Origin of the sequence: Azoarcus sp. DN11 (assembly GCF_003628555.1) — a bacterium.
Taxonomy (GTDB): Bacteria; Pseudomonadota; Gammaproteobacteria; order Burkholderiales; family Rhodocyclaceae; genus Aromatoleum.
Window position 1 is genome coordinate 3,633,663 of the sequence record NZ_CP021731.1, and the last position, 228,153, is coordinate 3,861,815.

The window sequence follows — 228,153 nt, forward strand, 5'->3', positions numbered from 1 at the left end:
CGGGAACGAATGCCCAGGTAATCGACAATTCGCGATTATATGCGATCAGTCGCCGCGGCCGATGCCGCTGTTGCGAAGCGATACAGCAGCCCCCGCCCGGCGTTCCTCACAGATCGTTCAAGCGGTCCCGCAGCACGATGCCGTGTTCGGTTTCCTCGATGAGGCCCTGCGATCCGAGATCCTTCATCACGCGGCTGACCATTTCGCGCGAGGCGCCGATCATCTTCGCGATGTCCTGCTTGGTGATCTTGCGCACCACCACCGCTTCGCCGTTCACGTCCTCCGACATCTCCAGCAGCAGTCGCGCGACCCGCCCATACACATCCATCAGCGCCAGCGACTCGATCTTGCGGTCCGCATTGCGCAGGCGGTCGGCGAGGTTGCACATGATGCGCCAGGCCACCTCGAAGTTATCCTGCAAGATGCGACGGAAGTCGTGCTTTGCGATCAGCACGAGATCGGCCGGCGTCACGGCGACGACGGAGGCGGAGCGCGGCTGCTCGCCGAACATCCCCATTTCCCCGAAAAGCTCCCCTTGCCCGAGGATGCTGAGGATCACTTCGCGCCCGTCCTCGTCGCTGACGATCACCTTGAGGCTGCCCGTCAGCACGAAATACACGAAATCGCTGCGATCCCCCGCATGCAGCACCCCCTGACCGCGGGGAATGCGCCGCATCACCGCAGAGTGCGCCACCGCCTGCAGGGTATCGTCGGACAAGCCCTGGAACAGGGGGAAGGTCCTGAGCGCCGCGGTGGAAACTGCAGTAGCCTGTGTCATGAAACCTCCGGGAACAGCAGTGCAATGGGACCGGTTCGAACAGTACGCCGACGGCGTGGATGGTTTGTTCCAGTATAAACCGTTTCATGCGTTTCGAATCCATCACTCAAACGGGATTTCGATCGCGATCCGGCAAGCGATTAGTCGTACCTATGGCAACCATTGGAACGGCCATCCAGGCCCCTCGGCTATAATTTGCGGATTGCCAACCAGAAAGAAGACTTCGCCATGACGACCAAGCACGCACGTCTGCTCATCCTCGGTTCCGGCCCGGCCGGCTACACGGCTGCCGTCTATGCTGCACGCGCGAACCTGAACCCGGTGCTCATCACCGGACTCGCGCAGGGCGGTCAGCTGATGACCACCACCGAGGTTGACAACTGGCCCGCCGATGCCGACGGCGTCATGGGGCCGGAACTGATGTCGCGCTTCCAGAAGCACGCCGAGCGCTTCAACACCGAGATGATCTTCGACCACATCCACACGGTGAAGCTCGCCGAAAAGCCGTTCCGCCTGATCGGCGACGCCGGCGAATACACCTGCGACGCGCTGATCATCGCGACCGGCGCGACCGCGAAGTACCTCGGCCTGCCTTCCGAAGAGAAGTTCTCCGGCCGCGGCGTCTCCGCGTGCGCGACCTGCGACGGCTTCTTCTACAAGAACCAGGACGTCGCGGTCATCGGCGGCGGCAACACGGCGGTCGAGGAAGCGCTGTACCTCGCGAACATCGCGAAGAAGGTCACCGTCGTGCACCGCCGCGAGAAGTTCCGCGCCGAGAAGATCCTCATCGACAAGATGATGGAGAAGGTCGCCGCAGGCAAGATCGAACTGGCGCTCAACTCGGCGCTCGACGAAGTGCTCGGTGACAACACTGGCGTGACCGGCATGCGCGTGAAGGACATCAACACCGGCGCAACGAAGGATGTCGCGCTGCAGGGCGTGTTCATCGCGATCGGCCACAAGCCGAACACCGACATCTTCGAGGGCCAGCTGGAGATGGAAGGCGGCTACATCGTCACGAAGGGCGGCCGCGAAGGCGACGCTACGTCGACCAGCGTCCGCGGCGTGTTCGCCGCCGGCGACGTGCAGGACCACATCTACCGCCAGGCAGTGACTTCGGCCGGCACGGGCTGCATGGCTGCGCTCGACGCCGAACGTTACCTCGACGCCCTCGGCAGCTGATCCCATGCCGCGCCCGCCCCGCTCGGCCCGCTCCCAACCGGCTGACCGGAGCGGACCGTCGCACAGTCCCTTCGACGAGCTTGCCGCCCTGCGCGGCAAGCTGCGCGAGGAGCGGGTACTCGGCCGGCGCATCGAACCTGCGGCGCCTGCCCGAAAGAGCGGGAACGACACCCGTTCGGAAGAGGATGGCGGTGCCGGCCTTTTCCAGGCAGCCCTCCAGGGGGTGAAGCCGCTTGCGCACTCGGCCCGCAGGGCCGAAGTCGAAGCCCCGAAACCACCTCCCGTCCCTCGACCGCGCGCCCCCGAGCCCGAGGACGAAACGCCTGCGGCGTCGCCACGTCGCGGCCCGCCACGCACCGACGACGAATTCTTCCGCTTCGCGATGGAGGACGTGATCCCGATCGACCACGGCAATCGCGCCGAAGTCGGCGTCGATCACCGGCACACGCGACGTCACGATGCCCCCGGTCCGGCGTCGCCCCCCATCGACCCGTTCCTGCTGCTGCCCCCAGACGGGGAAGGCACCGATCCGGCGGACCTGTTCCGCTATGCAGCCCGCGGCGCGCAGCCCGTCGATACGCGCAATCGCGCGGAGGTCAACAGTCCGCAGCCACTGCCCCATCCGCTGAAGCATTTCGAGGACGAGCGCGAAGCCCTGCGCGAGTCGATGGAAGCGCCGATGACGCTGGAGGACAGGCTGGAGACAGGCGAGGAAGCCGCGTTCCTGCGCCCCGGACTGCCGCGCCGCGTACTCACGGACCTGCGCCGCGGCCGCTGGGTACTGCAGGCCCAGCTCGACCTGCACGGCTGCAACCGCGACGAGGCTCGCGCCGCGCTGGCGGACTTCCTCGCCGCAAGCCTGCAGCAGGGCCGGCGCTGCGTGCGCGTGATCCACGGCAAGGGTCACGGCTCGCCGGGCAAACAATCCATCCTGAAACACCTGTCGCGCGGCTGGCTGGCGCAGCGCGAGGAGATCCTGGCCTTCTGCCAGGCGGGCCCGCACGACGGCGGATCGGGGGCCCTGCTGGTGCTGCTCAGGGCGGGGAACCCCGCCCGCAGCTGAACGCGGCCGCGATCAGATGGCGGCTTCGTTGGTCTCGCCGGTGCGGATGCGCACGACCTGCTCGACCGGCAGCACGAAGATCTTGCCGTCGCCGATCTTGCCCGTGTGGGCGGCCTTGATGATCGCCTCGACCGCCTGATCGACGAGGTCGTCGCCGACCACGATCTCGACCTTGATCTTCGGCAGGAAGTCCACGACGTACTCCGCACCGCGGTACAGCTCGGTGTGCCCCTTCTGGCGACCGAAGCCCTTCACTTCCGACACGGTCAGACCGGCGATGCCGACCTCCGACAGCGCCTCGCGCACTTCGTCGAGCTTGAACGGCTTGATGATGGCTTCAATCTTTTTCATTGCAAATCTCCTCGTCGGAGGCGCCGCAGGGCCTTGCCCCGCGCACCGTCAATATTCGTCCTGGTAACGCGATGTTATCGGATAACGCCAGTCCCTGCCGAATCCCCGCTTGGTGACACGGATTCCGACCGGCGCCTGACGGCGCTTGTATTCGTTGCGCTTGAGCATGGCAACGGTGCGCCGCACGTCGGCCTCGGGGTAACCGGCAGCGATGATGTCGCGCGGCGCTTCGTCGCGCTCCATGTAGGCCTCGATGATCGCATCGAGGACCTCGTACGGCGGCAGCGAATCCTGATCCTTCTGGTCCGGCTTGAGCTCGGCCGACGGCGGGCGCGTGATGATGTTCTCGGGAATCACGGGGCTGACGGTATTGCGCCAGCGCGTGAGCCGGAACACGAAGGTCTTGTAGAGATCCTTGAGCACGGCGAAGCCCCCCGCCATGTCGCCATACAGGGTCGCGTAGCCGGTCGCCATCTCGCTCTTGTTGCCGGTCGTGAGCACGATCGCGCCGGTCTTGTTCGACAGCGCCATGAGAATCATGCCGCGGATGCGGCTCTGCAGGTTTTCCTCGGTGGTATCGGCCGGCAGGCCCTTGAACTGGTCCGCGAGCATGCCGGCGAACGTCGTCATCGCCGGCTCGATCGGAATCTCGTCGTAGCGCACGCCCAGGTTGGCGACGAGCGCGCGCGAGTCGTCGAGGCTCATCTGCGCCGTGTAGGGCGACTGCATCATCACCGCCCGCACCTTGTCGGCGCCGAGAGCATCCACTGCGATGCACAGGGTCAGCGCGGAATCGATGCCGCCGGAAAGCCCGATCAGGGCCCCCGGGAAACCGTTCTTGCCGAGGTAGTCGCGCACGCCCACCTTGAGCGCCTCGTAGACTTCGGCCTCGATCGGACGCGGCTCGATCCGCTCGCCGTCCGCCCAGCGTCCGTCGCGCAGCTGCACGAGGTCGACACGCTCGTCGAACGCGGACGCCTGCCACGCCAACGAGCCGTCGCCGTTCAGCGCAAACGACGCCCCGTCGAACACGAGCTCATCCTGCCCGCCGACCATGTTGCAATACACCACCGGCAAGCCGGTCGCGGCAACCCGCTCGCGCAGCACCTCGTAACGGCGCTGCAGCTTGTTCATGTGATACGGCGACGCGTTGAGCCCCAGCAGCACCTGCGCGCCCTCGGCCCGCGCCAGTTCGGCCGGGCCGGATTCCCAGAGGTCCGCGCAGATGTTCACCCCGAGCTTGACGCCCTTGAGCTCGAACACGCACGCGGCACGCCCGTGCTCGAAATAGCGCTCCTCGTCGAACACTTCGTAGTTCGGCAGGAGATGCTTGTGGTAGGTGGTCAGGACCAGGCCGTCGCGAATCACCGACGCCGCGTTGAAGCGCTTCGCATGGCGCAGCTCGGGATGGCCTAGGACGAGGGTGATGCCCTGCGTCTGCTCGGCGATCCGTGCGACCTCACGCGCGCAGGCACGGTAAAAATCCGGACGCAGGAGCAGGTCTTCGGGCGGATAGCCCGACAGGGCGAGCTCCGGCGTCAGGAGCAGGTCTGCCCCGAGCGCTCTGGTCCGCGCCAGGGCATGGATGATCCGGTCGGCGTTGGCCTTCAGGTCACCCACGGTGCAATTGATCTGGGCGACGGCAATGGAGAGCGATTGATCATGCGATTTCATGGGCACAACTATACCGCGTCGGCCCGCAGCGCGGCAGCCAGCCCGGCAGGCGCACGCGTCGCGGCAGGGGGAAACCTTCTGTTACCCTTGATTGCGCTAAGCCCCACGGAATAGCGCCCCGGCAGAATCTAAAATGAAATCGTCAAGTTCTGCTACAGGTCACGCAATGTCCGCCCGCCTCACGCTCCTCGCCTCGGTACTGGCGCTTTCTGCCTGCGCAACGCCTCCCTCCGCACCTCCGGCCGCGACTGCTCCGTCGGGCATTGTCGAGCAGCCCGAAGTCATCGGGAATCAGCAACTGGATTTCAAGCTCGCGAGCGGGACTTACCACTGCGAAATGGGTCAGCGCGTCGACGTGCAGCGCCCGTCCAACAACGCGAACCAGATCCTGATCAGCTGGACCGGCAGGCGCTACCAGCTCGCGCGCAACCCTTCCCGTTCGGGCCTGCCGCGTTTCGAGGACGAGCGCAACGGCCTGGTGTGGATCGATCTGCCGTGGAAGAGCATCCTCCTCGACCGGGATAGCAACAAGCCGCTTGCCAGCGACTGCAAGCTCGGCTGACGCTCCGTTTCACGACGTCCCGAAATGCAGATGGCCCGCGCTCAGGCGGGCCATCTGCGATTCTGCGGACGAATGTCCGGCTTACTTGCCAGCCGCCTTGTTCAGGCCATCAAGGATTTCCTTCTTGGCATCTTCAACCGAACCCCAGCCCAGCACCTTGACCCACTTGCCCGGCTCGAGATCCTTGTAGTGCTCGAAGAAATGCACGGTCTGCTTCATCAGCAGCTCGGGCAGGTCGTCGGTGGTCTGCACCTTGTCGTACAGCGGGGTCAGCTTGGAGACGGGAACCGCGACGACTTTCGCATCCTGGCCCGACTCGTCCTCCATCTTCAGCACGCCGACCGGGCGGCAACGGATCACCACGCCCGGCAGCAGCGGGAAGGGCGTCACGACCAGCACGTCCACCGGGTCGCCGTCACCGGCGATGGTGTGCGGCACATAGCCGTAGTTGATCGGATAACGCATCGAGGTGCCCATGAAGCGGTCGACGAACACGGCGCCGCTGTCCTTGTCCACCTCGAACTTGATCGGATCGGCCTGCGCCGGAATCTCGATGATGACGTTGATGTCGTTCGGCACGTCCTTGCCGGCCTTGACCTGATCGAAACCCATACAACCCTCCCGTGAAAATTGTGGAGCGGATTATATGTGGAAAATGCCTCCTGCCGTACGGGCGCGCGCTCCCGTCAGGCAGGGCAGCCGAACCCCGCATCCTCCACCGCCCCGCGCATCGCCTCGACGGTCACCTTCGCCGGATCGTACTGGACCACTGCCTGCGCCGCATCGAGGGACACCTGCGCATCGGTCACGCCGGGCAGGGCCTTCAACACCGTCGTCACGTTGCGCACGCACCCGCCGCAGCTCATGTCCTCGACCTTGATCGTCACTTCCGCCATTTCAGCTTCTCCTAAAAATTCGCTCACCTGCCGGAAGCCCAACGCCGCAACAGCAGCGAATTGGTCACCACCGACACCGAGCTCATCGCCATCGCCGCCGCCGCGATCACCGGGTTGAGCAAGCCGAACGCTGCGAGCGGGATGCCCAATACGTTGTAAATGAAGGCAAAGAACAGATTCTGCCGGATCTTCGACAACGTTGCCTGCGACAACTCGATCGCGTCGGCAACGCCGTGGAGGCTGTTCCTGACCAGGGTGATGTCCGCGGCCTCCACTGCGACGTCGGCGCCGACGCCGATTGCAAACGACACATCCGCAGCCGCGAGCGCGGGCGCGTCGTTGATGCCGTCCCCTGCCATTCCGACGCGCCCGCCCCCCGCCAGGGACCGGACGGCCGCGGCCTTGTCGCCCGGCATCACCCCCGCCCGCCAGTCCGTGATCCCGGTCTGCGCCGCGATCGCCGCGGCCGTCGCCGGATGGTCGCCCGTGAGCATGACGACCCGCAGGCCGCGCGCCTGGAGCCGCGCCACCGCTGCCGCCGAATCCTCGCGCACACGGTCGGCGACGCCGATGACTCCGGCGAACACCCCATCGACGGCGACCGCGACCAGCGTCTGGCCACCCGCCGCCAGCCGCGCGCACGATGCGGCATCCACTGCGATCTGCCGCTCCTGCAGGAAGCCAGGCGCCCCCAGCACCACGTCATGGCCATCCACCCGCCCCGCCAGTCCCTGGCCGGGCACGGCGACGACATTCTCCGCGGCAGGCATGAGCTGACCGGCGGCACGCGCGGCGCCGACGATCGCCGCGGCAATCGGGTGCGCGCTCGTCGCCTCCAGCGCGCCCGCGATGGACAGCAGCGCCTCGCGCTGCCAGCCCGGTGCCGGCAGCACCGCGCTCACGGCCGGCGCGCCTTCGGTCAGGGTGCCGGTCTTGTCGACCGCGAGCACGGCGATCTTCTCGGCCAGCTCCAGCGCTTCCGCGTTCTTCACGAGCATGCCGGCGCGCGCGCCCTGCCCCGTTCCGACCATGATCGCCGTCGGCGTCGCCAAGCCGAGCGCGCAGGGGCAGGCGATCACCAGCACCGCGACGGCATTGATCAATGCCTGCGCGAAATCGCCCGCCAGCCACCACCAGCCGACGAAGGTGAGCGCCGCGATCGCCACGACGACCGGCACGAAGACGGCCGCAATGCGATCCGCCAGCCTTTGCACCGGCGCCTTCGATCCCTGCGCCTGCTCGACCATGCGGATAATGCCGGCGAGAAGCGTATGCGCACCGACCCCGGTCGCGCGGCAACGCAGCGCGCCCTGGCCGTTGAGCGTCGCGGCAAACACCTTGCCCCCGGAACGCTTGTCGACCGGCATGCTCTCCCCGGTGAGCATCGCCTCGTTGATCGCGGATTCGCCCGACTCGACCTCGCCGTCCACGGGCACGGCGTCGCCGGGACGCACGACGAAGCGATCGCCCGGCTGCAGTTTTTCCACCGGAACCGCCACGAGTTCGCCGTCGCGTTCGACATAGGCGAGCCTGGGCTGCAGCCGCAGCAGGGCATCCAGCGCGGCCGTCGTGCGGGCCTTGGCACGCGCTTCCAGAAGCTTGCCGAGCAGGATCAGGGTGATGATCGTCGCCGACGCCTCGAAATACACGTGCAGGTCGTGGCGGCCGAGCAGCGTCACGACGGTGCTGTAGATCCACGCCATCGATGTGCCGAGCACGACGAGCACGTCCATGTTGGCGCCGCCGCCGCGCAGCGACGACCAGGCGCCGCGGTAGAACCGCGCCCCGATCCAGAACTGCACGGGCGTCGCGAGCACCAGTTGCAGCCAGCGCGGGACGAGGTCGTGCCCGGTAGCCGCGTCTGCGCCGAACATCAGCGGCATCTGCGCGAGCAGGGGCAACGTGAGCAGCGCCGCGATCCAGAAGCGACGCATCTCCGCCTGCCACGCCTGTGCCTGCCGCATGCGCTGTTGCTCGCGTGCCGCGATGCCCGTCTCGACACCCTCGAAACCGGCGCGGCGGACCGCCTCGCGCACCGTCTCCGGCGCCACCAGTCCGGGCTGGTAGCGCAGGCTTGCCCGCTCCGTCGCAAAATTCACCGTCGCATCGACACCGGGGAGCCGGTTCAGGACCTTTTCCAGCCGTGTCGCGCAGGCCGCGCAGGTCATCCCGGAAATCGCCAGTTCCAGCGAGGCCTGCGGGACCTCGAAGCCCGCCTTGCGGATCGCCGCGACCACCTGATCCGGATTGCTGCGGGCGTCCGCAAATGTCACACGCGCCTTTTCCGCGGCCAGATTGACCGAAGCGGCAACACCGGGCAAGCGGTTCAGCACCTTCTCGATCCGCGCGGCGCACGCGGCACAGGTCATCCCGGCAACCGGCAATTCGAGGGAGGAATGCTTGACCATCGATTCGGGGGCACTCATGCACGACTCCAATCTCTATCTTCACAATCCCGAGGGGCGCTGCATCCCGCCGCCATTGCAGAAACGGGACGACTGGGGCAGTCTAGACCCTGTACCAAAGTACGGAGTCAATCCCCATGAGCGAGCTCACGATCGGAACCCTGGCGAAGTCAGCCGGCGTCGGCGTCGAAACCGTGCGCTACTACCAGCGTCGCGGCCTGCTCCCGCAAGGCGGTGCGCACAAGGGCGCCTTCCGCGTCTACGGCACCGACGAACTCGCGCGCCTGCGTTTCATCCGTCGCGCGCAGACGCTCGGCTTCAGCCTCGAGGAGATCTCGGAACTGCTCGCCCTGGACGAAGAGACAGACCGCGAGCGTGCACGCGCGTTCGCGCAGGCGAAGATCGCCGACGTCGAATCCCGCATCCGGCAGCTCGAGGAGATGCGCAGTGCGCTGCAAGGCCTCGTGACCTGCTGCGAACACACCGAAGCGCCCGCCCCCTGCCCGATCCTGCACGCGCTCTCGACGGCATCCGAGGAGCCGCCCACTTCGCCGCCCGAGGCACACGCTCACGGCTCGCGAACGCGAACATCCTCGTGAGGCGACTCACACCTCGCAGACGACGCCCTTCCACAAGGCTCCGCCGAGCGTGGGCGCATGGAACAGCCCGAACACGCCGAAGCCCAGCACGAGCGTCCCCGCCACGAATCGCACGCGCCGGTTGCGGGTAATGTCGCGGAAGCGCTTGAACAGCATGCCCGCCAACATCAGATTCGGCAGCGTCCCCAGGCCAAAGGCGAGCATCAGCCCTGCGCCGCGCCCGGCGGACCCGGTGACCAGCGCGGTGGTCAGCACGCTATAGACGAGGCCGCAAGGCAGGAAGCCCCACAGCAGCCCGAGGGGCAAGGCGTGCCCCACCGAACGCGCCGGGATGAAACGCGCGGTGAAAGGCTGGACACGCTTCCACAGCACCAATCCGGCCCGCTCGACGGGCGCGAGCAGGCCCGTGAATCCCGTCAGGTACAGCCCCAGCGCGACGAGCATGAGGTTCGCCAGCACATACAAGGCCATCTGGACCGGAAGGACGTTGGAGAACAGCATGCCGACGGTCCCGAGGGCGCCGAGCAATCCCCCCAGGATCGTGTAAGTCGCGACCCGCCCGAGATTGTAGGCCAGGTGCACCGGCCACTGCCGCCCGGCGCGACCCGGCATGTTCACAGTCAGAGCGCCGACGATCCCGCCGCACATGCTGACGCAGTGTGTGCCGCCCAGAAGGCCGATCAGGAAGGCTGCGATGTAACCGGTTTCAGGCATGGCAAGGACAAAAGGGCGGGAAACTCACGCGGGCGGGACACGAAAGAAGAACGGGCGCCCGAGGACGCCCGCACTGTACCACCTTCTCCCGCCCCAGGCAGCCCGCGACAACGGGCCGCCGGCCGGACTCAGATGACCTTCGAATAACGCGCGCGCTCGCGGTCGGCGCGCAGGTAACGGTCGAAGACCATCGCGATGCCGCGCACCAGCAGGCGCCCCGGCGGCAGCACGCTGATCCACTTGTCGCTGACCTTCAGCAGGCCGGCCTCCTCCATCGCCTTGAGATCCTCGAGTTCGGCGGCGAAGTATTCGTCGAACTTGATCAGGTGCGCGATCTCGATCGAATCGATCGACAGCTCGAAATGGCACATCAGCGCCTGGATGATCGAACGACGCAGCAGGTCGTCGGCCGTCAGCTCGACGCCGCGCAGGACCGGCAGTTCGTCGCGATCGAGGGCGTCGTAGTACTCGTCGAGCGTCTTCACGTTCTGCGAGTACACCGGGCCGATCTTGCCGATCGCCGACACGCCGAAGGCCAGCAGGTCGCATTCGGCCTGCGTCGAATAGCCCTGGAAATTGCGGTGCAGGCGCCCCTGGCGCTGGGCGATCGTGAGCTCGTCGTCCGGCTTGGCAAAGTGGTCCATGCCGATATAGACGTAGCCCGCCTCCGTCAGCCGGCGGATCGCCATCTGCAGGATCTGCAGCTTGGTGTCCGAGGTCGGCATGTCGTTGATCGAGATACGGCGCTGCGGCTTGAACAGGCCCGGCAGGTGCGCGTAGCTGTACAGCGAGATGCGATCCGGCGACAGCTCCAGTACCTGCTCCAGCGTGCGGTTGAAGCTGATGATGTTCTGGCGCGGCAGGCCGTAGATCAGGTCCATGCTGATGGACTTGAAGCCGGTGGCGCGGGCCGACTCGATCACGAGCCTGGTTTCATCGAAGCTCTGGATGCGATTGACCGCTTCCTGCACGTCTTCGTTGAAGTCCTGCACGCCCACGCTCATGCGGTTGAAGCCGAGGTCGGCGAGCAGCTTCACGGTGTCGAAGTCGACCTTGCGCGGATCGACCTCGATCGAGTATTCGCCGTTCGGCACCAGCGTGAAGCGCTTGTGCACCGAATCCATGAGCTGGCGCAGCTCGTCATGCGACAGGAAGGTCGGCGTGCCGCCGCCGAGGTGAAGCTGCGTGACCTGGTGGCTACCGCCCAATGCGGCGGCCTGCATCCCGATTTCCTTATCGAGATACTTCAGGTACTTCGCCGAACGTGCATGATCTTTCGTGATGATCTTGTTGCACGCGCAGTAGTAGCAGATCGTGTTACAGAACGGGATGTGGAAGTATAATGAGAGCGGTTTGCTCACGCCCCCGACACCGCGTTGCGCCAGCCAGTCCCGCAATGCACGGGCATCGAACGCTTCGACGAAGCGGTCGGCCGTCGGGTAGGACGTGTAGCGCGGCCCATTGATGTCGAACCGGCGAATCAGCTGCTGGTCGAACACAAGATCTTTCTGACTGGTCATGGATGTTTCGCTTGAGTGCATTCCGTACGATCTCAAAAAGCCGCAGTTTTGTGGTTGACGTGGATCAACGGTCCATTCCGCCGGGCGCCTGCCACTTCTCGGTCGATGTAGAAGGAACAATATTATCGTGCAAATGAAGGCGACGGTGCCGATTACAGTCGCGAGCCTGAAGGTCGCATGCTCCCAGTGCAACCTGGTCGAACTGTGCCTGCCCTTCGGGATGTCGGAATCGGAAATCGACCGTCTCGACGAACTGGTCGGTGCGCGGCGCAAGATCAAGCGGCAGCAGCATCTGTATCGCGCGGGCGATCCGTTCGAGGCGATCTACGCGATCCGCGCAGGTTCGTTCAAGACCGACGTGCTACTCGAGGACGGGCGCGAACAGGTCACCGGCTTCCAGATGACCGGCGAAATGCTCGGTCTCGACGGCATCAGCACCGAAGCCCATTCCTGCAATGCGATCGCGCTCGAAGACAGCGAAGTCTGCGTGATCGCCTACAGCAAGCTCGAGGAACTGTCGCGCGTGGTCGAAGGCCTACAGCTCCAGTTCCACAAGGTCATGAGCCGCGAGATCGTGCGCGACCACGGCGTGATGACCCTCCTCGGCTCGATGCGCGCCGAAGAGCGCCTGGCGGCCTTCCTGCTCAACATGTCGCAGCGTTTCACGGCGCGCGGCTTCTCCCCCGCGGAATTCCACCTTCGCATGACCCGCGAGGAGATCGGCTCCTATCTGGGCCTCAAGCTCGAAACGGTGTCGCGGGCCTTCTCGAAGTTCCAGGACGAAGGCCTGATCGCGGTCCAGCAGAAGCACATCCGCATTCTCGACATCGTCGGCCTGAAGCGGCTGATCCAGCACCCGTCGCCGTCGCCCCGCCCCTGACCGGGGTGCGTGCCGTGCCGCCGATTGCGGCGCCCCGCCCTATTGGCGCCGCCGCGCAGTCATCGTTCCCGACAGCACCTCGATATCCTGCGCGCCGAGCACGCTGCGGGCGACGGGGAGCAATTCGCCTTCCTCCCGCGCGATGTGACGCCGGTAAGCGCCCGCGAATTCCTCCACCGCGGCCGGCGTCAGGTCGGCACTTTCTCCGCGCGCGATGCACTCGAGCCGCGCGCGCATCTGCGCCCAGCCCGCGAACAGCCGCTGGTGATCCGCCAGGATCCAGTCGATGAGCGTACCGAGCTCGCCCCGCCGGGCCTCATCGACGCGCTCGCGCAGGACGGGAAAGAGATCGTCCTCCTCGTCCTGGTGGTGCTTCACCGCGGCAACATCGAAGTAGCGCATCACGTTGGTCGCGGCCTGTTGCGCCTGGCGGTCGGGACCATGCTCGGGAAGCCAGGCCGCGAGCCGGGCCAGCGTGGCCAGTTGTGCCTGCAGGCGCTCATGGCAGGCTTCGAGCATCTCGAGCGGGGTTTCGAAACCCGGCGACGTGGGGATCAGCGAATCGGCCATCAAAACACTCCGGTAAGAGTCAGGAATCCGGCGGGGTTCTTGCTCAACGCCACCGAGACGATCCACGAGAAAGTGACGACGGCCGCGGCCAGCGCCAGCACGCGGGTCCGCATCGTGCGACCCCAGCGCAGCGCAGTCGCGCCGAGAAGGATGTAGACGACGAGACCGATGACCTTCGCGGTGACCCAGGGCACGACGAAGGGATACTGCCCGCTCATCACCGCAAGCGTGATCGCGCTCCCCAGGAATACCGTATCGATGATGTGCGGCAGGATGCGCGTCACACGATGATCGACGAGGGGACTCCGGAGCATCATCCATAGGCCCTGCAGCAGGAAGCCGCTGCCGCTCAGAACGGCACACGTGACGTGCAGGTGCTTGACCGTCAGGTACATGGATCACCCAGGGCGACCGTCGCTGCGCGGCCGCCAGTAGATTGGCAGGTAGCGTGTGGCCCAGGCGCCGAACACGCCCAGCCAGCCCAGGACGGCGAGCAGCATGACCGTGGCGGACCAGCCCGCGGGAACCACTTCAGCAAGGACCCGGATCACGACCACCAGTTCCAGCCCGAGGAACAGTCCCCAGGTCAGCCGGTCGGCGACGAGCTTGCGTCCGGAGTGGCCCAGGCTGACACGCGAGACCATCGCCAACAGGACGGATCCGAAGAAGCCGACGCCGATCGCATGCAGGGGCGCCAGCCCCAGGACCGCGTAACCCAGCAACGATGCGACGCCCTGGATGGAGAACAGCGTCAGCGCGATTCCGAGCCAGAGAAAGCCGATGTGCAGCATCCCCAGCAGCGGCACCTTCAGCGCCGGAACCGGCCTCCACTGCCGCGACAGCCACAGCGCGGCAAAGGCGGCGGGCGCATCGACCACCCAGCGCAGCGCCTGCAATCCCGCGACGTCCAGCACCGCATGCAGGGCGCTTCCGCCGACGACCAGGACCATGACCCACAGCGGGCGCACCATCACGTAGGCGGGGATCACGCCGCTCGAGAAGAACGGCACCATGCGATGACACACGCCGAAGAACACCGGCAGCAGTGAGCAGAACACAGCGACCTCGATCGCGACGCGCGCCCAGATCGGGTTGCCGCTCGCCGCAAAGCCGAGCCAGGCGAGGACGGCGGCCATTCCGGCGATCATCGCATAGCACACGAGACGGGCATGCAGGGCCTCCAGATCCCCGTGATGCGCGACCTGCCACAGGATGCGCTGCAGCCCGCCCCAGCCGACGAGTACCAGCATCAGCCCCAGGATGGCGATGCCGGGCACGAGCATGCCCGCGACAGTCAATGCCCATCCCGCCGCCAGCAGGCGCCACGCCCACAGCCAGCGCCCCGGCGCAATCTCGTCGTAGCCCTGCCAGCGCGGCATGGCGGTGAGAAGGAAGCCGAACATGAAGAACGGGAACACGCCGGACGTGACGAGCAGCGCGTGCATCCATGCCGGAGGGAGCACCCAGCCGATTGCGGGCATCAGCCCCGCGCGGGCGCTGAGTTCCAGTGCCCACATCGCAAAGCTCACGAGCAGCATCACCGCACCCGACAGGAACATTGCCCGGTGCGGCGCGACAAACAGCATGGGTGAGGCCTGAGCCGGTTGCGCGCGCTGTTGCGTGCGCGTCTGCGCGTTGTCTCCGGAGTTGCCGAGCGGGGACAGGCGGCGGGGTGCCGGATCACGGCCCGTGTTGGGTTGCGGGTTAGAATGCATGAGTTTCCCTACGGAGTCCGAGATGTCCAATCGTCCAGTCGATATTCCCGCCACACTGCGAAAAGTTTCCTTCTTCAGCGAACTGTCCGCAGAGGAGATCGACCGCGTTGCCCGCTTCACCCGCGAACGTCACCTCGAGAAGGGCGAAATCCTCTTCCAGCGCGGTGATCCCGTGCACGGTTTCTATTATGTGGTCTCGGGCCAGATGAAGCTCGCCGTCTCGTCCGCGCAGGGCAACGAGAAGGTGGTCGAGATCATCAGCCCGATGCACAGCTTCGGCGAAGCGGTGATGTTCCTCAACCGCCCCTACCCGGTTTTCGCCGAGGCCCTTACGTCGACGCAATTGCTGCACATCGGCCAGGCCGTCGTCTCCGACCTCATCGACCAGGATCCGGGATTCGCCCGCAAACTCCTTGCCGGCATGGCAATCCGCCTGCACGGCATGGTCCAGGACGTCGAGACCTACTCCCTGCGCTCGAGCATGCAACGCGTGATCGGCTACCTCCTGCAGCAGGTCGACAACGAAAGCGAGGGCGCAAGCGATATCGCGCTGCCGACCAGCAAGCAGGTCATCGCCTCGCGGCTCAACCTCACGCCCGAAACCCTTTCGCGCATTTTTCACGACCTGACCGAGGCCGGGCTCATCACGGTACACGGCAAGCACATCTCCCTGCTCGACCCCGCCCGACTGGCCCGCCATCAGGGCTGACCCCCGAGCGCGGGATTACGGAAGAGATTCTGGGTTGGGAAGCCGCGCGCAACCTTGACTCGCATCAATCGGGCCAAGGCCTCCATGCCCCGGCCCGGCAAGCCGGATCGCCGCTCAGCGTTCCAGCACGTATCGACCGGGAGCCTTCTCGAGTGCCGGGAATGCCTGCGATGCTGCAGGACGCGCGTCGACGAGCTCACCGCAACGCGGCTTGAGCCAGGCCATCCAGTCATCCCACCAGCTGCCGTCGTGCTCGGCAGCATGCTTGCGCCAATCGGCAGCCTTGTCGGTGCGACGGGCAGGCGCAACCCAGTACTTGCGCTTGGGCGGATTCACCGGTGGATTGACGATTCCGAGGATATGGCCCGAACTCGACAGGACGAAACGCCGAGCCCCGGTAACGAGATTGTTGATCCGGTAAGCCTGCTCCCACGGCGCGATGTGATCGTCCTCGGCGCCAACGGCATACAGCGGCTGCACGATCCGGGAAAGATCGATCGGCTGCCCTGAGATCTTCAGCGCATCGACCTCGATCAGGCGATTTTCGAGGTACAGCTCGCGCAAGTACCACGCGTGCATCGCGTACGGCATGCGCGTGGCGTCCATGTTCCAGTACAGCACGTCGAACGGCGCCGGCGCCTCGCCGTAGAGCCAGCCGTGCACGACGTAATGCCAGATCAGGCTGTTGGACCGCAACAGGCGGAAGGCGGATGCCATCTCCTTGCCCTCGAGGAAGCCCTTGCGTGCCATGTTCTCCGAGATGTAGCGCACGCTCGCATCGTCCACGAACACCTCGATGTCGCCGGGCTTGCGAAAATCGACCAGCGTCGTGAAGAGCGTCCAGTCCGCGACCGGCACCTCCTCCGGCCCGAATCGGCGGTTCGCCCAGGCCATGTACATCGCCAGCGCCGTGCCGCCGATGCAGTATCCGACCGCATGCACCTTGGCGGCGCCGGTAAACGCGCGCGCCGTCTCAACGATGGCGTGCACGCCGTCCTCCAGATAGCTGTCGAACGTGACATCGCGCATCGGCGCGTCGGGGTTCTTCCAGCTCGTGATGAACACGTCGAACCCCTGGTCGAGCAGGTAGCGCACCATGCTCTTCTTCGGCGTCAGATCGAGGATGTAGAACTTGTTGATCCAGGGCGTGACGATCACCACCGGCTCCGCATGCACCCGGGGCCGAGTGGGCGCATAGTGGATCACCTCGAGCAGCCGATTGCGGAACACCACGGCGCCCTCGGTCGTCCCGAGCGTCACGCCGACCTTGAAATCCCCCGGGCTGCTCATGCGGATCTCCCCGGCTTCGAGGTCCGTGAGCATGTTCCGGATTCCGCTCCTGATGCTCTCCCCCTTCGATTCGATGGCCCTGCGCATCGCGACGGGGTTCGTCCAGAAGAAATTCGTCGGAGCCACGGCATTGAGCCACTTCCGCCACCAGAACGCGGCACGGCGGCGTTCCTTGCTCGAGAGGCCGGGCGTGTCGAAGAGCATGTCCTGCACGTGGTGCGTACAGGCGAGGTACCACTCCTTCGTCAGGTCCCACGTCGGCGAGTCGGTCCAGGCGGCATCGGCAAACCGCACATCATCTGCATGGGGAACAACCGGATCCTCGCTGCGCAATCCCATCGCCCGGCAGGCCGAATGCCACTGCAGACGCAGCAGGTCGCTCGACAGCTCCGCGATGCGCTCGGCCAGTTCCTGAGGATGGGAGAGCCATGCGAGCTGCGCATGCACGATGGGCGCCGCCATGCCCAATGGATCGATGTTGCCCTCGACCCGGTCGTGGATCTCGCGCAACGCCCGCTGGACGGCCCGTGCAGGATCCCCCCCGCCGGTTTTCCTTGCCAACCTTCCTTGACTCATCCCCCGCCACTCCCTGACAACGCTCTCAGGTCAGAGTGTATCCGTGTCCCGCCACGGGAATCGTGACATTCGGCCAGGCGAACCGCTCGGTGACCGCATCCGCCAGCGCGGAGGAAGCCTCCCGTTCGCCGTGGACCACGAACGTATTCCGGGGCGGTCGCGCAAAATGTGACAGCCACGCCAGCAGCGCCGGCTGGTCCGCATGGGCGGACAAGCCGCCAATCGTGTGAATGGCCGCGCGCACCGGGAATTTCTCGCCGAACAAGGTGATCGTGCGGGCCCCATCCACCAGCCGCCGACCGAGCGTGCCGGCCGCCTGGAAACCGCAGATGACCACGCTGCATTCGCTGCGGCCGATGTTGTACTGCAGGTGATGCTTGATGCGGCCGGCTTCGCACATCCCGCTTGCCGAAATGATGACCAGCCCCGAGCGCTCGTTGTTCAGTGCCTTCGATTCCTCGACATCCTGCACGAACCTCACCCGCATGCGTTCCGGATGTCCGCGCATCCAGGCCAGCAGGTCGCGCGTCTCCTCATCCCAGAGGTCATCGTAACGCAGCGTGAGTTCCGTGACCGCCGCTGCCATGGGCGAATCGACGACAACGTGCAGCGACGCAAGCTTGCCCTGGCGCACGATGTCGGCCAGGACGAACAGCATTTCCTGCGTTCGCCCCACGGCAAACGCCGGGATGACGACGTTCCCCTTCCTGCGCTCGAGCGTGTCGCGCAATACGGAGACCAGCTCGGTCTCCGTTTCCGCCAGGGCACGGTGGGCACGGTTGCCGTAGGTCGACTCGACAACCAGACAATCCGCCTCGGACAAGGGGGTGGGATCGCGCAGCACCGGGCGGGCCGGCTGTCCCAGATCACCGCTGAAGACGAGCCTGCGCCTGGCGCCACCGGATTCCACATCGATCTCGATCACCGCGGAGCCGAGGATGTGCCCGGCGTCATGGAACCGGCAGCGGACTCCGGGATGCGGACTGAACTCCTCGCCATACGCCATCTTGCGCAAGCTGACGAGGCTCGTCCGGGCCTGGTTGACCGTGTACAGGGGGCCGGCCTCGTAGCCGCGACGCAGGTTCCGCTGCCGCTTGCCACGATTGACCCACTCGGCCTCCTTTTCCATGATGTGCGCCGAGTCGAGCAGCAGCACACCCACCAAGTCCACGGTGGCGGCGGTCGCATAGATCTTTCCCCGGTAGCCCAACGACACCAGGCGCGGCACGAGGCCCGAGTGGTCGAGATGGGCATGCGTCAGGAGCACGAAGTCGATACCGCGCAGGTCAAAGTCGAGTGCCTGCAGGTTCTTTCGGTCTGCATCCCTCCCGCCCTGGAAAAGGCCGCAGTCCACGAGGAAAATTCCACCGTCGTAACGCACCCGCGCGCATGAGCCGGTGACCTCTCCGGCTGCGCCGAAAAATGTCAGTTCCATGTCGCCTCCGTCATGGCCGCAGATTGCGCCGGGCCGTGGCCGAGCGGATTGACGAGGATCAATACCCCAACCGGATTACCATCGCTTTCGCACAAGTTCGGTCGCTATAATCGGGCTGTCCTCGTGAACCCATCGGAGATGCACGATGTTCAAGCACATACTCGTACCCACCGACGGCTCCCCGCTGTCCGAAAGCACCGTGGCCCGTGCAGTGTCCTTCGCAAAGGATGCCGGCGCCCGCATCACGTTCTTCTATGCCCAACCGGATTTCCCCATGCCGATCTACGGCGAAGGAGCCCTGATCGACCCGACGACGCCGGAACAGTTCGGCAAGGCCGCGGCTGACGAAGCCAAGCGGATCCTGGATGCAGCAAGGGTCGCAGCCGACGAAGCCGGTGTCGCCTCCGATACCGACACGGTCGTCAATGAGGTGCCCTACGAGGCCGTCATCGATGCCGCGCAGCGTCACGGATGCGACCTGATCTTCATGGCATCCCACGGCCGCCGCGGAATTGCCGGCCTGCTTTTGGGCAGCGAGACGCAAAAGGTCCTGACCCACAGCAAGATCCCGGTTCTCGTTTACCGCTGATTGGGGAAGCGTGCCGCACGCGCAGCGGGGAAGCAGATGACTGCTTGCCCGGCGCGGCCGCTCACGCTTTCCGGTTGACTTCGGCGGCGCTGCGCTTGACGAACAGCGTCAATAGACTGGACGCCGCCCCCACCAGCCAGAAGCCGAAGAAACCAATCGAATAGGTGGCGGTGAGCGAGTAATGCACCGACTCACCGAAGAGGTAAAGTTCCTGCGGGTCGATCACCGTGAAGAACACGGCTTCGGCAAGACCGGCCACCATGAACGACGGCCACAGCACCTGTATCCATTTCAGCATTGCATCCCCAATGACACGGTGATCAGGATCTGAAGGGCACGATGCGGATCACGGAATCGGCAGGAATGTTGGCCGTCCCGTTCATGCGCCAGGTATGCGATTCGTCCTCGAGTTGCAGCAGCCATCGCCCTGCCGTCAAGGGCGCGACCGGCGCCACGAAAACCCCGTCCCGGCGCTTCAGGAGCACCACCTGATCCATTCCGGAGCGCGTCGGATGGGAAATCGTGAGCACGACAGTCGGCGGAAGGGGCGCCCGGGACGCAGTGGAAAGATCCAGGGTCACCTCGTCTGCGCGAATACGGACGTCGGCGACAAGGCCCATTTCCGCCGCCTTCTGCGAACGCGCGATCGTCTTTTCGATCGTCTTGCCCTCCTGATAGTAATCATCCACCACGAGTCCGTCCCACGTACTCACGGCAAGCCACAGAGTCGTCATGCCCATGACCACGGCCACCGCCGGAATGGAGATCAGAAACCAGGGCCATCCCTGTCGATACCAGGGTTCGATGGTCTTCTGCATGGTTGCACTGCGCATGCCTCTGCTCCTGATTAACGCGGAAGTAGGAAAGTGGTGTGCTCGCGCACGGTGACGCCGGGATCACCCGACACACCGACGTCGAAATAGATCTCGTGGCTTCCCGGGGTTGCAGCCTCGGGTGGGACCTGAACCTGCACCGTCAGCGACTCCGTCGTCGCCGGGGCGATCTCGAACTGCTGCGGCCCATCGAGCCGGATTCCGTCCAGCCCCGACACGCGCACGACGATCGGACGAGAGACTTCCTGCATGTTCATGATGCGAAGCTGATAGACGTTCTCGATCAGCCCCCCCGCAACCTCCCGCGCCAGCGTGGCGCGGTCGCGGATCACATCCACGCGCAGATCGGACCGCGTCGCCAGGCTCCAGATCGTCCCCAGCGTGATCAGGACGAGGATGCCTCCGTAGATCAGCGTGCGGGGACGCAGCACGTGCATCACGATTTCCTTCGTCCCCCAGCGCTGCCGTACCGCGTTGTCGGTCGAGTAACGGATCAGGCCGCGCGGGTATCCCATCTTGTCCATCACCTGATCGCAGCCGTCTATGCAGGCGCCACAGCCGATGCACTCATACTGCAACCCCTGGCGGATGTCGATGCCCGTCGGGCAGACCTGCACGCAGATGTTGCAGTCGATGCAGCTTCCCAGTCCGAGGCTGCGCGGTTCGACTCCCTTGCGGCGCGATCCCCGCGGCTCGCCACGCTCCTCGTCATACGTGACGACGAGCGTGTCCGGATCGAACATCACGCTCTGGAAGCGTGCATAGGGACACATGTACTTGCACACCTGTTCGCGCAGCACCCCCGCGAACAGATACGTGAACGCTGCGTAGAACAGTATCCAGAAGATTTCCCACGGCCCGAAGGCGAAGGTGCGGGCGGACTGGAGAAGTTCATCAACCGGCGTGAAATACGCAACGAGTGTGAAGCCGGTCCATAACGAGAACAGCGCCCAAATCGAATACTTGGCCGCCCGCAGGCCGAATTTCCGGGCGTCCATCGGCGCCGCCTCGAGCTTGCGCCGCTTGATGTGGTCACCCTCGATCTTCTCCTCGATCCACATGAAAATTTCCGTGTAGACCGTTTGGGGACAGGCGTATCCGCACCACAGGCGACCGGCGATCGCGGTGAAGAAGAACAGCGCATACGCCGAAAGGATCAGCAGGATGGCGAGATAGAACACATCCTGCGGCCAGAACACCCAGCCGAAAATGTAGAACTTGCGTTCGGCGAGATGAAACAGGAAGGCTTGGCGATCGTTCCACCGCAGCCACGGCAAGCCGTAATAGAGGATCTGTGTCAGCCAGACAAGGGCCCAGCGCCAGTTCGCGAAAACGCCCTTGATTGACCGGACATGAAGCTTTTGCCTCGCAACATACAGGTCAGTCGACTGCTCATCCTGTAGCTGCGATTTCGGGACCACCCGTATCCGAGCCGGATCGCTCATTATCGCAATATCCGTATTTTCTGATTTACTTACTTCAAATTTCCCCGGGGAAGCCCCCGGGGACGACTGCCGCAAAAGAACTCAGCCGTTGGACTTACTTGGCGGCCGGTTTGTTCGAAAGTCCGTAGACATACGACGCCAGCAGATGGATCTTCGCCTCGCCGAGAAACTCGCCGAAGCCGGGCATGCGGTTGGTGCGCCCCTTTTCCACCGTCTCCATGATCGTGGCTTCCGAGGAGCCATACAGCCAGTCGCTGTCGGTCAGGTTCGGCGCTCCCATTGCCGGGGTGCCCTTGCCCTCCGGTCCGTGACAGGCCACGCAGTTCTGCTGGAAGATTTCCGCCCCGCGCTGCGCGCGCAGCGAATCATGGGCGAGTCCCGACAGGGAGCGCACGTAGTTCGCCACGTCCTTGACCCCTTCCGCACCGAGCGTGGGCCCGAACGGCGGCATCATGGCCTGACGGCCGCCGGTGATCGTCGCCTTGATCGTTTCCGGTTCGCCGCCCCAGTTCCAGACGGTGTCGGTGAGGTTCGGGAAGCCCTTGGCGCCGCGGGCATCCGCGCCATGGCACTGCGCGCAGTAGGTCACGAAGAGGCGCTTGCCGGCCCCCCTCGCCTCCTCGTCGGCGGCAACGGCGACCATGTCCATGCCCTGGTACTTCGCGAAGATCGGTGCGTAACGCTCATCCGCATTGCGCATCTCCGTTTCGTACTGTCCAACCGAACTCCAGCCGAGCGCCCCCTTGTTGTTCCCGAAGCCGGGGTACATCGTCAGGTACACCACCGCAAAGATCACCGTGCCCAGGAACAGGAACAGCCACCAACGCGGCAGCGGGTTGTTGTACTCGGCCAGGGTCTCGTCCCACACGTGGCCATGCAGTTCGACCGGGCCCTTCGCACGCTTGTTGTTCGACACCAGAACGAACAGGCAGAACAGCAGGCTCAGGCCTACCAGGACCATCACGTACGCGTTCCAGAAGCCGCTAATAAAGTCAGCCATTTTTATCCTTCCTTGCTGTGCCGGCCGCCCGCGCTGACCGGCGCATCGTCATCGGTGAAGGGGAGACGCGCCGCCTCGTCGAACCCTGCCCGCGCACCTCTGCTGTATGCCCACAGGCAGATGCCGACGAAACAGGCGAGACAAAGGACGGTGAGCAGGGAACGGAGATCATTGATATCCACGGCGCTTCTCCTTTTCTTTACTTGAAGTTCGACAGCGCCGTACCCATCCCCTGGAGGTAGGCGACGACAGCGTCCAGTTCGGTCTTGCCTTCCAGCGCCGCCCGCGCACCGGCGATCTCCTCGTCGGTGTAGGGGTGGCCCAGCGTGCGCAGCGCGCGCATCTTGGCCTCGATGTCGTCAGACTTCAGCGGGCGATGCAGCCACGGGAACGCCGGCATGTTCGACTCCGGCACGACATCGCGCGGATTGTTCAGGTGCACGCGGTGCCATTCGTCCGAGTAGCGGCCGCCGACGCGCGCCAGATCCGGCCCCGTACGCTTGGAGCCCCACTGGAACGGGCGGTCATAGATGAACTCGCCGGCGACCGAGTAATGGCCGTAGCGCTCGGTTTCGGCACGGAAGGGGCGGATCATCTGCGAGTGGCAGTTGTAGCAGCCTTCGCGCACGTAGATGTCGCGACCGGACAGCCGCAGTGCATCGTACGGCTTGACGTCGAGCGGCTTGCCCGTCCGGTCGATCGCGCTGGTCGTGGTCTTCTGGAAGAACAGCGGAACGATCTCGACCAGGCCGCCGATACTGACCGTCAGAAGGGACAGCACGATCAGCCAGCCGACCCTGCGCTCGATGAATTCATGTTTCGATTGAGCCATGTCTAGTCTCTCCGATTATGCGTGGGCGGCAGCGGGGGCGACCACGGGCGCCTCATACGCCTTCTCGCCAGCGATCGTTCGGACCATGTTGTAGAACATGATGAGCATGCCGGTCAGGAACATCACGCCTCCCACCAGGCGGATCGTCCAGAACGGGTAGCTCGCCTTCACGCTCTCGACAAAGGAATAGGTCAGCGTACCGTCCGGGTTGGTGGCACGCCACATCAGGCCCTGCATCACCCCGGCAATCCACATCGAGGCGATGTACAGCACGATGCCGATCGTCGCGATCCAGAAGTGGGCGTTGATCAGGCCCACCGAGTACATCTGGGTTTTGCCGTACATGCGCGGGATCAGGTAATACATCGAGCCGATCGTGATCATCGCGACCCAGCCGAGCGCGCCCGAATGCACGTGGCCGATGGTCCAGTCCGTGTAGTGCGACAGGGCATTGACCGTCTTGATCGACATCATCGGGCCTTCGAAGGTCGACATGCCGTAGAAGGAAAGCGCGGTGATCAGGAACTTCAGGATCGGGTCGGTGCGCAGCTTGTGCCAGGCGCCCGACAGCGTCATCACGCCGTTGATCATGCCGCCCCAGGACGGCGCCAGCAGGATGAGCGAGAACACCATGCCCACCGACTGGGTCCAGTCCGGCAGCGCCGTGTAGTGCAGGTGGTGCGGACCCGCCCACATATAGGTGAAGATCAGCGCCCAGAAGTGCACCACCGAGAGCCGGTACGAATACACCGGACGCTCTGCCTGCTTCGGGACGAAGTAGTACATCATCCCGAGGAAGCCCGCGGTGAGGAAGAAACCCACCGCGTTGTGCCCGTACCACCACTGGACCATTGCGTCCTGAACGCCCGCGTAGGCCGAGTAGGACTTCGTCAGGGTCACCGGGAGTTCGGCGCTATTGACGATGTGGAGCAGCGCGACCGTGAGAATGAAGCCGCCGAAGAACCAGTTCGCGACATAGATATGACTGGTCTTGCGCTTCGCGATCGTGCCGAAGAACACGATGGCGTAGGACACCCACACGACGGCGATCAGGATGTCGATCGGCCACTCCAGCTCGGCGTACTCCTTGCCGGTGGTGAGGCCCATCGGCAGGGTGATCACCGCCAGGACGATCACCAGCTGCCAGCCCCAGAACGTGAAGCTTGCGAGCCGGGGCGCGAACAGCGGCGTGTGGCAGGTGCGCTGCACGCAGAAATACGAGGTCGCGAACAGGGCACAGCCGCCAAAAGCGAAAATCACGGCGTTCGTGTGTAGCGGACGCAGCCTGCCGAAGTGCAGCCACTCGCCCAGATTCAGCTCGGGCCAGACAAGCTGCGCCGCGATGATCACCCCCACCAGCATGCCCACCACTCCCCACACGACCGTCATGATGGAGAACTGGCGGACGACTTTGTAGTTATAAGTCGCCTGCGATTGCATGGAACTTCCCCTTGAGATGAAGAAAACTTCCGCACCGGTCCGGGAGAGCAGATGTAACGGCTCGCCACGGGCTTGTGACATCGGCCGACATTCTATTGCACTGCAGAAATGGGTGAAAGTACCCAGTTACAAAAAAAACCTGTTGTCAGAGTGGTTTTAATTAATCCATCATAGCCCAAAGTGCTAGGCAAAAAAAAGGGTGCGCATCAAGCGCACCCCCAACCCCAACAGAGAGACAAATTACCCTTACCAGATTGGCGCGCACGAACAGCCCGCACCAACCTCGAAAACCGTGGGTAAAGTATGCCCATGCTCGCTGTTCGGGGCTTTGACGTAAGTCAACACTCCGCGCACCTCGCGCGGAGGCCTTCCTGCGAGGCCGGAATCACTCGTCCCTGGCGGGTGAAGCCGGACCATCGGCCTTTTCGGGACGGCGGGGTACGGGCGCGTCGCGATCGTCCATGAGCATCCGGTACGCCGGTCCCTCCATGTCGTCGTACTGGCCGGAGCGCACCGACCACCAGAAAATCACCCCGATCACGAACACCAGTACCACCGAAAGCGGCACGAGGATGTAGAGACTTTCCATAAGCGTTCAATCCATCCGACAACCGCGCTGCAGGCGCAGGGCATTCAGCACGACCAGCAACGAACTTCCCGCCATGCCTATTCCTGCCATCCAGGGGGTGACGAGGCCCGCCATGGCAAGCGGGATCGAGATGAAATTGTAGGCGAACGACCACCACAGGTTCTGCCGGATGATGCGCAATGTCCGGCGGGCCAGGTCGATTCCGCGACCGAGCCCGGCAAGATTCTCGCTGAGCAGCACGATATCGCCCTGATTGCGCGCGAGCTCGGTCCCGTCGCCCATCGCGACCGAAACGTGCGCCTGGGCCAGGACGGGCGCATCGTTCACGCCATCGCCGACCATCGCGACCACCGCAGTCGGGGCACGTTGCAGCGCCTCGATGAACGCCTGCTTCCCTTGCGGCGTCATCGCGCCGCGCGCCTCATCCATGCCCAGTTGTCGTGCGATCGAACTCGCAACGGCCTGTGCATCGCCGCTCAGCACGGTCGTCCGGATGCCTTCGCGCGCCAGCTTCGCCGTCAATTGAGCAGCCTCGGGCCGTGGCACGTCGGCAAGGCGGAAGAGTCCCAGCCAGCGCCCCTCGCCGCCGAGCGCGACAATCGAGCCGCCGCGCGCGGCCAGGTCCTGCAGTTGGGGCGGCAGATCGCGCTGCAGCTGCGCCGCGACGAAATCCGGGCGCCCCAGCCAATGGAGCGCGCCATCCAGGGTGCCGGTCACACCCTGCCCCGTTTCCGAGGCGAGATTTCCGACTCTCGGCAGATCCGCCTCGTCGATCGAGCGACGCAGGCCGCGGGCAATGGGGTGCTCGGAGGCCTGTTCCAGCGCACTTGCGATACGCCGAAGCTGTCGCTCGTCGAGATCGGCCAGAGGCAGGATTTCCTCCACCGTCAGCTGCCCGTGGGTGAGCGTGCCCGTCTTGTCGAAGACGAAATGGTTGGCGTTCGCGAGGGTCTCGATTCCGTGGCCGCGGGTCACCAGCACCCCCATGCGTGCGAGCGCGTCCGTGGCGACCGTGAGCGCGACCGGCGTCGCCAGTGAAAGCGCGCACGGGCACGCCACCACCAGCACCGACACGAACACCCACAGCGCCCGTGACGGGGCGATGAAGTACCACACGACGCCGGTGACGCACGCGAGGACCAGCAGGGCAACGATGAACACGACCGCAACCTGGTCGGATTGCCGGGCGATGGCGGGCTTCTCGCTCGCCGCACGCTCCATCAGGCGCCGGATCGCGGCGAGCCGCGTCGAGTCGCCCGTCTGCTGCACACGGATCGCGAGCGGACCCGACGTGTTGATGCTGCCGCCAGTCACCTCGCTGCCGACCGACTTGGGCACCGGCATGCTTTCCCCGGTCAGCAAGGATTCGTTCGCATCGCTTTGCCCGTCGACCACCACGCCATCTGCCGGGATCACCTCGCCGGGACGCACGCGCAGGACGTCCCCCGGCACGAGTTGCGACACCGGCACGCGCTCGCCGGCGGGAGACGGCCAGGCGAGCCGCTCGGCGAAAGCCGGCAGCACCTTACCCAGTTCCTCCACGCCGCGCACCGCCTTCTGGCGGGCGAGCATCTCGAGGTAACGCCCGCCGAGCAGGAAGAAGACGAACATCGTCACCGAGTCGAAATACACCTCGCCGCCCGCGGTCAGCGTCGCCCACACGCTCGCGACGAATGCACTGCCGACACCCAGCGCGACCGGCACATCCATGCCGAGGCGGCGCAGCTTCACGTCCCGCAGGGCCCGGCGGAAGAACGGAGCGGCGGAATACAGGACGACCGGCAAGGTCAGTGCCAGGCTGGCCCAGCGCATCAGCAGTGCGATGTCGGGCGTCAGGTCGCCCTCCCCGGCAATATAGGCGGGAAAGGCATACATCATCACCTGCATCGTGCCGAAGCCGGCGACGAAGAGCCGCCACAGCATCGAGCGGCGTTCGCGCTGCGCAATCTGCTCCGAACGCTCGGCGTCGTAGGGGTAGGCGCGGTAGCCGATGGCCTGGATGGCGGCGAGAATGTCCGACAGTCTGGTGTGGCGCTCGTCCCAGCGCACCCGAGCGCGTCGCGTCGCATAGTTGATCTGGACCAGCGACACGCCCGGCTGGCGCGAGACATGCTGCTCGTTCAGCCAGACGCAGGCCGCACAGGTGATGCCTTCAAGAATCAGCGACGCCTCGCGCTCGTGTTCGCCAACGGGCGCAACGAAGCTCTTCTGGAAGTCGGGATGGTCGAAGAGGCCCAGTTCCTGCAGCTCGGCGGGCAGGGCTTCCTTCTGCGGTTCCGGCATCGCATCGCGATGGCGGTAGTAATCGGTCAGGCCGTTATCGACGATGGAACGTGCGACAGCCTCGCAGCCGACGCAGCACATCCTGCGCTCAACGCCGTCGACGGGCACGTAATGACTGGACTGGGGCGGAACCGGCAACCCGCAGTGGTAACACTCCTCGGCGGGAACTGAAGCGGGTGCGACGTTTTCGGACGAAGTCATCGGGAGGGGCGGAAGGGAGCCGTGGGGGCCGTGAGGAAATCGTTTCGCACAGCCGCTGCAGCGCAACATGAATCACGCGGAACCCCCTTTTAGCACACTTGGCCGACCCCCTCCAATGCCCGCACCGCGTGCGCCGCGGAAAGCAGAAGGGGGCAGGCCGCGATCGGCACCGCCCCCTTCGGCGCGAGTCGGACCACCCGGTCGCGGCAGCTTATTTCGCAGTCATGCGGATGGCGCCATCCAGGCGGATCGTCTCGCCGTTCAGGTACGCATTTTCAACGATGTGGCGGACGAGCGCGGCGTACTCGGCCGGGCGTCCCATGCGCGACGGGAACGGCACCGTCTTTCCGAGCGAGTCCTGCACTTCCTGCGGCATGTCCATCAGCATCGGCGTCTCCATGATCCCGGGCGCGATGGTCATCACGCGAATGCCGAAACGCGCGAGCTCGCGGGCGACCGGCAAGGTGAGTCCGACCACGCCGGCCTTCGAGGCCGCGTAGGCAGCCTGGCCGATCTGCCCGTCGTAGGCGGCGACCGAGGCGGTACTGACGATCACGCCGCGCTCACCCTCTGCGCTCGGCGCAGCCTTGCTCATCACATCGGCGGCCAGACGCATCATGTTGAAGCTGCCGATGAGGTTCACATTGATCGTGCGCGCAAACGACTCGAGGCGATGCGGCGCTTCGCGACCCACCACCTTCTCCGCGGGCGCGATGCCGGCGCAGTTCACGAGCCCCTGCAGACCGCCGAAACCCGACACCGCGCGACCGATCGCGGCCCTGGCGCTGTCTTCGCTCGTCACATCGGTCCGGACGAACGCCGCGCTCGCACCGAGTTCCTGCGCCAGCGCTTCACCCGCCTCGCCGTTCACGTCCGCGAGCACCACCTTGCCCCCCGCCGCCACGAGCATGCGGGCCGTCGCCGCCCCAAGACCGGAGCCGCCGCCGGTCACCACGAATACGCTGTTCTCGATCTTCATGCCGAACTCCTTTCCGTCGCCGTCCACACGCGGCGACACGAAGGCGCAAAATAATTGCAGTTGACGTCAACGTCAACTGTCGAAGGCCACTGCACTACCGCGCGCCATCGAGAAACCTGTACAGCGAAACCAGGATTCCCGCCGTCGCCCCCCAGATGAAGTAGTCCCCATAGGGCATCGCATAGTACTCGCGCATCCTGCCCTGGTATTCCATGCGGTGCTTCTCGTGCCTGGCCGGATCGAGGAAATGCGACAGCGGCACCTCGAAGGCCTCGGCGACCTCGAAGCTGTCCAGCGTCAGGTCGAACGGCGGATGAACCAGCCCGACGACCGGCGTGATGCGGAAACCCGTGCCGGTCCGGTACTCGGGCAGTTCACCCAGCAACTCGACGTGGTCCGGATCGAGGCCGATCTCCTCTTCCGTTTCGCGCAGCGCCGTCATCACCGGCGACACATCGGTCGCCTCCACCCCCCCGCCCGGGAAACTGATCTGCCCGGGATGATGGTGGAGGTGGTCGGTGCGTCGCGTCAGCAGCACGGTCAGCGCCTGCTCGCGCGCGACCACCGGCACCAGCACCGCCGCCGGCCGCAGACCGCTCCCGGACGGACTGCCGTCGTCGTGCACGGCTTCGGTCGCATGCGCACCCGTAAAGCGCCGCCGCAACCACTCGGAATCCCGCATCCCTCCCGACCTGGAACCTCCCGTCTCCGTCACGCCCACCTCTCAGAATCGTTTGCGCAGCGTCAGGCGATCCCCTTCCCGCTGCATGTCCATGCGGCTGAGAAAGCTCATCCCGAGCAGCACGAAGGGGAGATCGTTTTCATGGACCAGCCCGTCGACGCCGTTCAAGGTGACATCCCCGACGCGCACCGTATCCAGCCGCACCTTCCAGACCCGCGCCGGGCCGCTGGCGGTCTGGCTGATGCCGCCGACGCCCTTGTGGAAATCGATTCCCGCGCGGCGAGCGTCCGATGCGCCCATCGACACCATGCTCGCACCGGTATCGACGAGAAAGCGGACCGACGCTCCGTTGATGCTGCCGCTGGAAAAATGATGCCCGCGCGCATCCGCGATGAGACTCACCGCCGCGGCACCGGTACCATCGCCGGCGGCGCTGCGGACCGGCCCCGCGCCGAGGATCACCTTCTGCCGCTTGCCATTGAGTTCGACGGTCGCGGCCCCGTCGGACACGTCGACGAGACGCAGGCCGTCGCGCGTCTGCTGCCCGACCGCAAGCGTGCGCGGCGCACCGCCATCGACCACCAGGACAGCCTTGCTGCCGAACACTCCAACCAGTTCGATTTCCGCCCCCTGGACGGCATTCGCCTCAGCCCCCACGAGCACGAGCAGCAGCATTCCGAAAAACCTTGCGCTCCCAACCATGATTCACCTTTTGAATCGAAGCACATCGCAAGACTCGTGGCGAACGCCACTCGAGTCGATCAGCGTACCTTGGCGCCTCCCCGCTGTGCAAATCGCGACATGGTCTTCATGAACGGTGCAACGGCGCGGACACCCGTAGCGGAACGGAAACCCTGACCACGAACATGTCGTCCTTCGTCGCAATACGCAAATTACCCTCGGCATCGAAATGCAAACCGAGACGCTCCTCGATGTTTGCCAGCGCGATCCGGTTGCCGGATGGGACCACGCACGTGCCGCCAAGCACCGAATTGACCACTTCGATTTCCAGCATGCGCGAACTCACCCGGATCGACACGAACACGTCTCCACCCTGCGCGAAAGGCTCGACGCCGTAGCGCACCGCGTTCTCGAGCAACGGTTGCAACACGAGGATCGGCACATCTGCGGACATCGGCGCCCCCTCGAGGTTCCAATGCATGCGCAGGCGCTCGCCAAGGCGCAACTGCTCGATCTGCAGATAGGCCTCGGCGAGACGAATCTCGTCGCCGAGCGGCACCAGTGATCGGCTATCGGCCAGCAGCGCGCGAAACAGGTCGGCCATGTCGAGCAGGACCTGCTCCGCAAGACGCGGATCCTGCCGCACGAGGGACACCGCGGTGTTGAGGCTGTTGAACAGGAAATGCGGACGTATGCGCGACTGCAGGGCCATCAGGCGCGCCGTCGCCAGCGCCGGCGAGAGCACGCGCTGCCGCCAGTTGAAGTAGCCCAATATCAGCGCGGCAAGCAGGGCGCCAATCGTGACGGACTTGAGCGGCCCGACACCGGGCGTGATACCCGTCCACGAATTGAATGCGAGTTCAAGACCGCCGGCAGCCAGCGCGACAACTGCCACGATGGCCCACACTCCCTGCCGATACGGCAGTCTCCCCACCCACGGCGAGACGACGAACAGGAGCAGCACCACCGCGAGCAGCGAGGCTTCATACGGCAGCGCACCTGCGCCGACTCGAGTCACCGCATCCAGAAGATCCGGGGCGTGGGCCGCCAGCGAGAGAACGTTGACGGCCTCGGCGATCACCAGCGTGCGCAGCAGTACCCCGAGATTGCGGAAATCGGGAAGCGTGACGATCCTGTGTGACGGAGTGACGTCCAAGGGCGCAAAACCTCAAAGTTGCGAATCGAATCAAGAACGCGACATCAGCGGCTGCGGACGCCACCATCGAACATCCGCGCGGGCTGCCGACCTGCCTGAATGGCCCTGTTCTGCCATTCGTGCGCGGAAATCAGACGCTCATCGGACATTCCTTCAAGTCCAGGCGGAACTTCACTACTCTCTAGCCAGAATACCGTTCCGACCATACCATCCACGTACCCATCTTTGATACGGATTCGATCGTGAACACAAGACATCCGGCACCGCAGCCCGCGAGCAAAGGTTTCACCCTGATCGAGGTCATGATCGTGGTCGCGATCATCGGGATCCTCGCCGCCGTGGCCTACCCTTCGTACCAATCCTACCTCGTGCGGGCGAATCGCAGTGTCGCCACTGCGCACCTGCTCGATATCGCGACCCGGCAGCAGCAATATCGGCTGGACGCGCGCACGTTCGGATCACTGACCGACATCGGCATGGGGACCCCGCCTTCCGACGTCAGCAAGTACTACGACGTGAGCATCGCCGGCGTCCCCAGTGCAACGGCATTCACGGTACAGGCCGCCCCGAAGGGATCCCAGCTGACGGGGGACACGAAGTGCGGCATTCTCAGCATCGACCAGGCCGGCACGAAGACCGTTTCCGGTTCGGGAAGCGCCGCCGACTGCTGGGGCGGACGTTGATCATGAAAGCGACACGCGCGCCCCGTTGCCCGAGCGGACGTCACGGCTCACACGGATTCACGCTGGTCGAGCTGATGGTTACGGTCGCAATCCTGGCGATCCTCGCCACCATCGGCTACCCGTCGTTCCAGGAGCTGCTCGCGTCGCAGCGGGTACGCGCAGCGGAAGCGGCGCTGTACGACTCCCTGCTGATTGCTCGCAGCGAGGCGCTGAAAAACCGTGCCAGCACGACTTTCGTCACGACCGGCCTGGCCAGCGGGTGGTCGGTACAGGTCGGAGGTCAGGTCGTCCACTCCCAGTCGGCCCTTGCGGGCGTGAGCTTCACCCCTTCGACGCCCAATATCGCGTATGACGCGACCGGTCGCCTGGGGGTCGGAACCGACCCGCTCCCGATCACGGTCACGGTGACCGGCAGCGGATCGACGTCCAAGCTCTGCATCGAAATTCGCGACCAGACCGGCAGCGTGAAACGCAAGAAGGACGGAGCATGCCCATGACGATCATCGGGACAAATCCCGTCGCACGGCGGGAACAGGACGGTTTCAGCCTCCTCGAGGTGCTCGTTTCGATCGTGATCCTCGCCATCGGCCTGCTTGGACTCGCCGGCCTGCAGACGAAGGCGAACGGGGTCGAAATGGAGGCCTATCAGCGCTCGGTGGCGCTGATGCTGGTCGAGGACATGGCCAACCGCGTCGCCGCGGGCCGCAATTACGTCGCCGACTTCCAGGCCGTGAGCCTCGCCGCCTACGGCGTGGGTGATACGCAGGCCGCGACTTGTCCGACCACCGGTGACGCCGCCGCGCAACTGTGCGAGTGGAGCAACGCAATGAAGGGTGCCGCCGAAAAGAAGGGCACCGCCAGCATCGGCGCCCCCATCGGCATGCGGGGCTGCCTGATTTCCGTCGCACCGACCGACGCCGCCCTCGGAGAATTCTTCGTCGTCGGCGTGTGGCAGGGCACCGTGCCTACGGCATCGCCCCCGAACAATACACCCGGCGCGCAGTGCGCCGCCGGTGTCGATTTCGGCGCGGGCCTGCGCCGGGCAGTCGTGACCCGCGTTCTCATCCCCAAACAAGCTGCCGGGTAAACCAACATGCGAAGCCCTCGAATGTTCCCGAAACCGCAAACGCCGGGCTTGCGCACGGCGGAGAGCGGGATATCGCTCGTCGAACTGATGATCGCGATGACGCTGGGGCTGTTCGTCATCGGTGCGATGACCGCCATCTTCATCAACAACAGCCAGTCCCGCCGCGAACTGGACAAGGCGGCACAGCAGCTGGAAAACGGCCGCTATGCGATCCAGATCCTTCGCGACGAAATCTCGATGGCCGGCTACTACGATGCCATGGCGAGCATTGCCAGCCCGCCGTCCACGACCGCCAGCCCGTGCTCCACGGACGTGACGGTATGGAAGAGTTCGATGGATGTCGCCATCGAGGGCGTCAATTCCGGAAGCTTCCCGTGCCTGGCGACGGCACGGGCCGGCACCGGAATGCTGTTCGTCCAGCGGGCATCGACCGCGATCGCCGCGCCGGCCTCGTTGCAGCCGAATCTTGCCTATCTCCAGGTTTCGCTGTGCGGCGACGAGTATGTCAGCGCCGTCGCCGACAAACCCTTCCGCGTCAAACTGGGCACCGATCCATTCGATCTCCAGAAGATCGATTGCACCACCACCAATCACGCACCCATCCGGCAATACATCCGCCGCGTCCTTTTCATCGATCGGAACAACGTCGCCGGCGACGGCATCCCGACCCTGAAACGGGCCGATTTTCGCCCCGAGGCCCTGAGCGCCACCAACCCGAACGTCCAGGCCCTCGTCGAAGGCATCGAGGACCTGCAGTTCGAATACGCGATCGACACCAACGGCGACGGGTCGCCGGACGCATTCAGCGAAACCCCCGCTGCCAACCAGCTCGTCAATATCGTCGGCGTCCGCGTCTGGCTGATCGCGCGCGCGACCGATCCGACTCCCGGTTACGACGCCAGCACGAAGACGTTCCAGCTCGGTTCGAAAGCAGCCCTCACCCCCAACGACGCCTTCAAACGCCACGTGTTCAACACGTACATCGAACTGATCCACCCCGTGGGGCGGAGAACCAAATGAACCACTCGCACACACGCCCCAGGCAAGAAGGCGCGGTCCTGTTCGTCGGCCTGATCATGCTGATCCTGATCACCCTGCTCGCGGTCTCCGCGATCAGGATGGCGAACACCAATCTCCTCGTCGTCGGCAACGAACAGTTCCAGAAGGAGGCCGAGGACGCCGCCAACTACCATCTCGATCTGGCGCTCAATTCGGACAATTTCACGGCACTCAACGTCGACCGCAGCGCACCGCTGCCGGCATTCTCCGGCGCCGCCGCCGCGAACGAAACCAGTTACGCCGTCAAGATTCCCCCTCCCGTCTGCAAGCGTTATCGCTACCTGAAGAAGGGCGAACTGGTGAAGGCCGACAACAGCGTTCCGCTCGAAAACCTTCCGTGCTTCGGCAGCAGTTCCAGCAGCGGTCTGACCGTTGTCCTGGCCGCCGCGCAACTCAATGACAACTCGTTGTGCGCGACCTCCCTCTGGGAGATGACCGCAGACGTCCAACTGCCGGGCACCGGCGCCAAGGCGCAAGCCGTGCAGGGTGTCGAAATGCGGATCGATTACGCGGAAGCGAAGGACGCCTGCAAATGAACCGCCCTGACGGCAACACGAACCGGAGCACACAGATGAGCAAACGACTGCACTTCGCGACGGCGCTCGCATGGCTGGGGATCAGTGTCACGACCCCGGCGCTGGCGGAAGACATCGACATCTACACGAATCCCCAAACCACCCAAGCGGCGCCAAATGTCCTTCTTTTTCTGGACAATACGTCAAATTGGGCGGCCAGCGGATGGAAGTCGGTTGACGTACGCGCAAAATGCAACAATGACGCGATCTGCTTAGGCTACGTAGACAGAGTTTTCGGGGGAGTCGCCTCGTTAACGCAAGGGCAAGTTGAAGTCAGAGCGCTCAAAGTGGTATTGGATGATTTAACTTGCAATACCAATGCACCATTTAGCGTCAACCTCGGCCTAATGTTGTTTTCTGGCACCGGGACCGCGGACCCGCTACTAAAGACATCCATTTCGGCCTACATTCGCTACTCGGTGCAACTACTTGCCCCCAACAACGCGGCATGCACAGCTATTCGGAATAATCTGACAGAGATCGACAGCAAAATTCAGGACCCCTCCTGGAAAATCAGCTCTTCCGCTGATTATGGAGTCGCACTGTTTGAAGCGTTCAAGTATTTTGGTGGGTACGCCAATACCAACGGCGTCGCCGCCACCGCAATGGGAAGTCCGCCGGGCGCACTCGGATTCGGACCGATTCGTTTTTCGAACCCAAACACTCTGGAAGACCCCACAGCTTTCACGGACCAAACAAAGACAACCTACAAGAGTCCAATTTCCGTTAATTCGTGTGGAAATAATTACCTCGTCGTCGTCGGCAACAAATTCCCCAATCAGGAATCCGGAACTGACCAGAACGCAGCCCCACCAACAAACCGGGTCATGGGCTACCTCGGACTCAAGCCGAACCAGTTATACCCGACCAGCAAGGCCGACATCCGGTTTGCCGATGAATGGGCGCAGTTCCTTGCTCGAACTGACGTCAGCGAAGTCGCGGGGCACCAGCCGGTCAAAACATTCACGATCAATGTTTTTAACAGCGACAAGGATCCTGATCAAGTAAATCAGGCTCCACTGCTCGACAGCATGGCCAAGAACGGGGGTACCGGCGTCGGCGGCGCGTTCAAGGTGAACGGCGACCTCAAGGCGCTGGTGGACGGCCTGAAGACAATTTTCCTGCAGATCAACGCTGTAAACAGCTCGTTTGCTTCCGCGTCACTGCCAATCAGCGTCAATACCCAGGGGACCTACCTCAACCAGGTCTTCATCGGCATGTTCCGCCCGGACACGCAATCCCGCCCCCGCTGGGCAGGCAACCTGAAGCAGTACCAGTTCGCGCTTCAGCAGACGGTCGTCGGCGATGTCACGACGCGTTCGCTGTTCCTCGCCGACGCCAACGGCAAGGCCGCCATCGACAACGCCAACACCGGCTTCCTGCAGGCCTGCGCACGCAGCTTCTGGACGACGAGCTCGGGCGACTACTGGAGGAGCGTCACCGAACCGCCCACACCGGACCACGGCATTCCGCGGGGCAGTTGTACCGGATTCGAATTCGACGACAGTCCCGACGGGCGGGTCGTCGAACGTGGCGGCGTTGCGGAAAAAATCCGCAGCATCACGCCGACGACGGCGCGAAGCATCCAGACCTGCGCCGCGGCTCCGTCCAACTGCACCGCGAGCACGAGCTTCGCGGTACCCACGCCCACGCCCTACCAGCAGTGGATCCGCGGGGACAACGTCGGCGACGGATATAACGCCGCCCTGCCCGCGGCCGATACCGAAACGTACGGAAAAGCCTCGACCGCGATCAGGCCGACCGTCCACGGCGGCGTCATCCATTCCCGCCCGCTGGCGATCAACTACGGCACCGGCGGCATCGATGACGTGGTTGTGTTCTACGGCTCGGACGACGGCCTGTTCCGCGCGATCAACGGCAACAAGACCGAGAATGTCAGCACCAGCGGCACCGAACTGTGGGCCTTCCTGGCGCCGGAATTCGAACCCCGGCTGACACGGAACCGCGACAACTTCCCCTACGTGACCTTCAAGGACGATCCGACCGCGCCGAAGGATTTCTTTTTCGACGGCTCGATCGGCGCCTATGTCGGCCCGGCGAATGCCGATGGCACCGGATCCCCGGTCACCTACATTCTTCCGTCGATGCGCCGCGGCGGGCGGATGATCTACGCCTTCGACGTGACGAAGCACCCCGCGACGGCCGCGCCGACCCCGCTATGGCGTTTTGGTTGTGACCAGAACAACAACTGCTTCGGCGGCACCGACACGGCGAAACTCGGCCAGACCTGGTCCGCACCGCGGGTCGTCCGCGTGAAGAACCAGTCTGCGCTCTATGCCGTTTTCGGCGCCGGCTATGACCCGTGCGAAGATACGGAACCGCGGAACTGCACGAACGCTGCGACGGGGAGCGGCGTCTTCGTGCTCGACGCCAAGACCGGTACGCAACTTCGCTACATCGATCTGGGCATTACTGCCGGCCGTATCGTAGCGGACCTCGTTCCCGTGGACACGGACAGTGACGGCTTCTCCGACGTGATCTATGCAGCTGACACGTCGGGCAACGTCTGGCGCATCAACCTCTCGAACCCTGCCAAGAGTGGGGCACAGAGCCAGGCCGACTGGTCGGTGACGCAAGTCGCCACCATCGGGGATTGGTCGACGACCAACGTCCGCAATCGCAAATTCCTCTATGCGCCGGATGTCGTCCGGGTCGGCAACTTCAACATCGTCCTGATCGGCTCCGGGAATCGCGAGAAACCACTCGCGACCTCCGCTGCCGCACTGACCAAGAACCGCTTCTATGGCTTCTGGGACGAATTTGCGGTCACCAGCGGCTTCGTCACCATCGACGACCACACCGACTGCGACGCCGCTGGCGACCTGATCTTGTCGAGCGGCACGTGCCAGCTGATGAACACGTCCGACCCCACCCTGGACTATCTCCCGGTATTTTCCTCGGTCGCCACGCGCCCCCGCGGCTGGGTTATCGATCTGACCGACACGAGCGCTACCGGACCGAACGAGCAGGTTGTGACGACCCCGGCAACTATCGGGGGATTCGTGAACTTCAGCACGTTCCAGGCGAAGAACAAGAACGCGTGCTCGTCGCTCGGCACGGCTCGCGGTTATGCAGCGTGCTTCCTCCACGGCGGCGCGAGCTGCGGAGGAGCGGTTCCGGCAGGCACCACCCGGTCGGCAGAGTTCGTCGGCGGCGGTCTGCCACCGTCCCCGGTGACCGGAACGGTCTTGGTCGACGGCAAGATCGTGCCGTTCATCATCGGCGGAAAGCCTGATGCGGGTGGCGGCTCAGCCCTGGAGGTCAAACTGCCACCGATCCCGATCAAGAAGAATCGCGTGAAGGTATATCGCTACAAGAAGATCGACTGACTCATCCCGGACCCAAAAAGGCGGACCCTGTACGGGTCCGTTTTTTTTGACGACTTCGGAGACCGTCGCGCCCCACACTCTGTTATGAACCCGCCAACCCAATACCGTTCGGGCTGAGCCTGTCGAAGCCCAACCTGACCAAGCCCTTCGACAAGCTCAGGGCGAACGGGTCAATAGTGATCAGCAGTTTCCCTTGGCGATCCGCGGCCGCCCGACCCGGTTGATGATTATTTTTCGCGCAATGCCTTCACTGCAGAGCGTCAGCGTGCCCGCCTGCCACGCTCCGGTCGCTAGTTGCTGCGTGCGCCCGGACGCCACGTAGGACACGTAACGCCCGACGCTCGCGTCGCCGGTAATCCCCACCCGCCCGGCGCGAACCTCCCCGGCGCGCACCAGCGGCTCGCCCTCCTCCCTCTGGCCGTTCTCGTTTCCGTCCTCGAAAACGATCCAGCCCTGCCCCCAGCCTCCCCCACTTGCGCACTCTGCCCCGTCTGCGCTCACGCACAACACGACCCGCCGATGGCGTTTCAACGCCTCCGAGCGCGTCTGGAGGACTGCCGCAAAAAGGTCGCTGGACGCGTCTCCGACCCGAGTTTCCGCCAACAGGCGGGCAAATGACGGCGCGGCGACCGCGGAGACGACTCCGACGATGGCAACCACGATCATCAATTCGACAAGCGAATATCCGCACTCGGTCATGCGAAAGCCCCGGCGCACCAAGCGCGGACTCGCCCAACCGCGACAATTCTCCACGACCATCGCCTCCCCTCGATCAATCAGGAAGGCAATTCTAATGTCATTTCCATAAAAATGTCTTTGGCATTCTCAGGCCGACATGACTTGCATCACGGCGGCGAGGCGGCATCGGAAGCGCGGGCGGACGCACGGGCCGGGTTCGGTATTGTCCTCGCTGCCGCATGGATGGGTAGAGCCCACAAGGGATGATGCAAAGAAGAATGTGAGGCAAGCCCAAAAGCGGCATTGCGACACACCACACGCTGTTGTAGCCGCACAGAGCCCCGGTCTTGCACCGGGAGGGCCCGCAGTCACGCAAGGAATGGGGACTGCTGCGTACGTAAACGAAACAAGCGGCCCGAGAGCCGCTTGTTTCTTGATGCTGTGGCGGAGAGTGAGGGATGCGCTGACTTCGCTCACAACTGATTGATTAATATCAATAAAATTATCAACCAGCGGAACATGTAACACCCACATGTAACACCGCAACGGTTCTAAATTCTCATATCTAGCCCCGAAATGCAACAACAAGTATTGGGGCTACAACTTTTTGAGTTCCACGTCCCGGCGAACTCTGCGTCCTCGAGCACGCAAGACGTGGGTTATCTTGAGGAACAGCCGGGGAATACCTACCAATGTCGTTTAAAGACTCAATCAGCCTGACCTAAATTGCGCCGAGATGCGTTCCATCACCGTGTGATGGTTGGCGTGTGAGGCAAGGTTGTAGGCAGTGAGATTTGCGGCGCGGATGAACGCACGCTCGACCTGCCCTCCTGCGACATCGACGTCGATGATGTTGATGCAGGCGGGTTCCTGCTCGAAGGCCTTCAGGCCGTGCAACGAGGCGCCGACGACATGGCTGAGGATGACGCGGTTGACGGCGTCGTGGGCAACGATCAGTAGATTGGCCCAGCCGTCCGCCTGGACGAGTTCGAGCCACACTTCAAGCACGCGACGCTGGAAGTCGATCCAGGATTCGCCGCCAATGAAGCTCGCATCGGGCTCCGGGGCCCGTTCATAGGCACGGGTGATGATCTCGTCGCGCCGCTCCGGCGGCACCTCCGCAAGGCGCCCGGCGCGGATTTCCTTCAGGCGCGGCTCCTCGCGCACCGGCACGGTCCGTCCGTCGAGCACGAGGCTCGCGGTGTGCGCGGTGCGCGCCATGCCGGAAATCAATGCGTCGTCGAAGGGAATGTCACGCAGCAGCGCGCCCGCCGCCCGCGCCTGCTCGCATCCGCGCTCGGTGAGGGTCACGTGGCGCGGGTCGATCGGGCGTCCGGCGGCATCGAAGTATTGCACCTCGCCGTGGCGCATCAGGTAGATGCGCCGGCGACGCTCCGTACCTGGCAGACGGCTCATCAGCCCTGTCCCCCGAGATACTTCGGGTTGCTTTCCATGACCTTGGCGCGGATGGTTTCCTGCAGATGCTGCCGCGCCGCGTCGTGCCAGGCGCCGGCGTCGGCCCGTCCGGCACGTATCGCATGCGCGAACTCGCGGTCGAGCTCATTGAGCTGCCGGCGCAGGTCGGCCGCTCCCGCGGGCGCGTCCCGCCCGGCGTAGCCCAGCAGGCTCTGCAGCGACCCCAGTTCCCTGCGCTCGCCATCCTCGCCGTGCTTCAACTGGCGCATCGCGATGGCCATGGCGTTGGCGATCATCAGCGCGGCATGCTTACGCTCGGGCGGCAGCGCGGGCAGGATCTCTTCTCGCAACACGTTGCGCGCGGTTTCGAGCAATTGTTCGCCGGTCGGTTCGTCGCGCATCAGCGGGCCTCCGTCATGGTCAGGATTTCGTATTCGAGTTCCGGCACGATGTGGCCGGTGAGCGCGAGCATCAGCGAGCTCTCTTCGCCGCACAGGTGGCGTTCGGCCTGCTGCACGGCGATCACGGCCCAGTTCAGATGCGCCATCACTTCCCAGTAGTGGATGTCCTCGTCTTCGAGGCGCCGGCCGGTGACGCTCGCGTAGCCGCGGTAGAAGTCTGCGCGCGCGCCGATGCCGCCCGCTTCGCCCTGTCCGCCGAAACGCCAGCACTTGGCGCAGAACCAGCCGACGTCCTCGAGCGCGTCGCCCCAGCCGGAGAACTCCCAGTCGAGGATGGCGGTGAGCCCGTTCTCGTCGACCATGTAGTTGCCGGTGCGGAAATCGCGATGGCACAGGACGATCTCGCCGCGCTCGGGCGCGTTGATTTCGAGCCAGCGCAGGCCCCACTCGAGCGCGGGGTGCGCGGTGCGATGGGCATCGAGGAAGCGGCGCATCCGTGCGACGTGCTGCAGCGCGGGCGACGAGCCCGGGGGCGGGAGAAACGCGAGATCCTCGCGTGGCGGCCGGATCGAGTGGATCCGTCCGAGTTCGACGCCCAGGCGTTCCAGCAGGACGCGACGGTCTCCGCCGAAGTTCGCGTCGCGCACGACGACGTGCGAGGCCGCGACGCCGCCGACGTAGCGCATCACGAAAAACTGCTTGCCGATCACGCTTGCGTCGCGGCACAGCCACAACGGTTCGGGCACCACCACGCCAGCGGCGTGGGCTGCCTTGAGCAGGGCGAACTCCTCGGCGCGGCAGTGGCTGCCCGCCACGCCGGAAGGCGCGTCGGTGCGCACGACGAGCTGCAACTCCTGCCCAGCCTTGCCGCCCTCTGCCGTGGCGTGGATGAACCAGTTTTCCTGGATCGAGCCGCCCGAGAGTAGCCTCGCTTCCTTGATCGAGACGCGGTCGGCACCCGCCTCCCGCTGAATAAACGCTTCCAGCGCGCTGCGCATCATTTCGTTCATGCTTTGGATACTCGTCGGAGGTCTGGATTGAAATCCCTGGCGGGGTCGCACCGCACCATCAGGCTTCGCGTTTGATGCCCTTGATGACGCGCTTGGCGATACTCCAGCGATGCACCTCGGAGGGACCGTCATAGATTCGGAACGCCCGCATGTCGGCGAAGATGCGCGCGACCGTGGTCTCGCGCGTCACGCCCTGCCCGCCGAGGATCTGCACGCAACGGTCGACCACGCGCCAGCACGCTTCCGACACGAGCACCTTGGACATGCTGGAGTCGTGGATCGCGAGGTGGCCCTGGTCGAGCACCCACGCGGTGTGCCAGATCGCGAGCCGCGCCGAGTGGATGTCCATCTCGTTGTCGGCGAGCATAAAACCGACGCCCTCGTGGCTGCCCAGCGCCTTGCCGAAGGCCTGGCGCCGGCGCGCGTAGTCGGTGGCGATGTCGTGGGCGCGCCGCGCCGCGCCCAGCCAGCGCATGCAGTGCGTCAACCGCGCCGGCGACAGGCGCACCTGCGCGTACTTGAAGCCCTCGCCCAGCTCGCCGAGGATGTTCGCGGCCGGCACGCGGACGTTGTCCAGGCGCACCACGCCGTGCCCGCCGGGGAAGCAGGTGTCGAGGGTGTCCATCGAGCGTTCGACGATGAAGCCCGGCACGTCGGTGTCGGACAGGAACATCGTGGCGCGTCCGTCCTCGAGCTTGGCCATGATGATCGCAAAGGCAGCGCCGTCCGCGCCGGTCGTGAACCACTTGCGCCCGTTGATGAGGTAGTCGTCGCCGTCGCGCTCTGCCGTGGTCTGCAGCATCGACGGGTCCGAGCCGGCGCCGGGCGTGGGCTCGGTCATGCAGAAGCAGGAGCGCAGCTTGCCGGCCGCGAGCGGACGCAGCCAGCGTTCCTTGTGCTCGGGGCGCGCGACGACCTCCACCAGGTGCATATTGCCCTCGTCGGGCGCCGCGATGTTCAGCGCGACCGGGCCGAGCAGCGAATAGCCGGCCTCCTCGAAGAACACCGCCTTGGCGCGGTGATCGAGGCCCAGGCCGCCGAATTCCTTCGACACGTGCGCGGACAGCAGCTCGGCGGCGCGCGCCTTCGCGATCAGCTCCGCGCGCAGCTCCTCGGTCGGTCCGTGTGCGGTCCGGCGCGGGTCGCGCTCGTAGGGGATGATTTCCTCCGCGATGAAACGGCGGACTTTCTGCTGCAGTGCTGACAACTCTTCCGACAGATCAAAGTTCATGCTTGGCTGACTCCCGCGAGATGGTTCGCCGATCTCAGGCGTAGTTGAAGAAGCCGCGGCCGCTCTTGCGCCCGAGGAAACCGGCATCGACCATTTCCTTGAGGAGCGGCGCGGGCCGGTACTTGGGATCGTTGAAGCCGGCGTGGAACATCTCCATCACCGACAGCATCGTGTCGAGCCCGATCAGATCGGCCAGGGCGAGCGGGCCGATCGGCTGGTTGCAGCCGAGCTTCATGCCGGCATCGATCTCCTCCGCGGACGCGAGGCCTTCCTGCAGCGCGAAGACGGCCTCGTTGATCATCGGGCAGAGGATGCGATTCACCGCGAAGCCCGGGCTGTTCTTCGCGACGATCGAGGTCTTGCCGATCGCGGCGACGAAGGCGCGGGCGGCCTCGACGGTGGCCTGCGCGGTGCGCAGCCCCGGAACGAGTTCAACCAGCGCCATGACCGGCACGGGGTTGAAGAAATGCATGCCGACGAAGCGCTCGGGGCGTTTCGTCGCGGCCGCAAGGCGCGTGACCGACATCGATGAGGTGTTGGTCGCGATCAGCGCGTCCGGGCCGACGACGGCGTCGACCTGGGCGAGGATCTTCAGCTTGAGCGCCTCGTTCTCGGTCGCGGCCTCGATCACGAGGTCGACGCGCGCGAGGTCGGCGTAATCGGTGGTGCCGCGAATACGGTCGAGGTACTCGGTTTTCTGCGTGGCCGTGAGCTGGCCCTTCTTGATCAGGCGGTCGAGGCTGCCGGAGATCGTCGCGATCCCCTTCCCGACCGCATCGGCCGAAATATCGACCATGACGACGGACAGCCCCGCCGCCGCGCACACCTGCGCAATGCCGTTGCCCATCGTTCCCGCCCCGAGGACGCCTACCGTGCCGATACCCATTCCTTGCTCCCGCTGTGAATGCTGAAAATGTCCCGGCCGCGTCTTACAGCCGCTCGAAGATCGCCGCGATGCCCTGTCCGCCGCCGATGCACATCGTCACCAGCGCGTAGCGCCCGCCGGTGCGGTGCAGCTCGTAGATCGCCTTGGTCGTGATGATTGCGCCGGTCGCGCCGACCGGATGGCCCAGCGAAATGCCCGAACCGTTGGGGTTCACCTTGCGCGGATCGAATCCCAGTTCGCGCGTCACCGCACAGGCCTGGGCGGCGAAGGCCTCGTTCGATTCGATGACGTCGAGATCCTCGACCTTGAGGCCGGTGCGCTCGAACACCAGCCGTGTCGCCGGCACCGGGCCGATTCCCATGTAGAGTGGGTCGACGCCCGCGTGCGCGTAGCCGACCAGGCGCGCCAGCGGCTTGAGACCGAGCGCGGCGGCGCGGCCGGCTTCCGCGAGCACCACGGCGGCCGCGCCGTCGTTGAGGCCCGAGGCGTTGCCGGCGGTTACGGTGCCGCCTTCCTTCTTGAAGGCCGGCTTCATTGCGGCAAGCGCTTCGAGCGTGGCGCCGGAACGCACGTGCTCGTCCGTGTCGAAGCGTGCGACGCCGCTCCTGGTCTTCACCTCGACGGGGACGATCTGGTCCTTGAAATAGCCCTCGACGATGGCGACCGATGCCCGGCGCTGGCTCTCCAGCGCGAGCGCGTCCTGCATCTCGCGCGTGATGCCGTAGCGTTCGGCGACGTTCTCCGCCGTAATGCCCATGTGCACCGTCTTCCACGGGTCGTGGAGGATGCCGTTCATGTAGTCGACGAGGCGCGCATCCAGCATCCGCGCGCCCCAGCGCAAGTTCGGCACGGTGTAGGGGCCGCGCGTCATCGATTCGGCGCCGGCGCCGATGGCGAGATCGCAGTCGCCCAAGCGGATCGCCTGAGCCGCGGAGACGATGGCCTGCAAGCCCGAACCGCACAGGCGATTGACGTTGAAGGCCGGGACGGTCTCGGGGATGCCTGCGTCCATCGCGGCAACGCGGCTCAGGTAGGCGTCGCGCGGCTCGGTCGGGATGACGTTGCCCATCACGACGTGCCCGATCGCATCCGGCGCGGCGCCGGAACGTTGCAGGGCCGCCTTCACCGCGACTGTGGCGAGTTCGGTAAGCGGAATGTCCTTTAGGGTTCCGCCATACGTTCCGATGGGAGTCCGTGCAGCTCCCAGCACGACAACTTCACGCTGCGACATCGCTTTCAACGCCTCTTAAAGGTTATCGGGAAAATCCATGTACCGCTTCCGCGTTCGATTGGGACATTTTAACCCGACCGGTCGGTCGGCTGAATACTAATGCATCGCCACGAGGACAACAAGACGTTTGTGCAAAACGGGATGTGCCGATGCTCGCGGACCCGGCAGAGCTCCGGATCGCCGATACGCCGAACATCGACGCGGGACGCAAAAAAAGAACGCCGTCCGGCAGACTCAGGTCGCCGGACGGCAAAGCTTCGACGCAGGTTGCGTGGAGAGAGAGGAGGCGCAATCGTCGAAGTGAGACACCGCCCAAAGAGCAGAGGAGCACTCGCGCACATGTGGCGGCCGTCGGCTGTCGTGCTTTATTGACACCCGACCGGTCGGTCGGTACGCTTGAGCCGAATCTTAAGTGACTCGATTGCGGATGACAAGCCCCCGCAGCGACGCAGCCGGAAGGCGAAGCGCAGGGGCGATACGGATACCAGGAGAAACCGATGCAGGATCTGGCCGGACGTGTTGCGGTCATCACAGGCGCTGCCAGCGGCATCGGCGCGGCGATGGCGTGGCGCTTTGCGCGCGCGGGGATGAAAATCGTCGCCGCCGACGTTGATGAAACGGCCCTTGCGGCTGTGTGTGCGGACCTCGTGGAAGCGGGCCATGCGGCGATCGGCGTACGCACCGACGTCGCCAGCGGGGATGACGTGGAATCCCTGGCCGAGCGGGCGTACGCCGCCTTCGGCGCAGTCCATCTGCTGTGCAACAACGCCGGTGTCGTCCCGTCCGGGCGATACCGGGCGGTGTGGGAGTTCCCGCTCGAGGATTGGCGCTGGTCGCTCGACGTAAATCTCTACGGCGTCATACACGGCTTGCGCAGCTTCATCCCGCGCATGCTGGACGGGGGCCACGAGGGCCACGTCCTGACCACAGCTTCGGTCGCGGGACTCATCAGCGGTTCGGGCTCCGCCGTGTACAGCGCGGCGAAGCATGCCGCGGTGCGGGTCACGGAAGCCTTGTATGCCACGCTGCGCGAACGCCACGCGCCGATCGGCGTGAGCCTGCTGTGCCCCGGCCTCGTGAACACGCGCATCTACGAATCCGAGCGAAGCCGCCCCGAGGCCCTACGGCCCGCTGACGGGCCGGCCCGGGAAACCCAAGAGTTGCAGGCGATTGCCGCCAGCCTCTACGCGGGCGCGATGTCCCCCGAGGAGGTCGCCGACATCGCGTGGCGGGCCGTGCTCGACAACCGCCTGTACGCGCTCACCACCGACAGCTTCGACGACGCGATCCGCGAGCGCATGGCAGCCATCCTCGACCGCCGCAATCCGGAGTTCGCAACCCTGCTGGCGCTGAGCCGGCGCGACGTCGGCGAACGCGGGCGACCGTCGCCGGCGGCGACTTCACCAACGACGGCAGCTTGAACTCAGCCTGCCCTCCCCTCCTTCACAACAAGGGAACCGCACATGCCCCATCCCGTTCTGGCCAGCCCGGACCTGATCCGGTTCGAAGGCGACACCCCTCACCTCGTCGGCAGCCGCTGCAACGAATGCGGCGAGGTGTATTTTCCCGCCACCGACAGCTGCACGCGCTGCACCGCGACGCGCATGAGTCCGCACGATCTCGGCCACCGCGGCACGCTGTGGTCGTGGACGATCCAGGGCTTCCTGCCCAAGGCGCCCTACAACAGCGGCGAGACGGCCGAAACCTTCCAGCCCTATGGCGTCGGCTACGTGGAGCTGGACAGCGGCATCAAGGTCGAGTCGCGCCTGACCGTCGCCGACGAGGCGAAACTGCAGATCGGCATGCCGCTCGAACTGACCCTGATCCCCTACCGCAGGACCGACGACGGCGAGGTGCATACCTTCGCCTTCCGCCCGGCCGCATCCGCCTGACGAGGAACATGCGCATGACTCAAGACGTCGCCATCATCGGCATCGGCCTGCACCCCTTCGGCCGCCACGACACGCTCACCGGCCGTGCCCAGGGCGCGATCGCGCTGCGCGCCGCGCTCAAGGACGCCGGCATCGGTTGGGACCGCATCGGCATCGCCTACGGCGGCAGCCACGACGCCGGCAACGCGGACGCGCTATGCAACGACCTCGGGCTCACCGGCCTGCCCTTCGTGAACGTCGCCAACGGCTGCGCCACCGGCGGCAGCGCGCTGGCGAGCGCGGTGTCGGCGATCCGCTCGGGGGCCGCCGAGTTCGCCGTCGCGGTCGGTTTCGACAAGCACCCGCGCGGCGCCTTCAACCCGCATCCGCGCGACTGGGGCCTGCCCGACTGGTACGGCGAGACCGGCCTGATGCTGACCACCCAGTTCTTCGCGTTGAAGACGCGGCGCTACATGCACGAGCACGGCATCACGGAGGACGCGCTGGTGCGCGTCGCGCAGCGCGCCTTCCGCAACGGCGCGCTGAACCCGCAAGCATGGCGGCGGCGCGAGATGAGTTATGCGGAGATCGCCGAATCGATGCCGGTGAACCTGCCGCTGCGCCAGTACATGTTCTGCAATCCGGCCGAAGGCGGCGCGGCGGTGGTGCTGTGCCCGGCGGAAGTCGCGAAGCGGTATCACGCGAAACCGATCATCGTGAAGGCCGCCGTCGTGCGCACGCGCCACCACGGCTCGTTCGAGGTCTTCAGTCCGGCGCTGGCCGCACAGCAGGCGCCCGCGCCGACGGTGACGGCATCGCGCGCCGCCTTCGAGCAGGCCGGCGTGGCCCCGCGCGACATCGACGTCCTGCAGCTGCAGGACACCGACTCGGGCAGCGAGGTCATCCACATGGCGGAAAACGGCTTCTGCGAACACGGCGAGCAGGAGCGTCTGTTGCGCGACGGCGAAACCGAGATCGGCGGACGGCTGCCGATCAACACCGACGGCGGCTGCCTCGCCAACGGCGAGCCGATCGGCGCCTCCGGCCTGCGCCAGGTGATCGAGATCTGCACGCAGTTGCGTCAGGAAGCGGGTGCGCGACAGGTGCCTGGCACTCCGCGGCTCGGCTACACCCACGTCTATGGCGCACCGGGCGTCAGCGGCGTGACGATCCTGCAGCGGTAGGCGCGCGCGGTGCTGTGGCGCAGTCAGATGGCGGAGGTCCCCTTCGAGGGGATCTACCGTCGCCAGGTCGACCTCGATGCCCCCGACGCGACGACCGTCGTCGGCTGGCTGGAGGACGAGTCCCACCATTTCGGGCTCACCCTCGTGCATGACGGTACGCACATCCGCGAACTGCGCATGGCCGCGCCGCGCTATCCGTGGACGACCTGCGCCGAGGCCGGGCGACCGCTGCAGGCGCTGGTCGGCAAGCCGCTCGTGGCGCGCGCGTCGCAGCTCGGCACGCTCGCCGACGTGCGCCTGCAATGCACGCACGTCTTCGACCTCGCGAGCCTGATGGTCGCCCACGCGCACGCCGGCCGCGGCCATCGGCGCTACCACGGCACGGTCGAACCGCTCGCGGCGGTCCGGCCCGATGCGCCCGAGGGCTGGCAGCGCGCGACGCTCCATCGCGACGGCGTTGTCGTGCTGCAGTGGGACCTCCACGACGACCGCATCATGGCGCCGGCAATCCACGCCGGGCGCACGATCTACCACGGCTTCCGCGAGTGGACCGAATCGCTCGCCCCCGAGGAGGCCGAGCACGCGCTGGTGCTGCGCCGCGTCGCCTTCGTATCGAACGGACGGCGGATCACCATCGAGCACCTCGATTCGGCCGCCGAGCTGGGCCAGGCCGCGGTGTGCCATTCCTTTCAGCCGGCGCAGCGCGAGCGCGCTACCCCGATGCCGGACTCGCGCCGGCGCTACGACACCACCCCCGAGGAAATGCTCGCGCAGATGCGCGTGCAGCCCTGACCGATCACGGAGACCGCTAGCGATGCAGAACTACACCGATTTCACCGACAAGGTCGTGCTGGTCACGGGTGCCAGCCGCGGTCTGGGGCGCGCGATGGCGCTGGGTTTCGCGGAATGCGGCGCCGACATCGTCGCGACGAGCCGTTCCGCCGAGAGCTGCGCCGAGGTCGTTGCGGACGTCGAGCGCCTCGGGCGCCGCGCCGTCGCCATCGGCTGCCACGTCGGCAAATGGGACGAACTGCCGCGACTCGTCGCCGGGGCCCTCGAAGCCTTCGGCCGCATCGACGTGCTGGTGAATAACGCCGGGATCGCACCGGTCGCCGACTCGTCCGCGGCGGTGAGCGAGGAGCTGTTCGACAAGATCGTGGACGTCAACCTGAAAGGCCCGTTCCGCCTTGCTGCGCTGGTGGCCGAGCACATGCGCGCGGCCGGCGGAGGCGCGATCATCAACATCACCAGCACCGCGGCGATCCGCCCCGAGCCGGCGTACCCGGTCTACGCCGCGGCGAAGGGCGCGCTCAACATCATCACGCGCTCGCAGGCGATGGAGTTCGGCCCCACGGTGCGCGTCAACGCCATCATGGCCGGCCCCTTCTGGACCGACATCTCGCGCAGCTGGCGCGAGGACTACGACCGCAACGCCCCATCGGCGGTCAAGCGCATCGGCCGGCCGGAAGAGATCGTATCGAGCGCGCTGTATCTCGCGAGCCCACGTTCGAGCTACACCACCGGCGCGATCATCCAGGTCGACGGCGGGATGCTGTAATCGTCATCTCGTCGCAGCGGCCGCGCGACACGATCCAGTGCGCGTGCCGCCTACTCCTCCATACGGTATCGGGACAGGATCACCAGCGAGAGCAGGCCGACGAGCACATAGGCGCCCGCGACCGGACGAATGGTGCCGTCGAAGAGGAAGCCGACGACGAAGCTGATCGGCGCCGCAATCATCGTCGACACGAAGCCGAATAGGGACGCGGCAGTCCCGGCAATGCTCCCCAGCGGATTCATCACCGTCGCGGTCAGATTCGGCAGCAGCAGTCCGAACCCAAACATGCCGCAGGCCTGCAGCAGCATGAACGCCGGCAGGGACGCCTGGCCGGCCACGGCGAGCGCAAATGCCGCAGCATTCGCGGCGACGAGCGCCCACAGCGCGTAACGGATCAGCCGCCGGCTGCCATACCGGCGCACCAGGCGTGCGTTGGCAAACGACGCGACTGCGGTGGTCAGCGACACCAGCCCCAGCAGCGGCGTGAAACTCATGCCGGCGCCGTAGGCGATCTGGAAGATTCCCTGCGCCGATGACAGGTAGCCCAGCTGCGCCCCGACTACGAGGCCGAAGACCGGTATGCCCGCCGCGGCCGCCGGCGTCCTTGCGACCGTCCGGCAGGCAGCGACGAGCGAGGCCGGGGAAACGGAGCGTCGCCCGCCGGGCGCCCGCGACTCGTCCAGACGCAAGCACGCCCACGCCAGCGTCGCCACGCCGACTCCCGCCGTGGCCGCGACCAACCAGCGCCAGGAGCCGACCATCAACACCAACTGGCCCAACATGGGCGCGACGACGGGCTCGAACAACAGGCCGGCCATCGCAAGCGACATCACATGGGCGAGCTGCACGCCGGCATGGCGGTCGCGGGCGATCGAAAAGGTCACGACGCGGACGCCGCCGGCGCCGAAGCCCTGTAGCAAGCGCCCGGCGAGCAGCGTCTGGAAGGTCGGGGCCAGCGCGGCCATAACGCTGCCGCCGATGAAAAGGAGCAGCCCCGCGAGAAACAGCGGCCGTCTGCCGTAACGGTCGCTGAGCGGACCGAACAACAGCTGCGCCGGCCCGACGCCGAGCAGCAGGACGGCGACCACCGCCTGACCAAGGTTGGCGTGCACCAACCTGAACTCGTCACCGATCGCGTGCAGTGCCGGCAGCATCAGGTCGACGGCCACCGCGCCGACCACCAGCCCGACGGCGATGAAGCTCACGAATTCCGCCGCCCCCATGACCGGCGCGGCAGGACCGACGGCACCCACGGTCAGCACGCCATCGGCGACGTCCTCAACCGAGCTATCGGCCATGGAATTGCGGCTTGCGCCGGGCAACAAACGCCGCCACCGCCTCCGCGAAATCCGGCGACGCCGCCCCCGCGAGAAAGGCCTGACGTTCTGCGTCAAGCTGCGTGGCGAGATCGTTTTCGAGCGACGCATTGAAGAGCCGCTTCGTGCGCCCGAACGCCCCGGTCGCCTGCGCGGCGAGGCGTTGCGCGAGCGTCATCGACTCCTCATCCAGCGCGGCGTCGGGCACGACCTTCGTCACCAGGCCGAGCGCCAGCGCGCTCGCGGCATCGATGCGCTCGTCGAGCAGCGCGATCTCCATCGCCTTGCGCGCCCCCACGAGACGCGGCAGCGTGTGGCTGCCGCCGCCGTCGGGCGAGGCCGCGAGCTGGCAATAGGCGAGCTTGCAGTTCGTCGTGTCGCTCGCGACGACGAGGTCGCACGCGCACATCAGCGAGAAGCCGAAGCCGGCCACCGCGCCGCGCACCGCGCCGATCACCGGCTTGGCCATCGTGCGCAGGCTGCTCACCGCATCGCTGACGTCCGAGATCAACGCACTGAGCCGGGCATCGCGTTCGGCCGCCGGCAGTTCCAGCCAATCGGCGAAGCAGCGGATGTCGCCGCCCGCCATGAAGTGCGGCCCGGCGCCGGTGACGATCACGCAGCGCACCGCCGGATCCTCGCCCACCTCCGCGGCGACGCGGGAAAACTCGCGCGCCATCTCTCGGTCGATCGCGTTCAGCGCCGCAGGCGCGTTGAGCACGATGCGCGCGACCGCGCCCTGCCGTTCGAGCAGTACCTTCGCCGTCATCGCCGCGCCCTCACAGCGTATTGACCGTATGGCCGCCATCGACCACCAGCACCGATCCGGTCATATAGGACGAGGCCTCCGACGCGAGCAGCAGCAGCGGGCCGGTGAGCTCGCCGCCACGCCCCAGGCGTCGCAGCGGGATGCGCTTGACCAGCGCCTTGCCGGCGTCGCTGCCGAAGAAGTCCGCGTTGAGCGGCGTCTCGACGTAGCCGGGCGCGAGCGCATTGACGCGGATGCCGTAGCGCGCGAGTTCCAGCGCCATCGCCTTCGTGAGCTGGATCAGCGCCGCCTTCGAAGCCGAATACGCGGGCAGCTGCTGCGCGACGCGCAGGCCGAGGATGGACGAGATGTTGATGATGCTGCCGGCCTTGCCTGCGTCCTTCATCGCGCGCGCAACCCGCTGGGCGACGCGCCACGAGCCGTTGAGGTTCACGTCGATGATGCCGTTCCAGTCCTGCTCGCCGACGTCGAGAAGCGGCTTGGTCTGCGTGACGCCGGCATTGTTCACGAGGATGTCCGGCACGCCGACCGTGACGACGATGCTGGCGAGCGCGTCGTCAACGCTTTCCGCGCGCGTCACATCCATCGCGACGGCATGGGCGCGGATGCCCTCCTCCACGAAGCGCGCCGCCACCTCGCGGCCCTGCTCGATGCGCCGCCCGGCCAGCACGACGGTCGCGCCGGCGCGGCCGAGATCGTGCGCGAAGTCGAGCCCGAGGCCGCCGAAGGCGCCGGTGACCAGCGCGATCCGGCCCGAGATGTCGAAGAGCGCCGCCGGGGTGGCGGTAGCTGTGGCGGTCATGCGTGCAACTCCTCGGTTCGCGCGTTGGAAGTGGCCGCAAGGAAGCGCGCGAAATGCTCGTCGCGGCTGCCGAACAGCGCGGCATTGACCATCAGCCGGCGAAAGTAGTGGCTGACGTCCAGCTCTTCGGTGATGCCCAGGCCGCCGTGCATCTGCACCGCCTCATTCGCGACCTTGCGCGCCGCAGTGCAGATGTAGGCCTTCGCACCGCTGACGATGCGCCCACGCCCGGCCGCGGGGAGCAGCAGCGCCTCCTGCGCCGCACGCGTGAGGGCGGCAATTTCCTCCTGCAGCAGGAACATGTCCACCGCGCGGTGCTGCAGCGCCTGATTGGTGCCGATCGCGCGCCCGAACTGCTTGCGGATCTTGAGGTAGTCGCAGGTCGTCGCGACCAGCGCGCGCACGATGCCCAGGGCCTCGGCGCAGGACGCGACGGTCGCGTGGTCCATCACGTCGGCGATCGCGGCCTCGGTGGGCGTGCCGTCGTCCGGGTCGAGACGCTCGGCCGCCACGCCGGCGAAATGCAGGTTCGCCGCACCGCGGCCATCGACGAGCCGGTAGCGGTGCGTCTCAATCTCGGGCGAGCGCGCATCGACGAGGAACAGGCGCTTCGTGCCGCCGTAATCGGCATCGATCGCCGACACGATCAGGCGGTCGGCGATGTCGCCGTGCAGCACCGCGATCTTGTGGCCGCTGATGCGTCCCGCCCGCACCTGGCAGGGCTGCCCCCTGCCCGGCTCGGCGTCGGCGAACGCGAACTTCACCGAGCCGTCGGCAAGTTGCGGCAACAACACCTCCTGTTGCGCAGCGCTGCCCTGGCTACGCAGCAGGCCCGCGCCGACGAGGGCGCTCGCGAGGACGGGTTCCATCAGCAGGCGGCCACCCACGACTTCCATCAGCGCACCCACCACCAGCGGATCGGCATCCAGGCCGCCATGCGCCTCTGGGAGGCGCAGTGCAAGCCAGCCCAGGTCGGCGTAGTCGCGCCACGCCTTCTCGCTATAACCGGCCGGGTCGGTGAGTAGCGCGTGGCGCTGCAGGAAGCCGTAGTTGTCGGCCGCGTAGCGCGAGGCACTGTCGCGCAGCATCCCGGCCATTTCGAGGTCCATGTTCATAGTCCCAACACTCCCTTGGCAACGATGTTGCGCTGGATCTCGGACGCCCCGCCGAAGATGGTCGCGGCACGGTTGTAGAAGTGGTCCTTGACGATGCCGCCCGCGTCCTCGGGCCCCAGCGGCGGCGCGCTCGCTGCGTGCAGCGCGGCCGGATCCCACGCGACGCCGGCCAGGCCCAGCAGGTCGATCGCGGCTTCCGCGATGTCCTGGTACAGCTCGGTGCTGCGCAGCTTGATCAGCGAGGCCTCGCCGCCGTGGTCGGTGCCGCGCATCATCGACTCGACGGCCTGGTAGGACGCCGTTTCGAGCGCCAGCAGCCGTAGTTCCAGCTCGCCGATGCGGGCCGCCGTGCGTTCGGGCGAAACCTGCGGCTGCTCGCGCGCCAACGCCTTGAGCCGTGCCAGCGCGTGGCAGGCCATGCCGAGCAAGGCACCGGCGGTGCGCTCGTTCTTGAGCAGGTACTTGGCGTAAGTCCAGCCCTCGCCCTCCGCTCCGACGAGGTTCTCGGCCGGCACGCGCACGTTTTCCAGCCACACTTCATTCACGTGCACGTAGCTGTCCATCGTCGGGATCGGCTTCACCGTCACGCCGGGGCTCTTCATGTCGATCAGCAGGAAGGAGATCGATCTCTGCGCCTGCTCGCCGGGCGCGGTCTTGACCAGGCAGAACAGCCAGTCGGCCCACTGCGCGTAGGTGGTCCACACCTTCTGGCCATTGACGACGTAGTGGTCGCCTTCACTTGTCTCAACCCGGATCGCCTCGGTGCGCAGCGCGGCGAGGTCGGAGCCGGCGCCGGGCTCGGAGTAGCCCTGCGCCCAGAAGTCCTCGGTGGTCGCGATACGCGGCAGGAAACGGCGCTTCTGCTCATCGCTGCCGAAGGCGTAGATCACCGGTCCGACGTATTTCACGCCGAAGGGGATCACCCACGGGCAACCCAGGCGTGCGAGTTCGTCCTCGAAGGTGAAGCGCTCGAGCAGCGACCAGCCCTGTCCGCCGTGCTCCTTCGGCCAGTGGCCGATCGCCCAGCCCTGGTCGTTCAACAGGCGCATCCAGCGCACGTAGTCGTCCTTGCCGAGCACCTGGTGCAGATGGGACTTCCTCTTCAGGTCGTCCGGCATCACGCGGTCGTGAAAGCTGCGGATGTCGGCCCTCAGGCGTCGGGCCTTGTCGCGGGCTTCGTCTAGCGAATCGGTCATGGCGTTTCCTGCGGGGTTTTCGGGAAGAATGCGGTAGGCAGCCGGCGACCGTGCGCCGCCCCGGTCAGCTTGCGCCGCCGTCGCGCGCGAAGCGCCAGGCGGCGCTCGCGAGCGGGCGGATGTTTGCGGCTATCTCGGCCGCGTTCATCGATGCCGCGTTGCCGCTCTGCAGGCGGTGGGCAATGCCCTGCAGGATCGCGGCGGTGCGAAACAGGTTGAACGCGCGGTAGAAGGGGTTCGTCGCATCGACCGCGAATCCGGTGCGCTCGCAGTAGCGCGCGACGTAGCGCTCCAGCGTCGGAATGCCGAGCTCTGCAAGATCCGCATCCGCCAGCGTGCCGCGCGCATCCACCCCAGGCGGCCGATACCACTCCATCGCGTGATACATCAGGTCGCCCAGCGGATGGCCCAGCGTCGACAATTCCCAATCCACGACGCCCACCACCTTCGGTTCGGTCGGATGGATCAGCAGGTTGTGAAAGGAATAGTCGCCGTGGATGATCGACGACAGCCCGTCGTCGGCCGGCAACGCCTCCGGCAGCCACGCGATCAATCTGTCCATCTCCGGGATGTCTTGCGTGCGTGACTGGTCATATTGCCCCGACCAGCGGGAGATCTGGCGCGAGAAATAATTACCGGGCCGGCCGAAGTCCGAAAGCCCCAAGGCGGCGTAATCCACCGTATGCAGGAGCGCCAGCGTCTCGTTGGCGGAGTCGAACACCGCTGCGCGATGGGCTGGATCGAGGTCCGGCATACGGCAGTTCCAGAAGATCCGCCCCGGTACATGGCGCATCACGTAGAACATGCTGCCCAGCACCTCGCGGTCCTCGCAAAGGACAAAAGGCGCAGGCACCGGGAAGCCGGGAACGTGCGACAGCGCCTGGATCACGCGGAACTCGCGGTCGACCGCATGTGCCGACTTCAGCAGGACGCCGGGCGGCTGCCTGCGCAACACGTATTTCTGCGCCGGAGTTTCGAGCAGGTAGGTCAGATTGGATTGCCCACCCTGGAATTGCCGGACGATCAGCGGTCCGCGGAAGCCCGGCAGGTGCTCGCGAAGATATTCGCCCAAGCGCGCCTCGTCGATCAACGCAACCGGCCGCACCTCGCCGAGCTCGCCGATGTAGGCCTTGGGTTCACTGGCGACTGCCACCTCATCGGCGACCGCCGCCTCCGTCATCACACTGCTCGTCATTCCACCCATGGCATTCATTTGTCCATTTGTTGTGCCGGACAGGCGCGCTCACGCCGTCAGGTCTGTCTTCGCCAGATATCGCGGGCCCCGTTCCTACGCCGGGCACGCGCCGCACCCAGACCGTCCATACGGTCGATTTCTTAGCGTTATTCAGACGTGTTAGCAAGGGAAGCGACTGTTGGACGCAAGATACTCGACCGACCGGTCGGCTGTCAACGTGAAAACCGGGCGATCCCTTGCTGGGACGCGGATGCGGAAGAGGTCATTGACACTCGACCGTCCGGTCGGTAGGCTTAAAGCGAAATGGCTGCGAAGAAGCAGGAGAAAGCGGCTCCGACCGTCAGCAAAACGGCAGGCGGGAGGCGCACACTTGGCAACACCACGACAAAACCGATGGAGACTCAAGGTGAGGGATAGGAACGCGTTGTTCAACTCCGAGCTGCTCAAGGAGCTCGCGCCATTCACGATCTCGGGCTACGACCTCTTCCGTGAGGTCGTCGAGACCGACGGCGCCCTGCCGGCGAAACTGAAGGGCTTGTTCGCCGCCGTCGCCGCCTGCAACCGCCGCTACCCCGCCCTCGCGCGCAAGGAACTCGACCGTGCGGCGCGCCGGGGGCTCACCCGCGACGAAGCGGCGGCCGGGCTGATCCTCTTGAGCAGCCTGCGCGGCGAAGGCGCGGCGCTCGCGTTCGATGCGACCATTCGCGAGATCTACCCCCCCGCCTGCCACGCCGAGGACCCGCCGCGCCAGCCGTCCGCGCTCGAACTCGTGCGCGCCGCGCCAGGCGAAGCCGAGGCGAACTTCAAGACCTACTTCGGCACGGTGCCGCCAGCGCTCGCAACGCTGCTGCGCCTCGCGCCGAAAGGCGCCGACGGCTATTTCCTGATGCGCAAGGGCACGATCGACTGCAATCAGCTCGACCGCAAGGCCGCCGAACTGATGCTGATCGCGGTGCTCGCGTCGGACTACAGCCCGCAGGCGGCGACGCACATCCGCGCCGCACGCGCCGTCGGCGCGACGGACGAAGAGATGGCCGAGGCCATCCTGTGCGCCGTTCCCTCGGCCGGCATCGCCGCATGGATGGCGACCGGCGTCCTGCTGGAGGCCCCGCAATGAACCCGAACATCAACCGACAATGGCTGCTGCGCCGCCGTCCGCAGGGCCAGGTCGGGCGCGACGATCTCGAACTCGCGACCTCGCCCGTCCCCGCGCCGGCAAAGGGCGAGGTCCTTGTGCGCATCAAGCTACTGTGCATGGACCCGACGATCCGCAACTTCATGGACCCCGACCCCGGCTACGGCGCGCCGGTGGCCGTCGGCGGCGTGATCCGCGGCGTCGTCATCGGTGAGATCGTCGCATCGCGCGACGAAACGCGCGCGATCGGGGAACTGGTATGGGGCTTCGGCGAGTGGAGCGACTACGTCGCGGGTCCCGCCGCGCAGTTCCTGCCGCTGCCGACGCGCTTCGGCCACCCGCTGCCGGCCTACACGCACGTGCTGGGCACGATCGGCCTCACCGCGCATTACGGCCTGCAGGACGTCGCCGGCATCCGTCCCGGCCACACGGTGCTCGTCAGCGGCGCCGCGGGCGCGGTCGGCTCGCTCGTCGGCCAGATGGCGCGCATCGCCGGAGCTTCGCACATCGTCGGCATCGCGGGCGGCAAGGACAAGTGCCAGCGCGCGGTCGAGCGCTACGGCTACGACCAATGCATCGACTACAAGGGCGATACCCGGTTGGACGCGGCGCTCCGCGAGGCCTTCCCGGACGGCATCGACATCGTGTTCGAGAACGTCGGCGGCTCGCTCCTCGAAGCCTCGCTGAACCACCTGCGCAAGGGCGCGCGCGTTGCGCTGTGCGGGATGATCGCGCGCTACGGCGCCACCGAGAGCGTGCCCGGCCCGCGCAACCTGTGGAACCTCGTCGTCAATACCGCGCGTATCGAAGGCTTCCTCGTCACCGACATCCTCGGCGACGCGGTGCGCAGCGACAAGGCCCTGCGCGAAATCGACTCGTGGATACGCGACGGGCGCTTGCAGTACGACGTCGACGTGCGCAGCGGCTTCGAGAACATCCCCGACATCTTCAACTGCCTCTTCACCGGCGCCCACACCGGGCGGCTGGTCGTGCAGATCGACGAGGACGCCCGATGAGCGCGGTCAGCTACACCCGCCACGGCGATATCGCCGTCGCCACCGTCAACAACCCGCCCGTCAATGCGCTGAGCCTCGGCATGCGCCAGGGGCTGATGCAGGCCATCGAGACGAGCCGCGCGGATGCCGGCGTGCAGGCGTTGGTGATCATCGGCGGCGGCACGACCTTCGTCGCCGGCGCCGACATCAAGGACTTTGGCAAGCCCTACGGGGAACCCAGCCTCTACGCGATCATCGACGCGCTGATGGCGAGCCCCAAGCCGGTGATCGCCGCGATCCATGGCAGCGCCTTCGGCGGCGGCCTGGAGCTCGCGCTCGCGTGCCAGTGGCGCATCGCGAGCCCGGACGCGCAGATCGGCCAACCCGAGATCATGCTGGGCCTGATGCCCGGCGGCGGCGGCACGCAGTGGTGGCCGCGGCTCGCCGGCCCCGCCGTCGCGCTCGAAGTCACGACCGGCGGCAAGCCCGTCGCCGCGCGCCAGGCGCACGAATGGGGCGTTATCGACCGCCTCGCCGACGGCAAGCTGCTGGAAGACGCGCTCGCGATGGCGCAGGACGTCGTCAGTGGCGCGCTCCCCGCGCGCAGGCTCGCCGAATCGACCGACAAGATCCGCAGCGTCGATCCGACGCTCTTCGACGACTTCCGCAAGAAGAACGCGCGCAGGTGGAAAGGCCAGCTCGCACCGTGGAAGATCGTCGATTGCGTCGAGGCGGCCTGTCGCCTGAGCTTCGACGAAGGTTTCCGGTTGGAGAAGGAGGCCTTCCGCGAATGCGAGCACAGCCCGCAGAGCCGCGCGCTCATCCACTTATTCTTCGCCGAGCGGGCCGCCGGCAAGCTGCCCGACGTCAGCGCGGCGCCCCGGTCGGTCGCCTCGGTCGGCGTCATAGGTGCCGGCACGATGGGCGCCGGCATCGCGATGAGCTTCGCCAACGCGGGCCTGTCGGTAACGCTGCTTGACAGCTCCGACGAGGCGCTCACGCGCGGCATGAAGACCATCGCCGGCAACTACGCGACGTCCGTAAGCCGCGGCAGCCTGCCGCAGGCGCGTGCCGACGCCGGCCTCGCGCGCATCAGCGCGACCACAGACGACGCAGCGCTCGCCGACGTCGACCTCATCGTCGAAGCCGTGTTCGAGAGCATGGAAATCAAGCAGTCCGTGTTCCGCCGCCTCGACGCCGTCGCCAAGCCCGGCGCGATCCTCGCGACCAACACCTCCACACTTGACGTCGACGCCATCGCCGGCGCCACCTCGCGCCCGCAAGACGTCGTCGGCCTGCACTTCTTCAGCCCCGCGAACGTCATGCGCCTGCTCGAAGTCGTGCGCGGCCCGCGCACCTCGCCCGAAACGCTCGCCACCGCGATGGCGGTCGCACGCTCGCTGCGCAAGATCGCCGTCGTGTCGGGCAACGCCCACGGCTTCATCGGCAACCGCATCCTCGCCGCCTACGGCCGCGAAGCCGACTTCCTGCTCGAGGAAGGAGCGACGCCGTCGCAGATCGACCGCGTGCTGACCGACTTCGGCTTCCCGATGGGCCTCTACGCAATGCGCGACATGGCCGGTCTCGACGTCATCTGGCGCATCCGCCAGCAGGAGAACCTCACGCGGCCGGCGCACCTGCGTTATTCACCCATTGCCGACCGCATCTGCGAGATGGGGCGCTTCGGCCATAAGACCGGGCGCGGCTACTACCTGTACGACGGCCGCATCCCCACCCCCGACCCCGAAATCGAAACCCTCATCGCAGGCGTCTCCGCCCAACTGGGCATCGTCCGCAAGGAAATCCCCGACGCCGAGGTCCTGCAGCGCCTGTTGTGTGCGATGGCGAACGAAGGCGCGCGCATCCTCGACGAGGGCGTCGCGCTGCGCGCCGGCGACATCGACGTCGTCTATGCAAACGGCTACGGGTTCCCCGCCACGCGCGGCGGCCCGATGTGGTGGGCGCGCGAAACGGGGCTGGCGTCGATCCGCGACGCGGTCGCCGCTTACCACCGCGAGCACGGCGAGTACTGGACGCCCTCGCCACTCCTCGCGCGCGCCGCCGCATGCGGCGACTGGGACGCGGCGCTAGATGCGGTCTGAGCGCATCGACTTCATCACAATTTTTCTCACCCACCATCAACAACAGGGAGCGCACAAGATGCGTGACGCGGTAATCGTTTCCGTCGCCCGCACCCCGATCGGCAAGGCCTATCGCGGTGCCTTCAACAACACCCAGGGCCAGGCGCTGGCTGGCCACGTCGTGCGCGCCGCACTGGACCGCGCCGCGGTCGAGTCCGACGCCGTCGAAGACGTCGTGATGGGCTGCGCGATTCAGCAGGGTACGACGAGCTTCAACGTCGGCCGCCAGGCCGCCCTGCGCGCCGGCCTGCCGACGAGCGTCCCCGGCATGACCATCGACCGCCAGTGCGGCTCGGGCCTGATGGCGATCGCCACCGCCGCGAAGCAGATCATCGTCGACGGCATGAACGTCGCGGTCGCGGGCGGAGTCGAATCCGTGTCGCTGGTGCAGAACGAGCACTACAACATGTTCCGCATCCAGGACCCCGCGCTCGACGAACGCGTCCCGGCGCTCTACATGTCGATGCTGGAGACCGCCGAGATCGTCTCCCAGCGCTACGGCATCAGCCGCGAGCGCCAGGACGCATACGCGCTGCGCTCGCAGCAGCTCACCGCGCAGGCGCAGGCCGAAGGGCGCTTTGCCGAAGAGATCGTGCCGATGGAATCGGTCATGGCGCGCTTCGATAAGGTCAGCGGCAGCACCGTGTTCGAGACGGTGAGGCTCGATCGCGACGAAGGCAACCGCCCGCAGACCACGCTCGAAGACCTCACGAAGCTGGAGCCCGTGTTCAAGGGCGGCCAGGTCCTCAAGGAAGGCCGCTACGTCACTGCCGGCAACGCCTCGCAGCTCTCCGACGGCGCCGCCGCGCTGGTGCTGATGGAAGCGGGCGAAGCGGCACGGCGCGGCCTCACCCCGCTCGGGCGCTATCGCGGCATGGCGGTAGCCGGCTGCAACCCCGACGAGATGGGCATCGGACCCGTGCTCGCGGTGCCGAAGCTCCTCGCTCAGGCGGGCCTCAAGGTTGAGGACATCGACCTGTGGGAGCTCAACGAGGCTTTCGCATCGCAGGTCCTCTATTGCCGCGACACGCTGGGCATTCCCGACGAGCGCCTGAACGTCTCCGGCGGCGCGATCGCCGTCGGCCACCCCTACGGCATGTCCGGCGCGCGCATGGCCGGCCACATCCTGCTCGAAGGCCGCCGCCGCAAGGCAAAATACGGCGTCGTGACGATGTGCGTGGGCGGAGGCATCGGCGCCGCGGGCCTGTTCGAGATTTTCTGAAAACATGGCATTGACAAATATCGTTGCCGTGGTATGGTTTCACTTAACCGACCGACCGGTCGGGTGCTAAATGAAGCCGGGGCCAGCCCGGGTTCGAATCGAAAATCACCAAGGAGCGGACACAGTCATGGAATTGGAAAAGGACGTCATCCAGTACGAAGTTGCCCCCAACGGCGTTGCCACGATCTGGCTCAATCGCCCGCACAAGCGCAACTGCGTCAGCCCCCAGCTGCTGAAGGAACTCGAGAAGGCGGTCGACCGCGCCGCCGATGACAAGGAAGCCCTCGCCGTCGTGTTCCGCGGCCGCGCCAACACCTTCTGCTCGGGCGCCGACCTCGACCTGCTGGTGAGCCCGGTGCTGCAGGAGACGACCACTTCGCTGCAGCTCGCGATCGATTCGGCGCGCACTTTCGACAAAATCTTCAACATGAAGAAGCCCACCATCGCCGCCGTCGAAGGCTTCGCGGTGGCCGGCGGCTTCGAGCTGATGATCTCGTGCGACTTCGCGCTCGCCGCCAATGAAGCCAAGATCGGCGACTTCCACATCCGCCGCGCGCTGTTCGGCGGCGCGGGCCCGATCTACCGCCTGCCGCGCATGATCGGTATGCGCCGCTCGAAGGAGCTGATGCTCACCGGCAAGCTCCTCACCGGCGTGCAGTGCGCCGACTGGGGCCTGGTGAACGCCGCCGCGCCGCAGGCCGAGTTCGACAAGCTGATCCAGGACTTCTGCGCGCCGCTGATCGACAAGAGCCCGTTCTGCATGTGGATGACCAAGATGGCGCTCAACCGCGGTCTCGACGCCGACACCGACTCGCTGATCACGCTCGAGACCATGACCTGCAACGTGGTCCACCACTCGGAAGACGCGAAGGAAGGCGTGCGCGCTTTCCTCGACAAACGCGCCCCGAAGTGGACCGGCCGCTAATCGACGGAGGCAGATAGGGACATGTCAGCAAGCCTGGTCATCCTGGCGACCCGCCCCCCGGAGTGGTCGCGCGAGCAATTCACCACCTGGTGGCGCAGCGAGCACGCGGACTACGCGAAGAAGCTCCCCGGCCTCGCCGCCTACCGCCACGGCGAGGTGACGTTCGACTACGATCATCCGGAAGGCCCCGCCTGGGATGGCCATGCCGTGCTGACCTTCCCTTCGCGCGAAGTGCTCGATGCGGCACTTCGCTCCCCCGAGTGGGCCGCCGCAGTGGCCCACGTCGGCAGGATGAAAGGAAAACGGATCGCCCTGATCAGCGAGGAGGTCGACCTCCTCGCGAAGCAGGCCGCCTGAAACCCCGCATCGCAAGGACAACAAGGTGAGCGCAAACTTCACCCCGGGCTTCGTCGCCCGCCAGTTTCGTCTCGACGGCAAGGTCGCGCTGATCACCGGCGGCCGCGGCGCGCTCGCCGAAGCCATCGCCGCGACGCTGGCCGACCTCGGCTGCAGCGTCGCGCTGGCCTCGCGCCACGAGCAGGAATGCGCCGACATGGCGGCGGGGCTCGCCGAACGCTTCGGCGTCAAGGCGATCGGCCTGCGCTGCGACATCGCCAAGGAAGAAGAAATCGAAGCCGCCGTCGCCGCGACCGTCGAGCGCCTGGGCGGCCTCGACATCCTGATCAACAACGCGGGCGCCTCGTGGTGGGGCCTGCCGGAAGAGATCCCGCTGTCGGGCTGGCGCAAGGTTGTCGATGTGAACCTCACCGGCACCTTCCTCGCTTGCCGACACGCCGCCCGCCACATGATCGGCAAGGGCGGCGGCTGCATGGTGAATATCTCGTCGGTCGGCGCGTTCCTCTCCTACCGGCCGGACGCCGGCCAGGTCGTGCCCTACACGACGACCAAGGCCGCGATGGTGCACCTCACCAGCGACCTCGCCGCCCAGTGGGCGCACCACGGCATCCGCGTCAACGCCGTCGCCCCTGGCTCGGTCGAGACCGGCATGACCGAGACGCTGACCGAATGCATCCAGCAGAAGCTCCTCGATGGCATCCTGCTGCGCCGCTTCGGCAAGCCCGCCGAAGTCGCGCCGACCGTCGCCCTGCTCGTTTCCGAGGCCGGCAGCTTCATCACCGGCCAGACCTTTCTCGTCGATGGAGGCCAGTCGATTGCCTGAACATACCCCCAACACCTTCTCCGCCGACGGCCTGACCTGGACCGACGCATCCCTGTGGCAACAGTTCGCCGCTCTGGCCGACGCGGACCCGCAGGCCTTGGCCGTTGTCGGTGCCGACGGACGGCGGTGGAGCCGCAGCGAGATGCGCGCCATGGCCGAAGCGGCCCAGCGCGCCCTGCTCGCCGCCGGCATCCGCCCGCACGATCGCGTCATGCTGCAGGGGAGGAAGAACACCTCGGTCCTCGCCGCGGCACTCGGCATCTCGTTCGTCGGCGCGGTGATCTGCCCCTACACCCCCGATCTCGGCGCCTCCGAGCGCCGTGTGCTCGACGAACGCCTCGGTCATGCCGCGGTCTTCGACGACAGCGTGGGCGAACCGGTGCCGGGACTCCCCGGCCTGCGCCTGAGCACGCGCGAGCGCAGCCTCGTCGGCGAGCCCGACGAACGCAACGCGCAGACCGCACTCATTGGCTTCACCTCCGGCACCACGGGCGTACCGAAAGGGGTCATGCACTCGCCGGCCGCGATGAACTACGCAGTGCGGGCGTGCGCCTGGGTTGCCAACCTTATACCCGGCGATCCCATCCTGGGTCTGATGCCCTGGGGCAGCGCGCCCGGCTTCACCTTCACCGCCCACTTCTCCCTCGCCCTCGGCCATCCATTGGTCATCGTCGATCGGTGGGATCCGCTCGAAACCCTGAAGATCATCGATGAATACGGGTGCCGCTGGGGCATCTGCGTGCCGACCAACCTTGTCTCGATGGTGGAGATCGCCCGTAGCGGAAAGTGGTCCCGGCCGAGTCCGCTCAAGGCGCTTGGCGTCGGCGGCGGCTCGATGACGCCCGAGCTCATCCGTGGCGCCAAGGAGCTGCTGGGCATCCCCGCACTGCGGATGTTCGGCATGTCCGAATGCATGGGACATGCCTCGACGCATCCTGGCGACCCGCTCGAACGCCTCTGCCATTCCGACGGCAAGTCCTTCCCCGGAACCCGCGACGAGGCTTTCGACGCCGAACGCCGCATGCTTCCCCGGGGGCAGCGCGGACAGGCCGGCGTAAAGGGGCCGTCGCTCTTCATCGGATACTGCCGCGGATTGGGCGACCGGGAGTACAACTTGACTCCGGACGGCTACTTCCTCACCGGCGACGAGATCATCTGCGACCCCGACGGTTCCCTGAAAGTGGTCGGACGGATCAAGGATCAGATCATCCGCGGTGGCTATAATATCGACCCAGCCGAAGTCGAAGCCGCGCTACTGAGCCACCCCGCCATCGCGATGGCTTCTGTGGTTGCCGTGCCGGAAGCTCGGCTCGGGGAGCAAGCCTGTGCGGTATGCAAGATCCGGGGCGGATATCACGCCCCGACCCTGGAAGACGTGAAGGGTCATCTTGCCACCATAGGCCTCTCCAAGAAAAAATGGCCGGAACATCTGATCGTCGTGGAAGATCTCGTGTACACGACGACTGGCAAGGTCGACAAGAAGCGTCTGTCCCGATTGGTCGTTTCGGAGCTGCAACTGGGCTAGGGGCATTCGCGTGCGAACGCAGGGACGCGGGTCGGCACGCTGCAGCGCGTCGCCCGCGTCGGCAATTCAATCGGGACTATGGGAGCCTTATGAAAACTTCAGTCAAGCGGACCGAGCCGGTAACGAAAAAGAGGGCCCGCGCGACAACCGCGGCGCACGACGAAAAACGCTTCGATATCATCGAACACTGCGCCGCCCTCTTCGACCGTGTCGGCTACCACGGCACCTCGATGCAGATGCTCGCCGACGAAGTAGGCCTCGGCAAGCCGACCCTCTACCACTACTTCTCCAGCAAGGACGACATCCTCCACGAGATGCACCAGTTGCATATCGACGCGCTGATCGGTGGCCTCGAAGCCGACGCCAGCATGCCGAACATCCAACCCGCAGAACTCCTGGAACGCGCCTGCGCCTCGACACTGCGCCAGATCGCTCTGCACCCCGGCTACGTCCGCGCCTTCATGGACCACTACGCGGAACTCCAGGACGAACAGCGCGCCGAAATGCGCCAGCGCAGACAAGACTATTTCACCCGCGTCACCAACATCATCCGTGCCGGGATCAAGTCCGGCCAGTTCCGCGAGGTCGATCCGGACCTCGCCACCCTAACCTTCCTCGGCATGTGCAACTGGGCCTACAAATGGTATCCCCGCATGGCCGACAAGACCCCCCCGGAAGAGATGGCGAAGTCGCTGTGCAGCATTCTGCTCGGCGGATTGAATGCCAAATGACCAAGCAGGCCCCGGTTAGCGGGGCCTGAGTCATTTTGGGGGTGGGGTCATTCACCTTGCGCGAAGCCGACGGGCAACTACCCGGTCTTATGTGTGGCTCCACATAAGACCGACGACCGGAAGTGGGAACAGCTAGCCCGCCCTACTTCGTTTGACATTCCATGCTCAGCGCTACCGCTTCGCCAGCGACACCGACGTCTCGGTACCCGTGCGTCCTGGCCCCAAATGCCGCCCGGTCAAGCCGGTATCAGGCGCAGTCCGGTTATCTCCGAAGGCGCCCGAATCGCTTTGGTGGACCGCAGTAGCTGGTCCGCCACGACGAAGCGACAAAGCAGGCCGAATGGCACGAGGCAGGAGGAAAGGGCCAAGCCGCCAGCGGCCGGCACCCGACCGGCAGTGCCAAGGTCGAGGGCCGGCAGCAGACGCCAGCCGATGTTAGGCGTGCAGGCCGCCGATGAGCGGCAGAATTCGCCAGAGCGCGCGGCGCACGCCGCTGGGCAGGACATTCTCGCCGGCGGATGGTCGATGCTTGGTTCGGGTCAGAGACATGGGGTTGGCGGCAGTTGGTTGGATTATCGATCAGGCTGCCATGGGTCCTGCCAGGTTCCGTTTCGCACACCACAATCCTCGCGTACTATGCATTGCGGAACCTGTATTCCCGATTGCCAAGGAGGAGACAATGCCGTTCATGCTCAAGATTCAGTGGGACATGAAGGCCGGTCAGGAGGCCGTCTTCCGCGCCAATCAAGCGGCGCCGTGCGAAGTGATGCTCGAGCATCCGGGGGCGATCTGCTACCACGCCGACTACCCATCGCCACGGGTGAGCGAGTGGACGGAGATCTACGCGACCGACGAGGCCTTCGAGGCGCATCTTGCCAACGAGAAGGGCAAGGGGCCACTGGCGAAGGTGATCGAGGCGTGCGACAAGATCAGCTACCAGTGCTGGGGCAACCTGAATGGGAGCTCGAAGGAGATTCGAGCGGGATTCGGGACCACATGCCACGAGACCGCGAAAAGCGCCTTTGTGCTCAATCCGCGGGCGGACAAGGACTCGCCGATCTAGTCGCCGGCGTCCCCCTCAACCGCCCCTATCGTTTTCCCTATCCAGCGACGACCGAGGGCGCAAGATGGAACGGGCATCCATGCTTCACCTCGAAGCGAGTCACGACGACCACCTAGTCGCGTTCGATTCACTTGGGGCGATGCTGGACTTCTGTGCGGATTCCGACCATCAGGCGCCGGTTTGCGCTGTCACGGCCAGAGAACCGGGTTGCGACAGGCTTCTACCGGAGGAAGCACGCTCGCGCGCGCTCTCCTCTTGGGCGTAACGCATTTCGGCGATCAACGAGCTCGACGCCCGCCAATACATGAAGGCGGCGACGAGCGAGAACAGGATCGCAGCACTGATGGCGAAGCGCAGCGAATACTGCCCCATGCCGAAACGGACGATCAGGGTCTCGCTGATAAAGCCGGTCACCGTCGGACCGAGGCCGAGCCCAACTAGGTTCGTCACCAGCAGCGTCACTGCAGACGTCAAGGCGCGCATGTTCGGCGCGACGAGCAATTGCGGAACCGCCACGACCGGGCCATAGTAAAATGGTAGCAAGGTAAAAGCCACTGCGCCGAAAGCCAGTGAGAGCGTTGTCGATTCGACCAGGTACTGCGCGAGCGCCATCGGCACGAAGATCAATCCGCCGAACGTGAGAACCCGCAGGCGCATGCGGGCGTCCCGCTGACCCAGACGGTCGGACAGCCAGCCACCGAGGTACATTCCAATGCCGCCGCCGATGCCATTGACCAGTGCGAGATAGACCGAGACCTCGCCGATCGACATTTCGTGCACCCGTGTATAGAACGGAGCGCTCCAGTTCATCACCGAATAGGAGACATAGGCGTGCAGCGCCGCTCCGACGATGAGAAACCGATAGCTGCGCAGATGCCAAAGCTTCCGCAGAGCCTGGGCAAAGCCGGGCTGTGAATCCGCGACGTCCGCAGGCTGATCGAAGCGGCCGCGGACCGGCTCCCGGATCGCAAATAGCACGATCGGTGCAAGCAGAAGTCCCGCGACGCCGATGATGGCGAAACTCTTCCGCCAGCCGAGCGTCTCGGCGAGCACTCCCGCTGCCAAGAAGCCGAACATCATGCCAACAGGCAGCGATAGTCCAAGGATTGCCATGGCCGTGGCGCGCGAGCGCGGCGGAAACAGGTCCGCGATCATCGAATGCGATGCGGGGATGCTGCCGGCTTCGCCGGCCGCGACACCGATTCGCAAGATCACCAAGTGCGTGAAATTCGCCGCGAGGCCGGTCAGTGCTGTCATTCCGCTCCAGACGGCGACCGCTGCGGCGACCAGACGCTTGCGAACGGTACGGTCCGCGAGGCGCGCAATCGGCAAGGATAGTGTCGTATAGAACAACGCAAACGACAGGCCGGTGAGCAGTCCGAGCTCGGTGTCGGACAGGCCGAGGTCGCGCTTGATCGGAACCTGCAGAATCGAAATGATTGTCCGGTCGATGTAATTGAAGGTCGACACTGCGAACAACAGGCCCAAGACGAACCAACGTCCTGATAATTCTTTCATCGCGCGTTCTCGCTGAATCGCATGTTCAAATGATGAATCCGGGGGAATACGGCGCCCACCTCGCCCGGCTCCGTCTTCACTCCCAACCTGCCGTCCTGGCCGCCGTGATGCCGAAGGTCATTGCCATCGCCAGACCGCCGGCGTACCCGACGCCATATGCTCCGCCCGCATCGCTCCCTGCCGCCAGCAGTCCCGGAACGGCCCGACTCTGGTTGTCGAGGACTTGGGCGCCGGTATCGATCGTCAGGCCGCCGAAGGTGAAGGTGATCGCCGGATAGACGACCAGTGCGTAGAACGGGGCCCGATCCATCGGCAGGCAGGTTTCCGTTCGCGGGGGATTCATGACTTCCCAGCCATTGTTCGCCTCGTCGTTGTAGTGGGACAGCTCGCGTACCATCGTCTCCCCGTCGAAGCCCTGGGCGGTGGCGAACGCAGCCAGCTCGGCATGAGTGTTCGCGATGATCCCCTCGCCCCCGTTCTCCATCGCCACGACGAACTTGTCCAACGGCGGCGCCGTGGCAACGATCGGTTTGGTCGCGTGCTCGGCGTGCACGCGGGCGTCCCACAGGCAGATCGCGCGCGCGTTCGGCTGCATCACCGTATGGTAGGTATTGGTGTGGTCGCCAAAGGATTCGTCGCAGAAGCGTTTGCCGCGTTCGTTGAACAACAAGGCATGGTCGCTGTGATACTGCGAGAGCATCGTGTAATAGCGCTCCTCGCCCCACGCGTTCGGCTTGCTGACGAGGTGCCCGTAGAAGCCTCGGTTGGTCCCGCGCACTTCGCCGCCGGCCTCCCGGCCCAGCATCAGTCCGGCGCCGTCGCTGTAAGGGTTCGACCGCAAAAGCATGTTGCGGGCGTTGTCGTGGATGTACTGCGAACGCAGCTCGGGATTGCCCTGGAAGCCGCCCGTCGCGAGCAGGGTCCATTGGGCATGGACGTCGATCTTGCCGTCCTGGTGCACCGTCCTCGCACCGGTGACGCGCCCCTCGCTGTCCTTCAGCAGCGTCGACACCGTCGTTTCGAAGACCACGTGCCCGCCCGCCTTTTCGACGAGATCGACGCAGCCCTTCAGGTGTTCGACGATGTCGATCTGGTAGCCATTGCCGTGCAGCACCTTCATGGCCTTGGAGATGTCGATGCCGCGGCGGCGCAGCCAGGCGATGGCTTCGGGGTAGCGCTCGCAGATGAGCCTGCCCAATGCGGGTTCGCCCGCGCCGTACAGCTCCATCTTCTTTGCCGACGCAGCCGTCCACAGCACCCCGCCCGACAGGAAAGCGGAGCCACCGATCTCCGGAGCCTTTTCGACGACGATGACCCGGGCGCCCCGCTCGGCGGCCCAGCCTGCCGCCGACAATCCCGCCATCCCGGCGCCAACGACCAGCAAATCACACTCAAGGACTTCGTAGCTCATTGGTTGCTCCTAGCGATATACCAGAACCGGGATCGTCGAGTGCGTCAGCACCTTCTGCGTCTGGGACCCGAGAAGCAGTCCCTTGACGCCTTTGCGACCGTGGGAGGCCATCAGGATGATGTCGCAGCCATGCTGCGCGGCCGCAGCAAGAATCCCCTCATAGGGCTCGTCGGCGACGCCACATGCGGACGCGCTCGGCACGCTCGCATCCTTGGCGACGCTTTCTGCCCCCTCAAGAATGTCGCGAGCCCGCTCATTGACCAATTGATCAACCAGATCCGGTTCGAGGGTACGCATCAACGATACCTCACCGTAGAGCGACGACTCCATGTTGGGCGTGGCGAAGAAGAACGTGATGCGGGCCTTCGTCTCCTGCGCAAAGGCTACAGCCTTCTTGACTGCCATGGCAGACAGCGTGGAGCCGTCAGTCGGAACAAGCAAATGACGAAACACGATCAAACCTCATAATGAGACTTCGGAAGGGAATCTAGGTCACCGACTGCAGCGCCTTCCGGGTGCCCGTCACTGCGGCCTCCTTGGGGCTATCGGTCGGCGTGATCGGCGCCTGGGCGTCACTAGGCGTTTCGGATGAGACCTTGGCAGGACGCGACTCCCCTTGCAGCAGGAAGTGCGACAGGGCCGGAATCAGAATCAGCGCACCAAGCATGTTCCACACGAACATGAAGGTCAGCAGGATTCCCATATCCGCCTGGAACTTGATCGGGGACCAAGCCCAGGTGATCACGCCGGCCGCGAGCGTCACGCCCACCAGAGCGACGACCTTGCCGGTAAAGGCGACTGCCCTCTGGTAGGACTGCGCGAGCGTGAAGCCGAGACGCTGCTGGGTGAGTTGTACCGACAGCAGGTACAGCGCGTAGTCGACGCCGATACCCACCCCGAGCGCGATGACCGGCAGCGTCGCGACCTTGACGCCGATACCGAGCTGGACCATCAGTGCCTCGGCGAGGACCGACGTCAGCACGAGGGGCAACACCGCGACGACGACCGCACGCCAGCTGCGGAAGGTGATGGCGCACAGCAAGACCACCGACGCATACACGTAGAGCAGCATGGTGCGGTTGGCGTCGCGCACGACGATGTTGGTCGAAGCATCGATGCCGGCGCTCCCGGCCGCAAGCAGGAATTGCCGTTGCGACGTGTTGTGCTCAGCCGCGAACTCCTCCGCGACCTTGACGACGCGGTTCAGCGTTTCGGCCTTGTGGTCGGACAGGAATGCCAGCAGCGGCGTCATCGAGCACCGCGAATTGAGCATGTCGGCGTTCCACGCGATCGCGTTGTTGATCTGCGCGTCAATCACCGACTGAGCGTCGGGCACCGTGAGCCACTTCGGATTGCCCTCGAACGCACCGGACGTATAGGAACGCACCGTGTCGGCAAGCGAGGCCGTGCGCTGCACGCCGGGCTGCTGCCGCAAGGTCCACGCGAGCTGATCGATCTCGGTCAGCGTCTCGTACGACCGGCAGCCATCGTCGGGCGTCTTGACCATCACGGCGAAGACGTCGCTGGATATGCCGTAGTTCGACGTGACGAACGCGTTGTCGCGGTTGTAGCGCGACTCCGGTCTCAGCTCGGGGGCCCCAGCATCGAGATCGCCGATCTTCAGGTTTTGCGCGCCGAACCAGCCAAGCACGCCGAGCACCACGGCGACCGCAATCGCGCCCGATGCCCACTTCCGCTCGGTAAAGCGGTCGAGGAGGCTCCAGACCTTGCCGAAACCGCGGCCACCGCTCTCTTCGCGCTCTTCCGCCAGACTGCGTTTCGCTGCGGCGCGGCTGACTCCCACGTAGGACAGGAAGACCGGCAACAGGATCAGGTTGGTCGTGATCAGCACTGCGACACCCAAGCTCGCTGCCAGCGCCAGCTCGCGGATGACTGGGATGTCGATGACCATCAGCACCGCGAAGCCCACCGCATCGGCCAGCAGAGCCGTCAACCCGGCGAGGAACAGGCGGCGGAAGGTGTAGCGGGCGGCGACCCACTTGTGCGCACCGCGGCCTACGTCCTGCATGATGCCGTTCATCTTCTGCGCGCCGTGGGACACGCCGATCGCAAAAACGAGGAAGGGCACGAGAATGGAGAACGGGTCGAGTCCGTAGCCGAGCGTGACGACGATCCCGAGTTGCCAGATGACCGCGATCAGCGAACATGCGAGCACCATTGCCGTGCTGCGGAAGCAGCGCGTGTACAGGAAGATGATCAGCGCGGCGATCCCTGCAGCAACCAGGAAGAAGGTCATCACCTTCTCGAGGCCGTCGATCAGATCCCCGGCCAGCTTCGCAAAGCCGATGATGTACATCCGCACCTTCGGCGGGTTTGCAGCGTTGCCGGTCGCATAGCGTAGGCGGATGTCTTCGAGCTGGTTCGACAGTTGATGATAGTCGAGTGAATTGCCTTTCCCGTCCTTCGCCAGCAGGGGCATCACGATCATGCTGGAGTGATAGTCGTTGGCGACGAGACTGCCGACGAGTTTCGCCCGCCCGATATTGATCTTCAGGTCCTCGATCGATTTCGCGCTACCGTTGTAATCGTTGGGCAGGACGGGCCCACCACGGAACCCTTCTTCAGTGACTTCGACCCAGCGGACGACCGGCGCGAAGAGCGATTTCATCCAGGCACGGTCGAGGCCCGGCAGCGTGAAGATTTCGTCGTTGATTTTCGCCAGCGTGGTTAGGTATTGCGGATCGAAGATGTCGCCGTTGGGGTTCTCGACGACGACCCGCACCGAATCCCCCATGCCGCGCAGGTCGGGACGGTTCTCAATGTAATTCTGAATGTACGGATGCCCCTGCGGCAGCATCTTGTCGAAGCTGGCATTGACGTGCAGGTCGCGCATTTGGAACGCGAAAAACACCGTAAGGAGGGCGCAGATCACGATCAGGATTGGCCGGTTGTTGAAGATCAGCCGCTCAAGAAGATTACCCGACGCGTCGTCGAAATCTCGCGGGTCGGAAATCGTCTTCATGGATTCGCGATGGGTCATTGGTTTGCTCATGCCGCTACTGCTCCAAGTGAGGATCTACCCGCACGCCTTCCGAACCCGCCAGCACGACGCCCCCCTGGGGCTGCCCGACGATTCCGTAGTAGGCCATCGGGAGTGCCGGTTTCACCTCCGTGAAGCTCTTGCCCTGATCGACACTGCGCAGGACTTCACCCCCCTGGGTCGCAAGCAGGACCTCGCCGCCGGGCAGCACAACGCCGCTGGTGATCCCCGCCGACGTGCCGAGCGCGACCTTCTCCCACGACCCGCCGTCATTCGCGCTGCGAAAGAGGCTGCCCCGCAGGCCAAACGCGAGCAGGGTGTCCGATTCGAGCTTCAGCAGGCCGAAGACGCTTCCCTGGTATGGCAGTGGGCGCGCGACGAAGCGGCTCTTCCCAGCGTCGAAACGCAGGACCAGGCCTCCCTCGCCCGCCACATAGACCGCCTGGCGGTCGCCGACGACGGCGTAGAAGTGCAGCTCGTCCGGGTTGTCTGTACGGTCCATCAAGGGCGTCCAGGTCTTGCCGCCGTCCAGGGTGCGGAAGATGCGGTTGAAGGTACCGACGACGTACCCGCTCGTCTCGTTCTCGAAGAACACTGCCATCAGCGGCTGCGTCCCGCCGTCCTGCTGGAGGCGCTTTTCGCGTGCGACGTAGGTCGCGAGCTCCGGATTCGTCTCGACCTGTGCTTCGAGGTAGCGGACCGCAATCTCCGCGCTCTGCTTCCCGTCGAGTTGCTTGATCCAGTGCGCGCCGCCGTCGCTCGAATGCAGTATGACGCCACCGTGGCCGACCGCCCAACCGAGCTTCTCGGTGGGAAACGTCACTGCGACGAGATCGGTGGCGACGGGGACTTCGGCCTGCTTCCAGGTGCTCCCGCGATCGTCGGAGTACACGATGTGCCCCCGCTGGCCCACCGCGACAAGACGGTTCCCGGCCGCCGCGACGGCCAGCATCGGGCTTTGTGGCGCGAGCGTGCTCGCCACGGCCGGCCGGTCGAGCGGTCCCACGAAGGTCCAGGCCGCTGCTGGCTGCGATGCCGCAAGCATTGCCCCGACAGCCATAGCTGCAAATAGGTTCAGGTAACGCAAGGCGGTCTCCTCCTCTTACGAATGCATCGTTCCGAATCCGGACCGACCTGCCCGCATTCAAGCGGGCCGGCCCGGGTCGTCAAGGATCATCAGCGCACACCCTCAGCCGCCAGTGCCTCTGGCATGAAGAACGAGTTCGGCTTCATCGGCGTCACCACCCAGCCGCCGCCGTCCGTCGGATCGGTTTGATGGGCGTACATCCCGGTCGCGAGATCGTGGGTCACGTACTCGTCGGTCAGATGGTGTCCTGGGGTCTCATACATCGAGATCGGCAGGTTCAGCACCACCCGGTAGATCTGGCCGGTCGAATCATAGTTGTCGGCGATACCGACGCCCGGCATGTCCTCGTCGAAGTGGAACACGCGCTTCGGATAGACGTGGCGCTTGCCGGGCTTGAGCGTGGCTTCCACGACCCACACGCGGTGCAACTCCCAACGCATGCAGTCCGGATTGAGGTGATTCTTCATGTGCCGGACGCTCTCCGGGCAAACCTTGGGATCCCGGATCTTGTATGAGTTGTAGGGGATGTACATCTCTTTCTTGCCGACCAGCTTGAAGTCGTACCGGTCCATGGCGCCGAAGAAGACCGCGGTGTCGTCCAGAACGCCGGTCCCGCCGCCGGTCGGGCTGGGCGTGTCATAAGAGAGATCGGGCGACAACTTGACCCGTCTTTGTCCCGGCAGATAGGACCACGCACGACGACCGGTATTGACCATATCGACGGAATCGCGCACCAGCACCTTTTCACCCGCCTTGCGGCTCGGTGCGGAGTAGTCGAGACGCAGCGCTTCATAGACTTCGTTGTCCGAGAGCGGCGTCGTCCGCTTCGGATCGAAGATCGGATACTGGATATACGCGGTCGAAGCACCGGTCAACGTGATGTTGCCTTGCGTATCGATGACCCTCGACGACATGGCCGCCGTCGCCATGGCGGGCGCATCGTACTTCAACAGGCGGTTCCACACCACCTCGTTACCCGTCTTCGGGAACGGGAAGGGCAGGCCGGGCCAGCAGCCCTCAAGCTTCAGGCCGTCACTGGCGGTCTTGCACTCCGACGCGTTCTTCAGCGTGTTGTCCAGGTAATACTTCGGATAATTCGCCGTGCGGTGTCCCGGATAAATATCCAAGCGGTACGTCGGGTACTTCTTCAACATGGCCTTGGTGCCCTCGGTCAGCTTATCCGAGTATTTGTCCATGTTCTTCGCGTCGATCGAAAGCACCGGCTTTTCGTTCGCGAACGGATCGGGGCGATGCGCCGGCGTCTTGGGATCGAAATTCGCCGGCGGATTGAGGACGCCGGTCCACGCTGGGATCGTGCCCTCCTTGTTGCCCGCGACTTCGGCTCCCCACGGGGTGCGCCCTCCCCCCAGGGATTTCACCTCTTCGGGCGTGGCGGCGGCCAGTGCGGTGCCGGCAATAGCTGCCGCCACCAGGGCGGCGAGCGTCTTGATTCCTTGTGCCATCGTTGTCTCCTCTCGTGCTCTTAGAATGTGGTCTTGAATGTCACCGAAAGCCAGCCGCGGTCGTGAATCGGGCCGTTGCCGTTGGACGATCCGAGGACCGTCGGCCCGATGCCCGGAACGGCAAACGCCGCGGGCGTGGGTTTCGATTTGGTGAGCCCGTAATAGTCGATATAGGTGATATCGAGCTTGTATTTCGCCTTGATGTCGGCGCTAAATCCCGCGCTCCAGCTGCCCGTGTCCTGGTTGCCGCCGAACGGCACCGGGGAATTTCCCTTCAGGCCGCGGCTGTACGACATCGGCATAGATAGATCGACCCCCGGCAGCACCTGGAACCAGGTCGGCGAGAACGAGAGCTGCAGCCCCCACGCGTCGTCGGTGGAACAGCCGTCGCGCCATGTACCCCCTGCTGCGCCGACGTTATTCGTGCAAGCGTGGTCGACGCTCTTGAAGTTCGCCGGATTGCCCCTCAACTTGTCGAGCTTGCTGTAGGTCAGCTCGCCCGACACGTTCGCCATATCGAACAGCGGGGTCTTGCCGATAATGCCAATTGCGTTGATCAGCGCGTGCCAGGTATCACCCCGTGCGAGGTCCGTCGCCCCGAATACGGTATTCAGCACCGAATTCTCGCGATGGACGATCTCGGAACCGATCGCGATACCGCCCGCAATTTCCTTCGACAGGCTCACGCCCCACAGTTTCACGTCCTTCGCATAGGCGCTATAGAACCTCGTCGGGCCAGTGGTGGTGCGGAGGAACTGGGGAACCTTGTCGTCGAATTCCCGATAGTAAATACCGAAGGTGCCGAAATCGGTGTTCGCTTTTCCGTTCACCCCCCAATCGCCGCTGCCCTTGGGCCTGGAATTGGGGCCGGAGTGGAGATCGCCGACAAAGCGTGTGGTGGCGAAAGGACTGATCCGGGTTCCACCGGAAAACAGGAAGTCGGTGCTGCCAAGATAGGTTCCACCTTCGGGCAGGCGGAACGGCTTCCATTCAAAAGCATACTGCCCGGCGAAGGAAAAAGTATCGTTGAGCCGCAGCAGAGCCGAAATTTGGTTCCGCGGCAGGAACAGCTCCTTGGCTTCCGAACCCGGCGTCGCCAGCGATTTACTGAAGTTCACCGAACCCTGCGAGTACGAGACGCCGTGAATCGGCGTGAACAGCGACTCGCCCCAATAGATATTGTGCCGACCGAAGCGCACATCCAGGGGAGATTCGCCGAGGTCGACCCGACCGAATACGAACGCATCGAGCAATTCACCCGAATGCGTGTAATAGCGCGTTACGTCGTTGGTGAACCGGTTGTTCGGATAAGCGGTCCCGAGACCGGCAGCCTGGTACGCCGGATTGCCATCGACGTGGCGATCGTAGGCAGCGTCATACCAGGCGCTACCGGACACCCGGAAACCGTAGTTCCGCTTAAAAACGAAATCGAATTCGGACAGCAGGTCGACGCGATTGGTGACGATATCGCCGTTGTTGAATTTGTATTCACCCGCTTGTGCCGTCCAAGTATCGCCCAAGGTCTTGTCGCGCTCGTTCATGCGCCAGCCGACGTTATATCGAACCTGGTTGTCCCAACGGACTTCCAAGTCCGGATTATTGGTTTCGAACTGAAACGCGGCGGCACCACCACTCCAAAAACCTGCCGCGGCCAGCCCGATCACCATCGGCCGCAAGCAGAGTAAGCGCGCCTCAAACTGAGCTTCCTTCATCTCCTTCCTCCTTTTTTGTGCATCTCTGGAATCCGGCTCTAATGGTTTTTTACGGGGAAGCCTGCTCATTCTGACTCGCTCCTCAGACTTCCCCGGACCGGTTCATGGGTTTTACGTTGCTGCCGCCAACTCCGTCGAATGTCGTCGATATGAAACTAAAGACGTCGATATCAGGAGCCGACGCATGTAACAGTGGTCGCCGTTTTCATGTTCTGCACGTGATGCAAAGGCTATCGACCGCCCGGTCGGTTGTCAATATTTTTCCGCAGAATTTGAAGCCGAAAACGGCACGACTCAAGCTGCGCTATCAGGTCGAAGCGAACCCTGCCGCGAGAGGGAGCGGAGGCCGCTTGCAGCGACGGAACCGACACCGGCGGCGAGGTCGTAGGGGGGGTATTGCCAGAACAGGAAGGAAAGCCGCGATCACGCCGCCGATGAGTCGCGGGGATCTACGGACAAGGCCTCACCGGCCCCTCCGAGCGCATCAGCGCGTCGAAAGGAAGCGGTGGGCTACAGCCGGCCGCCCAAGCGGCGGCCGGCACATCCGGGGGAGATCACACGGACAGGGTCATCCCGGGCGGACATCCATCGCGTTGGCGCCGGACACCCATGCCGACAAACCGCTCGTCAGCACGGTGCACACGATCGCTTCCGCGATCTCGGTCTCGGTCGCGCCGGCCGTCCGGGCGCCGTTGATATGCACCGACGCAAGCGGACTGTAATCGGCCGCCAGCACGGCAACCAGCATAAGTTCCGAGTATTTCGGGCCGAGCGCCGTACCGTTGATCGTGCCCTCCCGCATCAGGTAATACGCATCGCCGCCGAGTGGCAGCAGCTCGATCAGCTTGCTGAGCGACGGCGGCATCGTGCCGAAATACCGCAGGAAATTCTGCTCCGCTTCCTGCGGTCCCACCTCGATTTCCGGCATCGGAACCTCGCCTTCGGACCGGCCCGGATATTCCGCCTCCAGCGTCGAGATGAACGACAGCGCGGCGCCTTCGCCGCGTACGCTGCTCAGCACGACCGCCGCCGCCGAGGCTTCCTCGAACGTCAGCCCCAATTGGTGCGCACGCTTGAGCTCGCGTTGTGCCATCGAGACGTAACCCTTGGTCGTCGCCGCAACGGCCACATACAAGGCCTTGATCCTGGCCGGGATCGCGCCATCGCTATCGACAAGCTGACGCCATCTCGAATATCCGGCCAACGTATAGGGTGCAATCTTTCGCAAGAGCTTCGACTGCAACAACAAGCTCGTGCTGCTGATGGTTTGTTGCTCCACAACGACCTCCCGTCACTAAGATTTCATTGGGCGGTAATGCCGCCGTCGATCGTGATTTCCGATCCGGTGATGTAGCTCGATTCATCGCTCGCCAGAAACAGGACGGCATCCGCAATCTCCTTCGGCTGCCCGAAACGGCCGAGCGGTGTATGCCGAAGAAATTCTTCGGCAATGTCGGCGTTGGCATAGGCCGGAGCCGTCAATGGCGTTTCGACGTGGCCCGGGTGCACCGAATTGGCGCGCACGCCGTTGCGTACCTCGGCGCATTCGAGGGCGGTCACCTTCGTGAAGAGGCGAACTCCGGCCTTCGCCGCACAATATGCCGAAGCGTTCGGGCCGGCCACCAATCCGCGAATCGACGACATATTCACGATTGAGCCGCGCCCGCCCCTGGCCAGCAGCGGCAGCGCGTATTTCGTGCCCAGGAACACGCTGTCGAGATTGACGGCGAGCGTGGATCGCCACTCTTCCAGCGAGGTATCCGCAATCGACCGGAAGCGGCCGAAGCCGGCGTTATTGACGAGGACGTCCAACCGGCCGAAGGCCGAATCGATCTCCCGGATGGCGGCGATCCAGCGATCCTCGACGGTCACATCGAGGTGAATCGCGCGATGGCCCTCGCTGATTTGCCGCACCTCGGCCAGCGCCTTTTCGAGCAAGGCCTCGTTGCGGTCGGCGAGGATCACCGTGGCACCCTCCTCGGCAAAGCGCAGCGCCGTTGCAAGCCCTATCCCCGACGCCGCACCGGTGACGAGGGCAACTTTCTGCGCCAGGCGACTCATGCCGCCTTCTCGCCTTCGTCGCGCAAATCGCGCTTGGTCAGTTCGAGCAGACCGGCGAAGGTCGGGTTGGCCCGGTCCAGGATGGCCCGCATCCGGGTTTCGATGGCTTCGTCGAACTTGTCCGTTGTCAGCAGGTAGAGCTGATTGGCACGGACGGCGCCGATGACCTGCTCCGCCACGTCGGCGGGCGAGATGGCCCCCGCATACAGGTTGGCCGCGATCGCCTTGAGCTCCTCGGTCTCCTCGGCCGCCCCGCCGTCCGGCCGCAATTCTTGCGGACGATTGCGCTCCGACTGATAGATCTTCGTGTTCACCAGCCCCGGGCACAGCACGGTCACGCCGATCGGCGCGCCGAGTTCTTGGAGGGACGCATAGAGCGCCTCGGTGATTCGCACCGCTGCGAACTTGGCCGCGCTGTAGACGGCGGAGCCCGACCCGCTGACGAGACCGGCCACCGAGGCGGTGGTCACGATGTGGCCTTCGGTGCCCTGCGCCAGCATCCGCGGGACGAAGCTGCGCAGACCATGGGCAACACCCATCATGTTCACGTCGAACGACCACTTCCAGTCTTCCAAGGGATATTCCCAGACGGGTCGGAAACGGCCGGACGGGACGATCCCCGCATTGTTGCAAAGCAGGTCGACGCTGCCGAAGGTCTCGAACGAGGTCACGGCCAGGGCTTCCACCTCTTCCGGGCTGGCGACGTCGCAGCGCACGGGCAGCGCGCGGTGCCCTGCCGCCTGAAGCGCGTCGCTGACCCTTTTCGCCGCCGCGGCGTCGATATCGGCCACGACGATCTTCATGCCCTCGCGTGCAAAGCGCCATGCCATCGCCTCGCCCATACCGCTTCCGGCACCCGTTATCACTGCCGTCTTGCCGTCGAAATCGATCATGTCTTCCTCCAAAGGGTTTGCCGCGACCGTCCGGCCGCAGCGAGTTGTTTTCGTCGTCGGCGCCGAGGCTCGGCGGCGCCGTCAGAGTTGGCGGGCCAGGCGTTGGCCCTCGAACACCGCGTTGGACATCCGGCGAGGCGCGACGCAGTCGCCGATGGCGTGCGTCTCGAGCCCCGATTTCCTGAGCTCCGCGGCCAGACCGGATCGCGCCGTGCGTCCCGTCTGGATGACGACCAGATCGCAAGGCACGGTCTCCACGTTGCCACTGGTCACATTCATCAAGGACGCGCCCTCGGGATTGACGCCTTCCAATACCGTGAGCACGCGATACTCGGTCCCGCCTCGGCCGAGGCGCGCCAGCAGCGGCCCGACGCTTTCGGTCGGGATCGTCCCCGCAATCGCGGCCGACGGCGTCGCGATGGTTACTTGCCAGCCCGCGTCCATCAGGCTTTCGGCCACGCCGTAGGTCCACCAGAACGCGCTGCCGTCATCGACCATCACGGCCAGCCCGCTCCCGCTGGGCGCCGGCGCACCGTTCTCGAGGATCTCGAACCAGGTCTTGACGTGATCGCCAGCCAATTCGTCACTGACCGGATTGGCCGCCGCACCGACCGCAACCACCGCGACGTCGAATGCCCCGCCGAGATCGTCCGCGCTGGCGATTTTCGTATTGAGCTCGACTTTCACTTCGAGGCGCCGCAGTTCGCCCTGTTGATAGTCGATCAGGCGGCGCAGGTCGGCGCGATGCGGCAAGGACGCGGCGTAGAGAAACTGTCCGCCGAGACCGTCCGACGCCTCGAACACCGTCACGGAATGGCCGCGTTCGGCCGCGACGCGGGCCGTTTCCAGGCCGGCGGGTCCGCCCCCGATCACCGCGATCCGACGCGGCGCCACTACCCGGCCGCGATCCATGAATTCGGGCACCACTTCCCGCCCCGCCATCGGGTTGACGGCGCAATGCAGATGCGGCGAGAACGAGCGGCATTCCTGATTCACGCCGATGCAGGGCCGGATGCGTTCGACCTGCCCGCAAGCGGCCTTGGCCACCCAGTCGGGGTCGGCGATGAAGGCACGCGCCATGCCGACGAGGTCCGCCTGCCCTTCGGCCAGAATCCGTTCGGCAACAGCGGGACCGGTAATGCGCTGACCGACGATCACCGGCAGTTCGCACGCCTTGCGGATGATTCCGGCGGCGCGGGCCGCGGTCGCCTCGGGCGCCGTCACATCCTTCACATACAGCCCGCGCGTCCCGAGGGTAATGCTCAGGTAATCGGTCAGGCCATCCTGGGCGATGAGCTTGCTGATCTGGACGGTATCGGGGATTTCCAGGCCGTCGGCGACTTCCTCGTCGGCACTCAGACGCAGTCCCAGCAGAAAGTCTTCGCCGCAATGCTCGCGAATCGATTCGATGACTTCGCGCAGGAAGCGCAGGCGCTTTTCGGCCGTGCCGCCGTAGCGATCGTCGCGGTGGTTGGTAGCCGGGGACAGGAACTGCCCGACGAGGTAGCCGTGTGCACCGTGGATCTCGACGCCGTCGTGGCCGGTGCGCCTGAGGTTGGCGGCCGATACGCCGAAGGCGTCGATGATGGCAGCGATTTCGTCTTCGTCGAGTACGTGCGGCGGGTACGGATCGCGGGGCGAGCGGATGGCGGACGGCGCCACCGGGGCGTTGTCGAACTCCCCACCGATCGTTTCGCGCCCGAGGTGCACGATCTGGCCGACCACTTTCACGCCGTGCGAGTGGATCACGTCCACGCGCCGCTTCAGGCCCTCGAGGACGGCCTCGTTATAGGGTTCGACCAGTTTGCGCGAGCGGATCGCCGACGTCGGGTGAACAATGGCCGCTCCGGTGACCATCATCGCCGGTCCGGATTTCGCACGCGCTTCGTAGTACGCGAGGTCTTCGTCGGTGATCGCGCCATCCCGCACCATGCTGGTCCCGTGCGGGAGCATTACGATGCGGTTGGGCAGCGTGATCCGACCGAGCTTCAAGGGCTCGAAGAGTCTCGGAAAGGCGCGGGACGCTGGATTTGCTTCCATCTTTCTTCCTCCTTACTGCACCAAAGCCCCGCCATCGATGACGAGCTCCGCGCCCGTCGTGTAGGAAGCGTCGTCGGACGCCAGGTAGAGCACGCCCGCAACGACCTCGCGGATCTGCCCGAGACGCCCGAGCGGAATGCGCGACAGCCGCCGCGCCACGGCTTCGGGGTCGGCGCAGGCTCCGCGCAACATGTCCGTATCGATCGGGCCCGGATGAATCGAGTTACAGCGGATGCCATCCTTCGCGTGCTGGCCTGCCGTCACCTTGGTGAAGGTCCGGACCGCGGCCTTGCTCGCGGCGTAGGCCGCTTCCATGATCTGGGATTGCCCGAGCGCCGCGAGCGACGAGATATTGACGATCGAACCGCCGCCGGCCCGGCGCATCTGCGGAATGGCGTATTTGGTGCCCAGGAAGACGCTTCTCGCGTTGACTGCCATCACGCGGTCCCACTCTTCGACGGTCCGCTCCTCGATCGAAGTCACGCTGGGCACGATGCCGGCGTTATTCACCAGGATGTCGAGCTTGCCGAAGACAGCGATGCTTTCATCGACGACACGGCGCCAGTCCTCTTCCTGCGATACGTCGAGGTGAAAATACCGAGCCCGTCCACCTGCCGCATGAATCTCCTGCACGACGCCCCCACCGGCCTCGTCCAGGAGGTCGCAAAGCACCACCGCAGCGCCTTCCTGCGCGAACACGCGTGCCGCTTCGGCCCCGAATCCGCGGGCGGCGCCGGTAATCAGCGCAACCTTGCCTTCCAGCTTCCCCATCGTTTCCTCTCCTCGATCTCTTGTACGACCGTTAACCGACGCGCGCTTCGCGAACTTCACGCAGCCCCGCCGGCACAACCGGTTCCGGCGATGATTTTTCCGATTTGTGCAGCATTTCGTGCGGCAATGAATTCGACGCACGCCAGAACATCCAGCCGCCCATCAGCGAAAAGAGGACGGAGAAACTGATCGCGTAGCGCAACGAATGCTCGGCCATGCCCATGTGCGCCACCAGCGTGTCGCTGAGCAGCCCCGTGACGAAGGGCCCGAGGCCCAGGCCGAACAGATTGAGCACCAGCATCAACACCGCGGAGGTAAACGCCCGCATGTTGGCCGGAACGAGCATGTGGGCGATCGCGATGATCGGTCCGTAATAGACGAGCATCAGGGTCTGCGATACGGCGCCCAAGGCCATCGAGACTTCGGCGGAGGCGACGAAGTATTGGCACAGCGCGAACGGGACCATCACGAACAAGGCGATCGCGACGACGCGGGCCCGCGCCCGGGGATCGTTCTTGCCGAAATGATCGGAGAGGCGCCCGCCCAGGTACATGCCCGCGGCGCTGCCGAAACCGTTCACGAGCGCCAGGTAGAGCGAGGTCTGCGCGAGGGACATTTCGTGAACGCGCACGTAGAACGGTGCGCTCCAGCTATTGACCGAATACCACGCGAACGCATGGAAGGCGCCGGCGACGACCAGATAGCGGTAGGTCTTCAGTCCCCAGAGTCGGCTCAATGCCTCCCTGGCGCTCGGAGCCGGCAACGCCGTTGCCGGGGCCAGATCGAATTGCCCGCGCTTCGGCTCACGCATCGTAAACGTCAGGATCGGCACCAGCACCAGGCCCGCCACGCCGACGACCGCAAACGCCATGCGCCATCCGACCGCATCGGCGAGCGCACCGGCAATGGAGAAGCCGAACATCATCCCGACGGGCAGCGACAAGCCCCAGACCGACAACGCCGTGGCGCGCGCGCTGGCCGGGTAGAGATCCGCAATCATCGAATGCGTCGCCGGGATGCTGCCGGCTTCACCCGCAGCGACCCCGACCCGGTAGAACAGCAGGCTCGTGAAGCTGGTCGCGAGCCCGGTCAGCGAGGTCATGCCGCTCCAGATCGCGAGTGATCCCGCGATCAGGTACTTGCGCGTCCAGCGATCGGCGAGGCGCGCGATCGGCAGCGACAGCGTCGAATAGAACAGCGCGAACGACAGCCCCGTCAGCGCCCCGAGTTGCGAATCGGACAGCCCGAGATCCGCCTTGATCGGCACCTGCAGGATCGAAAGGATTGTCCGGTCGATGTAGTTGAACACCGACACCATGAACAGCAGAAAGAGAACGTAGCGACGCTGCCCGGCACTGATCATCAGCTTGCCCCACAAAACAACGATATCGCGGACCGGGGCTGCCTTGGGCGCTGCCCCGGGTCACCCCTTACTTGGAGTAGGCCTTGATGCTCGAATATTCGCGTCCTTCGTGTTTCTTGCATTCGAGCCGCGCCACGGTGCGGCAATGAACCTCGTCCGGCCCGTCGGTCAATCGCACGATCCGGGTATTCGCGTACAGCTCCGCCAGCCCGAAGTCCTGCGAAACCCCGCCGCCACCGTGCGCCTGGATCGCCAGGTCGATGATGCGTTGCGCGACCTGCGGCGCCACCACCTTGATCATCGCGATCTCGCCGCGCGCTTCCTTGTTGCCGACCGTGTCCATCATGTAGGCGGCCTTCATGCACAGCAGGCGCACCATCTCGATGTCGATACGCGCGTTGGCGATGCGCTCTTCCCACACCGAGTGCTCGTTGATCTTCTTGCCGAAGGCCTCACGCGACATCAGGCGGATGCACATGCGCTCCAGCGCCACCTCCGCCGATGCGATGTTGCGCATGCAGTGGTGGATGCGGCCCGGCCCGAGGCGACCCTGCGCGATCTCGAAGCCACGCCCTTCGCCGAGGATCAGGTTCTCCGCCGGCACCCGCACGTTGTCGAGGATCACCTCGAAGTGGCCGTGCGGCGCATGGTCGAAACCGAACACATTGAGGTGGCGCACCACCGTCACCCCCGGCGTGTCGCGCGGCACCAGGATCATCGACTGCTGGCGATAGGTCTCGGCGTTCGGGTCGGTCTTGCCCATCACGATGAAGAACGCACAGTGCGGGTGACCGGCGCCCGACGACCACCACTTGTGGCCGTTGATCACGTACTCGTCGCCGTCGCGGCGGATCTCGGTGCGGATGTTGCGCGCGTCCGACGAGGCGACCTTGGGCTCGGTCATCAGGAAGGCCGAGCGCGTCTCGCCGTTCATCAGCGGCACCATGAAGCGCTTCTTATGGTCCTTGGTGCCGTAGCGGTGCAGCACCTCGAAGTTGCCGGTGTCCGGCGCCATGCAGTTGAACACTTCGGAGCCGAAGGACACGCGCCCCATCAGCTCGGCGATCGGCGCGTACTCGACGTTGGTCAGGCCGATGCTGGAGAAGAACTCGTCGTCGTGGTCCGACGGCGGCATGAAGATGTTCCACAGCCCTTCCGCGCGTGCCTTGGACTTCAGCTCCTCGAACACCGGCGGCGTCTCCTTCCAGCGGTCGATGCTCGCAGCCTGCTGGTGATACAGGGGAACGGCGGGATAGATATGGTCGTCCATGAAGGTCCGGACCCGCTCCATCCACTCGAGTGACTTCTTCGATTGCTCAAAATGCATTTCTGGCGACCTCTGTGAATTGATGACGCAGCTCCGGCCCGGCGTGGGCGGCGAAACCGCCTTGCGAATACGCGCGCGCTGACATGACCCAGCGTAACCGACCGACCGGTCGGGTGTCAATATGGTCGTTTCCCATCCTGTCGCATGTGTCACCCATCACGTCCGCCGCCCTCGCGATCGTCTGCCGCCGGTGACGATGCGGGGCCGAGCGTCGGCTTGCACCCTTTGCACCGCCCCGAGCAGGTGTACTTCATGCGCGAGGGGATCAGCGGACAGGTCAGCGACTGCGGGTCATGCCCGATTTGTCCGCCGCCCTCGTTGGCCGTCCCCGCCGCATCATGCGGGCGCCGGGGATCAGAACGCTCCGCCGCCATGCCACTCGCCCCTAGCTACCCTGAACATCGCTTCCACTCGCCCGTCCTCACCGCTGCGCCGACCGGAGGCCTCCCCGGCCCCATGGAATTCCTCGCAAGCAAGATACACGACCGTCCAGTCGGTCGTCTATAATCGCGACAAAGTGCTGCGGCGCGCATCACGAACACGGTGGACGCCCCACCCTACACGAGGAACGGAACCCATGGACTTCGACTATTCCGAGAAGACCGAAATGGTGCTGGACGTGCTGCGCCATTTCATGGCCCGGCGCATCCTGCCCGCCAATCTCGCCTGGCACCGGTGCGCCACGCGCGGCGAATACCCGCTCGCGGTCGTCGAACCGCTCAAGGCGATCGCGCGTGAGGAGGGGCTGTGGAACCTGTTCCTGCCCGGCCTGCGCGAACACGAGCCGGGCACGCGGCTCGACAACGCCGAATACGCACCGCTCGCCGAAGCGATGGGGCGCATTCCCTGGTCGGCCGAGGTGTTCAACTGCAGCGCACCCGACACCGGCAACATGGAACTGCTGCACCTGCACGCGAACGCTGCCCAGTACGAACGCTGGCTGCAGCCGCTCCTCGAAGGCCGCATCCGCTCGTGCTTCGCGATGACGGAGCCGGACGTCGCCTCATCGGACGCCACCAACCTGCGCACGACGATCCGCCGCGACGGCGACGACTATGTCATCAACGGGCGCAAATGGTTCGTGACCGGCGCCGCCCACCCGCACTGCCGCTTCGCGATCGTGATGGGCCTCACCAAGGACGAAAGCGGCGAGCGGGCGCATTGCCGCCACTCGATGGTGATCGTGCCGATGGACACGCCCGGCGTCGAAATCGTGCGCAACATCCCGGTGATGCACCACCTGTCGCCGGAAGGGCACTGCGAGATCGTCTTCCGCGACGTGCGCGTGCCGGCGGAGAACTTGCTGGGCGACGAAGGCGAGGGTTTCGCGCTGGCGCAGGCGCGCCTGGGCCCCGGGCGCGTGCATCACTGCATGCGCACCATCGGCCAGTGCGAACTCGCGCTGGAGATGATGTGCGAGCGCGCCCTGGAACGCCGCACCTTCGGCAAGTACCTGAGCGACTTCGCGAACATCCAGGAATGGATCGCACATTCGCGCGTCGAGATCGACCAGGCGCGGCTCCTCGTGCTGCGCGCCGCGTGGCTGATGGACCAGCGCGGCAACCAGGCCGCACGCGTCGACGTCTCCGCGATAAAACTCGTCGCCGCGCAGCTGCAGACGCGCATCCTCGATCGCGCGATGCAGGTGTTCGGCGCGATGGGCCTCACGCCCGACACGCCGCTGTCGCTGTTCTGGACCTGGGGCCGTGCGATGCGCTTCTTCGACGGCCCGGACGAAGTCCACCTGCGCGTGCTCGCGCGCAGCGAACTCGACAAGGCCAAGGCCAACCGCGGCGCAACGGCAGCCTATTATCTGCTTGAATGAGACCGCGGCGCCCCTTCTTATTTAGGGAGACGCTGAACAAATGACGAACCCGTCGTCGGTCACCAGTCGCGGTGACATTCGGTCCGAGAATTTCGTCGGAGCGCTTGCGGATTTTGCTCGCGCGGTGGTTGTTCGGGGCGTCGTCAACGTGCGTTCTTCGATTTTCATTACTCATGACGCACTGCCGGCGCCGGACGCGAGCAATCGCCGGCGCGCCAGGACCAGATTGGCAAAGCCGAAGAGCGTGAACAACTGCGCCGTGTTCTTCGTCAACCCGCGGTAACGCGTCTTGCGATGACGAAACAGGTTCTTCACAACATGGAAAGGATGCTCGACCTTTGCCCGGATGCGTGCCTTCGCCTGTTCGTACTGTTCCAGCAGTCGGTCCAGCCGGCTGGTACCCAGCGCCTTGCGCTTGCCCGGCCGCATCGCCACGTGCCAGTTGACCGTGAGGTCTCTGTTTTCATCGCGCTTGTGCATGCCCTGATAGCCCGCGTCGCCGAGCACATCGGTCTCATCCCCATGCAGCAGCGCATGCGCCTGCGTGACGTCCCCGACATTGGCGGCAGTGCCAACCAGGGTATGAACCAGACCGGAATCGGCATCGACGCCGATGTGCGCCTTCATGCCGAAATGCCACTGCTTGCCTTTCTTGGCTTGATGCATCTCGGGATCGCGGGCTTGCTCCCGATTCTTGGTCGAGGGCGGCGCGGCGATCAGTGTGGCATCGACGATCATGCCTTCGCGCATCATCAAGCCTTTCTGTGCGAGGTGGGCGTTGATCGTGTCGAAGATCTTGCGCGTCAGCTCGTGAGTCTCGAGGAGCCGCCGGAACTTGAGCAGCGTCGTGGCATCCGGAGCGGACTCGCGTGCCAGATCGATGCCCACAAAGCGCCGGATCGACTGGCTGTCGTAGACGGCATCCTCGATCCCTTCGTCCGACAGCCCGAAGCACTGCTGCGCCACGTACATCCGCAGCATCCGTTCCAGCCCGATCGGCGGACGACCGCGGCCTTCTCCCTTCGGGTAGTGCGGTTCGAGTTCGGCCACCAACGCCGACCAGGGCGTTACCGTCTCGATCTCGGCCAGGAACCGGTCGCGCCGCGTCAGCTTCTTCTTCGCGGCGTACTCAAGGTCGGAAAAGCTCGATTGCATGCTCAGTCTCGGGGATCGTGGGCTGACAGAATTATCTCAAACGCATCGGCCGCATGGGGCGGCGGTGTCCGAATAAATCAGCGTTTCCTTAGCGATCACCCTCACCTTAAACATGGAAAAACTCGGCCCTGGAAGCGACGCCGATACTCTGCACGTGTTGGCCATGATCCCCTACGAAAGCTTCCCCCTCGTCGTCGACGCCGGCTGCGGAATCGGTCGCCAGAGCCTCGCGCTCGCGAGCCGGCTGCGCACCAAAGTGCACGCAATCGATACAGCCGCGCAGCATCTCGACAGCCTTAACCGCTATTCCATGCAACTCGGCATCGGGCAGTTGGTGCAGACGCACTGCATGGACATGGCCGACATTCCCGCAGTTTTTCGAGAAATCGATCTTCTGTGGTCGGAGTGCGCCGCGTATCACATCGGATTTCCCAATGCTCTACAAACCTGGCTGCCGGCCATCCGCCCAGGCGGATATGCCGTAATAAGCGAACTCTCATGGTTGCGCGACGATGTACCTGAACATGTGCGCACCTATTTCCGGCGCGGCTACCCGGACATGCGCAAAATAGACGAGAACCTTGCGATCGCCTGCACCGCCGGCTACGAGGCGATCGACACGCACGTCCTCTCGAGAGCCGCATGGGTCGACGGCTACTACGACAAGCTCGAACCGCTCGCCACCTCCCTTATTCAGCACCCCGAGAAGGCCGTGCGGACTTTCGCCGCGCAGACGCTGGATGGGATACGCATCTTCGATTCCGCGGAGAACAACTACGGCTACGTGTTCTACGTCCTCAGGAAACCCGACGACGACCCCGTAGCAACTTTCTAGGTGTTTAGTCCCACAGTGTGCTGGACGGGGTTTGTTTTGAAGCGATCCGGGTCCGTTGCCCAGATTTTGCAGATGTACTCATAAGGGGTCAGCCCCTTCAAGGTCTTGAGGCGGCGAGCGAAGTTGTAGGCCATCAAGAAGGTCTGCAGGTGTGATTTCAGCTGATCGTGTGACCGATAGTAGTAGCGCTTGACCGTCGCCTCCTTGATCGTTCGGTTCATGCGCTCGACCTGCCCATTGGTCCAAGGATGGCAGACCTTGGTAAGGCGATGTTCGATGCTATGGGCCTGGCAAATGCGATCGAACGGAATGGACCAGTATGCTTCTGCTCCTCGCCGCTTGGCGAACTGAATCCCGTTATCGGTCAGGATTGTATGAATGGCATAGGGGACGGCTGCGATCAGACTGTAAAGAAAGTCGCGGGCAAGCATTCGGGTCGCCTTGGGATGAAGCTCACGTCACGCCCGACCGAGTACGTCGACGCCCTGCGGGCGGCAGCCGCGCGAATCGTCGCGACCGACGGGCCGGTAACCGAGTCCCTTTGATCGAGGGAGGCCGATTTTCGGGGGTTCCTGCGACTGACGGGGGGCTGGTGATGCCAGCGCCTTACCTACCCCCTACCGGGACGCAGGAACCCCGAATTTCGGCCTGTTCGAGGGTGAAGCGATGACGCTACCGACGATCATTCAGCAGTTGGAAGCCTTGCATCGGGCGAACGAGCAGCAGACCGCCGAACTATGTCGGATCGATGCGCGACTCGCGAAACGCATGGGCTACACATTCGAGCAACTGAAAGCCGCGATCGAGTGTGGAGACATCCCGGCGGCGAAGGTCGGGCGTTCGGGCGGGTTCTGCCTGAGCCCTGCTACCGTAGAACGCTTCACGCGGGACCGGGCGCCCGCCTGATCCCGGCGCGGTTTAGTCGGCGAGTGCCGCGTCAACAACACAACAAACCCCGACAGCCGGCGGTGCCGCCCTCCTGGGCACGCGGCCGGCGCTTACATGCCGACTTCAAGCCGGTAATCATTGCGCTCCCGGCAATATGCATCCCCGAGATAGTCATCGATGAAGTCGACGACCTTGCCCGAGTTCCACAGGATGAAAACCCGCTTGTATCCCGTGTATGCACCGAAGCTGTTTTTCGCATTCACCTGGGGACACAGCTCCCAGCCCGCCCCGCCGTTCGTCATCATCGTACCGGCGAACACAACGGGACGCGGAGAGCGATCTAGTTCGAGCTTGGCTGAGTCGGGGTCCTTCAGGCGGTACTTCAATGACTCCCTGATGACCTGCATAGGGTCCTTCGGTGCCGGACCAGCATCCGCAAGCGTCGACCGTCTGCCGCAATCGGCGCAGTTCCGCACCCCTGAACGCCGACCATGCAGCAGATTGCGACGAAGAACAGATTGAACTTCACGTCTCGCCTCCCCCGATCATTGCGGAGGGACAGCGTAGCATGACAACCGAGTGCCACGTCATCACGCCGAAGGGGAGCGCTGCCAAGCGTTTTCGGGATGTGGGGCTGGATGTGGGACACAAAGCAAAAACGCGCCGAAAGGCGCGTCTTTACTTGATGGCTGGCGGAGAGTGAGGGATTCGAACCCTCGATACGAGTTTTAGCCCGTATGCTCCCTTAGCAGGGGAGTGCCTTCGACCTCTCGGCCAACTCTCCAACCTTCGAGCCGCGCATCATAGCGATTCCGGCCCCTGCGGTCAAACCGAATTATGCAGCGGCGTCGAGACCGAAGGCCTTGTGGAGGACCCGCACGGCGAGCTCGAGGTACTTTTCCTCGATCGCCACCGAGATCTTGATTTCGGACGTGGAGATCATCTGGATGTTGATGCCCTCTTCGGCCAGGGTGCGGAACATTTGCGATGCGACGCCGGCGTGCGAGCGCATGCCCACGCCGACGATGGAGACCTTGGCCATGGTCCTGTCGGTGGCGATCGCGCGGGCGCCGATATGCTCCTTGACGTTCTCGAGCACCTTGATCGCCTTGTCGAGTTCGCCACGCGCGACCGTGAACGAGAAGTCGGTCGTGCCGTCCTTGCTCACGTTCTGGATGATCATATCGACTTCGATGTTGGCATCGGCCACCGGCCCGAGGATCTGGTAGGCGATACCCGGCTTGTCGGGCACGCCGAGCACGGTGAGCTTGGCTTCGTCGCGGCTGAAGGCGATGCCGGAGATGACGGGTTGTTCCATGTTCTGATCTTCCTCAACAGTGATGAGCGTGCCCTCGCCTTCTTCCTCGAAGCTCGACAGGACGCGCAACTTGACCTTGTATTTGCCGGCGAATTCCACCGAGCGGATCTGCAGGACTTTGGAGCCGAGGCTGGCGAGCTCGAGCATCTCCTCGAACGTGATCGTGTCGAGCTTGCGCGCTTCGGGCACGACGCGCGGGTCGGTCGTGTAGACGCCGTCGACGTCCGTGTAGATCTGGCACTCGTCGGCCTTCAGCGCGGCGGCAAGCGCCACGCCCGTGGTGTCGGAGCCACCCCGGCCGAGCGTCGTGATGTTGCCGTGCTCATCCACGCCCTGGAAGCCGGCGACGACGACGATGTTGCCATCGTCGAGATCCTTCTTGATCGGCGCCTCGTCGATGTTGAGGATGCGTGCCTTGGTGTGTGCGCTGTCGGTAAGGATGCGCACCTGGGCGCCGGTGTAGCTCTTCGCCTTGACGCCGATGTCGTGGAGCGCCATGCACACCAGGCCGATCGTGACCTGCTCCCCGGTGGACACGACGACGTCCAGTTCGCGCGGGTCGGGAGTGCCAGCGACTTCCTTGGTGAGCGCGATCAGGCGGTTCGTTTCCCCGCTCATCGCCGACACCACGACCACCACCTGGCGACCCTGCGCCTGGAACTTCGCGACCTTTCTGGCGACGTTCTTGATGCGCTCCGGATTGCCAACGGAAGTGCCGCCGTACTTCTGAACTATCAGTGCCATCGTCGTATCCAAGTAACTGTGGATAAAACATGTGATTCTAGCGAAAGGCAGTCCACTTTGCAGGCCGATGTCGTCCACACCCCTGGGAACCCAATTTGGGCACATATGGATTGCGATTAGCCCTAGGACTTTTGATTCTGCCGTTGTATTTGCCCGGAATAGTAATCTATACTTTAGTCACCATATGACTTAAGTCGTATGATCGCGTTAGCGCGCAGCTAATCCTCATAGCACAACTGACTGCACAACAGAGGCCCAAGAGATGAAAAGCACTGAAACCATTGATGTTCGTGAGATCCGCCGCAAGCTCGGCCTGAACCAGTCGCAATTCTGGTCGAAGATCGGCGTCACCCAGAGCGGGGGTTCCCGCTACGAGAGCGGCCGCAACATTCCGCGTCCGGTGCAGGCCCTGCTCCGTCTCGTTCACATCGAGCAGATCGACATCAACAAGGTGAAGAAGGAAGACGTCGAAGTAGCCGAGTTCCTGAAGTCCTCGAACCCGGAATTATTCAAGACGCTGAAGAAGGAAGCCCGCGCGAAGCGCAAGGAACGCACGTCGCGCTAACCCGGGCGGAGTACCGCATGGCCATCAGGGGCTGACCCGAACCGTCAGCCCCATTGTTCTTATGCGCTCGCCGATCGCTTCGAGCTCGGCTTCGCCAAGTGGCGACAGCCGCGGTGCCTCGGGCTGCATCGAGGGGCGCGCGATTCCGTAGAGCAGCACCCCGGCGAGGCGTTCCACGCCGGCCTTTTCCAGCACCGCCAGATAGGCGGCGATATCTGCGTCGGATGGCGCCTGCCCGTCCCAGCGGAACATGCAGGTCTGTACCCAGGTCGTGCAGCGCTCGGCGCTTGCCTGCAGGCGACGCACGACCGCGTCGGGGTCCGGGCCGACGCCGTTGATTCGGCGCATGGCGGCGCGCGTGCCGGCATCGACCTTGAACCACACTTCCCCGCCCGCGTCGCCGAGCCGGCGCACGCCTTCGCGTACTGCCGCCTGTCCCATCAGGCTGCCGTTGGTGATGAGGCGCAGCGGCACCTCTTCGCCAAATCCGAACTGCGCGCGCAGGCGCACTGCGATCTCCACCGCGTCGGCGAATTCGGCGGCGCTGGTCGGTTCGCCGTTGCCGGAGAAGGCGATGTCGCGCACCTGGCGCAGCCCCTCGGGAACATGCCGTTCGAGGTAGTCGCCATGCACGAGCGCATCGAGGAAGCCCGCAAGCTCGGCCTCGAGTTGCGCGAGGTCGATGCGCGGCGCGCTGCCGCGCACCAGGTCCGGGACCTGGCAGTAGGCGCAATGCCAGTTGCACGCGTTGTTGGGATTGAGGTTGATGCCGACCGAAACGCCGCCGGCGCGGCGCGAGAGCACCGGGTAGATGTAGGTGAGCCCCGCGAGGTCGCGGTCGTGGTTGCGGGTGGTGAGTTGCCGGTCGCTGGAGGCCATGGGGGTGCAGGTGCCGCGGATCGCGGTCGAAGTCAGCAAGGAGTCGCCCGGAATGGGCGTTCGGGGTCGGGTGCTATAATCCGCGCCCTGCACTCCCGAGGTCAATCATGCGCATCACCCGCCGCCTGGAATTCGACGCAGGACACCGGATTCCGGACCATGCCAGCCAATGTCGCCACCTGCACGGCCATCGCTACGCGCTCGAGATCACGCTGTCCGGCGCGATCATCGAGGCGGCGGGACAGCCCGTGAACGGCATGGTGATGGACTTCGGCGAGGTGAAGACGATCGCGAAGGCGCATATTGTCGACGTCTGGGATCATGCCTTCCTGGTGTTCCGCGGCGATACGCAGGTCATGCAGTTCCTGGCGGCGATGCCGGGCCACAAGACGGTCGTGCTCGATTGCGTGCCGACGGCGGAGAACCTCGCACGCGAGGCCTTCCGTATCCTCGATCCGCGCTATCACGACAGCTACGGCAACCATCTGCGCCTCGAGCGCGTGCGCCTGTACGAGACGCCCAACTGCTGGGCCGACGCCGTGCGCGGCGACGCCGGCCTGTGAGTCGCCGCCTCGCCTAGTCCCCTGCCGCTGCCGCGGCAGCCGTCTGCGACAGCGCGGCCTCGTCGTGCACCACGCGCACTTCCCGCTGCGGAAAGGGGATCTCGATGCGCTCGGCGCGAAAGCGCCTCCACACTTCCAGGTTGATGTGCGAGATCACCCCCAGCGTGCCTTCCTGCGGATCGGCGATCCAGACCGCGAGGCGCAGGTCGATGCCGCTTTCACCGAAAGCGACGAGAAAGGCCTTGGGCGCCGGGTCGCCGATCACACGCGGGTGGGTGCGGGCGGCCTCGACGAGGATCGCCATCGCACGCTCGAGATCGGTGTCGTAACCCACCTGGATGTTGATCGGCACGACGATGCGCGTGTCGCTGTAGGTCTCGTTCTGCACGACCGAGCTGATGAGGGTTTCGTTCGGCACCAGCGACTCGACGCCGCTGCCCGCGCGCAGGACGGTGTAGCGGGTATTGATCTGCGTGACGATGCCGCGCTCGGAGCCGACCGAGATCAGGTTGCCGATGCGCAGCGAACGATCGAGCAGGATGATGAAGCCCGAAATGTAGTTCGCGGCGATCTTCTGCAGGCCGAAGCCCAGGCCGACGCCCAGCGCGCCGCCGAAAACCGAGAGCGTCGTGAGATCGATGCCGACCATGGGCAACGCGACAAGCACGGCGATGACGATCAGCAAGGCCTTGGCCACCCGCATCAGGACGAGCCGCATGCTGTCGTCCAGCCCCGGTGCGGCGCTCAGTCGCCGCTCCAGCGCCCCCGCCACCCACAGCGCGATGAGCAGCGTGACGACCACCATGCCGGCGCCCTGCAGCAGCGTCCACAGCGAGAGTTTCTGGCTGCCTACCCTGAAGGACACGCGCTCCAGCGCGTCGATCACTTCCGGGAGCCAGCCCAGGATGTGCAGCGCGACCACCACCCACACGAGCGAAGCGAAGATGCGCTCGAAACTGCCCAGCCAGCTCGAGCGGCCCATGCCTTGCCGCACCGTGAACACGACGATGCGGATCAGCGCGAACGACGTCAGCAGCGGCACCGCGAGGTTGAGCAGGTGAACGCTCTGATATCTGCCGAACACCGCGCGCGCGGCAAACACGAAGATCAGCGCCAGCAGCGGGAAGAGCACGCGGCGCAGGCCGCTGCGGCCGAAGCGCTGCGCGGCGGTTATGGTGTCGCCGCGGTACGCGACGCGCTCGAGCATCGCGCGCCCGATCAGCCAGGCGAGCGCGAGGCAGCCGGCGAGCGCGGCGAGTTGCCAGAGGACTGAGGGGCTCTGCAGGTCGCTCCATGTATCCGTGAGCATGGCAGCGAAACGAAGTTCTTCTTTCACGTTTCGGGTTTCCAGGGCAGACGGGTGATTGCGGTGGCGTCCGCGCGGTGGCGGCGCCAGTTGTCGAGGTAGATCTGCGTCAGCGTGCAGTTGTCGCGCAGCACGAGCAGGTTCTCGGCGTTGCGCTTGACGGCCGACGCGGTGAAGTTGAAAGAACCGGTGGCCAGCGCGCACGCGGGGCCTGCCGCGTCCGCGATCATGACCTTGTTGTGCGCGGCGGCGTAGCGCGTCTCGAGCGAGACCGGGATGCCGACCTGCAGGAGCTCGGGCAGGACGTTGCCCTTGCCGCGCCCGTTCATCTTCGCGTCGGCGAGCACTTCGACGCGCACGCCGCGGCGATACGCGTCGATCAGCGCGCGGGCGATCGGCTTGCTCGTGAAGGCATAGGCTTGCACGTGCAGCGTGCTGCGGGCGTGGTCGATGACGTCGATCAGGAGTTCCTCGGGGCGGTCGGCCGGCGAGAACGCCACTTCGACCGAACCGCGTGCGGGCAGGCGCTGGCCTGCGGCGGCAGGGGCCGCGGCGCTCGCCAGCACGACTGCCGCGGCGAGCGCGGGCAGCCGGTTCCCTGCGTCACGCAGCGCCATTCACCCGCTCCAGCACCGCCGCGAAGAAGCCGTCAGTGTCGTGCACGCGCGGCGACAGGCGCAGGCGCTCGCCGGTGTCGAGCGCAATGCCCTGCTTGCCGAGCACGTCGGCGGCGCTCACCTGGCGGAACTCGGGGTGAGCGGCGAGGAAGGCATCGACGATGGCGTCGTTCTCGTCGGCGAGCAGGCTGCAGGTCGCATACACAAGGCGGCCGCCCGGCTTGACGAGGCGTGCGGCGGAGTCGAGGATCGCGCCCTGCTTCGCGACCATCTCCGCGACCGACTCGGGCGTCTGGCGCCACTTGAGGTCGGGGTTGCGGCGCAAGGTGCCGAGACCGCTGCACGGCGCATCGACCAGCACGCGGTCGGCCTTGCCGGCGAGGCGCTTGACCTTGGCGTCGCGCTCGTGCGCGATCAGCACCGGGTGCACGTTCGACAGTCCCGCGCGGGCGAAGCGCGGTTTGAGCTTGGCGAGGCGCTTTTCGGATACGTCGAAGGCGTACAGGCGCCCGGTCGAGCGCATCAGCGCTCCCAGCTGCAGCGTCTTGCCGCCGGCGCCGGCGCAGAAATCGACGACCAGTTCGCCGCGCTTGGGCTGCACGAGGAAACCCAGCAGCTGGCTGCCTTCGTCCTGCACTTCGAAGGAGCCGTCGAGGAAGAGCGGATGCTTCTGCAGCGCGGGCTTGCCGGCGAGGCGGATGCCCTGCGGCGAGTACGGGCAGGGGGTGGCCTCGATGCCGTTCACCTTGAACGCGTCGAGCACCCTGTCGCGATCGCTCTTCAGCACGTTGACGCGCAGGTCGAGCGGTGCCGGACGGTTGAGGCTGTGTGCGAGTTCGAGCAGCGCGGCCTCGTCGTGCGTCGCGAGCAGGCGTTCGGCGAGCCAGTCGGGCATGTCGGCGCGTTCGCCGAGTGTGCCTTCGTCGAGTTCCCTGGCCTTGATCTCGGTGATCCAGTCACGCTCGGTGGCCGATGCAAGACCTTCGAAATGGCGCATCGGCCAGCCTTCGCCGCGCGCGAGCCATGCGAGCAGCAGCGCGCGCGGGCGGGCATCGTCCCCGACGAGGCGGCGCAGCCAGCGCAGGCGCCGGACGATGCCGTACACGGCCTCGGCGATGAAGCCGCGGTCGCGGTGGCCGATCTCGCGGTTCTCGCGAAAATGCCGCGACAGCACGACGTCGGCCGGATGCTCGAAGGTGAGCACCGCGCCGAGGACCTGGGCAGCGTGGATCAGCAGGCCGCGCGAGGCGGCCTCTTCGTGTCTTGCCATGTTTGTTCTTCAGTTTCCGATGGTTGGATGGGCGAAGGCGTTGTCCTCCGCCCGCAGTTCGATCATGTCGCCGTCGGCACCATGCCCCGCGCCGGTACCGGCCACGGCCGCATCGCCTGCGGCCGGCGCCGGCGGCGACAGGCGCAGTTCGATGGCCTGCTGGTCGAGGACCTCGCCCTTGTCATCGACGATGCGGATGCGCACCGGCAGCATGCCGTAGTTGCGCGCGAGCCAGATGTCGATGGTGAGGCTGCCGTTGCGCGCTTCGGCACGCACGCGCAGCGTGTCGAGCAAGCCGATCGGCAGCGCCTGCTTCTCGGGCCCCATGACCTCGATCGTCGACGGCGTCGCCTCGCGTCCGGTGATCACGTTGAGCTCGTTCGAGCCGCTGACCGCGCCGACGATGCCGATCTGGTGCCACAGGCTCAGCACGTCCTGGTCGCCCGGCCGCAGCTCCGCGACCCGTTCCTTGTCGCCGCGCGTCATCGTCACCTGCCGCGTCCCCCAGTCGAAGCGGGCGCTCGTCGGCGCCTTGCGCGTCTGCTCGACGCTGAAACGCTCCGGCCTCAGGCCGCCCGCCCCCACGCTGCCTTCGCTGCGCTGCACATACTGGAAGCTGCGGAAGATGCCGACGACGCCGGTCGTGCGCACCGCGACGGACATGCTGTAGCGCTTGTCGTCGTGCGACCACTCGTGCTGTGCCTCACCAACGGCAAAGCCGCCCTCGCCCATATGCACGCTGAAGCGGATGCTGCCGCGCTCGGGCCAGCCGGCGATGCTGAAGCCCTTCAGGTCGCCGGCGGCAACCTGCTCCGGCGCCGCCTGGGCGATGGGCGCCGCATCGGCGGCCACAGGCGGCTCGACCGCCGGCGGTGCAGTGCTCGCGGCCGGCGACGCGAGTGCGAGCTCGCTGCCCTCCCCCGGCGGCGCGGTCATCGGGAGCGCGGCCGGCACTTCGACCGGCGCCGACGCTTCGGGGACGGGCCTGGCCTTCACCCGTTTGGGCCGCGGCTTCGGCTGCTCCGGCGCGACGGGCGGCGGCATCACGACCGGCGCGAGGTCCGTCACCGGTTGCGGCTCGGGAATCACGAGCGTCGCGTGCAGGACCGGCGGCTCCGAGGCGACGTGCGTGGCCCAGCCCGGCATGCTCAGGACGAGCGCGTGCGCGAGCACCGAGGCGGCGGCGGCGAGGATCAGGACCGTCTGCTGTCGCAAGCTCCGTCCCCCAGGGCACGATCCAGCGCCGGGATCGTCCACCCGGCCTCATCGACCGCTTCGTCGTGCACGATCACCTGGCCCTGCGCGGTGATCGTCAGCCGGCCCTCGACGAACCAGCGCACGGCCTGCGGGTAGATGCGGTGCTCCTGCCCGAGCACGCGCGCCGACAGGCGGGCTTCGTCGTCCCCGGGCAGCACGGGCACGACGGCCTGAATCACGACCGGCCCGCAGTCGAGCTCCGGCGTCACGAAATGCACCGTCGCGCCGTGCGCGCGCACGCCCGCCTCGATCGCGCGCCGGTGCGTGTGCAGGCCGGGGAAGGACGGCAGCAGCGACGGATGGATGTTCAGGAGGCGCCCTTCGTAGCGGCGCACGAAACCGTCCGTCAGCACGCGCATGAAGCCCGCCAGCACGACGAGATCGGCGCCGTGCGCGTCGATCGTCTCGGCGAGCGCGGCGTCGAAGGCTTCGCGCGAGGCGAACGCCTTGTGATCGACGACGGCGGTCCGGATGCCGTGCGCCGCGGCGAATTCGAGCCCCTTGGCATCGGCGCGGTTGCTGATCACCGCGGCGATGCGCGCGCCGGGGATGGCCGCGTTCACGATGGCTTCCATGTTGCTGCCGCGACCGGAAATGAGGATGACGATGGACTTCATGCAGGCTTCTTGGTGTTCGGTTCGGACGCGCAGCGGCGCGTCGGGGGAATGGGACAGGAGCCGGCCGGAGTTGTTCCGCAGCCCGACACGGCCCGCATGCGGCGGGCGGATTTCCGCCAATGATACCGGAAGGCCGGCCCACCCCCGAAATGTGCGTCCCGCGGCACGGGCGACCGGGCCGGGCGGACTCCGTATAATTGCCCTTCGCGCCTCCTCACACGCACTTCATGCCCTCGATCCACCTCCTCTCCGACCTCCTCATCAACCAGATCGCCGCCGGCGAGGTCGTCGAACGCCCCGCGTCGGTGCTCAAGGAGGTGCTGGAGAACGCCGTCGACGCCGGTTCGCGCGCGATCGACGTGCAGCTTGAGCATGGCGGCGTGCGGCGCATCCGCGTCACGGACGACGGCTGCGGCATCGCCCGGGACGAGCTCGCGCTCGCGCTCGAACGCCACGCGACGAGCAAGATCGCGAATCTCGACGACCTCGAACGCGTCGGCACGATGGGCTTCCGCGGCGAAGCGCTGGCGGCGATCGCGGCGGTCGCGCGCACGACGCTGACGAGCCGCGCCGAAGGCAGCGCGCACGCGTGGCGCATCGACGGCACGGAGCGCAGCGTCGCGCCCGCGGCGCTGGGCGCGGGCACCGTCGTCGATGTCGCGGACCTCTATTACAACACCCCGGCGCGGCGCAAGTTCCTGAAGTCGGAAGGCACCGAGTACGCGCACTGCGACGAGATGTTCCGCCGCGTCGCGCTGGCGCGCCCCGACATCGGCCTGCAGCTCGCGCACAACGGCCGCGTCGTGCATCGCCTGCCGGTGACGGACCAGGCCCGGCGCGTCGCGGCGCTGATGGGCGACGATTTCCTCGCGCAGGCGCGCGCGCTCGATGCCGACGCCGGGCCGCTGCGCCTGTCGGGCTTCGCGTCGCTGCCCGCGTATTCGCGCGCGAGCCGCGATGCGCAGTACTTCTTCGTGAACGGGCGCTTCGTGCGCGACAAGCTGCTCACGCACGCGGTGCGCCAAGCCTACGCGGACATCCTGCACGGCGCGCGGCATCCGGCCTACGTGCTGTTCCTCGAACTCGATCCGGCGGGCGTGGATGTGAACGTCCATCCGGCCAAGATCGAGGTGCGCTTCCGCGAATCGCGCGCGATCCACCAGTTCGTGTTCCACGCGCTGTCGCGCACACTCGCCGAATCGGGCGCGAACCTCGCGGCGCGCGACGAACCGGCGGCCGTAGCCACCGCCACCGCGCCGGCGGACGCACCGGTGCAGGGCGAGCGCCCGCGCCCCTTCGGCGGCTACGGCAACGCGCCGCCGGTGCAGGGGCGCCTGGCGATGGAGTCGGCGAGCCGCAGCTACTTCGATTTCGTCGGCACCGCGCGCGACCCCGCGGCGGCGGCGATGCCGGCCCCGCCGCCGATGGCTGCGGCGGCGCAGGATTTCCGCCCGACCGCGTTCCCCCCCGCCGCGGGCCGGGCGGCTGCGGCCGCAACCCCGACGGCGCTGCCACAGCACGCCGACGATTCGGCGCCGCTGGGCTATGCGCTGGCGCAGCTCCACGGCATCTACATCCTGGCGCAGAACGCGAAGGGCCTCGTGCTCGTCGATATGCACGCCGCGCACGAGCGCATCCTGTACGAGAAGCTGAAGACCGTGCTCGACGGCACGCCCTCGGTGCAGCGCCTGCTGATCCCGGCGGTGTTCTCGGTGAGCGCGAAGGACATGGCCGCGGCCGAGGAATGCGCCGAAGTACTCGCCGGCATGGGCTTCGAGGTCGCACCCGCCGGGCCGCAGGAGCTTGCCGTGCGCAGCGTGCCGGCGCTGCTCGCAAACGCGCCGGTCGCGGAGCTGATGCGCAAGCTGCTGGAGGAGTTGCGCGAATACCCCGCTTCGGAAGTCGTCACGGCCCGCAGGAACGAACTCCTCGCGACGATGGCCTGCCACGGCGCGGTGCGCGCGCATCGCAGCCTGACCCTTCCCGAGATGAACGCGCTATTGCGCGACATGGAAGCGACCGAGCGCGCCGACCAGTGCAACCACGGTCGCCCGACCTGGGCACAGCTGACGATGGGCGACCTCGACCGCTTCTTCATGCGCGGGCAGTAGACGGTCACGGGCGCCGCCGCATCAAGGATCTATAAAGGTACAGAGGCGAGCAACGCCGCTCGCAGGGCACGCCCGAGGGGGAAATGCGCATGCGCAAGTTCTTGATCGTGTTGTGGCTGCTGTTGGCCGGGGTCACACCGGCAACGGCCTCCGTGCAGGTAGTCATCGGCATCAACCTGCCGGTGTATCCGCAGCTCGTGCGGGTGCCCGGCTACCCGGTGTATTACGCGCCGCGAGTAGCCGGGAATTTCTTCTTCTATGACGGCCTGTACTGGGTGTTCTACGACGACGACTGGTACGCGAGTTCCTGGTACAACGGCCCGTGGACGCTCGTTGCACCACTCGTCGTGCCCGTATTCATCCTGCGGATTCCGGTCCGCTACTACCGCGACCCGCCGATCTATTTCCGCACCTGGCGCCGCGAGGGTCCGCCGCGCTGGCGCGAGCACTGGGGCGACGACTGGGCGGAACACCGCCGCGGCTGGGACCGCTGGGACCACCGTGCCGCGCCGCCGCCGGCACCGTTGCCAATCTATCAGCGACGGTACTCGGGCGACCGTTATCCGCGCGACATCGGCGAACAACGCGACCTGAGCGGCCAGCATTACCGCTACCGGCCGCGCGAAGCCGCAGACCGGGATTTCCTGCCCCCGCCGGCGCCCCCGAGAATGCGCGGACCGCATCGGGACGAACGCGAAGCCGCACGCCGCGAGCGCCCTCCCCGCACGATGGCGCAGGATCGGCAGCGTTTCGGCCCCGACGCGGAATCGCGACAGGGCGGCCCGATTCATCGGCGATCCGAACCCATGCAGATGGAACCGCGGCAGAGGGAACTCCGGCAGATGGAACCGCGCCAGATGGAACTCGGGCGCGACCACCGGATGCGCGAAAGGGAGATGCGTGATCGCCCGATGGGCGGTCCGCGCATGGACGAGCGCGCCCCGCAGGACCGGGGAGGCGACACGCAGCCGCGAGGACGCAAACACCCGCCGCAGGAAGAGGAACGCGGCAGGCGCGGTGGGAACGAGCGGCAGATGGAGCGATAGCGCACGGCGCTCGCTGCATGGCCCTGCGCCCTCGACGACCTCAACGCCTTATTCTATCGACCAGGGCGGCCGCGATCATGCCAACAGCCCCGTATCATGCTCGCATCACCCTGACATTCCGGCCTCCCGCCCCGATGGACGAACGCACTGCCAACTGCTGAACTCGTGTGCCGCGGCGACGTTCTTCCTGAAGAACTGTCCGGACGTGAAGATGGACGGGAATAACGACGGGTGCCGTGCGAACAGCAGCGGTGTATGGGATTGTTTGTGAGGCGAGGTTGTCGGAAGCGTCAGACGTCGGGTCGGAAGAAGGTCCATCTGTCCGGATGACCCTGCGAGTGGGACTTTCACGGACAACTTCTGGCGCTGACCACACCTCAGCCGCTAGAACAGGTCCTCTATTGTGATGATTCGGAAGCCCGTAGGTTTAACAAGCTGGGCGCGCCGATTTTTAATGTGGATGTCGCCGCTGCACTCAACAATCGCCTTCGTGTCGTGCGCGAGAACACCCTGGTGATATTCCTCAGGCCCAAGTTCGATCTTGACGCTCCGATCAACGCCATCCACGTCAGCCTCGACGGTGATCTTTCCAATCTCGTCACCTTTAGGGCGATCAAGCTTTTTCACGAAGCCCCAAATACGCCGATTCTCTAATGTGTAGTCGCCTTTGTAGTAGTCCGATGCCTTGCGAACTGCTGTGACATCGTCAGCACCGAACTTAAACACCTTCGTCACGCCCTCAAACATTGGACCGGCGGCACCCGCAATGCGAATCTCGAACTCACGCTTGTGCTCGGTGCCGCTAAAGCCTAGAAGGGCATCGCACATATTTGAACTTACGCCCCTCTCGATTGCCGCATCAAAGGTCCGCAGGTTCTGGCTTTGGCCAAACTCTGCCGCTGCCTTCGTGATCGCTTCTAACCCATGCACCAGACTCAGCGTCACGCCCTCAGCGACCGGCACAGCCTTTTGAGCGATCAACTCGGCCGGCGGTGGCGGAGGTAAGGGCGCAATGACATTGACGACGTAGCTGCCAACCTCGGTCTGCCCCAAAAGAAGTGAGTCAACGTACGCCTTCGCTTCTTTGGGAGGCTGACCGCTGAACTGCTTCCTCTTGGAGTACATTGATAAGGCCGCGGAGTACAAGAGGTCCTTCGCCTTGGAGAACAGCAGTACGCCATCGTTGATCGGGATCGTCCCACCGGTTGTGTCCTCACCAATCACGCGTACTGTGATCACATTCGCTGTAAGGCGAACGATGTCATTGGCGATTTCTATTACCAGCCGGTTCTCAAACTCTGAAACCGCAGTAAGAGCCTCCGCGAAGCGCTTTTGATACTCGCGTACGGCGGTCGACATTGGAAGAACGACCTCAGCCTCCTCGTGATCTTGACGGTGCCAAATACTTGCCACAGATCGGATAGAACCGTCTTGATACCAGCCACTGCTGGCAAGATATGCCTCCACCTGCTCAATGGTCACCTGCGTGATTTGGCGACGAGTGTCAGTCATAGCGCCTCCCCAAGACTCGCAGCCTCCATCATCGCAATAAGCGTCTCGGGTGTTACGCGATTTGCCAGCGGCACTTCCACCACTATCTTCTCGGGATTATTCGTTGGAGGGTAGTCGCGCAAAGATAACCAGTAGCAACTATTGGGCAAATGCAACAGGTCCCGATGGACGGTGATCCAATTGGCCTTATCCACAGGCACAAGCATGACGACGAGGTATTTGGGAACCATTACATCGTCGCCGCGAAGATCGTCGTAGTTCTTGCGCTTCAACGAGAACTTGATGACCTCGCCGTTGATGAGATCCTGCGATGTGCACTTGAGCTGAAACTCAATGATCGGGTTCCGCCGACGGCCAGCACCGTGATAGCCGAGGCCCTTGAATGAGACATCAACGCTGTCGTCATCCACACGAAAGTCCCCTCGATTCAAGCCGGCATGAGCGGCCAGCGCGCTTACGCACGCGTACTGGAACTCCTCCTTCTGCAGATTCGCATTCATCAGCGGTTGCGTCTCCCTATATGCGACAGGTTGGATGCCACACATCTCCGGACTAAACTATGCCAAACACCCAAGATTCAAAGGACTACAAGTTCCGGACTCGTCTTGTCGCCACGTTGAAAATCACAGCCCCACGTTCTCCGGCCACAGGAAATACGGACCGAACTTCGGGCTCATGCGGAATTCGCCCCCGGCTTCCTTGCCCTTCGCGGTGATGTAGTGTTTGCCTTCGCGCAGTTCGAGCAGGCCGTTGGCGACAAAGCGCTCGATGAGGTCGGCGGTGCGCAGGCCCAACCGTTGCGCGAGCTTGGAGGTGGTGAGTTTGTCCGCCTTGTCGGTGACTTCTTCGCTGTCGGCCTTGCCGTCGCCGTCATTGCGCGCCTCGGCGGTGACGCGTTCGAGCGTGATACGCACTTCGTCGCTGATGCGGATGATGCGCTGGGCCTCTTCGTAGGCGTCCTTGTAGAGTTCGCCGTCGTCGTCGCGGCGGATTAGGACTCCCATCTCGTTGTTGTTGATCTGGCTGAACTCGTAGAGGTTGAGACTGGTGATGATGGCCAGCTCCTCGTTGAGATAGCACTTGGCGTGCAGGTTTTTGCAGAAGCTGGTGCGGATGTAGGTGAGTTCCTTCAGCCAGTTGATTTCTTCGGGCTGCAGTTCGCTCTTGCCATAGACGATGCGCACGTCGATCTTGAGCCGGTTTTTGTCGGCCAGGAGCTCCTTCATGCGATCGTTGAGCTTGAGGAAGGGGCTGATCAGGATCAGGCGGTCCCTGGCATTCTTGATCAGCTCTTCGAGGAAGTAGTTGGTGGCGCTGGTGTTGAGGAATTTGGCCATGGCGCGAATCCGTTCTCGGTTGTCGTCGTTCGCCGTTCGCGCGGATGGAACAGGTGGTCCCCGGATTGCGGACAGCATCGACGTGTTCATGTCGAAGGCGTTTTGTGTGCATATTACATTTGCACACATGCGACGCAAGAGAAGCAGTTCGCATGGCGGACGAATCGCCCGATGTTGCTTTCGGCTGCGGCGGAGGCCCCGGCCGACACCTTCAACAGCGTCGGCACCGAACGAGCGGTCTGATCCCTCGCCTCGCCGAACCACATCGCCACCGTGCCAGATGCCGGCGCAGCGGGTATCCTTGCACGCCTCCCCGGCGTTCGGCCGGACCGCAACACAAACCCAGACACCATGACAGGCAAGCAATACGACGAATCGTCCTTCCGCGTCCTCAAGGGACTCGAACCCGTGCGCGAACGGCCCGGGATGTACACCCGCACGGACTCGCCGGCGCACATCATCCAGGAAGTCATCGACAACTCCGCGGACGAGGCGCTCGGCGGCTTCGCGAAGAAGATCCATGTGACGCTGCACCTCGACGGCTCGGTGAGCGTGGCGGACGACGGCCGCGGCATTCCGGTGGGCCTGCATCCCGAGGAAGGCGTGCCGGTCGTCGTGCTCGCCTACACGCGGCTGCACGCGGGCGGCAAGTTCGACAAGCGCGAGGGCAACGGCGCCTATGCGTTCTCGGGCGGCCTGCACGGGGTCGGCGTCTCGGTGACGAACGCGTTGTCCACGCGCGTCGAGGTCGAGGTGAAGCGCGAGGGCAAGATCCATCGCATCGACTTCTCCGAGGGCGGCGAGAACATCGGCGAAATCGCGGTCGTCGGCGACTGCGGCCGGCAGACCGGCACGCGCGTGCGCGTGTGGCCGGACGGCAAGTACTTCGAGAACCCGCGCGTGCCGCAGGCCGAACTGGAGCGCCTGCTGCGCTCGAAGGCGGTGCTGCTGTCCGGCGTGGCGGTGCGGCTCGATATCGAGCAGGCGAGCGGCTCGCCGCTGACGAAGACCTGGTCCTACCCGGACGGGCTCGCCGGATATTTACGCGAGCAGGCGGGCGATCTCGAGCCGGTCGCGCCGCTCTTCACGACGGAAAAATACGCCGACAAGGACGATTCGACTTTCGCGCCGGGCGAAGGCGCGGCGTGGGCGATCGGCTGGTTCGAGCAGTCGGTGCCGTCCGAGTCCTTCGTGAACCTGATCCCGACGGTCGCCGGCGGCACGCACGAGAGCGGCTTGCGCGCGGGCGTGTTCGACGCGGTGAAGAGCTTCATCGAGCACCATGCGCTCTTGCCGCGCGGCGTGAAGCTGCAGCAGGAAGACGTCGCCGGGCGCATGAGCTTCGTGCTCTCGGCACGCCTGCTGGACCCTCAGTTCCAGGGCCAGGTGAAGGAGAAGCTCAACTCGCGCGAGGCGGTGAAGCTCGTGTCGTCGATGATCCGCGACCCCTTCGAGATCTGGTTGAACAACCACGTCGAGGCCGGCAAGGCGATCGCGGAGCTGTCGATCAAGCAGGCGCTCGCGCGCCAGAAGAGCGCGCAGAAAGTCGAGAAGAAGAAGACCTCGGGCGTCGCGGTGCTGCCGGGCAAACTGTCCGATTGCGAATCGGAAGACATCGCCGAAAACGAGCTCTTCCTCGTCGAGGGCGATTCCGCGGGCGGTTCGGCGAAGATGGCGCGCAACAAGGAGACACAGGCCATCCTGCCGCTGCGCGGCAAGGTGCAGAACGCGTGGGAGATCGACCCCGACCGGCTGCTCGCGAACGCCGAGATCCACGACATCGCGGTCGCGCTGGGCGTCGATGCGCACGCCGCGGGCAGCAACCCCGATCTCTCCGGCCTGCGCTATGGCAAGGTCGTGATCATGTCGGACGCGGACGTCGACGGCGCGCACATCCAGACCCTGCTGCTGACGCTCTTCTTCCGCCACTTCCCCGAGCTCATCGCGCGCGGCCACATTTTTGTGGCGCAGCCGCCACTGTATCGCGTGGATGTGCCGGCGCAGGGAAAGAAGCGCCCGGCGCGGCGCCTGTACGCGCTCGACGACGGCGAGCTCGCGGCGATCCGCGAACGGGGCGAGAAGGAAGGCTTCAAGCCGGATGCGCTCGAGGTCGGGCGCTTCAAGGGCCTGGGCGAGATGAACCCCGACCAGCTGCGCGAGACGACGATGGACCCGGCAACGCGCCGCGTGCTGCCGGTGCAGGTGCGGCCGGATGCGCTCGACGACACGCTGAAGATGTTCACGCTGCTGATGGGCAAGGGCGAAGCCTCGGGCCGGCGCGCGTGGATGGAGGAAAAGGGCGACACGGTCGAGGCGGACATCTGAAGGTGCGCCGTTGGCGGCGTCTTGCTGCGCCGCATCACGCCGCCTATAACGGAAACGCCCGCCCCGTTTCCGAATAGACCCGCATGGCCGCGAATCCCGCCCCCCGCCTCGTCTGCCGCCCCCGTGCCGTGCTGGTGGATCTCGCCGGCGTGCTGCACGTCGGCGATGAGGCGATTGCCGGCTCGGTCGATGCCCTCGCCCGTCTGCGCGCGGCGGGGTTGCCGCTGCGCTTCCTCACCAACACGACGCGCACGCCGCGCCGGACGCTGGTCGCGAAGCTGCAGCGCATGGGCTTCGCCATCACCGACGACGAACTCCACACTGCCCCGCACGCCGCGCAACGGCTCGTGCGCGAGCGCGGCCTGAAACCGCTGTACCTCGTCCATCCCGATCTCGCCGCCGAAATGGGCCCGAGTGCCGACGTTCCCGACACGGTCGTGCTCGGCGACATGGGCCACCATCTCGACTACGCGCAGCTCAACGCCGCCTTCCGCCTGCTGATGGCCGGCAGCGCCTTCATCGCGATGGCGAAGAACCGTTATTTCATGGAAGCGGACGGCCTGTCGCTCGACATGGGCGCCTTCGTCACCGGCCTCGAATTCAGCAGCGGCGTCACGGCCGAAATCGCCGGCAAGCCCGCGGCGAGCTTCTTCCGCACCGCGCTCGCCGAAGTGGACGTCGCGCCCGCCGACGCCGTGGTGATCGGCGACGACCTGCACGACGATGTCGGCGCGGCGCTTGCCGCCGGCATTCCGGGCGTCCTCGTGCGTACCGGCAAGTTCCGTGCGGGCGACGATGCCGATCCGGCGATCCGGCCCAGCCTCGTCGCCGACGATTTCGCCGACGCCGTCACGCGCCTGTTGGCGCTTCCCTGATCAGGCGAGCTCGGGAATCGACACCAGCTCGTAGCCCGCGCGCTGCAAGCCGTCGCGCAAGGCCCGCGCCGTCGCGACCGCCTCGGCGTCGTCGCCATGCACGCAGATGCTCTGCGCCTTCACCGGCAGGCGCTTGCCGTTGATCGAGATCAGCGCGCCCGCTTCGAGCATGGCCAGCACGTGGCGCAGGCAGGCGTCCGCGCCGTGGACCATCGCGCCCGGCTGCGAGCGCGGCACGAGGTTGCCGTCGTCGAGATAGGCGCGGTCGGCGAAGACCTCCTCGACGACCCGCAGCCCCGCCTCGCGCCCGGCGATGACGAGCTGCGACAGCACCGGCGCGAGCAGGATCAGATCCGGATCGGCCGCGCGCACCGCGCGCGCGACCGTCGCTGCGAGCTTCGCATCCGCGCAGGCCATGTTGTTCAGCGCGCCGTGCGGCTTCACGTGCGTCACCGTCATCCCGTCGGCACGCGCGATGCCGGCCAGTGCCCCGATCTGGTAGATCAGCATCGCCTCGAGCTCGGCCGCCGGCAAGTCCATGCGCCGCCGGCCGAATCCCTGCAGGTCGGGAAAGCCCGGATGGGCGCCGAGGCTCACGCCGCAGCGCTTTGCGGTCGCGACGGTCTGGCGCATCACGAGCGGGTCGCCCGCGTGGAAGCCGCAGGCGACGTTGGCCGATTTGACGACTTCCAGCATCGCCGCGTCGTCGCCCATGCGCCAGGCGCCGAAACTTTCGCCGAGGTCGGCATTGAGATTGATGCGCTCAGACATGGTGTGCTCCGAAACGAAGGGTGAGATCGACGCCGTGCAGGTTCCATTCGTCGCCGCGCACGGCGCCGCAGATGAGGTTCGCGCCATACAGCGCCGCCTCGTCGATGACGCCGGGCGGGCGGAAACTCTGGATCATGGCGACCCACTCGGCAAGCCGCTGCACCTGCTCGCGCAGCGCCGTCGCAGCCTCGGCGTGGCTCACCGCGACGAAGCGCAACGCGTCGCCGGGCCGTACCTGCGCGAGTCGCGGCAGATCGGCACGGATCACCGTCGCGATCTTCGGGTAGCCACCCGAGGTCTGGCAGTCGGCCATCAGCACGATCGGCTGGCCGTTCGCCGGGACCTGGATCGCGCCCGGCGCGACGCCGTCCGACACGATTTCGGCGCCCTTGTCGTTGTGCGCGAGCTTGTCGCCGTCGAGGCGCAGGCCCATGCGATCCATGTCGCGCGTCACGGCATAGGGCTTCGACAGGAAGCTCGCCACCGCCTCATGCGTGAAATGGTCCTCCTGCGGCCCCAGGATCACGCGAATTGGGCCGGTCTCGTGCTGCCACGGTGCCCGCGCACGGAATTCGAGCCACGGATCGCCGCGCACGGCCTCGCACTGCAGGCGGTCGCCGCCCCTGGGCGCCCGGCCCTGCACGCCGCCGATCGCCGCACGCAGGTAGGTCGCACGGCTACCGAGCTGCTCGGCCACCTGCACCCCGCCGGAGAGCGCGACGTAGCCCACGCCGTGCGACACGCCGCCGATGCGCAGGACGTCGCCGGGGAACAGCGTCGCGGTCTGCCACGGCGCCACCTTCAGCACCTGACCGCGCGTATTGACGAGCTGCGCGCCCATCTCGCCCGACAGCCCCACACGCACCGTGCCCGACAGCGCCTTCAGCGACGGCCCGCTCAGGCCGACTTCGAGCACCGCGGCCTCCGATGCATTGCCGGCCAGCGCGTTCGCCGCCGCCATCAGCACCGGATCGAGCGCGCCCGACACCGGCACGCCGATGTTGCGGTAGCCCGTGCGTCCACGATCCTGGACGCTCACCGCGAGGCCGGCGTCGATGATTTCCACGACTGCGCTCATGCCGCCTCTCCTTCCTTCAACAGCGAGGACAGATCGAAGCGGCCGGCGGCGCATTCACGATCGAGGGCCTCGAACGCGTCGCGGTCGATCGCCTGCCAGACCACCTGGTCGCCCGGCGCGAGCAAGGCCGGCCGGCGTGCGTTGGCCGCATCGAAAAGGCGTACCGGCGTGCGGCCCATCAGGCGCCATCCGCCCGGGCTTTCCCACGGGTAGGCGGCGCACATGCGGCCGGCGATCGCGATCGAGCGCGACGGCACGACCTTCCGGGGGGTCGCGAGCCGAGGCATGTCGAGCGCCTCGGGCAAGCCGCCCAGGTAGGGGAAGCCGGGCAGGAAACCCAGCATGTAGACGGTGAAGACCGTTTCCGTCATCAGGCGCACGACCTCGTCGCGCGACATGCCTTTGGCGGCGGCAACCTCGTCGAGATCCGGCGCGCAGTCGGCGTCGAAGCACACCGGGATGTGCCAGCGGCAGCCGGCGGCGGACAGGCTGCCGCTCTTGCCGGCGAGCTCGGCGAGCAGATCGCGCAACGCCATCGCGTCGGTGCGCAGCGGGTCGAAATGGACGGTCACCGAACGGAAGGTCGGCACCCACTCGACGACGCCGTCGAGGCGGCCGTCGCTCGACAGCGTGTCGAGCAGGCTCGAGAAGCCGAGCACGCGGCCGTGAATCGCCGGGTCGATGCCGTTGCCGAACTCGACGGTCCAGGCGGCGTCGCCGACGGACAGCAGACGCGCCGGCGGGTGTGCAAGCTCAGTAGTCATGGCGGGACTCTTCCGTGCGCCGTAGCCGTGCTCAGTTCTGCAGGACCAGGTCCCGGCCGCGCGTCTCGGGCAGCGGCAGGCAGGCGACGATCACGAGGAGGTAGCCGCCCACGGCGAGCATGCCGATCACTTCGCCGAGCGGCATGCTGGTGCTCAGGTAACCGACCAGCGCCGGGAAAGTCGCGCCGACCGCGCGCCCGAAGTTGTAGCAGAAGCCCTGGCCCGAACCGCGCAGCTCGTTCGGAAAGAGCTCCGCGAGGAAGGCCCCCATCCCCGAGAAGATGCCAGACAGGAAGAAGCCGAGCGGGAAGCCGAGGAACAGCATCATCGTGTCGTTGATCGGCAGCAGCGTGTAGCTGTAGACCAGGGCCCCGGCGCAGGTCGCGAAGAGCATGAAGCAACGGCGGCGGCCGAGGTGGTCCGACAGCCAGGCGCTCGTCAGGTAGCCGACGAAGGACCCGAGGATCAGCACCAGCAGGTAGCCGCTCGTGCCCAGCACCGACAGCCCGCGCTCCATCTTGAGGAAAGTCGGCAGCCAGGTCGTGACCGCGTAGTAGGCGCCCATCATGCCGGTCGACAGCAGGCTGGCGAAGATCGTCGTCGGCAACAGGTGCGGCGAGAAGATCTCGAGGAAGTTGCCGCCGCCCTCGGCCTTCACCTTCGCACGGGCAACGTGGAAGACTTCCGGGTCGTGGATGTTGCGGCGGATGTAGAAGATCAGCACCGCCGGCAGGATGCCCAGCCAGAACAGCACGCGCCACGCATACCCCGACGGCATCAACGCATACACCGCCCAGAACGCGATCGCGGAGATGCCCCAGCCCACGGCCCAGCTGCTCTGCACCAGGCCAACCGCCTTGCCGCGGTTCTTCGGCTGGATCATCTCGGCGATCAGCACCGCGCCGACCGACCATTCGCCGCCGAAGCCGAAGCCCTGCATCGCCCGCGTGAAGAAGAGCTGCTCGAAGGAATTCGTGAAGCCCGAGAGGAAGGTGAAGAACGTGAACCAGATGACGGTCCATTGCAGCACGCGCACGCGGCCGTACTTGTCGGCGAGGATGCCCGCCGCCCAGCCGCCGATCGCCGAGGTGATCAGCGCCCCGGTCGCGATGTAGCCCGCTTCGACCTTGCTCATCGACCATGCCGCCATCAGCGTCGGGATCAGGAAGGTATAGATCATGTAGTCGAACGCGTCGATGCCATAGCCGGCGAAGGCCGCGGTCAGCGTCTTGCGTTCGTTCGTGGTGGTCTCGTTAATCCACACGGAGGATCTCCTTTAGGTGGTTCGACACGCGCCGCCCCCGGTCTGTGCCGGGGTGCCGCGAAAAAATGGCCCTGTTCAGGAAAAGGCGAGCTGGTGGTTGAGCAGGTCGGTGACCAGCATCGAACCGGGCGCGTGCGTGATGCACAGCTCAGGGCGGGCTTCCATCACCACCGATTGCGGCGTCACCCCGCAGGCCCAATACACCGGGACTTCGCCCGGCAGGATCTCGACCGGATCGCCGAAATCGGGCTTCGCGAGGTCGGCGATGCCGATCTCGGCCGGATCGCCGAAATGCACCGGGGCGCCATGCACGTTGGGCAGGCGCGACGTGACCTGGATCGCGCGGATCGCGTTGGCCGCCGTCATCGGCCGCATCGACACGACCAGCGGACCGTGAAACTTGCCCGCCGGCGTCGTCGGGATGTTGGTACGATACATCGCGACGTTCCTGCCGTTGGCGACATGGCGCAGCGGGACGCCCGCGTCGAGCAGCGCCTGCTCGAAGGAAAAGGAGCAACCGATCACGAAGGTCACGAAGTCCGGCTCCCACAAATCGTCGATCCCCGTCGGCTCGGCGACGAGTTCGCCCTTGCGCCACACGCGGTAGCGCGGCACATCGAAGCGGATATCGACGTCGGCGCCGAGCGTCGGCAGCAGCGGCTCGCCCGGCTCGGACACCGCCAGCAGCGGACAAGGCTTGGGGTTGCGCTGGCAGAAGCGCAGGAACTCGTCGGCGTCGCGCGCGCGCAGGATCGCGACGTTGCCCTGCACATGGCCCGGCGCGATCCCGCTGGTGTGCGAGGTCCACAGGCCGGCCCGGATCGCGCGGCGTGCAGCGACCCCGGTTGTCAGTTCTTCAGCGGACGCAACCGCGCTGTCAGGATTCCTTTCCACCGACCGTCTCCTCATCCTTGGCCCGACGCTGTAATCGCGCCGTGATCAAAGTATCGACGGGGGGCCGAAGCTAGACAAACGAAAAATTTCTTGGTGATCTCATCGATTTTTTCGATGAGATCCGCGCTTGTTTCCAGACCTTCCGACGTCATCGGAAAACCCCAGGCCGTCGACCGGAAAGCCGCGCACGAAGGCGATCGCCTCCTGCACCGCGGCCTCCATCTGCGGCGCACCGGGGTAGGCCCAGTACGACGCATGGACCGGCAGGGGCGCAAGGCGCGGCTCGGTGTCGAGCACCGCGAGATCGGCTCCCCGGGCAAGGCTCGGCAGCGTCGCGCGCGGCAGCGTCGCGAAGCCGAAGCCACCTTCGACCATGCGCACCAGCGCCGAGATCGACGAAATCGTGTGGACGCGACCGCTCTCGAGGCCTGCGCGGCGGATCAGCTCGACCAGCGCGACATGGGGTTGCGAGCCGCGCTGGAAGGTCAGCAGGTCGTGTTCGAGGATCTCCGGCAAAGTCCATTGGCCGCCGCGCCCGGCGTCGCTGCGGCGGCCGACGAACACCATCTCCAGCGACGGCAGTTCGGTGACGCGAATGCCCTCGCCCGTGGCCGGCAGCGCCGCGAACGCAAGATCCAGCCCGCCGCGCCGCAACTGCTCGATGATCACCGGGGTCATCTCCACCGTCAGCTCGAACTCGATGTGCGGCTGCGTGCGACGCAGATGTTCGACCAGCGGGATCAGCCAGGTATGCAGCACCGACTCGATGCCGCCGATGCGCATCGTCATCGCCTGCGGTTCGGCCATGCCGATCTCGTCCTTCAGCTCGCGCTGGATCGCGAGCAGCCGTTCGGCATAGACGAGGAAACGGTTGCCGGAATTGGTCAGGCGGAAGTGCCGCTCGCGCCGGTCGATCAGCGCCACGCCCAGCTCCTCCTCCAGGCTGGCGATGCGGCTCGACACCGCCGATTGCGTGAGGCACAGCTTGTCGGCGGCGCGCGTGATGCTCTTCAGGCGCGCCACCCACAGGAAGGCTTCGACGAAACGCAGGTTCATGGCAGATCGGTCAGATGCGGAAGGGTCAGGCTCGTCGTCCTTGAACTTCGGCCCGGAACGCTGCCAGAATGCGCGCTTCCGATGGCAGACGGCTGGATGACTCTAAGCTGATCGCGACGGCGGCGCAAATTCATCGCGAATGCGGCTTGCCGACACTCGACGCAGGCGCTCTCGACCGACACCGCCGCGAAGGCGACGTCCCGGCCCGGCCCGCCACCTCTCACGCCATGCCACTTACCCAAGCCTTTCGACGCATCGCGCAATGACTTCAGACACGCTCGACCTCTTCAACGCCCCGCCCCCGGCGCCGCCGACTCCCCCGGCCTCCGGCGACGGCCACCAGACCCACGACGACGGCCCCCTCGCGCTCGACCAGTACGCCGAGCGCGCCTACCTCGCCTACGCGATGAGCGTCGTCAAGTCGCGCGCGCTGCCGCAGGTCGAGGACGGCATGAAGCCGGTGCAGCGGCGCATCCTGTACGCGATGAACGAGATGCGCCTGTCGGCGAGCTCGAAGCACGTGAAGTCCGCGCGCGTCGTCGGCGACGTCATCGGCAAGTACCATCCGCACGGCGACTCCAGCGTCTATGACGCGATGGTGCGCGTGGCGCAGGACTTTTCGCTGCGCTACCCGCTGGTCGACGGCCAGGGCAACTTCGGCTCGCGCGACGGCGACTCCGCGGCGGCGATGCGTTACACCGAATGCCGCCTGACGCCGATCGCGGAACTGCTGCTCGCGGAGATCGACCGCGGCACCGTCGACTTCGTGCCGAACTACGACGGCGCCTTCGAGGAGCCGCAGCTGCTGCCCGCGCGCCTGCCCTTCGTGCTGCTGAACGGCGCCTCGGGCATCGCGGTCGGCATGGCGACCGAGATCCCGCCGCACAACCTGCGCGAAGTCGCCGACGCCGCCTGCCACCTGATCCGTCACCCCGACGCCGGCCTCGACGACGTCCTGCCGCTGCTCCCCGGGCCCGATTTCCCCGGCGGCGGGCAGCTCATCTCCTCGCCCGACACGATCCGCGACGCTTATGCGAGCGGCCGTGGCAGCCTGCGCATGCGCGCGCGCTGGCACGTCGAGGAGCTCGCCCGCGGCCAGTGGCGGGTGATCGTCGATGAGCTGCCGCACGGCGTGTCCGCGGCCGGCGTGCTCGCCGAGATCGAGACGCTGACCAACCCGCAGCCGCGCGCCGGCAAGAAGGACGTCAGCCAGGAACAGAAGAACCTCAAGCAGCTCGTGCTCGGCGTGCTGGAGACCGTGCGCGACGAATCGAGCGACAAGGCGCCGGTGCGCATCGTGCTGGAGCCGCGCTCGTCGCGCCAGAGCCGCGACGAGTTCATGGCGGTGCTGCTCGCGCACACCAGCCTCGAGAGCTCGGCCTCGATCAACCTGACGATGATCGGCCGCGACGGCCGGCCGCAGCAGAAGAACCTCGTGCAGATCCTGCGCGAGTGGATCGACTTCCGCTACGTCACGGTCGATCGCCGCACCCGCCACCGCCTCGACGAGGTGGATCGCCGCATCCACATCCTCGAAGGCCGCATGATCGCCTTCCTGCACATCGAGGAAGTGATCCGCGTGATCCGCGAGTCCGACGAGCCCAAGCCTGCGCTGATCGCCGCCTTCGGCCTCACCGACATCCAGGCCGAGGACATCCTCGAGATCCGCCTGCGCCAGCTCGCGCGCCTCGAAGGCTTCAAGATCGAGAAGGAGCTCACCGAGCTGCGCGAAGAGCGCGACGGCCTGCAGCATCTCCTCGACAGCCGCGCCGCGATGACGCGCCTGATCCTCAAGGAGATCGAGGACGACGCGAAAAAGTACGGCGACGCGCGCCGCACCGTGATCGAAGCGGTTGCCGCGGTCGCGCCGGCCGAGATCAGCGTCGCCGACGAGCCGGTCACCGTGATCGTGTCGAAAAACGGCTGGGTGCGCTCGCGCCAGGGCCACGGCATCGACGCCGCAGGCATCACCTACAAGGCCGGCGATTTCGCCTTCGCGGTGATCGAGACACGCACCACCTGGCCGCTCGTCGTCATCGACACCAACGGCCGCGCCTACACCGTGCGCGTGTCGGACCTGCCCGGCGGGCGCGGCGACGGCGCGCCGATCACGACGCTGGTCGACTTCCAGGATGGCGGCAAGGTGGCGCAGGTGCTCACGGCCGAGCCCGAGTCGAGCTGGTTCTTCGCCAACTCCGGCGGCTACGGTTTCATCTGCACGCTCGCCGACGCGACCAGCCGCCAGCGCGCGGGCAAGGCCTTCATGACGCTGGAGAAGGGCGAGAAGGTGCTCGTGCCGGCGCGTGTCGCAGGCGAGCGCATCGCCGCGGTGTCGGAAGGCGGCCGCATCCTCGTCTTCATGCGCAGCGAGATGAAGGTGCAGACGGGCGGGCGCGGCGTCATCGTGATGGCGCTCGACGACAAGGAAGCGCTCGTCGCCGTCGCCGTGCCGCCCGACGAGTCGGTACTGCGCGTCGAAGGCACGGGCCGCGGCGGCAAGGCCGTGGCGATCGACCTGAAGCCGTCGCAGCTCGTGCCGCTCGTGCACCGGCGCGCGCGCAAGGGCATGGCGCTCACGCCCAAGGTCGCGCCGCTCGCGCTAAACTGGAACTGACGCCCGGCGCACGGCCTCAGCGCCCGGCCGGGGGCTCCGGCGGCGCGGACGCCTCCCCCTCCGGCAGGATCGCGCGGATCGGGTCCCCGTCGTGGATGGCGCCCGGCGCGCGCGGCGCCGGCTCGCCCATCATCGACTCGATCAGGATCGTGACGCGGCGGTTGCGCGCCCGCCCTTCCTCGTTGGTGTTGTCAGTGATCGGACGCTGGTCCGCGTAGCCCGCCGCGGTGAGGCGCCCGCCGCGCACGCCCGATTCGATGAAGAGGCGCACGACCGTGGACGCCCGCACCGCCGAGAGCTCCCAGTTCGACGGATAGCGCCCGGTGCGGATCGGCAGGTTGTCGGTGTGCCCCTCGACCGTGATCGGGAAGTCGGCGCGCGCAAGCACTTCGGCCACGGCGCGCAGGGCCGTCACCGCGGGCGTCGAGAGCACCGCGTCGCCCGGTGCGAACAGCACCCTGGCGTTGATCTCGACCGAGATCCCGCGCGCCCCTTCCGACACATGCACCTGCCCGCCCTGCATCAGCGGCTCGAGCACGCCGCGGATGTCCTCGGCCATCGTCGTCATGCGCTTGTATTCGCGGCGGCGGCGCTCGATCTCCTCGTCGGGCGCGGGCGACAGCGGCGCCGGCTTGGGCGGCGCGACGGCCGGCGGCGGCGCGATCACCGGATCGCCCGGCACGTTCACGGTGACGTTGCGGAAGGCGTTGATCAGCGAATCGGACAGCACGCGGTACTTGCCCTCATTCACCGACGACAGCGAGTACATCACGACGAAGAAGGCGAACAGCAGCGTGATGAAGTCGGCGTAGGACACCAGCCAGCGGTCGTGATCCTCGCGGTTCGCATCGTCCTGCTGGCGGTGTCGGCGTTGGCGTCGCATGGCGGCTCGCGCGCTCAGGCCATGTAGCCCTGCATGCGGCTCTCGATGATGCGCGGATTGTCGCCATTGGCGATGCCGACCAGCCCGTCGACAAGCATCTCGCGCTGCGACACGCCATCCGCGACGTAGGCCATCAGCTTCTTCGACATCGGCAGGAAGACGAGATTGGCGAAACCCACGCCATAGATCGTCGCGACGAAGGCGACCGCGATGCCGGCCCCCAGCTTCGACGGGTCGGTGAGGTTTTCCATCACGTGGATCAGGCCCAGCACCGCGCCGAGGATGCCCAGCGTCGGCGCGTAGCCGCCCGCGGCCTCCCAGATGCGCGCGCCCAGACGCATCTGCGCGGCCCAGGCGTCGATCTCGACCTCCAGCACTTCGCGCAGGCGCTGCGGCTCGACGCCGTCGACCAGCAGCTGCAGCCCCTTGCGCGTGAACGGATCGCCGATGCGCGGAAGCTGCGCCTCCAGTGCCAGCAGCCCTTCCTTGCGCGCGATCTGGCTCCAGCTCGTCGCCTGGCGGATCAGCGCCGCGTGGTTCGACGGCGGCGGCACGAAGACCCATTTGGTCATGCGGATGCCTTCGCGGAAGACCTTGAGCGGACTCTGCAGCATCACGGCCCCCAGCGTGCCGCCGACCACGATCAGGAAGGAGGTGGGCTGCACCAGGGAAGCGATGTGGCCACCCTCGATCACCTGCCCCATGATCAGGGCGGCAATGCCCAAGGTAAGCCCGACGACGCTGATCTTGTCCATGCCCGCTGCCCCCTCGGACGGCCCGTTCAGCCGCCCGCCGGCGGATTCTTCCGCGGCCGCCCGCGGCGCGCGCCGGTACCGCCGGCAACCCGCACGGTGCCCAGGATGCGCGAGCGCAGGCGCGCGACGGCCTGGCTGTGGAGCTGGCACACACGCGACTCCGACACGCCCAGCACTTCGCCGATCTCGCGCAGGTTGAGCTCCTCGTCGTAGTACAGCGCCATCATCAGCTTCTCGCGCTCGGGCAGGTCCTCGATCGCGCGCACGAGCGCGTTGCGCATGTCGGCCTGCTCGAGGATGTCGGCCGGATTGGACTCGTGCTCGCCGAGATGGCGCTCAAAATAGTCCTCGCCCTCGCCGTCGGTGAAATCCTCGAAATGCACCAGCTGGTAGCCGCGCGCGTCCTGCAGCATGCGCTGGTACTCGGCCAGCGGCATCCCCAGCAGTTCGGCGAGCTCGGTCTCGCTCGGCTGGCGTCCGTGGCGCTGCTCGAGCTCGTGGATCGCCGTCTCGATGCGCCGCATGTCGCGTCGCATGCTGCGCGGCAGCCAGTCGTTCTCGCGCAGGCCGTCGAGCATCGCGCCGCGGATGCGCTGCACCGCGTAGGTTTCGAACTGCGCGCCGAGACCATCCTCGTAACGGTTGATCGCATCGAGCAGGCCCAGCATGCCGTTCTGGATCAGGTCGTCCATCTGCACGCTGGCCGGCAGCTTCGCCATCAGGTGGTAGGCGATGCGCTTGACCAGCGGAGCGTAGGCCTCCACGAGGTGGTTCTTGTCGAGATTACCTGCCGAGTCGTACATCCACTTCGCCTGTATTTTCTTCCGACCTGGCCGGGATTCCGGGCACGGGGGCAGACCTGCGGACTGCCATTGTCCCGCAGCCGGCCCGGTTTTGCCAAACGGGTAGCCGCTCAGTCCCATCCGCCCCTCCTGCGGGCTGCGCCGGCCTCCGCCCGCACGTCGCCGAAGGCCGCGAGGCGCCGCAGGAAGGCGGCCTCGGCGTCGCGCGGGGAGGCCTCCGCCGCGCTGCGTCCCAGTCCTGCCGCCAGCTCGTCGCGCTCGACCTCGCCCAGCCAGGCGAGCGGCACGCCGACGTGGCGGCGCACGAGTTCGCTCAGGCTGGCGAAGAAGGCCGCGGCGTCGGCCCGGCCGCGCGCGCCGCACACGGCGACGTGCAGCGACCCGGCGCCCGCCGCGGCCAGACGCTTGATCACCTGGTAGGCGTCGGTCGCACCGCTGCGGCTCGCTTCGGCCACGACCAGACGGCGCGGCGCGGCCAGCGTGAACGGCGACGGATCGGCCGCCCCCTCGCACGCCGCATGAATGAGGATGAAACTCGCCGGCCGCTGCAACGTGCGCAGCGCCGCGAGCAGGCATTCACGCCGCGCATCGTCAAGCAGCGGCAGCGCGAGCGCGCAGGCCGCCACCGGCACGCAACCGAGCAGGCCCGGCACCGGCTGGACGAGCTCCCGCACCGGACTGCGACCGCCGAGCACGCTCAGCAGATCGCCGCCCGCGGGCAGACCGAGCGCCGCGGCGAGCGAACCCTCGTCCCGCACCTCGTCGAGCAGCAGCACGCGCTCGCTGCGGCCGGCGATGCGATGCGCGGCCTGCAGCGCGACCTGTGCGCGGCGCCGCCCGGTCCCGTACAGCGCGACGACCGTCGGGGGCGTGCGCCGGAACAGGCGCCTCAGCCCGGCCGCCTGGTCTTCACGCGGGGCGACCATGTCAGATTCCGCCGGACGCCAGCATCAGCGCCGCTTCGTCGCCCTGCAGCTTCCACGGCGACTCGGCCGCCTGCTCGCGCAGCGCACGGTGCAGCAGGTAGGCCCGGTTCGGCAGGTGCAGGTCCTCGGGCACGCGCTGGCCGTTGGCGACGTAGAACACGTCGAGTTCGTTGCGCACGGCGACATCCAGCGCCGGCGCGAGCGATGCGGCCTCGTCGACCTTGGTGAGCACGCAACCGGCCAGGTCCGGCCCCTTGTAGGCGCGCACGACGTCGGCGAGCGTGTCGCCGCGGCAGGTCGAATTGAGCAGCAGCAGGCGGCGCACGTCGCCCGCGCCGGTCAGCATGGCCGCCTGCTCGGCCACCATCTTGTCGCGCTGGCTCATGCCCATCGTGTCGATCAGCACCATGTGCTTGTTGCGCAGCTCCGCGAGCGTCTGGCGCAGGTCGGCCGCGTCGCGCACCGAGAACACCGGCACGCCGAGGATGCGGCCGTAGATGCGCAGCTGTTCCTGTGCGCCGATGCGGTAGCCGTCGGTCGTGATCAGCGCGAGCCGTTCGGCGCCGTGGCGCACGACGCAGCGCGCGGCGAGCTTCGCCGTCGTCGTGGTCTTGCCCACGCCGGTCGGCCCGACCAGCGCATACACGCCGCCGCGATCAATGATGTCCGCATCGGATGCAACGGCGCGCAGGTCGCGCGCAAGCGCATTCTTCACCGCGGCACGCGCGTCTTCCGGCGAAGCCTCTTCCTCCACGGAGTCGGCCAAACGGCGCGCGAGCACGCCCGAGAATCCGGCCTCGAGCAGTTCGCCGACGATGTCCGCGCGCGCGGGCGCACGGCGGCGCGTCTCGCCCCACGCGAAGCCCGCGAGCTGGCGCTCGATCATGCTGCGGATGCCGGCCATCTCCTGCATCAGCTGGACGTTCGCCTCCTGCAGCGAACGGATGCGCTCGTCCTCGATCTCGCGCACGGGCGCGGCCGCCTTCACCTGCGGAGCAGGCTGCTGCGGCGCGGGTTCGGCCGCGACGGGACGGGCCGGCGCGTCGCCCATGCCCCAGTCGTCGATCGCATACTCCTCGCTCAAGGCCGCCTCACGCGTCCGCATCACGTAGTCGGGCGTCTCCATGCGCGGGGGATTGAACGGGCGGATGACCTTGGTCGGCTTGCGGGGAGCGGCCTGCGGCGCGGACGCCCGTCCCGACAGGCTCACCTGGAAATCGTCGTCCTCGGCCGGCACGGGGCGTGCCGCGACCCGCGGGGCCGCCTGCGGTGCCGGTGCGGCCGTGCGCGGCGCGCCCGGCAGCGCGCCCACGTCGTCCGCCGGCAGGGCGAGGATCTCGACGCCGCCCTCGACCGCGCGGTTCGACAGCACGATCGCATCGGCACCGAGTTCGGCCTTCAGGGCACGCAGGGCCTCACGGGCGGAGGGGGCAAAGTAGCGCTTGACGTTCATGGTGGATCTCCCGGCTACCGCGCTCTGTGCGCAGCATGGAACCGATTATGGCGGCGGGGAGATGGATCGATAGCGCGGAATAGACCCGATTTCTCCCCGCTATTAACCTGCAACCCAATACCGTGCGGGCTGAGCCTGTCGAAGCCCTGGCCGCGCCCTTCGACAAGCTCAGGGCGAACGGTTGTATCCGATTGGCCGTTCAATAATCAGACGGGCAGGAAACTCAGCGCGCAGCCCCGCCCACCATCGCGGTGACGCGGATCGTGCGCGTCTCCGGCACTTCCGGGTTCGCGATGACCTTGAGCGAAGGCACCGCGCGACGCAGGAAACGCGACAGCAGCCAGCGCAGCTGCGGCGGCACCAGCAGCACCGGCGGCAGGCCCATGTCCTCCTGCCGCTGCGATATCTCGGCCGCATGGCGCAGCAGGCCGTCGGCGAGGCTCGGCTCGATGACGCCGCCATCGCCACCGCCCGACGTCATCGCCTGCATGAGGATGCGTTCGAGCGCCGGATCGAGGGCCATGACCTGGATCTCGGCGTTGCCCGGGAACAGGCTCTGCAGGATCGAGCGGCCGAGCGCCTGGCGCACGCGCGAGGTCAGCTCCAGCGGATCCTGCGTGCGCGGCGCGTTCTCGGCGAGCGTCTCGATGATCGTGCGCATGTCGCGGATGTTGACGCCCTCTTCGAGCAGGTTCTGCAGCACGCGCTGCACCGTCGCGACCGACAGCAGGGCGGGCACGAGGTCCTCGACGAGTTTCGGCGTCGTCTTGCCGATGTGGTCGAGCAGCGCCTGCGTCTCCTGACGCCCGAGAAGCTCCGCGGCGTGGTTCAGGATCAGGTGGTTGAGGTGGGTCGCGACCACCGTGCTCGCATCGACCACGGTGTAGCCCAGCGCATGCGCCTGCTCGCGCTGGCTCGCGTCGATCCAGTAGGCCGGCAGGTCGAAGGCCGGGTCGCGCGTCTCGCGGCCTGCGAGCGGCCCGGTCACCCGTCCCGGATTGATCGCGAGGAACTGGCCGGGGTAAGCCTCGCCGCTGCCGATCTCCACGCCCTTCAGGGCGATGCGGTAGGCATTGGGCTTGAGCTCGAGGTTGTCGCGGATATGCACTGGCGCCGACAGGAAGCCGACATCCTGCGCGAACTTCTTGCGCAGGCCGCGGATGCGCTTCAGCAGCTCGCCGTCCTGGCCCTTGTCCACCATCGGGATCAGGCGGTAGCCGACTTCCAGGCCGAGCACATCGACCGGCGCGACGTCGTTCCAGCTCGCTTCCTGGCTCTCCGCGGCCGGCGCCGCGGCGGCCGCGGGCGGTGCCACGCGCGCGGCCGCCTCCGCCTCCCTGCGCGCGATGCCGAAGCGGCGCCAGCCGAGCCAGCCGAGCGACCCCGCCATCAGGATGAACACGAGGTTCGGCATGCCCGGAATCAGGCCCAGCACGCCGATGATCGCCGCGGTGAGCATCAGCACCTGCGGGTTCGAGAACACCTGGGTGAGCACCAGCCCGCCCACGTCCGCGTCGTCGCCCACGCGCGACACGACCATGCCTGCCGCGACCGAAATGATCAGCGCCGGGATCTGCGCGACGAGGCCGTCGCCGATCGTCAGCAGCGTGTAGGTCTCGACCGCCAGGCCCGCTGGCATGTCGTGCTGGACGATGCCGACCATCAGCCCGCCGACGATGTTGATCAGCAGGATCACGATGCCGGCGACCGCGTCGCCGCGCACGAACTTCGACGCACCGTCCATCGCACCGTAGAAGTCCGCCTCCTGCGCGACCTCCTTGCGCCGGCGCTTCGCCTCGGCCTCGTCGACCAGTCCCGCGTTGAGGTCCGCGTCGATCGCCATCTGCTTGCCGGGCATCGCATCCAGCGTGAAGCGCGCGCTCACTTCGGCGATCCGGCCGGCGCCCTTCGTCACGACGACGAAGTTGATGACGACGAGAATCACGAACACGACGAGGCCGATCGCCGTGTTGCCGCCGACGAGGAAGTGGCCGAAAGCCTCGATGACCTTGCCCGCGGCGTCCGGCCCGGTGTGCCCCTGGAGCAGCACGATGCGCGTCGAGGCGACGTTGAGCGCGAGGCGCAGCAGCGTCGTCACCAGCAGCACCGTCGGGAACACCGAGAACTCGAGCGGGCGGCGGGTGTACATCGCCACCAGCATCACCATCACCGACACGGCGATGTTGAAGGTGAAGAACACGTCCAGCGCGAACGCCGGCAACGGCAGCACCATCATGGACAGCACCATGATGATGAAGATCGGCGCACCGAGCATCCGCAGGTTCGTCGGCGTCAGCAGCGCGCGCAGGTTGAGGACATCGTTCATTGCCAGCCTCTATCGCTTCGTCCGTTCCGGCCCGCCCGTCAGTCGGGCGCGCCGGGGTCCATGTCGGCGGGCACCGGCAACTTGCCGGGCACCGCGGGCGGAAGTCCGCCGTGAGCCATCCAGTGGTTCAACTGATACACGTAGGCCATCACCTCGGCCACCGCCGTGTACAGCGCACCGGGCACCGCCTGCTCCAGTTCGCAGTGCTTGTACAGGGCGCGCGCCAGCGGCGGCGCCTCCAACATCGGCACCTTGTGTTCCTTGGCGAGCTCGCGGATCTTCAACGCCAGCTCGCCGCGTCCCTTCGCGACGACGATCGGCGCACGCATCTTGTCCGCGTCGTACTTCAGCGCCACCGAGAAGTGCGTCGGGTTCGTCACCACCACGTCCGCCTTCGGCACCTGCGCCATCATGCGGCGGCGCGCCATCTCGCGCTGCATCGCGCGGATGCGTCCCTTCACCTGCGGATCGCCGTCCTGCTCCTTGCTCTCGCGCTTGACCTCTTCCTTGGTCATGCGCAGCTTCCTGTTGTACTGCCACAGCTGGAAGGGCACGTCGATCAGCGCCAGGATCGCCAGCCCCATGATGATCAGCAGCGTCGCGAACAGCACCATCTTCAGGAAGTCGGGCACCGCCGCCTCCACCGTCTCGCCCGTCAGGCCGAAGATGTGCTCGTGCTCGCGCCACACCGCGAAAACGCCCATCACCCCGACCACCGCCGCCTTGAGCAGCGACTTCACCAGCTCCGCCAGCCCGTGCATCGAAAACATCCGGCTGACGCCCTGGATCGGGTTCATGCGATCGAGCTTCAGTCCCAGCAAATTCGGCGCGAACACGAAGCCGCCCATCAGGATCGGCGCCGCAATCGCCGCGACCATCAGGATCCCGAAGAGCGGCAGCATCGTCAGCAGCGCGTCGGTGATCAGGTCGCCGAAGCCCGCCAGCATCAGCTTCGGATCGAATGCACGCGCGCGCTCGATCGAGAATCCCGCGCGCAACATGCCCAGGATGCGCCCCGAGATCCATTCCCCCATCACCCACAGCGCACTGACGCCCGCCATCAGCACGAGAAAGGTCGACAGCTCGCGCGACTGCGGAACCTGCCCTTCCTCGCGGGCCTGCTCCAGCCGTCGTGGCGATGGCTGTTCGGTTTTCTCGAGATCGCTGTCTTCGGCCACGGCCGACTCCTTGCCTGCGCGCCGGATGCCGCCCGTTCAGCACGGACGTTCGGCGACGTGCGGCAATTATCGCCGCGCGCCGGCAAGCCCCGCCGCCGGATAAGCGCGGGAAAACAGCCCTATATCGGGAATTGGGGAGCCGCAGCCCGAATCGCCGGGCCGCCGTCGGGAAGGCTCAGCGCCCGGCAGGCAGCCTGTCGATGCCGCGGATCACCGTGCCGGCGCCGAGGCCGCGGGACGCGAACCAGCCCGCATTCATCTCCAGCGCGAAACGCGCCGGCGCCGCGGCGCAGTGACTGTCCTCGGTCTGCGGCTGCATTTCGGCAACGTTCAGGATGCGGCCGTCGCGATCCATGAACGCCACGGACAACGGAATCAGCGTGTTCTTCATCCACATGCAATGGCGCGCCTCCTCCGTGAACACGAACACCATCCCGTGCTGCAGCGGCATCGACTTGCGATTCATCAGGCCGAGCTGGCGGGTCGGGTCGGTATGCGCCAGCTCCGCCTCGATCCGGTACATCCCCGCCCCGAGCTCCACCATCGGCAATTCGGCGCGGGCGGCCGGCACACACACGCAAGCCACGGCAGCGATCGCCGCACAACGGCCGAAAAAGGACGGAAGGATCATTGCCGGCAAAACCTGCAGGAACGGGGAAGCGCGATTCTACCGCGGGTAAGGCACGGCCGCTAAGAGCGCCCCGACCGTCCCGGCCCCGCGCGGCGCGACCTGCCCTGCGCCGGCCCGCCGGGCGCACGCCGACGTTCGCGTTCGACACCCGGGACACCTAGCCCGGCAATGTCGACCTCCTCGCCGCGCCACGCGCCCGGCAACAGCCCCGCGAGCGACCACCCGCCGATCGCGACACGGATCAGCCGCAAGGTCGGAAAGCCCACTTTCGCGGTCATCCTGCGCACCTGCCGGTTCTTCCCCTCGCGCAGCACGATCTCCAGCCACGCCGTCGGCACGCTCTTGCGGAAACGCACCGGCGGATCGCGCGGCCACAGCCAGTCCGGTTCGGCAATGCAGCGCGCCTCACATGGCCGCGTCACGAAATCGCCCAGATCCAGCCCCCCGCGCAAACGCGTCAGCGCGGCCTCGTCGGGCTCCCCCTCGACCTGCACGACATAAGTCTTGGGCAGTTTGTGGCGCGGATCCGCGATCCGGTGCTGCAGCGCGCCGTCATCGGTCAGGAGCAGCAGCCCCTCGCTGTCGGTATCGAGCCGCCCCGCCGCATACACCCCCGGCACCGCGACGAAATCCTTCAACGTCGGCCGCCCCGGCTCCGCCGTGAACTGACAGATCACACCGTAAGGCTTGTTGAGGAGAATGACGCGCGACATGCGGAGACGGATGAAATCTGGCGGAGGCGGTGAGATTCGAACTCACGAACGGTTGCCCGTTGCCGGTTTTCAAGACCGGTGCAATCGACCACTCTGCCACACCTCCGGGAGCGGCGGAGTATATCACCCCGCCCTCACCTGTCATCCCCGCTCGAACAGCGCGACCGACTCCACGTGCGAGGTCTGCGGGAACATGTTGGCGATGCCCGCGCCGCGCAGCACGTAGCCTTTGTCATGCACCAGCACCGCGGCATCGCGTGCGAGCGTCGCGGGATTGCACGACACATAGACGATGCGCCGCGGCATCTGCTGCGCGCTCAACGCCTTCACCACGGCAATCGCGCCTTCGCGCGGCGGGTCGATCAGCAGCTTGTCGAGCCGGCCGAGCGCTGCCAGGCTGTCCTCGGTCGCCTCGAAGAGATTCGCCGCGTAGAACTCCGTGCGCTCCGCCAGCCCATTGCGCCGCGCATTCTTCAGCGCCCGTGCGACCAGCGCATCGCTGCCCTCGACGCCGATCACGTGCGCCCCGCGCCGCGCAATCGGCAGGCTGAAGTTGCCCAGGCCGCAGAACAGGTCCGCGATGCGCTCGCCCGGGAGCGGGTCGAGCAGCTGCATGGAACGGCGGATCAGCAACCGGTTGATATCGACGTTCACCTGCGTGAAGTCGGTCGGCAGGAAATCCAGCGTCACGTCGAATTCGGGCAGGGAGTACGCAAGCCCCGGCGCCTTCTTCGGATGCAGCGGCCTGGCCGTCACCGGGCTGCCCGGTTGTTGCCACACCTGCACGCCATGCGCATCGGCGAATGCGGCGAGGCGCGCGATGTCCTGCGGCGTGAACGGCAGCAGGTTGCGGAACACCAATACCGTCGTCCCCTCGCTCACGGCGATCTCGATCTGCGGCAACCGGTCGGGAATCGACAACGCAGCGACCAGCTCGTGCAAGGCCGGCAGCAGCGCCGACACGTGCGCTGGCAGGACCGCACACGTCTGCATGTCCGCGATGTAGCTGCTGCGCCGCTCGTGGAAACCGATCAACACGCCGCCTTTGGACGGCACCATGCGCACGCCGACGCGGGCGCGGTAGCGATACCCCCAGGCGGGCCCGTGAATCGCCGGATACACGACTGCCGGCGTGACCTTGGCGATGTGCCACAGCGCGTCCTCGAGCACGCGCTGCTTCGCGGCCGCCTGCGCGACGGCATCGAAATGCTGCATCGAGCAGCCGCCGCACACGCCGTAATGCGGGCAACGCGGCACCACGCGCTGGCCGCTGGGCTTGAGCACGCGTTCGAGTTCGGCCAGATCGTAGCTCGGACGCTGGCGCACCACCTTGTATTCGACCGTCTCGCCGGGCAGTGCGCCATCGACGAACACCGCCTTGCCTTCGACGCGGGTGAATCCGCGCCCTTCATGGTCCAGTGATTCGATGACCGCAACAGGCATGCAACTTCCGCCCCAAAGAGCGCAATTCTACCGACTCGCAGAACGCTTTACGCGCCGGACCTATAATTGCCTCGACCATTCGGCAGGAAACGCAAAGCCCTGCCCTTCCCCCGACACTCATACGGGTCCGATCATGGATGCCCCACACGAACAATCCTTCGACAGCTACGGCGGATATCGTGCAGCCCTCTTCGATGCCCTGGAGCATGCGCAACAGACGGTGATCCTTTTCGACCCCGATCTGCGCGAATGCGGTCTGGAAATCCGGGCGGGTATCGAACACCTGGAGCGCCTGTGCTCCCGGGTCACCCGCCGCGACGCGCTGCGGATCCTTCTGCACTCCACGACCTGGATCGAGAAGGAATGTCCGCGCCTCACCCGCCTGCTCGGCCACTATGCGCACAGTGCCAGCGTCCGCACCACCAACACCTCCGCGCGGACCTGGAGTCAGCCATTCCTCATCGCCGACAACAGCCGCCTCGTTACGCGGTTCCATCAGGATCTTCCGCGGGGGAAGGCCATCACCGGCGGATCAGATGCACAAGCCCATCTCGCCACGCAGTTCGAAGCATCCTGGGTAACCGCGGAAACCAGCACCGTCGGCACACCACTTGGCATTTGAATTATCGTTTTTCCTTATTGCGTTGCACAAAGAAACTATTGGCACGCCAGCATCACATGCTAGAATTCTCCGAGGTTCGCCAGTCGGGTATGCATTCCGGCCCGGCCGGTTGTAACTGGTCATCCACCTAGCCCCGAAAGAAGGATATCGAACATGAAACAGTCGCTCCTCGTTGCTTCCCTGCTCGCCCTCGCCGTTGCCGCCTGCGGCAAGCCGGCCGAAGCACCGAAGGCCGAAGCCCCCGCCGCTGCTCCGGCAGCTCCCGCTGCCGCCGCTCCGGCCGCCCCGGCTCAGGAAGCTGCCGCTCCGGCCGCTGCTGCCGCTCCGGCTCAGGAAGCCGCTCCGGCTGCAGCCCCCGCCGAAGCTCCGAAGGACGGCGCCCAGAAGTAATCTCGCTGGATCAGCGAAGCAAAAAAAGCCGGCTCTCGAGCCGGCTTTTTTGTTGCCTCGCGATTCATCAAGTACTCGGACACAGCGGGCCGCCGTGCCCGAGTACTCACCGCCGCTTGCGAACGCGATAGGCTCGCACGCGGCGCGCTGATTCCATTCAGCGCAACTGTTCCTGTAACAGCCCCAGGATCTTGCGCGCAGTCTCGGACGCATCCTCGCCACCCTCGCGGGTCATGACGCTGACGATCGACTTTTCGCCCTCGCCCCGCACGCGCAGGCGGTATTCGCCCCCCTTCTGCACAACCTGCTCGTTGCTGCGCCAGAATGCGAGCTTGGAGAGGATGCCCTCGGATTTCTTCGTCTTCACGTCGGCATCGGGGTCGACATAGCGGACGAAGTACATCCCCTTCGAACGATCGCGGTCTTCGACCGTAAACCCGATCCGGTCGAGCGCGAGGCCCACGCGGCGCCATCCGCGATCGAAGGAGTCGTCCAGGACCAGCGACACGTTGCTGCCCGTCGCTCCCTTGAGGAAGGCACGCTCGGCCGCCGGAGTCGCCGTCATGACCGCCGCTGCGCGCTCTTCCGCCGCGCCCAGCTTGATCATCAGACGGCGCAGCATTTCGGCCTCGAGTTCCGGATCGGCCGGCCGCGGCTGCCAGACGGTGGTGTCCTTGGCCTCGTTCGGATAGATCTCCATCATGCCGCGATGGCTGACGTAGATCTCCACGGTGTTCGGATCCTTGCCCGCCTCGAGGCGCGTGCGGAACTTGTCGCGCACCGGCGTCGAGAACACACCGTCCAGCACCTTGCCCAGCGCCGAGCGGATGAAGTCCTGCGGAATCTTCGCGCGGTCCTCGGCCCAGTCGGTCTCCATCACGCCCACTTCCGGGCGCTCGACGTTGAGGACGAAACCGGTCTCGAGCCAGAAATCCTTGACCTTCGGCCACAGAACCTCGGGCGAACCCTGCACCACGAGCCAGCGCTGGCTGCCCGCCCGCTCCACATGCATGCTCTGCACGGCGGGCAGCACCTGCGCCTGGCCCGCGACGGGCTGGGGCTGGGCGCGGTCGTTGGCGTAGGCCGAGTACGTAGCCACGCCCTTCGGCGAAACATCCGGCACCACATAGCGGTCGTCGCGCGTAGGCGCCGTGAGGTCCGGCGGAATTTCGAGCGTCGGCAGCTGCTTGGCGCTCTTGTAGTCGATTTTCTTGGATTCGAGGAGGGAGCCGGAACAACCCGACAAGCCGATGGCCGTGCCGCACAGCAAGGCCGCAGTACGCAAGGTACGATTCATGAGTTTCGGTAATTCCAGGAAAGAATCAGATGTTCACGCCAGCACGACGCATCGCGGCCCGCACCCGCTCATGCACGCCTTCGGACAGCGGCGTGAGCGGCAGGCGGATACCGGACTTGATCAGGCCCATCTGCTCGACCGCCCACTTCACCGGAATCGGATTGGCCTCGCAGAACAGGTCGCGATGCAGGCCGACCAGACGCGCATTGATCTCGCGCGCCTTGATCGCGTCGCCCGCGATCGCAGCGGCGCACATCTCGTGCATCGCACGCGGTGCGACGTTGGCCGTCACCGAGATCGCGCCATGCCCGCCCAGCAGCAGGAAGGCCATGCCGGTCATGTCGTCGCCAGTGTACAGCGCAAAGTCCTTCGGCGCGCGCTCGATCAGGTCGCAGGCCCGGTCGATGCTGCCGGTCGCGTCCTTGACGCCGACGATGTTGGGAATCTGCGCCAGGCACAGCGTCGTGTCGTTGGACAGGTCGGCCACTGTGCGCCCCGGCACGTTGTACAGGATCAGCGGCAGTTCGACCGCCTCGGCGATCGAGCGGTAGTGACGGTACAAGCCTTCCTGCGTGGGCTTGTTGTAATACGGCACCACCGACAGATGCGCCACCGCACCCGCTTTCTGCGCAAAGCGCGCGAGTTCGATGGCCTCGGCCGTCGAGTTGGCGCCGGTGCCGGCGATCACCGGGACGCGTCCGGCCGCGTGTTCGACCGCGACGCGGATCAGTTCGCAGTGCTCCTCGACGTTCACTGTGGGCGACTCGCCAGTCGTCCCGACGATGACGATGCCGTCGGTGCCCTCGGCAACATGGAAGTCGATCAAGGCGCGCAAGCGCGGGATGTCCAGGCTGCCATCTTCGTTCATCGGGGTGACGATGGCGACAATCGATCCGGTAATCATGGAAGCGGCCGAAAATTAAAAGAACCGATTCTACCTGATCGACGCCGGACGGCCAGTGGCTTGCTCGCGAGACTGCCGGCACAACCTGGCGCACGTGCGCACGCGCCGATACGGGCGTGAGCCCACGCCGCCGTCACAGGTCGGCAAGCGCCTTGATGTGCGCAACGACCGAGCGCGCGAGCGACGACAGCGAATAGCCGCCCTCGAGGATGGACACGATGTGCTTGTGCCCGCACTCCTCCGCCACCGCCTTGACCTGCTGGGTCACCCACACGTAGTCGGACTCCACCAGCCCGATCGAGCCCATGTCGTCCTCGTAGTGCGCATCGAAGCCCGCCGAAATGAAGATCATCTGCGGCTTGTGCTCGCGCAGCGCCGGCATCCAGCGCTCGGTCACGATGGTACGGAAGGCGTCGCCGCGCGTCCCGGCCGGCACCGGCACATTGACCATGTTGGGCGCCGTACAGTCCGCTCCGCTGTAAGGATAGAACGGATGCTGGAAGATGCTCACCATGAGCACCCGCGGGTCATCGCGGAACGCGTCTTCCGTCCCGTTGCCATGATGAACGTCGAAGTCGACGATCGCGACGCGCTCCAGTCCGTGAGCCTCGATCGCATGGCGGGCGGCAATGGCCACGTTGTTCAGGAAGCAGAACCCCATCGCCTTGCCGCGTTCGGCATGATGCCCCGGGGGCCGCACGGCACAGAAGGCGTTCTCGATCTCGCCCTTGAGCACGAGATCGGTCGCGAGCACCCCCGCGCCCGCAGAGCGCAGCGCCGCCTTCATCGTTCCCGGACTCATCGCGGTATCGGGATCCAGGTGGCGGATGCCGTGCTCGGGCACGGCGGCGTTCAGCTCCTCGAGGTAGCTGGCCGGATGCACCCGCACCACCTGCTCCTCGGTGGCCAGCGGCGCATCGTAGAACGACAGGTAGAGATCAAGGCCCGCGGCGATCAGCCGGTCGTTGATGGCCGCAAGTCGGTCCGAGCACTCCGGATGGAAAGTCCCCATGTCGTGCAGCCAGCAATCGCGGTGCGTGATGAACGCAGTCGTCGTCATACCCCCCCTCTCTCACGTGCGGTCGAACTTTCCCGCATCCCTGACTTCAAATCGGTGCACACGCTTCGGGCGCAGCCTGTTGGTCTTTAATCTATTATCACCGCTTCCCGGTGAATTTCACAGTACGTCCGCGCCATGCCCCATCGTTACGCAATTCGCGTTCTTGAAGCCGCCAACTGCATCATTCTCGGCAAGGAGCACGAACTGCGGCTCGCCCTGACCTGCCTCATCGCGCGTGGCCACCTGCTGATCGAAGACGTTCCGGGAGTCGGCAAGACCACGCTTGCCCATGTCATCGCCCGCCTTGTCGGGCTCCACTTCCAGCGCATCCAGTTCACGAGCGACCTCCTGCCGGCCGATATCATCGGCGTGTCGATCTTCGATCGCGAGGCAGGCAGCTTCCGCTTCCATCCCGGCCCGATCTTCAGCCAACTCATCCTCGCCGACGAGATCAACCGCGCGACGCCCAAGACCCAGAGCGCACTGCTCGAGGCGATGGAGGAGCGCCAGGTCACCGCGGACAGCGAGACCCACGCGCTGCCGGAGCCGTTCTTCGTCATCGCGACGCAGAATCCCTCGCACCAGATCGGCACCTTCCCGCTACCGGAAAGCCAACTCGACCGCTTCCTGTTACGGCTCCGCCTCGGCTACCCCGACCGCAGCGCGGAACGGGCCCTGCTGATGGGCGAGGACCGCCGTGAACTCCTCGAGCGGCAGCATCCCGTGATCCAGCCGGAAGAGCTGCTGGCCATGCAGCAGGCAGCGCAGGCGATCACGATCTCCGCACGCCTGGTCGATTACGTCCAGGCCCTGCTCGCCAGCACCCGGCAGAATCCGGAGCTCTCGGGCGGACTCAGCCCACGTGCAGGCCTGGGCCTGATCGCCGCCGCGCGCGCCTGGGCACTCACCGAAGGGCGCGATCACGTCCTCCCGGAGGATATCCAGACCGTCTTCCCGCATGTCGCCGCCCACCGCCTGCACTCCGCCGGCGACGGACGCAGCGTCACACCCGAGGTGCTCGGCCAGCTCATCCGCGACGTAGCTGTTGTCTGATGCTCGCACGCCCCGACGCCCGGCGTCGCCCCTTCCTCGCCGTGCGTCGCCCCCTCGTCGCACGGAGCCTCTCGTCCGTCGTACCGCGGCTTCTCGCACTGCGCGAGCCCCTCGATCGCTGGCTGTTCCGCGTCGGACGGCCTGACCCTGCGCCGATCGTGCTCGGGCATCGGCGCATCTTCGTGCTGCCGACGCCTGCCGGCCTGGCCTTCGCAGGCGCCCTCCTGATCATGCTGTTCGCATCGATCAACTACAACCTGAGCCTCGGCTACGCGCTTGTCTTCCTGCTCGGAGGCGTCGCGGTGGCAAGCATCGTGCACGCATTCCGCAACCTGCTCCACCTCTCGATCACACCTGGCCGGGCGGACCCGGTTTTCGCCGGCGAGCGCGCCAGTTTCCACCTCGTCGTGAGCAACCAGCGGCGGGCGCGGCGCCCATCCCTGCATCTCAAGGCACGCGGCGCACTGGCACCGTTCGCGATTGCCGCCGAGGACAGTGCCGATGTCCTGCTCCCGCTGCCGACCACGCGGCGCGGCTGGATGCCGCTCGGCCGCGTGCACATCGAAACGACGTATCCGCTGGGTCTGATCCGCGCCTGGAGCGTGCTCGCACCCGATCAGCGCTGCCTCGTCTACCCCGCGCCCGAGCGCCTGCCACCGCCCTTGCCGGAGTCTGGCGCGCACTCCCTCGGCCAGCGCAGCGGTGCCGGCGGCGACGACGATTTCGCCGGACTGCGCCCGCATCAGGCGGCGGATTCGCCGCGCCATGTTGCATGGAAAATCCTTGCCCGCGGCGGCCCCATGCTCACCAAGCAATTCAGCGGACTGGACGGCGGCGAGGTTCATCTCGACTGGGCCGCCCTGCCGCCCCCCCTCGGCACGGAAGCGCGCCTGTCGCGCCTCGCGGCGTGGGTCGTGATCGCGGAGCAGCGCGGACTCGCTTTCTCTCTTGCCCTGCCCGGCGCAAGCGTCGCCGTCGGCCGCGGGCCTGGCCATTGCGCCAACTGCCTGCTGCGACTCGCCCTTTTCGGAACGGGAGAGGCTGCCGATGCGTGAAGCGCGCACGCCGACGCCGCTGCAATTCGGATGGCTTCTCGCCGCCGTGGCCGCGACGGTCGCACCGCACGCGATCGAGTTCTCCGCCTGGCTGGTCATCCTGTGCGCCAGCCTCATTGCCGTGCGTGCCGCCCTGGCGTGGCGACGCGGACAGCCCCCGCATCAACTCCTGATCGTGCTGATCGGCATCGCATCGGGAGCCGGCGTCAGACTCGAATTCGGACATTTCTTCGGCAAGGATCCGGGCGTCGCGCTGCTGGCGGTGCTGCTGTGCCTGAAGCTGCTCGAATCGCGCACCACGCGCGACGTCCGCGCTGCGGTCCTGCTCGCACTCTTCCTGCAGGTCGGCCTGTTTTTTTCCAACCAGACGCCGGGCATCGCGGCCCTCGCACTTGCCGGCACCCTCCTCGCGACCACGACCCTGCTCAGCCTCGAGGACGATGGAGTTCTTCCGGCCGCGCAGCTGCGAACGGGTGCCGTGCTCCTCGCCCAGGGACTGCCCTTCATGCTGGTGCTGTTCGTGCTGTTCCCGCGCATCCAGGGGCCGCTGTGGGGCCTGCCGGCGGACGCGTACAGCGGCATGACCGGGCTATCCGACTCGATGGCGCCCGGATCGATCAGCCAACTCGGCCTGTCCGACGCGATCGCCTTCCGCGCCGAGTTCGACGGCCCCCCGCCTCCGCCCGCACAACGGTACTGGCGTGGCCCGGTGCTCACCCGCTACGACGGAAGGACCTGGCGACCCGGCCTCAGCGTGTCCACGACCACCCCCGGTTACGAGCCGTCGGGACTCGCCTACAGCTACCGTCTCACGCTGGAGCCGCACAATCAGCCGTGGCTCCTCGCGCTCGATTTCCCAGCTGCGAATATCCCCAATGCGCGCTATACCAGCGACTACCGGCTGCTTGCCGAGCAACCCGTGCGCGTTCGCTCACGCTTCGACCTGCGTTCGTATCCAGCGACGGCCATCGGCATCACCGAAACTCCGGCCGCACTCGCCGAAGCACGGCGTCTGCCGGCGAACGTCAACCCGCGCAGCCGCGCACTTGCACGGGAGATTGCCGCCGGCGCCCCGGATCACGACACCATCCTCGCCCGCACCCTCGAACGCCTGCGCGGCATCGGCCTGACCTACACACTCAGTCCCCCCATGCTGGGCACCCACGCGGTGGACGAGTTCCTGTTCGACACCCGGCAGGGATTCTGCGAGCACTTCGCCTCCGCCTTCGTGTTCCTGATGCGCGCGGCAGGCGTGCCGGCGCGCGTGGTCACGGGCTATCAGGGCGGCGAAATCAATCCTGTCGACCACAGCCTGGTCGTGCGCCAGTCCGACGCCCATGCGTGGGCAGAAGTCTGGCTCGCCGGGCGCGGATGGATCCGCGTCGACCCCACGGCCCTGTCCGCCCCCGCCCGGATCGAATCCGGCCTCAGTGCCGCCCTGCCCGAATGGGACCCCCTCCCGCTGCTCCGGCGCCCCGGCCTGGACTGGCTGCGGGACCTGCGCCACCACTGGGAGGCCCTATCCAATACGTGGAACCAGTGGGTTCTTGGATACAATCCCGAGCGGCAACGCGAACTGCTGGAACGGATCGGCTTCTCCCAACCCGACTGGCGCACCCTGACCATCCTCCTCGGGGCGTCCGCGACAGCCCTGATGATGCTGCTTTTCGCCTGGGCTCTTGCGCGGCGCCGTCGGTACGATCCGCTCGACACCGCGTGGGCGCAGCTTTCCCGCAAACTCGCCCGTCGCGGCGCTGCGCGGCACCCGTGGGAAGGCCCGCTCGATTACGGCGAGCGACTGTCGACAGCCTTCCCCGACCATGCGCAGGCCCTGCGCACGATCACCGAGGGTTACGCCAGGCTGCGCTACGGGGGAGACCAGGTCGCCCCGCACAGCGTTCGCGAACTCGCCCGATCCATCCGGAGATTGAACCTCAAATGAAACGCACCCTCGTCGCCGCGGTCCTCTGTCTCGGACTGTTTTCCCAACCCGGCCTCGCCGACGGCTCCTACGCACAACGCCCCGAAGTCATCAGCTTCGCGACCACCATGCAGGAAAAGTACGGTTTCAATCGCGACGAAGTGCTTGCCGCCCTCGGACAGGCCCACCACGAACCGCGCGTCATCGAACTGATCCGCCCGCCCGCCACGACCGGCGTCCGCTCATGGCAGCGCTACCGCGCGCGCTTCCTTGACGGCAAGCGCATCGACGGCGGCGTCGCCTTCTGGCAGGCCCACGCGGCGGCGCTGCAGAAAGCGACCGAACAATATGGCGTACCGCCCGAAATCATCGTCGCCATCATCGGCGTGGAGACCTTCTACGGCCGCGACACCGGCAATTTCGAGATCGTCTCGGCCCTCGCCACCCTGGCATTCGATTACCCGCCGCGTGCGTCGCTCTTCCTCGGCGAACTCGAACAGATCTTCCTCCTCGCCCGCGAACAGGGCCGCGACCCGCTTTCCTACTACGGCTCCTACGCGGGCGCGATCGGCTACCCCCAGTTCCTGCCCAGCAGCATCCGCAGCTATGCCGTGGATTTCGACGGCAACGGCCGTATCGATTTCGACGAACCCGACGACGCCATCGGCAGCGTGGCAAACTACCTGGCCCGGCACGGGTGGGTACGCGGCGAGGCAGTGGCGATTCCCGCCCTGCTGTCGCCCGAAACGAACGCGCAAGCGCTCGTCGACGCCGGCATCGAGCCCGTCCTGACGCCCGGGCAGATCACCGCTGCGGGAATCGTCGCCGCCAGCAGCAATCCCCCGACCGCGCCCGCCACCCTCGTCGACCTCGCGACGCCGGGCGCGCCGACCGAATACTGGCTTGGCTATCGCAACTTCTACGCGATCACGCGCTACAACAAGAGCAGCTTCTACGCGATGGCGGTGTTCCAACTGGCCCGCGCGCTGCGCGATCAGTACGCAAGCGTCACCGGCAACGCCCCATAGGCCGGCAGAACCATCAGAGGAGCTCGTCGCGGGAAATTCCGCGGCGCTTGACGGTGCGCCGCAACTGGCTCAAAGCCTCGAGCTGGATCTGGCGGACCCGCTCGCGCGTGAGCGACAGGCGCGCCGCCAGTTCTTCCAGCGTCATCACCTCGCATTCGTCCAGTCCGTAGCGGTGGCGGATGACGAGTCGCTGCTTTTCATTGAGCATGCCGATCCATTCGCGGATCAGCTCCTCGACCTCGGCATCCTGGATCGACAAGTCCGGAGAAGTCGCCTGGTCGTCCGCGAGCGACTCCCCGATCGACAGGCTCGGGTCGATCTCCAGCGGCGCATCGAGCGAGGCGGTATGCTCGCTCAAGGCCAGGATCGCGCGCACCTCCTCGACGGACTTGTCCAGCCTCGCGGCGATCTGCTCCAGCGTGAACTCGCCGTTCCCGGCCGCCTCGAGGCTGCGCTGGGCCCTCAGGACCTGATTGAGTTCCTTCACGACGTGGACCGGCAACCGGATCGTGCGCGACTGGTTCATGATCGCACGCTCGATATTCTGGCGTATCCACCACGTCGCATAGGTCGAGAAGCGGAAACCGCGCTCCGGATCGAATTTTTCCAGCGCGTGCATCAAGCCGAGATTGCCCTCCTCGACCAGATCCAGCAAGGGAATGCCGCGGTTCAGATAGTGCTTGGCAATATTGACGACCAGCCGCAGATTGCGCTCGATCATCGTCTGCCGGGCCGCGAAATCCCCCGCCCTGACCCGCCGCGCCAGTGCGCCCTCCTCTTCTGCGGTCAGCAGCGGGTTGGCGCCGATTTCGTTGAGGTAGATCTGGGTAACGTCGCTGAGGAACTCGTTCTCGAAAGCCGGAGCCGCACGTTCGACGAACACCTCCACCTCGAGAGGCAGATCCGGCTCCTGACTTTCAACATCGTCATGACTTGCCGGATCGTACATAGCCTCCTCGTCAGCGTGCAGGCAAATACTTCAACGGATCGACCGGGCGGCCCTGCTTGCGGATCTCGAAATGCACTTTGGGGCGATCCGCATCGGTGCTGCCCAGCTCGGCAATTTTCTGGCCCTTCGAGACGGAATCGCCTTCCTTCACCAGCAGCTGCTGGTTATGCGCATAGGCTGTCAGGTAATTCGCGTCGTGCTTGATGATGACCAGTTTTCCGTAGCCACGCAAGCCACTGCCGGAATACACGACTTTCCCGCCCGCCGACGCGATGACAGGATCCCCGAGCTTGCCGGCAATATCGACACCTTTGTTCGTGCCTTCGTCGAAAGTGCCGATCACCTGGCCGGACGCCGGCCACAACCACGCCGTGTTGCCGGGCGCCTTGTCCGGCTCCGGAGCCGTTGCCGGTGCAGGCGGCGCAACCGAAGAACCGGGCGCCGTGGCGCGCGGACTCAGCAATGCCCAAGCCTCGTCGCTGTAAGGCTGTTTGCCACCTCGCGGTTCCTGCTTGAGCCCGCCCGCCGCGGCCGGAGCGCCCTCGCCTGAAGGCTTGACCGGCTGGATGTCCACCGGCTGGGTCGTCGCAATCGGCTGCACCACGGTACCGTTCGTCGCGGCAGGGGTCGATCCGGGACCCACCCTGAGCGTCTGGCCGACGTGGATCTGGTTCGGGTCCGTGAGGCCGTTCCATGCGACCAGATCCTTTGTCGTCACCCCATACTGCCGCGCAATGCCCAGCAGGGTATCTCCGGGACGAACGGTGTGGGAAGGTGCCTCGGCCTTCGACGCGGGCACACTTGCCGCCGGCTCCGCGGCCGGCGGCGGAGTAACGTCACGAACAGGCGCGGGCCGCGGCGTGGCGGCGCATCCGGACAGCACAGCGACGAGACTACCAAGCGCCAGCCAGCGGCACACATGACCAAGCTTCACTGAATCACTCATTCCGTACCAGTCAACAATGGGACGAATCGCACAGCGTCGAGGCGACTCTCCCGAAAAACATTCCCCTGCCGCTCGATCATCACGAGCCGCTGATCCGCGCCGCCCAGCGGGAGCATCAGTCGTCCGCCGGGAGCAAGTTGCTCCTTGAGGGACACCGGCACACTCGCAGCGGCAGCCGCGACTATAATCGTGTCATACGGAGCAGCCTCGGGCAAACCCATTGTGCCGTCCGCACATTTCAGCCGAACGTTCGGCAGGCGCAGCGGCCTCAGATTCTCGCGTGCCACATCCAGCAGCGATCGGATCCTTTCGACCGCATACACCTCCGAAGCGACGAACGACAGCACCGCCGCCTGATAGCCACAGCCTGCTCCGACCTCCAGCGTGCGGCCGAGTTCGCGGCCTGTGCGCAAGGTCTCGATCATTTTCGCGACCACGAAGGGTTGCGAAATCGTCTGCTGGTAGCCGATCGGCAAGGCGGTGTCGTCGTAGGCGCTGTACGCCAATCCCTCTTCGACAAAGGTATGGCGCGGCACCTGCATCATCGCCGCGAGGACGCGCTCGTCTCTGATCCCCTGGCCGCGCAAACGTTCCACCATGCGCGCACGCGCACGCGTGGCCGCCTGCCCGGGGTCGGCTCTGCGCAAGCTCATCGCGCCAGCCACTCGGAAACACCCGCCATCAGGTTGTAATGCGTCAGATCGATCTGGAGGGGCGTGATCGAGACGAAACCTTCGGCAACTGCGTGAAAGTCCGTCCCTTCGCCCGCATCCGCGGCCTGGCCGGCAGCCCCGACCCAGTACACGGTCTCATTGCGTGGCGTCACGCTACGAACGACCGCTTCGGCCTTGTGGCGCTTGCCCAAGCGCGTAATCGTGTGTCCGCGCAGTTCCCCGTACGGACGATCGGGGACATTCACATTCAGCAGCACCGGCTGACGTAACGGCTCGCGCATGAAGCGCTCCACCAGATCGCGTGCGACACGGGCCGCAGTGGAAAAATCGCTCGCCTGCTTGCTGACGAGCGAGATCGCGATCGACGGCACCCCCAGGAGATAGCCTTCGGTGGCGGCTGCGACGGTACCGGAATACACCGTGTCGTCGCCCATGTTGGCGCCATGGTTGACCCCCGATACCACCATGTCCGGCAGATGGTCCAGCATGCCCGTCACCGCCAGGTGTACGCAGTCGGTGGGCGTGCCATTGACGAAATAGAATCCGTTCGCCGCACGTCGCAGCGACAGGGGGCGGTCGAGGGTCAGCGAATTGCTGGCACCGCTGCGATCGCGCTCCGGCGCGACGACGGTGACATCCCCCACCTCCGACAGGGCCGCGGCCAACGCGGCAATGCCGGGTGCAAAATAACCGTCGTCGTTACTGACCAGAATACGCATGTTTCTTCCGTTCGGAGGGATACAGACCACGATGCGGAGCCGGATGTATCGCAGAAGCGGCGAAGCATCTTAGCACACCGACGCACCTCGCCCGGACACCTGGCACCGCCCGACGGGGTGCTGAAACGCAAAAACCGGCCAGCGGCCGGTTCTTGTCTGAATTTATTGGTCGGGGCGGCGGGATTCGAACTCGCGACCCCTTGCACCCCATGCAAGTGCGCTACCAGGCTGCGCTACGCCCCGACACAAGCCAATAGTATAGCAGGGTGTATGACTTTTGCCAGTACTGAATCACGCTTTCAGCAATACCAGCGTTGCAACGATCTCCGCGCGCACGGCTGCCAGCGTCTGACGCAGGCGTTCCGATTCCTCGACGACCTCCTGCTCGTGGATCGCCGATTCTCCAAGCTTGTTGCGCGCCCCGGAGATCGTGAAGCCTTCGTCATACAGCAGTTCGCGGATGCGGCGCACCAGCAGCACCTCATGGTGCTGGTAGTAGCGTCGGTTACCGCGTCGCTTGACCGGTTTCAGCTGCGTGAACTCCTGCTCCCAGTACCGCAGTACATGGGGCTTCACGGCGCACAATTCGGCGACTTCGCCGATCGTGAAGTAGCGCTTCGCCGGAATCGGCGGCAGAGACCCGGAAGCCTCGTTATGGCTGCTTGCCTGCATCGCTCAGCTGCTCCACGGCTGCCTTAAGCTTCTGACTGGCATGAAAGGTGACGACGCGGCGCGCGGTGATCGGAATCTCCTCACCCGTCTTCGGATTGCGTCCCGGCCGCTGCGGCTTGTCGCGCAACTGGAAATTACCGAATCCGGAGAGCTTCACGGATTCGCCTTTCTCCAGCGCGAGCCGGATCTCCTCGAAAAAGCCTTCCACCATGTCCTTGGCTTCACGCTTGTTGAGGCCGACACGCTCGAACAGCAGATCGGCCAGCTCTGCTTTGGTCAGGGTCACGTTCATTTCTGGGGCTATCCACGCAAGCGGGCGCCGAGCACCGTTTCGGCATGCTGCACAATCGCCGTGACCGCGGCATCCACCTCCGCGTCCTCAAGCGTGCGTTGAGTATCTTGCATCAACACCCTGAACGCAAGGCTCTTTTTGCCCTGTTCGATGCCCTTGCCATGATACACATCGAAGAGCTCGACCCCCTTCACGATGTCAGGCGCCGACTCGCCGAGCACCTCGATCACGCGCGCCACCGGCAGGGCCTGCTCGACCACGAGCGCGAGGTCGCGAGTGACTGCAGGCTGGCGCGAGATTTCTTCGTAGACCGGCAGTTGCGCTTGCAGCACCGCATCCATGTCGAGTTCGAACACGACCGGAGCCGCCCCCAGGTCGTAACGCTGCACCCAGACCGGATGCAGTTCGCCGACGACGCCGATGCGCCGGCCCTCGAGCAGCACGGCGGCGGCGCGCCCCGGATGCAGGGCGGGATCGGACACGGGTTCGAATCTCAGGGCGCGCGGCGCAAACAGGGCCTCGACATCCGCCTTGACGTCGTAGAAGTCGACATTGCGTGTCGGCGCGCCCCACTGCTCGGGCAGCGCGGCGCCGCCGGCGAGCCCGGCAACGCGCATCGGCTGATGGAAACCGGCGACAGGTTCGCCGTCTGCCTTGCGCTCGAAGCAGCGGCCGATCTCGAAGACACGCACGCGTGCCTGCTGGCGCTTGCGATTGGCGACGAGGTTGCCGGTGAGGCCCGGGATCAGGCTGCTGCGCATCACGCTCATCTGGCTGGCGATCGGGTTCGCGAGCCGGATCGGCGTCTCGTTGGCGCAGAAATCGCGCTCCCACGCCTCTTCGACGAAAGCGTAGTTGACCACTTCCTGGTAGTCCCGCCCCGCCAGCAGGTGACGCACGTCCCACGCACTACGCCCGGATTCGGAACGATCCAGCATCGCGAGGCCACCCTGCGGCGGCAGCGCCGGGATGTTGTCGTAGCCGTAGAGGCGCGCGATCTCCTCGATCAGATCCTCCTCGATCTCGATATCGAAGCGGAAGGACGGAGGCACGACGAGCAGGTTTTCGCCATCCTTACGCACGTCGAGGTGCACGCCAGCGAGCAGCTTCACGATCGCGGCATCGTCAAGGTCGATACCGAGCAGGCGGCGCGCGCGCGCCGGACGCAGGCGGACCGCCTTGCGCGCCGGCAGGTGCTCGTTCGACACGGCCTCGACCACCGGACCGGCAGCACCACCGCAGATTTCGAGGATCAACTGAGTGGCGCGCTGGATCGCACCGCTCGCAAGTTCGAAATCCACGCCACGCTCGAAGCGGTGCGAGGCATCGGACACGAATCCGTAGCTGCGCGCACGCCCGGCGATCGCATCGGGCGCGAAGAAGGCGCTCTCGAGGAACACGTCGGTGGTGTCGAGCGTGATGCCGCTGTCCTCTCCGCCCATGATCCCGGCCAGCGCCAGCGCACGCGTCTCGTCGGCGATCAGCAGGGTGTCGGACGACGGAGTGACGGTCTGCTCGTTGAGCAGCAGCACCTGCTCGCCCTCGGACGGAAAGCGCACGTGGATCGCGCCCGACAGGCGCGCGTTATCGAACGCGTGCAGGGGCTGGCCGAGCTCGAGCATGACATAGTTGGTGACGTCGACCAGCGCACTGATCGAACGCACGCCGCAGCGCTGCAGGCGCTGCTTCATCCAGTCGGGCGTCGGCGCCTTCGCATCGACGCCGCGCAGGATGCGGCCGAGGTAACGCGGGCAGGCGGCCGGCGCGTCAAGCACGATCGCACGACGGTCGTCGATCGTCGGCGCGACGGCCACGACGTCGGGCACTGCAAGCGGCTGGGCGGTCAGCGCCGCGACTTCGCGGGCGACGCCGACGAGGCTCAGGCAATCCGAACGGTTGGGCGTCAGCTTGATCGTGAAGAGCGTGTCGTCGAGCCCGAGATAGTCGCGCACGCTCGTGCCGATCGGCGCACCGGGCGGAAGTTCGAGCAGACCGCCATGATCCTCCGACAGTCTCAGCTCGCGGGCCGAGCACAGCATGCCGAACGACTCGACGCCGCGCAGCTTGGCCGCCTTGATGTCGAAACCGGGCAGCTTCGCGCCGACGACGGCGCAGGGCACCTTCATGCCGACCGCGGCATTGGGCGCGCCGCAGACGATCTGCAGCAACTCACCCTGCCCCGCGTCGACCTTGCACAGCTTCAGCTTGTCGGCGTTCGGGTGCTTTTCCGCTGCGACGATCTGCGCGACGACCACGCCGGTGAAAGGCGGCGCGACCGGAGCGGATTCTTCGACCTCGAGGCCGGCCATCGTCAGCAGATGTCCGAGCGCCTCGCTGTCGAGCGGAGGATTGACGAGGCTCCGCAGCCACTGTTCCGAGAATTGCATGATTCGATTACCTGAATTGGCTCAAGAAGCGCAGATCGCCTTCGAAGAACAGGCGCAGATCGTTGACCCCGTAGCGCAGCATCGTGAGGCGGTCGGGCCCCATGCCGAAGGCAAAGCCGGTATAACGCTCCGGGTCGATGCCGCCGAAACGCAGCACGTTCGGATGCACCATGCCGCAGCCGGCGATCTCGAGCCAGCGCCCCTTGAGCGTGCCGCTCATGAAGGCGACGTCGATCTCGGCGCTCGGCTCGGTGAACGGGAAAAAGGACGGACGGAAACGCACCTGCAGGTCCTCGGTCTCGAAGAACTTGCGCAGGAAGTCGGCGATGACGCCCTTGAGGTCCGCAAAGCTCACGTTCTCGCCAACCCAAAGGCCCTCGACCTGATGGAACATCGGCGAGTGCGTGGCGTCAGAATCGACCCGATAGACACGGCCCGGCGCGATGATGCGCAGTTCGGGCATGTGCTCGCGCCCGGCATGGCGCCCGGCGTGAGCGAGCATCGCACGGATCTGCACGGGGCTGGTGTGCGTGCGCAACAGCACCTCGTCGTTGCCTTCGAGGTAGAAGGTGTCGTGCATCGAGCGCGCAGGGTGATTCTCGGGTGTGTTGAGCGCGGTGAAGTTGTGCCAGTCGGTCTCGATCTCCGGACCGTCGGCGACGACGAAGCCGATCGAGCGGAACAGGCCCTCGATGCGCTCCAGCGTACGGCTCACCGGATGCAGCCCTCCGATCGAAGCGCCGCGGCCCGGCAGCGTGACGTCAAGCGCTTCTGCGGCAAGCTGGGCGAGCAGGGCCGCTTCGCGCAGGGCATTGCGACGGGCTTCGAGCGCCGCCTCGATCGCATCCTTGGCGCGGTTGATCTCGGCGCCGGCCGCGCGACGCTCCTCCGGCGCGAGCTTGCCGAGCCCCTTGAGCTGCTCGGTGAGTACGCCCGTCTTGCCGAGAAAGCGCGCCTTGGCCTGTTCGAGCTGCACGCCGTCCGCCGCCGCGGCGAACTCGGCCGTGGCCTGTTGAACGAGTTGATCGAGCTTATCCATTTGCTTGCCGTCGAAAATTCAGGAAAAAAAAAGGAGGCCAGGCCTCCTTTTTTCGTGCTGCGTCGGATTACGCAGCGAGTTTGGCCCGGGCTTGGTCGGCGAGCGCCGCAAAAGCGGGCTTGTCGAACACGGCCAAGTCGGCCAGCACCTTGCGATCGACTTCGATTGCGGCCTTCTTCAGGCCGTTCATGAAGGTGCTGTAGGTCAGGCCCACTTCACGCGCGGCGGCGTTGATACGGGCGATCCACAGGGCACGGAACTGGCGCTTGCGCTGGCGACGGTCACGATAGGCGTACTGACCGGCCTTCATCACCGCCTGTTTGGCGATGCGGTATACGTTCTTGCGGCGGCCGCGGTAACCCTTGGCCTGATCGAGAACCTTCTTGTGACGTGCGCGGGCGGTTACACCACGTTTAACTCGGGGCATAGTGGACTCCTATCAAGCGTAAGGCAGCATGGCGCGGATCAGCTTCTCGTCGGCGGCGTGGACTTCCGTCATGCCGCGCAGCTGGCGCTTGCTCTTGGTGGTTTTCTTGGTAAGGATGTGGCGCTTGAACGCCTGGGACCGCTTGATCCCACCACTAGCGCGGACCTTGAACCGCTTGGCGGCTCCGCTCTTGGTCTTCATCTTCGGCATTGCTAACTCCAAGTTTATGAATGACGCCAGGTAGCGTCGCCATGCGGCGCGTTTTCAACCCGGCACCACTTGTTTTCCGACGGCCAATGTCCGCCGGGGTTTGCCTCCCGCCCAAGGGCGCAAGGCAGATTCATCACCACGCTCAGCGGTTCTTGCGAACCGGCGCGATCACCATCACCATCTGACGCCCTTCCATCTTGGGCATCTGCTCGACCTGACCCAGTTCCTCCAGGTCGGCCTTGACCCGCTCGAGCTGACGCAGACCGAATTCCTGGTGCGCCATCTCCCGACCACGGAAACGCAGCGTCACCTTGCACTTGTCACCTTCCTCAAGGAAGCGCCTGAGGTTGCGCAGCTTGATCTGGTAGTCATTCTCGTCAGTCGCGGGACGCAGCTTGACTTCCTTGATCTGCACCTGCTTCTGCTTGAGCTTGGCTTCGTGGGCCTTCTTCTGCTCCTGATACTTGAACTTGCCGAAATCCATCACCCGGCAGACCGGGGGCTGCGCCATCGGCGCGATTTCGACAAGATCCAGCCCGGCTTCTTCCGCCGCCTCGAGGGCTGCTCTCAGGGACACAATACCGATCGGTTCGCCATCTTCACCGAGCAGACGAACTTCGGGCGCGCTGATCTCCTCATTGACGCGCTGCTTTTTTTCTTGAGCGATGGTTCAGTTCTCCACGAATGCCAAAAAATCAGATCGAGGCCGACCGCGCTTCAACTTCGCGCTGCCAACGCTCGATCAGGGTATCGAGGGTCATCTGGCCAAGATCCTGGCCCCCTCGGGCGCGCACGGCAACGAGCCCCGCCGCCTTTTCCTTCTCGCCGATAACGATCTGGTAGGGCAGCTTGTGTACGCTATGTTCTCGGATTTTATAGGTAATCTTTTCGTTACGCAAATCCGCCTCGACCCGGAAACCCGCCAGCTTCAAGCGTTTCGTGACTTCCGTCGCATACTCCGACTGTCCTTCCGAGATGTTCAGCACGACCGCCTGGACCGGCGCGAGCCACAGCGGCAGCGCGCCGGCGAAGTGCTCGATGAGGATGCCGATGAAGCGCTCGAGCGACCCAAGGATCGCGCGGTGCAGCATCACGGGGTACTTCTTCGTATTGTCCTCAGCCACGTATTCCGCGCCCAGGCGCACCGGCAGGTTGAAATCAAGCTGCAGCGTTCCGCACTGCCATACACGGTTGAGGCAGTCCTTGAGCGAGAACTCGATCTTGGGGCCATAGAAGGCCCCTTCGCCCGGCTGCAGGTCGTACGCGAGCCCCTGCGCGTCGAGCGCCGCGGCGAGCGCCGCTTCGGCGGCATCCCACTGCTCGTCGGTGCCGACGCGCTTGTCGGGGCGCGTGGAGAGCTTGATCAGGATCTCCGTGAAGCCGAAGTCAGCATACACCCTCTGCAGCAGCTCGATGAAGGCGGCCGCCTCGGTCTGCACCTGATCGTCGGCGCAGAAGATGTGCGCGTCGTCCTGCACGAAGTTGCGCACGCGCATGATGCCGTGCAGCGAGCCGGAGGGCTCGTTGCGGTGGCAGGAGCCGAACTCCGCCATGCGCAGCGGCAGGTCGCGGTAGCTCTTCAGCCCCTGGTTGAAGATCTGGATGTGGCACGGGCAGTTCATCGGCTTGACGGCATAGTCGTGCTTCTCCGACTGCGTCGTGAACATGAGGTCGGAGTACATGCCCCAGTGGCCGGACTTTTCCCACAGCGAGCGATCGACAATCTGCGGCGTCTTCACTTCCTGGTAGCCGTTTTCGAGGATCGTGCGGCGCATGTACTGCTCGACCTGCTGCCACAGCGTCCAGCCCTTCGAGTGCCAGAAGACCATGCCCGGCGCCTCTTCCTGCAGATGGAAGAGATCGAGCAGGCGGCCGAGCTTGCGATGGTCGCGCTTCTCGGCCTCCTCGAGCATGTGCAGATAGCTCTCGAGGTCTTCCTTTTTCGCCCAGGCAGTGCCGTAGACGCGCTGCAGCATCTCGTTCTTCGAGTCACCGCGCCAGTAGGCACCGGCGAGCTTGGTCAGCTTGAAGACCTTGAGCTTGCCGGTCGAGGGCACGTGTGGGCCGCGACACAGGTCGATGAAGTCGCCCTGGCGGTAGAGCGAGACATCCTCGCCCTGCGGGATCGAGGCGATGATCTCGGCCTTGTAGTGTTCGCCCAGCCCCGTGAAGAACTCGACCGCCTTGTCGCGCGGCCACACTTCGCGCGCGACGGGGATCTCGCGCTTGGCGAGTTCGGCCATGCGCTTCTCGATCTGCTCGAGGTCCTCCGGCGTAAAGGGGCGCTTGTACGCGAAGTCGTAGTAGAAGCCGTTCTCGATGACCGGCCCGATGGTGACCTGGGCGTCCGGGAACAGCTCCTTCACGGCATGCGCGAGAAGGTGTGCCGTCGAGTGGCGGATGATATCCACGCCCTCTGCGCTCTTGTCCGTGACGATCGCGAGCGACGCGTCACCTTCGATGCGATGCGAGAGGTCGACGAGCTTGCCATCGACCTTGCCCGCCAGTGACGCCTTGGCGAGACCGGCGCCGATCGACGCGGCGACGTCGAGCACGGTCACCGGATGGTCGAAGCTGCGTACGGAACCGTCGGGGAGCGTGATATTCGGCATGATCTCTAGGCCTCGGACAAGGTTTGCGAAAAACGTGGACGAAAAAAAAGTGCGGACGGGCCGCACTTTTTTCCTGGAGCGCTACAGCGGAGCCCGACTTTTCAGTTTCCGGCTTCAGTAGTAGTTCGGAAGTTCATCTTCCTGCTCCATACGTTGGTAGGCGCGATTGGACTCGAACCAACGACCCCCACCATGTCAAGGTGGTGCTCTAACCAGCTGAGCTACGCGCCTGCTAAGAGCTGCGCATTATAGGCAACGCATACGAGGCGCGCAACATTTTTATTAAACTTTTCGGGATTCATCCGCCGGACTCGTCTCACGCCGTCCGGGAGTGGGGCGAATCAGTGGCTCGTGCCTTCCTCGTGCGTGATCTTGTTCCAGACGTTGTACTTGCCTACAGGTTTCTTCATCGGCAGGCGCTTGACCTCCTCGAGCGTCTTCGCGTCATAGACGATGAGGGCGCCGTCCATTTCCCACAGGCTGGCGAGCGCATAACGGCCATCGCGCGTGAATTCCACGTGCGCGAGGGTCTGGCCGGGCGCGGCCTTGAGTTCCTTGACGATCTCCAGCGTCTGCTTGTCGATGACCTGCAGGGTGTTCTTCGCCTCGCGGCTCATCATCGAATCGACGAAGGCGTAGCGGCTGTTCTCGTGGCTGCGCAGGAAGAAACCCGGGCCGCGCGTAGGGATGCGCTTGACGACATTCCAGTCCTTGAGATCGATGACGGTGACTTCGGCCGCCTTGAGGTTGGTGCTCGCCATGACGCGCCGCCCCTGCCAGTCCCATGAGATGCCGGAACCCAGATGCGGCATGCCGTCGAGCGCGAGGTCGGCAATCTTGCGGCGCACGTCGAGATTGACGACTTGGCCCACCCCCTCGCGCGAGGCGCCGAGGACCGTGGAATAGTCCTGCGTGAAGAAGAAATCGTCGAGGGGTGCGGTCAGTTCCGTGCGGCGCGGATTGAGGTAACCCGACACGAAGGCGCCTTCGCGGTACTTGTAGTCGTGCACGTAGCCGACCGGGATTTCCGGGGCGGCGGGATCGAAGCTGATCTCCCACACTTCGGGGACGTCCTTGAGCGCAGCAACGAAGGATTTGCGCGGGGAGGCGGTGTACACCGCGGAGACGCGCGAGCTGGTCTTGCCCTCGCGGTCCGTAACGGGGATGGATTTCAGCAGGTTGAGGTCGCCGTCGAGCAGCACCAGCGTGTGCGGCAGGTAGTTGGCGACGGCGACGTGGCCGCCGTCCGGCGAGACCGCGACGTTGCGCGTGTTGATGCCGGCGCGGATCTCGGTCACGACCTTGAGGTTCCACAGGTCGTATTTGGTGATCCAGCCGTCGCGCGAGGCGAAGAAGACATAGCGGCCGTCCGCGGTGAACTTGGGCCCGCCGTGCAGTGCATGGCGGCTCTGGAAACGATGGATGCGCTCGAGCTTGTCGCCGTCGAGCACCGATACGTGGTGATCGCCCGTCTCGACGACGAGGAAGAGGTTCATCGGGTCCGCGTCGAACACGGGCTTCGCCGGCAGCGATGCGGGATCGACATGGGCGATGCGCGAGGCGCGGATGTCGGCCTCGCTCCAACTCGGCGCGGGCACGACCGGCGTGTAGATCCACGTGACGAGCGCCGCGATCTGGTCCGGTCCGATGAGCGCGCCAAAAGGGGCCATCTGCGTCGCCGTGCGGCCGTCGCGGATGACCGTGGCCGCCTCCTCCTTGCGCAGGCGCGCAAGGCTTTCAGGCAACAGTGCCGGGCCGGTCGCACCGAGCCGGTCGGGGCCATGGCAGGCCGCGCAGTGTTGCTGATAGAGCGCCGCGGGGCCGTCCGCCCCCTTCGAGTCGGCGGCGTGAAAGGCAAGGGCTGCGCCGATGAGGAACGCAGACAGGACGAGGATGCGTCGTGCGGGCGACGGCAGGATGCGGGTGGTGTTCATGGGATCCCCGGATCAGGCGATGCGGCGCCGCGCGACGAAGGGGGTCGTGACGACGCGCTCACCGCGGGCGGCGTCGCCCGAGATGCCGATTTCTTCCTCGTCAAGGTAACAGCCGGGATCTTCGGCCCAGGGATCGTCGGTGATCTGCTGCGCGCGCACACGCGAGCTGCCATTGCAGATATCGAGATGCCGGCAGGCGCCGCAGCGCCCCGAAAGGATCCGCGGGTGCCGCTTGAGCCCGGCCATGAGGGGGTTGGAGACGTCGCTCCAGATCTCGGAGAACCTGCGCTCGCGGACGTTGCCGAGCGGCACGTGCCACCACATGGTGTCGGGATGCACGACGCCGAGGTTGTCGATATTGGCGACGTTTACGCCGCTCGCGTTGCCGCCCCACTGCACGAGCTTGCCGCGGATGTGCTCGGCGTGTTCGGGGAAGCGGCGCGCAATCCAGTGCAGCAGGTAGACGCCATCCGCGTCGTTGTTGCCGGTGACGAAATCCTTTTCGATGCCGCGGCGGTGCAGGTCCAGACAGGTTTCGAAGAGCAGGTCCATCGCGCTGCGCGTCGTCTGGTGGCGCGCGTCGTCGGCACGGTGCTTGTTGCCGCGGCCGGCGTAGTTGAGGTGCGAGAAGTAGAACTTGTCGATGCCTTCGTCCTCGACCAGGCGCAGCAGCGCCGGCAGGTCGTGCGCGTTGTCCTCGGTCATCGTGTAGCGCACACCGACCTTGATCCCGCGTGCGAGGCACAGCCGGATGCCGGCCATCGAGGCCTCGAAGGCGCCTTCGAGGCGGCGGAACTTGTCGTGGGTGGCGCCGATGCCGTCGAGGCTGACGCCGACGTAATCGAACCCTGTGCCGGCGATCGCGTCGATGTTCTGCTGCGAGATCAGCGTGCCGTTGCTGGACAGGCCGACATAGAAGCCCAGATCCTTCGCGCGCCGGCCGATCTCGAAGATGTCGGGCCGCAGCAGCGGTTCGCCGCCGGACAGGATCAGGACCGGAACGCGGAAGGCCTTGAGGTCGTCCATCACCCGGAAGACGTCGGCGGTCGAGAGTTCACCCGGGAAGTCCTTGTCGGCCGAGATCGAGTAGCAGTGCTTGCAGGTGAGGTTGCAGCGGCGGATCAGGTTCCAGATGACGACGGGGCCGGGCGGATTGCGACGGGCGGCGACGGGGGTGGGGTGGTCGAGTTCGCGAATGAAATTCGAGATGCGGAACATGGGTTGTCTCCGGGGTCTCAGCCATTAAACGGCAAGGGGGCCGACCGAAAAATGACCGCCATCAAGCAGCCTGAAGCCGCCGGCGGGGATTACTCCGGCGCCGCGATGCGCAGGCCGGTTTTTTTCAGGATCGCGGACGAAAACAGCACGTCACGGGCACGGCAGGCGCCCGGGAAGCGCGCCTCGAGCCGGGCGGCGATGTCGTCGAGTTCGGTGCTCACGGCCTCATGGCTGCGGCCGTGGACCATCGCGAACAGGTTGTAGGGCCAGTCGGGCAGGCGTCGGGGGCGACGGTAGCAGTGCGTGACGGCGGCGAGCGCGCCCAGCCATTCGCCAATCGCATCGACCGCGTCGTCGGCGACGTCCCACACGCTCATGCCGTTGGCGGTGTAGCCGATCGCGTAGTGGTTCGGCACGGCCCCGATGCGGCGGATCGCGCCACGCTCGAGCATGGAGCGTATCCTCGCAAGCAGCGCGCCCGGTTCGACACCCAGCTCGCGGGCGACCACTCCCCACGGGTCGGGCACCAAGGGCAGGCCGCCCTGGGTTGCGACGATGATGCGGCGTTCGAGTTCGTCGGGGGCCACGCTCGTCACGCTTCCAGCTTCATTTCGACAAAGTACTCGCGCTCCTTGGGAAACAGGAACACGGGCAAGCCCGTCGCGATTTCGATGCGGCGCGCACAGTCGGCGATGCCGGCGGGCCGTTCGGTGGCGAGCACGAACCACATGTTGAGGGCGTGCCCGCGCCGGTAATTGTGCGCCACTTCCGGGAAATCATTGACCTGTGCGGCAACGCGGTCGAAGGTCGCATCGGGAACGCTCATCGCCGCCAGGCAGAATGCACCGCCGATGCGCTCGATCTGGAACATCGGGCCGAAGCGCGTGAGCGCGCGCGCGTCCAAAAGGCGCTGCAGGCGGGCGAGGACTTCCTCCTCCGCCAATCCGAGGCGGGCGCCGACGTCGGCGAAGGGGTGCCGGGTGAGCGGGAAGTCGCCCTGCAGCGCATTGATCAGCGCGCGATCGGCGTCGTCGAGCACGGCGGCAGGCATGCGGGCTTCGTTCATTTGTCGCTGTCCGTCAGATAACATGCACCCTGCTGCTTGAACCGGCGGCAGCTGAAAAGCACCTCGTGCATCCAGAGGTCGAGGCCGTGGCGGCGGGCCATGTCGTCGCGAGCCATGCGTACCGCGTCGCGCGAGCGTCCGTGGATCATGCAGAAAAGGTTGTAGCGCCACCCTGGCAGCGCGCGGCGGCGGCGGTAGCACAGCGTGACGGCCGGCTCGGCCGCGAGCAGGCGGCCGAGCCGGCCGACCTCCTCGTCCGGAACGTCCCACACGCACATCGCGTTGGCGCGGAAGCCGAGCTCGTGGTGTCGCACGACGATACCGAAGCGCTTGACGATGCCGTCGGCGAGCCAGCGCTCGATCATCTCGATGACCATCGCTTCGCGCAGGCCAGCTTTGCGCCCGAGCACATCGAAGGGCTGAGAACGGAGGGGCAAACCTTCCTGCAGGGCGCGCATCAGGCCGCGCTCCAGTTCGGGCAGCGCACAGGCCGCCGCGGAAATCGCCTGCGCGGACGAGGTTGCGCACGCATTCGCAGTGCGCGCCGCGCCGGCCAGATCGAATCCGAGATCGATGTGGAATTCCTCCTCGAGGGGCAGCACGATCACCGCACAGCCCGTGTCGCGTTCGATGCCGTCGACGATTTCGCGCAGACGCCCAGGGGACGCCGCCGTAACGACGAACCAGAGGTTGTAGGCGTGTTCGCGCTGGTAATTGTGATTGACTTCGGCGATCGCGCTCACGCGAGCGGCGATTTCCTCGAGTCGCTCTGCTGGCGCCGCAAGCGCTGCCAGCGCGCTGGCGCCAATGCGGCGCGGCGCGAACACGGCCCCGACGCGGCTGACGACGCCCGAGGCCTGCCAGGCCCGCAACGCATCCAGCACTTCGTCTTCGCGCAGCCCGCATTCGTCCGCGAGCGCCGCGAAGGGCCGGGAGACGAGCGGAAACCCGCGTTGGAAGTCGTTGAGGAGCCGAAAAGTGCGGGAACAGGCCGGGCCGCCGAAAGTCTGCGCTGCGCCTGACTCGAGCACGTGCGCGCCGTGACGGCCCATGTCAGAACCCCGTGCGGAACGCGCGGCTGGTAAAGAAGATCCCACTCGGACTCGCGACGGGGAGTTCCGCGAGCTTCCGGCGGCTGCGGGTGTCGTAGATCGCGACCTTGTTGTCGTCGCGCGCCGAGATCCACACCGCCTCGCCCCGGGGGGTGAATTCGAGGTGCAGGATCGCGCGGCCGGGCTGGAAGGTATCGACGAGCCGGTTCGTGAAGGTGTCGATCACCTGCATCCAGCCGTTGTCCGGGAAGGCGAAATTCACCCACACCTCGCGCCCGTCAGGCCGCGCCATCACGAACACGGGCTGGCTCTTCACCGGGATGCGCGCAACCTCCTTCCAGCTCCCCATTTCCACGACGAGCACCTCGTGGTGCCCGATGGCCGGCAGATAGACGCGCCCGGCCGCGACCGCCCAGCCGCGCAGGTGCGGCATCTTGTACACCGGCAACGCCTGCTCGCCGCGGCCGTATCCGGGCAGGATGGTGCGCACGCCCTCGCCCGGTTGCCACAGGTCGAGCATCGACAGGCCGTCCTCGCCGAACAGGCCGGCGATGTAATAGCGGCCATCCGGCGTGACGAGCGCATCGTAGGGCTGCTTGCCGGCCGGGTAGCGCTCGGTCTTCGGGTGCTTCGGGTCCGAGAGATCGGTGACGCGGATCTCGTTCGCGTCGAAAAGCGAATAGATGAAGCGGTTGCCGGGTAGATCGGCGAGGCCGACTACCTTTGAGCGCTTGCCCTCCGTGCCGTAGTCGGCCGGCACGTCGGCGACGAGTTCCAGCGTGTCGGCATCGAAGGCCTTGATCCCACCCGGTTCGTAGTTCTGCGCGACCACCAGGCGGCCATCCTGCGAGATCGCGCCGCCGATCGAGTTGCCCGCCTGCACGACGCGCCCGGCGACCGTCGCGGTCAGCAGGTCGACCTTGGTAAGCCCGCCGTCGCGCCCGAACACGTAGGCATATCGCCCGTCGCGCGAGAACACCACCGACGCGTGCGACAGGTCCCCGAGCCCCGACACCTGCGCGAGCGACTTGCGCCCGGAGGTCTCGATCACCTGCACTTGCCCCGTCGCACGCTCGATCACCACACCGAGGTCGCCGGTGCCGCGCAGCGGCGCCTGAGGCGTCGCACAGGCGGACAGGAGCAGCACAGCAACAATCCACCACATGTACTTCACGATCAGGTGCAGCATTTGACCCTCAACTCATATTCGAACTGCAAGGATGCCCGGGCGCCCGCTCAGCGCGCGGTGCCCGAATCCGCCGGGAAGCCCGCCTGCAGCCGTTCCACGATCCACGCCGCCTCATCGTCGGCGACGATACCGCGAAACGGCGGCATCGGTGTACCGGGGCGGCCGCCGAGAATGGTCGCGACGAGGCTGTCCCGCGGTTTGTCGCGCAAGGCGGCAACCGTCAGTGCCGGCCCCAGCCCGCCCTGCAATGTCAGTCCGTGGCATGAACCGCAATCCTGGCGCACCAGATGCACCAGTTCGCGCATGCGCTCGGGCTGCGGGGCTGCCTGCTGCGCACAGGCGGGCATTGCCGCAGCCAGCGCGACCGATGCCAGAAATATCGTCCGGAACACCCCGCTCGACACGCTTCGACCTCCTGAAGATTGGCTGGCCCGCCCCGCGCCGTTTCCCCGCTTTCAGGGAGATTGGCGGCCGACGCGGCAAGGCAAGTATCAATCGCACGGCATCCCGCGCTCCTTGATATCGGTTAATTTCCCGGACGCGGTGTAGGGATACAGTGTCGGCGCGATTCAGCTGTTTGCCATCGAGAACCTGCCGCGCAGGCGCGTCCGCGCGGCCCCTGGAGAGCCATCCATGAGCACGCACAAGGGTGTCGGCGGCCACGCCCCCCACTCCGTCGGCAAGGTCTACCTGGTGGGCGCGGGCCCCGGCGATCCGGACCTGCTCACGCTGCGGGCGGCACGCCTGATCGGGGACGCGAAGATCGTCGTCTACGACCATCTCGTCGGCAAAGGCGTCCTCGCGCTGGTCAATCACGGCGCACGCCTGATCTACGTCGGCAAGGAATCCGGCAACCACTCGCTGCCGCAGGACCAGATCAACGGCCTGCTCGTCGAACTCGCGCGCACCGGTCTCGACGTCGTGCGGCTCAAGGGCGGCGACCCCTTCATGTTCGGACGGGGCGGCGAGGAAATGGAGGAGCTCGTCGGCCAGGGCATCGCCTGCGAAGTCGTGCCGGGCATCACGGCCGCGTGCGGCATCTCCGCCTGTACGGGCATGCCGCTCACGCATCGCGACCACGCACGATCGGTGGTATTCACGACCGGTCATCTCAAGGATGGCAGCGTCAACCTCGACTGGCCCGCGCTCGCGCGGCCCAACCAGACGGTCGTGATCTACATGGGCCTGGGCGCGCTCGACATCATCTGCCGCGAGCTCATCGCCCACGGCCTGCCCGGCGACACACCCGCAGCCGTTGTCCACGCCGGCACGACAAGCCATCAGATCACCCTGACCGACCGCATCGACCGCCTTGCCGGATCGGTGAGACGCGCGGGAATCAAGTCGCCCGCACTCATCATGGTCGGCTCCGTCGTCTCGCTGCACAGTCTTCTCACGCAGGTTCCGCATCCCGACGAATTTGCGCTCACGGCATGACAAAACCCCTGGCCTGGTGACTTCGTCATAGACGTATTGGTTAAGCCCCCAATTTGATCAAGGTTAAGGATTTGCCCTCCGACAAGGATCAATCTCTGGCGCTGAAACGCTTTACCGCACGACATCTTTCAGAAGGGAGATCGCAAATGAGTAAGCAACGCAAATGGCTGTCCGGCGCAATCGTACTCGCCAGCCTGCCGCTGGCTATCGCGCAGGCCTTCGCCGAAGAACCCAAGCATATGGGCGAAGCTGAAGCGAAATACCAGGCCGGCGGTTCGCCGCTCGCCGACGCGGACTTGTACAAGGACAGCAATCCCGACGCTCCCAAGATGAGCAAGGCCGAATTCGACAAGGCCCGCAACATCTACTTCCAGCGCTGCGCCGGCTGCCACGGCGTACTGCGCAAGGGCGCCACCGGCAAGCCGCTCACCCCGGACATCACGCTCGCGCGCGGCACCGAATACCTCAAGGTCTTCATCAAGTACGGATCGCCGGCGGGCATGCCCAACTGGGGCACGTCGGGCGAACTCTCCGACGACGAGGTCGACCTGATGGCCCGCTATGTCCAGCAGACCGCCCCCACCCCGCCCGAATTCGGCATGGCGGACATGAAGCAGACATGGAAGGTCATCATCCCGCCGGAGAAGCGGCCGACGAAGAAGATGAACGACTTCAACATCTCCAACATCTTCTCGACCACGCTGCGCGACAGCGGCGAGGTCGCGCTGATCGACGGCGATACGAAGAAGATCATCAACATCGTCAAGACCGGCTACGCGGTGCACATCTCCCGCATTTCGGCCTCGGGTCGCTACCTGTTCGTGATTGGCCGCGACGCGCGCGTCAACATGATCGACCTGTGGATGGAGAAACCCGACAACGTCGCCGAAATCCGCATCGGGCTCGAAGCACGCTCGGTGGACACATCCAAGTACAAAGGCTACGAAGACAAGCTCGCGATCGCCGGCGCCTACTGGCCGCCCCAGTTCGTCATCATGAACGGCGACACGCTCGAACCGCTGAAGATCGTCTCCACCCGCGGCCTCACCGTCGACACGCAGGAGTATCACCCGGAGCCGCGCGTCGCCTCGATCGTCGCCTCGCACTTCAAGCCCGAGTTCGTCGTCAACGTGAAGGAAACGGGCAAGACGTTGATGGTCGATTACTCCGACATCACCAACCTGAAGATGACCGAGATCGGCTCCGCGCGCTTCCTGCACGACGGCGGCTGGGACCTGTCGAAGCGCTACTTCATGGTCGCCGCCAACCAGTCGAACAAGATCGCCGCGATCGACGCCAAGGAAGACAAGCTCGCCGGACTGATCGACGTCGGCAAGATCCCGCACCCGGGCCGCGGCGCCAACTTCGTGCATCCGAAGTACGGTCCGGTGTGGGCAACGGGCCACCTCGGCGACGATACGATCGCGCTGGTCGGCACCGATCCGAAGAATCACAAGCAATACGCGTGGAAGCTGGTCGAAAACCTCAAGAGCCAGGGTGGCGGCTCGCTGTTCATCAAGACCCACCCGAAATCGAACCACCTCTACGTCGACAACCCGCTCAATCCCGAATCCAAGGTCTCGCAATCGGTCGCCGTATATGACCTGAAGAACCTGCAGGCGGGCTACAAGGTTCTGCCGATCGGCGAATGGGCGGGTCTGAAAGACGAAGGCGCCAAGCGTGTCGTGCAACCCGAGTACAACAAGGACGGCAACGAGGTGTGGTTCTCGGTCTGGTCGGCGAAGGACAAGGAATCGGCAATCGTCGTCGTCGATGACAAGACCCTGCAGTTGAAGACCGTGATCAAGGATCCCAAACTGATCACGCCGACCGGCCACTTCAACGTGTACAACACGCAGCACGACGTGTACTGATCGCCGCACGGGCGGTCCTGCCGCCCCGACCGTTGCACCGACGGCCAGCCTCGCGCTGGCCGTTTTTCATCTGGCGGGATTCAGACCTGAAACGACGTGCCGACTCCCCAGGCGCTCAGGAAGCCGGCCAGGCGGCGAGAAACTCCTTCCAGTGCGGCGCGTCGATACGCGCGAGCGCGCTGCGCACCACGTCCAGTTCGGCAGCATAGGCGGCCGTGTCCAGCTGGCCGCGCATGCGCTGAAAACCGAGATACACGAGGTAAGTGTTCACGACATCCGTCTCGCAGTAGTCGCGGATCTCGGCAATCCGCCCCTCCTGCCACGCCGGCCATACGGCCGAGCCGTCCATTCCGAGCTTGCCCGGGAAGCCCATCAGCTTGGCAAGTTCGTCGAGCGGCGCATTCGCCCGCGGCTGGTACATCGCCAGCAGATCCATCAGGTCGAGATGGCGGCTGTGATAACGGCCGATGTAGTTGTTCCACTTGAAGTCACGCGAGTCGTGATAATCGCCCTCGCCCTGATCCCAGTAGCGCGGCGCCGACACGCCGTGGCGCAGGCCGCGGTAGTGCAGGACCGGCAGATCGAAGCCGCCGCCGTTCCACGACACGATCTGCGGCGTGTAGCGCTCGATGCCGTCGAAAAAGCGCTGGATGATCTCGCCTTCGCCACTATCCGGCTCCGACAGCGAGAACACCCGAAACTGGTTCGCATCCCGCAACGCGCAGGAGATCGTCACGACGCGCTGCAGGTGATGCTGCAGGAAATCGGTGCCGTTCGCGGCGCGGCGCTGCTGGAACGCAAACTCCGCGACCTCGTAGTCGCTCAGATCATCCGGCAGCCCGTTGAGCACCCGGATGCCGGCCACGTCCGGAATGGTTTCGATATCGAATACGAGGACCGGCATCTACGCCTCCAGAAACGCCTTCAGCCGGGAAACACGCCCGTCGACAGGTAGCGGTCGCCCCGGTCGCAGACCACCGACACGATCACGGCATTCTCCAGCTGCGCCGCGAGCCGGACTGCCACGTGCATCGCGCCGCCCGACGAAATCCCGGCGAAGATGCCCTCTTCGCGCGCGAGTCGGCGCGTCATCTCCTCCGCGTCGGCCTGGCTCACGCGCTCCAGTGCATCGACGCGCGGCTTCTCGTAGATGCGCGGCAGATAGGCCTCGGGCCACTTGCGGATGCCCGGGATCTGCGAACCTTCGTCCGGCTCGCAGCCGATGATGCGGATCGCCGGATTCTTTTCCTTGAGGAAACGCGAACAGCCCATGATGGTGCCGGTCGTCCCCATGCTGCTGACGAAATGAGTGATGCCTCCGCCGGTCTGTTCCCAGATCTCCGGCCCTGTCGCCTCATAGTGCGCGAGCGGATTATCGGGATTCGCGAACTGATCGAGGATGATGCCCTTGCCTTCGTCGCGCATGCGATCGGCCACGTCGCGTGCCATCTCCATCCCGCCTTCACGTGGCGTGAGCACCAGTTCGGCGCCGAAGGCGCGCATCGTCTGGCGCCGCTCGACACTCTGGTTTTCCGGCATCACGAGGATCATGTGATAGCCGCGGATCGCCGCCGCCATTGCCAACGCAATGCCGGTGTTGCCGCTGGTGGCCTCGATCAGCGTATCGCCGGGGCGAATGTCGCCGCGCCGCTCCGCATGCACGATCATCGACAGGGCGGGGCGGTCCTTCACCGACCCCGCCGGGTTGTTGCCTTCGAGTTTGGCGAGGATCACGTTGTTGCGCCCCGCCCCGATGCGCTGCAGGCGCACCAGCGGAGTTTGACCTACGTAATCGTCGAGAGTCTTGAAATCCATGTTGCTGTTATCCGGTAGCGTTGATTCCCAACGATCTTAAGCTGCCGGCGGCAGGCACGATAACCCGCGGCACGGCATAAGCTTATAGCGCCCGCGGCACCGGCGTGTCGCGGTTTCAGCGGCGGCCGATCCCGTGATACTCCAGCCCCACCCGCTTCATCGTCGCCGGCTCGTACATGTTGCGCCCGTCGAAAACGACCGGATGACGCAGCACCGTGCGCATGCGTTCGAAGTCCGGGCTGCGGAATTCCTTCCACTCCGTGACGATCACCAACGCGTCCGCGCCATCGAGCGCGGCCATCGGCCGATCCACGTAACGCAGGCGCGGCTCGTCGCCGAAAATGCGCTTCGCCTCGGCCATCGCGACCGGATCGTAAGCCGAAACCGTCGCCCCCCGACGGAACAGCTCGCCGATGATCACCCGGCTCGGCGCATCGCGCATGTCATCGGTGTTGGGCTTGAACGCGAGCCCCCACAGGGCGAAATGCATCCCCGACAGATCCGAACCGAAACGGGCGACGACCTTGTCGACCAACCGCAGCTTCTGGACCTCGTTCGCCTGCTCGACCGCGTTCAGGATCAGCAGTTCATGCTCATACTCGCGCCCGGTGCTGACCAAGGCCTTGACGTCCTTCGGGAAACACGAGCCTCCGTAGCCGCAGCCGGCATACAGGAAGTGCCAGCCGATGCGCGGGTCCGAGCCGATGCCCTGGCGCACCAGTTCGATATCGGCGCCCAGCACCTCCGACAGGTTTGCCAGTTCGTTCATGAAGCTGATGCGCGTCGCGAGCATCGCGTTAGCGGCATATTTCGTCAGCTCGGCGCTGCGCACATCCATCACCAGCAGCTTCTCGTGATTGCGCTGGAACGGCCCGTACAGTTCCCGCATCAGGCCGATGGCACGCTCGTCCTCGGCGCCGACGATGATGCGGTCGGGTCGCATGAAGTCCTCGACCGCAGCGCCTTCCTTCAGGAATTCGGGGTTCGACACCACGCTGAAGGGCAGGTCGACGCCACGCGCCTGCAATTGGGCGGCGATAGCGTCACGAACCCTGTCACCGGTCCCGACCGGCACGGTCGACTTGTCCACAACCACGCGGTAGCCGTCCATGTGCCGGCCGATGTTTTGCGCCGCCGCCAGCACATACTGCAGGTCCGCTGAGCCGTCCTCGTCCGGCGGCGTCCCGACGGCGATGAACTGGATGACACCGAATTTCGCCGCGTATTCGACATCCGTCGTGAAGGACAGGCGCCCCGCCGCGACGTTGCGGCGCACGATCTCGAGCAGGCCCGGCTCGTGGATCGGAATGCCTCCTTCCTCGAGCATGCGGATCTTTGCCGGATCCACGTCAAGACACAGTACATCGTTGCCCACGTCCGCGAGGCACGCCCCGCTGACGAGCCCTACATATCCGGTACCGACGACGGTGATCTTCATCTTTCAACCTCTTTCTGCAATGCAAGACGGTCCGCCTTTTCGCAGACCGTCCGAGAATCGGGACAAATCGCGACGCTCAGGGCGCCAGATCGTACTCCTCGGTGCGCCGGGGAGGGTAGGTCTCCCAGCCACCGCAAGCGGGGCAGCGCCACTGGAACTGCCTCGCCTTGAATCCGCATTCGGCACAACGGTAGCGGGCCACGCGCCGAGTGTGCCCATGGATGAGCTGCTTCACCAGCTCGATGTCGCCGCGCTGCTCCGACGGTGCATGCAGCAGCGCCGCCTCGAGCAGCTTGTCGAGTCCCAGCAGGGTCGGATTGCGCCGCAACTCTTCCCGCACCAGGTCGTACGCGGCGCGGGACCCCTGCTTCTCCAGTTCCCAGTGGAACACCTCGTCGAGGAGGTCCAGCGAAGGGTGGCGCTCGAGCCACGAGCGCAGCAAGGTCTGGCCCTGCTCCACGCGCCCGAGCTTCGCATGCGCATCCATGATGCGCTCGGCCACCAGCGCCAAATAGATCGGGTCCTGGCTCTCGACGCGCTTCCACACCTCGATCGCCTCCTCGTGCCTGCCCTGTGCAACGACCAGATCGCCCAGCACCAGGCTCGCACGCACGCAGCGGCGATTGATCGAGAAGGCCTCGTCCAGATACTTTTGCGTTTCCTCGAACTTCGAGCTCGCCAGCGCGGAAGTCGCCAGTTCGCAATAGAAGTTCGCCACCTCCTTGCGCCACAGCACGCTCTCGTGATCCGGCAAGGCCTTCGCGGCCTCGACCGCCCTGGCCCAGTCCTTCTCCTGCTGGTAGATCTCGAGCAGGTAACGCATCGCAAGGTCGTTGAGTTGCGAGGCGCGCAACTGCACGAACACCGCCTCGGCGCGGTCCAGGAGGCCGGCCTTCAGGTAATCCTGCCCCAATTCGGCCAGCGCCTGCACACGCTGCTCCTCGGACAGGTCCTCGCGATCGACGAGATTCAGATGCATGCGGATCGCACGGTCGGTTTCGCCCCGGCGCCGGAACAGGCTGCCGAGCGCAAAGTGAAGCTCGATCGTCTGCGGATCGATCTTCACTGCCTCGATGAAGGCATCGATCGCCTTGTCCTGCTGCTCGTTGAGCAGGAAGTTGAGACCGGAAAGATACGAGCGCGGCAGCGCGCGCGACTCATGCACGACCTGGCGGATGTCGATGCGCGCAGCGAGCCAGCCCAGCGCAAAGAACAACGGCAGGGCGAGAAACCACCAAAGTTCAATATCCATCGTATTCAGAAGGTCTCGGGCGCCTGCATCTCGGGCGCAGGCGGCGCCGTCACGCTCGGCGAGGCCGGGCGGTCACGCTCGATGCGCAGGAGCTGGCGGCGCAGGCGGCTGATCTCCCGCCGCTGACGCAGGAGCGATCCGAAGGTCGCCGTCACCCCCAGAAGGGCGCCCGCGGTAAACGCCACCAGGATGACGAACACCAGCGGCAGCTGCCAGACACTGCCGAAGAAGAACTGGAGGCTGACCAGATGGTCGTTCTTCACCGCGAAGCCGAACAGCAGGAAGAACAGGAGAAGCCGGAAGAACCACATTAGGGGGCGCATGAGGCCGCATTATCTCCGAGCGAATGACAAAAAAGAAGGCGGCTCACGCCGCCTTCTCACTCGATCACGAGGCAAAACCCGAAACTGCACGCTCAGGCGTCGATGTCGACGCGCTCGCGCAATTCCTTGCCTGCCTTGAAATGGGGCACGTACTTCTGGGGTACATGCACCTTGTCTCCGGATTTCGGATTACGTCCCACACGTGGCGGACGGTAGTTCAACGCAAAACTGCCAAACCCGCGGATCTCGATGCGATCCCCGCGCGCCAGCGCGTCGGACATCGCATCGATCACCATCTTGACCGCGTAATCGGCATCTTTTGCGACCAGCTGCGGAAAACGCGCCGCCAGCCTCGCAATCAGCTCCGATTTGGTCATGACCAATCAGATTTACTGCTTCTGCTCGTTCAGCTTGGCCTTCAACAGCGCACCGAGGTTGGTCGTACCGCTGGAGGCGGTATCCGAAGCCAGCTTCTGCATCGCATCGCTCTGTTCGGCCTGATCCTTCGCGCGGATCGAGAGATTGATCGAACGGGTCTTGCGATCCACGTTGATGATCATCAGCTCGAGCTCCTGACCTTCCTTCAGCATGGTCGTCAGGTCATCGACGCGATGGGTCGCGGCTTCCGAAGCGCGCAGGTAGCCTTCCACATCGTCGTTCAGCGCGATCACCGCACCACGGGCATCGACCGACTTCACAGCGCCCTTGACGAGGCTGTTCTTCTCGTGCGTGGCGATGAAGTTGGTGAAGGGGTCGCCTTCGAGCTGCTTGACGCCCAGCGAGATGCGCTCGCGCTCGACGTCGATCGCCAGCACGACGGCCTCGACTTCGTCGCCCTTCTTGAAGCGGCGCACGGCCTCTTCGCCCGCATCGCTCCACGACAGGTCGGACAGATGCACCAGGCCGTCGATACCGCCGTCCAGCCCGATGAACACGCCGAAGTCGGTGATCGACTTGATCTGGCCGCGCACCTTGTCGCCCTTCTTGTGATTGATCGCGAAATCGTCCCACGGGTTCGACATGCACTGCTTCATGCCCAGCGAGATGCGGCGACGGTCTTCGTCGATCTCGAGGATCATCACTTCGACCTCGTCGCCCAGCTGGACAACCTTGGTCGGATGGATGTTCTTGTTGGTCCAGTCCATTTCGGAGACGTGCACCAGGCCTTCGATGCCCTGCTCGACTTCAACGAACGCACCGTAGTCGGTGATGTTCGTGACCTTGCCGAACAGGCGGGTGCCCTGCGGGTAGCGGCGGGCGATGCCGACCCACGGATCTTCGCCGAGCTGCTTGAGGCCGAGCGAGACGCGGTTCTTTTCCTGGTCGAACTTGAGCACCTTGGCATCGATCTCGTCGCCGACGTTGAGCACTTCCGACGGGTGACGCACGCGACGCCATGCCAGGTCGGTGATGTGCAGCAGGCCGTCGATGCCGCCCAGGTCCACGAACGCGCCGTAGTCGGTGATGTTCTTGACGATACCCTTGACGACGGTGCCTTCCTTGAGGTTGGCGAGCAGCTTTTCGCGCTCCTCACCCATGGTCTCTTCGAGCACGGCACGGCGCGAAACGACGACGTTGTTGCGCTTGCGGTCGAGCTTGATGACCTTGAATTCGAATTCCTTGCCTTCGTACGGCGTGGTGTCCTTGACCGGACGCATGTCGACCAGCGAACCCGGCAGGAAGGCGCGGATGCTGTTGGTCATGACGGTCAGACCGCCCTTCACACGACCCGAAATGAGGCCCTTCACCAGCGAGCCTTCGTTGAGCGCCTTCTCGAGGTCGTTCCAGGCGGCGATACGCTTGGCCTTCTCGCGGGACAGGCGGGTTTCGCCGTAACCGTCTTCCAGGGCGTCGATCGCAACGTGCACGAAGTCGCCCACCTGGACTTCGAGTTCGCCGCGGTCGTCGCGGAATTCCTCGATGGGAACATAGCTCTCGGACTTGAGGCCGGCATTCACGACCACGAAGTTGTGGTCGATGCTGACCACTTCGGCGGTGATCACTTCGCCAGGACGCATGTCCTGACGGGCCTCACTCTCGGCGAGCAGCGCGGCGAAATTTTCCATGGAATCGGAAACGGAGGTGGCAGAGGTCATAAAGAGTTGAAATCCAAAAGCCGCCCGGGAGCGGCCACCAGTGGTAGATTGAAATAAAGGTCGCCCCCGGCATCCCGGCCGGCGATCCACCTCGTCGGGAACGCCCTGTCAGGAACGAACCCGGTCAAGCACAAAGCCGACGGCCTGCTCGACGTCCATTTCGGTGGTATCGAGAAGCGCCGCATCCGGCAGCTTCTGAAGGGGCGCCACGGTTCGGGCGGCATCGCGCGCATCCCGATCCTGAAGATCCTTTAGAAGACTTTTCATGTTAGCAGCCATTCCCTTTTCGATCAACTGCTTATAGCGACGCTCGGCGCGCGCCTCGGCCGTTGCCGTCAGGAAAATCTTGGTCCCGGCGTCCGGAAAGATGACCGATCCCATGTCCCGACCTTCAGCCACGAGGCCGGGTGCGTGCCGGTAGTCGCGCTGCCGGTCGAGCAGCGCGGAACGGACCGCGGGCAGTGCGGCGACTTTCGATGCCCCCGCCGACGCCTCCTCCGAACGGATCGCATCGGTGACGTCCTCGCCGGCGAGGAACACGCGCCCCTCGGCGAAGCGCGCCGGCAGCGTCGCGGCGAGCGCCGCCAGTCCCGCCTCGTCGTCGAAGGACAGCCCGGCCCGGATCCCCGCCAAGGCGACGAGCCGGTACAGCGATCCGCTGTCAAGACAGTGGTAGCCGAGCGCTTCCGCCACCCGCGCGGCGACCGTGCCCTTGCCCGAAGCGGACGGACCGTCGATGGCGACCACCGGGACCGGTCCGGTCACCTCGGCAAAGCGCTCGAAATAGGTCGGGAAGGTCTTGTTGACGCATTTCGGGTCGTTGATCCGAACGCGGCAGTCACCCAGCGACACCAGCGAGAAGCACATCGCCATGCGGTGGTCGTCGTAGGTGTCGATCGCCGCCGGGACGAGCCGCGCCGGCGCGGTCACACCCAGGTAATCCGGCCCTTCCTCGACGATTGCGCCGACCTTGCGGAGCTCGGTCGCCATCGCCGCGATGCGGTCGGTCTCCTTGACGCGCCAGCTCGCGATGTTGCGCAGGCGGCACGGCCCGTCCGCGAACAGGGCCGCAACCGCGAGCGTCATCGCCGCATCGGGGATGTGGTTCAGGTCGAGATCGAACGCCTTGAGGCGGCCGCTCTCGGGGGCGCGCGCCTCGATCCAGTTGTCGCCCATCTCGATCCGCGCCCCGAGTTGCACGAGCGCCTCCGCGAATCGCACGTCGCCCTGGATGCTGTCGCGCCCGACGCCCTCGACGCGCACCGGCCCGCCGCCGATCGCACCGGCAGCAAGAAAATACGAGGCCGACGATGCATCGCCTTCGACAAAGACGGTGCCGGGACTGCGGTAGCGGACGCCTCCCGGTATGGTGAAGCGCGCCCAGCCCTCCCGCCGCACCGCGACACCGAAACGCGCCATCAGGTCGAGCGTGATGCCGATGTAGGGCTTCGAGATGAGCTCGCCGACGACTTCGACGGTGGTTTCGACGCCCGTGAGCGGCAGCGCCATCAGCAAGGCGGTCAGGAACTGGCTCGAGACGTCGCCGCGCACCCGCACGACGCCGCCCGGGCGAATCTGCGCAGGACAGATATGCAGGGGCGGAAAACCTTCGCTGCCCGTGTAGCGGATATCGGCCCCGATCTGGCGCAGGCCGTCCACGAGATCGCCGATCGGGCGCTCATGCATGCGCGGCACACCCGAAAGTCGATACTCGCCGCCCGACAGCGCGAGGGCTGCCGTCAGCGGCCGGAACGCGGTTCCGGCGTTGCCGAGGAACAAATCAGCCACCTTCACGGGGAAGGCCCCACCGACACCGCGCACGCGGTAATTGTCGCTGTCATCTTCGCGCGTCCACTCGACCCCCAGCGCGCGCAGCGCTTCGAGCATGCGCTCCACATCGTCCGACGCGAGCAGATCGCGGATGTCGGTCTCGCCTTCGGCGAGGGCCGCAAGCAGCAGTGTGCGATTCGAGATGCTCTTGGATCCGGGCAGGCGAACCCGCCCGCACGCGCCGAGGAGCGGCGGCAAATCAATAAATTCCATGGTCACTCCGGGCTTGCAGCAGGATTGGCGGAATTGGCGAACTGCTCGCCCCAGGCGTTGCGGGCCGCACGCGCCTCGCCGAAAAGCTCCTCCAGGCGGGTTGCGTCGCCGGACAAGAGCAATGCGCGCAGGTGAGCCAGTTCGGCGAGATACTGATCGAGCTCCGCGAGGAGCGCCTGGCGGTTTGCGATGCAGATGTCGCGCCACATTTCCGGATGGCTCGCCGCGATCCGCGTGAAATCGCGGAACCCGCCGGCCGCGAAGCTGAACAACTGTTCGGCGTTCGACCTCTGCGCCAGATCATGCACGAGGCCGAAGGCCAGCAGGTGCGGCAGGTGGCTCACCGCGGCGAATACGCGGTCATGCTCCTGGGGCGGCATCTCGTGGATCAGCGCGCCGCACGCTTCCCAGGCTTCACGCACCCTGAGAATGGCCGCCGGTTCGTTTTCGGGCAGCGGGGTGACGACGACCCTGCGCCCCTCGTAGAGACTGGCAAAGGCCGCCTCGACACCGCTCTTTTCGGCACCGGCAATGGGATGGCCGGGCACCGTGTGCGCGAGATGCCCTGACAGATGGCGATAGGTTGCGTCGATCACGTCACGCTTCGTGCTGCCGGCATCGGTCACGATCGTGCCGGGCGCCAGATGCGGCGCCATCGCCCCCATCACCGCGTCCATTTGCCCCACCGGCGGGGCGAGCAGGACGAAATCGGCGCCGTCGAGCGCCGCAGCCCAGTCCGAGCAGGCCTCGTCGATCACACCGAGCTCGACCGCCCGCGCGAGCGACGCCTGGCTGCGCCCGATCCCGACGATGCGACGCGCCATGCCGGCACGACGCAAAGCCATTGCGAACGAACCGCCGATCAGGCCGACGCCGCACACCACCAGCTTGTCGATCACGCCCATGCAAACAACTCCGCAGACATCAGTCCTTCACCCTGCCGTGCCCCGCTGCTCAGATTGCTGCCACCGGGTACGAGCCGAGGATCTTCACGAACGCGGCGCGCTCGTTGAGCTCCTTCAACGCGGCGGCGACGTCGGCGTCCTCGCGATGTCCGTCGATATCGACATAGAAGACGTATTCCCACAAGCCCCCGCGCGCCGGCCGCGACTGGAGCTTGGTCATGTCGACGCCATGCCGTGCCAGCGGTTCGAGCAGTCCATGCATCGCGCCCGGGCGGTTCAGGGCCGAACACACCAGCGAGGTCTTGTCACATCCCGACGGACCAGCGTCGTGATCGCCGATGACGACGAAGCGCGTCGTGTTGTTCGGATCATCCTCGATATTGGCCGCCAGCACATTGAGGCCGTAGAGCTCCCCAGCCGCCTCGCCGGCGATCGCGCACGACTCGGGATCCTCGGCCGCCATGCGTGCCGCCTCCGCATTGCTGGCAACCGGCACGCGCGACAGCTGCGCGAGATTGCGGTTCAGCCACTCATGGCACTGCGCCAGAGATTGCGCGTGGGAGTACAGCCGCTTGGCCGCACCGATGCCCTCTGCCTTCGACAGCAGATGCTGGTGAATGCGCAGATTCACTTCGCCGCAGATCTTCAGCGGATTCGCGAGCAGCAGGTCGAGCGCGCCGCCGACGGCGCCCTCGGTCGAATTCTCCACGGGCACGACTCCGTAGTCGGCGTTGCCGGCCTCGACCGCGCGGAACACGTCGTCGATCGCCGCCATCGGCATCAGCGCCGCCGCACCGCCGAAATGCTTGCGCGCCGCACTTTCGGAAAAGGTCCCCGCAGGCCCGAGGTAGGCGACCTTGGTCGGATGCTCGAGCGCCAGGCAGGCGGACATGATCTCGCGGAAGATCCGCTGCACCGCCGCGTCCGGCAGGGGGCCGGGATTCGCCGACGCGAGCCGGCGCAGCACCTGCGCCTCGCGCTCGGGGCGATACAGGTTGCCCTGCTTGATCTCCCCGATGCGCTGCGCGCTGCGCGCACGCTCGGCAAGCCGCGCAAGGATCTCCTCGTCGAGGCGGTCGATAGTGTTCCTCAGGTTCAGCAGTTCGTCGCTCATGCTCGCCTCATCGGCCCCGCCAGGGGCTGCTCAAGCCGTTTCAACCATTTCGCGCGGCAAAATCGCGCATGTAATCCACCAGCGCCCGCACGCCCTCGAGCGGCATCGCGTTGTAGATCGACGCCCGCATGCCGCCGACCGATTTGTGCCCCTTCAGCTGCGTCAGCCCGGCCACGCGGGCACCGGAAAGGAAGGCCTCATTCAGGGTTTCATCGCGCAGGAGGAAAGGCACGTTCATGCGCGAACGGCATCCAGCCTCCACCTCGTTGCGATAGAAACCGCTGGCGTCGATAAAGTCGTACAGGAGCCGTGCCTTCTCGACGTTCGCCCGTTCGATCGCGGCAACGCCCCCCTGCGCCTTGAGCCACTGGAACACCAGCCCCGCAATGTAGATCCCGTAGGTCGGCGGCGTGTTGAGCACGGAGCCGTGATCCGCCATGACCTTGTAGTCCATGACCGTCGGGGTAAGGCTGCCGGCCCGCCCGAGGAGGTCGTCCCGCACGATGACGATCACGAGGCCCGAAGGCCCGATGTTCTTCTGCGCCCCGGCATAGATCAGGCCGTAACGGCTCACGTCGACCGCACGCGAGAGGATATGGGAGGACATGTCGGCAACGATCGGGGCCACCGACGCGGGCAGTCCGTCGTCGCCGATCTCGATGCCGTGGATCGTCTCGTTGGTGCACAGATGGAAATAGGCCGCTTGCGCATCGAGCTGCAACTCGTCCGCCCGCACGGTACGCGTGAACCCAGCGGCCTCGGTGCTGCCCGCAAGACGGACTCGCCCGCCCAGCCCGCCAGCGGCGACGCGCTGCGCCTCCTTGTACGCCTTCTGCGACCACGCCCCGGTGACGAGGTAATCGGCAGAGCCGCCCGCCAGCAGGTTCATCGGGATCTGCGCGAACTGCTGCGTGGCGCCCCCTTGCAGGAACAGCACGCGGTAATTGTGCGGGATCGCCATGAGCTCGCGCAGATCGGACTCCGCCCGCTCGATGATCGACGTGAATTCCTTGCCGCGATGGCTCATCTCCATCACGCCGCAGCCTGCGCCGTGCCAGTCGAGCATTTCCTCGGCTGCCTGGCGCAACACCGGCTCCGGCAAGGCGGCGGGTCCGGCACTGAAGTTGAACACTCGGGTCATGATCGGAAACACTCCTCCTGCAGGTTCATTCAGCCGAAACGTCGTCGCCGGCTTCGTCCGTCGCGTCGGCTGCGCCCGACGGATCGTCGACCGCGGTTTCGTCCGTCTCCGACTCGGCGACCTTCTCCATCCCCGCCAGCGTATCGCTTTCGTCGAGGTTGATCAGCGTCACCCCCTGCGTCGCACGACCGAGTTCGCGAATGTCCTGGACCTTGGTACGGATCAGCACGCCGCCGGTCGAAATCAGCATCACCTCGTCGCTCTCCTCGACCAGGCATGCCCCCACCAGCTTGCCGTTGCGCTCCGAAGTCTGGATCGCGATCATCCCCTTCGTGCCGCGGCCGTGACGGGTGTATTCCGCGACCGGGGTGCGCTTGCCGTAGCCGTTTTCCGTCGCGGTCAGCACGCAAAGATCTTCGCGCTTGGCGACCAGCATCGCAATCACCTGCTGGCCATCCTCCAGCGTCATGCCACGCACGCCGCGGGCCTCGCGCCCCATCGGCCGCACATCGTCCTCGGAGAAGCGCACCGCCTTGCCGGCATCGGAGAACAGCATCACATCGCTTTCGCCGTCGGTGATGGCCACACCGATCAGCCGGTCGCCGTCGTCCAGGCTCGCCGCGATGATGCCGGCCTTGCGCGGATTGGCGAACGCCGTGAGCGCAGTCTTCTTCACCGTGCCCTCAGCCGTGGCCATGAACACGAAGTGATCGTCGTCGAAGGCCTGCACCGGCAGGACAGCGTTGATCTTCTCCCCTTCCTGCAACGGGAACAGATTCACGATCGGGCGCCCGCGCGAATTGCGCGTCCCTTCAGGCACCTCATATACCTTCAGCCAGTAGACCCGGCCGCGGCTCGAGAAGCACAGGATGTAGTCGTGCGTATTGGCGACGAAGAGATGGTCGATGAAGTCGTCGTCCTTCATCCCCGTTGCCTGCTTCCCGCGCCCGCCGCGACGCTGCGAGCGATAGTCGGCGAGCGGCTGACGCTTGAAGTAGCCGCCGTGCGACAGCGTCACGACCATGTCCTCCGGTGCGATCAGATCCTCGATGTTGATCTCGCCGGTATTCAGGACGATCTCCGAGCGGCGCGGGTCGCCGAACTGGTTGCGGATCAGCCCCAGCTCCTCGACGATGATCGCGGTGATGCGCGCCGGATTTGCGAGGATGTCCAGCAGGTCGGTGATCACGTCCATCACCTCGCGGTACTCGGCGACGATCTTGTCCTGCTCGAGACCGGTCAGGCGCTGCAGGCGCAACTCCAGAATCGCCTGGGCCTGCGCGTCGGAGAGCCGGTACCCTTGCGCCGACAGCCCGAACTCGGCCGCCAGCCCTTCCGGCCGATAGCTGTCCGCCATCGCGCGCTCGAGCATCCCCTCAACCAGGACGGAACGCCACTCGCGCGCCATCAGCTCGCGCTTCGCGTCCGACGGCGCCGGTGCGGCCTTGATCAGCGCGATGATCTCATCGACGTTCGACAGCGCGACCGCCAGACCTTCGAGGATATGCCCGCGCTCGCGCGCCTTTCTCAGCTCGAACACCGTGCGCCGCGTGATCACCTCGCGGCGGTGCGCGAGGAAGCACTCCAGCATCTGCTTCAGATTCAGCGTGCGCGGCTTGCCATCGACCAGCGCCACCATGTTCATGCCGAAGGTGTCCTGCAGCTGCGTCTGCTTGAACAGGTTGTTCAGCACGACCTCGGGCACTTCGTTGCGCTTCAGTTCGATGACGACGCGCATGCCGGACTTGTCCGACTCGTCGCGGATCTCGCTGATGCCCTCGATCTTTTTCTCGTTGACCAGTTCGGCGATGCGCTCGAGCAGCGTCCGCTTGTTCACCTGGTAAGGCAGCTCATCGACGATGATCGCCTGCCGGTTGCCCTTCTCGAGATCCTCGAAATGCGTGCGTGCGCGCATCACGACGCGGCCGCGCCCTGTGCGGTAACCGTCATGCACGCCCGCGAGACCGTAAATCAGCCCGGCGGTCGGGAAGTCCGGCGCCTGCACGATGCGGATCAGGTCCTCGATGTCGGTCTGCGGATCCTTGAGCAGCAGCAGGCACGCGTCGACCACCTCGCCGAGGTTGTGCGGCGGAATATTCGTCGCCATGCCGACGGCAATGCCGGACGAACCGTTGATCAGCAAATTCGGGATCTTCGCCGGCAGGATCAGCGGTTCCTTCTCCGAACCGTCGTAGTTCGGGCCGAAGTCCACCGTTTCCTTGTCGATGTCAGCCAGCAGCTCGTGGCCGATGCGCGCCATGCGGATTTCGGTGTACCGCATCGCCGCCGCGTTGTCGCCATCGACGGAACCGAAGTTGCCCTGCCCATCGACGAGCATGTAGCGCAGCGAGAAATCCTGCGCCATACGAACGATGGTGTCATACACCGCCGAGTCGCCGTGGGGGTGGTACTTGCCGATCACGTCGCCGACGATGCGCGCCGATTTCTTGTAGGCCTTGTTCCAGTCGTTCGACAGCTCGTGCATCGCATACAGCACGCGTCGATGCACCGGCTTCAGGCCGTCCCGGGCGTCGGGCAGCGCGCGCCCGACGATCACGCTCATCGCGTAGTCCAGATAGGAGTGCCGCATCTCGTCTTCGAGACTGATCGGCAGGGTTTCCTTGGCAAACGGAGTCATTTGGCGGCTGCGACAAAAACAGCGAGGTCAAAAACGTGGAATCTTACCATGCCGACACCACCCTCCTCTCCCCGCGCCGCTACCATCCAATTGTCCCGCGTGGGGCCGTGTGCTTAAATTCGGGCCCACACAACAGGGGGTGGCGTGGAACGCGATCACGACCTGCGCGAACGCGCCGACCACACTGACGCCCGGCACTCCCCCGGCGCACGCGGACGGCGGCCGATCCCGCCGGATACCCTCGCACCATTCAAGGAGCCCTCCCGGTGAGCCAACCCGTCGACCTCGTGATCAATGCGCGCTGGATCATTCCCGTGGAGCCGGCCGGCGTCACGCTGGACCACCATGCCGTCGCCGTCCGGGGCGGGCGCATCGTCGATATCCTCCCGCAGAGCGACGCACGTACCCGCTACGACGCGCGGCGGACCGTCAATCTCCCCGACCACACGCTCATTCCCGGCCTCGTCAACCTGCACGCGCACTGCGCGATGACATTGATGCGCGGAATCGCGGACGATCTCCCGCTGATGCGCTGGCTGCAGGAGGCCATCTGGCCCGCCGAAAGCCGGCACGTCTCGAGTTCCTTCGTACGCGAAGGCACCCTGCTGGCAATCGCCGAGATGCTGCGCGGCGGCATCACGACCTGCAATGAAATGTACTTCCACCCGGATGCCGCCGCCGAAGCCTTCGACCTGCTGGGGATGCGCGCCGTCATCGGGATGACGGTCCTCGAATTCCCCACCCCCTACGCCAGCGACGCCGACGACTACCTGCGCAAAGGCCTCGCCGCCCGAGACGCCTGGCGCGACCACCCCCTCATCGGCTTCTCGCTCGCTCCGCATGCGCCCTACACGGTCTCCGACGCAAACCTTGCCCGCATCGCAAGCCTTGCCGCCGAACTCGACGTGCGTGTACACATGCACATCCACGAAACCGCCCAGGAAGTCGCCGACTCGATCGCACTGCATGGCGTCCGCCCCCTCGCCCGACTCGCCGGCCTCAACCTTCTCGGCGACCACTTCATCGGCGTGCACGGCGTCCATCTGAACGAATCGGATATCGAAATCCTGCACCGTCACGGCTGCAGCATCGCGCACTGCCCGACATCCAACATGAAGCTTGCGAGCGGCATCGCGCCGATCGCCCCGCTGCTGGCGCCGGGCGTCCGCGTCGGCCTCGGCACCGACGGCGCGGCAAGCAACAACCGCCTGGACCTCTTCCAGGAGATGCGCCACGCGAGCCTCCTCGCGAAGGTCTCGACGCTCGACGCGACCGCCGTTCCCGCACATTCCGCACTGCGAATGGCGACCCTGGACGGCGCAAGGGCACTCGGACTCGACTCGCGCATCGGGTCGATCGAAGTCGGCAAGGAGGCCGATCTTTGCGCTGTCGCATTCGACACCCCCGAAACCCGACCATGCTTCGATCCGGCATCCCATCTGGTACACGTCGCGGGGCGCGAGCATGTCTCGCATGTGTGGATCGCGGGCGAGATCCGCGTGGACAAAGGGAATCCAGTGTTGCAATTAAACGACACGGAATTGCTTGGCTTTGCTGCCCTGTGGCAAACTAAGTTCAGTAACTGAACTGGATATGTGTGGCGAGTTAATGTCGCGGAGATTCGTGATGAACTCGCCGGACTTAATCGTTACCCATTCATCCTCTTGCCAAATCGACGAGGAAATTATGATCAAACAGACCAAAAAGCTGTTCGCACTGGCCGCCATCGCCTCGATCGGCCTCTCCGCATCCACTGTCTTCGCTCAGGCAAAAGACGTCGTTGTGGATGGCAAGGGCGAAGTCCCCTACGCAATCGACGCCCGCAACGTTGTCGCCCGCAGCGGCACCGGCCTGTGCTGGCGCACCGGCTACTGGAGCCCGGCCGCTGCCGGCACCGCGATGGCCGGCCAGCTCCCCGTTGGTTGCGAGTGTGACAGCGACATCGTCCCGAAGGACAAGTGCGCCCCGGCCCCGGCCCCTGCTCCCGTAGCAGCTCCGGCTCCGGCTCCGGCTCCGGCGCCGAAGCCCACTGCGGACAAGATCAAGCTGTCGGCTGACGCCCTGTTCGACTTCGACAAGGCTGTCCTGAAGCCGGAAGGCAAGACCAAGCTCGACGAACTCGCCGCCAAGGCCAAGGACATCAAGCTGGAAGTGATTCTCGCCGTCGGCCACACCGACCGCCTCGGCTCCGACTCGTACAACCAGAAGCTGTCCGAGCGCCGCGCCAACGCCGTCAAGACCTACCTGGTGAGCAAGGGCATCGAAGCCAACCGCATCTACACGGAAGGCAAGGGCAAGCGTCAGCCGATCACCGGCAAGACCTGCTCCGACAAGCAGGGCCGCAAGAAGCTGATCGCGTGCCTGCAGCCCGACCGTCGCGTTGAAATCGAACTGGTCGGCACGAAGTAATCTGGCCTGACGTTCGACAAAGGCCCTGCCTCGGCAGGGCCTTTTCATTTTTGCCGACGTTTTGTTTCAATAGCGTCTTCGCTCGACCACAGCCGAAAGCCAAATCATGACTACCAACGCCGACCCCGCAGAACTGCAGAAATTCAGCGACCTCGCGCACCGCTGGTGGGACCCTACCTCCGAATTCAAGCCTCTGCATGAGATCAACCCGCTGCGCCTGCGCTGGATCGACGACCACGCCAGCCTCGCCGGCAAGCGCGTCGTCGATGTCGGCTGCGGTGGTGGCATCCTGTCGGAGAGTATGGCGGCGCTGGGCGCCCAGGTAACGGGCATCGACCTGTCGGAGAAGGCTCTCGGGGTCGCGCGGCTACATCTGTTCGAGTCAGGCAACAAGGTGGATTATCAGCACAGCAGCGCGGAGGATTTTGCCACGCAACATCCTGAAAGCTTCGACGTCGTCACCTGCATGGAAATGCTCGAGCACGTCCCCGATCCCGCCAGCACGATCGCCGCCTGCGCACGTCTCGTCAAACCGGGCGGCCAAGTGTTCTTCTCGACCCTCAACCGCAACTTCAAGGCCTACCTTTTCGCCGTCATCGGCGCCGAATACATTCTCAACCTGCTCCCGCGCGGCACCCACGAATACGCAAAATTCATCAAACCATCGGAGCTTGCGCGGTTCTGCCGGAATGCCGGCCTCGAAGCTGCGGAACTTCTCGGGATGAGCTACAACCCGCTCGCGCAGACGTATTCCCTCGGCCAGGACACGAGCGTCAATTACATGCTGCAGACCCGGCGTCCGGCGTAAAGAGGCGCAAGGCTCCGGAACGGTGGGCACGACGCATTCGGAACGGCGACGGATCGCACCGGAGTCGAAATAGTGCTAGAGTGGCACTTGAAATCCGGTGTCCCGCCACCAGATTCGTAGCATGAACAACAGGGGCCGACTTGGCTTCGACGTGGGTCGCAAAGCAGCGCAGTGCATACCGAGGACCAGTCACCTCGTAAATCCATCTGGAAGCAAACAAACGCCAACGACGAGCGTTTCGCTCTCGCCGCTTAATCCCGGCGGGCGCTGCACCGGCGGGTCTCTGGGCCGGGTGGTCTCAGCGTAAGCTGAGCCGCTGCAGTGTCATTTACAGAGAATCGCGAGTCGCGCCGGGTTACTTGGTGCGACAGCTAAAAGTAAGGTAACTCGCCGCTACCCGGCCTGCCGACTGGCTAAGGCAGCGGTTAAATTCAAATAGGTTGGCTAAGTATGTAGATCTGTCTGTAGAGGGCTTGCGGACGGGGGTTCAATTCCCCCCGGCTCCACCACTATTCAAAAAACCAACCGTTCTCGGTTGGTTTTTTTTCGCCCGTTTCCCCCAGCGTTGTGTGGATTTTCATTCGACCAGACCGGCAAGGATTCAAGCCGCCTCCGATGGAACGGTCGGTAACGTCGGCATTCGCGGCGGGAATGATCTTCACCGCGAGCGCATCACGATAGCTTCGATGACCTGGGCGTCGGCATCGACCGACCTCTCCACGTGCTTCGCATGCGGCGGCAACCTGCGCATCGACGCAGGAGCAGATTTCACTGCTGTGCTGCCTGCGCCACTCTTGCCTTTCTCCCGTTCCGTACCCCGCACTACCACTGAGCGCTCATGGCCCGCGGCCGCATTTGCTTTCTCTGGCCTTGCATCGCCAGGTCGTACCTTGCCACCGGCAGAGTCGCTCCGGTCGTATACCGGACCGGCAAACTTCGGCATCTCCATAGGCGATGCCGGCACCTCCACGATCGTAGCCGCCTGCATCGGCACCTCCTCGGCACGAACCATTGGCTCCGGCGGGGTTCTCGTTACCGGAGCTTCCCCCACGAGTACATCGACTACCCCATCAAATTGCGCGCTTGAGCGGTTCATCCCGCTGCCCAGTGCAATCACCCCGCCCCCGACTGCGGCCAACAGTACCCCGAACACAAGCAGACTTATCGCCCACCTTTCGCCCGCGACCTCCCTCCTTGTCACCGAAAGTTCGTCGAGGATAGGGAAGTCACACACATCGCCGCGATGAGCGGCAGATGCGAAGAGGCTCGGCGTCCGGGAAGAAGCGGCCGCAGATGCTGACCGGGAACTGGACATATCGCACCAATGAGTCATGCTGCATATTCATATACAATACCTCATTCTAACGACAACAGCATTTAACACAGCTCGGAACCGTGATTTCGCCAGCCCTTCTCGTCGCACCTATCGCGTACTTCCTTCTTGTTTGCCTCGGCCTGGCGTTCGCACGGCACCCGACGCGACGGCATCTCATCATCAACGCGGGCACGCGGCAGGCGCGTCGGTTTGCTACGGCACTACGTCACAGATTCAGCGCCGCCATCCGGTCTGTTCACATCGGCTGGCATCAACTGCGCAACCACCGCAGGCACACGACCGCACCAATCCGGCACCGTACCGTCGCAATCGGCGGCCTCGCACTGACAGTCCTTCCATCGCTGGCCGTGCTCGCCCTGTCACCGCGCACGCTGTATGAGTTCCCGACGGACAACGTCCTGCCCGATCGGCAGATATCGGTTCTTCTCGCGGGCGAGCGCCTCACCCCCCCGCCGTCCTTGCCGCCTGCGGTGTTCGCGACAGCGGAAGTCGAAATGCTGATTCCGTACGCCGGAACCGCCAGCAGGGACTGGAGTCTGCTCGACGATCAGTTCCGGCAGCAACTTCTCACCGTGTTCAAGGTGCTGAAGGAGAGCTACGGCTATGAAGCGGTGTTGCTCGAAGGCTACCGCAGCCCCGAGCGGCAGGCCGAACTGGTCCTGCGTGGCCCTTCGGTGACCCAGGCAGGTCCGAACATGAGCTACCACCAGCATGGCCTCGCAGCAGACGTCGCCTTCCTGCGCAACGGCACTCTCGTGATATCCGAGCGCGATCCCTGGACGATGGAGGGCTACAGACTCTACGGCGCCCTTGCCGAGGCTGCCGGCCTGACCTGGGGCGGGCGCTGGAAGATGATGGATTTCGGTCACGTCGAACTGCGCCGGCGCGGAATCCTTGCCGACAAGCACTCCTGAACGGGCAAACCCACGGTTGTGAAACGCCTCCCACCCACCTCCGCTTGGAACCACTTTTCATGGCTCGTCCATTCATCCTGATTGGAGATCGAACCGATCACGGCGGCACCGTGATCGGGGGATCGCTCAGTAGCGACTGCAACGGCAAAGGCATCGCACGCGTCGGCGACAAAGTCACCTGCCCGCAGAAAGGGCATGGCAGTGTGACGGTGATCGCGACGGGGGATCCGACGACGATCATCGACGGCCGCCCGGCCGCGCGTCATGGCGATAAGACCGCCTGCGGCGCGATCCTGATTGCGTCGCAGGCCAATACGGTCGACTGATTTCCCCGGCACCGGCCATGTTCGCGATCACCTTCAGGTCCGCACTTCTCGCATTCCTTGCTGCAATGCCCGTTTGGGCGCTCGTTCTCGGCTGGTGGCAGGCAGACGGCTACCAACCCGGCGCGCTTGACCTGGTCACACACCTCTTCGTCCTTCCGGCATCGCTTCTCGTCGGGTTCCAGCTCCTGCATTCATGTATCGAACACCTTCGCGAACCGGGAACCGACGCAGCGAGTTCCGGAGCGACCACGCTCACGGATTCGCCCCCTTTGCCAGCCGGTCGCGACGAACGCAGTTCCCGGGCCCACCTGATCGGCCACGCTCTCCTGTGCGCGCACGGAACGGACGCCGCACAGGTGGCCGACGCGAGCCGACAAGGATGCGCGCCCGTGCTCGACGACGAACTCCGTGACATGCACGGCTTCCCGGTCTTCGCAGCACGCGTGCCTTCGCTTCCGATGGATGAAATCACGAAGCAACTGGCCGGCCCCGGTGGTGCGATGCCCCCGCCGCTCGACAACGAGGACCTGCGCGCCCTGGCCATGCTGCACATGACGCTCCCCCCTGCGCTCGATGAAATTGCGGAAGCACTTACGGGCGATCCCCGGGTACTCCGGTCCGTCGTGTGGCTGACGAGCCGTACCTGGCCCGATGCACGCCGAACGCGGCTTACCGCCTGGTTGCGGCAAGAGCATCTCGCACCCCATGGCGTCGAAGCCGCCAGCATCGAATTTCGCTGCCTCCGGGACGACGCGCAGGCGTTCGAAGCCATCGACCAGCTGATCGCCGAGCTGAGCGGCCAGACGACACCGGCCATCGCCCTCATGATCGGCGCGGTGTCCCACGTGGGCGAAGGGACCGTCGCGGAATGGCAGGCCGAATCCCGCCTGTTCATGGCCAACATGCAGGAGGGCACGATTCCCGGAGAGGCTGCCGCGGTCATGGTGCTCGCGAATACCGCGGGTGCCGCGCTTACCACGGGCCGGCCCGCAGCACAGATTTCGCGGGCCGCATCGGGCCGTTCCGAACATTCCGCGCGTATGACGACCGACCGCGCGCTCATGGGAAGCTGCATCGACGCCGCGCTGGCCGACGCCGGCCTGAGCGCATCCGCCATCACGAACGTGTTTACCGACGCAGACCATCGCGCCGGCATAGCGAAGGAACTCTTCCCGACACTCCTGGAGCGATTTCCGGCACTCGAGCCGCTTATCGACACCCTGACGCTCGGTACGGCCACGGGGTTCGCAGCGCCGATCGGCGGGCTCGTCGCGTTGCTATGCGCCGCCGATGCCGTCAGCGCCTCGAATGGTGCCGTGCTGTGCCTCACCTGCCAGTCCCCGCCTGCGAGCGCGGCAATGATCGTCCACGCCGCCCGCGACCCCTCAGTCACTGCAAACGCCCGCCCCAACGCCTGACCGCCCTTGAACGATGTCTGCACTTCGAACCTTCCTGACCGACTCGCGTACGCTCTCCTTCCTCGGAATCCTGACGCTGTCGGCCTTCATCGCGCTCGGCGCCCGGACGCTGGAACTCGCCTTGTCATGGGCTGCGGTCGCCTCTTTGGCCTTGCTCGTGATCTGGTTCGCCATCTGGGCATGGCGCAGGCACCGGGGCGGGCTGGCCGCCTCGGCGCTCGAAAGCTTGCTCGATCCACGCACGGTGACGGGCGAAAGCTGTGCACAAGCGGAGATCGAGGCCCTGCGCAAGCGCATGAAGGACGCCATCCGGACCATCAAGACATCCAAGCTGGGACAGCTCTCGGGACGAGCCGCCCTGTACGAGTTGCCCTGGTACATCACGATCGGCAACCCTGCCGCAGGCAAGAGCACGGCGGTGGTGAACTCCGGCCTGACTTTCCCGTTCGGCGATGCCGGCGACAGCGTCGTACAGGGGCTGGGCGGCACGCGCAACTGCGACTGGTTCTTCACGACGGAGGGCATCCTCCTCGACACGGCGGGCCGCTATTCGGTGGAGGAGGAGGACCGCGGGGAATGGCTCGGCTTTCTCGACCAACTGAGGAAGCATCGCCCGCTTGCGCCGATCAACGGCATCATCGTGACGGCGAGCATCGGCGAACTGCTCGGCAGCCCGCCCGCCCATGCCATCGCCCTCGCCAAACACCTGCGTCAGCGGGTCCAGGAACTCACCGAGCGGCTGGAAGTGTTCGCGCCGGTATATGTGATGTTCTCGAAGGCGGACCTGATCGCGGGCTTCAGCGATTTCTTTCAGGACCTCGACTGGAACGAGCGCGACCGCATCTGGGGCGCGACCCTGCCTTACGAGACCGCAGGCGGCAATGACGCGATCACGCTGTTCGACCGTCACTTCGACGAACTGCATGAAGGGCTGCGGGAGCTGAGCGTTGCACAGATGTCGGTTGCGCGAGGCGAGCGCATGGCGCCGGGACTGCTGGCCTTCCCGCTCGAGTTCGCCGCCATCAAGCCGGTACTGCGCTCCTTCATCGCGACGCTGTTCGAGGACAATCCGTTCCAGTTCAAGCCCATCTTTCGCGGCTTCTATATCACGTCGGCAATCCAGAGCGGCGAAACACCGAGCAGTTCCTGCGCGCGAGTGGAAACGCGCTTCGGCCTGTCGGGTGAAGGCGCGGCCACTACCCGAATCGCCTCGAACAACGGCTTCTTCCTGAAGGATCTTTTCTCGAAAGTGATTTTCGCCGACCGGCACCTGGTCCGGCACTATGTCAGCAGGAGCAAGCGCCAACTCCAGCATGCCGTTTCGCTGGGCGCCGCGGCACTCCTCGGCCTGTCTCTGGCTGGCTGGAGCTGGTCCTATGCGAACAACCGCAGCCTGGTGGAAAACGTGAGAGCGGATCTCGACAAGCTCGTCCGCATCCAGGAGGGCCGCATTGACCTTCAATCGCGGCTCGAATCACTCGAAGTCCTGCAGGAACGCATCGCGCAACTGCAGCACTTTGAATCCTCCCCCTCCTACTCCCTCGGACTGGGCCTCTTCCAGGGGGACGATGTAAAGGCAAGGCTGCTCGACGAATACTACCGCGGCGTGACCGAAGTCCTTCTCACGCCCGTCAGCGAAAGCCTCGAGGGCTTTCTGACGGCCGTCAATCGCAACCCCGACCAACTGGCCCAAACCACCAATTCCCCGCCTGACTCGCCCGGCAATTCGGCAACAGGGGCACACCCTTACAAGGAAGCCTCCCCGACGAACGCGCAGGACGCCTACAACGCGCTGAAAACCTATCTGATGCTCAGTAACAGGGAGCACACGGAAGTCGGTCACCTCTCCGATCAGCTCAGCCGTTTCTGGCGCAACTGGCTTGAAGCAAACCGCGGCCCCATGCCGCGAGAGCAGATGATGCGCAGTGCGGAACGGATCCTGAGTTTCCACCTCCGTCAGGCCAACGATCCCGCCTGGCCCACCATCGCCCCCAAACTCGCGCTGATCGACGAAACGCGCGGAACGCTGCGCCACGTCGTGCGCGGCACGCCTGCAATCGAACGAGTCTATGCGGACATCAAGGCAAGGGCCTCCACGCGTTTTCCGCCGGTGACGGTGGCGAACCTCCTGACGCAGGACGATGCGAATCTGATCGCCGGCAGCCATGTGATCTCGGGCGCATTCACGGCCGAAGCCTGGCAGGGCTATGTTGCAGCCGCCATCAGGGAAGCCGCCACGGGGGAGCTTCGAAGCTCGGACTGGGTGCTCGACACCAACTCGAAGGATGATCTTTCGCTCGTCGGCAGCCCGGAACAGATCCAGAAGACGCTCCTCGCGATGTACAAGAAGGAATACGCCAGCGAATGGCGGCGTTTCGCACTGGGTATCGGCGTCAGCGGTTTCCACGATTTCCCCGCCGCGGTGGCGGCAATGAATCGCCTTGGCGATGCGTCGTCCTCGCCCCTCGGCAGGCTGCTGCGCACCCTGCATGAGCAGACGGCATGGGACAACCCCGTGCTGGATTCTGCCAACTCGGAGCGCGCGCAGAAGGGCTTCATCGAGTGGTTCAAGCAATCGGTCCTGCGGATGTCGCCGGCGCCCGTTGCGCCGGAGGTGAATCTGCCCCTCACCAGAGCTGACGGCCCGACCGGCACCATCGGCCGCGAATTTGCGGGCGTCGGCCGCCTGCAAGCACGCAGGGACGGCGGCGAACCGATCCTCGATCTTTACCTGCGCCAGTTGTCCGCGCTGCGCACACGGCTGAACCTCCTGGCCAATCAGGGCGACCCGGGGCCGGGCTCCATCAGGCTGATAGCCGAAACCATCGAGGGAGGCAAATCCGAGCTGACCGACGCACTGCGCTTCGTTGACGAGCAGATGCTCACCGGCATGCCCGACGACCAGCGCGACATGCTCCGCCCGCTGCTCGTGCGCCCGCTGCTCCAGACCTTTTCCGCGCTCCTGTCCCCGGCCGAGCGCGAACTCAACAAGATCTGGGTGGCAAACGTGTACGAACCGTTCGGTCGCAAGCTTGCCCGCAAGTATCCGTTCGACAGGGCCTCCAGTCTGGAGGCCACGCCCGCCGAGATCGGACAATTCTTCGGCCCCGACGGGGCGGTCTCACGCTTCGCCACGACCAGCATCGGTGCACTCGTCGTCCGGCGCGGCGACTACATCGAGCCGCGAACCTGGGGCGATCTGGGCATCCGCATGCGCCCCGAATTCGTCTCCGCGTTTCCGGGATGGGTCGCGCCGCTGGACGGCAGCGGCGCCGTACAGGGGCCAGCGCAGGCACAGACAAGCTTCCGGCTGCTGCCGCTTCCCGCGCCGGGCACAACCGAATATACGATCGAAATCGATGGCCAGAAGTTGCGCTACCGGAACGGCGCCGCCCAGTGGGCGACCTTCGTCTGGCCGAATCCCGCAGGGACTCCGGGGGCACGCATCGTCGCGACGACCTTCGACGGACAGGAACTCGAAGTTGCGAACTTCGGCGGGCGCTTCGGGCTCGAGAAATTCATCAATTCCGCCACGCGCACCCGGAATGCAGACGGGTCGTTCACTCTTGCCTGGCAAGCCGGCGGAATCTCGATCCCGGTGACACTCAAGATCGTAAGCAGTCCGGACATCCAGGCGGGCAAGGACCCAAGCCCCAAGGGTTCCCGCAACACCCCTCTCCCGTCCAGCGTAGCCGGTGAGGCGAACGTCGACGAACAGGCGAAATCCGGCTCGGGCAGTCCGACCTCGGTCGCGGCGACGAACTCCGACCGTGGAGCGCGGCCATGACGGGCACCAGCATTGGCTATTTTGGCAAGCTGCCCGCCCGCGGGGATTTCATCAAGGGCGGCGGCGCGACCAAGCTGATCGCGATGCTGGACCGCTGGATCTCGGAAAGCATGAACCTCCTGTCCGCGGATCCGCGGTGGCGCATTGCATACGACAGCATGAGCCCCGTCCACTTCGCCTTTGTCGGACCGCATACCCGCCTCGCCGTGGTCGGCCACCTGCAAACCAGCCACGACGCCTCGTCGCGACGCTTTCCGTTTCTGGTCGCCTCCACCATCGAGTGCGACCCGGAACGGTCCCGCGAGGGCCCCGAAACATTTACCCCCCTATGGGAGAAATTCGCGCACCTGGTCGGACTTGCCCGGACGGCCGACGAACCGACCTCGGTGCTGCATGCCCTTGCCGATATCGACCACGGGCAGGTGCTGGCGCAAATTCCGCGGCGCCCCCCCGAAGACGCGGCGCCCGACACCATGACCATCGGAGAGATCGACCGCCTCCTCACACACCGCAGACACGCCCGGAGCACCCGCCGCATTCTCCTGTCCCTCGGCATAATGCTGCGGCCTCTGCTCGGCGACAGCAGACTCAGCATCGAACGCGGACTGCAACTCCCGCTGCCTGGCGATCCCGGGCGGCGGGACGCGATTGCCCGTATCTGGCTCAATCTGATCTTCGGCTTCCTCAGGCATTCGCAACGCGAGCTTCAGTTGTTGCAAGGGCTCGTTAACGGCCGCAACACGCTTGTCGTCGGATTCAACGGCGCATCGCCACGTCTGCTCGCCACGCTTGTTTCACCCGGGTCCGACCCCGACGCGATCGTCGATCTGGAGGACCCCGAGTGGGTCGACTCACACCCCGCACTGTCCGACGACTATGGCATTGCCAAGCTTTCGAGCTACCTGTCGCAACCGGACACGACCGTGGCGACCGCGCTGGCGACCTTCAGGGAGGTTTTTTTCGGAGAATGATCTTGAAGCTCAAATCGAAACTCGCGGCGGGCCTCGTCTGCGCTGCGACAGCGGCGGGCGCGGTGCCACCGGGCGCCCCTGCCGCGGACGGGATGGTCTACGTGACGGGCACCGTGCCCGACGAACGCGCCCGCTCGACCCTCATCGCGCGCCTTCAGGGCATCTATGGCAAGGACAAGGTTGTCGACCGCCTCGAAACGGGAGGCGTTGTCGCTCCGCCCGACTGGACGGACCACGTGGCGAGGATCCTGGGCGACGACATGCGCGAGGTCCACCAGGGACAACTGGACGTCAACGGGACCCAGGTCACCATCAGTGGCAACGTTGCCAACGAGGCCCGACGGCAGCAGGTCGCCAGCGCGATCGCCACCGCGCTCAACCCCACCTACACGGTGAACAACGGACTGCGGGCGCCTGCCGGCGCACAAGCCATGCTCGACCAGACGCTCGCGGACCGGGTGGTCGAATTCGAGAGCGGATCCGCGATCCTGACCCCGGCCGGCATCGCCCTTCTCGACCAGATGGCCGCAGCCATCGCCAGACTCGATCGCCCCCGCATCGAGATCGTCGGTCATACCGACTCGACGGGAAACCGGATGGCAAATGTCGCCTTGAGCCTCGCCCGTGCCGATGCGGTCAAGACTTATCTCGTCGGAACCGGTATCGCCGCCGCGAACCTGAATGCCTCCGGCGCCGGGCCGGATCGGCCGATCACGTCGAACGACACGCCCGCCGGGCGCGCGCGCAACCGCCGCATCGAATTCCGGCTCGTCAACTAGGCCCTGCCGGGCGCATCAGTGCCCGACGGCATCCCGCGACGCGAGGCCCAGCAACTCCTCGACATGCGTGAGCGCCCCGTCATCCTTGACGACACTCCGCAACCATTCGTGCAAGGACATGTCACCCCAGCGTGCGGCCTTGTCAGCCAGATAGGCTACCGGGCTATGCGGTTCGGTGCGCCGAAAGAAGTCCGCGACCTCCCGGAGCCGCGCGAGCGCGTCGGCGCGTGTCGTGATCGGGCCGGCCGATGCTCCCGACGCACCCGCCGGACAGGACGCCGCGCTGGCCGGCGCATCCGGGGCCCCATGCGGCAACGCCGGCACGCCCGCCTCAGCGGCGTAACGTCGCAACATACCGAACGCCTCCGCCAGTGCCTGACGCGCGTCGTCGAAGCCCGGTCCGTCGAGGCCGAGTTTCGCATCGACGACCCGCTGCAGTTCGTTCAGAGCCTGCCGCGCTGCTTCCGCCTCCCTCGCGTTTCGCACAAAGAAATCGGTCGCGGTGTCGCGCCGCGCCGCCTCGAATTGATCGAGCGTCACGGGCGCGGCGCGCGCGAGGGGCTCCGCCTCCCGCAGATTGCGCTCAGGATGGCCTGCACGATGCCTGGCGGCTTCCAGATCGGCCGGCGAGAAGCGGCCGAGGGGAGAATCGGTGATGGGCAGCTCGCGGATGATGCGGGGGGACTGTGTCAGCAGCCAGTCGAGATTCCCCGCGCGCATTTCCTGATCGCCGTCCTCGGGCAGCGGATGGAGGTCGTCCCAAAAGGTGTCGCACAATCCGGCGACGAGCCTGTAGCCGTCCGCCAGCCCCGCAAATCCGCGCGTCTGCGCTGCCGCTTCGGTCAGCCAGACGGCGAGACGGACATCCTTCGCGCGCGCGGCCAGTGCCTCCGCGCAGAGGCGCACGACGCGCGGCCAGTCCGCCTCCTTGAGCGGCCTGACCCATTCCCCCTGGCTTACCGAGGGATCGTCGAAGCGGCGCGCCTCCTGTATGTCGTCGAAAAGGGTGGAGAAGGTCAGATCTTCTCCACAGCGGTTGCCGGCCAGCGGGCGAAGCAGTGCATCCAGCTCCATGGGTGATTCCGGTTCAAACGAAACCGCCATATTACATGACGTCAGCATTGAACCCGCACTGGCCCGCAACAGGTGATCAGCGATGCTGGATCAGCTCGATCTTGTAGCCGTCCGGATCCTCGACGAAGGCGATGACCGTCGTGCCATGCTTCATCGGCCCGGCTTCGCGGACGACCTTCCCGCCGCGCGCGCGAATCTCGTCACACGCGCGATAGGCATCGGGAACCGCCAGCGCGATGTGTCCGAACGCATTGCCCAGCTCGTACGCATCCACGCCCCAGTTGTACGTGAGCTCGATCACGGCCCCTTCGGCCTCGTCCTGGTAGCCGACGAAGGCGAGCGTGAACTTGCCCTCCGGGTAGTCGTGACGGCGCAGCAGGCGCATTCCCAGCACTTCGGTGTAGAACTTGAGCGAACGCTCGAGATCGCCGACACGCAGCATGGTGTGAAGCAGTTTCATTTCTGCAGTCCTCTTCAATCTTCAGTGATAAGTCCGGCATCGCCGCCATCGATCAGCGGCAACTCGCGCCCCGCCTCCCGCAGGCGCAGGCGCGCAGCCCTCCAGTCCGGATACAGGCCGGCGACCACCGCCCAGAAACGCGGAGAGTGGTTCATTTCCGCAAGGTGCGCCACTTCGTGGGCCACGACATAGTCGATGAGTTCGGGTGGCAGATGAATGAGGCGCCAGTGCAGGCGGATGCCCCCGCGACTGCTGCAACTTCCCCAGCGAGTCCTCGCCGACGTCAGGCGCACCGGCGGAACCGGCCGTCCGAGCCGGAAGCAGAATTCCGCGACGCGCTCGCCGAACCACGGCAAGGCGCGTGCGCGCAACGCCCGTACGAGGGATTTGCGCACATCCGACGAGGCCGGCAGCACCAGTTCTTCGACACCGTCGAGCCCCCTCCGCCAGCGCGCCCCGCGCGCACTGCCCCCCAGGCGCAGCCGGCATGTCTCGCCCAGCAGCGGAACCGACGCGCCGTCGGCAATGTTCAATGTCGGCGGCGCAATGCGGGCGGCGAGCTTCTCCAGCAGCCAATCGCCGTGGTCACGGATGAAACGGTCGATCTCCGCTTGTGTCGCAAGCCACGGGACGGCGACGCGGACGCCGCGATGATCGACCTGCAAGGCGAAACTGCGTCGCGCGGAGCGCCTCAGCAGGTAGGCAACGTCCCGCGCCCCGAGACGGATCCCGCGGGACTCCTCGCTCGCAGGACGGGACTGGCGTCGCAACAGTCCCGCCGGCCTGCTCATGCCTTCTCCTGCCACGCGTATCCGCGCGCGCCGACCTCTGTCTTGATGCGTGACATGGCCGCCGCGACACTCGCCGCCGGACCTTTGACGCCGAGTTCGATCGACCGGACCTCGTCCGCGGACGCCGGAACGTTGGGCAGGCTGAACAGATTCAGATCCGGAAACCCGGCCGTAATCGCCTCCATGAGATCGACCAGCCGCCCTTCCACCGCATCCAGCACCGTGATTGCGGCCTCGACGTAGTCTGCCGCGTGGTGCAGATGGTGAAATCGGGTATCCAGCACCCACGCCACCATCGGCCAGGCCATGACAGGGAAGCCGGGAACGAAAAAGTGGTTGCCAATAGCGAATCCGGGAACCTGGTTATACGGGTTCGGGATAATCGTGCTGCCCCGCGGATACGTCCCCAACTGCAGACGGTGCGGCGTGATCTCGTCGCCGAACTTCGCCCGCAGGATCGCCTCGGCCTCGGGGTGCAGCACGAGATCCAGACCCAGCGCTTCGGCTGCGGCCTGGCGCGTACGGTCATCCGGCGTGGCGCCGATGCCGCCGAAGCTGAACACGGCGTCCCCGGTCGTCAAGGTTTCGCGCAGCGCGGCAACGAGACTCGCCGCATCGTCGCCGACATAGCGCGCCCACGCGAGCCTCAGGCCGCGCGCGCCGAGCAGTTCGATCAGTTTCGCCAGGTGTTTGTCACTGCGCCGGCCCGACAGGATCTCGTCGCCGATGATGAGCGCGCCGAATGCCATGCGTCACTCCCGGGCCAGGGGTGCGGGGAGGGGCTCCAGTATCGTCACCCCCCGCTCGGCGCGCTCCCGCCGCAGCGCCTCGAGCATGAAATGGACAAAGGCGAGGCCGCAGAATGCCGGGGCGACCAGATTCACGACCGGCACATAGGCGAGCAGCGCACACCCGCCGCCGAGCAGCAGCATGGGCGCCTTCTGGATCCGCGGCAAACGCAGGAGCTCCTCGCGGTCGGCGTGCAGCATCAGCGCGTCGTAGCCGAATGCGCGCTGGTTGAGCCAGCCCGTCAGCACCACCGAGGCCACGAGCCCGGCGCCGGGGATCAGCCACAGCGGGAGGGAAACCAGCATGCCGAGCAGAAACAGCCCCCCTGCCACCAGCGCATTCCAGGCGCTGCCCAGATTCGAGCCGCCCCGGCGCTGTTCCAGGTCTCCGTAGTCCCGCTGCGCGACCTGCTCGAGCATCATCGGCAGCGCGAACACGGCCACCAGCAACGCTGCCGTCACGTAGATCAGCGGCAGAAAGGCCAGCGCCAGCGCGATCTTGACCACGACCAGCGTCGCCGCGGCGCCGAGGTCCGTCGTTGCCAGCCACTCCCCGACGAATGCCCATCCCTGGATCCAGTGCACGATCGCGTCGACCAGCGTCGACCACGACAGGACGGCAACCGTCATCCACACGACCAGAGCCGCCACGCTGGGCCACACCAGATGGACGAACACACCCTTGCGCCCGAGGCTGCGCAATGCCCGACCCACCGCAAGCAGGATGTTGCGCATCCGTCCGGCTCCGTTCAGCGTGGCATGCCCGGCAACATGCCTTTCATGCCGCGCATCATCTTCTGCATGCCGCCCTTGGAGAACTGCTTCATGACCTTCTGCGTCTGCTCGAACTGGTTGAGCAGGCGATTGACTTCCTGCACGGTCACTCCCGCGCCCGCCGCGATCCGCCGCTTGCGGCTGGCCTTGAGGAGTTCAGGCTTCGCGCGCTCGGCAGGCGTCATCGAGTTGATGATGCCCTCGATGCGGCCGATCGCCTTCTCCTCGGCGCCACCCTGCAGCTTGCCGGCCATCTGGGAGAACTGCGCGGGCAGCTTGTCCATCATCGACGCAAGGCCGCCCATCTTGCGCATCTGCGCGATCTGCTCCTTGAAATCGTTGAGATCGAAGCCCTTGCCCGTCTTGAGCTTCTGCGCAAAAACCCGCGCCTTCTCCTCGTCGACGCCGCGCCGCGCCTCTTCGACCAGGCCGAGGATATCCCCCATGCCGAGGATGCGGCTGGCCATGCGCTCGGGGTGGAACTCCTCGAGGCCCGTGAGCTTCTCGCCGACGCCGGCGAACTTCAGCGGCTTGCCCGTCACGTGGCGAACCGACAACGCTGCACCGCCACGCGCGTCGCCATCGAGCTTGGTCAGGACGACGCCGGTCAGCGGCAGCGCCTCGTTGAAGGCCCGCGCGGTATTGACCGCATCCTGACCCAGCATCGCATCGACCACGAACAGGGTCTCGACCGGGTTGATCGCGGCGTGGATCGCCTTGATCTCGTCCATCATCGCTTCGTCGATCGCGAGCCGGCCGGCCGTGTCGAACAACACGACGTCGTAGTAGTGGCGGCGCGCGTGATCGACCACCGCGAGGGCGATATCCACCGGCTTCTGGTCGGGCGTCGTCGGGTAGAAATCGATCCCGGCCTGCGCCGACACCGCCTTCAGCTGCTCGATCGCGGCAGGCCGATAGACGTCGGCGGACACCGCCAGGACCTTCTTCTTCATCCGCTCGTGCAGCAGCTTGCCCAGCTTGCCGGTGGTCGTGGTCTTGCCCGCGCCCTGCAGGCCCGCCATCAGGATCACCGCGGGCGGCTGCGCAGCCAGATTCAGGCCGGTATGCGTCCCCCCCATCAGCGCCTTGAGTTCGTCGTGCACGACCCCGACGAGCGCCTGACCGGGCGTCAGCGAACCGACGACTTCCTGGCCGACGGCCTTCTCCTTCACCCGGGCGACGAAATCCTTGACAACCGGCAGCGCGACGTCCGCCTCGAGCAGCGCAAGCCGCACCTCGCGCATTGCATCCTGGATATTGTCTTCGGTGAGGCGCGCCTGGCCACGCAGGGTCTTGACGACCTTGGACAGGCGCTGAGTGAGATTGTCGAGCATATTGGCTGAGGCCCTAAGGCTTGGAGTAAACTGCGGATAACTATGCAAACCATTCTACTTCATCTGTTCGCTGCGACGCTCTACGCGGTCCTGGGCGCCCATTTCTGGCGCGTCACCGCTCAGGCGTCCCCCCAACAGCCGCGACGCGGAATGTCGGTTGCGGAGCGCCTGACCATGCTCGCAGCCATTGCAACCCACGGCTGGGCGCTGCAGGGGGAATTGTTCCCGGGCGAAGGCATGCGCTTCGGCTTCGGTTTCGCGGTATCGCTGGTCATCTGGCTCGCGGTCTGCTTCTACTGGATCGAAACTTTCTACGCACGCCTCGACGGACTGCACGGTTTCGTCGTCATGGCAGGTGTCGCCGGCAGCCTGCTGCCCCTCGCCTTCCCGGGCCAGCACCTTCTCGTTAACGCGGGCAGTCCGGGATTCCGCGCCCACTTCATCATGGCGATGCTCGCGTACAGCGTCTTCACCCTGGCGGCACTCCACGCCATGCTGATGGCAATTGCCGAGCGCCAGCTGCACAGCGGGCGGCTGACCAGGGCCTTTGCCAACCTTCCTCCGCTGCTGACGATGGAGACGCTGCTGTTCCGGCTGATCGGCATCGCCTTCATTCTCCTGACGCTGACGCTGACCTCCGGCGTCGTGTTCTCGGAAGCCCTGTTCGGGCAGCCCTTCCGCCTCGACCACAAGACCGTCTTCGCGATCGTCTCGTGGGTGCTCTTCGGGGCGCTGCTCGTCGGGCGGCGCGCCTGGGGGTGGCGCGGTCGCGTGGCACTGCGCTGGACCCTCGCCGGCTTCATCACACTGGTACTCGCATATGTGGGCAGTCGTTTCGTGATCGAGGTGCTTCTCGGACGAACCACCTGAACGGCCCGGCCCGTGCCCGCCGCACGCACTCCAGCCGCCATCCGCACTGCAGCAGTCTTTACAATTCCTTACGCGGCGGGCAAGATCAGATGTCAGTTAGCTAAGACCGGGACATGGCAGCAAACCCCCAGACCGCCCTGAGCGGACTCGCGCGAGCACTGATCCAGCACGGCCGGCTCTCGGAGGCCGACGCCGTGGCGTGCACCAAAAGCGCAGCCGTAGTTCCCAACGGATTCATCCTCGAACTGGCGCAGCGCAAACTGCTGACCGCCAAGGCCGTCGCCTGGTTCGCCGCCGAGACATTCGGTTACCCGCTGCTGGACATCGCGTCGGTCGACCGCGCCAGCATCCCTCGCGACGCCATCGACCGCAAGCTGATGGCCAAGCACCAGGTGGTCGCGCTGGGCAAACGCCAGAATCGCCTCACCGTCGCGACGGCCGACCCGTCCAACATGCGGGCGCTCGACGAGATCCGTTTCCAGACGGGGATGCAGGTCGATCTCATCGTCGTCGAGGCCGACCGCCTCGCGCGCCTCGCCGAGTCGCTGTCCGAATCGACCGAGGATACGCTCAAGGAACTCACGGGCGAAGAGTTCGACATGGACCTCCTGCAGGATCAGGAGGCAGCGGAACAGACGGCGCCCCCCGATGACGCCTCCGCCGAGGTCGACGACGCCCCGGTCGTCAAGTTCATCCAGAAAGTCCTGATCGACGCGATCAACGAAGGTGCCTCCGACATCCATTTCGAACCTTACGAAAAGTACTATCGTATCCGCGTGCGCACCGACGGCGTCCTGCGCGAGATCGCCCAGCCGCCGCTGGTGCTGAAGGAAAAGATCGCCGCGCGCATCAAGGTCATCTCGCGCCTGGACATCTCCGAGAAGCGCATCCCCCAGGACGGGCGCATGAAACTCGTCCTCTCGAAGAACAAGTCCATCGATTTCCGCGTGTCCTCGCTGCCGACCCTGCACGGCGAGAAGATCGTCATGCGTATTCTCGACGCCTCCTCCGCGATGCTGGGCGTCGATGCGCTCGGCTACGAGCCCGACCAGAAGAAGCAACTGCTCGATGCGATCGAGCGCCCCTACGGCATGATCCTGGTGACCGGCCCGACCGGTTCGGGCAAGACGGTGTCGCTCTACACCTGCCTGAATATCCTCAACAAGGCCGGCGTGAACATCTCGACCGCAGAGGATCCGGCGGAAATCAACCTGCCCGGCATCAACCAGGTCAACGTCAACGAGAAGGCGGGCCTCACCTTCGCGGCATCGCTGCGCGCCTTCCTGCGCCAGGATCCGGACGTGATCATGGTCGGCGAGATCCGCGACCTCGAGACGGCGGAGATCTCGATCAAGGCCGCCCAGACGGGTCACCTCGTGCTGTCGACGCTGCACACCAACGACGCCCCGACCACGCTCGAGCGCCTGCGCAACATGGGCGTCGCACCGTTCAACATCGCGTCCTCGGTGATCCTGATCACCGCCCAGCGCTTAGCACGGCGGCTGTGCACGTGCAAGCAGCCGGTCGACATCCCCATCGAAGCCTTGCTCCAGGCGGGCTTCTCCGGCGAGGAGCTCGACGGCAGCTGGCGGCCCTACGGTCCCGTCGGGTGCGAACGCTGCAAGGGCAGCGGCTACAAGGGGCGCCTCGGCATTTATCAGGTCATGCCCATTTCCGAGGAAATTGCCCATATCATCATGACCAATGGCAATTCCATGGACATCGCCGCACAGGCCCAGCGCGAGGGCGTGCGCGACCTGCGCCAGTCCGGCCTGCTGAAAGTGAAACAGGGTGCGACCTCGCTCGAGGAAGTTCTCGCCACCACCAACGAATAGGGAACATCAAACGCTCATGGCGACCACCACCACCCGGGCCAGAGGCGCCACTGTCGGCCCCAAGGAAATCCTCTACACGTGGGAAGGCAAGGACAAGAATGGCAAGCAGGTACGCGGCGAAATGCGCGCGAGCGGCGAGTCCGTGGTCCAGGCCACCCTGCGCCGCCAGGGCGTGCAGGTCCTCAAGGTCAAGAAAGCCAAGATGTCGCGTGGCCACAAGATCACGGACAAGGACATCGCACTCTTCACGCGCCAGCTGGCGACCATGATGAAGTCCGGCGTCCCGCTGCTGCAGGCCTTCGACATCGGCATCAAGGGCTCGGGAAACCCCAGCCTCGCACGCCTGCTGAACGAAGTCCGCAACGACGTCGAAACGGGCTCCAGCCTGTCCCAGGCCTTCAGCCGCCACCCCGTCTATTTCGACAAGCTGTTCTGCAACCTGGTGGGGGCTGGCGAACAGGCCGGTATTCTCGACGGGCTGCTCGACCGCATCGCGACGTACAAGGAAAAAATTCTCGCGATCAAGGGCAAGATCAAGTCGGCGATGTTCTATCCGATGGCGGTCATCGTGGTCGCGGCCATCGTCGTGACCGTGATCATGCTGTTCGTGGTCCCCGAGTTCAAGAAGGTGTTCGCGAGCTTCGGCGCCGAACTTCCTGCGCCGACGATGATCGTGATCGGCATGTCCGACGCCTTCGTCCAATACTGGTACGTCGTGTTCGGCATCATCGCGGGCGTCATCACCGGAATCAGCTATACGTACAAGCGCTCGACAGCGATGCAGATCGCGGTTGACCGCGCCATCCTCAAACTGCCCGTGGTCGGCGAGATCGTCCTCAAGGCGACCATCGCACGCTGGACGCGCACACTCTCGACGATGTTCGCCGCGGGCGTGCCGCTGGTCGAAGCACTCGACTCCGTCGGTGGCGCATCGGGCAACTACGTCTACCAGACGGCGACCAAGCAGATCCAGACCGAGGTCAGCACCGGCACCAGTCTGACCGTGGCGATGCAGAACTCCAGCGTCTTCCCGAGCATGGTCGTGCAGATGGTGTCGATCGGCGAGGAGTCGGGCCAACTCGACTCGATGCTCGGCAAGGTTGCCGACTTCTTCGAACAGGAAGTCGACGACGCCGTCGCCGGCCTGTCGACACTGCTTGAACCGCTCATCATGGTCTTCCTTGGTACGGTCATCGGCGGCCTCGTCGTCGCGATGTACCTGCCGATCTTCAAGCTCGGCCAGGTCGTCTGACCGGGCCCGCGCAGCCCGGCGCAATGCCGCCGGGTTGCCCCACACACGCTCACCCATGCCCGAATTTCTTCGCGACCCGGTCGCATTCACGTTCCTCGCAACGCTTCTCGGCCTCTTCGTCGGCAGTTTCCTGAACGTCGTGATTCATCGCCTGCCCCGAATGATGGAGCGCGAATGGCACGCGCAAGCCGCGGAACTGCGTAATGAACCGCCTCCCGAGCAGGAGACGTTCAACCTCGCAACGCCGCGGTCACGCTGCCCACACTGCGGGCATCTGATCACCGCACTCGAGAACATCCCGGTCGTCAGCTACCTGATGCTGCGCGGACGCTGCCGCCACTGCGGCGCGCCGATCAGCCGCCGTTACCCCGTGGTCGAAACGCTGTCCGCAGTGTTGTCGGGCTACGCCGCCTGGCACTTCGGGGCCGGCCTTGCGGCAGTCGGCGCGATGGCCTTCCTCTGGACGATGATCGCGCTCGCCTTCATCGATCTCGACACGCAGTTGCTCCCCGACAGCCTCACCCTGCCGCTGCTGTGGCTGGGCCTCGCGCTGAACCTGGGCGGCACCTACACGGATATCGCGACGGGCGTGATCGGCGCAATGGCAGGCTACCTTTCCTTGTGGTCGGTGTATTGGCTGTTCAAGCTGGCTACCGGCAAGGAAGGCATGGGCTACGGCGATTTCAAGCTGCTTGCCGCCATCGGCGCCTGGCTGGGTTGGCAGATGCTGCCCTTGACGATCCTGTTTTCATCGCTGGTCGGAGCGGTGGCCGGCATCGGGCTCATCGTGTTCGCCCGCCACGGCCGGAGCGTCCCGATCCCCTTCGGCCCCTACCTCGCCGGGGCGGGCGTCCTGGCGCTGTTCTGGGGAAAGAGCCTCACGGGTATGTATCTCGGCAGTTTCTAGGCAGGGTTGAAGACCCGCAGCGAACCCCCATATGGTAATCGCTGCTGCTCCGCGGCCTGCGACTCACTTCTCGCCAATGCTGCGTTGCGCTAGACTTCAAAGTCTTGATTTCCGGAGGTTGCCATGCCTATTTACGAGTATCGTTGCGACAGTTGCGGGTTCCAGAAGGAACACCTTCAGAAGATGAGCGACGCGCCGCTCACCGTCTGCCCGTCGTGCAATGCGGACAGCTACCGGAAGCAGCTCTCCGCGGCCGGCTTCCAGCTGAAGGGCACCGGCTGGTACGCAACGGACTTCAAGGGCGGCCCTTCCGCGTCCGCCAAGGCGGCGGAATCCTCCGGTGCGCCGGCCGGTTGCGGCGGCGCATGCGCCTGCCACCCGGGCTGAGGGCGATCGGCGCACGTGAAAAAGTATTTCATCACCGGGCTGCTGATCTGGATCCCGCTGTCGATCACGTTCATGGTCCTGGCGTGGATCGTCGGCACGCTCGACCAGATCATCGAATGGCTGCCCAAGGGCCTGCAGCCGCGGAACCTGCTCGGTTTCGACATCCCCGGCGCCGGCCTCGTGGTCGGCCTCGTCATCCTGCTCGGCACGGGCCTCATTGCGGCCAACGTCATCGGGCAGAAGATCGTGCGCTACTGGGAAGCGCTGCTCGCCCGCATTCCGGTCGTGAAGTCGATCTACTACGGCGTGAAACAGGTTTCCGACACGCTGTTTTCCAGCTCGGGCCAGGCGTTTCGCAAGGCGCTGCTCGTCCAGTATCCGCGCGAAGGGTCCTGGACGATCGCCTTCATGACAGGCAAGCCTGGCGGCGACGCCGCCAATCATCTCAAGGGCGAGCATGTCAGCGTCTATGTCCCGACGACGCCGAACCCGACCTCGGGGTTCTTTCTCATGATGGCGAAGGAAGACGTGATCGAACTCGACATGAGCGTCGATGAAGCCTTGAAGTACATCATCTCGATGGGCGTGGTGGCACCTCCCAACCACGTCGCTCCAGCGCGCTCGACGCTGCTGGTTGAGTAACCCGCGGCCGCATCGGCCGCGCCCTCGTTTCGGAACTGAACCCATGCGAACCAAGTACTGCGGCCAGGTAAGCGCCGCCGACCTCGACCAGACCGTGACCCTTTGCGGTTGGGTACACCGCCGCCGCGACCACGGCGGAGTCATCTTCATCGATCTGCGCGATCGTGAAGGTCTCGTGCAGGTCGTCTGCGACCCCGATCGCGCCGACACTTTCCGCACCGCCGAATCGATCCGCAACGAGTACGTGGTCAACCTGACGGGCAAGGTGCGCCGCCGCCCGGCCGGCACCGAGAACGCGAACCTCGTCTCCGGCGAGGTGGAAGTGCTGTGCCACACGATCGAGGTGTTGAACGCCTCGGCGACGCCGCCGTTCCAGCTCGATGACGACAACCTGTCCGAGAACGTGCGGCTGGTGAACCGCGTGATCGACCTGCGTCGCCCGCAGATGCAGCAGAACATGATGCTGCGCTACAAGGTGGCGATGGCCTTCCGCCGCTTCCTCGACGCGCAGGGCTTCATCGACATCGAGACGCCGATGCTCACGAAGAGCACGCCGGAAGGTGCGCGCGACTACCTCGTGCCCTCGCGTGTGCACCCGGGCCAGTTCTTCGCCCTGCCGCAGTCGCCGCAGCTCTTCAAGCAGCTCTTGATGGTCGCGGGTTTCGACCGCTATTACCAGATCACGAAGTGCTTCCGCGACGAAGACCTGCGCGCCGACCGCCAGCCGGAGTTCACCCAGGTCGATATCGAGACCTCGTTCCTGAACGAGATCGAGATCACCGCGATCATGGAAGACATGATCCGCTTCGTGTTCAAGGAAGCGCTCGCGGTCGAGCTGCCCAATCCCTTCCCGCGCATGACCTACGCGGAAGCGATGCGCCGCTTCGGCTCGGACAAGCCGGACATGCGCGTGACGCTGGAATTGACCGAAGTCACCGACGCCGTCCGCGACGTTGCCTTCAAGGTCTTCAGCGGCCCGGCCACCAGCGGCGGCCGCGTCGCCGCGCTGCGCATCCCGGGCGGCGCCTCGCTGACGCGCGGCGAGATCGACGAGTACACCAAGTTCGTCGGCATCTATGGCGCAAAGGGGCTGGCCTACATCAAGGTCAATGACGTCGCGCAGCCCAACGAAACCGGCCTGCAATCGCCGATCGTCAAGAACCTCCACGAGACCGCACTGCGCACCATCCTCGAGCGCACCGGCGCCCAGTCCGGCGACCTGATCTTCTTCGGCGCGGACAAGACCAAGGTCGTCAACGACGCCCTCGGCGCGCTGCGTATCAAGCTGGGGCACGAGAAGGGCTATGTGACCGGCGACGCGTGGCGTCCGCTGTGGGTGGTCGACTTCCCGATGTTCGAGTACGACGAGGAAGACAAGCGCTGGGTCGCGTGCCATCACCCTTTCACCAGCCCGAAGGACGAGCATGTCGAGCAGCTCGAATCGAATCCGGGCGAGTGCCTTGCGAAGGCCTACGACCTCGCGCTGAACGGCTGGGAGATCGGCGGCGGCTCGGTGCGTATCCATCGCGCGGACGTGCAGGCGCGCGTCTTCGACGCGCTCAACATCGGCCCCGAGGAGCAGCAGGTCAAGTTCGGCTTCCTGCTCGACGCGCTCCGGTACGGCGCCCCGCCGCACGGCGGTCTCGCCTTCGGTCTCGATCGCATCGTCACGCTGATGACCGGCGCCGAATCGATCCGCGACGTGATCGCCTTCCCGAAAACGCAGCGCGCGCAGTGCCTGCTGACCGATGCGCCGGGGGCGGTCGATGAAAAGCAGTTGCGCGAGCTGCATATCCGCCTGCGCCAGAAAGTCGAAACCCAGGTCGAAGTCGCCAAGATCTGAACGTCGGCACGCACCGCATGACAAGGGCAGATGGGTGACCATCTGCCCTTTGTCTTTTGCGGGCCCCCGCCTGCCGGTTCAGGGCGCAGCGACAAAAGCTACAGATTTCACCCGACATTGCCGTAAGCTTCGGAAACGCCCCCCGCGTAACGAAACCCGAACCGCACCGAATGCGAACATGGCCGAACTCGAACGACTGAATTTCCTCATTGTGGAAAGCAACCAGGGCATGCGCAGCCAATTGCGTTCGATGCTCAACAGCTTCGGGATCGCCAACGTCAAGTTCGCCCCCTCGGCCGGGATGGCGATCAGCCGCCTGCGCGACCGTCGCTATGACGTCATCCTGAGCGAGTACAACCTGGGTGACGGCCAGGACGGCCAGCATCTGCTGGAAGATCTGCGCAACAAGGAGATCATCCCGCTCGACACGCTGTTCATCATGATCACCGGCGAACGCAACTACGAGCGTGTGGTGAGTGCGGCAGAACTTGTGCCGAACGACTACATCCTGAAGCCGCTGACGCCCGACATGCTCCACGTGCGGCTTCTCCGTGCGCTGGAAAAACGTGAAATCTTCCAGCCCGTCTATCGGATGATCGAAACCGGGGACACGCAACAGGCCATCGAACTCTGCGCGGCCAGAGCGGAGTCCCATCCGCGCTACCGTACCGATTTTCTGCGCCTCGAAGCGGAGCAGCACGCCGCTCTCGGTCATACCGAACAGGCGGAAGCCATCTACCGCGAGATCCTCACGGCAAGGGTGGTGCCGTGGGCACGGCTGGGGCTGGCCAGGATGCTGTTCGCGAAAAAGGACTATGCCGCGGCAGAGGAAATACTGAGCGAGCTGGTTGCGGAAAACAGCCGGTATGTCGATGCCTACGATTGGCTGGCCCGCACGCGCGAAGAGACCGGCCGCCTCAAGGAAGCGCGCGACGTGCTTGCGAGCGCAGTCTCCCTCTCGCCTCATCGCCTGAAGCGCCTGCGCCATCTTGGCAGCGTCCAGTTCGCGGCCGGCGACACGGCCGAAGCCGAGCGGACCCTGGCCGAGGTCGTGCGCAAGGGCAAGTATTCCGATTTTCGCGACCCGGAGGACCACGTGCAACTGGTCCGGGCGCAGTTGAGCCAGGGGCGCACCGCAGAGGCCCAGGCGACGATCCGCGACCTCGAGTCGAGCATGGAGGGCTTGTCCACCACGCCCGCGTGCGCTTCGCTGTCGAAAGCCCTCTATCACACCCGCACAGGCTCCCCCGAGCTTGCCCAGGCGGCGCTACAGGATGCCTTGCAGACCGGATCGGCCCTATCTGCGCTGTCGCTCGACATGAAGCAGGAGCTGGTCAAGGCCTGCCTCGACAATCACCTCGAGGCGGCCGGCAGCCAGCTGGTGATCGACATTCTGCGCAACGCGGCCGACGAGCGCACCGTCGAGAAGACCCGCGCAATCCTGCGGGAGCGCGGTCGCAGCGATCTTTCCAATGAACTGGAAGAGCGTGTCCATGTGGAGGTGCGCGCCCTCATCAGCGCGGGCGCGGAGATGGTCAAGGCGGGCAATTTCGACGGCGCGGTGCGCGAAATGATGGCCGCAGTGCAGAAGATGCCGGGAAATCCGCATGTACTGTTCAACGCGGCCCTTGCCGTGCTGCGGCATATCGAAAATCGCGGCTGGAACGAACGCCTGGCGGCACAGGCACGCGGGCTGATCGCGCGCACACGGCGCCTCGACCCGACCAACCCCCGCCTCGAGGCGCTGAGCGGGTTCATGCAGCAGCTGGTACGGAAATACGCCCCGCGCCAGGGCGGGTAAGCGGAAAGCGCGATTCGTATGCGCCGGCAGCCCGACCGGCGGGATGGCTTCGGAGGATCTCTTGCGAGCTTTGGCACTCAGATTGGCGCTGTTCATGGCGGCAGCGCTCGCGGCACTCCCCGGGTGCGGCCGCGGACCGGACAATGCGGCGGTCGCGAATGCGCTTCCGCCCGAGGCGGTCGCCACACTGCGCCTGATCGACCGGGGCGGCCCTTTCCCTCACCGCAAGGATGGCACGGTGTTCCAGAACCGCGAGCGGCAGCTGCCGGACAAGCCGCGCGGCTACTACCGCGAATACACAGTAACGACGCCGGGCGCCGATGATCGTGGCGCGCGCCGCATCATCACCGGTGGCAACCCGCCCGAGGTGTATTACTACACCGGCGACCACTATCGCAGTTTCCGCCGGATCGAATCGCTGCGGTGACGCGGGAGGAATCGATGGATCGGGAAGATCAACTGGCCGCAAGGCTGCACAAGGCCTCCGGCGCCGGGGTATACCACTTGCCCGGCGACGGCGGAGCCGCCCTCGCCGCTGCTGCCGCAGCCGCGGGCCTCGGCGTGGCACATGCCGACCTGCAGGATTGCCGGGACAAGGCCGAGTTCCTGCGCCGCGTGGCTGCGACCTTGCGTTTTCCCGCATGGTTCGGACACAACTGGGACGCACTCGCGGATTGCCTGACCGACATGAGCTGGTGGCCCGCCGACGGCCATGTGCTGATCCTCGCACACGCGGATCGGTTTCGCGCCGCTGCGGAACAGGATTTCCTTCAGGCGCTGGAAATTTTCGGCGAAGCCGCGAGCGAACGGGCAGCGGAGGGCGTGCCTTTCTGGATCTTCGTCGGACTGACCGCCGACGGCCTTGTCCACCTGCGCACGTTCTGACGAACGCGATGGCCTACAAGCTGCCGGTGTCGGTGCTCGTCGTGGTTCACACCGCGACCTTCGACATCCTGTTGCTGGAGCGCGTCGCACCGCCGGGATTCTGGCAATCGGTGACAGGGAGCCTGGAGCCGGGCGAGACGCCCGCCGAGACCGCGTTGCGGGAACTTCGCGAGGAAACGGGCATCCGTGCCCGACCGGAGCACCTGGTCGATTGGCATCACTGCAATCGCTTCGTGATCCGCGACGAATGGCGCCACCGTTATGCGCCGGACGTTTCGCACAACACGGAACATGTCTTCAGCCTGTGCGTGCCGGATGGCCAGGCGGTGGCGCTCGCCCCCGACGAGCACGACGCCGCGCTCTGGCTGCCGCAGGCGGCGGCGGCCGCGAAGGTGTTTTCGTGGACGAACCGCGACGCGATCCTGCAGCTTCGCGAGCACTACCGCGGCAACCAAGCCGGCACACCCGCTTAGCTTCCAGCCCCCCTGACCGACCGGCGCGAGCGCCTCCGGGGCACGGCGCCGGTCTTGAAATGCCCCATTCCGATCCTATATTTGGGATGGGAAGACCCTGTTGCCAAAGAGGAGAAAGCCATGAGCAATCTGATTCGTCGCGATCCCTTCGATGACCTGCTGCGCGGATTCTTCGTCCGCCCGGTCGATTTCGGCGGCGGCGTCAGCGAAGCTCCCCAGATGCGCGTGGATGTGAAGGAGGACAACGACGCCTACGAGGTTCACGCGGAACTGCCGGGTATCAGGAAAGAAGACATTCATGTGCACATCGACGGCCCGGTGGTGTCGATCAGTGCCGAACGCAAGCAGGAAAAGGAAGTGAAGGAAGGTGAGCGGGTGCTGCGCACCGAACGTTATTTCGGCAAGGTGTCGCGCAGCTTCCAGTTGGGCCAGGAGATCGACGAGGCCCGCTCGAGCGCCCGGTTCAACGATGGCGTGCTCGAACTGAGTCTGCCCAAGAAAGCGCACGAGCAGGCAAGACGGCTGACGATCGACTGACGTTCCCCGCTGTCTAGCGTCCGGCAAAGCCGCGATCCCCGGAAAGGGATTGCGGCTTCTGCTTTGCAGCATGACTCTTTAAAATGGCGGCGCACAATCATTCAGGAAGCTGCCATGTCCGACTCCCCCGACGCTCGCAAGGTGACGCCCGCGCTGAAGGCCGAAATCCTCGCGGAGGCCCTGCCCTACATCAAGCGTTTCTTCGACAAGACGATCGTCATCAAGTACGGCGGCAACGCGATGACCGATCCGAAGCTGAAGGACTGCTTCGCGCGCGACGTCGTGCTGCTGAAGCTGGTCGGGCTGAACCCGGTCGTCGTGCACGGCGGCGGCCCCCAGATCGAGAACCTGCTCGCGCGCGTCGGCAAGAAGGGCGAGTTCGTCCAGGGCATGCGCGTGACCGATGCCGAGACGATGGAAGTCGTCGAGATGGTGCTGGGCGGGCAGGTCAACAAGGAGATCGTCAACCTCATCAACCAGGCCGGCGGGAAAGCGGTCGGCCTGACCGGCAAGGACGCGAACTTCATCCGCGCGAAGAAGCTGTTGATGCAGAAGAAGGACGCGCCCCCGGGAGACCTCGTCGATATCGGCCAGGTCGGCGAGATCACGCAGATCGATCCGAGCCTGATCTCCTTCCTCGACAAGGGCGATTTCATCCCCGTGATCGCGCCGATCGGCGTTGGCGAGGATGGCGAGACCTACAACATCAACGCCGACGTGGTCGCCGGCAAGCTTGCCGAGATCCTGAAGGCCGAGAAACTCGTGCTGCTGACGAACACGCCGGGCGTCCTGGACAAGGACGGCAAGCTGCTGACCGGCCTCACGCCGCGCCAGATCGACGATCTGGTCGAGGATGGCACGCTGTCGGGCGGAATGCTGCCGAAGATCGGCTCGGCGCTGGACGCGGCGCGCAACGGCGTGAAGTCGGTGCACATCATCGACGGCCGCGTCGAGCACTGCCTGCTGCTGGAGATCCTGACCGATCACGGCGTCGGCACGATGATCAAGAGCAAGTGACGACGGGCCCCGTGTCGGATCATCATCACCTGCCCGATCTCCTCGAGCACCTGCTGCCGATTGCACGCCAGGCCGGCGAGGTCGTCATGTCGGTGTATGCAACCGATTTTTCGGTACGCGGCAAGGAGGATGCGTCGCCCGTCACCGAGGCGGACGAGCGTGCGGAAGCGGTCATCCTCGCCGGGCTCGCAGCCCTCGCGCCCGACATCCCGGTAGTGGCCGAAGAGGCGGTCGCGGCGGGACACGTTCCGGCAATCGGCGAGCGCTTCTGGCTCGTCGATCCGCTCGACGGGACCAAGGAGTTCATCAATCGCAACGGCGAGTTCACGGTCAATATCGCACTCGTCGAGAACGGCCAGCCGCTGCTTGGCGTGGTGCTCGCGCCCGCCCTCGGCAAGTTGTTCGCGGGGCTGGTCGGCACCGGCGCCTTTGTCGAGGACGGACAGGGCAGACGTGCGATCCGCTGTCGCGTGCCACCGTCCGAAGGCCTGACGGTCGTCGCCAGTCGCTCACACGGCGATGCGGCAGCGCTCGATGCCTTCCTCGCCGGCCGCACGGTCGCGAGGCTCGCCAACGCGGGCTCGTCGCTGAAGCTATGCCTGATCGCCGCGGGCGACGCCGACCTTTATCCGCGCCTGGGGCGCACGATGGAATGGGACATCGCCGCCGGCCATGCCGTGCTGGCGGCCGCGGGGGGGCGCGTCATGGAACTGAACGGCGGCCCCCTCGCCTACGGCAAACCGGGCTTCGAGAACCCGCACTTCGCCGCATGGGGTTTCGACGAAGGCATCGCGCCCCGGGGCGGGTGATTGCATCTGCAATGCTGCCGTGTCCGTCGTCACGCGGATCGCGCGACTGCTGCGCAACCACATCGCGGCCGCGATTCTGGTCCCGGCCCGGGCCGCATCAGCCAACACTGAGGCGGCTGACGAAATCGACAACGGTCCCCACGGTGGCGAAAGAACTGCCGTCGACCTCGTCGTCCGGCACCTCAATGCCGAAACGCTCCTCGATCGCCTGGATCACGGCAAGCACTGCCATCGAATCGAGTTCCGGCACGCTGCCCAACAGCGGCGTGTCGGCGTCGAACAGCAAACCGCGTCCATCGAGACTCAACACTTCGTCGAGCAGGGCCAAGACCTGTTCCTGGATATTCAAAACGAAAACCTCGCTGCACCGACCAACACACTTTACGATTGCAACCATCCGCCACCGGCTTCCGGCGCGGAACTGCGAATTATACTTCCGGTCGGCGCCGAACTCCGCCGCCCATTGTCGGAATAATGCACGATCCCGAACCCGGAACACTCGATGACAACGACCGCCCTGCTCCACGGCCTGCTCCGCAGCGCCGTTGCGCGCAATCCCGCACAAGCGGCGCTAACGCGCGCAGCACAAACCTTATCCTACGCGGAACTCGGCACGCAATGCGACGCATTTGCCGCCGGCCTGCTCGCGTTGGGCCTCGCGCGGGGCGAACGGGTAGCGATCTATCTTGAAAAGCGCTTCGAATTCGTATCAGCCGCCTTCGGCACGAGCGCTGCCGGAGGCGTGCTGGTCCCGGTCAATCCGCTACTGAAGGGTGAACAGGTCGGGCACATCCTGAACGACTGCAACGTGCGCGTGCTGGTGACGAGTGCCGAGCGCCTGCCCTTGCTGCAGCCGGTGCTGGCGGCATGTCACGATCTGCGGCAAGTGGTGCTGGTCGGGAATCCCGTCACGCTGCCCACCGTCGAAGGCGCGAGCGTGCACCGCTGGAGCGATCTTGCCGAAGCGCCCGCCCGCGCCGGCCATCGCGTCATCGATTCCGACATGGCCGCGATCCTGTATACGTCGGGCAGCACCGGGCGGCCAAAAGGCGTCGTGCTGTCCCACCGCAACGTCGTCACGGGCGCCCGCAGCGTCGCGCAATACCTCGGCAACCATTCCGGCGACACTTTGCTTGCGGCCCTGCCGCTGTCGTTCGACGCCGGCCTGTCACAGCTCACGACGGCCTTCCACTCCGGGGCACGCGTGGTGTTGATCGACTATTTGCTGCCGCGCGACGTGCTCAACGCCGTCGTGCGCGAACGGGTGACCGGACTCACCGCAGTGCCGCCGCTGTGGATCCAGCTCGCGGGGCTCGAGTGGCCGGGGACCGTCGGCGAACACCTGAGGTACATCGCCAACACCGGCGGGCGCATGCCCTTCGAGACGCTGAAGACGCTGCGCGCCAAGCTGCCGCGCACGCGCCCCTTCCTGATGTACGGCCTCACCGAAGCCTTCCGCGCGACCTACCTGCCGCCGGAAGAGATCGACCGTCGCCCCGATTCGATCGGCAAGGCAATTCCGAACGCCGAAGTGCTGGTGCTGCGCGAGGACGGCACGGAATGCGCGCCGAACGAACCCGGCGAACTGGTGCAGCGCGGGGCGCTGGTCGGCATGGGCTACTGGAACGATGCGGAAAAGACTGCCGAGCGCTACAGGCCGCTGCCGGCGGGCATCGGCGGACGCGACGCCGGGCTGACGATTCCCGAGATCGCCGTGTTCTCAGGCGACACCGTGCGCCGCGACGAGGACGGCTTCCTGTACTTCATCGGCCGGCGCGACGAGATGATGAAGACTTCGGGCTATCGCGTGAGCCCCACGGAAGTCGAGGAGATCGTCTATGGCACCGGCCGCGTCGGCGAATGCGTCGCTTTCGGCGTGCCGCACCTGGCGCTCGGACAGGCAATCTGCCTCGTCGCAACGCCCGCGCCGGGCACAACCCTCGACACGGCGGCGCTGCTCGCAGACTGCCGCAACCGCATGCCCGCCTACATGGTGCCGTCACGCGTCGAAGTGCGCAGTGGTCCGCTCCCGCGCAATCCCAACGGGAAGATCGATCGCAAAACGCTCGCCGCCGAAGTGCAGGAGGCCGCGCGATGAGCGGCGCCGCGAAATCCGCCCCGGTACACGCGCCGATGACGCAGTTCGCGAGCGAAAACGGCGAGCTCCTCGTCGGCGGCATCCCGCTCACCCGTCTTGCTGCACGGGTCGGACGCACGCCCTTCTACGCCTATGACCGCAGGGTACTGAACCGGCGCATTGCCGAACTGCGCGCGGCATTCCCCCCGGCGGTCCAGCTTCACTACGCGATGAAGGCGAACCCGATGCCGGCGCTGGTCGGCCACATGGCGACACTGGTCGACGGCATCGACGTGGCGTCGGCTGGAGAGCTCAAAGTGGCACTCGATGCCGGGGTCGCTCCGCACGACATCAGCTTTGCAGGTCCGGGCAAGCGCGACGCCGAGCTGGTGCAGGCGGTCGCCGCCGGCATCCTCGTGAATGTCGAATCGCTCCGCGAGATCGCCCCGCTGGCGGCCGCTTCAGCTGCGCTCGGGGTCCCGGCACGCGTTGCCGTCCGAGTCAATCCGGATTTCGAACTCAAGTCATCAGGGATGAAGATGGGGGGCGGGCCGAAACAGTTCGGCGTAGACGCCGAGCAAGTCCCCGAACTGCTCGCCGAGATCGGGCGCGCGGGCTGCACATTCGAGGGCTTCCACCTTTTCGCCGGGTCGCAGAATCTCAAGGCCGATGCGATCATCGAGGCGCAGCGCAAGAGCTTCGAACTCGCGGTACGCCTCGCCCAGGCTGCGCCGGCACCGGTGAAATGCCTGAATCTCGGCGGCGGCTTCGGCATTCCGTACTTCCCGGGCGAACAGGCACTCGAGCTCGCCCCGATCGGCGAGAACCTTGCCGCGCTCGTCGCCGAGGCGGCGCGCGATCTGCCTCAGGCCGCGCTCATCATCGAACTGGGACGCTACCTCGTGGGTGAGGCGGGTCTCTACGTGTGCCGGGTCATCGACAAGAAGGTCTCGCGCGGCCACACCTACCTCGTCACCGACGGCGGTCTTCACCACCACCTATCGGCATCGGGAAATTTTGGACAAGTGATCCGCAAGAACTACCCCGTCGCGATCGGCAACCGGATGGGTGCCGTGGCGGGTGACGCGGTATCGGTCGTCGGGCCGCTATGCACGCCGCTCGACCTGCTTGCCGACCGGATGGCGCTCCCGGACGCGGAACCCGGCGACCTGGTGGTCATCGGCCAATCGGGCGCCTACGGTGCCAGCGCCAGCCCGCAGGCCTTCCTCGGCCATCCGGCCGTGACCGAAGTGTTGGTCTGACCGCGCTGCGGCGCCGCAAAGGGAAACGGGCGCCGAAGCGCCCGTTTCCCTTTGGTCAGACCGTCGTCGGACGATCAGAAGTTGTGGCGCAGGCCGACACCGATCGAGGTGTTGTCCAGACCCGGAGCCGAGCCGAGGAAGCTGTATGCACCGCCGCCGTTATACGCACCCCCCGTGGCGATCGACACTTCCTGCTTGTCGTTGTCGATCTTGGTCCACTGTGCGTAGACCTTGGTGCGCTTCGACAGGTTGTAGTTGTAGGCCAGCGTGAGCTGCTTTGCGCCCGTGTCGCCGGTGTGGCTCCAGTCGCGTGCGACAGCGTAGTTCACGTGGAACTCGTTGGCACCGACCGGAACCATCACCGCGACGCGGTAGTGGTTGCGGGAGTGGTCGCCGGTAAGGCCGGTGCTGGCCTGCAGGCCGCCGTTCTCCGACCTGTTGTGCTCTGCCAACGCGCCGACGACAACCGCCTTGAAGTCATACACGCCCGCCAGAACCAGCGCGCTGTCCTTGCTCCGGCCCTGCGTGAAGTTGTAGAAGCGGTTGGTCTGCGCGTAGCCGAAGCCGGCGTGCAGCGGACCGTTGTTGTAGGTCAACGTGCCCGAGTAGTGCGCCGGACGGTCGTTGCGGGTGGAGGTTGCGGCCGCCTGTTCGTTCAGCGCCGAGTACTGTGCCTCGACCATGAAACCGCCGCCGAAGGTCGGGCTCGCGTAAGTAACCGAGTTGCGGAGGAAGAAGTTTTCCGGATCGTAGGCCGGCACCCAGATGAACGCATCCGACGAGTTTCCGGTGTCATGGTTGTGCATGCCCAGATAATCGTGCGTCGCGTAGTACAGCGGGCTGGTGATGTAGCCGAGCCTGATCGTGCCCAGGCTGTTGCTCTTCAGGCCAACGAAGGTGTCACGGCTGGCCAGCTTTCCCTGACTGCCATTCGAACTTCCATCATCCGCGCGGAAGCGGCTCTCGACCTGGAACAGCGCCGACAGGCCGCTCCCGAGGTCCTCGTTGCCGCGGAATCCGATACGGGAACTGTTGTCGACGACTTGGGTGACGCTCTTCTGGCCTTCGACCTTGGTCTGTTCCAGCGAGGTATTCACGCGACCGTAGATGGTCACGTTGGATTGCGCCTGGGCGGCACCGGCGACACCGATGGCAGCCAGCGCGATGGCCAGCGTCTTGACGTTCAGCATTGATTCGACTCCCCACTTGTAATGGATTTGATTGTCGGCTTTCTGCAAACCTGTCCGCACGGAATCCCGCGTGAGGATCCGCGCCCGCAGCAGAAGCACAGCGCGATTATAGGGGGCGCAACAATGCAGGAAAGAAGAACCTTACCCCATCGTCACAGAATTGTCGCATGCATGCAACAGGAGTGATGACCCTTATTGCGGACATCGGACGCGGATGCCGCGCGGGTCGCAGCGAAAGGCACAAGCGCCCCTCACGATCCCCCCAGCCGCGGATGACGTGGACGAAAAAACGGGCGCCGAAGCGCCCGTCTCGATCAATTCCGGACGGACCGGAATTAGAAGGTGTGACGCAGGCCCAGACCGAAGCCGGTCGGATCCTGGTCGGCGCTAACGAGACCGTTGGAGCCGATACCGCTCAGGTAGAAGTCGGCGGCCGAGTCGCGCTGGTTGTTGATACGGGTGTAGTACGCCTTGACCATCGTGCGCTTGCTCAGGCTGTAGGTATAGCCGAGGGTCCATTGCGAGAACTGGGTTTTTCCATCGTCGAGCCTGGTGCAGCCAGTGACATCGCAATCATTACCCTTGATCTTCTGCGAACGCGCGTATTGCAGATAGGCGGCCTGATTGCCGGCGAACTTCTGCTCGGCACCGACCATCCATGCGTTGCGCTTGGCGTCGAGGTTAATGTTACGAAGCGCGGGAGAGGCAAGCCCCGTACCAGTTTGAGCCTCGTACTTCGAGCGGTCCCACAGGGCCGAAATCGTCGTGTTGGTCGGGAACGAGTACTTGGCGGCGATACGGCCGGTCTTCACCTTGTCGTGGAGGCCGTTGACGTTAGCAAGACCGACGGCGTTTGTTGCGAACGGGCCGACGTTCGGCGCGCTCGAAGCGGACGGATCCTTTGCGTAGCCATAGCCAGCCGACACGTACAGCGGGCCGTTCTCGTAGGCCGCAGCGAGCTGGTAGGCGTTCGAGTTGACGCTCTCACCGCGGTTCTGGGACTCCGACTTCTTGTTCTCACCGGCCGAATAGGCCAACTGGGCGGCGAAGCCGCTAAAGCTCGGCGTCGTGTACATCACGGCATTGTTGATGCGCTCGTCGATGCCGGTCTTGATGCCGGCGATCGTGCCGTAGGTGGCAGCCTGGAAGCCGATGCCGGTCGCAGCCGGGTTGAAGTCGACCTTGGCGCCAGCGGTACGCATGAAGGTGGTCAGCTTGCCGAGCTGGACGGTACCGAAGCCGCCGTTCAGGCCGACGAAGGTGTCGCGGGTTGCCAGGGTGCTGGTGCCCGAACCGTCGGCGTTGAAGCCGCTTTCGACCTGGAACAGGGCCTTCAGGCCGTTGCCGAGGTCTTCAGTGCCGCGGAAGCCGATCAGCGAGCTGTTCGAGGTGACGCGGGCGCGACGCTCGATTTCACGAAGCCTGCCATCGACCCGAGCGCCACGAACGCCAAAATCGCCGTTAACGTCGATGAAGTCCGCGCCGCCCTTCGCCTGCACGGACTCCAGGGTCGTGTCGACCACGCCGTAAACGGTGACGTTGGTCTGCGCGAAAACCGGAGCGGACGCCAGGCCAGCGACGGCCAGGGCGATCAGTTTCTTTTGCATGTATTTCTCCTCTAATTGAAGCTGAAGCCGCGGTCATGACCCCGGCCCGACTTACCTCTCAAGCGAGAAGTTGCCACGATTGTGCTTAACGGGCGCGTAACGGTGCAAGACTCGCTCGCGCGGAACACGGCAAATGGATAAAAGTTGTTGCACAGGCGCAACAAGCCGCAACATCCGACAGCCTCGTGTAATTTGCGGACGCACCTCGAGGCTTGCGCGGACACGTTGCCAGGGCGCGTTCCGGGCCTTCCCACTACCCGACGCGGATAGCGACGGGGGGCAAATTTCACGTCTACGGCATAGCCGGGATCACTGGCGCGGGAACTCGCCGCGGGCTTTAGCACTCAGAGACGTTGAGTGCTAAAATCACGCGCATGGAGGACCCCCGTACATGAGCCAAGCCCTGTCGTTCCCCGTACCGTCTGCCGCCGGCAGCATCGATCAGTACATCCAGTCGGTGAATCGCATTCCGCTGCTCACCGAACGCGAGGAGATGGAACTGGCGACCAGGTTGCGCGACGAGGGCGACCTGGAGGCGGCGCGCCGGCTGGTGATGTCGCACCTGCGCCTGGTGGTGGCGATCGCGCGCGGCTATCTCGGCTACGGGCTGCCGCATGCGGACCTGATCCAGGAAGGCAACATCGGGCTGATGAAGGCGGTGAAGCGCTTCGATCCGGCGCGCGGCGTGCGGCTGGTATCGTTCGCGATCCACTGGATCAAGGCCGAGATCCACGAATACGTGCTGAAGAACTGGCGGCTGGTGAAGGTCGCAACGACGAAGGCGCAGCGCAAGCTGTTCTTCAACCTGCGCAGCCTGAAGCAGGATTCGACGACCTTGAGCGGCGACGAGATCCACGCGGTGGCGGCACAACTGGGTGTGAAGCCCGAGGAAGTCATCGAGATGGAGACGCGCCTGAGCGGGCGCGACATCCCGCTCGAGGGCGACAGCGACGACGATGACGAGCGCTTCGCGCCGATCGCCTACCTGCCCGACCCGCACGCGGAGCCGTCGCAGGTGCTGGAGCGCGCCGAGCTCGCACACCTGCACGAGGTCGGCCTGCACGAGGCGCTCGCGAGCCTGGACGAGCGCAGCCGCAACATCGTGCAGCGGCGCTGGCTGGCGGAAGGCGACAGCGCGACGCTGCATGAACTGGCGGCAGAGTATGGCGTCTCGGCGGAGCGCATCCGCCAGATCGAGGCGAAGGCGCTGCAGAAGCTGCGCGGGCTGCTCACGGTCTGAGCAGCTTTCCGGCCCCGCAACGCGAACGGCAGCCACTGGCTGCCGTTTTCATTTGCCGGCGAGCAGGGTGCGGAGGTCGGCGACGATGTTCTCGGCGGTCTCGCCGTGCTTCACGTAAAGGCGCGCACGGCCGGTCGGGTCGAAGACGTAGGTGCCGGTGGAGTGGTCGACGGTGTAGTTGTTGCCCGAGGTGTCGCCGCTCTTCTGGTAGAAGACACGGAATTCCTTCGCGACTGCGGCCGTCTGCGCCGCGTCGCCGCGCAGGCCGAGAAAGTGCGGGTCGAATACCGGGACGTACTGGGCCAGGAGCTGCTGCGTGTCGCGCTCGGGGTCGACGGTGACGAAGAGGACCTGCACGCGCGCCGCGTCGGGACCGAGCTGGCGCATGGCTTCGGCCATGGTCGCGAGGTTGGTCGGGCACACGTCGGGGCACTGCGTGTAGCCGAAGAACAGCGTGACGACCTTGCCGCGGAAGTCGGCGAGCGTGCGCGGCGTGCCGTGGTGGTCGGACAGCGCGAGCCCCTTGCCGTAGTCGGCGCCGGTGATGTCGGTGGCGCGGAAAGCCGTGGTGGAGTTGGGGCTGGAGCAGGCAGCGAGGGTGGCAACTGCAAGGGTTGCGGCGACGATCAGGGCGCGGAGCATCTTTCCTGGATGAGATGAGTCGAAACGGTGGATCAGAAACGCAGGTAATGATCCGCCAGCAGCCCCGCAAAGAGCAAGAAGAGATACAGGATGGAGAAGCGGAAGGCGCGTCGCGCGCGGGCATCGCTGTAGTCGCGGTACAGGCGCCAGGCGTGCCCGAGGAAGGCGCCGCCGAGCGCGACTGCGGCGATCAGGTAAACGAGCCCGCTCATGCGCGTGGCGAAGGGCAGCAGCGTGACGCCGAAGAGGATGCACGTATACAGCAGCACCGACAGGCGCGTGAATTCCGGGCCGTGGGTGACGGGCAGCATCGGCAGCCCGGCGCGTGCGTAGTCGGCGCTGCGGTAGAGCGCGAGGGACCAGAAATGCGGCGGGGTCCAGGCGAAGATGATGAGGAAGAGGAGCAGCGCATCGGCGCTGACCTCGCCCGTGACGGCAGCCCAGCCGAGTACCGGGGGCATGGCGCCGGAGGCGCCGCCGATGACGATGTTTTGCGGCGTGCGCGGCTTGAGGAAGATGGTGTAGACGACCGCGTAGCCGACGAAGGTGGCGAGCGTGAGCCACATCGTGAGCGGATTGACGAGCTGGTGCAGCAGGGCGAGGCCGGTGCCGCCGAGGGCGGTGGCGAAGGCGAGCGTTTCGCGCGGGGTGATTTCGCCGCGTGGCAGCGGGCGGCCGCGGGTGCGGCTCATGCGGGCGTCGATGTGCGCTTCGATGAGGCAATTCATTGCCGCCGCGGCGCCGGCGACACAGGCGATGCCGACGGTGGCGGCGAGCACGACGGCCGGCGGGGGCAGGCCGTCGGGGACGGCGAGGAACATGCCGATGATGGCGCAGAAGACGATCAGCGTATTGACGCGCGGCTTGGTCAGCACGTAGAAGGCGTGCAGGCGCGATCCTGCGAGGTGGGATTCAGGCGTATGAATTTTCGCGGCCGGCATGGCCTGCCCTCCTCTGTGCGGCCGGCGCGGGGAGGCGGGTCCCGCGCAGGCCGTGATTGATCCAGACCATCACCATGACCAGCGCCGCCGCCCCCGCGTTGTGCGCGACGGCGAGCGGCAGCGGAAGGCTGGACGTGACGTTGGCGATGCCCAGGGCGAGCTGGGCGGCGAGCGCGGCCAGCAGGACGACGCCGAAACGGCGTGTCGCGGGCCGGCGCAGCAGGGCGCAGCCGAGCGCCAGCAGCGCGGTGCCGGCAAGCAGCGCGCCGATGCGGTGTGACCAATGGATGGCGGTGAGCGCCGCGAGCGGGAGCGCTTCGCCGTCGGCCGTCATGCCGAGTTCGCGCACGACGTGGAAGGCGTTCGCATAGTCGGCCACGGGCTGGAAGCTGCCTTGGCAGGTGGGGAAATCGGTGCAGGCGAGTGCGGCGTAGTTGGTGCTGGTCCAGCCGCCGAGCACGATCTGGAGGGCCAGCAATACGAAGGCGGCGCGCGCGAGGCCGGCCAGGCGACGCGAGACGTCGACGCGCGGCTGCGCATGAACGCGCAAGGCGAGCCACGCGAGCAGGGCCAGGGTCGTCAGGCCGCCCAGGAGGTGGGCGGTGACGATGGCGGGCTTGAGCAGCAGCGTGACGGTCCACTTGCCGAGCAGCCCCTGGACGATCACGACGGCGACGAGCGCAGCGGCGATCCGTGGGGAGGCCCCTGCCGCGCTGCGCTGGCGCCACGCGAGGGCGGCGATGGCGACAATGAGCAGGCCGAGGCTCGCGGCGAGGTAGCGGTGGATCATTTCCTTCCACGCCTTCGGCAGGCTGACCGGCCCCTGCGGGTCGGCGGCATGGGTGTCGCGGATCTCGTCGGCGGCGTGGTGCGGGCTCACCTGGCCGTAGCAGCCCGGCCAGTCGGGGCAGCCGAGGCCGGCGTCGGAGAGGCGGACGTAGGCGCCGAAGACCACGACGAGGGTCGTGAGCGCGAGTGCGAGGAGAATCAGGCGGCGGTAGGCGGTCATCCCGGAGTCCGCATCGGGTTGGCGGAGTTCGGCCGGGAGGGCTGCCCCCGGCCGAGCGCCGAATACTTGAGCAGGCGTTGCAGATCTTTGACGACGCGGCGCGGGTCGGCGTTCTCGGGGAAGCGCATCATCACGTTGCCGCGCGGGTCGACCAGATAGACGTGGCGACCACGCTCCGCGGCGGGCAGGCGGGCGAGCCATGCCGGCGTGGCGCGGGCGAGGCGCAGGCCGGCGTGCGGCGCGAGCAGGTCGCCGGCCGGCGTCGCGGCGTCGGACAGCAGCCACAGGCGCGCGACGCGGTCCATCTCCTCGCCTTGCGCGAGCCGCGACTGGCGCATCGCGTAGAGGGCATCGGCACAGGCGCGGTCGCAGGCACCGGGCGCGGCGAACAGCAGGGTCCAGCGGCCATCGAGCTCGCTGCGGGCGAAATCCGCTTGGCCGGCGACGCCCGGCAGGACGGCGTCGGGCAGGGCGGCAGGGACGAGCAGTTCGCCGTAGTTCGTGCGCCCTTCGGGCTGCCAGACGTAGTACGCGAAATAGGACGCGGCAACGGGCAGCGCGCAGACGAAGGCGAGCAGCGCGAGCGTGCGGCGTCCCGTGCGGGTTTGCGCGGAATCCGCAGGCGTTGCGGGCGAACCGTCAGACAGGCTTGCGCTGGTCATGCCGAGGGCTCCGGAAAGCGTTCCACAGGTACCACAAGGTGAGTGCGGTCGCGAGCGCCGAGAGGGCGTACCACTGCAGGGCGTAGCCGCGGTGACGGTCGATGCCGGCGTCGGGCTCGGGCCAGTCGCGGATCAGGCCGTCGGCGGCGGGGCTGGTCTGCTGCACGTAGAAGTCGGCGACCGGCAGATGCGTTTCGGCGCGGTAGCGAGGGAGATCGAGGGTCTGCCGGACGGGGCCCGAGGACGTGTCGGCCCCGAGCAGGAAGGGTTTGGCGTCGGGATGACGCACGCGGCCGGTGACGACGATCGCGCCGGGCGGATTGTCGACCCGGGGGAGTTGCGTCCGGTCGGGCGCGGCCGCCGTCCAGCCGCGATTGACGAGCACGACGCCCCCCTGCCCTGCGATCTGCAGCGGCGTGACGACGTGATAGCCGGCGTGGCCCTGGTGCACGCGGTTGTCGATCAGGATGCTGCGCCCGGGGAGCCATTCGCCGCGGAGTTCGAGCTTCTGCCACTCGACCGGGGGCTTCGAACCGGGGGGCTGCGCGGGGCGTTCGGCCGCGACGCGGTATGCCGCCTGCAGTGCAGCCTTTTCCGCTGCGCGGCGCGTCTGCCAGTTGCCCAGTTGCAGCGTGAGCAGCGCGAGCGCGATGCCGGCGAGCAGCGGCACGGGATGCGGGCGGGCGTTGCGGCGCAGGCTCATCCGGACAGGCCGCTTACAACAGGTAGACGACGAGGAAGAGCAGCAGCCACACGACGTCGACGAAGTGCCAGTACCACGTGGCCGCTTCGAAGCCGAAGTGGCTGTCCGGCGTAAAATGGCCGGCGATCGCGCGGCCGAGCATCACCGTGAGCATGATCGCGCCGACCGTGACGTGCATGCCGTGGAAACCGGTGAGGAAATAGAAGGTGGAGCCGTAGATGCCGGTGTCGAGGCGCAGGTTCAACTCGGCATAGGCGTGGCCGTATTCGTAGATCTGCAGGCCGAGGAAGAGCAGGCCCAGCAGGATGGTGACAAGCAGGCCGAGCTTGAGTTGGCCGCGCTTGTCGTGGCGCAGCCCGTGGTGCGCCCACGTGAGGGTCCCGCCGGAACTCAGGAGGATCAGTGTGTTGAGCGCGGGGATGCCCCAGGCGGTCATCGGCGTGAAGGGGCTGGATTTGCCCGGTCCGGCGGTGGGCCAGCCGCCGACGAAGCCCTGCCACAGGAGCTGCACCGTGTCGCCGGTCGAGAGCCAGGGCACGGCGAGCACGCGGGCGTAGAACAGCGCGCCGAAGAAGGCGGCGAAGAACATGACTTCGGAGAAGATGAACCAGCCCATCGACCAGCGGAAGGAGCGGTCGACGCGGTGGCCGTACTTGCCGCCTTCGGATTCGTGCACGACCTGGCCGAACCAGCCGAACAGCATGAAGACGAGCACGGCGATGCCGAGGAAGAAGACCCACGGCCCGGCCTTGATGCCGTTGAGCCACATGGTGGCGCCGCCGGTGAAGAGGAGCAGCGCGACCGAGCCGAAGATCGGGTACTTCGAGGGCTCGGGCACGAAGTATTTTTCGAAGGTTTGCGTCATGTGCGGTCTCCCTCCCTTCCCTACCCCGATGAACCGATCACCAGGCGCACAACGGCGATGATGGTCAGCACGAACACGAGCCCCGCAAGCAGGCCGGCGGCGATGACTGCGCGCGGGTCGAGCGAATGGACATCGCTCTCGTAGTCGTGGCGCCGCCGTATGCCGACGAAGGACCACAGCACGGCACGCAGCGTCGCGAGGAAGCCGGCACGCGGCCGCGTGGCGGACTCGTTGCGGGAAGGGGCGTGCGGGTCGCGGTCCGGCATGGCGATCACGAATTGCTTCCCGCGTCGTCGCCGGCGATGCGGCGCGCAGCGACTTCGAAGAAGGTGTAGGAGAGCGTGATGACCCGGACGTCCGCGGGCAGGCCAGGATCGACGACGAAGACGACGGGCATGGTGCGCGTTTCGCCGGCGGCGAGCGTCTGCTTGGCGAAGCAGAAGCATTCGAGCTTGCGGAAGTATTGCCCGGCCAGCTGCGGACCGTAGCTGGGGACGGCCTGGCCGGTGACGGGTTCGCCGCGGGTGTTGGTGACTTCGTAGGCGACGGTGGCGAGTTCGCCGGGGTGGACGCTGATCTGGGTTTGCAGCGGGCGGAATTGCCACGGCAGATCGTGGGTGTTGGCGTCGAACTGGATGGTGATGGAGCGCGCGAGGTCGACCTGGGTGTTGGCGACGGTATCGGGCTGGACGAGGTTGTTGATGCCCGTGACTTCGCAGATCTTCTGGTAGAAAGGCACGAGCAGGAAGCCGAAGCCGAACATGACCACGGCGGCGACGGCGAGGCGCACGAGGAGGCGGCGGTTTTCGGCAGCGACGCGGACTTGCGTGGTCATGGAGCGGGCCCCTTGAAGCTGAACAGGGCGGCGATAAAGAACGCGAGCGCGACGGCCGCCAGCAGCAGCGCGGTGCGGCGGTTGGCGGCGCGGCGGGCGGGGTCGTCGCTGCTGGGGGTCATGGTTTTGTTGCCTTCGATCCGCGCCGAATGGGATATCCGCTCTGCAGGCTGCGGAACTCGCCCTGCGGGCTCAGACAGTCCTCACCTGCGCCGCGGATACCCCATCCGGCGCTCGCATCGGGAAAACGTGACCGCTTGCTCATCTCACCACCGGCGCTTCTTCGAACGTGTGGTGCGGGACGGGTGACGGGAGCGTCCATTCCAGCCCCTCGGCGCCCTCCCATGCGCGCGCCGCCGCCTTCTCGCCGCCGCGCACGCATTTCACGACGGCGTAGAGGAAGATGAGCTGCGACAGCCCGAAGCCGAAGGCGCCGATCGAGGCCACCATGTTGAAGTCGGCAAACTGCAGCGCGTAGTCGGGAACACGCCGCGGCATGCCGGCGAGGCCAAGGAAGTGCATCGGGAAGAAGGTGACGTTGAAGAAGATCATCGAACACCAGAAGTGCAGCTTGCCGATGCGCTCGTCGGGCATGTGGCCGGTCCATTTGGGCAGCCAGTAGTAGGCGCCGGCGAAGAGCGCGAAGAGGCTACCGGCGACGAGCACGTAGTGGAAGTGGGCGACGACGTAGTAGGTGTCCTGCACCTGGATGTCGATCGGGGCGATGGCGCAGATGAGGCCGGTGAAGCCGCCCATCGTGAACACGAAGATGAAGCCGACCGCGAAGAGCATCGGCGGCTCGAAGGTGAGCGAGCCGCGCCACATCGTTGCGACCCAGTTGAAGACCTTCACGCCGGTGGGCACGGCGATCAGCATCGTCGCGTACATGAAGAAGAGCTGGCCGGCGGCGGGCATGCCGGTCGTGAACATGTGGTGGGCCCACACGCTGAAGGAGAGGATCGCGATCGAGGCGGTCGCGTACACCATCGACGCATAGCCGAAGAGCGGCTTGCGCGAAAAGGTGGGGATGATCTGGCTGATGATGCCGAAGGCCGGGAGGATCATGATGTAGACCTCCGGGTGGCCGAAGAACCAGAAGACGTGCTGGTACATCACCGGATCGCCGCCACCTGCGGCGCTGAAGAAGCTGGTGCCGAAGTGGCGGTCGGCCAGCACCATCGTGACCGCGCCGGCGAGCACGGGCATCACGGCGATCAGCAGGTAGGCGGTGATGAGCCAGGTCCAGCAGAAGAGCGGCATCTTCATCATCGTCATGCCCGGCGCGCGCATGTTGAGGACGGTGACGACGATGTTGATCGCGCCCATGATGGAACTCAGGCCCATGATGTGGAGCGCGAAGATCGCCATGTCCATGCCCATGCCCATCTGCACCGAGAGCGGCGCGTAGAGCGTCCAGCCCGCCGCGGTGGCGCCGCCGGGGACGAAGAAGGAACCGATCAGCAGGATCGCGGCCGGCGGCAGCAGCCAGAAGCTCCAGTTGTTCATGCGCGCGAAGGCCATGTCGCTGGCGCCGATCATCAGCGGGATCTGCCAGTTCGCGAAGCCGACGAAGGCCGGCATGACCGCGCCGAACACCATCACGAGGCCGTGCATGGTGGTGAGCTGGTTGAAGAACTCGGGCCGCACGATCTGCAGGCCCGGCTGGAAGAGCTCCGCGCGGATCGTCAGCGCCAGCACGCCCCCGGAGAGGAACATGATGAAGCTGAACACGAGGTACATCGTGCCGATGTCCTTGTGGTTGGTCGTCGTGATCCAGCGCATCAGGCCGGTGGGGCCGTGATGGACGCCGTGCGCGTGATCGGACATGACTGCCGCCATGCTGCCTCCTTGACGATTCGGTCCTGCTCGGGTTCGCCTGCCTTCGGTCGGCATCACTTGCCTCGCGCTGCCGCGATCTGCGACGGCTGGATGGCTTCGCCGGTCTTGTTGCTCCAGCTGTTGCGGGTGTAGGTGATGACGGCCGCGATGTCCACGTCGGACAGCTGCTTGCCGAAGGCCGCCATCGGCGTGCCCGGGCGCCCGTTGAGCTCGACCGCGATCTGCGCCGCAGCCTCGCCGAGCACGACCTTCGAGCCGTCGAGCGGCGGGAAGGCGGGCGGCAGGCCCTTGCCGTCGGCCTGGTGACAGGCGACACAGTTCGCGGCGAAGACCTTGGCGCCCTGCTCGACGAGTTCCGCGAGCGACCATTCGCGCGCGCCGGCACTCGCCGCGGCGGCCATTGCGGCCTGTCGGTCGGCGACCCACTGGCTGTAGGCTTCCTGCGACACGACATGCACCTCGATGGGCATGAAGCCGTGGTCCTTGCCGCACAGTTCGGCACAGTTGCCGCGGTAGACGCCCTCCTTGTCGGCGCGGAACCAGGCGTCGCGGATGAAACCGGGGATGGCGTCCTGCTTGACGCCGAACGCCGGCAGCCACCAGGAATGGATCACGTCGGACGCGGTCGTGAGCATGCGGATCTTCTTGCCGACCGGCACGACGACGGGATTGTCCACTTCGACCAGGTAGTGCGCGCCCTTGGCGGCCTTGCCGTCGATCTGCTCGTGCGGCGTCGACAGGTTGGACACGAAGCGGATGCCCTGCCCTTCGCCCTGCAGGTAATCGTAGCCCCACTTCCACTGGTAGCCGGTGGCCTTGATCGTGATGTCCGGGTCGCGCGTGTCCTTCATCTCCAGCACCGTTCTGGTCGCCGGCCACGCCATGCCGACCAGGATGAGGATCGGGATGATCGTCCAGGCAATCTCGACCGCGGTGTTCTCGTGGAAGTTGGCGGCAACGGCGCCTTTCGACTTGCGGTGATGGATCACCGCCCAGAACATCACGCCGAACACGATCACGAAGATGAAAAGACAGATCAGCAACATCAGCGTATGCATGTTGTAGATCTGCTCGGCGATGCCGGTGACGGGGGACTGGAGGTTGAAACGGCTCTGAGCCAGGGCCGGCGACGCGAGCGCGACGAATACGGCTACTGCATGACGACCGGCAAGACTCATGTCTCTACCCTCAATCGAATGCACAGGCTCTTGCGAGCCGTATTTCAGCGAACCCGAATGGATCATGCCATAGCAAAAAAGGCACTCGCAACACGGATATTTGCTATTTGTCAATATATTGCGGCGCAATATGTGATAAATGGCACCGCGCGCGCGACATTTGTCGCCGGATCAGGGTTTTCCCGCACGGCATCGGCTCCGGCAAAAATGCCCGTGGCCGCATCCGCACGATTACGCCGACGAGCCGCGGGTCGGATGTCGAAGCCCTGCCCATGAACGGTTGTATTTGCTTCCCGGTTCAATAAAATCGGCGACGCCCCGCGGTCCTGCCGCGCATTCCTGTCCTTTATCGCACGAGCCCCGATGAGCTATCCCCGCCCCGGCTTCGAAGCCAAGATCTGCCCTCCGGACGCGCTGGCCGCGCGCGCCGCCGCACTCCCCCGCCCGCTGGTGTTCACGAATGGCTGCTTCGACATCCTGCATCGCGGTCACGTGACTTATCTCGCGCAGGCGCGCGCGCTCGGGGCGGCGATGGTCGTGGCGCTGAACACGGACGCGTCGGTGAGGCGGCTCGGCAAGGGCGACGACCGGCCCGTGAATCCGCTCGAAGACCGCCTCGCGGTCATGGCGGCGCTGGAGAGCGTCGACCTCGTGACGTGGTTCGACGAGGACACCCCGCTGGCGCGCATCCTCGAGGCACGTCCCGAAGTGCTGGTGAAGGGCGGCGACTGGAGCGTGGACCGGATCGTCGGGGCAGCGGAGGTCACCGGCTGGGGCGGCCGCGTGCACTCGATCCCATTCGATCACGACCGTTCGACGACGGCCCTGCTCGGGCGCATCCGCGGCACCTGAACGCTCGCCCGAGCGGGGGCGAACGGGCGCCTCAGATCAGGAGCAGGCGGGCGCCCCGTCCGGCCGCATGCTCGTCCAGCCAGGGGCGCCAGTCGTCGGCGGGCATCGGCCGCGCGAAATGGTAGCCCTGGCCGAGCTGGCAGCCCATCGCCTGCAGCCGCGCGGCCTGCTCGGCCTGTTCGATGCCCTCGGCGATCAGCTCGATGCCGAGACGGTCGCCCAGGCCGCACACGAGGCCGGCGATCTCGCCGCCCTTGCCCGCGCCGCCGATGTCGTTGATGAAGGCGCGGTCGATCTTGAGGCGATCCACATTCATGCGTTGCAGGTGGCTCAGCGACGAGAAGCCGGTGCCGAAATCGTCGATCGCGATGTCCAGCCCCATCGCCTTGATGCGCCCGAAGAGCTCGATCATGCGGTCGCCTTCGCCCATCGCCACCGATTCGGTGATTTCCAGCTCGATCTGCTGCGGCGCGACGCCGCTGTCCTCGATCGCGGCGCGCAGGCGTCCGAGGAAGTGCGGATCGCGGAACTGGATCACCGACACGTTGACCGCCATGCGCACCGAACCGTGACCCGCCTGCGCCATGCGCGCGGCCTCCTCGCAGGCGCGGCGCAGCACCCACTCGCCGATCGACAGGATCAGGCCGGAGCGCTCGGCCAGCGGGATGAAGCGGTCGGGCGGGATCATCGTCCCGTCGCCCGTGCGCCAGCGCAGCAGCGCCTCGGCGCCGACGCAGCGCCCGGTCGCGAGCTCGATCTGCGGCTGGAACACGAGGAACAGCTCGTTCGCGCCGAATGCCCCGCGCAGGTTGTGCAGCAGATTCACGCGCCCGCGGATCTCCTCGCTGACGCCGCGGTTGTAGCGCGCGACCGAGCCGCGCTCGGCCTGCTTCGCGCGCTTGAGCGCGAGGTAGGCATCTTCCAGCGCCTCGCTGCCGTCCCCGCCGACGTCGTCGAGGCGGACGATGCCGATCGTCACCGACACGATGGCGCTCTCGCCTTCGACCTCCAGCGGGTCGGCGAAGAGGCCGTCGAGACTGCTCACATCCGCATCGTGGGCGGTCCAGAACACCGCGAAGCTGTCCGAGCCCACCCGCGCGACCCGGACTTTCGCGCCGCATCCGGCAACGATGCGCGCTGCGACCCCCTTCAGCAACGCGTCGCCGTAGTGATAGCCGAACGCGCCGTTGATCTCGCCGAAATGGTCGATGTCGACGACCGCGAGCACCCCGCGGCGGCCTTCGCGCTCATGCAGATGCGCGTCGAGCAGCTCCAGCAGCTGCCGGCGGTTGGGCAGATGCACGAGCGGATCGAAATACGAATACTCGTTGAGCCGCTGCACGAGGTCGACGTTGTCGAGGCACACCGACACGTTCGCGCGGAACATCTCCAGCAGGCTCGGATCGAGCTCGTCCGCCGCATGGCCGGTCTCGACGTAGGCGGCGAGGTCCCGCCCCGGCCGCGACCCGAAGTACAGCGCGATGCCCTGCCCCGGCTCCACGACGTTCGCGCGCTGCGCCAGCGCGCGCTCCAGCAGCGCACGGATCGCCGGTTCCTGCAACGCATCGAGCGGCTGGCGGCTGGCGCGGCCGAAGCGGCCGGCGGCGGCGACCACCTCGCACGGCGTGCCGCCCTCGCGGCGCGCGCACACCAACCCGTCCGCCGGCAGCCCGAGCAGCCCCGCCAGCTGCGTGATGACACCGCCCGCGAAATCGGCCAGCCCCTCGCAGCGCAGGAGCTCGGCGCTGCTGCGCACGATCCGGGCCAGTCCGGCGCGGCTCGCCTTGACGATGCGGATCTGCTGGTAGGCTCGGATCGCCGCGGTAAGCGACGCATAGAGCTGCGTACACGACAGTTCCGACTTGTTCCCGTAGTCGTTGATGTCGTAGTCGCGGATCGCGGCGATTTCGGGCACATAGCCCGGCGGATCGGTGCGCAGGATGATGCGCACGTCGCGCATGTGAAGGTCGTGGCGGATCTCGTCGACCAGCCGCAGGCCCGCATCCCGCGTTTCCATGCCCACGTCGAGCAGGACCACCGCGATGTCGCGCTCGGCGGCGAACAGGGCCCGCGCGTCACTCACGGAATACGCGTGCAGGAAGGCGAGCGGGCGGCCCAGAATCTCCGTGCCCGCGAGGCTCAGCTCGGTGCTGCGATGCAGCCCTTCGTCGTCATCGACGATCGCGACTTTCCACGGTACCGCGGTGGTCGCGGGCGCCGGTTGCGGTTCGGTGGCGAACTCGAGGAGATCGTCATCGCGAAAACTCATCGATGGCGCGTCATCCCTGAACCTCGCCGCGCGACTCGCCCACCGCGGCGCGCCAGTCGGACGTGATGCTTTCCTCGAATTGCGGGAACTCGCGGTCGTGCTCCATCAGCAGGCGCAGGATCGTGCGCGCATGGTCGCCCGGGAAGCCGCGCCGGTGGCCGTCGCGCGTGTCGTTCATGAGCCGCTTGAGGTACTCGCGGCAGTCGCGGGTGCCCCACAACTCGTCGATCTGCGTGAGGTGGGGATAGGTCTCGTACAGCTTCGAAACGTTGGTCTTCCGCATGGGTTCCCCCCGCCTTGTCTGACCCGCTACTTCTTTCAGGAATTAAACGATAGCACCGCCAATGCCCCGCGTCGAATTCCCCACCACCCGGGAAATCATCCCCAGGGCATTGTTCCTGCGCGGCGCACGCACGCTCCAGCCTGTCTCGCCCCCGCCTGCCCCGGTACAATGCCGGCGATGACCGCCCGCCCCCCGCTCTCTCCGCTCCACGTCCTCGAACACGTCTTCGGCTACACCGCCTTCCGCGGCGAACAGCAGGCCATCGTCGAGCATGTGGCGGCGGGCGGTGACGCGCTGGTGCTGATGCCCACCGGCGGCGGCAAGTCGCTGTGCTACCAGATCCCGGCCCTGCTGCGCCCCGGCACCGCCGTGGTGGTGTCGCCCCTGATCGCGCTGATGCAGGACCAGGTGAGCGCCCTGCAGGAAGCGGGCGTAGCGGCAGCCTATCTGAACTCCAGCCAGGCGGCCGACGAATCCGTCACGGTGGAACGCGACCTCGTCGTCGGCCGGCTGGACCTGCTGTACGTCGCGCCCGAGCGGCTCCTCACCGGGCGCCTGCTCGCGACGCTCGACCGCCTGCACGAGGCCGGCCGCATCGCGCTCTTCGCGATCGACGAGGCGCACTGCGTGTCGCAGTGGGGGCACGACTTCCGGCCCGAATACCTGCAGCTCTCGGTGCTGCCCGAACGCTACCCGGGCGTGCCGCGCATCGCGCTGACCGCCACGGCCGACGCCGAGACGCGCGAGGAGATCGCGCAGCGCCTGGGCCTCACCGCCGCGCGGCGCTTCATCTCGAGCTTCGACCGCCCCAACATCCGCTACCGGATGGTCGACAAGGACAACCCGCGCAACCAGCTGCTCGCCTTCATCCGCGACGACCACGCCGGCGAGGCGGGGATCGTCTACTGCCTGTCGCGGCGCAAGGTCGAGGAGACGGCCGCATGGCTCGAGGAACAGGGCATCCGCGCGCTCGCCTACCACGCGGGCATGCCGCAGGAGGTGCGCGCGGCGAACCAGGGCCGCTTCCTGCGCGAGGACGGACTGGTGATGTGCGCGACGATCGCCTTCGGCATGGGCATCGACAAACCCGACGTGCGCTTCGTCGCCCACCTCGACCTGCCGCGCTCGATCGAGGGCTATTACCAGGAAACCGGCCGCGCCGGCCGCGACGGCCTCGCCTCGCAGGCGTGGATGGCCTGGGGGGCGCAGGACATCGTGCAGCAGCGCCGCATGATCGACGAGTCGGAAGGCAGCGAGGACTTCAAGCGCCGCGCGCGCGCGCGCCTCGACGCGCTGGTGGGGCTGGTCGAGACCACCGCGTGCCGCCGCCAACACCTGCTCGCGCATTTCGGCGAGGCCGGCGCGGCCTGCGGCAACTGCGACAACTGCCTGGAGCCGCCGCGCACCTGGGACGCGACCGACGCGGCACGCAAGGCGCTGTCCGGGGTGTTCCGCACCGGCCAGCGCTTCGGCGCCGGTCACGTGATCGACGTGCTGCGCGGCGAGCTCACCGACAAGGTACGCGACTGGGAGCACGACAAGGTGAGCACCTTCGGCATCGGTGCCGACGTGGACGAAAAGACCTGGCGCACCTTGTTCCGCCAGCTCGTCGCGCGCGGGCTGCTGGCCGTCGACCACGACCGCCACAACGCGCTGACGCTCACCGATCTCGCCCGTCCGCTGCTGCGCGGCGAAGCGGATTTCGCCTTGCGCCTCGCACCCGAGAAGCGCCGCACGAAGCGCGCGCGCAGCACCCGCATGGAAATCCTCGACGGCGTGCCGCTAACGCTCTTCGACCGCCTGCGCGCCTGGCGGGCGGCGACCGCGCGCGAGCGCAACGTGCCGGCCTATGTGATCTTCCACGACGCCACGCTGCGCGAGATCGCGCTCGCGCGGCCGACGTCGATTGCGGAGCTGACACGCGTTTCCGGCATCGGCGACCGCAAGCTCGAGGCCTATGGCGACGCGATCATCGCCGAAATCCGGCGGGAAGTATGACGAAGCGGGCGCTTCAGGCCGCCAGCAGGGTCGGGCGGGCGAAGAGATAGCCCTGGAAGAGGTCGAACCCGAGCGCGAGACAGCGCCGCGCGCGTTCGAGCGTATCCACTTTCTCGGCGAGCAGTTTCGCGGGATGCAGGCGCAGGCGGCGCACCAGTTGCTCCAGCGCGGCAGGCTCCACCTGGAGGATATCCAGTTTCACGACATCCACGACGTCGAGCAACGGCTCCATCTCGCGGCTCACGGCGCAGACATCGTCGAGCGCAAGGCGGTAGCCGAGGTGCTTCAATTCGGCACAGCGCTCCAGAACGGCGCAATCGATCTCGATCGTCTCGAGCAGTTCGAGCACGACGCGTTCGCGGGGCAGGTTCTCGATGCGGCCGCTCATCAGCATTTCCGCGTCGACATTGACGAATCCGGTGCTGCCGCCGATCACGCTGTTGAGCCCCAGGCGCCCAAACGCGCGCGCGATCACCTGCGCCGTGGCGCGGGCGTCGTCCGTCACGCGGGCTTCGCCCGATGCGTCTTCACGAAAGAGCAGTTCGTAGGCAGCGACCTTGCGCTGCCGGTCGAAAATCGGCTGACGCGCGAGAAAGATGTCGTTCTGGGTGCTCATGGCTGCCTCCTTTGCAGGCGGCGAAAATCACTGCCCGCACGATGGTTGAGCAATACCCGTGCCAGTCGCGAGCTCACCGGGACATGAGACGGAAAGCGGGGGCTGCGCGTCGGGCTTCCGAACTCTACCCCCAATCGGGCACTTTCACCCACATCTGGCGCAGAGAAGCTGGGGAAAATTTCCCACACCCTCACTTTCTGTGTAGCACACACGTGGGAAACTTTCCCACATTTTCGCATTGGCAGCGCAGCCCCCCGCTGTCATCCCTCTGCCGCGATCGCATCCGCCAGCCCCGGCCCAGTCAGCGGACCGGTTCCACGTGTGTCGTCAGCCGCGCCCCCGCCTGCACTTCCACCGCCCGCTCGATTTCGTCGGCGAGCGCATGGGCGCGGGCGACCGACCAGTCACCAGGCAGGCGGAGGTCGACGTGCGCAAAGTGCATCGATCCTGCAACACGTGTCTTGAGGTTTGCGAAACTGCAACCGCGCGACGCGAACGAGGCGAGCACGGCCTCGATGCGCGCGATGTCCTCGTCGCCGAGCGCGCGGTCCATCAGCCCGTCGACCGAGCGGTGCATCAGCCCCCAGCCCTCGCGCAGAATGTTCAGCGCGACCGCCGCGGCAACCAGCGGGTCCAGCCAGACCCAGCCGCTCACGCTCGCCAGCCCCACGCCGACCACGACACCGGCGGTCGTCCACACGTCCGTCATCAGATGGCGGGCGTCGGCTTCCAGTGCCAGCGAGCGGTTCGCGCGCCCGACCTGGAACAGGACGCGGGCGACGCCAAAGTTGATGGCACTCGCACCGATCGACAGCGCAGTGCCGAGGCCGAGTTCACCCAGCGGCTCGGGGTGGAGCAGGCGCTCGCCGGCCGTGAAGAGAATCGCCAGCGCGGCGACGAAGATCATCACCCCCTCGAAGGCCGCCGAGAAATACTCCGCCTTGCCGTGGCCGTATGGGTGCTCGGGGTCGGCCGGTGCCCGCGCGAAGAACACCATCAGCAGCGCGAAGGACGCACCGGCAAGATTGACGAGGGATTCGAGGGCGTCGGAGAGATAACCCACCGAGCCGGTGAGCCACCATGCCCCGGTCTTCATCCCGATGGTCGTCAGGGCGGCGAGGAGCGAGAGCAGCAGTGCTTGTTGAGGAGTCAGCGTGCGCATGATGTGGGCAATGATGCGATGCGCGACATGGTAAACCACGCGGGCCCGGCGATGCTTGCGGAATGCGGGCGAAGAGCAAACAATGGCGCTTCTGTCGCAAACGCCAGGGAGACCGCAATGGGATTGTTGGACGGATTGGCCGGCCAGGTGCTGGGAAGCGTGCTGGGCGGCGGGCAACAGCAGGCCACGCAAGGACCGGGCGGCCCGCTGCTGCAGATCGCGATGAACCTGCTGCAGAACCAGCCGGGCGGACTCGCCGGCCTGCTGCAGCAGTTCCAGAATGCGGGACTCGGCGATGCAGCGGCCTCGTGGGTCGGCACTGGCCAGAACGCGCAGATCGACGGCAGTCAGCTCTCGAGCGCGCTCGGCAGCGACACGGTGGCGGAAATCGCCAACCAGCTCGGCGTTCCGCATCACGAAGCAGCCAACGGCCTCGCCGCGCTGCTGCCGCAACTCATCGACCATCTCACGCCGCAGGGGCAACTGCCGGAAGACAATTCC

214 protein-coding genes, 4 tRNA genes, 1 other RNA gene and 1 pseudogene (1 of these 220 cut by a window edge) are annotated in these 228,153 nt (G+C 65.7%); 76 read left to right on the forward strand and 144 right to left on the reverse strand.

Features of this window, described 5'->3' with window-relative positions; genetic code table 11:
- Nucleotides 1–106: 106 nt before the first annotated feature.
- A complete protein-coding gene (locus tag CDA09_RS16770; RefSeq protein WP_121429692.1) occupies nt 107–778 on the reverse strand; it encodes a Crp/Fnr family transcriptional regulator in 672 nt (223 codons plus the stop codon).
- A 228-nt stretch (nt 779–1,006) separates the two neighbouring features.
- On the opposite strand from CDA09_RS16770, the gene trxB reads away from it, so the two are divergent.
- Together trxB and CDA09_RS16780 are read left to right on the forward strand one after the other, a co-directional pair.
- Complete coding sequence (gene trxB, locus CDA09_RS16775; RefSeq protein WP_121429693.1) at nt 1,007–1,960, forward strand: thioredoxin-disulfide reductase; 954 nt, start codon at nt 1,007–1,009, stop codon at nt 1,958–1,960.
- A gap of 4 nt (nt 1,961–1,964) precedes the next feature.
- Nucleotides 1,965–3,023, forward strand: coding sequence for a Smr/MutS family protein (locus CDA09_RS16780; RefSeq protein ID WP_121429694.1), 1,059 nt, complete (start codon nt 1,965–1,967; stop codon nt 3,021–3,023).
- A gap of 12 nt (nt 3,024–3,035) precedes the next feature.
- Here CDA09_RS16780 and CDA09_RS16785 read toward each other — a convergent pair whose 3' ends face one another.
- Both CDA09_RS16785 and CDA09_RS16790 read right to left on the reverse strand, forming a co-directional pair.
- Complete coding sequence (locus CDA09_RS16785) at nt 3,036–3,374, reverse strand: P-II family nitrogen regulator (protein WP_121429695.1); 339 nt, start codon at nt 3,372–3,374, stop codon at nt 3,036–3,038.
- Nucleotides 3,375–3,422: 48 nt separating this feature from the next.
- Nucleotides 3,423–5,048, reverse strand: a complete 1,626-nt coding sequence (locus CDA09_RS16790; RefSeq protein WP_121429696.1) for an NAD+ synthase — start codon at nt 5,046–5,048, stop codon at nt 3,423–3,425.
- 166 nt (nt 5,049–5,214) lie between these two features.
- Between CDA09_RS16790 and CDA09_RS16795 the strand changes: the two genes are divergently transcribed.
- Complete coding sequence (locus CDA09_RS16795; RefSeq protein WP_121429697.1) at nt 5,215–5,610, forward strand: MliC family protein; 396 nt, start codon at nt 5,215–5,217, stop codon at nt 5,608–5,610.
- Nucleotides 5,611–5,691: 81 nt separating this feature from the next.
- Here CDA09_RS16795 and ppa read toward each other — a convergent pair whose 3' ends face one another.
- From ppa to CDA09_RS16810, 3 genes are all read right to left on the reverse strand, one after another.
- Nucleotides 5,692–6,222 carry an inorganic diphosphatase gene (ppa, locus tag CDA09_RS16800; protein WP_121429698.1) on the reverse strand — a complete coding sequence of 177 codons (531 nt, stop codon included), beginning with the start codon at nt 6,220–6,222 and terminating at the stop codon, nt 5,692–5,694.
- Nucleotides 6,223–6,296: 74 nt separating this feature from the next.
- Nucleotides 6,297–6,506: a heavy-metal-associated domain-containing protein gene (locus tag CDA09_RS16805; protein ID WP_121429699.1), complete on the reverse strand. Its 210-nt coding sequence runs from the start codon at nt 6,504–6,506 to the stop codon at nt 6,297–6,299.
- Nucleotides 6,507–6,529: 23 nt separating this feature from the next.
- Complete coding sequence (locus CDA09_RS16810; protein WP_121429700.1) at nt 6,530–8,932, reverse strand: heavy metal translocating P-type ATPase; 2,403 nt, start codon at nt 8,930–8,932, stop codon at nt 6,530–6,532.
- Between the two features lie 116 nt (nt 8,933–9,048).
- On the opposite strand from CDA09_RS16810, the gene CDA09_RS16815 reads away from it, so the two are divergent.
- Nucleotides 9,049–9,510, forward strand: a complete 462-nt coding sequence (locus CDA09_RS16815) for a MerR family transcriptional regulator (RefSeq protein ID WP_121429701.1) — start codon at nt 9,049–9,051, stop codon at nt 9,508–9,510.
- A gap of 6 nt (nt 9,511–9,516) precedes the next feature.
- Here CDA09_RS16815 and CDA09_RS16820 read toward each other — a convergent pair whose 3' ends face one another.
- Nucleotides 9,517–10,224 carry a sulfite exporter TauE/SafE family protein gene (locus CDA09_RS16820; protein ID WP_121429702.1) on the reverse strand — a complete coding sequence of 236 codons (708 nt, stop codon included), beginning with the start codon at nt 10,222–10,224 and terminating at the stop codon, nt 9,517–9,519.
- A gap of 128 nt (nt 10,225–10,352) precedes the next feature.
- Nucleotides 10,353–11,744 (reverse strand): oxygen-independent coproporphyrinogen III oxidase, encoded by a 1,392-nt coding sequence (gene hemN / locus CDA09_RS16825; protein ID WP_121429703.1) that lies wholly within the window; start codon nt 11,742–11,744, stop codon nt 10,353–10,355.
- A gap of 133 nt (nt 11,745–11,877) precedes the next feature.
- Between hemN and fnr the strand changes: the two genes are divergently transcribed.
- The gene (fnr, locus tag CDA09_RS16830; protein ID WP_121429704.1) at nt 11,878–12,624 is read left to right on the forward strand and encodes a fumarate/nitrate reduction transcriptional regulator Fnr; all 747 of its coding nucleotides are present in this window, start codon (nt 11,878–11,880) and stop codon (nt 12,622–12,624) included.
- A gap of 39 nt (nt 12,625–12,663) precedes the next feature.
- On the opposite strand, the gene CDA09_RS16835 is transcribed toward fnr, so the two are convergent.
- The 3 genes from CDA09_RS16835 to CDA09_RS16845 are packed head-to-tail and all read right to left on the reverse strand — an operon-like array spanning nt 12,664 to nt 14,780.
- The gene (locus CDA09_RS16835; protein ID WP_121429705.1) at nt 12,664–13,194 is read right to left on the reverse strand and encodes a hemerythrin domain-containing protein; all 531 of its coding nucleotides are present in this window, start codon (nt 13,192–13,194) and stop codon (nt 12,664–12,666) included.
- On the reverse strand, nt 13,194–13,589 hold the full coding sequence (locus CDA09_RS16840) for a SirB2 family protein (RefSeq protein WP_121429706.1): 396 nt from the start codon (nt 13,587–13,589) through the stop codon (nt 13,194–13,196). The genes CDA09_RS16835 and CDA09_RS16840 overlap by 1 nt, the downstream gene beginning before the upstream one ends.
- Before the next feature lie 3 nt (nt 13,590–13,592).
- Nucleotides 13,593–14,780, reverse strand: coding sequence for an NnrS family protein (locus CDA09_RS16845; protein ID WP_121429707.1), 1,188 nt, complete (start codon nt 14,778–14,780; stop codon nt 13,593–13,595).
- A gap of 151 nt (nt 14,781–14,931) precedes the next feature.
- On the opposite strand from CDA09_RS16845, the gene CDA09_RS16850 reads away from it, so the two are divergent.
- Nucleotides 14,932–15,618 (forward strand): Crp/Fnr family transcriptional regulator, encoded by a 687-nt coding sequence (locus CDA09_RS16850; RefSeq protein WP_121429708.1) that lies wholly within the window; start codon nt 14,932–14,934, stop codon nt 15,616–15,618.
- Nucleotides 15,619–15,732: 114 nt separating this feature from the next.
- Here CDA09_RS16850 and CDA09_RS16855 read toward each other — a convergent pair whose 3' ends face one another.
- Nucleotides 15,733–17,370 carry a PHA/PHB synthase family protein gene (locus CDA09_RS16855; RefSeq protein WP_217351338.1) on the reverse strand — a complete coding sequence of 546 codons (1,638 nt, stop codon included), beginning with the start codon at nt 17,368–17,370 and terminating at the stop codon, nt 15,733–15,735.
- Between the two features lie 139 nt (nt 17,371–17,509).
- Nucleotides 17,510–18,919, reverse strand: coding sequence for an MBL fold metallo-hydrolase RNA specificity domain-containing protein (locus tag CDA09_RS16860; protein ID WP_121429710.1), 1,410 nt, complete (start codon nt 18,917–18,919; stop codon nt 17,510–17,512).
- A 145-nt stretch (nt 18,920–19,064) separates the two neighbouring features.
- Here CDA09_RS16860 and CDA09_RS16865 point away from each other — a divergent pair, with 145 nt between their 5' ends.
- Nucleotides 19,065–19,508 carry a universal stress protein gene (locus CDA09_RS16865; protein ID WP_121429711.1) on the forward strand — a complete coding sequence of 148 codons (444 nt, stop codon included), beginning with the start codon at nt 19,065–19,067 and terminating at the stop codon, nt 19,506–19,508.
- Nucleotides 19,509–19,569: 61 nt separating this feature from the next.
- On the opposite strand, the gene CDA09_RS16870 is transcribed toward CDA09_RS16865, so the two are convergent.
- From CDA09_RS16870 to CDA09_RS16930, 13 genes are all read right to left on the reverse strand, one after another.
- Nucleotides 19,570–19,806, reverse strand: a complete 237-nt coding sequence (locus CDA09_RS16870) for a hypothetical protein (RefSeq protein WP_121429712.1) — start codon at nt 19,804–19,806, stop codon at nt 19,570–19,572.
- Nucleotides 19,807–19,828: 22 nt separating this feature from the next.
- Nucleotides 19,829–20,326 carry a FixH family protein gene (locus CDA09_RS16875; RefSeq protein WP_286164189.1) on the reverse strand — a complete coding sequence of 166 codons (498 nt, stop codon included), beginning with the start codon at nt 20,324–20,326 and terminating at the stop codon, nt 19,829–19,831.
- Between the two features lie 29 nt (nt 20,327–20,355).
- Nucleotides 20,356–21,786, reverse strand: a complete 1,431-nt coding sequence (gene ccoG / locus CDA09_RS16880) for a cytochrome c oxidase accessory protein CcoG (RefSeq protein ID WP_121429714.1) — start codon at nt 21,784–21,786, stop codon at nt 20,356–20,358.
- A 94-nt stretch (nt 21,787–21,880) separates the two neighbouring features.
- On the reverse strand, nt 21,881–22,786 hold the full coding sequence (gene ccoP, locus CDA09_RS16885; RefSeq protein WP_121429715.1) for a cytochrome-c oxidase, cbb3-type subunit III: 906 nt from the start codon (nt 22,784–22,786) through the stop codon (nt 21,881–21,883).
- Between the two features lie 2 nt (nt 22,787–22,788).
- The gene (locus CDA09_RS16890; protein ID WP_121429716.1) at nt 22,789–22,968 is read right to left on the reverse strand and encodes a cbb3-type cytochrome oxidase subunit 3; all 180 of its coding nucleotides are present in this window, start codon (nt 22,966–22,968) and stop codon (nt 22,789–22,791) included.
- Between the two features lie 17 nt (nt 22,969–22,985).
- A complete protein-coding gene (ccoO, locus tag CDA09_RS16895) occupies nt 22,986–23,618 on the reverse strand; it encodes a cytochrome-c oxidase, cbb3-type subunit II (protein WP_121429717.1) in 633 nt (210 codons plus the stop codon).
- Between the two features lie 15 nt (nt 23,619–23,633).
- On the reverse strand, nt 23,634–25,058 hold the full coding sequence (ccoN, locus tag CDA09_RS16900; protein ID WP_121429718.1) for a cytochrome-c oxidase, cbb3-type subunit I: 1,425 nt from the start codon (nt 25,056–25,058) through the stop codon (nt 23,634–23,636).
- A gap of 385 nt (nt 25,059–25,443) precedes the next feature.
- On the reverse strand, nt 25,444–25,647 hold the full coding sequence (gene ccoS / locus CDA09_RS16905) for a cbb3-type cytochrome oxidase assembly protein CcoS (RefSeq protein ID WP_121429719.1): 204 nt from the start codon (nt 25,645–25,647) through the stop codon (nt 25,444–25,446).
- Between the two features lie 6 nt (nt 25,648–25,653).
- Nucleotides 25,654–28,131, reverse strand: coding sequence for a heavy metal translocating P-type ATPase (locus CDA09_RS16910; protein WP_121429720.1), 2,478 nt, complete (start codon nt 28,129–28,131; stop codon nt 25,654–25,656).
- Nucleotides 28,132–28,342: 211 nt separating this feature from the next.
- Nucleotides 28,343–29,110, reverse strand: coding sequence for a 3-hydroxyacyl-CoA dehydrogenase (locus CDA09_RS16915; protein ID WP_121429721.1), 768 nt, complete (start codon nt 29,108–29,110; stop codon nt 28,343–28,345).
- A gap of 94 nt (nt 29,111–29,204) precedes the next feature.
- Nucleotides 29,205–29,792: a CoA pyrophosphatase gene (locus CDA09_RS16920; protein WP_121429722.1), complete on the reverse strand. Its 588-nt coding sequence runs from the start codon at nt 29,790–29,792 to the stop codon at nt 29,205–29,207.
- Nucleotides 29,793–29,834: 42 nt separating this feature from the next.
- On the reverse strand, nt 29,835–30,467 hold the full coding sequence (locus tag CDA09_RS16925) for a retropepsin-like aspartic protease family protein (RefSeq protein ID WP_286164190.1): 633 nt from the start codon (nt 30,465–30,467) through the stop codon (nt 29,835–29,837).
- A gap of 133 nt (nt 30,468–30,600) precedes the next feature.
- Nucleotides 30,601–31,629 (reverse strand): sensor histidine kinase, encoded by a 1,029-nt coding sequence (locus tag CDA09_RS16930; RefSeq protein ID WP_121429724.1) that lies wholly within the window; start codon nt 31,627–31,629, stop codon nt 30,601–30,603.
- A 242-nt stretch (nt 31,630–31,871) separates the two neighbouring features.
- Here CDA09_RS16930 and CDA09_RS16935 point away from each other — a divergent pair, with 242 nt between their 5' ends.
- From CDA09_RS16935 to CDA09_RS16960, 6 genes are read left to right on the forward strand one after another with little or no spacing between them, the layout of a single operon-like run.
- Nucleotides 31,872–32,312: a type IV pilin protein gene (locus CDA09_RS16935; protein ID WP_286164191.1), complete on the forward strand. Its 441-nt coding sequence runs from the start codon at nt 31,872–31,874 to the stop codon at nt 32,310–32,312.
- 2 nt (nt 32,313–32,314) lie between these two features.
- Nucleotides 32,315–32,809, forward strand: coding sequence for a GspH/FimT family pseudopilin (locus tag CDA09_RS16940; RefSeq protein WP_121430902.1), 495 nt, complete (start codon nt 32,315–32,317; stop codon nt 32,807–32,809).
- A complete protein-coding gene (pilV, locus tag CDA09_RS16945; protein WP_121429725.1) occupies nt 32,806–33,399 on the forward strand; it encodes a type IV pilus modification protein PilV in 594 nt (197 codons plus the stop codon). The genes CDA09_RS16940 and pilV overlap by 4 nt, the downstream gene beginning before the upstream one ends.
- Before the next feature lie 21 nt (nt 33,400–33,420).
- Nucleotides 33,421–34,419: a PilW family protein gene (locus CDA09_RS16950; protein ID WP_164844433.1), complete on the forward strand. Its 999-nt coding sequence runs from the start codon at nt 33,421–33,423 to the stop codon at nt 34,417–34,419.
- 56 nt (nt 34,420–34,475) lie between these two features.
- Nucleotides 34,476–34,994 (forward strand): hypothetical protein, encoded by a 519-nt coding sequence (locus CDA09_RS16955; protein WP_128106580.1) that lies wholly within the window; start codon nt 34,476–34,478, stop codon nt 34,992–34,994.
- Nucleotides 34,995–35,029: 35 nt separating this feature from the next.
- A complete protein-coding gene (locus tag CDA09_RS16960) occupies nt 35,030–38,383 on the forward strand; it encodes a pilus assembly protein (protein ID WP_121429728.1) in 3,354 nt (1,117 codons plus the stop codon).
- 180 nt (nt 38,384–38,563) lie between these two features.
- Here the strand turns inward: CDA09_RS16960 and CDA09_RS16965 are convergent, their stop codons facing one another.
- The 7 genes from CDA09_RS16965 to CDA09_RS16995 form a co-directional block, all read right to left on the reverse strand.
- On the reverse strand, nt 38,564–39,082 hold the full coding sequence (locus tag CDA09_RS16965; protein ID WP_164844498.1) for a GspH/FimT family pseudopilin: 519 nt from the start codon (nt 39,080–39,082) through the stop codon (nt 38,564–38,566).
- 690 nt (nt 39,083–39,772) lie between these two features.
- Complete coding sequence (locus CDA09_RS16970; protein WP_121429730.1) at nt 39,773–40,477, reverse strand: histidine phosphatase family protein; 705 nt, start codon at nt 40,475–40,477, stop codon at nt 39,773–39,775.
- Nucleotides 40,477–40,878 (reverse strand): DUF6285 domain-containing protein, encoded by a 402-nt coding sequence (locus CDA09_RS16975; protein ID WP_121429731.1) that lies wholly within the window; start codon nt 40,876–40,878, stop codon nt 40,477–40,479. Before CDA09_RS16975 ends, CDA09_RS16970 begins: the two co-directional genes overlap by 1 nt.
- Nucleotides 40,878–41,888, reverse strand: coding sequence for a phosphotransferase family protein (locus CDA09_RS16980; RefSeq protein WP_121429732.1), 1,011 nt, complete (start codon nt 41,886–41,888; stop codon nt 40,878–40,880). Before CDA09_RS16980 ends, CDA09_RS16975 begins: the two co-directional genes overlap by 1 nt.
- Nucleotides 41,889–41,946: 58 nt before the next feature.
- Nucleotides 41,947–43,119 (reverse strand): acyl-CoA dehydrogenase family protein, encoded by a 1,173-nt coding sequence (locus tag CDA09_RS16985; RefSeq protein ID WP_121429733.1) that lies wholly within the window; start codon nt 43,117–43,119, stop codon nt 41,947–41,949.
- 34 nt (nt 43,120–43,153) lie between these two features.
- On the reverse strand, nt 43,154–44,005 hold the full coding sequence (locus CDA09_RS16990; RefSeq protein WP_121429734.1) for a 3-hydroxybutyryl-CoA dehydrogenase: 852 nt from the start codon (nt 44,003–44,005) through the stop codon (nt 43,154–43,156).
- Nucleotides 44,006–44,048: 43 nt separating this feature from the next.
- The gene (locus tag CDA09_RS16995) at nt 44,049–45,236 is read right to left on the reverse strand and encodes an acetyl-CoA C-acyltransferase family protein (protein WP_121429735.1); all 1,188 of its coding nucleotides are present in this window, start codon (nt 45,234–45,236) and stop codon (nt 44,049–44,051) included.
- Nucleotides 45,237–45,733: 497 nt separating this feature from the next.
- On the opposite strand from CDA09_RS16995, the gene CDA09_RS17000 reads away from it, so the two are divergent.
- The 5 genes from CDA09_RS17000 to CDA09_RS17020 are packed head-to-tail and all read left to right on the forward strand — an operon-like array spanning nt 45,734 to nt 49,849.
- A complete protein-coding gene (locus tag CDA09_RS17000; RefSeq protein WP_121429736.1) occupies nt 45,734–46,657 on the forward strand; it encodes an SDR family NAD(P)-dependent oxidoreductase in 924 nt (307 codons plus the stop codon).
- 42 nt (nt 46,658–46,699) lie between these two features.
- Nucleotides 46,700–47,128, forward strand: coding sequence for a Zn-ribbon domain-containing OB-fold protein (locus CDA09_RS17005; RefSeq protein ID WP_121429737.1), 429 nt, complete (start codon nt 46,700–46,702; stop codon nt 47,126–47,128).
- Nucleotides 47,129–47,142: 14 nt separating this feature from the next.
- Nucleotides 47,143–48,291 carry a thiolase family protein gene (locus CDA09_RS17010; protein WP_121429738.1) on the forward strand — a complete coding sequence of 383 codons (1,149 nt, stop codon included), beginning with the start codon at nt 47,143–47,145 and terminating at the stop codon, nt 48,289–48,291.
- 9 nt (nt 48,292–48,300) lie between these two features.
- The gene (locus CDA09_RS17015) at nt 48,301–49,083 is read left to right on the forward strand and encodes a DUF2889 domain-containing protein (protein ID WP_286164194.1); all 783 of its coding nucleotides are present in this window, start codon (nt 48,301–48,303) and stop codon (nt 49,081–49,083) included.
- Between the two features lie 22 nt (nt 49,084–49,105).
- A complete protein-coding gene (locus tag CDA09_RS17020) occupies nt 49,106–49,849 on the forward strand; it encodes an SDR family NAD(P)-dependent oxidoreductase (protein WP_121429740.1) in 744 nt (247 codons plus the stop codon).
- Between the two features lie 50 nt (nt 49,850–49,899).
- Here the strand turns inward: CDA09_RS17020 and CDA09_RS17025 are convergent, their stop codons facing one another.
- The 6 genes from CDA09_RS17025 to CDA09_RS17050 form a co-directional block, all read right to left on the reverse strand.
- Nucleotides 49,900–51,147 (reverse strand): multidrug effflux MFS transporter, encoded by a 1,248-nt coding sequence (locus CDA09_RS17025; RefSeq protein ID WP_286164195.1) that lies wholly within the window; start codon nt 51,145–51,147, stop codon nt 49,900–49,902.
- The gene (locus CDA09_RS17030; protein ID WP_121429741.1) at nt 51,137–51,934 is read right to left on the reverse strand and encodes an enoyl-CoA hydratase/isomerase family protein; all 798 of its coding nucleotides are present in this window, start codon (nt 51,932–51,934) and stop codon (nt 51,137–51,139) included. The genes CDA09_RS17025 and CDA09_RS17030 overlap by 11 nt, the downstream gene beginning before the upstream one ends.
- 10 nt (nt 51,935–51,944) lie before the next feature.
- On the reverse strand, nt 51,945–52,736 hold the full coding sequence (locus tag CDA09_RS17035; RefSeq protein ID WP_121429742.1) for an SDR family NAD(P)-dependent oxidoreductase: 792 nt from the start codon (nt 52,734–52,736) through the stop codon (nt 51,945–51,947).
- On the reverse strand, nt 52,733–53,851 hold the full coding sequence (locus tag CDA09_RS17040) for an acyl-CoA dehydrogenase family protein (protein ID WP_121429743.1): 1,119 nt from the start codon (nt 53,849–53,851) through the stop codon (nt 52,733–52,735). The genes CDA09_RS17035 and CDA09_RS17040 overlap by 4 nt, the downstream gene beginning before the upstream one ends.
- Nucleotides 53,848–55,047, reverse strand: coding sequence for an acyl-CoA dehydrogenase family protein (locus CDA09_RS17045; RefSeq protein WP_121429744.1), 1,200 nt, complete (start codon nt 55,045–55,047; stop codon nt 53,848–53,850). Before CDA09_RS17045 ends, CDA09_RS17040 begins: the two co-directional genes overlap by 4 nt.
- A gap of 64 nt (nt 55,048–55,111) precedes the next feature.
- A complete protein-coding gene (locus tag CDA09_RS17050; RefSeq protein ID WP_286164197.1) occupies nt 55,112–56,227 on the reverse strand; it encodes a phosphotransferase in 1,116 nt (371 codons plus the stop codon).
- A gap of 421 nt (nt 56,228–56,648) precedes the next feature.
- On the opposite strand from CDA09_RS17050, the gene CDA09_RS17055 reads away from it, so the two are divergent.
- The 10 genes from CDA09_RS17055 (at nt 56,649) to CDA09_RS17105 (ending at nt 67,159) form a co-directional block, all read left to right on the forward strand.
- On the forward strand, nt 56,649–57,359 hold the full coding sequence (locus CDA09_RS17055) for a carboxymuconolactone decarboxylase family protein (protein ID WP_286164198.1): 711 nt from the start codon (nt 56,649–56,651) through the stop codon (nt 57,357–57,359).
- The gene (locus CDA09_RS17060; protein WP_121429747.1) at nt 57,356–58,393 is read left to right on the forward strand and encodes an NADP-dependent oxidoreductase; all 1,038 of its coding nucleotides are present in this window, start codon (nt 57,356–57,358) and stop codon (nt 58,391–58,393) included. Before CDA09_RS17055 ends, CDA09_RS17060 begins: the two co-directional genes overlap by 4 nt.
- On the forward strand, nt 58,390–60,474 hold the full coding sequence (locus CDA09_RS17065) for a 3-hydroxyacyl-CoA dehydrogenase NAD-binding domain-containing protein (protein ID WP_121429748.1): 2,085 nt from the start codon (nt 58,390–58,392) through the stop codon (nt 60,472–60,474). The genes CDA09_RS17060 and CDA09_RS17065 overlap by 4 nt, the downstream gene beginning before the upstream one ends.
- A 58-nt stretch (nt 60,475–60,532) precedes the next feature.
- Complete coding sequence (locus CDA09_RS17070) at nt 60,533–61,735, forward strand: acetyl-CoA C-acyltransferase (RefSeq protein ID WP_121429749.1); 1,203 nt, start codon at nt 60,533–60,535, stop codon at nt 61,733–61,735.
- A 127-nt stretch (nt 61,736–61,862) separates the two neighbouring features.
- Complete coding sequence (locus CDA09_RS17075; protein ID WP_121429750.1) at nt 61,863–62,660, forward strand: enoyl-CoA hydratase/isomerase family protein; 798 nt, start codon at nt 61,863–61,865, stop codon at nt 62,658–62,660.
- 21 nt (nt 62,661–62,681) lie between these two features.
- The gene (locus CDA09_RS17080) at nt 62,682–63,017 is read left to right on the forward strand and encodes an EthD domain-containing protein (RefSeq protein ID WP_121429751.1); all 336 of its coding nucleotides are present in this window, start codon (nt 62,682–62,684) and stop codon (nt 63,015–63,017) included.
- Nucleotides 63,018–63,042: 25 nt separating this feature from the next.
- Entirely contained in the window at nt 63,043–63,840 is a 798-nt protein-coding gene (locus tag CDA09_RS17085; RefSeq protein ID WP_121429752.1) for an SDR family NAD(P)-dependent oxidoreductase, read from the forward strand.
- Nucleotides 63,833–65,365 (forward strand): class I adenylate-forming enzyme family protein, encoded by a 1,533-nt coding sequence (locus CDA09_RS17090; protein ID WP_121429753.1) that lies wholly within the window; start codon nt 63,833–63,835, stop codon nt 65,363–65,365. The genes CDA09_RS17085 and CDA09_RS17090 overlap by 8 nt, the downstream gene beginning before the upstream one ends.
- Before the next feature lie 89 nt (nt 65,366–65,454).
- Nucleotides 65,455–66,096, forward strand: a complete 642-nt coding sequence (locus CDA09_RS17095) for a TetR/AcrR family transcriptional regulator (RefSeq protein WP_121429754.1) — start codon at nt 65,455–65,457, stop codon at nt 66,094–66,096.
- A gap of 688 nt (nt 66,097–66,784) precedes the next feature.
- Nucleotides 66,785–67,159: a hypothetical protein gene (locus tag CDA09_RS17105; protein WP_286164199.1), complete on the forward strand. Its 375-nt coding sequence runs from the start codon at nt 66,785–66,787 to the stop codon at nt 67,157–67,159.
- Between the two features lie 168 nt (nt 67,160–67,327).
- Here CDA09_RS17105 and CDA09_RS17110 read toward each other — a convergent pair whose 3' ends face one another.
- The 14 genes from CDA09_RS17110 to CDA09_RS17175 form a co-directional block, all read right to left on the reverse strand.
- On the reverse strand, nt 67,328–68,677 hold the full coding sequence (locus CDA09_RS17110) for a spinster family MFS transporter (protein WP_121429757.1): 1,350 nt from the start codon (nt 68,675–68,677) through the stop codon (nt 67,328–67,330).
- A 76-nt stretch (nt 68,678–68,753) separates the two neighbouring features.
- Nucleotides 68,754–70,088, reverse strand: coding sequence for an FAD-dependent oxidoreductase (locus CDA09_RS17115; protein WP_121429758.1), 1,335 nt, complete (start codon nt 70,086–70,088; stop codon nt 68,754–68,756).
- Between the two features lie 9 nt (nt 70,089–70,097).
- Nucleotides 70,098–70,541, reverse strand: a complete 444-nt coding sequence (locus CDA09_RS17120; protein WP_121430904.1) for a universal stress protein — start codon at nt 70,539–70,541, stop codon at nt 70,098–70,100.
- Between the two features lie 34 nt (nt 70,542–70,575).
- Nucleotides 70,576–73,101, reverse strand: a complete 2,526-nt coding sequence (locus tag CDA09_RS17125; RefSeq protein ID WP_286164201.1) for an efflux RND transporter permease subunit — start codon at nt 73,099–73,101, stop codon at nt 70,576–70,578.
- A 4-nt stretch (nt 73,102–73,105) separates the two neighbouring features.
- Complete coding sequence (locus CDA09_RS17130) at nt 73,106–74,176, reverse strand: WD40/YVTN/BNR-like repeat-containing protein (protein WP_121429759.1); 1,071 nt, start codon at nt 74,174–74,176, stop codon at nt 73,106–73,108.
- A gap of 89 nt (nt 74,177–74,265) precedes the next feature.
- Nucleotides 74,266–75,639, reverse strand: a complete 1,374-nt coding sequence (locus CDA09_RS17135; protein ID WP_121429760.1) for a DUF1329 domain-containing protein — start codon at nt 75,637–75,639, stop codon at nt 74,266–74,268.
- A gap of 20 nt (nt 75,640–75,659) precedes the next feature.
- Nucleotides 75,660–77,351, reverse strand: coding sequence for a DUF1302 domain-containing protein (locus tag CDA09_RS17140; protein ID WP_121429761.1), 1,692 nt, complete (start codon nt 77,349–77,351; stop codon nt 75,660–75,662).
- A gap of 568 nt (nt 77,352–77,919) precedes the next feature.
- Complete coding sequence (locus tag CDA09_RS17145; RefSeq protein WP_121429762.1) at nt 77,920–78,630, reverse strand: carboxymuconolactone decarboxylase family protein; 711 nt, start codon at nt 78,628–78,630, stop codon at nt 77,920–77,922.
- Nucleotides 78,631–78,653: 23 nt separating this feature from the next.
- Nucleotides 78,654–79,412, reverse strand: a complete 759-nt coding sequence (locus CDA09_RS17150) for an SDR family NAD(P)-dependent oxidoreductase (protein ID WP_121429763.1) — start codon at nt 79,410–79,412, stop codon at nt 78,654–78,656.
- Entirely contained in the window at nt 79,409–80,305 is an 897-nt protein-coding gene (locus tag CDA09_RS17155) for an SDR family NAD(P)-dependent oxidoreductase (RefSeq protein WP_121429764.1), read from the reverse strand. The genes CDA09_RS17150 and CDA09_RS17155 overlap by 4 nt, the downstream gene beginning before the upstream one ends.
- Nucleotides 80,306–80,386: 81 nt before the next feature.
- Entirely contained in the window at nt 80,387–82,345 is a 1,959-nt protein-coding gene (locus CDA09_RS17160; RefSeq protein WP_121429765.1) for an oxidoreductase, read from the reverse strand.
- A 12-nt stretch (nt 82,346–82,357) separates the two neighbouring features.
- Nucleotides 82,358–83,116: an SDR family NAD(P)-dependent oxidoreductase gene (locus CDA09_RS17165; protein ID WP_121429766.1), complete on the reverse strand. Its 759-nt coding sequence runs from the start codon at nt 83,114–83,116 to the stop codon at nt 82,358–82,360.
- 31 nt (nt 83,117–83,147) lie between these two features.
- Nucleotides 83,148–84,479, reverse strand: coding sequence for a spinster family MFS transporter (locus tag CDA09_RS17170; RefSeq protein ID WP_121430906.1), 1,332 nt, complete (start codon nt 84,477–84,479; stop codon nt 83,148–83,150).
- Between the two features lie 67 nt (nt 84,480–84,546).
- The gene (locus CDA09_RS17175; RefSeq protein WP_121429767.1) at nt 84,547–85,806 is read right to left on the reverse strand and encodes an acyl-CoA dehydrogenase family protein; all 1,260 of its coding nucleotides are present in this window, start codon (nt 85,804–85,806) and stop codon (nt 84,547–84,549) included.
- Between the two features lie 577 nt (nt 85,807–86,383).
- On the opposite strand from CDA09_RS17175, the gene CDA09_RS17180 reads away from it, so the two are divergent.
- Nucleotides 86,384–87,631: an acyl-CoA dehydrogenase family protein gene (locus CDA09_RS17180; RefSeq protein ID WP_121429768.1), complete on the forward strand. Its 1,248-nt coding sequence runs from the start codon at nt 86,384–86,386 to the stop codon at nt 87,629–87,631.
- A 171-nt stretch (nt 87,632–87,802) separates the two neighbouring features.
- Here CDA09_RS17180 and CDA09_RS17185 read toward each other — a convergent pair whose 3' ends face one another.
- A complete protein-coding gene (locus CDA09_RS17185; RefSeq protein WP_121429769.1) occupies nt 87,803–88,786 on the reverse strand; it encodes an IS5 family transposase in 984 nt (327 codons plus the stop codon).
- A gap of 163 nt (nt 88,787–88,949) precedes the next feature.
- Here CDA09_RS17185 and CDA09_RS17190 point away from each other — a divergent pair, with 163 nt between their 5' ends.
- A complete protein-coding gene (locus CDA09_RS17190; protein WP_286164202.1) occupies nt 88,950–89,621 on the forward strand; it encodes an SAM-dependent methyltransferase in 672 nt (223 codons plus the stop codon).
- Here CDA09_RS17190 and CDA09_RS17195 read toward each other — a convergent pair.
- Nucleotides 89,618–90,076, reverse strand: a pseudogene (locus CDA09_RS17195) (integrase core domain-containing protein); the annotation flags it as partial. The gene CDA09_RS17190 and the pseudogene CDA09_RS17195 sit on opposite strands and share 4 nt — an antisense overlap.
- A gap of 211 nt (nt 90,077–90,287) precedes the next feature.
- On the opposite strand from CDA09_RS17195, the gene CDA09_RS17200 reads away from it, so the two are divergent.
- Nucleotides 90,288–90,527, forward strand: coding sequence for a hypothetical protein (locus CDA09_RS17200; RefSeq protein WP_121429771.1), 240 nt, complete (start codon nt 90,288–90,290; stop codon nt 90,525–90,527).
- Between the two features lie 92 nt (nt 90,528–90,619).
- Here CDA09_RS17200 and CDA09_RS17205 read toward each other — a convergent pair whose 3' ends face one another.
- The 3 genes from CDA09_RS17205 to CDA09_RS17215 form a co-directional block, all read right to left on the reverse strand.
- Nucleotides 90,620–90,916 carry a hypothetical protein gene (locus CDA09_RS17205; protein ID WP_121429772.1) on the reverse strand — a complete coding sequence of 99 codons (297 nt, stop codon included), beginning with the start codon at nt 90,914–90,916 and terminating at the stop codon, nt 90,620–90,622.
- Nucleotides 90,917–91,199: 283 nt separating this feature from the next.
- A tRNA-Ser gene (locus tag CDA09_RS17210) sits at nt 91,200–91,293 on the reverse strand.
- Between the two features lie 51 nt (nt 91,294–91,344).
- The gene (locus CDA09_RS17215) at nt 91,345–92,571 is read right to left on the reverse strand and encodes an aspartate kinase (protein WP_121429773.1); all 1,227 of its coding nucleotides are present in this window, start codon (nt 92,569–92,571) and stop codon (nt 91,345–91,347) included.
- A 262-nt stretch (nt 92,572–92,833) separates the two neighbouring features.
- Between CDA09_RS17215 and CDA09_RS17220 the strand changes: the two genes are divergently transcribed.
- Entirely contained in the window at nt 92,834–93,136 is a 303-nt protein-coding gene (locus tag CDA09_RS17220) for a helix-turn-helix domain-containing protein (RefSeq protein WP_121429774.1), read from the forward strand.
- Nucleotides 93,137–93,160: 24 nt separating this feature from the next.
- Here CDA09_RS17220 and CDA09_RS17225 read toward each other — a convergent pair whose 3' ends face one another.
- Entirely contained in the window at nt 93,161–94,015 is an 855-nt protein-coding gene (locus tag CDA09_RS17225) for a radical SAM protein (RefSeq protein ID WP_121430907.1), read from the reverse strand.
- Nucleotides 94,016–94,122: 107 nt separating this feature from the next.
- On the opposite strand from CDA09_RS17225, the gene queD reads away from it, so the two are divergent.
- Nucleotides 94,123–94,578 (forward strand): 6-carboxytetrahydropterin synthase QueD, encoded by a 456-nt coding sequence (gene queD, locus CDA09_RS17230; RefSeq protein WP_121429775.1) that lies wholly within the window; start codon nt 94,123–94,125, stop codon nt 94,576–94,578.
- A 13-nt stretch (nt 94,579–94,591) separates the two neighbouring features.
- On the opposite strand, the gene CDA09_RS17235 is transcribed toward queD, so the two are convergent.
- From CDA09_RS17235 to purN, 5 genes are read right to left on the reverse strand one after another with little or no spacing between them, the layout of a single operon-like run.
- Nucleotides 94,592–95,914 carry a mechanosensitive ion channel family protein gene (locus CDA09_RS17235; protein ID WP_174718449.1) on the reverse strand — a complete coding sequence of 441 codons (1,323 nt, stop codon included), beginning with the start codon at nt 95,912–95,914 and terminating at the stop codon, nt 94,592–94,594.
- Entirely contained in the window at nt 95,911–96,501 is a 591-nt protein-coding gene (locus CDA09_RS17240) for a phospholipase D family nuclease (protein ID WP_121429776.1), read from the reverse strand. Before CDA09_RS17240 ends, CDA09_RS17235 begins: the two co-directional genes overlap by 4 nt.
- Nucleotides 96,488–97,771 (reverse strand): RsmB/NOP family class I SAM-dependent RNA methyltransferase, encoded by a 1,284-nt coding sequence (locus tag CDA09_RS17245; protein WP_121429777.1) that lies wholly within the window; start codon nt 97,769–97,771, stop codon nt 96,488–96,490. The genes CDA09_RS17240 and CDA09_RS17245 overlap by 14 nt, the downstream gene beginning before the upstream one ends.
- Nucleotides 97,772–97,780: 9 nt before the next feature.
- Nucleotides 97,781–98,986, reverse strand: a complete 1,206-nt coding sequence (locus CDA09_RS17250) for a DUF3108 domain-containing protein (protein WP_121429778.1) — start codon at nt 98,984–98,986, stop codon at nt 97,781–97,783.
- Nucleotides 98,965–99,645 (reverse strand): phosphoribosylglycinamide formyltransferase, encoded by a 681-nt coding sequence (gene purN, locus CDA09_RS17255; RefSeq protein WP_121429779.1) that lies wholly within the window; start codon nt 99,643–99,645, stop codon nt 98,965–98,967. The genes CDA09_RS17250 and purN overlap by 22 nt, the downstream gene beginning before the upstream one ends.
- Before the next feature lie 227 nt (nt 99,646–99,872).
- Between purN and mutL the strand changes: the two genes are divergently transcribed.
- A complete protein-coding gene (gene mutL / locus CDA09_RS17260; protein ID WP_121429780.1) occupies nt 99,873–101,756 on the forward strand; it encodes a DNA mismatch repair endonuclease MutL in 1,884 nt (627 codons plus the stop codon).
- Nucleotides 101,757–101,845: 89 nt separating this feature from the next.
- Complete coding sequence (locus CDA09_RS17265; protein ID WP_121429781.1) at nt 101,846–102,802, forward strand: hypothetical protein; 957 nt, start codon at nt 101,846–101,848, stop codon at nt 102,800–102,802.
- A gap of 384 nt (nt 102,803–103,186) precedes the next feature.
- Here the strand turns inward: CDA09_RS17265 and CDA09_RS17275 are convergent, their stop codons facing one another.
- The 3 genes from CDA09_RS17275 to CDA09_RS17285 form a co-directional block, all read right to left on the reverse strand.
- Nucleotides 103,187–104,314, reverse strand: coding sequence for a hypothetical protein (locus CDA09_RS17275; protein ID WP_121429782.1), 1,128 nt, complete (start codon nt 104,312–104,314; stop codon nt 103,187–103,189).
- The gene (locus CDA09_RS17280) at nt 104,311–104,814 is read right to left on the reverse strand and encodes a DUF4365 domain-containing protein (RefSeq protein ID WP_121429783.1); all 504 of its coding nucleotides are present in this window, start codon (nt 104,812–104,814) and stop codon (nt 104,311–104,313) included. The genes CDA09_RS17275 and CDA09_RS17280 overlap by 4 nt, the downstream gene beginning before the upstream one ends.
- A 123-nt stretch (nt 104,815–104,937) precedes the next feature.
- Nucleotides 104,938–105,651, reverse strand: a complete 714-nt coding sequence (locus CDA09_RS17285; RefSeq protein ID WP_121429784.1) for a phospholipase D family protein — start codon at nt 105,649–105,651, stop codon at nt 104,938–104,940.
- 351 nt (nt 105,652–106,002) lie between these two features.
- Between CDA09_RS17285 and CDA09_RS17290 the strand changes: the two genes are divergently transcribed.
- Entirely contained in the window at nt 106,003–107,976 is a 1,974-nt protein-coding gene (locus CDA09_RS17290; RefSeq protein WP_121429785.1) for a DNA topoisomerase IV subunit B, read from the forward strand.
- Between the two features lie 83 nt (nt 107,977–108,059).
- Entirely contained in the window at nt 108,060–108,851 is a 792-nt protein-coding gene (locus CDA09_RS17295; RefSeq protein WP_121429786.1) for a TIGR01458 family HAD-type hydrolase, read from the forward strand.
- On the opposite strand, the gene CDA09_RS17300 is transcribed toward CDA09_RS17295, so the two are convergent.
- The 6 genes from CDA09_RS17300 to CDA09_RS17325 form a co-directional block, all read right to left on the reverse strand.
- Complete coding sequence (locus CDA09_RS17300; protein ID WP_121429787.1) at nt 108,852–109,622, reverse strand: LamB/YcsF family protein; 771 nt, start codon at nt 109,620–109,622, stop codon at nt 108,852–108,854.
- Complete coding sequence (locus tag CDA09_RS17305; RefSeq protein ID WP_121429788.1) at nt 109,615–110,700, reverse strand: 5-oxoprolinase subunit C family protein; 1,086 nt, start codon at nt 110,698–110,700, stop codon at nt 109,615–109,617. The genes CDA09_RS17300 and CDA09_RS17305 overlap by 8 nt, the downstream gene beginning before the upstream one ends.
- Entirely contained in the window at nt 110,697–111,464 is a 768-nt protein-coding gene (gene pxpB / locus CDA09_RS17310; RefSeq protein WP_121429789.1) for a 5-oxoprolinase subunit PxpB, read from the reverse strand. The genes CDA09_RS17305 and pxpB overlap by 4 nt, the downstream gene beginning before the upstream one ends.
- Before the next feature lie 31 nt (nt 111,465–111,495).
- On the reverse strand, nt 111,496–112,728 hold the full coding sequence (locus tag CDA09_RS17315) for an MFS transporter (RefSeq protein ID WP_121429790.1): 1,233 nt from the start codon (nt 112,726–112,728) through the stop codon (nt 111,496–111,498).
- A gap of 75 nt (nt 112,729–112,803) precedes the next feature.
- On the reverse strand, nt 112,804–113,622 hold the full coding sequence (locus tag CDA09_RS17320; protein WP_121429791.1) for a putative hydro-lyase: 819 nt from the start codon (nt 113,620–113,622) through the stop codon (nt 112,804–112,806).
- Between the two features lie 99 nt (nt 113,623–113,721).
- On the reverse strand, nt 113,722–114,678 hold the full coding sequence (locus CDA09_RS17325; protein ID WP_286164204.1) for a LysR family transcriptional regulator: 957 nt from the start codon (nt 114,676–114,678) through the stop codon (nt 113,722–113,724).
- Between the two features lie 262 nt (nt 114,679–114,940).
- On the opposite strand from CDA09_RS17325, the gene parC reads away from it, so the two are divergent.
- A complete protein-coding gene (gene parC / locus CDA09_RS17330; protein WP_121429792.1) occupies nt 114,941–117,292 on the forward strand; it encodes a DNA topoisomerase IV subunit A in 2,352 nt (783 codons plus the stop codon).
- A gap of 16 nt (nt 117,293–117,308) precedes the next feature.
- On the opposite strand, the gene motD is transcribed toward parC, so the two are convergent.
- From motD to rlmD, 11 genes are all read right to left on the reverse strand, one after another.
- Nucleotides 117,309–118,175, reverse strand: a complete 867-nt coding sequence (gene motD, locus CDA09_RS17335; RefSeq protein ID WP_121429793.1) for a flagellar motor protein MotD — start codon at nt 118,173–118,175, stop codon at nt 117,309–117,311.
- Nucleotides 118,176–118,189: 14 nt separating this feature from the next.
- Entirely contained in the window at nt 118,190–118,930 is a 741-nt protein-coding gene (locus CDA09_RS17340) for a flagellar motor protein (RefSeq protein WP_121429794.1), read from the reverse strand.
- Between the two features lie 26 nt (nt 118,931–118,956).
- A complete protein-coding gene (locus CDA09_RS17345; RefSeq protein ID WP_121429795.1) occupies nt 118,957–119,733 on the reverse strand; it encodes an RNA polymerase sigma factor FliA in 777 nt (258 codons plus the stop codon).
- Nucleotides 119,734–119,843: 110 nt separating this feature from the next.
- Nucleotides 119,844–120,659: a MinD/ParA family ATP-binding protein gene (locus CDA09_RS17350; RefSeq protein WP_121429796.1), complete on the reverse strand. Its 816-nt coding sequence runs from the start codon at nt 120,657–120,659 to the stop codon at nt 119,844–119,846.
- 1 nt (nt 120,660) lies between these two features.
- On the reverse strand, nt 120,661–122,112 hold the full coding sequence (gene flhF / locus CDA09_RS17355) for a flagellar biosynthesis GTPase FlhF (protein ID WP_121429797.1): 1,452 nt from the start codon (nt 122,110–122,112) through the stop codon (nt 120,661–120,663).
- 223 nt (nt 122,113–122,335) lie between these two features.
- On the reverse strand, nt 122,336–124,438 hold the full coding sequence (gene flhA / locus CDA09_RS17360) for a flagellar biosynthesis protein FlhA (RefSeq protein WP_121429798.1): 2,103 nt from the start codon (nt 124,436–124,438) through the stop codon (nt 122,336–122,338).
- Nucleotides 124,439–124,476: 38 nt separating this feature from the next.
- Nucleotides 124,477–125,616: a flagellar biosynthesis protein FlhB gene (gene flhB, locus CDA09_RS17365; RefSeq protein ID WP_121429799.1), complete on the reverse strand. Its 1,140-nt coding sequence runs from the start codon at nt 125,614–125,616 to the stop codon at nt 124,477–124,479.
- A 175-nt stretch (nt 125,617–125,791) separates the two neighbouring features.
- Complete coding sequence (locus CDA09_RS17370; protein ID WP_121429800.1) at nt 125,792–126,247, reverse strand: DUF192 domain-containing protein; 456 nt, start codon at nt 126,245–126,247, stop codon at nt 125,792–125,794.
- A 59-nt stretch (nt 126,248–126,306) separates the two neighbouring features.
- Entirely contained in the window at nt 126,307–126,960 is a 654-nt protein-coding gene (locus CDA09_RS17375; protein WP_174718450.1) for an rRNA large subunit pseudouridine synthase E, read from the reverse strand.
- 18 nt (nt 126,961–126,978) lie between these two features.
- Nucleotides 126,979–127,066: transfer RNA gene (locus tag CDA09_RS17380), tRNA-Ser, on the reverse strand.
- A gap of 35 nt (nt 127,067–127,101) precedes the next feature.
- Complete coding sequence (gene rlmD, locus CDA09_RS17385) at nt 127,102–128,403, reverse strand: 23S rRNA (uracil(1939)-C(5))-methyltransferase RlmD (protein ID WP_121429801.1); 1,302 nt, start codon at nt 128,401–128,403, stop codon at nt 127,102–127,104.
- Between the two features lie 133 nt (nt 128,404–128,536).
- Between rlmD and CDA09_RS17390 the strand changes: the two genes are divergently transcribed.
- Complete coding sequence (locus CDA09_RS17390; RefSeq protein ID WP_121429802.1) at nt 128,537–129,025, forward strand: DUF7931 domain-containing protein; 489 nt, start codon at nt 128,537–128,539, stop codon at nt 129,023–129,025.
- A gap of 153 nt (nt 129,026–129,178) precedes the next feature.
- Nucleotides 129,179–129,415, forward strand: coding sequence for a hypothetical protein (locus CDA09_RS17395; protein WP_121429803.1), 237 nt, complete (start codon nt 129,179–129,181; stop codon nt 129,413–129,415).
- 157 nt (nt 129,416–129,572) lie between these two features.
- On the opposite strand, the gene bamC is transcribed toward CDA09_RS17395, so the two are convergent.
- From bamC to CDA09_RS17410, 3 genes are all read right to left on the reverse strand, one after another.
- Nucleotides 129,573–130,712, reverse strand: coding sequence for an NlpB/DapX family lipoprotein (gene bamC, locus CDA09_RS17400; protein ID WP_121429804.1), 1,140 nt, complete (start codon nt 130,710–130,712; stop codon nt 129,573–129,575).
- 25 nt (nt 130,713–130,737) lie between these two features.
- Nucleotides 130,738–131,616 carry a 4-hydroxy-tetrahydrodipicolinate synthase gene (gene dapA, locus CDA09_RS17405; protein ID WP_121429805.1) on the reverse strand — a complete coding sequence of 293 codons (879 nt, stop codon included), beginning with the start codon at nt 131,614–131,616 and terminating at the stop codon, nt 130,738–130,740.
- A gap of 133 nt (nt 131,617–131,749) precedes the next feature.
- A complete protein-coding gene (locus CDA09_RS17410; RefSeq protein WP_121429806.1) occupies nt 131,750–132,676 on the reverse strand; it encodes a histone deacetylase family protein in 927 nt (308 codons plus the stop codon).
- A 135-nt stretch (nt 132,677–132,811) separates the two neighbouring features.
- On the opposite strand from CDA09_RS17410, the gene CDA09_RS17415 reads away from it, so the two are divergent.
- The 4 genes from CDA09_RS17415 to mltB are packed head-to-tail and all read left to right on the forward strand — an operon-like array spanning nt 132,812 to nt 137,733.
- On the forward strand, nt 132,812–133,729 hold the full coding sequence (locus tag CDA09_RS17415; protein ID WP_121429807.1) for an AAA family ATPase: 918 nt from the start codon (nt 132,812–132,814) through the stop codon (nt 133,727–133,729).
- Nucleotides 133,729–134,784 carry a DUF58 domain-containing protein gene (locus tag CDA09_RS17420; RefSeq protein ID WP_121429808.1) on the forward strand — a complete coding sequence of 352 codons (1,056 nt, stop codon included), beginning with the start codon at nt 133,729–133,731 and terminating at the stop codon, nt 134,782–134,784. The genes CDA09_RS17415 and CDA09_RS17420 overlap by 1 nt, the downstream gene beginning before the upstream one ends.
- Entirely contained in the window at nt 134,777–136,726 is a 1,950-nt protein-coding gene (locus tag CDA09_RS17425) for a transglutaminase TgpA family protein (RefSeq protein ID WP_121429809.1), read from the forward strand. The genes CDA09_RS17420 and CDA09_RS17425 overlap by 8 nt, the downstream gene beginning before the upstream one ends.
- On the forward strand, nt 136,723–137,733 hold the full coding sequence (mltB, locus tag CDA09_RS17430) for a lytic murein transglycosylase B (RefSeq protein ID WP_121429810.1): 1,011 nt from the start codon (nt 136,723–136,725) through the stop codon (nt 137,731–137,733). The genes CDA09_RS17425 and mltB overlap by 4 nt, the downstream gene beginning before the upstream one ends.
- 13 nt (nt 137,734–137,746) lie before the next feature.
- Here mltB and rpoS read toward each other — a convergent pair whose 3' ends face one another.
- From rpoS to CDA09_RS17535, 21 genes are all read right to left on the reverse strand, one after another.
- Nucleotides 137,747–138,682 carry an RNA polymerase sigma factor RpoS gene (rpoS, locus tag CDA09_RS17435; protein ID WP_121429811.1) on the reverse strand — a complete coding sequence of 312 codons (936 nt, stop codon included), beginning with the start codon at nt 138,680–138,682 and terminating at the stop codon, nt 137,747–137,749.
- Nucleotides 138,683–138,692: 10 nt separating this feature from the next.
- Complete coding sequence (locus CDA09_RS17440) at nt 138,693–139,628, reverse strand: peptidoglycan DD-metalloendopeptidase family protein (protein ID WP_121429812.1); 936 nt, start codon at nt 139,626–139,628, stop codon at nt 138,693–138,695.
- The gene (locus tag CDA09_RS17445) at nt 139,625–140,281 is read right to left on the reverse strand and encodes a protein-L-isoaspartate(D-aspartate) O-methyltransferase (protein ID WP_121429813.1); all 657 of its coding nucleotides are present in this window, start codon (nt 140,279–140,281) and stop codon (nt 139,625–139,627) included. Before CDA09_RS17445 ends, CDA09_RS17440 begins: the two co-directional genes overlap by 4 nt.
- On the reverse strand, nt 140,278–141,021 hold the full coding sequence (gene surE, locus CDA09_RS17450; RefSeq protein ID WP_121429814.1) for a 5'/3'-nucleotidase SurE: 744 nt from the start codon (nt 141,019–141,021) through the stop codon (nt 140,278–140,280). Before surE ends, CDA09_RS17445 begins: the two co-directional genes overlap by 4 nt.
- 166 nt (nt 141,022–141,187) lie before the next feature.
- A tRNA-Pro gene (locus CDA09_RS17455) sits at nt 141,188–141,264 on the reverse strand.
- A 48-nt stretch (nt 141,265–141,312) separates the two neighbouring features.
- Nucleotides 141,313–141,693 carry a MerR family transcriptional regulator gene (locus CDA09_RS17460; protein WP_121429815.1) on the reverse strand — a complete coding sequence of 127 codons (381 nt, stop codon included), beginning with the start codon at nt 141,691–141,693 and terminating at the stop codon, nt 141,313–141,315.
- Nucleotides 141,674–141,985, reverse strand: a complete 312-nt coding sequence (locus CDA09_RS17465) for an integration host factor subunit alpha (RefSeq protein ID WP_018988922.1) — start codon at nt 141,983–141,985, stop codon at nt 141,674–141,676. The genes CDA09_RS17460 and CDA09_RS17465 overlap by 20 nt, the downstream gene beginning before the upstream one ends.
- Before the next feature lie 8 nt (nt 141,986–141,993).
- Entirely contained in the window at nt 141,994–144,372 is a 2,379-nt protein-coding gene (gene pheT, locus CDA09_RS17470; RefSeq protein WP_121429816.1) for a phenylalanine--tRNA ligase subunit beta, read from the reverse strand.
- Nucleotides 144,373–144,379: 7 nt separating this feature from the next.
- Nucleotides 144,380–145,411 (reverse strand): phenylalanine--tRNA ligase subunit alpha, encoded by a 1,032-nt coding sequence (pheS, locus tag CDA09_RS17475; RefSeq protein ID WP_121429817.1) that lies wholly within the window; start codon nt 145,409–145,411, stop codon nt 144,380–144,382.
- Nucleotides 145,412–145,478: 67 nt separating this feature from the next.
- Nucleotides 145,479–145,838 carry a 50S ribosomal protein L20 gene (gene rplT / locus CDA09_RS17480; protein ID WP_018988925.1) on the reverse strand — a complete coding sequence of 120 codons (360 nt, stop codon included), beginning with the start codon at nt 145,836–145,838 and terminating at the stop codon, nt 145,479–145,481.
- Nucleotides 145,839–145,850: 12 nt separating this feature from the next.
- Complete coding sequence (gene rpmI / locus CDA09_RS17485) at nt 145,851–146,048, reverse strand: 50S ribosomal protein L35 (protein WP_015437124.1); 198 nt, start codon at nt 146,046–146,048, stop codon at nt 145,851–145,853.
- Nucleotides 146,049–146,190: 142 nt separating this feature from the next.
- Nucleotides 146,191–146,715, reverse strand: coding sequence for a translation initiation factor IF-3 (gene infC, locus CDA09_RS17490; RefSeq protein ID WP_121429818.1), 525 nt, complete (start codon nt 146,713–146,715; stop codon nt 146,191–146,193).
- 28 nt (nt 146,716–146,743) lie between these two features.
- Nucleotides 146,744–148,660 carry a threonine--tRNA ligase gene (thrS, locus tag CDA09_RS17495; protein ID WP_121429819.1) on the reverse strand — a complete coding sequence of 639 codons (1,917 nt, stop codon included), beginning with the start codon at nt 148,658–148,660 and terminating at the stop codon, nt 146,744–146,746.
- Nucleotides 148,661–148,814: 154 nt separating this feature from the next.
- Nucleotides 148,815–148,891 (reverse strand) — tRNA-Val (locus CDA09_RS17500).
- Between the two features lie 110 nt (nt 148,892–149,001).
- The gene (locus CDA09_RS17505) at nt 149,002–150,594 is read right to left on the reverse strand and encodes a cytochrome D1 domain-containing protein (protein ID WP_121429820.1); all 1,593 of its coding nucleotides are present in this window, start codon (nt 150,592–150,594) and stop codon (nt 149,002–149,004) included.
- A 12-nt stretch (nt 150,595–150,606) separates the two neighbouring features.
- Nucleotides 150,607–151,812, reverse strand: a complete 1,206-nt coding sequence (nirJ, locus tag CDA09_RS17510) for a heme d1 biosynthesis radical SAM protein NirJ (RefSeq protein ID WP_121429821.1) — start codon at nt 151,810–151,812, stop codon at nt 150,607–150,609.
- An 89-nt stretch (nt 151,813–151,901) separates the two neighbouring features.
- On the reverse strand, nt 151,902–152,408 hold the full coding sequence (gene ahbB / locus CDA09_RS17515; RefSeq protein WP_121429822.1) for a siroheme decarboxylase subunit beta: 507 nt from the start codon (nt 152,406–152,408) through the stop codon (nt 151,902–151,904).
- Nucleotides 152,405–152,878: an Lrp/AsnC family transcriptional regulator gene (locus tag CDA09_RS17520; protein ID WP_217351258.1), complete on the reverse strand. Its 474-nt coding sequence runs from the start codon at nt 152,876–152,878 to the stop codon at nt 152,405–152,407. The genes ahbB (CDA09_RS17515) and CDA09_RS17520 overlap by 4 nt, the downstream gene beginning before the upstream one ends.
- Nucleotides 152,875–153,930, reverse strand: coding sequence for a siroheme decarboxylase subunit beta (gene ahbB, locus CDA09_RS17525; RefSeq protein ID WP_164844434.1), 1,056 nt, complete (start codon nt 153,928–153,930; stop codon nt 152,875–152,877). Before ahbB (CDA09_RS17525) ends, CDA09_RS17520 begins: the two co-directional genes overlap by 4 nt.
- 1 nt (nt 153,931) lies before the next feature.
- The gene (locus CDA09_RS17530) at nt 153,932–155,119 is read right to left on the reverse strand and encodes a cytochrome D1 domain-containing protein (protein WP_121429824.1); all 1,188 of its coding nucleotides are present in this window, start codon (nt 155,117–155,119) and stop codon (nt 153,932–153,934) included.
- A 47-nt stretch (nt 155,120–155,166) separates the two neighbouring features.
- A complete protein-coding gene (locus CDA09_RS17535; RefSeq protein ID WP_286164492.1) occupies nt 155,167–155,466 on the reverse strand; it encodes a c-type cytochrome in 300 nt (99 codons plus the stop codon).
- Between the two features lie 286 nt (nt 155,467–155,752).
- Here CDA09_RS17535 and cobA point away from each other — a divergent pair, with 286 nt between their 5' ends.
- Together cobA and CDA09_RS17545 are read left to right on the forward strand one after the other, a co-directional pair.
- Nucleotides 155,753–156,556 (forward strand): uroporphyrinogen-III C-methyltransferase, encoded by an 804-nt coding sequence (gene cobA, locus CDA09_RS17540; protein WP_121429826.1) that lies wholly within the window; start codon nt 155,753–155,755, stop codon nt 156,554–156,556.
- Between the two features lie 146 nt (nt 156,557–156,702).
- Nucleotides 156,703–158,430 carry a nitrite reductase gene (locus tag CDA09_RS17545; protein WP_121429827.1) on the forward strand — a complete coding sequence of 576 codons (1,728 nt, stop codon included), beginning with the start codon at nt 156,703–156,705 and terminating at the stop codon, nt 158,428–158,430.
- 115 nt (nt 158,431–158,545) lie between these two features.
- Here CDA09_RS17545 and CDA09_RS17550 read toward each other — a convergent pair whose 3' ends face one another.
- The 12 genes from CDA09_RS17550 to gyrA all read right to left on the reverse strand — a co-directional run bounded on the left by CDA09_RS17550 (nt 158,546) and on the right by gyrA (nt 173,195).
- Nucleotides 158,546–159,334, reverse strand: coding sequence for a 3'-5' exonuclease (locus CDA09_RS17550; protein ID WP_121429828.1), 789 nt, complete (start codon nt 159,332–159,334; stop codon nt 158,546–158,548).
- Nucleotides 159,335–159,354: 20 nt separating this feature from the next.
- Nucleotides 159,355–160,245 carry a cysteine synthase CysM gene (cysM, locus tag CDA09_RS17555; RefSeq protein ID WP_121429829.1) on the reverse strand — a complete coding sequence of 297 codons (891 nt, stop codon included), beginning with the start codon at nt 160,243–160,245 and terminating at the stop codon, nt 159,355–159,357.
- 115 nt (nt 160,246–160,360) lie between these two features.
- Nucleotides 160,361–161,683, reverse strand: a complete 1,323-nt coding sequence (locus CDA09_RS17560; RefSeq protein WP_121429830.1) for a UDP-glucose dehydrogenase family protein — start codon at nt 161,681–161,683, stop codon at nt 160,361–160,363.
- Nucleotides 161,684–161,759: 76 nt separating this feature from the next.
- The gene (lapB, locus tag CDA09_RS17565) at nt 161,760–162,935 is read right to left on the reverse strand and encodes a lipopolysaccharide assembly protein LapB (RefSeq protein WP_121429831.1); all 1,176 of its coding nucleotides are present in this window, start codon (nt 162,933–162,935) and stop codon (nt 161,760–161,762) included.
- 5 nt (nt 162,936–162,940) lie between these two features.
- Nucleotides 162,941–163,258 carry a LapA family protein gene (locus CDA09_RS17570; protein ID WP_121429832.1) on the reverse strand — a complete coding sequence of 106 codons (318 nt, stop codon included), beginning with the start codon at nt 163,256–163,258 and terminating at the stop codon, nt 162,941–162,943.
- A 92-nt stretch (nt 163,259–163,350) separates the two neighbouring features.
- A complete protein-coding gene (locus tag CDA09_RS17575; protein ID WP_121429833.1) occupies nt 163,351–163,635 on the reverse strand; it encodes an integration host factor subunit beta in 285 nt (94 codons plus the stop codon).
- Between the two features lie 12 nt (nt 163,636–163,647).
- Nucleotides 163,648–165,324: a 30S ribosomal protein S1 gene (gene rpsA, locus CDA09_RS17580; protein ID WP_502697074.1), complete on the reverse strand. Its 1,677-nt coding sequence runs from the start codon at nt 165,322–165,324 to the stop codon at nt 163,648–163,650.
- 138 nt (nt 165,325–165,462) lie between these two features.
- Nucleotides 165,463–167,397: a bifunctional 3-phosphoshikimate 1-carboxyvinyltransferase/cytidylate kinase gene (locus CDA09_RS17585; protein WP_121429835.1), complete on the reverse strand. Its 1,935-nt coding sequence runs from the start codon at nt 167,395–167,397 to the stop codon at nt 165,463–165,465.
- 2 nt (nt 167,398–167,399) lie between these two features.
- Complete coding sequence (locus CDA09_RS17590) at nt 167,400–168,302, reverse strand: prephenate dehydrogenase (protein WP_121429836.1); 903 nt, start codon at nt 168,300–168,302, stop codon at nt 167,400–167,402.
- A 49-nt stretch (nt 168,303–168,351) separates the two neighbouring features.
- A complete protein-coding gene (gene pheA / locus CDA09_RS17595; RefSeq protein WP_121429837.1) occupies nt 168,352–169,416 on the reverse strand; it encodes a prephenate dehydratase in 1,065 nt (354 codons plus the stop codon).
- Nucleotides 169,417–169,456: 40 nt separating this feature from the next.
- Nucleotides 169,457–170,557, reverse strand: coding sequence for a 3-phosphoserine/phosphohydroxythreonine transaminase (gene serC / locus CDA09_RS17600; RefSeq protein ID WP_121429838.1), 1,101 nt, complete (start codon nt 170,555–170,557; stop codon nt 169,457–169,459).
- Between the two features lie 25 nt (nt 170,558–170,582).
- Nucleotides 170,583–173,195 carry a DNA gyrase subunit A gene (gyrA, locus tag CDA09_RS17605; RefSeq protein WP_121429839.1) on the reverse strand — a complete coding sequence of 871 codons (2,613 nt, stop codon included), beginning with the start codon at nt 173,193–173,195 and terminating at the stop codon, nt 170,583–170,585.
- A 266-nt stretch (nt 173,196–173,461) separates the two neighbouring features.
- Between gyrA and CDA09_RS17610 the strand changes: the two genes are divergently transcribed.
- From CDA09_RS17610 to CDA09_RS17660, 10 genes are all read left to right on the forward strand, one after another.
- Nucleotides 173,462–174,781 carry a TRZ/ATZ family hydrolase gene (locus tag CDA09_RS17610; protein WP_121429840.1) on the forward strand — a complete coding sequence of 440 codons (1,320 nt, stop codon included), beginning with the start codon at nt 173,462–173,464 and terminating at the stop codon, nt 174,779–174,781.
- A 100-nt stretch (nt 174,782–174,881) separates the two neighbouring features.
- On the forward strand, nt 174,882–175,604 hold the full coding sequence (locus CDA09_RS17615) for an OmpA family protein (protein WP_121429841.1): 723 nt from the start codon (nt 174,882–174,884) through the stop codon (nt 175,602–175,604).
- Nucleotides 175,605–175,710: 106 nt separating this feature from the next.
- Nucleotides 175,711–176,412 carry a bifunctional 2-polyprenyl-6-hydroxyphenol methylase/3-demethylubiquinol 3-O-methyltransferase UbiG gene (ubiG, locus tag CDA09_RS17620; RefSeq protein ID WP_174718451.1) on the forward strand — a complete coding sequence of 234 codons (702 nt, stop codon included), beginning with the start codon at nt 175,711–175,713 and terminating at the stop codon, nt 176,410–176,412.
- Between the two features lie 131 nt (nt 176,413–176,543).
- Nucleotides 176,544–176,921: a transfer-messenger RNA gene (gene ssrA / locus CDA09_RS17625) on the forward strand.
- A gap of 1,174 nt (nt 176,922–178,095) precedes the next feature.
- Nucleotides 178,096–178,662 carry a M15 family metallopeptidase gene (locus CDA09_RS17635; protein ID WP_286164211.1) on the forward strand — a complete coding sequence of 189 codons (567 nt, stop codon included), beginning with the start codon at nt 178,096–178,098 and terminating at the stop codon, nt 178,660–178,662.
- A gap of 59 nt (nt 178,663–178,721) precedes the next feature.
- Nucleotides 178,722–178,988, forward strand: coding sequence for a PAAR domain-containing protein (locus CDA09_RS17640; RefSeq protein WP_121429844.1), 267 nt, complete (start codon nt 178,722–178,724; stop codon nt 178,986–178,988).
- Between the two features lie 17 nt (nt 178,989–179,005).
- Complete coding sequence (locus CDA09_RS17645; RefSeq protein ID WP_121429845.1) at nt 179,006–180,406, forward strand: hypothetical protein; 1,401 nt, start codon at nt 179,006–179,008, stop codon at nt 180,404–180,406.
- A 13-nt stretch (nt 180,407–180,419) separates the two neighbouring features.
- Nucleotides 180,420–184,193: a type VI secretion system membrane subunit TssM gene (gene tssM, locus CDA09_RS17650; RefSeq protein WP_121429846.1), complete on the forward strand. Its 3,774-nt coding sequence runs from the start codon at nt 180,420–180,422 to the stop codon at nt 184,191–184,193.
- The gene (tagF, locus tag CDA09_RS17655; RefSeq protein WP_121429847.1) at nt 184,190–185,164 is read left to right on the forward strand and encodes a type VI secretion system-associated protein TagF; all 975 of its coding nucleotides are present in this window, start codon (nt 184,190–184,192) and stop codon (nt 185,162–185,164) included. Before tssM ends, tagF begins: the two co-directional genes overlap by 4 nt.
- Nucleotides 185,161–185,943, forward strand: a complete 783-nt coding sequence (locus tag CDA09_RS17660) for an OmpA family protein (protein ID WP_121429848.1) — start codon at nt 185,161–185,163, stop codon at nt 185,941–185,943. The genes tagF and CDA09_RS17660 overlap by 4 nt, the downstream gene beginning before the upstream one ends.
- 15 nt (nt 185,944–185,958) lie before the next feature.
- On the opposite strand, the gene tssA is transcribed toward CDA09_RS17660, so the two are convergent.
- The 6 genes from tssA to ffh all read right to left on the reverse strand — a co-directional run bounded on the left by tssA (nt 185,959) and on the right by ffh (nt 191,164).
- Nucleotides 185,959–187,017, reverse strand: coding sequence for a type VI secretion system protein TssA (gene tssA / locus CDA09_RS17665; protein WP_121429849.1), 1,059 nt, complete (start codon nt 187,015–187,017; stop codon nt 185,959–185,961).
- Between the two features lie 76 nt (nt 187,018–187,093).
- Nucleotides 187,094–187,477 (reverse strand): lactoylglutathione lyase, encoded by a 384-nt coding sequence (gloA, locus tag CDA09_RS17670; protein ID WP_121429850.1) that lies wholly within the window; start codon nt 187,475–187,477, stop codon nt 187,094–187,096.
- 14 nt (nt 187,478–187,491) lie between these two features.
- The gene (locus tag CDA09_RS17675; protein WP_174718452.1) at nt 187,492–188,268 is read right to left on the reverse strand and encodes a M48 family metallopeptidase; all 777 of its coding nucleotides are present in this window, start codon (nt 188,266–188,268) and stop codon (nt 187,492–187,494) included.
- Nucleotides 188,265–189,017 (reverse strand): competence/damage-inducible protein A, encoded by a 753-nt coding sequence (locus CDA09_RS17680; protein ID WP_121429851.1) that lies wholly within the window; start codon nt 189,015–189,017, stop codon nt 188,265–188,267. The genes CDA09_RS17675 and CDA09_RS17680 overlap by 4 nt, the downstream gene beginning before the upstream one ends.
- Nucleotides 189,018–189,020: 3 nt before the next feature.
- Nucleotides 189,021–189,791, reverse strand: a complete 771-nt coding sequence (locus tag CDA09_RS17685; protein WP_121429852.1) for an EI24 domain-containing protein — start codon at nt 189,789–189,791, stop codon at nt 189,021–189,023.
- 14 nt (nt 189,792–189,805) lie between these two features.
- Nucleotides 189,806–191,164, reverse strand: coding sequence for a signal recognition particle protein (gene ffh, locus CDA09_RS17690; RefSeq protein ID WP_121429853.1), 1,359 nt, complete (start codon nt 191,162–191,164; stop codon nt 189,806–189,808).
- A 42-nt stretch (nt 191,165–191,206) separates the two neighbouring features.
- Between ffh and CDA09_RS17695 the strand changes: the two genes are divergently transcribed.
- The 14 genes from CDA09_RS17695 to cysQ all read left to right on the forward strand — a co-directional run bounded on the left by CDA09_RS17695 (nt 191,207) and on the right by cysQ (nt 204,422).
- Nucleotides 191,207–192,034, forward strand: a complete 828-nt coding sequence (locus CDA09_RS17695; protein ID WP_121429854.1) for a cytochrome C assembly family protein — start codon at nt 191,207–191,209, stop codon at nt 192,032–192,034.
- Nucleotides 192,035–192,147: 113 nt separating this feature from the next.
- Nucleotides 192,148–193,869, forward strand: coding sequence for a type IV-A pilus assembly ATPase PilB (pilB, locus tag CDA09_RS17700; RefSeq protein ID WP_121429855.1), 1,722 nt, complete (start codon nt 192,148–192,150; stop codon nt 193,867–193,869).
- Between the two features lie 16 nt (nt 193,870–193,885).
- Nucleotides 193,886–195,121 (forward strand): type II secretion system F family protein, encoded by a 1,236-nt coding sequence (locus CDA09_RS17705; RefSeq protein WP_121429856.1) that lies wholly within the window; start codon nt 193,886–193,888, stop codon nt 195,119–195,121.
- A gap of 55 nt (nt 195,122–195,176) precedes the next feature.
- Entirely contained in the window at nt 195,177–196,028 is an 852-nt protein-coding gene (locus CDA09_RS17710; RefSeq protein ID WP_121429857.1) for a prepilin peptidase, read from the forward strand.
- 123 nt (nt 196,029–196,151) lie between these two features.
- On the forward strand, nt 196,152–196,415 hold the full coding sequence (locus CDA09_RS17715) for an FmdB family zinc ribbon protein (RefSeq protein ID WP_121429858.1): 264 nt from the start codon (nt 196,152–196,154) through the stop codon (nt 196,413–196,415).
- Nucleotides 196,416–196,430: 15 nt separating this feature from the next.
- A complete protein-coding gene (locus CDA09_RS17720; RefSeq protein ID WP_121429859.1) occupies nt 196,431–197,057 on the forward strand; it encodes a DUF502 domain-containing protein in 627 nt (208 codons plus the stop codon).
- 43 nt (nt 197,058–197,100) lie between these two features.
- Complete coding sequence (aspS, locus tag CDA09_RS17725) at nt 197,101–198,900, forward strand: aspartate--tRNA ligase (RefSeq protein WP_121429860.1); 1,800 nt, start codon at nt 197,101–197,103, stop codon at nt 198,898–198,900.
- A gap of 178 nt (nt 198,901–199,078) precedes the next feature.
- Entirely contained in the window at nt 199,079–200,701 is a 1,623-nt protein-coding gene (locus CDA09_RS17730; protein ID WP_121429861.1) for a tetratricopeptide repeat-containing response regulator, read from the forward strand.
- 61 nt (nt 200,702–200,762) lie between these two features.
- Complete coding sequence (locus tag CDA09_RS17735) at nt 200,763–201,128, forward strand: guanyl-specific ribonuclease (protein ID WP_286164214.1); 366 nt, start codon at nt 200,763–200,765, stop codon at nt 201,126–201,128.
- A gap of 14 nt (nt 201,129–201,142) precedes the next feature.
- Complete coding sequence (locus CDA09_RS17740; RefSeq protein WP_121429862.1) at nt 201,143–201,586, forward strand: barstar family protein; 444 nt, start codon at nt 201,143–201,145, stop codon at nt 201,584–201,586.
- 8 nt (nt 201,587–201,594) lie between these two features.
- Entirely contained in the window at nt 201,595–202,059 is a 465-nt protein-coding gene (nudB, locus tag CDA09_RS17745) for a dihydroneopterin triphosphate diphosphatase (RefSeq protein ID WP_121429863.1), read from the forward strand.
- Nucleotides 202,060–202,179: 120 nt separating this feature from the next.
- The gene (locus tag CDA09_RS17750) at nt 202,180–202,596 is read left to right on the forward strand and encodes an Hsp20/alpha crystallin family protein (RefSeq protein ID WP_121429864.1); all 417 of its coding nucleotides are present in this window, start codon (nt 202,180–202,182) and stop codon (nt 202,594–202,596) included.
- A 114-nt stretch (nt 202,597–202,710) separates the two neighbouring features.
- A complete protein-coding gene (gene argB / locus CDA09_RS17755) occupies nt 202,711–203,613 on the forward strand; it encodes an acetylglutamate kinase (RefSeq protein ID WP_121429865.1) in 903 nt (300 codons plus the stop codon).
- Between the two features lie 11 nt (nt 203,614–203,624).
- Nucleotides 203,625–204,422: a 3'(2'),5'-bisphosphate nucleotidase CysQ gene (cysQ, locus tag CDA09_RS17760; RefSeq protein WP_121430913.1), complete on the forward strand. Its 798-nt coding sequence runs from the start codon at nt 203,625–203,627 to the stop codon at nt 204,420–204,422.
- Nucleotides 204,423–204,519: 97 nt separating this feature from the next.
- On the opposite strand, the gene CDA09_RS17765 is transcribed toward cysQ, so the two are convergent.
- Nucleotides 204,520–204,819 carry an acyl carrier protein gene (locus CDA09_RS17765; RefSeq protein WP_121429866.1) on the reverse strand — a complete coding sequence of 100 codons (300 nt, stop codon included), beginning with the start codon at nt 204,817–204,819 and terminating at the stop codon, nt 204,520–204,522.
- Nucleotides 204,820–204,924: 105 nt separating this feature from the next.
- On the opposite strand from CDA09_RS17765, the gene CDA09_RS17770 reads away from it, so the two are divergent.
- Both CDA09_RS17770 and CDA09_RS17775 read left to right on the forward strand, forming a co-directional pair.
- Complete coding sequence (locus CDA09_RS17770) at nt 204,925–206,520, forward strand: acyl-CoA ligase (AMP-forming), exosortase A system-associated (RefSeq protein WP_121429867.1); 1,596 nt, start codon at nt 204,925–204,927, stop codon at nt 206,518–206,520.
- Nucleotides 206,517–207,761, forward strand: a complete 1,245-nt coding sequence (locus CDA09_RS17775; protein WP_286164216.1) for a pyridoxal-dependent decarboxylase, exosortase A system-associated — start codon at nt 206,517–206,519, stop codon at nt 207,759–207,761. Before CDA09_RS17770 ends, CDA09_RS17775 begins: the two co-directional genes overlap by 4 nt.
- Before the next feature lie 74 nt (nt 207,762–207,835).
- Here CDA09_RS17775 and CDA09_RS17780 read toward each other — a convergent pair whose 3' ends face one another.
- Together CDA09_RS17780 and CDA09_RS17785 are read right to left on the reverse strand one after the other, a co-directional pair.
- Nucleotides 207,836–208,951: a porin gene (locus CDA09_RS17780; RefSeq protein WP_121429868.1), complete on the reverse strand. Its 1,116-nt coding sequence runs from the start codon at nt 208,949–208,951 to the stop codon at nt 207,836–207,838.
- A gap of 335 nt (nt 208,952–209,286) precedes the next feature.
- Nucleotides 209,287–210,558, reverse strand: coding sequence for a porin (locus CDA09_RS17785; RefSeq protein WP_121429869.1), 1,272 nt, complete (start codon nt 210,556–210,558; stop codon nt 209,287–209,289).
- A gap of 391 nt (nt 210,559–210,949) precedes the next feature.
- On the opposite strand from CDA09_RS17785, the gene rpoH reads away from it, so the two are divergent.
- Nucleotides 210,950–211,798 (forward strand): RNA polymerase sigma factor RpoH, encoded by an 849-nt coding sequence (gene rpoH, locus CDA09_RS17790; protein ID WP_121429870.1) that lies wholly within the window; start codon nt 210,950–210,952, stop codon nt 211,796–211,798.
- Nucleotides 211,799–211,846: 48 nt separating this feature from the next.
- On the opposite strand, the gene CDA09_RS17795 is transcribed toward rpoH, so the two are convergent.
- From CDA09_RS17795 to coxB, 11 genes are all read right to left on the reverse strand, one after another.
- Nucleotides 211,847–212,440, reverse strand: coding sequence for an SCO family protein (locus CDA09_RS17795; RefSeq protein WP_121429871.1), 594 nt, complete (start codon nt 212,438–212,440; stop codon nt 211,847–211,849).
- A 32-nt stretch (nt 212,441–212,472) separates the two neighbouring features.
- A complete protein-coding gene (cyoE, locus tag CDA09_RS17800; RefSeq protein ID WP_174718455.1) occupies nt 212,473–213,381 on the reverse strand; it encodes a heme o synthase in 909 nt (302 codons plus the stop codon).
- A complete protein-coding gene (locus tag CDA09_RS17805) occupies nt 213,353–214,390 on the reverse strand; it encodes a COX15/CtaA family protein (protein ID WP_121429872.1) in 1,038 nt (345 codons plus the stop codon). The genes cyoE and CDA09_RS17805 overlap by 29 nt, the downstream gene beginning before the upstream one ends.
- Nucleotides 214,387–215,052 (reverse strand): SCO family protein, encoded by a 666-nt coding sequence (locus CDA09_RS17810; RefSeq protein WP_121429873.1) that lies wholly within the window; start codon nt 215,050–215,052, stop codon nt 214,387–214,389. Before CDA09_RS17810 ends, CDA09_RS17805 begins: the two co-directional genes overlap by 4 nt.
- On the reverse strand, nt 215,030–215,755 hold the full coding sequence (locus tag CDA09_RS17815) for an SURF1 family protein (RefSeq protein ID WP_121429874.1): 726 nt from the start codon (nt 215,753–215,755) through the stop codon (nt 215,030–215,032). The genes CDA09_RS17810 and CDA09_RS17815 overlap by 23 nt, the downstream gene beginning before the upstream one ends.
- 13 nt (nt 215,756–215,768) lie before the next feature.
- A complete protein-coding gene (locus tag CDA09_RS17820; RefSeq protein ID WP_121429875.1) occupies nt 215,769–216,620 on the reverse strand; it encodes a cytochrome c oxidase subunit 3 in 852 nt (283 codons plus the stop codon).
- 20 nt (nt 216,621–216,640) lie between these two features.
- On the reverse strand, nt 216,641–216,886 hold the full coding sequence (locus CDA09_RS17825; protein ID WP_121430916.1) for a DUF2970 domain-containing protein: 246 nt from the start codon (nt 216,884–216,886) through the stop codon (nt 216,641–216,643).
- A 5-nt stretch (nt 216,887–216,891) separates the two neighbouring features.
- Complete coding sequence (locus CDA09_RS17830; protein WP_121429876.1) at nt 216,892–217,455, reverse strand: cytochrome c oxidase assembly protein; 564 nt, start codon at nt 217,453–217,455, stop codon at nt 216,892–216,894.
- On the reverse strand, nt 217,452–217,577 hold the full coding sequence (locus CDA09_RS23540; RefSeq protein ID WP_217351259.1) for a cytochrome oxidase small assembly protein: 126 nt from the start codon (nt 217,575–217,577) through the stop codon (nt 217,452–217,454). The genes CDA09_RS17830 and CDA09_RS23540 overlap by 4 nt, the downstream gene beginning before the upstream one ends.
- 139 nt (nt 217,578–217,716) lie before the next feature.
- Nucleotides 217,717–219,294: a cytochrome c oxidase subunit I gene (gene ctaD / locus CDA09_RS17835; protein WP_121429877.1), complete on the reverse strand. Its 1,578-nt coding sequence runs from the start codon at nt 219,292–219,294 to the stop codon at nt 217,717–217,719.
- Nucleotides 219,295–219,347: 53 nt separating this feature from the next.
- Nucleotides 219,348–220,472 carry a cytochrome c oxidase subunit II gene (coxB, locus tag CDA09_RS17840; RefSeq protein ID WP_121429878.1) on the reverse strand — a complete coding sequence of 375 codons (1,125 nt, stop codon included), beginning with the start codon at nt 220,470–220,472 and terminating at the stop codon, nt 219,348–219,350.
- Between the two features lie 363 nt (nt 220,473–220,835).
- Here coxB and rfaE2 point away from each other — a divergent pair, with 363 nt between their 5' ends.
- Nucleotides 220,836–221,324: a D-glycero-beta-D-manno-heptose 1-phosphate adenylyltransferase gene (gene rfaE2 / locus CDA09_RS17845; RefSeq protein ID WP_121429879.1), complete on the forward strand. Its 489-nt coding sequence runs from the start codon at nt 220,836–220,838 to the stop codon at nt 221,322–221,324.
- Between the two features lie 31 nt (nt 221,325–221,355).
- On the opposite strand, the gene CDA09_RS17850 is transcribed toward rfaE2, so the two are convergent.
- Nucleotides 221,356–223,593, reverse strand: coding sequence for a putative bifunctional diguanylate cyclase/phosphodiesterase (locus CDA09_RS17850; RefSeq protein WP_121429880.1), 2,238 nt, complete (start codon nt 223,591–223,593; stop codon nt 221,356–221,358).
- A 10-nt stretch (nt 223,594–223,603) separates the two neighbouring features.
- Entirely contained in the window at nt 223,604–223,876 is a 273-nt protein-coding gene (locus CDA09_RS17855; protein WP_121430917.1) for a hypothetical protein, read from the reverse strand.
- Nucleotides 223,877–224,044: 168 nt separating this feature from the next.
- Between CDA09_RS17855 and recQ the strand changes: the two genes are divergently transcribed.
- A complete protein-coding gene (gene recQ / locus CDA09_RS17860) occupies nt 224,045–225,874 on the forward strand; it encodes a DNA helicase RecQ (RefSeq protein WP_174718456.1) in 1,830 nt (609 codons plus the stop codon).
- Between the two features lie 13 nt (nt 225,875–225,887).
- Here the strand turns inward: recQ and CDA09_RS17865 are convergent, their stop codons facing one another.
- Entirely contained in the window at nt 225,888–226,490 is a 603-nt protein-coding gene (locus CDA09_RS17865) for an EAL and HDOD domain-containing protein (RefSeq protein WP_121429881.1), read from the reverse strand.
- A 301-nt stretch (nt 226,491–226,791) separates the two neighbouring features.
- Nucleotides 226,792–227,691 carry a cation diffusion facilitator family transporter gene (locus tag CDA09_RS17870; RefSeq protein ID WP_502697075.1) on the reverse strand — a complete coding sequence of 300 codons (900 nt, stop codon included), beginning with the start codon at nt 227,689–227,691 and terminating at the stop codon, nt 226,792–226,794.
- A 78-nt stretch (nt 227,692–227,769) separates the two neighbouring features.
- On the opposite strand from CDA09_RS17870, the gene CDA09_RS17875 reads away from it, so the two are divergent.
- Nucleotides 227,770–228,153, forward strand: partial view of a YidB family protein gene (locus tag CDA09_RS17875; protein ID WP_286164217.1) — the 5' portion only. Its footprint extends 48 nt past the window's final position; only the first 384 of its 432 coding nucleotides appear in the window; its start codon is at nt 227,770–227,772; its stop codon lies off the right edge, out of view.

Coding starts and splice junctions, on each gene's coding strand:
- CDA09_RS16770 (WP_121429692.1), bottom strand. CDS start 778: ATGACACAGGCTACTGCAGTTTCCACCGCGGCGCTCAGGACCTTCCCC.
- trxB (WP_121429693.1), top strand. CDS start 1,007: ATGACGACCAAGCACGCACGTCTGCTCATCCTCGGTTCCGGCCCGGCC.
- CDA09_RS16780 (WP_121429694.1), top strand. CDS start 1,965: ATGCCGCGCCCGCCCCGCTCGGCCCGCTCCCAACCGGCTGACCGGAGC.
- CDA09_RS16785 (WP_121429695.1), bottom strand. CDS start 3,374: ATGAAAAAGATTGAAGCCATCATCAAGCCGTTCAAGCTCGACGAAGTG.
- CDA09_RS16790 (WP_121429696.1), bottom strand. CDS start 5,048: ATGAAATCGCATGATCAATCGCTCTCCATTGCCGTCGCCCAGATCAAT.
- CDA09_RS16795 (WP_121429697.1), top strand. CDS start 5,215: ATGTCCGCCCGCCTCACGCTCCTCGCCTCGGTACTGGCGCTTTCTGCC.
- ppa (WP_121429698.1), bottom strand. CDS start 6,222: ATGGGTTTCGATCAGGTCAAGGCCGGCAAGGACGTGCCGAACGACATC.
- CDA09_RS16805 (WP_121429699.1), bottom strand. CDS start 6,506: ATGGCGGAAGTGACGATCAAGGTCGAGGACATGAGCTGCGGCGGGTGC.
- CDA09_RS16810 (WP_121429700.1), bottom strand. CDS start 8,932: ATGAGTGCCCCCGAATCGATGGTCAAGCATTCCTCCCTCGAATTGCCG.
- CDA09_RS16815 (WP_121429701.1), top strand. CDS start 9,049: ATGAGCGAGCTCACGATCGGAACCCTGGCGAAGTCAGCCGGCGTCGGC.
- CDA09_RS16820 (WP_121429702.1), bottom strand. CDS start 10,224: ATGCCTGAAACCGGTTACATCGCAGCCTTCCTGATCGGCCTTCTGGGC.
- hemN (WP_121429703.1), bottom strand. CDS start 11,744: ATGACCAGTCAGAAAGATCTTGTGTTCGACCAGCAGCTGATTCGCCGG.
- fnr (WP_121429704.1), top strand. CDS start 11,878: ATGAAGGCGACGGTGCCGATTACAGTCGCGAGCCTGAAGGTCGCATGC.
- CDA09_RS16835 (WP_121429705.1), bottom strand. CDS start 13,194: ATGGCCGATTCGCTGATCCCCACGTCGCCGGGTTTCGAAACCCCGCTC.
- CDA09_RS16840 (WP_121429706.1), bottom strand. CDS start 13,589: ATGTACCTGACGGTCAAGCACCTGCACGTCACGTGTGCCGTTCTGAGC.
- CDA09_RS16845 (WP_121429707.1), bottom strand. CDS start 14,780: ATGCTGTTTGTCGCGCCGCACCGGGCAATGTTCCTGTCGGGTGCGGTG.
- CDA09_RS16850 (WP_121429708.1), top strand. CDS start 14,932: ATGTCCAATCGTCCAGTCGATATTCCCGCCACACTGCGAAAAGTTTCC.
- CDA09_RS16855 (WP_217351338.1), bottom strand. CDS start 17,370: ATGGCGGCGCCCATCGTGCATGCGCAGCTCGCATGGCTCTCCCATCCT.
- CDA09_RS16860 (WP_121429710.1), bottom strand. CDS start 18,919: ATGGAACTGACATTTTTCGGCGCAGCCGGAGAGGTCACCGGCTCATGC.
- CDA09_RS16865 (WP_121429711.1), top strand. CDS start 19,065: ATGTTCAAGCACATACTCGTACCCACCGACGGCTCCCCGCTGTCCGAA.
- CDA09_RS16870 (WP_121429712.1), bottom strand. CDS start 19,806: ATGCTGAAATGGATACAGGTGCTGTGGCCGTCGTTCATGGTGGCCGGT.
- CDA09_RS16875 (WP_286164189.1), bottom strand. CDS start 20,326: ATGCAGAAGACCATCGAACCCTGGTATCGACAGGGATGGCCCTGGTTT.
- ccoG (WP_121429714.1), bottom strand. CDS start 21,786: ATGAGCGATCCGGCTCGGATACGGGTGGTCCCGAAATCGCAGCTACAG.
- ccoP (WP_121429715.1), bottom strand. CDS start 22,786: ATGGCTGACTTTATTAGCGGCTTCTGGAACGCGTACGTGATGGTCCTG.
- ccoO (WP_121429717.1), bottom strand. CDS start 23,618: ATGGCTCAATCGAAACATGAATTCATCGAGCGCAGGGTCGGCTGGCTG.
- ccoN (WP_121429718.1), bottom strand. CDS start 25,058: ATGCAATCGCAGGCGACTTATAACTACAAAGTCGTCCGCCAGTTCTCC.
- ccoS (WP_121429719.1), bottom strand. CDS start 25,647: ATGGAAAGTCTCTACATCCTCGTGCCGCTTTCGGTGGTACTGGTGTTC.
- CDA09_RS16910 (WP_121429720.1), bottom strand. CDS start 28,131: ATGACTTCGTCCGAAAACGTCGCACCCGCTTCAGTTCCCGCCGAGGAG.
- CDA09_RS16915 (WP_121429721.1), bottom strand. CDS start 29,110: ATGAAGATCGAGAACAGCGTATTCGTGGTGACCGGCGGCGGCTCCGGT.
- CDA09_RS16920 (WP_121429722.1), bottom strand. CDS start 29,792: ATGCGGGATTCCGAGTGGTTGCGGCGGCGCTTTACGGGTGCGCATGCG.
- CDA09_RS16925 (WP_286164190.1), bottom strand. CDS start 30,467: ATGCTGCTGCTCGTGCTCGTGGGGGCTGAGGCGAATGCCGTCCAGGGG.
- CDA09_RS16940 (WP_121430902.1), top strand. CDS start 32,315: ATGAAAGCGACACGCGCGCCCCGTTGCCCGAGCGGACGTCACGGCTCA.
- pilV (WP_121429725.1), top strand. CDS start 32,806: ATGACGATCATCGGGACAAATCCCGTCGCACGGCGGGAACAGGACGGT.
- CDA09_RS16950 (WP_164844433.1), top strand. CDS start 33,421: ATGTTCCCGAAACCGCAAACGCCGGGCTTGCGCACGGCGGAGAGCGGG.
- CDA09_RS16955 (WP_128106580.1), top strand. CDS start 34,476: ATGCTGATCCTGATCACCCTGCTCGCGGTCTCCGCGATCAGGATGGCG.
- CDA09_RS16960 (WP_121429728.1), top strand. CDS start 35,030: ATGAGCAAACGACTGCACTTCGCGACGGCGCTCGCATGGCTGGGGATC.
- CDA09_RS16965 (WP_164844498.1), bottom strand. CDS start 39,082: ATGACCGAGTGCGGATATTCGCTTGTCGAATTGATGATCGTGGTTGCC.
- CDA09_RS16970 (WP_121429730.1), bottom strand. CDS start 40,477: ATGAGCCGTCTGCCAGGTACGGAGCGTCGCCGGCGCATCTACCTGATG.
- CDA09_RS16975 (WP_121429731.1), bottom strand. CDS start 40,878: ATGCGCGACGAACCGACCGGCGAACAATTGCTCGAAACCGCGCGCAAC.
- CDA09_RS16980 (WP_121429732.1), bottom strand. CDS start 41,888: ATGAACGAAATGATGCGCAGCGCGCTGGAAGCGTTTATTCAGCGGGAG.
- CDA09_RS16985 (WP_121429733.1), bottom strand. CDS start 43,119: ATGAACTTTGATCTGTCGGAAGAGTTGTCAGCACTGCAGCAGAAAGTC.
- CDA09_RS16990 (WP_121429734.1), bottom strand. CDS start 44,005: ATGGGTATCGGCACGGTAGGCGTCCTCGGGGCGGGAACGATGGGCAAC.
- CDA09_RS16995 (WP_121429735.1), bottom strand. CDS start 45,236: ATGTCGCAGCGTGAAGTTGTCGTGCTGGGAGCTGCACGGACTCCCATC.
- CDA09_RS17000 (WP_121429736.1), top strand. CDS start 45,734: ATGCAGGATCTGGCCGGACGTGTTGCGGTCATCACAGGCGCTGCCAGC.
- CDA09_RS17005 (WP_121429737.1), top strand. CDS start 46,700: ATGCCCCATCCCGTTCTGGCCAGCCCGGACCTGATCCGGTTCGAAGGC.
- CDA09_RS17010 (WP_121429738.1), top strand. CDS start 47,143: ATGACTCAAGACGTCGCCATCATCGGCATCGGCCTGCACCCCTTCGGC.
- CDA09_RS17020 (WP_121429740.1), top strand. CDS start 49,106: ATGCAGAACTACACCGATTTCACCGACAAGGTCGTGCTGGTCACGGGT.
- CDA09_RS17025 (WP_286164195.1), bottom strand. CDS start 51,147: ATGGCCGATAGCTCGGTTGAGGACGTCGCCGATGGCGTGCTGACCGTG.
- CDA09_RS17030 (WP_121429741.1), bottom strand. CDS start 51,934: ATGACGGCGAAGGTACTGCTCGAACGGCAGGGCGCGGTCGCGCGCATC.
- CDA09_RS17035 (WP_121429742.1), bottom strand. CDS start 52,736: ATGACCGCCACAGCTACCGCCACCCCGGCGGCGCTCTTCGACATCTCG.
- CDA09_RS17040 (WP_121429743.1), bottom strand. CDS start 53,851: ATGAACATGGACCTCGAAATGGCCGGGATGCTGCGCGACAGTGCCTCG.
- CDA09_RS17045 (WP_121429744.1), bottom strand. CDS start 55,047: ATGACCGATTCGCTAGACGAAGCCCGCGACAAGGCCCGACGCCTGAGG.
- CDA09_RS17050 (WP_286164197.1), bottom strand. CDS start 56,227: ATGACGGAGGCGGCGGTCGCCGATGAGGTGGCAGTCGCCAGTGAACCC.
- CDA09_RS17060 (WP_121429747.1), top strand. CDS start 57,356: ATGAACCCGAACATCAACCGACAATGGCTGCTGCGCCGCCGTCCGCAG.
- CDA09_RS17065 (WP_121429748.1), top strand. CDS start 58,390: ATGAGCGCGGTCAGCTACACCCGCCACGGCGATATCGCCGTCGCCACC.
- CDA09_RS17070 (WP_121429749.1), top strand. CDS start 60,533: ATGCGTGACGCGGTAATCGTTTCCGTCGCCCGCACCCCGATCGGCAAG.
- CDA09_RS17075 (WP_121429750.1), top strand. CDS start 61,863: ATGGAATTGGAAAAGGACGTCATCCAGTACGAAGTTGCCCCCAACGGC.
- CDA09_RS17080 (WP_121429751.1), top strand. CDS start 62,682: ATGTCAGCAAGCCTGGTCATCCTGGCGACCCGCCCCCCGGAGTGGTCG.
- CDA09_RS17095 (WP_121429754.1), top strand. CDS start 65,455: ATGAAAACTTCAGTCAAGCGGACCGAGCCGGTAACGAAAAAGAGGGCC.
- CDA09_RS17105 (WP_286164199.1), top strand. CDS start 66,785: ATGCTCAAGATTCAGTGGGACATGAAGGCCGGTCAGGAGGCCGTCTTC.
- CDA09_RS17110 (WP_121429757.1), bottom strand. CDS start 68,677: ATGAAAGAATTATCAGGACGTTGGTTCGTCTTGGGCCTGTTGTTCGCA.
- CDA09_RS17115 (WP_121429758.1), bottom strand. CDS start 70,088: ATGAGCTACGAAGTCCTTGAGTGTGATTTGCTGGTCGTTGGCGCCGGG.
- CDA09_RS17125 (WP_286164201.1), bottom strand. CDS start 73,101: ATGAGCAAACCAATGACCCATCGCGAATCCATGAAGACGATTTCCGAC.
- CDA09_RS17135 (WP_121429760.1), bottom strand. CDS start 75,639: ATGGCACAAGGAATCAAGACGCTCGCCGCCCTGGTGGCGGCAGCTATT.
- CDA09_RS17140 (WP_121429761.1), bottom strand. CDS start 77,351: ATGAAGGAAGCTCAGTTTGAGGCGCGCTTACTCTGCTTGCGGCCGATG.
- CDA09_RS17150 (WP_121429763.1), bottom strand. CDS start 79,412: ATGAGTCGCCTGGCGCAGAAAGTTGCCCTCGTCACCGGTGCGGCGTCG.
- CDA09_RS17155 (WP_121429764.1), bottom strand. CDS start 80,305: ATGATCGATTTCGACGGCAAGACGGCAGTGATAACGGGTGCCGGAAGC.
- CDA09_RS17160 (WP_121429765.1), bottom strand. CDS start 82,345: ATGGAAGCAAATCCAGCGTCCCGCGCCTTTCCGAGACTCTTCGAGCCC.
- CDA09_RS17165 (WP_121429766.1), bottom strand. CDS start 83,116: ATGGGGAAGCTGGAAGGCAAGGTTGCGCTGATTACCGGCGCCGCCCGC.
- CDA09_RS17170 (WP_121430906.1), bottom strand. CDS start 84,479: ATGATCAGTGCCGGGCAGCGTCGCTACGTTCTCTTTCTGCTGTTCATG.
- CDA09_RS17175 (WP_121429767.1), bottom strand. CDS start 85,806: ATGCATTTTGAGCAATCGAAGAAGTCACTCGAGTGGATGGAGCGGGTC.
- CDA09_RS17180 (WP_121429768.1), top strand. CDS start 86,384: ATGGACTTCGACTATTCCGAGAAGACCGAAATGGTGCTGGACGTGCTG.
- CDA09_RS17185 (WP_121429769.1), bottom strand. CDS start 88,786: ATGCAATCGAGCTTTTCCGACCTTGAGTACGCCGCGAAGAAGAAGCTG.
- CDA09_RS17190 (WP_286164202.1), top strand. CDS start 88,950: ATGATCCCCTACGAAAGCTTCCCCCTCGTCGTCGACGCCGGCTGCGGA.
- CDA09_RS17200 (WP_121429771.1), top strand. CDS start 90,288: ATGACGCTACCGACGATCATTCAGCAGTTGGAAGCCTTGCATCGGGCG.
- CDA09_RS17205 (WP_121429772.1), bottom strand. CDS start 90,916: ATGCAGGTCATCAGGGAGTCATTGAAGTACCGCCTGAAGGACCCCGAC.
- CDA09_RS17215 (WP_121429773.1), bottom strand. CDS start 92,571: ATGGCACTGATAGTTCAGAAGTACGGCGGCACTTCCGTTGGCAATCCG.
- CDA09_RS17220 (WP_121429774.1), top strand. CDS start 92,834: ATGAAAAGCACTGAAACCATTGATGTTCGTGAGATCCGCCGCAAGCTC.
- CDA09_RS17225 (WP_121430907.1), bottom strand. CDS start 94,015: ATGGCCTCCAGCGACCGGCAACTCACCACCCGCAACCACGACCGCGAC.
- queD (WP_121429775.1), top strand. CDS start 94,123: ATGCGCATCACCCGCCGCCTGGAATTCGACGCAGGACACCGGATTCCG.
- CDA09_RS17240 (WP_121429776.1), bottom strand. CDS start 96,501: ATGGCGCTGCGTGACGCAGGGAACCGGCTGCCCGCGCTCGCCGCGGCA.
- CDA09_RS17245 (WP_121429777.1), bottom strand. CDS start 97,771: ATGGCAAGACACGAAGAGGCCGCCTCGCGCGGCCTGCTGATCCACGCT.
- purN (WP_121429779.1), bottom strand. CDS start 99,645: ATGAAGTCCATCGTCATCCTCATTTCCGGTCGCGGCAGCAACATGGAA.
- mutL (WP_121429780.1), top strand. CDS start 99,873: ATGCCCTCGATCCACCTCCTCTCCGACCTCCTCATCAACCAGATCGCC.
- CDA09_RS17265 (WP_121429781.1), top strand. CDS start 101,846: ATGCGCAAGTTCTTGATCGTGTTGTGGCTGCTGTTGGCCGGGGTCACA.
- CDA09_RS17275 (WP_121429782.1), bottom strand. CDS start 104,314: ATGACTGACACTCGTCGCCAAATCACGCAGGTGACCATTGAGCAGGTG.
- CDA09_RS17280 (WP_121429783.1), bottom strand. CDS start 104,814: ATGAATGCGAATCTGCAGAAGGAGGAGTTCCAGTACGCGTGCGTAAGC.
- CDA09_RS17285 (WP_121429784.1), bottom strand. CDS start 105,651: ATGGCCAAATTCCTCAACACCAGCGCCACCAACTACTTCCTCGAAGAG.
- CDA09_RS17290 (WP_121429785.1), top strand. CDS start 106,003: ATGACAGGCAAGCAATACGACGAATCGTCCTTCCGCGTCCTCAAGGGA.
- CDA09_RS17295 (WP_121429786.1), top strand. CDS start 108,060: ATGGCCGCGAATCCCGCCCCCCGCCTCGTCTGCCGCCCCCGTGCCGTG.
- CDA09_RS17300 (WP_121429787.1), bottom strand. CDS start 109,622: ATGTCTGAGCGCATCAATCTCAATGCCGACCTCGGCGAAAGTTTCGGC.
- CDA09_RS17305 (WP_121429788.1), bottom strand. CDS start 110,700: ATGAGCGCAGTCGTGGAAATCATCGACGCCGGCCTCGCGGTGAGCGTC.
- pxpB (WP_121429789.1), bottom strand. CDS start 111,464: ATGACTACTGAGCTTGCACACCCGCCGGCGCGTCTGCTGTCCGTCGGC.
- CDA09_RS17325 (WP_286164204.1), bottom strand. CDS start 114,678: ATGAACCTGCGTTTCGTCGAAGCCTTCCTGTGGGTGGCGCGCCTGAAG.
- parC (WP_121429792.1), top strand. CDS start 114,941: ATGACTTCAGACACGCTCGACCTCTTCAACGCCCCGCCCCCGGCGCCG.
- motD (WP_121429793.1), bottom strand. CDS start 118,175: ATGCGACGCCAACGCCGACACCGCCAGCAGGACGATGCGAACCGCGAG.
- CDA09_RS17340 (WP_121429794.1), bottom strand. CDS start 118,930: ATGGACAAGATCAGCGTCGTCGGGCTTACCTTGGGCATTGCCGCCCTG.
- CDA09_RS17345 (WP_121429795.1), bottom strand. CDS start 119,733: ATGTACGACTCGGCAGGTAATCTCGACAAGAACCACCTCGTGGAGGCC.
- CDA09_RS17350 (WP_121429796.1), bottom strand. CDS start 120,659: ATGGTCGCCCCGCGTGAAGACCAGGCGGCCGGGCTGAGGCGCCTGTTC.
- flhF (WP_121429797.1), bottom strand. CDS start 122,112: ATGAACGTCAAGCGCTACTTTGCCCCCTCCGCCCGTGAGGCCCTGCGT.
- flhA (WP_121429798.1), bottom strand. CDS start 124,438: ATGAACGATGTCCTCAACCTGCGCGCGCTGCTGACGCCGACGAACCTG.
- CDA09_RS17370 (WP_121429800.1), bottom strand. CDS start 126,247: ATGATCCTTCCGTCCTTTTTCGGCCGTTGTGCGGCGATCGCTGCCGTG.
- CDA09_RS17375 (WP_174718450.1), bottom strand. CDS start 126,960: ATGTCGCGCGTCATTCTCCTCAACAAGCCTTACGGTGTGATCTGTCAG.
- rlmD (WP_121429801.1), bottom strand. CDS start 128,403: ATGCCTGTTGCGGTCATCGAATCACTGGACCATGAAGGGCGCGGATTC.
- CDA09_RS17390 (WP_121429802.1), top strand. CDS start 128,537: ATGGATGCCCCACACGAACAATCCTTCGACAGCTACGGCGGATATCGT.
- CDA09_RS17395 (WP_121429803.1), top strand. CDS start 129,179: ATGAAACAGTCGCTCCTCGTTGCTTCCCTGCTCGCCCTCGCCGTTGCC.
- bamC (WP_121429804.1), bottom strand. CDS start 130,712: ATGAATCGTACCTTGCGTACTGCGGCCTTGCTGTGCGGCACGGCCATC.
- dapA (WP_121429805.1), bottom strand. CDS start 131,616: ATGATTACCGGATCGATTGTCGCCATCGTCACCCCGATGAACGAAGAT.
- CDA09_RS17410 (WP_121429806.1), bottom strand. CDS start 132,676: ATGACGACGACTGCGTTCATCACGCACCGCGATTGCTGGCTGCACGAC.
- CDA09_RS17415 (WP_121429807.1), top strand. CDS start 132,812: ATGCCCCATCGTTACGCAATTCGCGTTCTTGAAGCCGCCAACTGCATC.
- CDA09_RS17420 (WP_121429808.1), top strand. CDS start 133,729: ATGCTCGCACGCCCCGACGCCCGGCGTCGCCCCTTCCTCGCCGTGCGT.
- CDA09_RS17425 (WP_121429809.1), top strand. CDS start 134,777: ATGCGTGAAGCGCGCACGCCGACGCCGCTGCAATTCGGATGGCTTCTC.
- mltB (WP_121429810.1), top strand. CDS start 136,723: ATGAAACGCACCCTCGTCGCCGCGGTCCTCTGTCTCGGACTGTTTTCC.
- rpoS (WP_121429811.1), bottom strand. CDS start 138,682: ATGTACGATCCGGCAAGTCATGACGATGTTGAAAGTCAGGAGCCGGAT.
- CDA09_RS17440 (WP_121429812.1), bottom strand. CDS start 139,628: ATGAGTGATTCAGTGAAGCTTGGTCATGTGTGCCGCTGGCTGGCGCTT.
- CDA09_RS17445 (WP_121429813.1), bottom strand. CDS start 140,281: ATGAGCTTGCGCAGAGCCGACCCCGGGCAGGCGGCCACGCGTGCGCGT.
- surE (WP_121429814.1), bottom strand. CDS start 141,021: ATGCGTATTCTGGTCAGTAACGACGACGGTTATTTTGCACCCGGCATT.
- CDA09_RS17460 (WP_121429815.1), bottom strand. CDS start 141,693: ATGCAGGCAAGCAGCCATAACGAGGCTTCCGGGTCTCTGCCGCCGATT.
- CDA09_RS17465 (WP_018988922.1), bottom strand. CDS start 141,985: ATGAACGTGACCCTGACCAAAGCAGAGCTGGCCGATCTGCTGTTCGAG.
- pheT (WP_121429816.1), bottom strand. CDS start 144,372: ATGCAATTCTCGGAACAGTGGCTGCGGAGCCTCGTCAATCCTCCGCTC.
- pheS (WP_121429817.1), bottom strand. CDS start 145,411: ATGGATAAGCTCGATCAACTCGTTCAACAGGCCACGGCCGAGTTCGCC.
- rplT (WP_018988925.1), bottom strand. CDS start 145,838: ATGCCCCGAGTTAAACGTGGTGTAACCGCCCGCGCACGTCACAAGAAG.
- rpmI (WP_015437124.1), bottom strand. CDS start 146,048: ATGCCGAAGATGAAGACCAAGAGCGGAGCCGCCAAGCGGTTCAAGGTC.
- thrS (WP_121429819.1), bottom strand. CDS start 148,660: ATGCCGAATATCACGCTCCCCGACGGTTCCGTACGCAGCTTCGACCAT.
- CDA09_RS17505 (WP_121429820.1), bottom strand. CDS start 150,594: ATGAACACCACCCGCATCCTGCCGTCGCCCGCACGACGCATCCTCGTC.
- nirJ (WP_121429821.1), bottom strand. CDS start 151,812: ATGTTCCGCATCTCGAATTTCATTCGCGAACTCGACCACCCCACCCCC.
- CDA09_RS17520 (WP_217351258.1), bottom strand. CDS start 152,878: ATGAACGAAGCCCGCATGCCTGCCGCCGTGCTCGACGACGCCGATCGC.
- ahbB (WP_164844434.1), bottom strand. CDS start 153,930: ATGGGCCGTCACGGCGCGCACGTGCTCGAGTCAGGCGCAGCGCAGACT.
- CDA09_RS17530 (WP_121429824.1), bottom strand. CDS start 155,119: ATGCTGCACCTGATCGTGAAGTACATGTGGTGGATTGTTGCTGTGCTG.
- CDA09_RS17535 (WP_286164492.1), bottom strand. CDS start 155,466: ATGCCCGCCTGTGCGCAGCAGGCAGCCCCGCAGCCCGAGCGCATGCGC.
- cobA (WP_121429826.1), top strand. CDS start 155,753: ATGAGCACGCACAAGGGTGTCGGCGGCCACGCCCCCCACTCCGTCGGC.
- CDA09_RS17545 (WP_121429827.1), top strand. CDS start 156,703: ATGAGTAAGCAACGCAAATGGCTGTCCGGCGCAATCGTACTCGCCAGC.
- CDA09_RS17550 (WP_121429828.1), bottom strand. CDS start 159,334: ATGCCGGTCCTCGTATTCGATATCGAAACCATTCCGGACGTGGCCGGC.
- cysM (WP_121429829.1), bottom strand. CDS start 160,245: ATGGATTTCAAGACTCTCGACGATTACGTAGGTCAAACTCCGCTGGTG.
- CDA09_RS17560 (WP_121429830.1), bottom strand. CDS start 161,683: ATGAAGATCACCGTCGTCGGTACCGGATATGTAGGGCTCGTCAGCGGG.
- lapB (WP_121429831.1), bottom strand. CDS start 162,935: ATGGATATTGAACTTTGGTGGTTTCTCGCCCTGCCGTTGTTCTTTGCG.
- CDA09_RS17570 (WP_121429832.1), bottom strand. CDS start 163,258: ATGCGCCCCCTAATGTGGTTCTTCCGGCTTCTCCTGTTCTTCCTGCTG.
- CDA09_RS17575 (WP_121429833.1), bottom strand. CDS start 163,635: ATGACCAAATCGGAGCTGATTGCGAGGCTGGCGGCGCGTTTTCCGCAG.
- rpsA (WP_502697074.1), bottom strand. CDS start 165,324: ATGGAAAATTTCGCCGCGCTGCTCGCCGAGAGTGAGGCCCGTCAGGAC.
- CDA09_RS17585 (WP_121429835.1), bottom strand. CDS start 167,397: ATGGAATTTATTGATTTGCCGCCGCTCCTCGGCGCGTGCGGGCGGGTT.
- CDA09_RS17590 (WP_121429836.1), bottom strand. CDS start 168,302: ATGGGCGTGATCGACAAGCTGGTGGTGTGCGGCGTCGGCCTGATCGGC.
- pheA (WP_121429837.1), bottom strand. CDS start 169,416: ATGAGCGACGAACTGCTGAACCTGAGGAACACTATCGACCGCCTCGAC.
- serC (WP_121429838.1), bottom strand. CDS start 170,557: ATGACCCGAGTGTTCAACTTCAGTGCCGGACCCGCCGCCTTGCCGGAG.
- gyrA (WP_121429839.1), bottom strand. CDS start 173,195: ATGACTCCGTTTGCCAAGGAAACCCTGCCGATCAGTCTCGAAGACGAG.
- CDA09_RS17615 (WP_121429841.1), top strand. CDS start 174,882: ATGATCAAACAGACCAAAAAGCTGTTCGCACTGGCCGCCATCGCCTCG.
- ubiG (WP_174718451.1), top strand. CDS start 175,711: ATGACTACCAACGCCGACCCCGCAGAACTGCAGAAATTCAGCGACCTC.
- CDA09_RS17640 (WP_121429844.1), top strand. CDS start 178,722: ATGGCTCGTCCATTCATCCTGATTGGAGATCGAACCGATCACGGCGGC.
- CDA09_RS17645 (WP_121429845.1), top strand. CDS start 179,006: ATGTTCGCGATCACCTTCAGGTCCGCACTTCTCGCATTCCTTGCTGCA.
- tssM (WP_121429846.1), top strand. CDS start 180,420: ATGTCTGCACTTCGAACCTTCCTGACCGACTCGCGTACGCTCTCCTTC.
- tagF (WP_121429847.1), top strand. CDS start 184,190: ATGACGGGCACCAGCATTGGCTATTTTGGCAAGCTGCCCGCCCGCGGG.
- CDA09_RS17660 (WP_121429848.1), top strand. CDS start 185,161: ATGATCTTGAAGCTCAAATCGAAACTCGCGGCGGGCCTCGTCTGCGCT.
- tssA (WP_121429849.1), bottom strand. CDS start 187,017: ATGGAGCTGGATGCACTGCTTCGCCCGCTGGCCGGCAACCGCTGTGGA.
- gloA (WP_121429850.1), bottom strand. CDS start 187,477: ATGAAACTGCTTCACACCATGCTGCGTGTCGGCGATCTCGAGCGTTCG.
- CDA09_RS17675 (WP_174718452.1), bottom strand. CDS start 188,268: ATGAGCAGGCCGGCGGGACTGTTGCGACGCCAGTCCCGTCCTGCGAGC.
- CDA09_RS17680 (WP_121429851.1), bottom strand. CDS start 189,017: ATGGCATTCGGCGCGCTCATCATCGGCGACGAGATCCTGTCGGGCCGG.
- CDA09_RS17685 (WP_121429852.1), bottom strand. CDS start 189,791: ATGCGCAACATCCTGCTTGCGGTGGGTCGGGCATTGCGCAGCCTCGGG.
- ffh (WP_121429853.1), bottom strand. CDS start 191,164: ATGCTCGACAATCTCACTCAGCGCCTGTCCAAGGTCGTCAAGACCCTG.
- CDA09_RS17695 (WP_121429854.1), top strand. CDS start 191,207: ATGCAAACCATTCTACTTCATCTGTTCGCTGCGACGCTCTACGCGGTC.
- pilB (WP_121429855.1), top strand. CDS start 192,148: ATGGCAGCAAACCCCCAGACCGCCCTGAGCGGACTCGCGCGAGCACTG.
- CDA09_RS17705 (WP_121429856.1), top strand. CDS start 193,886: ATGGCGACCACCACCACCCGGGCCAGAGGCGCCACTGTCGGCCCCAAG.
- CDA09_RS17710 (WP_121429857.1), top strand. CDS start 195,177: ATGCCCGAATTTCTTCGCGACCCGGTCGCATTCACGTTCCTCGCAACG.
- CDA09_RS17715 (WP_121429858.1), top strand. CDS start 196,152: ATGCCTATTTACGAGTATCGTTGCGACAGTTGCGGGTTCCAGAAGGAA.
- aspS (WP_121429860.1), top strand. CDS start 197,101: ATGCGAACCAAGTACTGCGGCCAGGTAAGCGCCGCCGACCTCGACCAG.
- CDA09_RS17730 (WP_121429861.1), top strand. CDS start 199,079: ATGGCCGAACTCGAACGACTGAATTTCCTCATTGTGGAAAGCAACCAG.
- CDA09_RS17740 (WP_121429862.1), top strand. CDS start 201,143: ATGGATCGGGAAGATCAACTGGCCGCAAGGCTGCACAAGGCCTCCGGC.
- nudB (WP_121429863.1), top strand. CDS start 201,595: ATGGCCTACAAGCTGCCGGTGTCGGTGCTCGTCGTGGTTCACACCGCG.
- CDA09_RS17750 (WP_121429864.1), top strand. CDS start 202,180: ATGAGCAATCTGATTCGTCGCGATCCCTTCGATGACCTGCTGCGCGGA.
- argB (WP_121429865.1), top strand. CDS start 202,711: ATGTCCGACTCCCCCGACGCTCGCAAGGTGACGCCCGCGCTGAAGGCC.
- CDA09_RS17765 (WP_121429866.1), bottom strand. CDS start 204,819: ATGGTTGCAATCGTAAAGTGTGTTGGTCGGTGCAGCGAGGTTTTCGTT.
- CDA09_RS17770 (WP_121429867.1), top strand. CDS start 204,925: ATGACAACGACCGCCCTGCTCCACGGCCTGCTCCGCAGCGCCGTTGCG.
- CDA09_RS17775 (WP_286164216.1), top strand. CDS start 206,517: ATGAGCGGCGCCGCGAAATCCGCCCCGGTACACGCGCCGATGACGCAG.
- CDA09_RS17780 (WP_121429868.1), bottom strand. CDS start 208,951: ATGCTGAACGTCAAGACGCTGGCCATCGCGCTGGCTGCCATCGGTGTC.
- CDA09_RS17785 (WP_121429869.1), bottom strand. CDS start 210,558: ATGCAAAAGAAACTGATCGCCCTGGCCGTCGCTGGCCTGGCGTCCGCT.
- rpoH (WP_121429870.1), top strand. CDS start 210,950: ATGAGCCAAGCCCTGTCGTTCCCCGTACCGTCTGCCGCCGGCAGCATC.
- CDA09_RS17795 (WP_121429871.1), bottom strand. CDS start 212,440: ATGCTCCGCGCCCTGATCGTCGCCGCAACCCTTGCAGTTGCCACCCTC.
- cyoE (WP_174718455.1), bottom strand. CDS start 213,381: ATGCCGGCCGCGAAAATTCATACGCCTGAATCCCACCTCGCAGGATCG.
- CDA09_RS17805 (WP_121429872.1), bottom strand. CDS start 214,390: ATGACCGCCTACCGCCGCCTGATTCTCCTCGCACTCGCGCTCACGACC.
- CDA09_RS17810 (WP_121429873.1), bottom strand. CDS start 215,052: ATGACCAGCGCAAGCCTGTCTGACGGTTCGCCCGCAACGCCTGCGGAT.
- CDA09_RS17815 (WP_121429874.1), bottom strand. CDS start 215,755: ATGAGCCTGCGCCGCAACGCCCGCCCGCATCCCGTGCCGCTGCTCGCC.
- CDA09_RS17820 (WP_121429875.1), bottom strand. CDS start 216,620: ATGACGCAAACCTTCGAAAAATACTTCGTGCCCGAGCCCTCGAAGTAC.
- CDA09_RS17825 (WP_121430916.1), bottom strand. CDS start 216,886: ATGCCGGACCGCGACCCGCACGCCCCTTCCCGCAACGAGTCCGCCACG.
- CDA09_RS17830 (WP_121429876.1), bottom strand. CDS start 217,455: ATGACCACGCAAGTCCGCGTCGCTGCCGAAAACCGCCGCCTCCTCGTG.
- CDA09_RS23540 (WP_217351259.1), bottom strand. CDS start 217,577: ATGACCCCCAGCAGCGACGACCCCGCCCGCCGCGCCGCCAACCGCCGC.
- ctaD (WP_121429877.1), bottom strand. CDS start 219,294: ATGGCGGCAGTCATGTCCGATCACGCGCACGGCGTCCATCACGGCCCC.
- coxB (WP_121429878.1), bottom strand. CDS start 220,472: ATGAGTCTTGCCGGTCGTCATGCAGTAGCCGTATTCGTCGCGCTCGCG.
- rfaE2 (WP_121429879.1), top strand. CDS start 220,836: ATGAGCTATCCCCGCCCCGGCTTCGAAGCCAAGATCTGCCCTCCGGAC.
- CDA09_RS17850 (WP_121429880.1), bottom strand. CDS start 223,593: ATGAGTTTTCGCGATGACGATCTCCTCGAGTTCGCCACCGAACCGCAA.
- CDA09_RS17855 (WP_121430917.1), bottom strand. CDS start 223,876: ATGCGGAAGACCAACGTTTCGAAGCTGTACGAGACCTATCCCCACCTC.
- recQ (WP_174718456.1), top strand. CDS start 224,045: ATGCCGGCGATGACCGCCCGCCCCCCGCTCTCTCCGCTCCACGTCCTC.
- CDA09_RS17865 (WP_121429881.1), bottom strand. CDS start 226,490: ATGAGCACCCAGAACGACATCTTTCTCGCGCGTCAGCCGATTTTCGAC.